Source organism: Aquimarina sp. EL_43, assembly GCF_943422735.1.
GTDB lineage: Bacteria > Bacteroidota > Bacteroidia > Flavobacteriales > Flavobacteriaceae > Aquimarina > Aquimarina megaterium.
Genome location: NZ_CALSBR010000001.1, coordinates 173,015 through 403,700 on the forward strand (window position 1 = coordinate 173,015; position 230,686 = coordinate 403,700).

Sequence of the window (230,686 nt, forward strand, 5' to 3'; positions counted from 1 at the left end):
TTGATAGTAAAGAAGATTTTGCAATTAAGGCTTTGGACAAATATTTTACAACACAGGTTACTCCTGCTCTAGTAATTTTACGTGACAAATCATTTTCTGCAAAACAACGTCTGATTAATTTTTATGAGTACAGAATTGAAGTAGTAAAAAAAGAATTAGAATGCAAAAATGGATGTATGGCCTGTAACCTAAGTAATGAAATGGCCGAACATAATGAAAACATAAGAGAGGCAGTCTTAGAAAAACATGATACAATAAAAGCAGAAATTATTACTGTTGCCATAGAAGCTCAAAAACAAGGAGAAATAGATGCTTCGATTGATGTAGTAAACATGGTAGATTTTATTGAAGATGCTGGTAAAGGAGCAATGACAACTATGAAAGAGACCCAAAGTGCTTATCCGATGGATAATGTAATGAATATGACCCAGCAGTTGTTTTTAAAATAATTTTTTTTGAATTATATATAGACGACCGGTCAATTGTTAACATTTAAATAATCTTAAAGTATGATGTAAACCATAATTTAGTAAATCAAACAATACAAATAGTCGACTGGTCAATTATAAAATTTAAATGTTTTTATTTTTTTTCAAAGACCATGTCCTAATATCAATACTCAAATCGTCTAAACATAAAAACTTATAATAATCTGTATCATATCAACTTGTAATGTATTACAAGTCGACTGGTCAACTAACAACTAATAATTATATGAATGCACTAAAAAAAGCAGGTAACGCTACCAATGCGTTTGCAAAGAAATGGGCAGAATTTGTAATCAAATTCAAATGGCCTGTATTAATTTCCACATTAGTCATTGCGATGGGGCTTGGTTCACAAGGTAATATGGAGTTTGATGGTGATTATCACGTATTTTTCAGTGAATCTAACCCAGAACTCGAAGCTTTTGACGCTTTGCAGGATAAATACACCAAGGATGACAATATTGTTATTGTACTTTCTCCTTCTAATGGCGATATATTTACTAAAGAGAACCTAATTGCTATAGAAGAACTTACGGCCGAAGCTTGGAACACCCCCTACTCTTCTCGTGTAGATGCAGTAACAAATTTTCAGCATACAAGTGCCCAGGGTGACGATTTATACGTAGACGATCTATCTTATGAATCTGCCTCTAAAACTGATTCAGAAATTAAATCGATTAAAGAAAAAGCATTGAAAGAACCTCTTTTGGTAAATCGTCTGCTTAATGAAAAAGGAAGTGTTACTGCAATTAATGTAACTGTACGACTACCAGGAAAAGATAGTGCCAAGGAGATACCAGAAGTGACTGCTTTTGTTAGAAAATCAATTTCTGATTTTCAAGAAAAATATCCGAATTTTCAGATACACTCATCGGGATTGGTACCTCTTAATACTGCTTTCTTCGAATCTTCAATGAGAGATATGATGTTAACCCTGATTATGTTGGTTATTGTAATCTTAACTACACTCATTCTTACAAGAAACTTTTTTAGCACCCTAGCTACGTTAATTGTTGTACTATTTTCTATTATGAGTGCAATTGGTTTTGTAGGGATTATGGGAATTAAGCTCACTCCGCCATCTTCTGTTTTCCCAACAATGATATTAACTTTGGCTGTGGCAGATAGTATTCATATCCTGATTACTATGCTCCAAAAAATGCGTAAAGATGGATATACAAAAAAGGATGCTCTTGTCGAATCTATGCGTCTTAACTTCATGCCGGTTTTCATCACCAGTTTAACTACGGTTATTGGTTTCTTAACCATGAATTTTGGGGATGTACCTCCGTTTTGGGACTTAGGAAATATTACCGCTTTTGGAATGACAATGGCCTTTTTCTATTCTACTACAGCATTACCAGCACTTATGGCAGTTCTTCCTGTAAAGGTTAAAGAAAAGAAAGGTATTCTTATAGAAAAATCGAGCTGGTATACTAATCTTGGGCATTTTGTAGCAAAACAACCTACAAAACTTGCAATAATCTCTATAATAGTAATTGGTGCCTTTACATTTCTGGCTACCAAAAATCGATTTAATGATGAGTTCATCAACTATTTTGATGAAACAGTACAATTTAGAAGTGATACTGATTATATAAGCGAAAACTTAACCGGAATTTATAATGTTGAATTCTCTGTTGGAAGTGGAGAAAGCGGAGGGATCAATAACCCAGAGTATCTTAAAAAATTAAATGATTTTGAAGATTGGCTTAACGAACAACCCGAAGTGATACATGTAAACGCATTTAGTGAGGTTGCCCGAAGAGTAAATCGATCAATGCACGGAGATAATGAATCTTATTATAGGGTTCCTAATAGTCGTGAAGAAGCAGCACAGTATTTATTGCTATATGAGCTTTCTTTACCATTTGGATTAGATCTTAATAATCAAATTAATGTAGATAAATCTGAAAGCCGAGTCACTATAACACTGCAGAATATCTCTAGTGCCGAGATGATTGCTTTTTCAAAAAGAGCCGAAAAATGGTTACAGGATAATACTCCAAAACCTATGCATACTATTGGAGTAAGCCCTACTCTTATGTTTTCTAAATTAGGCTTTAGACAAGCAGATAGCATGCTTAAAGGAAATATAATTGCGCTAATACTGATCTCTCTGGTATTAATGTTCGCACTAAGAAATTTTAAACTTGGTCTTCTAAGTATCATTCCTAATGTTACTCCAGTTTTTATCGGGTTTGGATTTTGGGCAATGTACAAAGCTCAAATTAATACAGGAATGGTTATCGTTTTCGGGATGACTCTAGGAATAATAGTAGATGATACTGTTCATTTTATGAGTAAATTCTTAAGAGCTCGAAGAGAATTAGGCTATGATGCCAGGCAAGCAGTTATCTATGCGTTTGAAACCGTCGGAAAAGCACTAGTAACTACTACAGTGGTACTCCTGGCTGGGTTTGCTGTGCTATCCACCTCATCATTCGCTTTAAATAGCTATATGGCGAGAATTACGGTTATTATTATTCTGTCGGCCTTAATTATCGACTTTATATTACTGCCCGCTCTACTAATTCTTATTAGTAAAAAAGATAAGGTTACTACAGAAACACCAGTAAAAGAATTAGAACCACAAATGCAACTTGATAAATAATAAATAAAAACAATAAAGAATCTATTACTATGAGAACATTAATTTTAGCTGGACTTGCAGTACTAAGTACTATAACTTTAACAGCACAAAATGCAGAAGAACGAGGTTTGCAAATTGCTAAAGCAGCAGATCAGGCAGATCAGGGTTTCAATAGCTCTATTGTAAACCTAAAAATGACCCTAAAAAATAAAAATGGACAAACCAGTGAACGGTTATTAATTACCCGAACTTTAGAACAAACAACAGATGGTGACAAATCTTTGATTGTTTTTAATAGCCCAAAAGATGTAAAAGGAACCTCGACATTAACTTTTACTCATAAAATTGGAGCAGATGATCAATGGCTTTTCTTACCTTCGATCAAAAGAGTAAAAAGAATATCTTCTAATAACAAATCAGGCCCATTTGTAGGTAGTGAATTTGCATATGAGGATCTTTCTTCTCAAGAAGTAGAAAAGTACAGCTACAAATTTTTGGAAGAAAAAGGAAATTTATTAATCGTAGAGCAGGATCCGGTTGATCCAAAATCTGGTTACACAAGAAGAATTGTTACTTACAATAAAGACAAAGGATATCGAATAGAAAAGGTCGAATTCTATGATCGTAAAAACTCACTACTCAAAACGCTTACCTATAGTGATTATAAATTGTATAAAGGAAAATTCTGGAGAGCATTAACTCTTCATATGGTAAATCACCAAAGTAATAAAGAAACCGTATTAAAATTTAGTGACTATAATTTTGAAGCAGCACTTGCTGATGAAGATTTTACTCAAGTTGCTCTAAAACGGGCAGGGCAATAAATTTAAATAAATGAAAAACACAAGGCTAATTTTGTGTGATATCTAATAGTAGTTCTTTTGGTTACTTTACTGAATCTTTATTGTTATCGCAACCAGGTCTTGTGTTTTTCCTTATACAAAATAAACAATAGCTATACGAATCTTTTTTAGCTTTTGCTTAATCAGATCGTATTACGCATATCAAAACCCGTTTTTTATTGCTTTACTTTTTATCATCAATATTAGAACATTGATCACAATTCTTAGTCTGGTTAAAGGCCAGAAAATAAAAAAACGAATACATGAAGATTAAATCTATCTATTACATAATTCTGCTATTATGCATTGGTAATACAATATATGCTCAAAATGAAACGGCTAAAAAGGTAAATCATGATTTTGAGTTAGAATTAGAAGGAGAATATCGTTATTTCTATAATAATGCTCTTTTTGAAGATCAGGAAGATCATTTTCCTTCTCTGGCAGTACAACCAGAATATAAAGCCGAATGGAATGCCGGATATGAAAGCATCAATTTTAAAGGTTTTTTTAGACTAGATGTTGATAATGAGCGAACACATTGGGATATACGAGAACTTTATTATCAAAAAGCTAAAAAAAACTGGGAATTTAATCTTGGACTCAAAAAGGTCTATTGGGGTGTTGCAGAAAGCAATCATTTGGTAGATATCATTAATCAAACCGATGCTGTTGAATCTTTTGATGGAGAAGAAAAATTGGGTCAACCCATGGCTCAGTTTACATGGATAACCGAAAAATTTGGAACTTTTGATTTCTTTTATCTCCCTTATCATCGTAAACGCACTTTCTCTGGTAAAAAAGGAAGATTACGGTTCCCGGTAGTAATTGATAAAGATGACCTGAATTATGAAAGTAGCGCAAAAGAATGGAGACAGGATGTTGCTATTCGCTGGAAACACTATTTTGATATTTTCGATATTGGTATCTCTCATTTTTATGGAACCGGTAGAGAGCCTCTTTTTATATTTGATACCACAGGAAATATCAATGCTTTTTATCCCGTAATACATCAAACCGGTCTAGATTTGCAAATTACCCATGACGCTTTTTTATGGAAACTAGAATCTATTTATCGCCATGCAGATGCTCAGGATTTCTTTGCTATGGTAGCTGGCCTCGAATATACATTTTCTAATATTGATGGAAATGGACTTGACATCGGAGTTCTAGGAGAGTATTTATATGACGACCGAGACGAACTAGCGCTAAATGCATTACAAAATGATGTGTTTTTCGGAAGCCGTATTGCTTTTAATGATTCCCAGGATACATCAATACTAATCGGGGGAATTACGGATCTAGAATCTAGTACTACTATTTTTAGCCTCGAAGCTTCAAGACGTTTTGGTAATAGCTGGACTGCAGCAATTGAAGCCCGTATTTTTAATGAAATTGATGATAATGAATTGATCTTATCTAATTTTAGAGAAGATAGTTTTTTTAGAATCTCTATTTCTAAATATTTCTAAAAAAACAAAAACTGTATAAATGAAAAAGCCATCCCTAGTTAACAGGATGGCTTTTATAAAAAGTTCAAAGCTTATCTATAACTAATTCTTAATACAGATAGTTTAAAGCAGTTCTGTCATAATTCGAAAATTCTCCATCTTCACCACCATCGAAGCAAGAAATCATAATAGAATCTGTATCTAAACCACTTTGTCCCCAACGATTAGCAGTTGGAGTTCCTGGAATATGGATAGCCCCTATACCAGCAGATCCTTCATTACTGTTATCACATCTTCTTCGAGCATAATCAGTATGTCTGAATCCTAAACAGTGTCCCATTTCATGACCCATCAAATGCTCCATAGCATTATTACTTAAACTGTTGCTACCTGCATTAATCTGAATCCACTTATATGGTCTTCCTCCACTAGGGAAACCAGCAGATCCTCCTGCACCCGAAGCACCATTATTATATACTACCATATCAGCACTGGTAGATGCTGCAAAAGATAGACTGAAACTTAGTGTATTATTTAATGCATTATAATTGTTAACAGCCCACTGAAGTCCTGTACGCATTTTACTGGTTAAAGCATATCCAGATCCTGTATACCCGATAATACTAATGTTTCTATTACCACTAGATACAAGGTTATTTGTTCTGTACTGCTTGTTCCCATTTTCTATTTCTGCCAGTTTTTGTTCTGCCAATTTATTAATTGCTAAAATAAGGTCGCTAGATTGTATAGCATTTTCTACTGACCCATCAGGATGTTTTACCGTTACATATTCTGCTCCAGTAGCATTCACTCCTGCATCATGTAATGCTTGAATGTGAGCTTTTGAAACTTGTTCTGTAACAGCTTCTGGTTGTGTCTCGTTAGAAACCTCTTTTTTTTCACAGGATGTTGTAAATCCTGCAACGATAGCGCAAAGCGCTAATACTTTGATTTTTTTCATTTTAATTAAGTTGAATTTGTGTAGTTATTAAAAACTAAAAATAGAGTAGTTATGCTCTATTTTAAATACAATTATGTAGAAAGCTTTGAACTTTTCTAAATTTTTGCGGTTTGAAGATATGATATTTTTTTGTAAAAATTAGTTAATTTTTTAAACTATTTGTTGTAAATACGGTAAAACCGTAAGATTCTTCTAAAGAAAATGCAAAAAACGCAATTTTAAAATAACACAAAAAATCGATCAAATACACAATTCTTATATCACCATAATATGTTAACAAGGTGTTAAAGCAAGAGATGAATAGGGATGTTAAAGAAAACTTAATTAAATATCAAAAGCATAAGATGTAGAAAGTTTTTTCCTACATATCATAAAGTTTAAGTTTTAAAAAATTACATTTTAAATATTTAACAAAAATTAAAAAAACATATTCATATGAAACAACTTTAGTATCTAATCTATTCTTAGTGACAAAATTTAGAGCATAAAAAAAGTCCATAATATGGACTTATAATGTTATAAATAGAAAAACTTTAATCTATATTCGATCACACAATCTCTGCGCTAAGACCTGCATCTAATAATTTGGAACATCGCGGTACTAATTCTTCGTAAACACCTGTTTTTACAGTACATTTTCCTTTATAGTGCACTAACATAGCACATTGCTCTGCTTGTACCGGTGTATGTTCACAAGTATAAATAAGAGTTTCTATAACATGATCAAATGTGTTTACATCATCATTATACAAAACAATCTCGTTATTGCTTTGGTCAACAGATTTTTCTAAAACTTCTTCTAAAACTTTCTCCTGGGTACTCATAAGGGGGTAATTGTTTTATGCAAATATAATAACTTAGAGTATTATATGCATTAATTAAAAGATTATTTTAACTCATAAGACGCTGCTATCCAATTATTTCTATTGAAATTTTCTATAAAATCAAGATGATTCTTTGTACATTCTTCTGTAATCATATCTAAATCTTCTTTATAAAACCCGCTCAAAAATAATTTGCCCTTGGGGCTTAAAGATTTCACATATTGTTGAATGTCATTTAGTAATATATTGCGATTGATATTAGCAATAATAACATCATATTTTTTTCCTGATAAAAGTGAGGCATCACCCTCATACGCAGTAATATCTTCACAATTATTACGCTCTACATTTTCTACGGTATTTAAATAACACCAATTATCAATATCGATAGCATCTGTAGGTCCGGCACCTCTCATTTTAGCAAGAATAGCCAAAACCCCAGTACCGCATCCCATATCCAATACTGTTTTATCATTTAGGTCAGTTTTCAAAATATGTTGGATCATCATATGTGTAGTCTCATGATGCCCTGTACCAAAAGACATTTTGGGTTCTATAATAATATCATATTTTGTATTTGGTTTTTCATGAAAAGGCGCTCTTACACTACAAATACCATCTACAACAATTGGATTAAAGTTCTTTTCCCATTCTTTGTTCCAGTTTATTTGCTCTATTTCTTCAATGGTATATTCTATATCAAACTCTCCAGAATTTAAGACATAAACACCTTCCAAAATACTCTCTTCCCATTCTATACTTTGAATAAAAGCATTAACTCCGTTTTCGGTTTCTACAAAGCTTTCGAATCCAACATATCCCAATTCTGCAATTAATATTTCTGTAGCTGGTTGTAGCGGTGAAACCTTAAAATAATACCCAATGTATTTTGTATTCGACATACTGATCTTTAATTATTTTGCAAAGTTACTCTTTTACCTTAATGTTGGTATCAAAAGTAAATCTTAAAAAAAAGCACCCCATCTTACCATGGGGTGCTTTTATGCATTCTGTTAATTCTTAAATAGCATTTACTATTGCAGAAAAATTTTCTGCATCTAATGAAGCTCCTCCTATTAATCCTCCATCTACATCGGTTTTTGCAAAAATTTCCTGAGCATTATTAGGTTTTACACTTCCACCATATAAAATAGAAACCTCATCTGCAGTTTCCTGATCATAGGTATTCGCTATGGTTTTTCTTATAAACGCGTGCATTTCCTGAGCTTGTTCTGGAGATGCAGTTTCTCCTGTTCCTATTGCCCAAACTGGTTCGTATGCAAGGATTACATTTTTCCAATCTGCTTTATCAATATGAAAAAGGCCATTTTTTAATTGCTGTTCTACAACAGAGAAATGATTATCACTTTTTCGATCTTGCAATTCTTCTCCAAAACAGAAAATTATAGTCATCTCATGTTGTAATGCTGTATTAACTTTATGAGCTAGTAATTGATCTGTTTCTCCAAAATAAGCTCTACGCTCACTATGTCCCAAAATTACAGTCTCTACTCCAATATTTTTAAGCATATCTGCAGAAATTTCTCCTGTATATGCGCCATTTTCTGCTTCATGCATATTTTGTGCGGCAACGGTAATTTCTGAGGATTTTAAAACTTCAGTTGCACTATACAGGTTGGTAAATGTAGGTGCTACAATAATTTTTGCTTCAGACGATGCTTTAAGTTTGGTTGTTAACTCAGATAGCAATGTCTTGGTTTCTGCCAGATTCTTATTCATTTTCCAGTTTCCGGCTACAATTTTTTTTCTCATTAATTTAAAATTTATGTTTTTGGTTAATAGTGTGGTTATATATTATATTAGGAGTTATTAATAGCTCAAACCCTAATTCTGGGGTCAAGCCATCCATAGATAATATCGACAAATATATTGATTAGTATAAACATAGTAGCAATGACCAATACGGCTCCCATTATTACAGGAAGATCCAATGTGTTTAGAGCATCTACAATCTCTTTACCTAATCCGTTCCACCCAAATATATATTCTACAAATACTGCTCCGGCGAGCATAGATGCAAACCATCCCGAAATTGCAGTAACAACTGGGTTTAATGAGTTTTTTAATGCATGCTTTCTTATCACCTGAAACATCGAAAGTCCTTTTGCCTTTGCCGTTCGAATATAATCCTGCCCCATCACCTCGAGTAATGAATTACGCATGAGTTGAGAAACAACAGCAAGTGGTCGAATCCCCAATACTATTGCAGGAAGAATTAGGTTTTTCCATTGGATATAACTCCCTTCACCAAAATCATCTACTTCATATAAACTACCTGTCATATTTAAATTGGTAAATTCTTGTAACACATATCCAAACAACCAGGCAAAAATAATTGCACTAAAAAAAGAAGGAACACTCATTCCTAAAGTACTTAACAACTGAATCATTTTATCTGGCCACTGATCTTTGGTCAAGGCACCTATAATTCCCAATAAAACCCCAATAATAATGGCAATACATATAGCAGAGATTGCCAAGACCGCTGTATTAGGTAACGTTTCTTTAATTACCTCACTTACTTTTTTACCACTTTTTTGAAAAGATTCTCTTAAATATGGAAATTTAAGTATTGTAGCAACATCACCTATCTTAAATAACTGGTTTCCGTTATACTTTTTAGTGTCGAAATATGAAAAATCATCAGGGTTTATACTGTGAAATGATATAGGCGAAAGATCATTTATATAATATAAATATTGCTTTGATAATGGTTTATCAAAACCGTATTTCTTCCTCACATTTTTTAGCTGTTCTTCGGTCTCATTTTGCCCGAGCATCATCTGAGCAGGATCACCGGGAAGAATTGTAAATAATAAAAAAATAACAGTCACCACTCCCAATAAAGTAAGCAAAGCATATCCTATTTTACTAATGAGATAACCGCCCATTATTGATTAGAGTTTTCTTTAATTTTTTTTACCTCTTCTAGTGTATATATTTTGTAAGGAACACCAAAGAGACGTTCGCTATATTCTTCTATGGTTTCGGTAAAACCAACTTCTTTTCTTCTTTCATTTACAGATTCTGGATCTTTAATCGGCCATATCAAAGAAATTGGTGTTTTGCTGTTAGAGTTTAATCTCGTGCCTTGCGTACCATAAATCTGTTCTAATCCTTGTTGCATTAGATGTCTATCTTCCATCATTGCTACCGATGCCATATCCAGCTCTCCTTTTTCTCCAGCTTCTTTTATAAGAGGCAAATATGCTCCTATCTTATCTGAATGCTGAATTACTAACCAAGCCGCTATATGTGTCCCTTCGCCAACCAAAGTTTTACCAGGATACCCATACTTTTTAAAAACTTCTTCTATAAATATTGTATTGGTACTATCTATTATTTTTTGTTTTTCCCAGGAAATTTCTCCAGAACTTCTTCCGTCCTGATCCAGCTTCATAATACTATCTAACTGTGCTTTTAATAACACATTAATCTTTGGTTTTGAAGGTTCTACTTTTTCCAGGTTAAGTTCCTCTGCATCATTCCAGTGTAACTTTTTTACTATAGTTCCTTTTTTAAGTTTTACAATCCCCGGGTTAGATCGCAATATAGTTTTTAAGGCTGTTTCGTCTGTAGTATAAAAATCAAAATCAAGATCATGTTGTTGTTGTACCTGCGCTATATCTTTTGGTGTAGAAGCTGTAAGACCTATCACATCATATCCTTGAGATATAGCTTTATTGGTTATTTCTTTAACTGCATAAAAGCCTTCTGCTTCACTTTTAGATAAGTTATACGCTACTATTAATATCAGATTTTCTCTTTCGAGAAATTCTGCTGTATAATCTACATCATTCTTTTCTATTGCAAAGTCATGAATTGGAGGTTCATATCCTTCATCTACTGTTTTGGTTTCAACTTCGATAAATTTACCATCTACTTTGGGGTAATCTCCACTTGTAGTAATAATTTTCTCCTCTCCGTTAACATTAAATTTCCAGTGATAAGCAAACTCTGCTTTTGGAGCTCCTTCTGGTACTTCCATCCCTTCCTGAATATTAACTCCTTCTTTATATGCTCTAAAATCAAAAGCTGGTAAATGCATTAAAACATAATACGCAAAGGCCAAACAAGCCGTAAAAGTTGCAAAAACAATCCATTTATGTGTTGCAAGAGGTTTAATTGGTGTTATATACTTTCTTCCAAAGAACAATATCAATATTAAAATCAGTAAAATCACATCTTTGGTAAAGGATTCCCAGGGAGTTAACGGTAATGCATCACCAAAACATCCGCAATCTGTAACCTTATTAAAATATGCCGAATAAAAGGTAAGAAACGTAAAAAAGGCTATCATTAATAACAATGACCATACTGTAAACTTTGGCAAGTACCCCAATAACAATGTAATACCTAATACGATTTCAAAAATCACCAAAAAAATCGCTATTAATAAAGCAAAGGGAATTAAAAATTCTAGGTTCAGTACGCCTTCACCAAAATACTCCTGAAGCTTATATGAAAACCCAACAGGGTCATTAAGCTTTATAAACCCTGAAAACAGAAAAAGTGCTGCTACAAATATTCTTGAGAAAGAAACCAATATTTTCATCTACGTATATTTTATTTTTTCAAAAAGCCGATATAGAACTAAAGTAACATCTATTTTGATTACCTATTCTTTATATGCTGACCATAATATTTTAGTATAATTTGCACAAGATAATATGATTAATTCTTGTTCCTTTTAGTTTAACAGTATTTTATATATCTATTTATTTGCCTCGCCTAAATGAATCATAGCAAATACTGCATAATTAATCATATCCTGGTAATTTGCATCGATACCTTCGCTTACCAACGTTTTTCCTTTATTATCCTCTATCTGTTTTACTCTAAGTAATTTCTGAATAATAAGATCTGTAAGAGAACTCACTCGTAAATCACGCCAGGCTTCTCCATAATCATGATTTTTATTCATCATTAATTCTTTGGTAATCCTAATATGTTTATCATACAACGTAACTGCCTCTTCTGAAGACAAATCGGGTTGTTCTGCAACTCCTTTCTCTAGTTGTATCAAAGCCATTAAACAATAATTAATAATCCCTATAAATTCTGAAACTTCACCTTCATTTACCTTACGTACTTCATTTTCCTGAAGGCTTCTAATGCGTTGTGCTTTAATAAAAATCTGATCGGTTAAGGATGGTAATCTTAGAATTCTCCACGCACTGCCATAATCTATCATCTTTTGATTAAATAGATCTCGACAATTACTAATTATGGTATCATATTGTGTGGATGTATCTTGCATAAAACTGTTGAATTTTGCGTAAATTTCGCTTTAATATGGGAATTAAAAAAATCATATCTAAAGTTTAAAAGTAAAAAACACGAAATGTGACCTCACAATTTTATAAATTCCAACCAAAATATAGGCTTGCCCCTTAAAACAATAATCATAACAAATGAAATCTCAAAAATGACAATAAATTGTAAAGGCTCATTAATCGATTTATCTACTCCAAAAATAATGGGTATTCTTAACCTAACTCCTGATTCTTTTTATGATGGAGGGAAATATAAAAATGAAAACGAGATATTAAAACAAACAGAACAAATGCTTATCGAAGGTGCTTCTTTTATTGATTTAGGTGCCTATTCTTCAAGACCAGAAGCAGATCATATTTCTATTGAAGAAGAAGAAAAAAGAATCCTACCTATAGTATCATTGTTGCTTAATGAATTTCCTGAAATCTTATTATCTATTGATACATTTAGAAGTGAAATTGCAAAAGCATGTATTGAAGCCGGAGCCGCATTAATTAATGATATTTCTGCCGGAAACTTGGATAAAAACATGATCCCAACAGTTGGTATATTAGGAGTTCCATACATCATGATGCACATGAAAGGAACTCCTCAAACCATGAAATCATTAAATCAATATGATAATCTAATTCATGAAATGAATATATATTTTGCAGAAAAAATTGCAGAAGCAAAAAAATATGGTGTGAATGATATGATTATTGATCCTGGGTTTGGTTTTGCTAAAGATATCTATCAAAATTTCGATCTTTTAAAAAACTTAAAACTCTTAGAGGTACATAATTTACCTATACTAGCTGGAGTTTCTCGAAAATCAATGATATACAAAACACTAAATAGTACTCCGCAAGAAGCACTAAATGGCACTACATCTCTTAATACTATTGCCTTGCTTAACGGGGCCTCTATCTTAAGAGTACATGATGTTAAAGAAGCTGTAGAGTGTGTTCATCTGGTAAGTGCTTATTCTAATTAAAAACTACCTACAAATGAATCTAACTCATCATTATTTTGAATACGCTGTTTTATACAGCTTTTCAAAACAAGGTTTCACTAATTTTTCTATTTTTACAAAAACACCAGACATTTGGACTTAATAAACCTAAGAATATTAGATATACTTGATATTGTACTTGTTGCCTTATTATTGTACTATATTTATAAGTTAGTTAAAGGTACTGCTGCTATCAATATTTTTATAGGAATAGTTATGATTTATCTGGTATGGAAACTTACACAATTCCTTGCCATGGAAATGTTGAGTAGCGTTTTGGGTGAATTTATTGGTGTTGGAATGTTTGCCCTAATTGTAGTTTTTCAACAAGAAATACGAAAATTCCTTTTAATGATTGGTTCTACTAATTTTGGAAGAAGGCGTAAATTTCTCAGGCAATTAAAATTTATTAGAGATGCACCCGAAGATAGTGTTACCAATGTTACCGCTATCGTAACTGCTTGTAGTGAAATGGCAAAAACTCATACCGGAGCACTTATTGTTATTAAAAGAAATACATCTCTGGATTTTGTTAAAACATCGGGAGATGCTATGGATGTTCTTGTAAATACTCCCATAATCGAAAGTATTTTTTATAAAAACAGCCCTCTTCATGATGGAGCCATGATTATAGAAGATAATAGTATAGTAGCCACCCGAGTCATTTTACCAGTTACCAATGATAATAACATGCCTTTACGTTTTGGACTAAGACATCGTGCTGCTGTAGGTATTAGTGAAAAAACTGATGCTTTAGCTCTAGTGGTAAGTGAAGAGACTGGCAAATTATCATATATCAAAAATGGGGAATTTGTGATATTTAAAACAGAAGAAGAGTTAATAGAAAAAATAAAAAGGGATTTAGTTTAATGAATAATTTAATTACTATTACCAATTGCAAAAATTGTGGGCAACAAATTGAAAGTCATAATTTTTGTCCCGATTGCGGTGCAAAAAAGATTACAAAACGAATTACTTTTAAAAATCTGATTTCAGAATTTGTCGATCGTTTTCTTAATTTGGATAATTCATTTATTAAAACATTTATTCATTTATTCACAAAACCAGAGGAAGTAATCGATGGCTATATCCATGGACTTAGAAAGCGATATGTAAATGCTTTTGGATATTTTGCTATTACCATAACGATTACAGGAGTTTATTCTTTTATAGTAAAAGATAGATTAAAAGAAATTATGCAGTTTGGGGATAATTTCACTGCACAACAAGCTGAAATACAAAGTTCGATATTTGACACCACTACCCAATACCAGTCTATGCTAAGTTTTTTAATGATTCCTTTACTAGCTTTATTGTCTCGACTGGTTTTTTTGAATTATAAAAAATATAATTTAACAGAGCATTTTGTAATCTACCTATATGGTTACTCCCATATTGTAGGGATTATGACCCTCGTTTTACTACCGTTAACATTTATGGTAGATAGTTTTATGATTGTAGGTTTAGTACAGTTCCCGGTATATATACTTTATATGGCTTATGTTTTAAAGAGGCTTTATCAAATTAGCATAAAGAAAATCCTGATCAAAACACTACTATTTCTTATTTATGGAGGAGTACTTTATTTTATTGTTGCAATAGTAGTTGTTGCACTAATGATGATATCAGGAGCCATAGAAATCCCTACCAAATAAGAACAACAAACCACTTATTCGGTTACATCTGCAAATTGTACTTCGTATAAATTTCTGTAATATCCATTTTCGATTTGGAGCAACTCATTATGATTACCTTGTTCTACAATTTTACCCTGATCCATTACAATAATTTTATCTGCTTTTTTAATGGTCGCTAATCGATGGGCAATAACAATAGAAGTTCTTCCTTTGGTAATCTTGTTTGTTGCGTTCTGAATCAACTGTTCACTATGTGAATCTATCGATGATGTAGCTTCATCTAGCACTAAAATACCCGGATTAGTAACATATGCTCTTAAAAAAGAAATAAGCTGCCTTTGTCCCGAAGAAAGCATAGCTCCTCTTTCTTTTACATTATAATGGTATCCATCTGGAAGACTCATAATAAAATCATGAATTCCTATCTCTTTTGCAGCTTGATATACTTGTTCTTCGAGAATCTCTTCATTATTTAAAGTAATATTATTAAGAATCGTATCTGCAAATAAAAACACATCCTGAAGCACTACTGCAATATGACTACGCAATGATTTTAACTCAATAGTTTTAATATCGATATCATCGATAGAAATCACTCCGCCATCTATTTCATAAAATCTGCTAAGCAAATTAATAATGGTAGATTTTCCCGCTCCTGTTGCTCCTACTATTGCTACAGTCTCCCCTACTTCAACATTAAAAGAGATTCCTTTTAATACTTCTTCATTTTCGATATAACTAAATCGTACATCATCAAATGTAATTTTACCTTTTATCTTTTCTAATAACTGTACACCACTATTCTCAATTTTAGAATCTGTATCCAAAATGGCAAACACACGATTAGCAGCTACCATTCCCATCTGTAGTGTATTGAATTTATCGGCTATCTGCCGTAAGGGTCTAAATAAAATTTGAGAGAGTTGGATAAATGCAATAACCAATCCCAGAGTGATTTCATCTCCTTGTGCAGCTTTTAATCCTCCAAACCAAACAATTAACCCTATGGTTATAGAGCTGGACATCTCTGCAATAGGAAAAAATATAGAGTTATACCAAACAGTTTTTATCCAACCTTTTTTATGTTTTTCATTAATTTCTTTAAAATTAGAATATTCAATTTCTTCTCTTGTAAACAATTGAACGATCTTCATTCCGGTAATTCGTTCCTGTACAAATGAATTAAGATTAGAAACCTGGGTTCTTACTTCCTCAAAAGCTACTTTCATCTTTTGCTGAAAAATTCGCGTAGCATACACAACCAAAGGCAATACAACAAATACCAGTAATGCAAGTTGCCAACTCTGGTAGAGCATATAACATAAGATTGCTAGCATTTTTAACAAATCACTTATAATCATAAACAATCCCTGGCTAAAAATACTGGCTATAGTTTCGATATCACTTACAGCCCGAGTCACCAATCTACCTACAGCAGACTGATCATAATATTGTTTTTTAAAACCAAGCATATGCTCAAACAATTTGACTCTAATATCCCTAATTACTTCTTGCCCTAACCAGTTAGCAAAGTAGATAAACAAGAATTGAGTGATCACATCCAGAAACAAAACTCCAAGCATTAGGCAAATAAAATAAACCAATAGTTCACCATCTTTAGGAATAATAGTTCTGTCTATTGTCTCTCTAAGTAAATAAGGATTAATAATAGACAAGATAGCCAATAAAATAGCCGAAAAACCTACAAAATAAAAAGTCAGTCGATAAGGATTAGTATATGTAATCAACCGTCTGAAAAGTTTAAAATCAAAAGCTTTACCACTCTTTTCTGCCATCTATATTGTATATATATTATTAGGGTATTCTACAGCTGTTAAGTAAAGCCCATGAGCAGGAACCGAATATCCGGCCTGACTCCGATCTTCACTTTTAATAATAGCTATTAAATCCTCATTATTTAATTTATGTTCTCCAATCTCGATAAGTGTCCCCACAATTGCTCTAACCATATTTCTAAGAAAACGATTGGCCGAAATCTTAAAAACTAATTGATTACCATGATTTTCCCAGGTCGCATTTGTGATTGTACAATTATACGTTTTTACATCGGTTTTGGACTTACTAAAGCATTTAAAATTAGTATAGTTTAACAGTAATTTAGCAGCTTCATTCATTAAATCCACATCCAATGGTTTTTTCAAATAATAAGATTTATGAATACCAAAAGGATCTTTTATTAATGAAACATGATACTCATACGACCTACTTACTGCATCAAACCTGGCATGAGCATTTTGGTGCACACGACATACACTCTGGATTGCAATTTCTGCCGGTAAAATTGCATTAAGTTTATATTTAAATTGATCTGTATCTAATATATCTCCATAATCAAAATGAGCCATAATTTGTTTTGCATGAACACCAGTATCTGTTCTTCCTGCTCCAACCACATCAATTTTATCACGTAAAATAGTAGATAACGAATTCTCAAGAACTTCCTGCACAGAAATTGCATTAGGTTGTCGTTGCCATCCATGATATGGAGTTCCGTTATATGAAAGTTCTAAAAAATATTTCATTTTACTCGCATCTATTATTTTCAATACAATTTCTTTACTTAGATTCTGTAGCTTATTTCAACAATATTATATTTTTGTATAAAAACTAAGCGCAAATATACTTTATAAAACAGAGATAGGGCTTATGGTTTAGTTCCTGTTTTTCTATTGTGCAATAACTCAATTTTATTATTCGATTTTGAAAAAAATACTTCTACTTAGCGACACCCATAGTTATATCGATTCTCGCATATTGCATTATGTTGATGAAGCCGACGAAATTTGGCATGCCGGAGATATCGGTGATCTTAAAGTAACCGATGCTATCGAAGCTTTAAAACCTCTTAGGGCCGTATACGGAAATATCGATGATGATAAAGCCCGGACTACCTATCCCTTACACCAAAGATTTAATTGCGAAGGAGTCTCTGTATGGATCACTCACATAGGAGGGTATCCCCCAAAATACAATATAAACACTCGAGATGAGATTAAATCAAACCCTCCTCAATTATTTATCTGTGGTCATTCACATATTCTAAAAGTAATACCCGATAAAAAAAATGGGGTATTACATATGAATCCCGGCGCAGCAGGCAAACATGGGTTTCACAAAGTAAGAACAATGCTTAGGTTTACACTAGATTCTGGTAATATCGAAAACCTGGAAGTAATCGAATTAGGAAAAAAATAAAACCCGGAGTTGGCATACTCCGGGTTTTAACGCACTAATACTACTAAGATTTTAGGTTTATCGTAATCGGTCTACAGATTTTACAAGATTCTCATCCTTCTTAATAGCCTTATTGGCCATTACTAATAAAACGATAGAAATAACAGGAATGATCATCCCAATACCTTTCTCTGAAACCTGAGTTTCTCCAGATACCGTTAGTGACCAATAAACAAATACTCCTAGTAAAATAAAGTTTAATAAGATATTGATACGCCCCAATACAAATTGAAGCTTTCTATTTTTAAATAAAAAAATCGAAATCAGAGATAAAATCGCTGATCCCAAAAACATTCCTAAAAGAAATAATTCTCCTTTAGCATAAAGTGCTACATCATTAGCATCTATCCCGTAAGGTAAATACATACAAAGCCCTCCAGAAACTGCAGCAGCTAATAAAAGGTATATGGTTTGAATTCGTTGTAACATTATTTTTTTTCCTTAGAGAAAAGCAAAAATAAGAGTTTCTTTTTATAAATATGTGTAAAAAATTAAAAATAAAGTCGTATACTTGCAGCACAAAACCTGTAACCTTCTCAACTAAGGTTACTTACCTTCGAAAATAAAATTTTCCTAGATTTCTTCTTTAGAAAATTTATACCTAAAACGTAAAATTATATAACAAATATAAATGTTAGAGATTTCCGAATTAAAAGCAAAAAAGCTTCCTGAATTGCAAGAAATTGCAAAAAACCTTAATGTACCTAAGTTTCGTACCTTAAAAAAATTAGATTTAGTATATCAAATACTAGATTATCAAGCCACAAATCCTAATAAGGTAAAGCAAGTCGTAGCTGAGGATATTTCAGAAAAAACAGATTCTGAAAAACCCAAACCCAATGCTCGCCAAAGAAGGCCCCGTGCTCGCAAACCAGACGGACCTACAAATCCTGCCAAAAAAGACAACAAAGCTCCTAAAGAACAAAAAAGCGAAGTGACCAAACCGCTTCCTTCAGAGGAAACTGTTTCTAAAGAGAAAGAAAACACCGATAAAAAAAACAAACCTCACCAAAATAGAGACGATAAAAAGGACAATCGAAACAGAGGTAATGATAAGTCTCAACAAAATAAATCTCGAAGTAACAATCCTAATAACGCTAATAAAAAGGAGAACGGAAATCGAGACAATAGAAATCGATATAAAGAACCAGATTTTGAGTTTGATGCTATAATCGAAAGTGAAGGCGTATTAGACATTATGCAAGATGGATATGGCTTTTTAAGATCTAGTGACTACAACTATCTTTCTTCTCCAGATGATATCTATGTATCACAATCGCAAATCAGACTTTTCGGACTTAAAACAGGTGATACTGTATTAGGGCAAGTAAGACCTCCTAAAGAAGGTGAAAAATATTTCCCTCTTATTAAGGTAAATAAAATCAACGGTCTTGATCCGCAAGTAGTTCGCGATAGAGTTTCTTTTGAGCATTTGACTCCCCTATTTCCGCAAGAAAAATTTAATATTGCAGAAAGACAAAGTACAATCTCTACCAGGATAATGGATTTGTTTGCTCCTATCGGAAAAGGACAACGTGGTATGATAGTATCACAACCTAAAACAGGTAAGACCATGCTACTTAAGGATGTTGCTAATGCTATTGCAGCAAATCATCCCGAAGTATACCAAATGATCCTTCTTATAGATGAAAGACCTGAAGAAGTTACAGATATGCAGCGTAATGTAAAAGGAGAAGTAATTGCTTCTACCTTTGACAAAGAAGCTAACGAGCATGTAAAAGTAGCTAACATCGTATTGGAAAAAGCAAAAAGATTAGTCGAATGTGGTCACGATGTAGTCATTCTATTAGATTCAATCACAAGACTAGCCAGAGCATACAACACAGTACAACCTGCTAGTGGAAAAATATTAAGTGGTGGTGTAGATGCTAATGCTTTACACAAACCAAAACGTTTCTTTGGTGCTGCACGTAACATAGAAAATGGAGGTTCATTAACTATTATCGCAACAGCATTAACAGAAACAGGTTCTAAAATGGATGAAGTAATCTTTGAAGAATTCAAAGGAACTGGTAACATGGAACTACAATTAGATCGTAAAATCTCTAATCGTAGAATTTTCCCTGCTATTGACCTTACATCTTCTAGTACTCGTCGAGATGACATTCTATTAGACGAAACTACTATTCAAAGAATGTGGGTAATGCGAAAATATCTTGCAGATATGAACCCAGTAGAAGCAATGGAATTTATTAATGAACGTTTTAAGCAAACAAGAAATAATGACGAGTTCCTTATTTCTATGAACGGATAACAATACATTTATAATAAATATCGAAGGCGGCTATCAATATTAATTGATAGCCGCCTTTGCATTATCATATTATTTTATCACTTTTAATAAATAAACTGAAAGTTTTCTAAGAAGAAATTGACCAAGTGTTAAAACTTAATATATCATGAAAAATATACTATATATAATATGGAGTGCTGTTTTATTATTCTCGAGCTGTCAAAGTAATAGTCAATCAGTTAATAATAAAAAAGAAGTCACAAAAAACGAAAACATCACAGCAGTGAGAGTTAAACCTGTCGACGGTATAGAAAGAGCTTATTTTGCCAGTGGATGTTTTTGGTGTGTCGAAGCTATTTACGAAAGCGTAAAAGGCGTTAAAGAATCTATCTCTGGTTACTCAGGAGGCCATACCAAAAACCCAACATACCAATCAAGTAATACTGGGCGAACAGGACATGCCGAAGCTGTAGAAATCATTTATGACCCAAAAATTGTTTCTTTCTCAACTTTGGTAGATGTATATTTTGGATCACAAAATCCAACTCAAGTTAATGGACAAGGCCCAGATCATGGCTCACAATACAGATCGATTATCTTTTACCAAAACGAAGAGCAGAAAAAAATAATTGAAGACAAGAAAGAAGCATTAGGTAAAAAACTAAACCGAAGAATCGCAGCAGAAGTGTTGCCATTTCAAAAATTCTGGGAAGGAGAAGCTTATCATCAGGATTATGAAAAAAGAAATCCAGGCAACCCCTACATACGTAATATATCTGTTCCCAGATTAAAAAGATTTCAAGCAAAATTCCCTAATCTTATTAAAGAAAAACATTAAAATTTGTTCACATATGAATCTAAGTATAGGGTTTGACATTATAATTAAAGCGCGCAAACCCCTTGTTAAACCTATGTTAAAACAGGATAGAGCCTTGTACTTATCAAATTAAACATTTTTCACATTTACATATATCTATAACACATGACTTACAAAACCGACAATGCTATCTAAAAATCACAATTAAATCGGTTGTATTGTCAAAAAAAATCGTTGAAAAACACAAAATGATGGAAATAAATTGTTATTTTTATTGAAATAAAATGAAAACAAGTTGTGTTTTTCATATTAAAACATTACTTTTGAGTCTGATTTAATGGTTTTCTTTTCAGTATTTTAATCGAAAGTATTGAAGTTTTGCTAGAGCAAAAACACATTAACTTATTGAAAAACAAATCATTACAGATCAAATTGTTCTTTAAAAAATTGTAATTCTTTTAATGTTTATTAGATTGTATTAAAAGAAGAAATTAGAGCTAAAATATTTTTGGCACCTTTTTTGAAGATCGATTTTTGACGGTAAATTATGTTTTTTTATAAATTTTTAATTAAAGAAATAGTAATATTAAATTTGAATTATAACCCAATCTACTTAAAACAAGCGATATGAAGTCTATTTTTACATTTATTCTGCTTTTGGTGATTACTTTCTCGTCTGCTCATGCTCAGGATGGGCAATACTTAATGTCTTCTAATAAATTAGAAGTTCGAAGTGGTCCAGGCCTACAATTTAATACCATCGCCGAGGTTCCTCAAGGAACTCAGGTGTATGTAATGAGCTCTAATTACGGAGAATGGAGTGCAATACAGTTCAAGAAAATGAACGGATTTGTACTTAGTAAGCTATTAACCGAGGATAGCCGAATTGCAGATGCAGAAAGAGCTGCTCAAGAAGCAGCAGCAAAAAGAGAAGCTGCAAAACAAGCAGCAGCACGAGCAATTGCACAGGCAGAAGCTGCCAAAAAAGCTGCAGAAGAAGCAGCAAGAAAAGCAATTGCTGACGCAGAACGTCTAAAAAGAGAAGCAGAAGCAGCTGCAGCAAAAGCTATTGCAGATGCAGAAGCAGCAAAACGATCAAAAGATGTTGCTGCACAACGAGCTCTTGCAGACACAGAAGAAACAAGAAAAGCGGTAGAAGAAGCTAACAGAAGAGCTGCAAGAGGTTCGAATGTAGCCTCTAATCCTATCGAATCTACAACACCATCTTATGGTTCTAGTTCGAATACGAGCTCTCCTAAAGCTGCTTCTATAGAAGTATCTAGAGAAGATAAATACTCTAGCTGGGAGAAAAAGACATATAAGTCTGGTGCAACTCCAAAATCATTTAACTTTAAAGGTAAGTTTGATTATAAGTTAGATAACTACCTAAAAATTAAAGTAGGAAAAAATACAGAAGTTGTTATTAAGATGTACAAAATGGGTAAAACCAAAGCTGATGACCAGTTAGTACGTATAACGTATATCAACTCTAATGCTACTCAGTTTATAAGAAACATTCCAGAAGGAGAATACTACCTTAAAATTGCATATGGTAAGGAATGGAAAGAAACTACTAAGAATGGTAAAAAATTCGGAACTTTTACTAAGAATGCATTATATGAGCATAGTCAGCAAATCTTAGATTTTAACACTGTTAAAACTTCTAAAGGTATCAACGTTCCTTCTTATAATTTAGCATTAGATCTTCTTCCTAGTGGAGGTGGATATAGCACTGGTAGTGCTGATGACAACATCTCTGCAGAGAAATTTAACGCAAACTAAGAATACGATTACATACATTTTATAATCACCAAAATATAAATGTAACATATATAATAAACGCCAGGACTTTATGAGTTCTGGCGTTTATATATAAATACGATAAGGATTTTTTTTCAGAAGGAAATTCTTACATACCTAAAAAGCCAGTACATATGATCATATGTACTGGCTTTTTAGGTACTAATTATGTATTATATTAGATTAAAATATTTAAGTGATTAAAAGCATTAAAATTGAAGATTTCAAACATAGTATAGAAAAACCACATCGATATCAAGCTTTTTTAATACAGAATCTAGTCCTTCTTAACACTCTTTATAATTGTCATGCTGGATATCTATTTTCTCAGAGATCATAACAAATCAAAATTATTTGTTATTCTGGTGTCTTTCTCTTGCTAATAATGTGTTTTTAAGCAACATCGCTATTGTCATTGGCCCTACTCCCCCAGGAACGGGAGTAATAAAAGATGCTTTTTTACTTACATTTTCAAAATCTACATCCCCAACAATCCTATATCCTTTTGGGCTGGATTCATCAGAAACTCTTGTAATTCCAACATCAATAACAACCGCATTTTCTTTCACCATCTCAGCTTTCAAAAAATTAGGAACTCCCAAAGCAGAAATAACAATATCTGCCTGAGCAATGATTTGCTCAATATTTTTGGTATGACTATGGGTTAATGTTACTGTAGAATTACCAGGAGAACCTTTTCTTCCCATTAAGATACTAATTGGTCTACCCACAATATGACTTCGACCAATTACTACAGTATGTTTTCCTTTAGTTTCTACATTGTAGCGTTCTAATAATTCTAAAATACCAAACGGAGTAGCAGAAATAAAAGCTGGCATCTCTAGCGCCATTCTTCCAAAATTCATGGGATGAAAACCATCTACATCCTTATCAGGGTGTACCGCTAAAAGTATCTTTTGTTCATCAATCTGAGGAGGTAATGGCAATTGCACTATAAAACCATCGATATCATCATCTTCATTAAGCTCTTTAATCTTAGCTAACAGTTCTATTTCACTGGTAGTATCTGGCATCTTTACCAAAGTAGATTCAAAACCTATTCGTTCACAGGCTTTAACTTTACTACCCACATAGGTTAAACTAGCACCATCATTACCCACCAAAACTGCTGCAAGATGTGGCACTTTTTCACCACGTTCTTTCATTTTCTGAACCTCAACAGCTATTTCATCTTTAATATCGTTGCTTACTTTTTTTCCATCTAATATTTCCATGTACCTAAATTACCTGTTATTCCCCAAAAAATTATAATTATTTCATTTTACCCATCATCTGCATCATTCGTTTTCCTCCGCCACCTTGCATCATCTTCATCATCTTACTCATTTGATCAAATTGCTTTAACAACTGATTTACTTGTTGTATCGATGTTCCCGAACCTTTACCAATACGTTTCTTTCTGCTAGAATTTATAATTTGTGGTTTTGATCGTTCTTCTGGTGTCATAGAATGTATAATCGCTTCAATATGTCTAAACGCATCATCATCGATATCCATATTTTTCATCATTTTCCCCGCTCCAGGGATCATTCCGATCAAATCCTTCATATTACCCATTTTCTTAATCTGCTGAATTTGTTTTAAGAAATCATCAAATCCGAACTGATTTTTGGCAATTTTCTTTTGTAATTTTCTTGCCTCTTCTTCGTCAAACTGTTCTTGAGCACGCTCTACCAGAGATACTACATCTCCCATCCCCAAAATACGATCTGCCATACGAGAAGGATAGAACACATCGATGGCTTCCATTTTCTCCCCGGTACCAATAAATTTAATAGGTTTATCAACAACCGATTTTATAGATATTGCTGCTCCACCTCGGGTATCACCATCAAGCTTAGTTAGAATTACTCCATCAAAGTTAAGGACATCATTAAAAGCTTTTGCAGTATTAACTGCATCCTGCCCTGTCATAGAATCAACAACAAATAAGGTTTCATTAGGAGTAACGGCTTTATGAATATTTGCTATCTCGGTCATCATCACTTCGTCTACAGCCAAACGCCCTGCGGTATCAATAATAACCACATTAAATCCATTTGCTTCTGCATGTGCTACACCAGCTTTGGCAATAGCAACCGGATCATTATTGCCTCTATCACTAAAAACCTCTACGTTAATCTGCTCTCCAACTACGTGCAATTGATCTATCGCCGCAGGTCTATATACATCACAAGCAACAAGAAGTGGTTTTTTAGTTTTTTTAGTTGCAAGAAAATTAGCAAGTTTTCCCGAAAAAGTAGTTTTACCAGAACCTTGTAATCCTGACATCAAAATAACAGATGGTTTACCCGATAAATCAACCTCTACAACATCACCACCCATCAATTCTGTTAATTCATCCTTGACAAGTTTCACCATCAATTGCCCTGGCTTAAGGCTTTTTAAAACATTTTGGCCTAATGCTTTTTCTTTTACTGTTGAAGTAAATTCTTTAGCAATTTTATAATTTACATCGGCATCAACTAATGCTCTTCGCACTTCCTTAAGTGTCTCTGCAACATTTACTTCTGTTATCTGCCCATGACCTTTTAGAATATGTAAAGCTTTATCTAGCTTATCACTTAAATTATCAAACATATATTTTCTTGTATTTTGAAAACACTACCTTTATCGATAGATCGGTGCAAATTTAAGGATTTGAAGTGTATAAATAAAGGATGGAATTATAGAATTACAGAATCACAATCAAACAATACAGTATCACATGTAATTTTGTGTCGCCAAAGACAAGATTAGTATACGATTTCACACATTATTTTACCTTAAAAAACTAAAAATCATTTACATACTATGATTTGGTTTTAGATATTAGTTTTTAGAGATGTTTTACACCGCTATAACTTATTACTTCCTCTCCTCCAACGACTTTTGAAGCATTTTTTATAATTTCGAAGCCATTTTTCTGGAAAAACGAACGGGTTAACATATTAACTTGCGTAGTTAATGTTTTTATATTTGTTTCTTTTGCTATTTCTTCGATAGTACGATACAATTCACTAGCAATACCTCGCCCATGATAATTCATATGAACAAATATATACTCAATATTTCCTTTTGGGTCCATAGAAAAAGAACCAACAATTTCACCATTTAACTTGGCATTATAAATAAAGTCTTTACTAAATTTATTTTGCCAATATGCTTTGTTTATGGCCAATCGAGAGTAAATTTTAATTTCTGATTTTGTAAATACCATAGAACCATACGTAATAACCGTTTGATAAAACAAATGTTGCATCAACGGTAAATCCTGATCTGTTGCTCTTGATATTTGGCACTTCATCTTACTAAAATAAAAAAACAGATGATTTAATATAGTATTTACTATTGATTTTTATTTTATACTTTAGACAAAAGGAATAAAAAATCGATATCCTTCTCTTTTTAAAGCAAAAAATATCGATCCTAAAGTTTTACACCTATATCTAAAACTACATCCTTTCGGGAACGTTAATCCCTAAAAGTTTAAATCCAGATTTAATAGTTTTACCCACCAGACTAGAAATTTGAACTCTAAATATTTTTTCCTGATCTGTATCTGCTCCGAATATAGATACATTTTGAAAAAACGAATTATAACTCTTTACCAAGTCATAAGTATAATTACTAACTATGGCTGGGCTAAGTTCATTCGCAGCATTCTGAATAATTTCTGGATAAAGCTCTAATTGTTTAATAAGTTCCTTCTCCTTTTCATGTAACGTTATATCAACTATAGGGATGTCATAATCAAAATCTGCTTTTCGTAGAATTGCTTGAATACGCGCATAGGTATATTGTATAAATGGCCCTGTATTTCCTTGAAAATCTACCGATTCTTCGGGATTAAAAAGAATACGTTTTTTGGGATCTACTTTCAAAATAAAATATTTTAATGCCCCAAGACCTATAGTACGGTAAATTTCTGCTTTTTCATCTTCTGTATAGCCATCTAACTTACCCAGATCTTTAGAAATTTCACCAGCAGTCGTTGCCATTTGAGTAATTAAATCATCAGCATCTACTACCGTTCCTTCTCTACTTTTCATTTTACCACTAGGCAAATCAACCATACCATAACTTAGATGATGTAAATATTGTGCCCAGTCATATCCTAATTTTTTCAAAATTAAAAACAACACCTTAAAATGATAATCTTGCTCATTCCCTACAGTATATATCATCCCTCCTATATCAGGGTTATCTTTAACACGCTGTATTGCTGTTCCTATATCCTGAGTCATATATACTGCAGTACCATCGCTACGCAATACTATTTTTTCGTCAAGACCTTCATCGGTTAGATCACACCATACTGACCCGTCTTCTTTTTTGAAAAATACACCTGTAGCCAATCCATCTTCGATATTATCCTTACCAAGAAGATATGTATTACTTTCATAGTAGTAGCTATCAAAATCTACTCCTAAAGTCTTATAGGTCTGATCAAAACCATCATACACCCAACCATTCATCATTTCCCAAAGTTTCACCACTTCTTCGTCTCCTGCTTCCCATTTACGAAGCATTTCTTGGGCTTCTACCAAGATCGGAGCTTCCTTTTTTGCGTCCTCTTCTGTTTTACCTGCAGAAATTAACTCAGCAATTTGATCTTTATAGACTTTATCAAATTTCACATAATAATTTCCAACCAATTTATCTCCTTTTAACCCCGTAGATTCTGGTGTTTTTCCATCTCCATATTTTTGCCAGGCTAACATAGATTTACAAATATGTATACCTCTATCATTAATAATTTGGGTTTTATATACTTTTTTACCGCTAGCTTTGATAATTTCTGCTACAGCATATCCTAAAAGATTATTTCTAACATGTCCTAAATGCAGAGGCTTATTTGTATTAGGTGAGGAATACTCTACCATAATTGCTTTATCTTCTGCTGAAGGTGTTACAAAACCATAACCTTCAATATTTTTGATTTTTGCAAAAAAATTAAGATAATATGAATCCGAAATTACTAGATTTAGAAATCCTTTAACTACATTATAGGCATCAATTTCTTTTATATGCTCTACCAAATACTTCCCTATGGATTCTCCTATCTGAACAGGGTTTCCTTTAACTACTCGAAGCATCGGAAATACTACTACAGTAATATCTCCCTCAAATTCTTTTCGGGTGGCTTGTAATTCTACAGATTCCAGATCAGCACTATACAATTGTTGTATTGCTTCTTTTACTTTTTCTGAAATGGTTTGTTGTAAACTCATCTTCTTAAAAAATTAAGATGCAAAGATAATAGAAATTACACAGCGACACTACGTGTTTTCACATCATTTCATTATATTGTACATAAAAAAACACTAGTCAATAACTCGCACAAAAAATCCCCTGAGTTAAATTAGAAAGCAAATTGCAAAATCGTTCTTCCTTGTTGTACCAACATAAATAGATTGATTATTTATGACATCAATACTAACTATTCATTATTTTGTATTTAGGGTTTCGATCTGCAAAATTGCAAAGCTAAATCAATTTTACTAGGATAAAACGCTAAGTTTTATCGATTAATTGCATTTTTTTTCGTATTTTTTTTATATTTATTAAAACAACTATATGAGGCAATTTTTACTAATTATTTTTCTATCAACATTATTTTCATCCTGCAATTCTAATCCTGTAAAAGATCTCGAATTACACAATTTGGTAGCATTATTAATTGGTGAATTTTCTAATGAAGAACAAGCAGAAAATGATTCTAGTTTTGCCCATCTTAACTTAATTAATATTAGAATCTGGAAAGACAAGCCTGGATATTGGGTATATTCTGAAGTATCAGACGCTAAAGGAGATCATCATGTATACAATCAGACGATATTAAACTACGAACGATTAGATTCTTCGACTATCAAAAGCACAAGTTATAAAATCATTAGTGTAAAGAACCATAGTGCTGATTTAATTAATGCTGAATTCTCTGGCAGACCTTCAACCAAACTCTTTGATAGATTAACTTTGGATAGTCTAGAAATAAAAACCGGATGTCAAGTATATTTTAAGAAAAAAACTTCGACAATATATTCTGGTAAAACAGGTAAGGGTTCTTGCAACAATAATATTGATTATATCGACTACATTATGAGTACCTATGTAGTTAGTAAAGATAAGATATCCATATGGACCAAAGGATATAACAACAGCGGAAAACAAGTATGGGGCAAAATCAAAGGACCTTATAAATACAAAAGAATTGGTAAGTAAAGATCATTTTATAATTACTTAACAAAATCTGCTAATGTTTTATTTTCCAGAACTTTTAATGTACTATCTCTCACTTCAATCATAACGCTATGCACCGCACATTTATCTTCGTCGGGGCAATCGTCACATTTTTCATAAAAATTAAGACTCACACAAGGCACCATAGCAATTGGTCCTTCTAAAACTCTAATTACAGACGCCATTGTGATATTTTTTGGCTCTTTAATCAAATAATACCCTCCTCCTTTTCCTTTTTTAGATCCTAAAAAACCTGTTTTTCTTAGTGTTAATAGAATGCTCTCTAAAAACTTTTGAGAAATATTCTCATTAGATGCAATCTCTGAGATTAACACAGGATCATCACATCTCTTTTTCGCAATATAAGTAAGTGCCTTTAAGCCATATTTAGTTTTTTTCGAAAGCATACTTTAATTGATTTCTGTAATTTATAGTTACTGGTTAAGTTTGAAGTTTTAACTACAGCTTATAGAACTACAAACTTTTCGGAAGAAAAACTTCTGCCATCATACAACGTGCACTCCCTCCGCCTAACGTTTCGATTGTATTGAGATCGCTATGAAGAATTGCACAATGCTTTTCTATCCTGGTAATTTGATCTTTAGTTAGACTCTTAAACGCCGCAGATGACATGACAATATAACGCTTATCTCCCAAACCAACAACTTGGAGCATATTACCCGCAAAGTTATTCACTTGATTTTCAGTAATTGCAACAATCTCTTTACCATCATTTTTTAGATGATTAACAAGGTTTTTGCGTTCTTTTTTATCATCTATAGATTCCAGACATACAACTGCAAATGTTTCTCCTACTCCCATCATTACATTGGTATGATATATTGGCAATCGTTTTTTATTAACCGTTTGATACGCTGTAAAGATAACGGGTGTATATTCAAAATCTTCGCAAAACTCTATAAACAAATCCTCATCTGCTCGAGGAGATAATGCACAATATGCTTTCCTATTTACTCTGTCTAATACCAGGCTACCTGTACCTTCAAGAAACACCCCTTCATCTTCAGCGCCGGTATAATCTATAATATTACTTATCTCAAAACCAGACACTTCTAATTGGTCTAAAACTTCGGGCCTGCGTTCTTTTCTTCTATTTACAGCAAACATCGGATATAACCCTACATCTCCATTTTCATGAAAAGACACCCAATTATTAGGAAAAATAGAATCAGGAGTATCATTTTGGGGATCATCATCAATTACAATTACGTGTACCCCAGCCTCTCTTAATACTTTTACAAATTGATTAAACTCTTGTTGAGCTTTAATATTAGCAGTTTCTGTATCTATACCTGTAGTTTCCTGATAGTAATTATTTACAGCCGTTTGTTCATTCATCCTAAATTGAACAGGGCGAATCATTACTATCGTATTGGTTATTTGTTTTTTCAAATAAATTTAATTTATCATTTTTTCTGTAATAGTTGCTGTTGTTGCTTTTAACACATCAAAAGCAGCTTCTGCCATCTTATTTCCTTTATTATCTAGTGTAGGATTAACCTCTACTACCTCAAAACAAACAGTTTTCTTTGTTTTTACGAATGCTTGAATAATACGAATCGCTTCATCAATATCAAATCCTCTAGAAACAGGTGTTCCTGTTCCTTTAGAAATCAAATCACAATCCATGCTATCAACATCAAAAGAGACATATATCATATCACAGGATTCTAATCTTTGAATTGCTTCTTCTAAACATTGTTCAAAACCGCGGTAGCGCATTTCTTCTACCATATAATTTTTAATCCCATTTTCTGCGATTACTCCTTCTTCTGGTTCTTCTGTATCTCTCACGCCAAAATACACGATATTTTGGTGTTCTATCTTTTGCCCTTCGATACCAATGTTTTTCATCTTGTTCCACAAATCAACTGTCTCTTCTGACACTTCATTGATCTTAAAACTCAAATTATCATTAGAAAGTGCTGCTGCCAAAGGCATTCCATGAATATTTCCAGAAGGTGATGTATATGGCGAATGCACATCGGCATGAGCATCTATCCATACCACTCCCAATGTTTTGGTTGGAAAAGCTGCCTTTATCCCACTAATTGTACCTAAGGCAGATGAATGATCTCCTGATAATACAATTGGATATATATCTTCTTTTAGGTTTCTTGATACGCTATTACTTAGTCGGGTACATACATTAAGCACACTCCCTATTCGCTTAGCAAATGAATTGTTTACTTTATTGTATATCGTTTCATTTTCTGTTTCTACATTTTCATAGGGATACAGATTAAAATAATCATCATCTTTATTAATAGCTGCAATTTCTATTGCATCAACTCCCAGATCAGAACCTCTTGTTCCTGCGCCAATATCCGATCTATTTTTAACTAATTTAATTTCTTTCATTACTTATGCTACTGTTTTTAATTGCTTTTAGAAATATGCTACAATTAAAACATCTTTATTCAATATATTTATTGAATTCGTCATGAATTCGTAACTAATTTTAATAATCTATCTCTCTTTAGAGGGGTATAAAGATAAAATAAAAAAGCCTTACTACTATTAATTATAATGTAAGGCCTTTGTATTTTAAAATATCAAACTTTTATCTATTTTCTACTTCCACAAAAGGTCTGGAGTTTTCACCAACATATATTTGTCTTGGTCTTCCAATCGGTTCTTTACGAAGTCTCATCTCTTTCCATTGAGCTATCCATCCTGGTAATCTCCCTAAAGCAAACATCACAGTAAACATTTCTGTTGGTATACCTAAAGCTCTATAAATAATACCTGAGTAAAAATCTACATTAGGATATAGTTTTCTTTCTACAAAGTACTCATCTTCGAGGGCTACTTTAGCTAGTCCTTTAGCAATATCAAGAACTGGATCTTCAATTCCTAAATCGCCTAATACTTCTTCTGCTGATTTTTTGATAATCTTAGCTCTTGGATCAAAGTTCTTATATACTCTATGACCAAATCCCATTAAACGGAAAGGGTCACTTTTATCTTTGGCTTTAGCAATATACTTAGCGGTATCTCCCCCATCTGCTTTAATTGCCTCTAGCATTTCTATAACTGCCTGGTTTGCTCCTCCATGAAGTGGTCCCCATAATGCAGATATCCCTGCTGATAATGATGCAAACAATCCTGCATGAGAAGATCCAACAATTCTAACTGTAGAAGTAGAACAGTTTTGCTCATGATCTGCATGAAGTATCAATAACTTATCCAATGCATCATACACAAGTTTATTAGGTTCATAAGCTTTATTAGGCCTTCCAAACATCATCTTATGTAAATTCTCTACATATCCCAAAGAATTATCTCCATAATCTAGTGGAAGACTTTTTCTTTTTCTCATTGTCCAAGCTGCGAGTACTGGGAATTTTGCCAGTATTTTCACAATAGCATTATACATTTCTTCTTCCGAGTCGACATCTACCGATCCTGGATTAAAAGCAATTAATGCATTGGTTAAAGAAGACAGCACTCCCATTGGGTGTGCACTTTTAGGAAATCCATCAAGGATCTTCTTCATATCTTCATCTACATGAGATTCTTCTTTTATATCTCTATCAAATTTTTCTAGCTCTACTTGTGTTGGTAATTCTCCAAAAATTAATAAATAAGCCACTTCTAAAAAATCTGCCTTTTCTGCCAATTCTTCTATAGAATATCCTCGGTATCTTAAAATTCCTTTTTCTCCATCAAGAAATGTAATACCACTCTCACAACTTCCGGTATTTTTATACCCAGGATCGATGGTTGTAATCCCTCCGGTTACCCCTCTTAGTGTTTTAATATCAATTCCTAATTCGTTCTCTGTTCCTTCTATTATCGGAAACTCATATTTATTACCGTCGATTTCTAACGTAGCTATTTTTGACATTTGATTATTTTAGAATTTTGCTGTTATTGTAGGATCGCTAAATTACGAAATATAGTGTTAACATAGTATTAATCGTAAGATCATTTTTACCCTTACAACTCATTTTCAAAATTATATAAAAAACAAAGCGACTACCTAATTAGATAGTCGCTTTATACTCTATTGATAATTTCTATTACTTTACCTTAAACGCATTTTCTTTTGGAAAATAAGCAATGGTTCCCAACTCTTCTTCAATACGAAGTAATTGATTATATTTTGCCATTCTATCACTACGAGAGGCTGACCCTGTTTTGATTTGCCCTGTATTTAAAGCAACAGCCAGATCAGCAATAGTATTATCTTCTGTTTCACCAGAACGGTGTGACATAACAGAAGTATACCCTGCATTATGCGCCATGTTTACAGCCGCAATAGTTTCGGTAAGAGTTCCTATTTGATTAACTTTAATTAGTATTGAATTGGCAATACCATTTTCAATTCCTTTTGAAAGTCGTTCTACATTAGTAACAAACAAATCGTCACCAACCAATTGAACTTTATCCCCTACTTTATCTGTAAGATATTTCCATCCTTCCCAATCGTTCTCATCCATACCATCTTCTATAGAAATAATTGGGTATTTTGAAGCTAGCTCTGCAAGATAATCAGCTTGTTCTTCACTTGTGCGTATTACTCCTTTATCGCCTTCAAATTTTGTATAGTCATATTTACCATCAACAAAAAATTCTGCTGCCGCACAATCTAGTGCAACCATAATTTCATCTCCAAATTTGTATCCAGCTTTCTCTACTGCAAGGGCAATTGAATCTAAAGCATCTTCTGTTCCATCTAATGCTGGAGCAAATCCTCCTTCATCACCTACAGCAGTACTCAGACCTCGGTCATGTAATACTTTTTTAAGATTATGAAAGATCTCGGTTCCCATTTGCATGGCATGTGTAAAGTTTTTGGCTTTTACTGGCATAACCATAAATTCCTGAAATGCTATTGGAGCATCACTATGCGAACCTCCATTGATAATATTCATCATTGGCACTGGTAGCGTATTAGCACTTACTCCTCCAACATAACGATATAGTGGCATTCCCAATTCGTTTGCTGCTGCTTTTGCTGCTGCTAACGAAACTCCTAATATTGCATTAGCACCAAGTTTTGATTTGTTAGAAGTGCCATCTAACTGGATCATAGTCTGATCTAATAAATTTTGATCAAATACAGAATATCCTAATAACTCTTCAGCAATTATTGTATTTACATTTTCGACAGCCTTAAGAACTCCTTTACCCATATATGCTGCACCGCCATCGCGTAGTTCTACGGCTTCGTGTTCTCCAGTAGAGGCCCCAGAAGGAACAGCAGCTCTTCCTAAAATACCGTTTTCGGTAATCACGTCTACTTCTACAGTTGGGTTACCACGTGAATCTAAGATTTGTCTAGCGTGAATATTAATAATTACACTCATGTTTTTAATTTATTTTGTTGGATAATTTTAATTCTTCGCAATATACAAAACCAGTATACTTTAGACCCTTCAAAAAAACCATAATTTACCACAGAATCCGTGATATAACGATCAAGTTATCAACTATAACGTTATAGATTAAAGTTTTATCAAAAAGAATCAAAAGTTACTAAGCTACCGTTATATTATGCTGTGATTTTTGTTTTTTTAATATTCTCGATAAATTGATCAAACAAGTAGATTGAATCATTAGGTCCCGGACTAGCCTCTGGGTGGTATTGTACAGAAAAACAGTTCTTATTTTTCATTTTGATTCCTGCAACGGTATCATCATTAAGATGCACATGAGTTATTTCTACATCAGGATGTGCTTCTGTTTCTTCTCTACGTATTGCGAAACCATGATTCTGTGAAGTGATTTCTCCTTTACCTGTAATCAGATTTTTAACCGGATGATTTATTCCTCTATGCCCATTATGCATTTTATAAGTACTTATTCCATTAGCTAATGCTATCACCTGATGCCCTAAACAGATACCAAATAGTGGTAAGTCTTTTTCAAGAATCTCTTTTGCTGTTGCAATTGCCTGAGTTAACGGTTCTGGATCACCAGGACCATTAGAAAGAAAGTATCCGTCTGGTTCCCATCCACTCATTTCTTCGAATGTAGCATTATACGGGAATACTTTTACATATGCATCTCGGCTTGTAAGGTTACGTAGTATATTTTTCTTTATTCCTATATCTAAAGCTGAAATCTTATAAGTAGCATTAGGATCACCTACAAAATAAGGTGCTGTGGTAGAAACTTTTGAAGCTAGTTCTAAACCATTCATATCAGGAACCGCTGCAAGTTCTTTTTTTAGTTTATCTACATCATCAACTTCTGTAGAGATTACAGCATTCATTGCTCCATTATCTCTAATATAACTCACTAATGCTCTCGTATCTACATCAGAAATTGCTAAGAGATTATGTTTTTCTAAAAATTCTTGTAAAGAACTATCGGCCCTATCCCGAGAATATTCGTAACTAAAGTTCTTAACAATCAAACCTGCAATTTTAATAGAGTCTGATTCTATTTCGTTTTCATTAGTTCCATAATTACCTATATGTGCATTGGTAGCCACCATTAACTGCCCATAATACGATGGATCTGTAAAAATTTCCTGATACCCTGTCATACCAGTATTAAAACACACTTCACCAAAAGCGCTACCTTCTCTTCCCACAGCTTTGCCATGAAAAATTGTACCATCTGCTAATAAAAGAATTGCTTTTTTTCGAGATTGATATTTCATTTGTTATATCTATTATTTTTAATGGTCTGACAAAATTCACACAGTATTCATTCTGATTAGTTACTATGTTTATTTCATCATTTTCAACTTTATTTGACTGTACAATTTCTGTTTTAACAGAAATCAACTTTTTTAGAATTATTCAAAAAAAAAGGATAAACGACGAACGTTTATCCTTTTATTATTATGTGCAATTCGCATTTTTCATTTATTCTTCTTCAGAGCTAGTAGTTTCTGTTGCCGGTGCTACAGGAGCGGCTTCAGCCTTTTTCCCTTTACCACCTCTTCTTCTAGCTTTCTTCTTAGCAGGCTTACCAGCATTATACAGCTCATTGTAATCTACCAATTCGATCATAGCCATATCTGCATTATCCCCAAGACGATTACCAAGTTTTATGATTCTTGTATATCCTCCTGGTCTATCTCCTACTTTAGCAGCAACATCTCTAAATAATTCTGTAACCGCGTATTTATTACGCAATCTACTGAATACGATACGACGATTATGTGTAGTATCTTCTTTAGATTTTGTCACTAATGGCTCTACAAACTGCTTAAGCGCTTTTGCTTTTGCAACTGTAGTATTGATTCTTTTATGTTCAATTAGGGAACAAGCCATATTTGCAAGCATTGCTTTACGATGCGCTGTTTTTCTTCCTAAATGATTTACTTTCTTTCCGTGTCTCATGACATTTTATTTTAATCATCATCTTGCTCAATCCGCCTCGTGCAGAGAGCAAATTATGATGAGTTAGTCTTTATCTAATTTGTATTTTGAAAGATCCATACCGAAGTTAAGTCCTTTAACATTCACTAATTCTTCAAGTTCTGTTAAAGATTTCTTACCAAAGTTACGGAACTTCATTAAATCATTTTTATTGTAAGATACCAGATCTCCTAAAGTATCTACCTCTGCAGCCTTTAAACAATTAAGTGCACGTACAGAAAGATCCATATCGATCAATTTAGTTTTTAACAACTGTCTCATGTGAAGTGATTCTTCATCATAAGTTTCTGTTTGTGCAATTTCATCAGCTTCTAATGTAATACGCTCATCAGAGAATAGCATGAAGTGATGGATTAATATTTTAGCAGCTTCGGTTAATGCATCTTTAGGATGAATAGATCCGTCTGTTACAATTTCGAAAACTAATTTTTCGTAATCTGTTTTTTGCTCTACACGATAGTTCTCAATGCTATACTTAACATTTTTAATTGGAGTGTAAATAGAATCTGTAAAAATGGTTCCAATAGGAGCATTAGCTTTCTTATTTTCTTCAGCAGGAACATAACCTCTACCCTTTTCGATAGTAATTTCTAGGTTAAGTGCTACTTTTTTATCCATGTTACAGATTACAAGATCAGGATTTAACACCTGGAATCCAGAAATAAATTTCTGAAAATCACCAGCAGTTAATTGCTCTTGACCCGAAATAGAGATTGTAACAGATTCATTATCTATATCTTCTATTTGACGCTTAAAACGTACTTGCTTAAGATTTAAGATAATCTCGGTAACATCTTCTACTACTCCAGAGATCGTAGAGAACTCATGATCTACACCTTCTATTCTAAGAGAAGTTATAGCGAATCCCTCTAAAGAAGATAGCAAAACTCTTCGCAAAGCGTTACCAACTGTTAATCCGTACCCAGGTTCTAATGGTCTAAATTCAAATTTACCATCGAACTCTGTGGAGTCGATCATGATAACTTTATCGGGCTTCTGAAAATTTAATATTGCCATGTTATTGTTTCTTCTTTGAGTTATTACTTAGAGTATAATTCGACGATGAATTGTTCATTGATATTTTCCGGAATCTGAATTCTTCCCGGAACAGATACAAAAGTACCTTCTTTAGTATCATTATTGAACGTAATCCACTCATACACTTTGCTATTATTAGCTAGTGAGTTTTGAATTACTTCTAATGATTTTGATTTTTCTCTTACTCCAACAACATCTCCTGCTTTTAATTGGTACGAAGGGATGTTAACTTGTTGTCCGTTAACAGTTATGTGTCTGTGAGAAACTAATTGTCTTGCTCCTCTACGAGAATTTGCTAATCCCATTCTGAATACTACATTATCCAAACGAGATTCACAAAGTTGAAGTAATACCTCACCCGTAATTCCTTGAGCACGTGTTGCTTTTTCGAACATGTTACGGAACTGACGCTCTAATACTCCATACGTATACTTCGCTTTTTGCTTTTCCATTAACTGAATAGCATACTCACTTTTCTTTCCTCTACGTCTGTTATTTCCGTGTTGTCCCGGTGGGTAATTTCTTTTTTCGAATGACTTATCGTCTCCGAAGATCGCTTCACCAAATTTACGAGCGATTTTAGTTTTTGGACCAGTATATCTTGCCATTATTAATAATTTAGTTACTTAGGATGATTATGAATTAAGGTCTCTTTCCTTCGATAATCAATATTCCTAATTTAGATTTACTTATTGTTATTTATATATAAAAAGATCCCGAAGTTAAAATTCGGGATAAAATTTATACTCTACGTCTTTTAGGAGGACGGCATCCATTGTGCGGCATTGGAGTAACATCGATAATTTCTGAAACTTCAATACCAGAATTATGAAGAGAACGTATTGCTGATTCTCTACCATTACCAGGACCTTTAACATATACTTTCACCTTCTTAAGTCCAGCTTCGATAGCTACTTTAGAAGCATCTTCTGCAGCTAACTGGGCAGCATAAGGAGTATTCTTCTTAGAACCTCTAAAACCCATTTTACCAGCAGAAGACCAAGAAATAACGTCTCCCTTTTTATTTGTTAACGAAATAATTATGTTGTTAAAAGAAGCTGTTACGTGTGCTTCTCCTACAGATTCAACAATTACTTTACGTTTTTTTGAAGTTGACTTTGCCATACTACTTATTATTTAGTTGCTTTTTTCTTATTAGCAACTGTTTTTCTTCTTCCTTTACGTGTTCTAGAATTGTTCTTAGTGCGTTGCCCTCTAAGTGGTAAACCAGCTCTATGACGGATACCTCTATAACATCCAATATCCATAAGACGCTTGATGTTTAGCTGTACCTCAGAACGTAATTCTCCTTCAATGGTATAGGCTCCAACAGCTTCACGGATACGACCTATTTGGTCATCATCCCAATCTGAAACTTTTACACTTTCATCTACTTTGGCAGTTTCTAAAATTTCTTTAGCTCTACTTCTACCAATTCCGAAGATATAGGTTAATGCTATAACTCCTCGCTTTTGTTTAGGTATATCTACCCCTGCAATTCTTGCCATAATTACCCTTGTCTTTGTTTAAATCTAGGATTCTTTTTATTAATTACGTAAAGTCGGCCTTTTCTACGCACAATCTTGCACTCGGCACTTCTCTTTTTTATTGATGCTCTAACTTTCATCTCTTTGTTTTTAGTTTCCAAAACATACAAATTATATCTTTTGGAAGATATCAGTAACAAGATTTTTCGGCCTGCAAAATTACACAAAAAATCTTAATTTACAATATTCTTTAATTATTTAGTATCTATATGTTATACGAGCCTTAGTTAAATCATAAGGACTCATTTCTAACTTCACCTTATCTCCTGGTAATAATTTAATGTAATGCATACGCATCTTACCAGATATATGAGCTGTCACTACGTGACCATTTTCTAGTTCTACACGAAACATTGCATTTGATAATGCTTCGATGATACTTCCGTCTTGTTCTATTGCCGGTTGTTTTGCCATTATGCTACTGCTTTACGGTTTTTACCAGTTTTCATTAATCCATCATAATGTCTATTTAACAAGTATGAATTAACCTGTTGCATTGTATCGATAGCTACACCTACCATAATAAGTAGAGAAGTTCCTCCGAAAAACAATGCCCAACCTTGTTGTACATTCAACAATTTAACTGCTATCGCAGGAAATACTGCAATTAGCGCCAAGAATATTGACCCTGGCAATGTGATCTGAGACATGATCTTATCTAAATATTCTGATGTTTCACTTCCTGGGCGAATACCAGGAATAAAACCACCACTACGTTTCAAATCGTCTGCCATTTTATTCGTTGGCACCGTGATAGCTGTATAAAAATATGTAAAGATGATAATCAATACTGCAAACAAAACATTATACCAAAACCCAAAAATATCGCTAAATGCTGCAGCAATACCTTGAGAGGTTTCTGAATCTGACAAACCAGCTACAGCGGCAGGCACAAACATAATTGCCTGAGCAAAAATGATAGGCATTACCCCTGAAGCATTTAATTTTAAAGGTATATACTGACGAGATCCAAAAACATTCTTCTCGTATCCTCCTCCAGCTGTTCTTCTAGCATATTGAACAGGTATTTGACGTACCGCCATTACCAACAATACTGATGCTAATATAATTACAAACCAGATAACCAGTTCTATCAATACCATAATCATTCCTCCTCCATCTCCTGAAGTTCTTGATGCAAAGTTCTGCACAAATGATTGTGGTAGGGTAGCAATAATACCCACCATAATTAAGAGAGAGATACCATTACCTATACCTTTATCTGTAATTTTTTCACCTAACCACATGGCAAAAATACAACCTGTGGATATAATGATTACAGAAGACACAACAAAAACTGTTTGATTAGGAATCACAAAAGCTTCTGCCGGAAGCGTTGCAAACAGATTATAGATATATCCTGGTCCTTGAACCAAAGTAATAGCAATAGTTAACCAACGTGTAATTTGGTTAATCTTTTTTCTACCACTTTCTCCTTCTTTTTGTAGTTTTTGTAAATAAGGAATAGCTATTCCCATTAACTGCACTACAATTGAGGCTGATATATATGGCATAATACCTAATGCAAATACTGAAGCGTTAGCGAAAGCTCCTCCTGTAAACGCGTTAAGTAATCCCAACAAACCATCTTGAGTTTGTGTTCCCAGGTTTGCTAATTCTGAAGCATCTATTCCTGGAAGTACTATTTGCGCCCCAAATCGATATACTAAAAGTAATCCAAGTGTAACTAAGATTCTATTCTTTAGTTCTTCGATTTTCCAAATGTTTTTTATTGTGTCAATAAATTTCATGAATTGTCTATTATAAGGTTACTGCTTCACCACCTGCTGCTTCTATAGCAGCTTTTGCAGTGGCTGTAAATTTGTGAGCTGAAACTTTTAATTTTGCTTTCAGTTCACCTCTTCCCAATATTTTAACCAAATCATTTTTCCCCGCCAAACGTGTAGTTAAAATCACATCCAGATCAACAGTATCTTTAATTTTACCATCATCTACTAATTTTTGTAGTGTGTCTAAATTAATCCCTTGATACTCTTTTCTGTTGATGTTTTTAAAACCAAATTTTGGCACACGTCTTTGAAGTGGCATTTGCCCACCTTCAAAACCTATCTTTTTAGAATATCCAGAACGTGATTTTGCTCCTTTATGTCCACGAGTAGCAGTTCCTCCCTTTCCAGAACCTTGTCCACGACCTACTCGTTTGCTATTATTTTTTACCGAACCTGCAGCAGGTTTTAAGTTACTTAAATCCATGTGCTTTTATTATTTTGTTTCTATCGAAACTAAATGTTTAACTTTATTTACCATCCCAAGGATATTAGGAGTATCTTCATGCTCCACAACCTGGCCGATCTTTTTAAGACCTAGAGCCTCTAGGGTTCTCTTCTGTCTCTGAGTACGGTTAATCGCACTTTTTACTTTAGTAATTTTAATCTTTGCCATCGTTCCTGAATTTATCCTTTAAACACTTTCTCTAGTGAAACTCCACGTTGAGTTGCTACTTGTTGCGCACTACGCAATTGTAACAAAGCATCAAACGTTGCTTTCACCACATTGTGTGGGTTAGACGATCCTTGGTTTTTAGAAAGTACATCATGCACCCCTACAGATTCTAATACTGCACGGATTGCTCCACCAGCAATTACCCCGGTACCTGTAGCAGCAGGTAAGAGTAAAACTCTTGCACCACCGTACTTACCTTTTTGTTCATGAGGTAATGTACCTTTATGTAATGGAATACGAACCAAATTCTTTTTTGCATCTTCTACTGCCTTAGCGATAGCTTCTGCTACCTCTTTAGACTTACCTAAACCGTGACCTACAACACCGTTTTCGTCACCTACAACAACTATAGCCGAGAAACCAAATGCTCTACCACCTTTAGTTACCTTAGTTACACGTTGTACACCAACTAAACGATCTTTAAGTTCAAGTCCGCTTGGTTTTACTAATTCTGCGTTTTTATATTTTTGATACATATTTTCTTAGAATTTAAGTCCTGCTTCTCTAGCACCGTCTGCTAATGATTTTACTCTACCGTGATACAAATATCCTCCTCTATCAAAGGATACTGTTTCTACACCAGCTTTCTTAGCTTTTTCAGCAAGCGCTTTTCCTACTAAGTTTGCTTTTTCTATCTTACTTCCTTTTGCTGAAGCAATGTCTTTATCTCTTGAAGAAGCAGCACTGATGGTTTTACCAGTTACATCATCTATGACTTGAGCATAGATTTCTTTATTACTTCTAAAAACAGATAATCTAGGACGTTGTTCTGTACCGCTTACATTACCGCGGATACGCTTTCTTATCTTTAATCTTCTTAAATCTTTTGAGAATGCCATAACGTTAGTTATTATGCAGATTTACCTGCTTTTCTTCTTAATTGTTCTCCTACGAATTTGATTCCCTTCCCTTTATAAGGTTCTGGTTTACGGAAGCCTCTAATTTTAGCTGCTATCTGACCCACCAATTGCTTATCATGAGAAGTTAATTTTACGATAGGGTTTTTACCTTTTTCTGAAATAGTTTCGACCTTAACTTCTGGCGCTACGTCTAAAACTATATTATGAGAGAATCCCAAAGCCAAATCTAATTTCTGACCCTGATTAGAAGCTCTATAACCAACTCCTACCAATTCTAACTCTTTAGTAAATCCTTCAGAAACTCCATTAACCATATTATTAATCAAAGCTCTATATAAACCATGCTTTGCTTTATGATCTTTGGCTTCGCTAGGTCTTTCTAGAACTACCTGGCCCTCTTCGACTTTCACACCGATACTATCGATTTCCTGAGAAAGCTCTCCTAATTTTCCTTTAACAGTAACAACATTACCTGTCACTTCAACAGTGACACCAGACGGAATAGTTACTGGATTTTTTCCTATTCTTGACATTTCTTTTGTCTTTTATACTGTTAATATACGTAGCAAAGTACTTCACCACCTACATTCTCTTGCTTTGCACGTTTACCGGTCATTACACCATGAGAAGTAGAGACTATTGCAACACCTAATCCATTAAGAATTCTTGGGATATCATTAGACCCTGCATACTTACGTAAACCTGGCTTACTGATTCTTTGCAATTCTTTAATAACTGGTTCTTTAGTTATTTTATCGTATTTAAGTGCTATTTTGATAGTACCTTGTGTTGTATTATCTTCAAATTTATAACTTAAAATATATCCTTGATCGAATAATATTTTAGTGATCTCTTTTTTAACCTTCGATGCAGGAATCTCAACTACTCTATGTTGAGCACTATTTGCATTACGAATTCTGGTTAAATAATCTGCTATAGGATCTGTATTCATTGTTTATAATTTATGGTTTTGGTTTTCAATATTTTTAATTGAACCTTAAACCAATTAATTTACTTTATTATTACCAACTAGCTTTTGTTACTCCCGGAATTAATCCTTTGTTCGCCATCTCTCTGAATGTTACACGAGAAATCCCAAACTGACGCATATATCCTTTTGGTCTTCCTGTTAACTTACAACGATTATGCTTACGAATTGGCGAAGCATTTTTAGGCAACTTCTGTAATGCTTCATAATCTCCAGCTTCTTTTAAAGCTTTACGTTTTTCAGCATACTTTGCTACAGTTTTTGCTCTCTTCACCTCACGGGCTTTCATTGATTCTTTAGCCATAATTAATTCTTTTTAAAAGGTAATCCTAGTTCGGTTAACAATGATTTTGCTTCTTTATCGGTTTTTGCCGAAGTTTCGAAAGTAATGTTCATTCCTGAAATCTTATTTACTTTATCGATATCAATCTCAGGAAAAATAATCTGCTCAAGAACACCTAATGAGTAATTACCTCTACCATCAAAACCTGTAGCTTTAATTCCGTTAAAATCTCTAACACGTGGTAAAGCTGAAGTAATAAGACGATCTAAAAATTCGTACATTCTTTCTCCTCTTAACGTAACTTTTGCTCCAATTGGCATTCCTTTACGTAATTTGAAAGAAGCAACATCCTTTTTAGAAATTGTTGCTATAGCTTTCTGACCTGTTATATTTGTTAATTCGTCTACTGCATAGTCGATTAACTTTTTATCAGCTACTGCTGCTCCAACACCTCTACTTAAAACTATTTTTTTAAGCTTTGGTACTTGCATTACATTATCATAGCTGAATTCTTCTGTAAGAGCAGACACTACTCTGTCTTTATACTCTTGTTTTAATCTTGGGATATAAGCCATAACTATATTACTTCATTAGATTTTTTAGAAAATCTCACTTTCTTATCTCCTTCTATTCTATATCCTATTCTTGTTGTTTCACCTTTAGCGGTTAACAATGATAAGTTAGAAATATGAATAGGTGCTTCTTGTTTTACAATACCACCTTGTGGGTTTGTAGCACTAGGCTTTTGGTGTTTTGACACTAAGTTCACACCTTCTACAATTGCCTTGTTCTTATCTTTCAATACTTTTTGCACAGTTCCCTCTTGACCTTTGTTGTCTCCAGCGATAACTCGCACTGTATCTCCTGACTTTATTTTTAGCTTTGTCATCTTCACAAATGTTTTAAAGCACTTCTGGCGCTAGTGAAACAATCTTCATGAATTGCTTATCACGAAGTTCTCTTGCTACTGGACCAAATACACGTGTTCCTCTCATTTCTCCCGTAGGAGTTAATAGAACACACGCGTTATCATCAAAACGGATATAAGAACCGTCTGGTCTACGCACTTCTTTTTTGGTACGAACTACAACTGCAGTAGAAACTGCTCCTTTTTTAATGTTTCCATTTGGAGTTGCTTCTTTTACACTGACAACTATTTTGTCTCCTACAGAGGCGTATCTTCTTTTTGTACCACCTAAAACACGAATGACTAAAACTTCTTTTCCACCTGTGTTATCGGCTACTTTTAATCTAGACTCTTGTTGTACCATAATTACTTCGCTCTTTCAATTACTTCTACTAATCTCCAGCATTTGGTTTTACTCAAAGGTCTTGTTTCCATGATCTTTACAGTATCACCAATATTGCAGTCGTTTTTCTCGTCGTGTGCAACGTATTTTTTCGTTTTTAACACGAATTTTCCGTACATAGGATGTTTTACTTTTTTAACTTCAGCAACCACAATGGATTTCTGCATTTTGTTACTAGTAACAACTCCTATACGCTCTTTTCTTAAATTTCTTTTTTCCATCTTTCAGCAGAATTAACCGTTTAATTCTCTTTTTGTTAGCTCTGTAGCCATTCTCGCAATAGATCTTCTTACTTTACGTAATTGTAAAGGGTTTTCTAATGGAGACATAGCGTGAGCCATTCTTAAATCTGAATACGCTTTTTGAGATTTACCAAGCTCCTCTTGTAATTCAGCTGTAGATAATTCTTTTACTTCTGATTGTTTCATAATCCTCAAATATTAAGCTTGATAATCTCTAGCTACTATAAACTTAGTTTTTACAGGAAGCTTCTGAGCTGCCAGACGTAAAGCTTCTTTAGCTACGTCATAAGGCACTCCGCTTATTTCAAATAATATTCTTCCTGGTTTTACTACTGCTGCCCAATACTCGACAGCACCTTTTCCTTTACCCATACGTACTTCAAGAGGTTTCTTAGTTATAGGCTTGTCTGGGAAAATTTTAATCCACAGAGAACCTTCTCTCTTCATATAACGAGTAGCAGAAATACGAGCTGCTTCTATTTGTCTAGCAGTAACAAAACTTGAATCTAATGATTTGATTCCGAAAGTACCATTAGAAAGTGTGTGTCCTCTTTGAGAAAGACCTTTCATACGTCCTTTTTGTTGCTTACGGAATTTTGTTCTTTTAGGCTGTAACATTGTTAATTTACTTTAAAAAATTACTTTCTACGACGTGATTTGTTATTACCTCCACTTCGTCCACCTCTGTCACCTTTTCCTTGTTTTTTGGATAAACCAACCAAAGGAGAAAGCTCTCTTTTACCATATACTTCGCCTTTCATAATCCATACTTTAACACCCAATCTACCATAAGTAGTGTGTGATTCTACCAAAGCATAATCTATGTCAGCTCTAAATGTTGATAAAGGAATACGACCTTCTTTATAAGACTCTGTACGTGCCATTTCTGCACCGTTCAAACGTCCTGAAATCTGGATTTTGATACCTTCTGCATTCATTCTCATTGCTGCCGCGATAGCCATTTTAATAGCACGACGATATGAGATACGGCTTTCGATTTGTCTTGCAACACTCGATCCTACCAAAAATGCATCAAGTTCTGGTCTTTTGATTTCAAAAATATTGATCTGAACTTCCTTTTCAGTAATTTTCTTAAGCTCTTCTTTTAACTTGTCTACCTCTTGACCACCTTTTCCGATAATAATACCAGGTCTAGCAGTAGTGATAGTAACGGTTACAAGTTTAAGCGTACGCTCAATAATTACTCTAGATACACTAGCTTTTGATAAACGTGCGTGTACATACTTTCTAATCTTATCGTCTTCGGCAAGTTTATCACCGTAGTCATTACCTCCGTACCAGTTAGATTCCCATCCTCTGATAATACCAAGGCGATTTCCGATTGGATTTGTCTTCTGTCCCATAGTTTATATTAGCTTTGTGTATTATTGTTTGCTGCAACCACTATTGTTACGTGGTTAGAGCGTTTTCTTATTCTGTGTGCACGACCCTGTGGAGCAGGACGAAGTCTTTTTAACATACTTCCTCCATCTACACGAATCTCTTTTACAAAAAGATCTGCATCTTCGATGCTAGCGTCTTCATTTTTCGCCTGCCAGTTTGCTATTGCCGAAAGCAATAACTTTTCTAAACGACGTGATGCTTCTTTAGGGTTAAATCTAAGAATATGAAGCGCCTTTTCAACTTTTACACCACGAACTAAATCCGCTACTAAACGCATCTTACGAGGTGACGTAGGGCAGTTATTAAGTTTAGCAAAAGCGATTTGCTTTTTCTCTTCCTTAATTCTTTCTGCCATTTCTCTTTTACGAACTCCCATGACTTAAATTATTTTTTACCTTTATTTTTAGCACCAGCGTGTCCTCTAAAGGAACGTGTTGGCGAAAATTCTCCTAATTTATGACCTACCATATTCTCGGTAATATATACCGGTACAAACTGGCGACCATTATGAACTGCAATTGTTTGCCCTACAAAGTCAGGAGTAATCATAGATGCTCTAGACCAAGTCTTAATAACAGACTTTTTATTAGCTTCTACATTTGCAGCTACTTTTTTCTCTAACTTATAGTGAACGTAAGGTCCTTTTTTTAATGAACGTGCCATATCTTATTATTTCTTTCTACGTTCTACAATATACTTATTACTCGCTTTCGTCTTAGAACGGGTTCTAAATCCTTTTGCAGGAAGACCTTTTCTAGAACGTGGATGACCTCCAGAAGAGCGTCCTTCTCCACCACCCATTGGGTGATCAACAGGGTTCATCGCTACTGGTCTTGTACGAGGACGACGACCTAACCATCTTGTTCTACCGGCTTTACCTCCTACGATCAATTGATGATCACTATTAGATATAGCACCTATAGTAGCCATACAGTTAACCAATATCATTCTCACTTCACCAGAAGGCAATTTTACCGTAGCAAATTTACCATCTCTAGCCATAAGCTGAGCGAATGATCCAGCACTACGAGCCATAACAGCACCTTGACCTGGACGTAATTCTATACAAGAAATGATTGTACCTAGTGGAATATCACTAAGTGGCATAGCATTACCGATTTCTGGAGCTACATTGCTTCCAGAAACGACATTCTGACCTACCTGTAAACCATTTTGAGCGATAACATAGCGCTTCTCACCATCTTGGTAATTTAGCAACGCTATAAATGCAGTTCTGTTTGGATCGTATTCTATTGTTGCTACGGTAGCAGGAATTCCTTGCTTATCACGTTTAAAATCAATGATACGATACCTTCTTTTATGACCACCACCTTTGTAGCGCATAGTCATTTTTCCTTGACTGTTTCTACCTCCAGATCTTTTTTTCGGAGCCAATAGGCTTTTTTCCGGCTTATCAGTAGTAATGGCGTCAAATCCATTTACTACTCTAAAACGCTGACCTGGGGTAATTGGCTTTAATTTTCTTACTGACATTTTCTAGTCTTAAAGATTACTATATAAATCAATTACTTCACCTTCCGCCACCTGTACAATTGCTTTTTTATAAGCACTTGTTTTACCAGTAACCATACCTGTTTTTGTATAACGAGTATTACGGTCTGGACGGACATTTATTGTTCGAACTTTAGTAACAGATACACCATAAGCAGCTTCAACTGCTTTCTTGATCTCTACCTTATTCGCTTTCTTATCTACTACAAAACCATAGCGGTTAAACACTTCACTATCTGCAGTAGCCTTTTCTGTAATAATAGGTTTTATTAAGATACTCATGGCTTCTATTTACTTAAATTCGTTTCAATTCCTTTCAAAGAACTTTCCAAAAGTACAACATTATTCGCATTAAGTATTTTGTAAGTACTTAATTCTGAAGAAGTTATAACTTCTGAACTTTTCAAATTGCGTGACGACAAATATACATTTTTATTCGACTCTGCCAACACAAACAAAGATTTTTTGTTTTCAAGTCCTAAAGACTTTAAAACTGCAGTAAAATTCTTAGTTTTTACAGTATCAAAAGTAAAGTCTTCGATCACTGTTATTGCTTTGTCATTCGCCTTAATACTTAACGCAGATTTACGTGCTAATCTCTTTAAGTTCTTATTTAATTTAAAAGAGTAGCTACGTGGTCTAGGACCAAAAACTCTACCTCCACCTTTAAATATAGGAGACTTTATACTACCAGCTCTCGCGGTACCTGTCCCTTTTTGCTTCTTTATCTTTCTAGTACTACCTACAATTTCTGCACGTTCCTTAGCTTTATGAGTACCTTGACGTTGATTAGCCAAGTATTGCTTCACATCTAAGTATACAGCATGATCATTTGGTTCTATACCAAAAACAGCATCAGAAAGGTCTGCCTTTCTTCCTGTTTCTTTTCCGTTTATATCAATTACCGCTACTTTCATTACTTCTGAATCGTTACATAAGCGTTTTTATGTCCAGGAACACATCCTTTAACAACAAGTATATTCTTTTCAGGAACTACTTTTAACACTCTTAAGTTTTGAACTTTTACTTTTTCTCCACCCATTCTACCTGCCATTTTCATTCCTTTGAAAACTCTTGCAGGATATGATGCAGCACCAATAGAACCCGGGGCTCTTAAACGGTTATGCTGACCATGAGTTGCTTGACCAACACCACCAAAATTGTGTCTCTTTACTACCCCTTGAAAACCTTTTCCTTTTGAAGTTGCTGATACATCAACAAATTCTCCTTCGGCAAAGTGCTCAACAGTTACTGTATCTCCTAATTTGTACTCCTCCTCAAAACCTTTGAATTCGACAACTTTACGTTTAGCAACAGTTCCTGCTTTTTTAAAGTGACCTAACGCCGCTTTAGTAGCATTTTTGTCTGCTTTGTCATCGAAACCTAGCTGAACAGCTTCATAACCGTCAACTTCTTCAGTTCTGACTTGGGTAACCACACATGGTCCAGCTTCGATTACTGTACATGGAATATTCTTTCCATTTTCATCGAAGATGCTGGTCATGCCGATCTTTTTTCCTATTAACCCAGACATATTTAATTATTTATTAATGATTTACTTATTATATATTGAAATTACTTTCAATTCTTTTACTCTTTTGCAAAAAAACAGGGTCAAAACACGTTCAACCCTGAATGTATTTTTTTGCCGTTTTTCCCTCGCATACAGCTCGGGACATTTTATCGTAAGGTGCACTTACGAAACCAAGGTTCTATCACACTTTGATTTCAACCTCTACTCCACTTGGTAATTCCAACTTCATTAACGCATCGATCGTTTTTGAAGAAGAGCTATAAATATCCAAAAGTCTTTTATAAGAACTTAATTGAAATTGCTCTCTGGATTTTTTGTTTACGTGTGGAGAACGAAGCACCGTAAAAATTTTCTTATGTGTTGGCAAAGGAATTGGCCCAGTTACTACAGCTCCCGTACTCTTTACCGTCTTTACGATTTTCTCAGCAGATTTATCTACTAAGTTATGATCGTAAGATTTTAGTTTTATTCTGATTTTTTGACTCATTTCTGTAATAATTAAGCGTTAACTCCTTTTGCAGCTGCAATTACTTCTTCCGAGATATTAGAAGGAGTTTCAGCATAGTGAGAAAATTCCATTGTTGATGTTGCTCTACCAGATGACAATGTTCTTAATGTAGTTACATATCCAAACATTTCAGAAAGTGGAACAGTTGCTTTTACAGTTTTTGCACCAGCACGATCACCCATATCACTTACTTGTCCTCTACGACGATTAAGATCTCCTACGATATCACCCATATTTTCTTCTGGCGTAATAACTTCCAATTTCATAATCGGCTCCATAATTACGGCTTTAGCAGCTTTCGCTGAATTTTTAAAACCTAATTTAGCAGCTAATTCGAAAGATAATTGATCAGAATCCACATCGTGATAAGAACCATCTTTCAATGTTACTTTCATAGCATCAACCTCATATCCAGCTAATGGACCATTTACCATAGCCATTTTGAATCCTTTTTCAATAGAAGGGATAAATTCCTTAGGAACATTACCTCCTTTAATCGTAGACTCAAACTGAAGCCCTACTTGTCCTTCGTCTGCTGGCTCAATCGTAAATACAATATCTGCGAATTTACCTCGACCTCCAGATTGCTTCTTATAAACCTCTCTATGGTCAGCTGCCTGAGTAATAGCCTCTTTGTACTCTACTTGTGGCTGACCTTGATTTACTTCAACTTTGAATTCACGTCTTAAACGGTCAACAATAATATCTAAGTGAAGCTCACCCATTCCAGAAATAATCGTCTGTCCTGAAGCCTCATCTGTTCTAACTGTAAATGTTGGATCTTCTTCTGCTAATTTAGCCAAAGACATACCTAATTTATCAACATCTGCTTTAGTCTTAGGCTCAACTGCAATACCGATTACCGGATCAGGGAAATCCATAGATTCTAAAACGATAGGATTCTTTTCATCAGACATAGTATCACCAGTCTTGATATCTTTAAATCCTACTGCTGCTCCAATATCTCCTGCTTCGATATACTCAATTGCATTTTGCTTATTAGAGTGCATTTGATAAATACGAGAAATACGCTCTTTTTTACCCGAACGGTTATTCAAGATATATGATCCCGCATCCAAACGACCAGAATATGCTCTAAAGAATGCTAAACGTCCTACAAAAGGATCTGTAGCAATTTTAAATGCTAAAGCAGAAAATGGTTCTTTTACATCTGGCTTACGTAATTCTTCCTTATCAGTATTAGGATTTACACCTACAATACCTTCTTTATCTGTTGGAGAAGGCAAATAACGACATACAGCATCTAAAAGAAACTGTACTCCTTTATTTTTAAATGCAGATCCACAAATCATAGGAATAATAGACATATCCATTACAGCAGCTCTAAGCGCAGCATGCACTTCTTCTTCTGTAATTGAATCTTCATCTTCCATGAATTTCTCTAAAAGATTTTCATCATAAGCAGCAACTTCTTCAATAAGCTTACCTCTTAATTCTGCAGCTTCAGCCTTTAAATCTTCAGGAATATCAATAACATCAAATGTAGAACCTTGTGTTTCATCATGCCATACAATTGCACGGTTTTTCACTAAATCTACAATACCTTTAAAATCTGCTTCATCACCAATATTCATTACAATTGGCACAGCATTAGATCCTAACATATCCTTAACTTGCTGGCAAACTGCCATAAAGTTAGATCCTTGACGATCCATTTTATTTACAAAACCAATTCTTGGTACTTTATAATTATCAGCAAGTCTCCAGTTTGTTTCTGATTGAGGCTCTACCCCATCAACAGCACTAAATAAGAATACCAATCCATCTAATACTCTTAAAGAACGATTTACCTCTACGGTAAAATCGACGTGACCCGGAGTATCAATTATGTTAAAATGATATCCTTTAGTATCATCTACTGGCTTACCATTTTCTGTTGGAAAATTCCACTCACACGTTGTAGCAGCAGAAGTAATCGTGATACCACGCTCTTGCTCTTGCTCCATCCAGTCCATAGTGGCTGCACCATCATGCACCTCACCAATTTTATGACTCACCCCAGTATAATAAAGAATACGTTCGGTGGTTGTAGTTTTCCCTGCGTCAATATGCGCAGCAATTCCTATATTTCTAGTATATTTTAAATCTCTAGCCATTTCTTAACGATTAAAATCTAAAGTGAGAGAATGCTTTATTTGCTTCAGCCATTTTATGAGTATCTACTCTTTTCTTAACAGCAGCTCCTTCTTCTTTTTCTGCAGCTATAATTTCTGCAGCAAGTTTCTGAGCCATAGATTTCTCATTTCTTTTACGTGAAAATTGAATCAACCACTTCATAGCAGTAGATATTTTACGATCTGGCCTGATTGGATTAGGAATCTGAAAAGTAGCTCCTCCTACACGACGGCTTCGCACCTCTACGTGTGGCATTACATTAGATAAAGCATCTTTCCAAATTTCTAAAGACGTTTTTTCGTCATTTTGTTTTTTCTCTTCTACGATATCAATTGCATCATAGAATATTTTAAAAGCTGTCGATTTCTTTCCATCCCACATCATCATGTTCACAAAACGTGTAACTAATTGATCGTTAAAACGTGGATCTGGCAAAATCGGTCTTTTTTTAGCCTTTCTTTTTCTCATGTCTTCTTCTTAAAGTTTTTTGATTACTTCTTAGGGCGTTTAGCACCGTACTTAGATCTACGTTGTGTTCTTCCTTCTACACCTGCGGTGTCTAAAGCTCCACGAACAATGTGATATCTAACTCCTGGTAAATCTTTTACCCTTCCACCTCTAACTAATACTATCGAGTGCTCCTGGAGGTTATGACCTTCACCACCGATGTACGCATTTACTTCTTTACCATTTGTTAACCTAACACGAGCTACTTTACGCATAGCTGAATTTGGTTTTTTTGGTGTAGTAGTATAAACACGTGTACAAACACCGCGGCGTTGCGGGCACGAATCCAAAGCAGCCGATTTACTCTTCTTAGTTATTTTGGCTCTACCTTTTCTTACTAATTGTGAAATTGTTGGCATAATTTGCTTTACACTATTATTAAAAATTTAAAAAATATCCCTTTTAAAGGGCTGCAAAGGTAGAAATATTTTCGAGCAAATCAAATCCTAAGGGATTAATTTTTATTCCTTTATATATATCACCCGAAATAAACAAGGCGAAACAGTAATCTCACCAAACAAACCACCACAAAAAACTTCTGAATTAATTTAAACTGAAGACAAACATAGCACTATAATATACGATTACAACATCTTATTATATATTAAGGTATATATTTAACTAATCATACTAACCTTATAATAGCTACACTTTAAATTACTACAACTTATCCTTTGTCTAAAAAAACACTTATTCAATTGCAACATAAACTCCCTATATTTTGTATCCTTATATATACTATAACCAAACTTAAACACTTATTACCTCCAAATCAAAAGAACTCTTCTATACAACACCAAGCTTTTATAGTTTGCTACTCAAAAGAACACTCCTCTACATTATATATAATAGAAAGTAGAGAATTAACCAACATTATTCTATTTATTTAGCACCCAAAAACACGTTAAATAATTTATAGCATACATAAACCAAGAACTATGCGCGTTTAGAATTTGATAATTTTTCAAAACACTAAAAAACAAGAATATCTGTCTATTTTTAGAATCGCAAATAGAAAACACCCCTACTATTTTAAGACATCATACGGCTCACCTAGCCCTATAAAACAAAATTAAATAAAGCTTTTTTACACAAACAAGAACTCATGTCAGAAAGCTCTTATATTTTTATATCACTATTCAAACAAGGTTCAAATCTGAAGAAGCTTATATCAACTCCTTATTACAAACGACCAAAGAAGTTGTTCATTATGTGATACTTAATAATAACAAAAGCATAAAAATCTTACAAACACCTCCCATTCCTCCTACAGCAACACCTAACAATTTTGGATACATCACGATAGCTGCAATTTAAATTTTAATAACAAAAAGTTGTTTTATAAAGATATTATTATGATTTTTGGAACTGGCTAATTCAAATAAATTGTAAAATGAGAACAAAGTTTAGTGGAATTCTAACGCTATTACTAGCGTTTGTTGTGCAATTCACTTTTGCACAAGAAAAAACAGTTTCAGGAACTGTGACCGATGATAAAGGGTTACCTCTTCCTGGGGTTAATGTTGTTGTAAAAAATACAGCAAGTGGTACTCAAACTGATTTTGATGGGAACTATTCCCTTCAAGCGAATCGGGGAGGAGTACTTTCTTTCAGTTATGTCGGATTCGACACGAAAGAAGTAGTAATTGGGGACGGTAACTCAATTAATGTTCAATTATCTGCTTCTGCTTCAGAGCTAGAAGAGGTTATCGTAACTGCAAGAGGTATTAAGGCTAAACCAAGGTCTTTAAGTTATGCCATTGCTACAGTTGCAGATGATGAAATTGAAAACACTGGAGAGGTTAACTTAGTAAGTTCCTTAACAGCGAAAGCTCCTGGGGTTTCAGTTGTTTCGTCTTCAGGTGCTGTTGGAGCATCGGCGAACATAAGAATTCGTGGTAATACTTCTATCACAAGAAGTAACTCTCCTCTTTTTATTGTTGATGGTGTACCAATTGACAATTCAAGTGTTGGTAATGCAACAGGAGGAACTGCAAACTCTAACAGAGCTATTGATATCAACCAAAATGATATCGAAAGCATATCTATCCTTAAAGGTATTGCTGCACAAACATTATATGGTTTAAGAGCTGCAAATGGTGTTGTTATAATTACTACCAAAAAAGGTAAAAGTGGTGCTCCTACTGTTTCTATCAACTCAACTGTACAGGTAAGTGAGATTACTCAAACACCTGATTTACAAAAACAGTATGCTCAAGGTAGACCTGTAGGTGGTGTTGCTACTCACAGAGGACCTGAGACTCGTGAAGGATTTAGCTGGGGTCCAGCAATTTCTAGCTTAGAGTTCGATGGTGATTCTTCATATTCTTTTAGTAGATTTGGTAGATTAGTACCTGCAGGAACAGGAAGTGGTCGTGCGGCAGAAGCGTATGATAATGTAGATAACTTTTTTGTAAAAGGGTTATTAACTGACTTGAATGTATCTGTAAGAGGTGGAACTGAAACTGTAAGATATTATTTATCTGCGGGTAAATTAGATCAAACAGGGGTTGCACCAACTGAAGAATTTGGAAAAAAATCTTTTAGAGCAGATATAACAGCAGATCTTTCTGATAAATTTGAAATCTCTGCAAGTGGTGCTTTTGTAAATTCTGGTGGACAAAGAGTACAAAGAGGTTCTAACATCTCTGGTATTATGTTAGGTCTATTAAGAACTACTCCTACTTTTGATAATGGTAATGGGTTGACAGGTAGAGATGCCGCTTCAAACCCACTTGCTTATCAATTACCTAATGGAACTCAAAGAAGTTATAGAGCTGGTGTATACGATAGTCCATATTGGACCGTAGCAAAAAACCCATCATTTGATGATGTAAACAGATTTACTGGTAGATTATCTTTTGAATATAGACCATTGGATTGGTTGACTTTACAAGGAAGATACTCTTATGATAGATATAGTGATATAAGAAAAGCTGGAGAAGATATCAATTCTGCTAACAATCCTGGAGGTAGAGTATTTGATGATAATATTTTCAATGAAGATATTACAACTAACTTCATGGCATTATTTAATAAAGACATATCTGAAACAATTACGTTTAATGCGATACTTGGATATGAAAATTATAATACTGATTACTTAAGAAGAAGTGTTCAAGGAGATGGTATGACTGTACCTGGATTCTTTGATGTATCAAATACAGCTGCTCAAATTACAACTAACTCTGTATTCAGAAAGAAGTTAGACGCAGTTTTTGCTGATGCAAAATTTGGTTTCAACGAAATGTTTTTTATAAACGGTTCTGTTAGAAATGACTGGTCTTCTACTCTTCCAAAAGATAACAATGATTTCTTATCTTATAGTGCTGGTCTTAGTTTTGTTTTTAGTGAGCTTTTTGAAAGTGAACTAGTAAACTATGGAAAATTAAGAGCTTCTTATGGTAGAACTGGTAATGACGCTCCTATCTATGCTACTCAAACTTTTTATAACGCTGGAGTTGCTGGTGGTGATGGTTTCATAGGAAACAACAATTTCCCATTATTTGGATCTGTTGGTTTTGAGAGAACGGGAACTGCTGGAAGTACTAGTATAGAGCCTGAAGAAACTACAGAATTAGAATTTGGTGGAGAAATAAAATTCTTCAATTCAAGAATAGGATTAGACATTACTTATTATGACAAAGAAACAACTGGTCAAGTATTTGGAGTTGATACAGCTCCGTCTGCTGGATTTAATGGTCGTAATATTAATGCTGGTAAAATAGAAAACAACGGTATTGAAATTGGTGCAAACTTTGTACCTGTTCGTACTGATGATTTCTCTTGGAATATTGATGTAAACTGGACTACTTATGAGTCAAAAGTTATTGAACTTGCTCCTGGAGTTGAGTCATTTACTTTAGCTGGATTTACTTCGGTTTCTTCTAGAGTACTTCCTGGAGAATCTTATGGAGCAATCTTTGGAGATAAGTGGTTAAGAAATGATTCAGGCCAAGTACTTATCGACGATAATGGTTTCCCAATAGTTGATCCAACATCTGGTGTAATTGGTGATCCAATTCCAGATTGGCAAATGGGTATTAAGAACACTGTTTCTTACAAGAATCTTTCTTTAGGTTTCTTATTTGATATTAGAGAAGGTGGAGATGTATGGTGTGGTACTTGTGGTATTGTTAATTACTTTGGTGTAGGTCAAGAGACTGCTGATCTTAGAAATGTTACTGATTTCGTATTTGATGGAGTTGTACAATCTACTGGTCAACCAAACACTCAACAAGTTGCTTTAGCAGATCCTGCTGCAGGTTTAGGTGGTAACAGATGGGTAAGATATGGTTTTGGTGGAGTAGGAGAAGATAGTGTTTATGATGCATCTTGGGTTCGTCTAAGAGAAGCTTCATTAACATATAACTTTGGAGAAAAGTTATTAAATGGAACACCTCTTTCTTCTGGTTCTGTTACTGTATCAGGAAGAAACTTATGGTTAAGCACTGATTATCCTGGTGTTGACCCTGAGACTAACTTAACTGGAGCTTCTAATGGTATTGGTCTAGATTACTTTAATCAGCCTAATACAAGAAGTTATGCTGTTTCACTTAAACTTAATTTCTAAAAAAAGTAAAAATGAAAAAAACATATAAAATCAATAAGGTTTTTATTCTCATGATGGCAACAGCGATGATGTTGGTTTCGTGTGAGTATGGTACCACAAATGATGATCCTACAAGAATTAGTGGAGACGCGGTACCTACATTGGCAGTTATGCCTATAATGCAGATACAATCACATAGAAATATTACTGCAGGATTAGGACGTTTGTCTGGTATCGTAACACAACAATGGATCGGTTTTGATGCACAACAAGTAGCATATACTACATATGCCATAGGAGAAACTGATATAGAAAACTTCTGGAACAACGGGCTATATGTTGGTTCTATGAGAGATTGTGTAGATATTATAAACAGAACTAGTGATACTGAAGGAGTAAATACAAGAGGTGTTGCAAAAATATATCTTGCAGCGAATTTAGGTATGGCAACCAATTCATGGGGTGACGTTCCTTTCTCTGAAGCTTTTCAAGGAGCTGATAATTTATTCCCTAAGTATGATACTCAAGAATTCATATATTCAGAAATAATTAGATTATTAGATGAGGCTGAAACAGATTTAACTGCTACTGATCCTCTTGGAAGTATTCAAGGAAGTTTAGTATCTCTAAGTAATGCAGGTTGGATTAAAGTAGCTAATGCTTTAAAAGCACGTTACCTTATTCAACTTACAAAAAGAGATCCTCAAGCATCAACAAAGGCATTGGCTGCTATAGCTAATGCGATGGGAAGTAATGCAGATCAAGCACAATTTAACTTTGAGGATTCTCAAAATGGTGGTAATGCATTAGCTTTATTTGGTCAGGGAAGACCAAACACTATGATCATTGATCCTCAATTTGCTACACTTATGACAGGAGATCCAAGACAGGATTTATACATGACAGAAGATGATGGAGATTTCTTATTTTATGATGGTTCTAATGAAGATTTATTCTGGGCACAATTTGATTCTCCAGGTCTGTTAATGACTTATGCAGAACAAAAATTTATCGAAGCTGAAGCTCTTGAGCGTACAGGTGGAGATGGTACAGCTGCATTAGTAGCTGCTGTAACTGCAAATATGGAGTTTATTGGTGTACCTGCAGCTGATATTGCAACATATACTGGTGCATTAGCATTAGGAGGTACTCTTGATGCTGATATCGAGACTATTATCGGAGAGAAATACAAAGCTCTTTACGGTAACACTCCTATCGAAGTATGGAATGATTATAGAAGAACTGGATTCCCTGCTTTAACAGCAAATCCTGATGGAGCAAATGGTTTTAACCCTTCTGGTGTTATCCCAAGACGTTGGTTATATCCAATTTCTGAAAGGGTGTCTAATCCAGATTCTTTCCAAGCAGCTATTTCTGCGCAAGGAGGTCATTTATTAGACGTAGATATTTGGGCTTATAAAAACTAAGTCAAATAAATAATAAAGATTCGAAAGAGGCTATCCAATGGATAGCCTCTTTTTATTTGTCGAAAAAATAGCAATCATAATATTTAGAGCATCTCCTCTCCTTCTCTTACTCTATCAGTATCTTCTTTTATATACTTGAAATATTTTCATATGCAAAAGCAAAACAGATTCAAATAGTACGTAATCAAGATTATCTTTCATTACGAATATAAACTCTTTTCAAAAAAATACGCAATAGAAGTAATCATTAGTATATAATAGGTAAGAAGTTATTCTAGATTTCTAAAAAAAGAATAGCAATCACTCATTGTATTTGTACAAACAAAGCCGACCTATAAAAGTCGGCTTTGTTTATTCTTTGTAGCACTTTTATTCAAATAACAAATCAATTATATCATCAAATTACGCAACCATATAGAAGCAGGCAGTCTATAAGACAAATACTTTAAATAAATAACTCTAATTAAAATTAAGCTAAATGAAAACATTAACAAGAAACATACTTATTACTTTATTTATCATTTCAATGCTAGCGTGTTCAAGCGATGATGATCGAGGGATTACAGGGGTATCTGCTGGAGTGGTTGTTAAACTAGTTGATACTGAAATAACCGTATTTGACATTAACAAAGACTTAAAAATTGATATAAACAGTTTTACAAATGCCCAGGTTACTAATCTTGATGTATATAAAGGTGCGACTAAAATTGCAGATGCTGTGATTTCGGGTAATACAGCTACTTTTAATTCTTCATCACTATTACCTTTTGTTTTTCCGGGCGAAGAAGAAGGAGAAACAGTTTCATCAGGAAGCTTCGACTTAGATTTGGTATACGATATTTCTGGAGGAAATATTCCCTCTGCAATAACAGCACAAAAGCTGTCGGTAGCAAAAGTCATTACGTTAACCGATAAGGTTTCCTCTATAAAATTTAAAGATAGTGCGTCTACTAATTTGATCAAATATGTTACTTCTACCGCTGGAGTTAAGATTGATGACATTACAGTCACCTGGAGAAAAGGAGAAACAGGAACAGAAACAGATATTTCTACGGGCTTTAGTATTGACAAAGGGACAATTGATCTTAAAAACAAAGATTATATTGCTTATGGCCTTACAAAAGGAGATGTACTTATTTATTCCTTTACTGTCTCTAGCGGAACTCTTACTGATAAAGCAGAAGCTAAAATTGAAATTACACCTCAACCATTTAATGGTGGTGCAAGTGGAAATTTAAATAGTGATCTTACCAAAAACCAGATTGACCTCTTAACTGGTTCTATTTCTAAAGATGATACTTTTGCAGGAGATATTGATTTTGTCGGGCCGCAAGGGTTTGGAGCTATCAACAATACAGTTAATGGAGAAAATTACACTGTAGACATACAGTATGTAAAGCTAGGAGGTACCGGTGCATCATTTTATGACGCATACAACGACGTAGAGCAAGCTAAAGTTGATTTTGACGCAGGAACACCTTCTACCTCTGTTCAGGTTATGAAAGACGAGATTTATGTATACAAAATTGTTAGAAATATCGGAACCACAGATACTCCAGTATTAAAAAATCATTATGGAGCTATTCTTGTAGGTGATATTACAGTGATAAATGCAGGAACAAATGTTGATATTGCTCTAACATTTAAAGAAAATAGCATCATAGATTAATTCTTTCTTTATCCATACATTACATATTAGGATGCGATCCTATTGATCGCATCCTTTTTTTGTATACAATTCCTAAAACTCATTTCTATTATACTATCTTTGGCTCCTATAAATAAGCTACAAACAATTAAGGTAATGCCAATCTACCGTTATGGCAGATATAGCCTTACTATACAATAATATACTATATACAGATGAAAAACGATTCCTTAGTTTTTGGTATCAGAGCAATTATAGAAGCTATAACGTCTGGCAAGACCATCGATAAGCTTTTTATCCAAAAAGGATTACATGGTGATCTGGCTAAAGAATTAATGAGCCTTGTAAGGAAACAGAATATTACTATTAACTATGTTCCTGTAGAAAAATTGAACAGATTAACCCGTAGCAATCATCAAGGTGCTGTTGCCTATACCTCTCCTATCGATTTTTATGATCTCGAAAATCTTGTCATGAATGTTATTGAATCTGGAGAAACTCCTTTATTTTTAATTCTCGATCAACTTTCTGATGTTCGTAATTTTGGAGCTATTATCAGAACTGCAGAATGTACAGGTGTACATGGCATTATCATTCAGAAAAAAGGAGGAGCACCTGTTAATGCCGATACTGTAAAAACTTCTGCTGGTGCGGTATTCAAGATCCCAATATGCAAGGTAGATCATATAAAAGATGCCATGTTTTATTTACAAGGCTCTGGTGTTCAGATAGTAGCTGCTACAGAAAAAGCCAACACCACTATTTATGATACAAATCTAACTATTCCTACCGCCATCATTATGGGAAGTGAAGGTAAAGGTATTTCTCAATCTGTATTAAAACTGGTAGATCAACAGGCTAAACTACCAATGTATGGAGATATTGCCTCATTAAACGTATCTGTAGCTTGTGGTGTGTTTTTATATGAAATTATAAGACAAAGGCTATAATACTGATTATTCTTCTTCAGGTCTATCTGTATTAGGTTTATATTCGTATATAATACTAATCTCATCATCCAAATCTTTCTGAGGCAGGTTTTCAATAAAATTACCATTCTCATCAAAATGTCTTAGAAATTCATCTTCTTCAGGATCATAATGGTCAGATTCCCAGATGTATTTTTTTGGTCGTACTACTCCTTTTTTGATAAAAAATGCTAACACAGCCCCAGATAGTATACCTGATAAATGTCCTTCCCATGAGATTTTAGGGTCTATAGGCAGTACATACATTACCATGCTTCCGTAAATAAAAACTACAACAAAGGATAATGCAATTAATCTAAAGTGTTTGGCAAAAATCCCTTTAAAAAATAAAAAACCAAAAAGCATATAAATTACACCACTTGCTCCGATATGATTCGCTGGCCGACCTAATAACCAGGTTAAAAAGCCCGTAAGAAAAACTCCTATACATAATACTTTCCAAGCGTTATTTTGATAGAAAAAGAAGAGTGCAGCCGATAAAATCAATAATGGTAAAGTATTATGCCATAAATGGGTGATATCGGCATGGATAAAAGGAGAGAATAGTATTCCTCTTAATCCAATCATTGTTCTAGGAAGTACTCCAAAATGATTGAAACTTAAGTCAAAACGAATTTCAAACCAAAAAACGATCCAAATAAGTAACACAAACAACAATGGATATCCTACTACCCCCGTATTAAACTTAAAATGAGTCTCTTTTTCTTGCATAGTAATAAGAATATATCAAAAAAAAGTCCAAAACAAAAAGTTCGGTTAAAATGTCAGGTGTATCCTATATTTTATTCTAAGTCTGTAGATTTATAATAATTATACTATCTACAAGAAATGTTTTTAGAAAAAACATTTCTTAATCTATTACATATCTAATATTTGAGCTCAAAATTCTATAAAAGCTTGTATTTTTACACTTATGAACAAACCACTTGCAGAACGAATACGTCCAACATCCTTAGAACAGTACCTAAGCCAAGAACACCTGATTGGTGATGATGGTTCTCTGACCCAGCAAATCAAAAGAGGGCTTATCCCCTCTCTAATACTTTGGGGTCCACCAGGAGTGGGAAAAACGACATTAGCCAATATCATCGCTAACGAATCAGAAAGACCCTTCTACACTCTTAGTGCTATTAACAGTGGTGTTAAAGAAGTAAGAGAGGTAATAGATAAGGCTAAACAAAGTGGAGGTTTGTTTACCGCCAAAAACCCTATCCTGTTTATTGATGAAATTCATCGTTTTAGCAAATCACAACAAGATTCTTTATTAGGTGCAGTCGAGAAAGGATGGATTACCCTTATTGGGGCTACTACAGAAAACCCAAGTTTTGAAGTCATACCTGCACTCTTGTCTCGTTGTCAAGTGTATACACTTAATCCTTTTGGCAAGAAAGAATTAGAAGCATTACTCAATAGAGCTATGCAAGAAGATGAACATTTAAAATCTAAAGAAATAGTGCTTAAGGAAACAGAATCTCTACTAAGGTTAAGTGGTGGAGATGCTCGTAAGCTTTTAAATATTTTCGAATTAATAGTTTCTAGTCAGGATCAGGAACCTATTACAATTACTAATGACCTGGTTTCAAAATTAGTACAACAAAATACGGTACGATATGACAAAACCGGAGAGCAGCATTATGATATTATCTCTGCTTTTATTAAATCTATTAGAGGAAGCGACCCTAATGCTGCCGTATATTGGCTTGCACGTATGATTGAAGGTGGCGAAGATCTTAAATTTATTGCCAGAAGGCTAATTATATTGGCTTCTGAAGATATCGGAAACGCTAATCCAACTGCCTTGATTTTAGCAAATAATTCATTTCAGGCCGTTAATACCATTGGTTATCCCGAAGCTAGGATTATATTAAGCCAGTGTACGGTTTATCTTGCTTCTTCACCTAAAAGTAATGCATCTTATATGGCTATAAATAAAGCTCAGCAATTGGTAAAACAAACAGGAGATTTATCTATTCCATTACATATAAGAAATGCTCCTACCAAATTAATGAAAGAATTAGGATATGGTGAAGATTACAAATATGCCCATAATCATAAAGACAATTTTGTAAAACAAGAATTTCTTCCTGATGAGATTGCCAACACAAAATTATATGACCCGGGAAATAACCAGCGTGAAAACTCATTTAGAACATTTCTTAAATCAAGATGGGGAGATAAATATGAGTATTAACTCTTCTTTTATCTCCCCATTGTATAATTTTTCCTTTTAAAAAAGGAATGATTAAATTTTACTGTCTAGCAAAAGTATCTGTAATAAGCTTATTGGTTGCTGGATTAATACGCTCTAATATAAAATTACCATACCCATCAAAATACCCATTACCACTTAGATCTCCTGCTTGAACTATATAATTTTTTCCGCCTCCCGATTTAAAAATTTTCCCTATCGAGGTTTGCTTTTCTTCACTTTTAAATATCTCATATCCATAATCTTGTTTTTTGAACATGAAACTTACATCATTAAAAATGTATGTAATAGAATTTTCTGATGGAGATGTAGCCTCTACAATTTCTTTCACTTCTTCTTTAGTTTGTATAGGCTCTTCTTTTTTAACACTCGGTGTTTTAACAACTTCTTTTTTTACAATCTCTTCTTCTTTATCACCACTATATGTATAGTTAAGCGCCTCTACCGAGGTAAAAGTATTTCTAAGTGCTTCATGATATGCCTCCTTAAACTCTTTTTTCCTACTCTTTCCTTCTACCGATGTAAATACAACACTACCATTACAATCTGTTAATTCTAATGTTAGCCTTGTTAAAAACACACCGGATCTTTTTTTTACATGAGCTCTTAGAGCCTTACAACCATTAGTCTTAAGATCTTCTGGGAAATTTTCTTCTTTTATATAGGCCTCAAAGCCATACTTTGTCAATAAAAATTTAGTGAGTGAATTAAGCTGATACCTATCCTCTCCTTTTAAAAAATTATAGCTATTGGGCACTATGACATACTTATACTCATTGATATTTTTTTGAGCATTTACACTTAACGTAGAAATTAAAACAATCCCTAAAAACAAAATACGTAACATATCTATCACATTATGACATTAAAACCTAGTTGTACAGAAGTACCTCTTGCTTTTGCAAGGTTAGTATATTCTAACAAATTATTAGCCGAAATATAAAAATTAATTTTATTAATATGAATAGATGTAAGAAATCCTATATTATAATATGAATAATCATCAATAGTATATGTAAGTTTTGTTCTTAAAAAATTAAAAAAACGTTTATAATAAAACAATGAAGCTGCATATTGAGGTCTTTTGGGTCTAAATTGAGTAAATAACTGTACCCCTATAGCATCCATGTATGGAGGTTTTTCTCCCTCAATATAACAATCACATGTACCATCATCATATCGGTTAAAAGAATATCTAACAGAGCTGTTTAATTTTAAAGGGCGCATCGTTATATAAGTTGTACTTAATGTATCAAGCGGGACAGCTTCTTCTAGTTCATCTAAAAAATTCTGAGCATCCTGACCAGAAAACTGAATTGGTGTTTCAAAGCCTTCAAAAACATAATTACCTCGTGCTCGATAGGTTTCTACATCTTTAGTATACAATATCATCCCTAAATCATTTGCACTTCCTGTAATAGCCAGTTGTTCATTTATTTTATGAGTAAACCCTATATCTACACCAAGTCCCAGGTTTCCTCCCAAAAAAGCTCTTCCTATTAGTTTATTAACGATATCTTTTCCTTCTTTATCTTTAAGAGAAGCATACCCAGATGTTCTAACAGTAACATCTGCATTACTAATGACATGTTGATAAACATTATTTCCTGCTGGGGTTTCTACAGTGGTAAAAGTTCCTTTGTTTTTAGCACTACGAATATGAAACATACTGGAATATAATTTGGCTCTGGCTCCAAAAGTTAACTTCTTATTTACCTTCTTTGTGTATCCAAAATGAAATGTAGTTAACAATTCTACAGATCCATTTATAGTAGAAAAACGAAACGGTTGATTAAGGAAATCCTGATTCCCTTGATAAGCAAGAACCACAAAGTCTTTCGGAAAATACCCTATAACATCTAATTCCTGATAGATTCCTCCAGAGAAATACATCTTTTTATTTTTTTTGCTTTCCCATCCAAAACTAATAAGTTCTAATTGCTGCGTAAGAGTTAAATAATCATTGCTTGTAAGCGTATTAAGTGTATTTTCTATTTTATCATTAATATCTCTTCCATCATCTGCAAAAACATCATAGATAGAGGCTCCTCTTAACCCTGCATTTATATGAAACTGTGATAAAAAAGGCACTCCTGCATGGTAATCAAAATTTATATCAGCTCCAGGATTAAGAAGTAAAGACTGAGGAAGGTCTGTGAAATCGTATAAGGTTTCTTTATTTTGAGAATACCCCAAGCATCCCCACAGACCTATAAAGAATATAATAATTCTCATAGTTCGTAATTAAAAAAGTAAGTTCCTTTGGATCGTAATTCAAGAATCCCTCGTAAACTACTATTAATATTTTGTACTCTCATTGAAGAAATAAGTCGTGTAGCATCTCTCAAAACATCAATGTCTGCAGTGTTGAGAATGATAACCTCTCTTGTAACAATGGGATCTGTACCTTCTCCGTTTCCAGAATTGGCAGTCATACTATATAAAGGGCCAATTCGCTGGTTATTATCGTTTAAAAACCCCAAATCAAATTCAAAATCACGCTCTATAGTATTGGTAAACTCAAAAGTTAATTCCACTCTTTCTAAATTATCTACTACAAAATCGGTTCCTAAAAGGTCATAGTCCAAAGTGTCATTTACAATTACTTCTGGAATAACAATCACAGGATCTATATTAGAATCTATAAATTGGCTTGTATCAAATCGAGAATACACAAAATCAACCTCATAGACCGGAGTAAGCACAACGTTTTCTGCCTGATCAAAATCTACGTCTTTTACACAAGAAATTAATGGCATCAATATGCAGATAGTGCATAGTAATACATAAACTTTTTTTACTTTCATTTTGCAGGGAATTACAAAAAGTTAAGACAAATTCTTAAATTATTCATATCATTATCTTGTCTTAATTTCCTTTACTTCTAAGATTCACTTTATGACCTTCAATTATAACAACAGTATAAGTTACAAATACCCTATTTTCAAATTGTTAATTTATTTTGTGTTTTAAAGGATATAATTTAGAGCACTTAGTAATCACTGTTTAAGCTACTAAAAAATTTCTAGAATTGTACATGAATTGAAATAAATTACAAATATTTATCTCCTAAAGATACTTTTTAATCTGTTTTAATTCGGAAACTTGAATATTATGCGCTGGCAATTCTTCTTTATGATAATTAAAGCATATAGTTTTTAAGCCTACTGCCTCTGCTCCCAATATATCTGCTTCATAATTATCACCTATCATCATACTACTATCAAGTTTTGCACCAGATTTTTGTATTGCTTGTTCAAAAATAAATGGATTGGGTTTTTTAACGCCTGCTTCTTCACTATCTGTTATTGTTTTAAAATAATGTAGTATTCCAGAATTTGATAGTTTCCTGTTTTGTACTTCTTTAAAACCATTGGTAATGATATGTAAATCATATTTTGGATTAAGATACTCTAATAAATCCTGGGTTCCATCAATCAAATAGTTATGAAGCGGTAGAAAATTGATATAATCATCAGACATTTCATCTATAATTTCTAGAGAAAATGATATGTCAAGATGTGTAAAGGCTTCTGTAAGTCTACTTCTGCGAAGTTGTTTTTTACTTACTTTCTCTTCTCTGTATAATTTCCAATACTTCATATTAATGGGCTGATATACAGCCAGGAAATCTTCAATTTTCGTATTGATATTAAATTTATCGAAAATCATCTTAAATGCTAAAGAAGAGTTCCTGTCAAAATCCCAAAGGGTGTGATCTAGATCAAAAAATATATGTTTTACCGTACTATTCATCTTCTGTTGTCCAAATAAATTCTAAAATCGATTTCCAAAAAGGTTCATTTTGCAAATCACTAAACAATGTGTTACTAAAAACCGGAATAAAAATCCCATTTACCTTTTTTACTTTATCCATATATATGCTAATTTCTTTTCTTGCCGACATTAGATCATTAATATCTTCTCTATCACCCTGACTGGCAAAACAAAAAGAATACACCACTAAAGGAGTTTGCACCTCATAATCAAGATCATAAAACATGAACGGAGAGCAAGTTCCCGCTCTAAAACCAGATTGTTTGGGATAGCCCATAGAATAATCCTCTCCTATCTCTAACTCGATAAAATTGCGATATGCTTCTGGTAATTTTATTTTAAAAAAAGAGCAGAGTGAGTATTGAAGTCTTCTATTAACAATATTCTCTATTCGTAATTTTTCCTTTTTCAAAAGTGACAGATCAGAGATAGCTTCATATGAAACTTTTAGCCCTACATCAATATAATCTGCAATATGCTTAATAATAGTATGGTGTTTTGGGCGGTTATACCCTACATTTTTTTCATATTTAGAATAATCTCCCAATCCAAATAGAGCTTTAGCTTTTCTTTTTTTCTTTTTTTGAAGTTGAATTACAAAATCAAATATATCATATGGATCTCTTTTTAATCCAATAAGCACCTTTATTCTATCTGTTAGTTTATCAAATTGTAGTTTCCACAAATCTCGAATCCCTCCTCCTATTGATCGCAAAATGCCTTTATTTTTATACACAAAAGTCTGAGCGACAGAAAAAACTGGAATAATGGTAAATTTCTTTTTCCTAAATTCGAGATCAGGGTATTTTTCTAAAAGCACTTTTTTGAATTTATATGCCCATATATCTATTACCGGATCTTGTAAAAAATCATAGATATATCCTATACTTTCTGTAGCAGGAAAACGCCCCATATTATCTTTTACATGTGGCAAATACTCCTCGTATCGGGTTAAGAGATAAAAAGTAGCTGCAAAAATATCAAACGGTAATGCAGAATCGGCATGCTTAACATCAAAAAAACATTTTGTTTCTTCCCAATCAAAAACTTGAACATCTACATCATTTAAGCCATGTTCAAAAAGCAAATCGACACTCTGAAAATAAAGTTCTTTTCCTAATGGTTGTCTTCCATACGAAAGCTTAGGGCCATCATGAGCGATAAAAGGTTCTATTTTAGATGTTAAATCAATATCCAAACCTAGTATTCGCTTACACATTTGTTTAAATGTATAGGAAACTCTTGGAGTAATTCTTTGTACGTGAATTAATAGCATATTGTTGTATTGTGAATTACGATTTATAATCCCGTAAGACTCACTTCTATATTATGGATTCGTCTGCAAAGCTAAAATAGTTTTTTTCTGTAATAACAAGATGATCCAGTAGATTGATATCTAAAGTTATCCCTGCCTGTTTTAGTTTTTGGGTTAACATTTTATCTGATTGACTAGGCATCACTACTCCACTAGGATGATTATGTCCTAATATTATTCCAGTAGCACCATATTCTAAAGCAGATCTAAAAACGATTCGGGCATCTACCAAAGTTCCTGTCTTTCCTCCAACACTTATTTGCTTTTTCTGAATTACTTTATTTGCATTATTCAGAAACAGCACCCAAAATTCTTCATGCTCAAGGTCTCCCATGATAGGGTGAAAAAGATGAAATGCATCTTTACTACATGTAATTTTTGGTATTACAGCTACATTTTCATCTCTTCGTCTTCTTCCTAGCTCTAAACCGGCAACAATAGTTATCGCTTTAGCTTCACCAATTCCTTTAAAATTCATCAATTGTTTCACAGATAATTTTCCCAACGCATTAATTTCATGATCTACACTAGCCAAAATACGCTTACTTAATGCAACGGCACTTTCTTCGCGATTACCCGAACCAATGAGTATTGCAATCAGTTCTGCATCTGTTAATGCGTTCTTCCCTTTAGCGATTAATTTCTCTCTTGGACGATCATTTTCACTCCATTCCTTGATAGAAAATGAAGAATTTAATTTACTCATATGACAAGTTTAACAATTAAAAATAGTTGGTAAATCCTATCTGTAAGTATAAACTATTTATCTCAATTACAACAACTTATTCCCGAATTAATATCACTATATTAACACTTCATTTGTTGTCAAATTGCATTATTTTACTATATATATTTGTTTGAAAATGAAAGTTTTACTATATTTGGTCACCCTTAATCCAAAAATGAATATTTTAACACCTTCAAATGAACCTATTTATGAAGAATATTTTTACTTTCGTTTTACTTCTTGCAACTGTGAGTTTCTATGGGCAGGATAAGAAGATTTCGTTTCTTAATTTAGTAGGAAATAACATACAGGTCCCTAAAGGATGCCAAGCACAATCTGAATATGAGCTGCAAGCTTGTGATGGAACATCTATAAAATGGGATTATTATAATGATGACATGTTATCTGCAGTTTTTGATGCTACAATAAGTGCATTTGCAGAAAGTAATAGTTCAAAAACAGAAGTAACTTTTACTTCTTTTGGTGCCCAATTAAAAGGATATAAATTTAAGATGGGTACTACTTTCCAATATTTTTTGAAAGGAACAATTAAAGATCAACCGTTAATGATCAATTTGGGTACTCCAAAAGATATTGCAAATAATGATGATCTAGATGGGTTTCTAAGTCTTTTCTTTGATGAGGTAAGTTAAAAAAACATATATATAATATTCTATAAAGGCTAATCATATGATTAGCCTTTATTTTTTTAGTCTAAAAAATGGTATTTTTGAGTACACCGCCTAAAAAAACTTATTATGAAATCTCTACTCGATCCAGTCGTACATAATGAGATAGAAAATCGCATAAACAAATTATCCGTTACCAGTAGTGCTATCTGGGGAAAAATGAATGTTTCGCAAATGTTTCATCATTGTCAATTTCCATTAAAAATTGCTTTAAAAAAAGATCATCCCAAACTTAAACCCAATATATTGGCAAAGCTACTCTTCAAAAAATCTATGTATAATGATAAACCATGGAGAAAAAACTTGCCAACGCATTCAAAACTAAAAGTAGTTGAGCAAAAAGATTTTGAAACCGAGAAAGAAAAAATTTTACATCTTGTAACCGAATTTTCTAACCAAAGGGATAAAAAAGAATGGGAACCTCATCCAATATTCGGAAAATTCACTAATAAACAGTGGGGACAGTTACAATATAAACATCTCGACCACCATCTTCAACAGTTTAATACATAACTCCTAAAATACTAGTATAAAAAAGCATTATCCAGAAGTGCTAAACCATGAGTTGTTAATCAATCCAACCCAAAAAAGTATAGAAAATTTACTATCAAGTCTATTGAAAACATTTTCAGTTTTCAATCCATTGTTTCACTTCGCTAAAATCCAATCCCCCATAATTACCACTACTCATAAGCAATAGTGCAGAATTATCTAAATCTTTCTGCTTTAAATACTGCTGAAAACTTTCTGGATCGGTATAAATAATGAGATCATTGCGATTAAAAGCTTCGGCAATTTGTGAAGCAGAAACTTCTTTAAGCTGTTTTATCTTTACTGCATGAGGAGAGTAAAACACCACTGCCTCATCGGCTGCATCCAAAGCGCCTTCATATTCTTTTAAAAACGAAGTATCCAGACTACTATAGGTGTGTAACTCGAGACAGGCCACCACATTTCTATTTTGATATTGCTCTTTTACTGCTTTTGTAGTTGCTCTTACTTTAGATGGGCTATGCGCAAAATCTTTATATGCCACAGCTTTATCGCTCTCTGCAATTTTTTCTAATCGTTTTGATGCTCCTTTAAAAGAAGCAATGGCCTCATAAAAATCATCCTCATCAATTCCCATATGCTGGCAAATCCATTTTGCACCAGCAAGATTATTCAAGTTATGTGCGCCAAAAATTTCGATAGGCATTTCTCCTTCAGGAGTATCTAGTAAAGTTTCTCCATCCTCTACGCGATACTGCGGAGTTACATATTCAAACTTTCGAATTGGATTTTCTGTTAACTCTGCTAGTTTTTTTACCTCAGTATCCTCTTGATTATATACTAATGCACCACCATTAACAATAGAATTCATAAAAATTCTAAACTGATCGACATACATATCAAAAGTCGGAAATACATTAATATGGTCCCAGGCAATCCCACTTACCAAAGCAATATTAGGGTGATACAAATGAAATTTTGGCCTGCGGTCAATCGGCGAAGATAAATACTCATCTCCTTCTAAAACGATAAAATCATTCTCTTCTGTAAGGTGCACCATGGTATCAAAACCTTCTAATTGTGCTCCTACCATATAATCTACTTCCTTATCATGATAATGCAGTACATGCAAAATCATAGAAGTAATCGTTGTTTTGCCATGCGATCCTCCTATTACCACACGAGTCTTATTTTTGGACTGTTCGTATAAAAATTCTGGATATGAATATATTTTTAGTCCCAATTCCTGAGCCTTAAGAAGTTCTTCATTATCCTTTTTGGCATGCATCCCCAAAATAATTGCATCAAGATCTGAAGTGATTTTTTCTGGAAACCAACCAAATTCGGTTGGTAATAATCCATATCGTTCTAATCTTGATTTTGAAGGTTCAAAAATAGTATCATCACTTCCTGTTATTTGATATCCTTTTTGATGTAATGCTATGGCCAGGTTATGCATCGCACTACCTCCAATAGCTATAAAATGTACACGCATAGTAAACTCTTAAATCAGAGAGTAAAGATACAATTAACAATTAGCTAATAAAATAATGAGGTAATGAAAAATAATTTCGAGTCTTAATTATTTTCCTCATTAAATCGTAGGGTTTCCTAAACAAAACAGAGACTTCCCTCATTTATCATTTTATCTGTTCTTTTTTAAGCCTTTCTTAGTCGTCAAATAAAATGTGGCAGAAATTTTGATTTATAGTAACAAAATTATCCTGACTCATTTCAAATACGTAGTTTTATGATGTTATTTACGAATTATGAAGCGTTATCATATAAAATAATACAACACTTATTTACGTTTGTTTCACAACCTAAAAAATATATGATGAAAAAGCATATCATCCTTATTATAATCTGTATATCAAACCTGTATATTATGAAAGGTCAAAATGACTATCAAAGTGATTGGAAAAAAGTAGAAGCTTTTAACCAGGAAGGATTACCAAAATCTGCTTTGGAAGTAGTTGAAACTATATATACTAAAGCGAAAAAAGAAAATAATGATAACCAGGTAATTAAAGCTTTTCTTCATAAGGCAAAGTATATGCTTACTCTAGAAGAAAACGCACAACTTACCATTATCAAAAACTTGAAAAGCGATATTGAAAATAGCGAGTTTCCTAAAAGAAATATCCTAGAAAGCGTTCTTGCCAACTTATACTGGCAGTATTTTCAACAAAATCGATGGAAATTCTACAATAGAACTCAAACTTCAGAAAAAGTTGATACCGAAGATTTTAGAACCTGGGATCTAGAAACATTATTTGCAGAAACACATCTTTACTACCAAAAATCTCTTAAAAATGGAGTTTTGGCCCAGCAAACAAATCTTAATAGGTTTGATCAAATCTTACAAACCGCTACCGATTCTAAAAAATATCGCCCTACACTATACGATTTTTTAGTTCATAATGCTTTAGATTTCTATAAAACCTCAGAAACCAATATCACCAAACCTTCGTACGCTTTTACTATAAATGATAAAAAATATTTACAGGAGCACACTGTTTTTTCGTCATTAAAAATAGAAACCAAAGACTCATTATCACTACAGTTTAATGCTTTAAAGCTATTTCAAGATTTAATAAAATTTCATGCAAGAGACAAAGCACCAGATGCTTTGATCGAAGTAAATATAGAGCGCATAAAATTTGTATCAGAAAATGCTGTTTTTGGCGACAAAAAAACTGTTTTACTCGAATGTTTACAATCAGAAAAAAAGAAATTTGCAACTCATAGTGCCTCAGCTTTATACGATTATCAAATTGCAAATTTATATAAAGAATATGCTGATACGTATATCCCAGAAGAAAACGAAACCCATCGCTGGAAATTAAAAGAAGCCTTAGAGATATGTGATGCTACAATTAAGAAGTTCCCAGATTCGAGAGGAGCCAACCAATGTGAAGCATTAAAAAGCCAGATACTTCATACCGAGTTAAACATCAAAACCGAAAAATACGTTCCAATACAAAAACCGGGCAGATTACTAATCACATATAAAAACCTGAATAAACTTTATTTTAACGCTTTTAAAATTACTCCTAAACAATTAAAAGACTTAAATAAATTATACAAAACTCCAGATCAGATCAAATTCCTGAGTTCCTTAAAGGCAACTAAAACATGGGAAGCAGAAATTTGCGATGAACATGATTATCAGACTCATACTACTGAAGTATTGTTACCAGAATTAGAACAAGACTCTTATCTTATTTTAGCAACGATATCAAAAGATCTTTCTCAAAAAAGTTTGTTTTCTTACGGAAATACCCAGGTTAGTAATTTAGCATTAACAGAAAACAGAACTCCAGAAAAATCTATATTTCAGGTTTTAGATCGTAATAATGGAGCACCCATTGCCAATGCCAAAATACATTTAAAAACAAATAATCAAAGAGGGTATGGCAACAAATTAGATAAGACCTTAATTACCGATGCCAAGGGTCAGGCTTATTTAACAGTAAATACATATCACTATGATGTTAGTATTACTGTTTCGCATGAGAAAGATGTAGCTAGATTTGAAGGGTACTATCTAAATCAATCATATAAACCAGATTATAGCACCAAAACAAATACTACCACTTTTCTATTTACAGATCGCAGTATTTACAGACCTGGACAAACCGTATATTTTAAAGGAATTATGATGTCTTCTGATGGCAAAGAAGAATTTAAAGTATTACCCAATCAGTCCACTTTTGCTACACTAAAAGATGTAAACGGACAAGATGTAAAAACGTTAAACTTTAGAACGAATGATTATGGATCCTTTAGCGGTGAGTTTATAGTTCCTTCTTCTGGACTTACTGGAGTGTATACTATACAAACTAATAATTACCACAGTACTTCTTTTTCTGTCGAAGAGTATAAACGACCTAAATTTGAAACTAAATTTAATCCAGTTAAAGAAACCTATAAAGTTAATGATGAAATAAAACTTACCGGAGTTGCCACAGCTTATGCTGGTAGTGCAATTACCGATGCCAAAGTAGTGTATCGGGTACATCGTAAAGTACAATACCCTCGTTGGTGCTATTGGTACCCAAGACATACAGTAGAGCCTCAGGAAATTACCCATGGAGAAACCATAACCGACGAAAAAGGAGAGTACAATATTAATTTTAAAGCACTTCCTGATCTAGGGGTATCTAAAGAGGATTTACCAATTTTTAATTACGAGGTTACAGCAGATGTAATCGATATAAACGGAGAAACACGTAGTACTACAACAATAGTTAATGTAGGATATCACGCGTTGACCGCTGCTATTACGATCAAAGATAAGATTGATAAAACACAAAAAGACAACACACTTACGATAACCACCATTAACCTAAATAATGAGTCTGTTGCTACAGCAGGAACAATTAAGGTTTACAAATTGAAAGCTCCTAAAAAACCTATGCGAATTCGCCCATGGAAAGCGCCTGATTATGAAGGTTTCAAAAAAGAAAAATTTGAAGAATTATTCCCACATGATGCTTTTAAAAATGAGCATGATTATCGAAAATGGGATAAAGGAAATATGGTACTGAATAAACCGTTTAATACTGCATCAACAAAAGAAAATGAAACAGGAACACAACAACTTTCTTTAGGTAACATCAAAAAGTGGGAGTCTGGTAAATATGTTATCGAATTAAATACCAAAGATCGATTCGGTCAGGATGTAAAGGATATCCAATACATTACCCTATATAGTCTGGAAGACAAAAATATTAGTGATCAGCAATTGTTTGAGATCACTACCAATAAATCGAACTATAAAATCGGAGATGAAGCGATTGTTAAGTTTAGTTCTGCCTCAGAAGATATAACAATTACAGTAGACATTGAGAAGAACCATACTATTATCGAAACCAAAATTATTAAGCTCTCGAAGAATAGTAAAACTATTAGAATTCCAGTAACAAAAGAAGATTTGGGAGGGTTTTCAATAGGATACAGCTACCTAAATTACAATGGATACCAGAGCGGAGCAATAATAATTCCTGTACCTTATGAAGCTACAGAGCTTAGTATAGAAACCAAAACCTTTAGAGACAAATTACTTCCTGGTCAACAGGAAACCTGGAGTTTTACGATCAAAGGCCCTAAAGGTGATAAGGTAAGTGCAGAACTACTAGCAAGTATGTATGATGCTTCTTTAGATCAGTTCAGACCTCATCAGTGGTATTTTGATCCCATCAATCGCCCTACATATTATACGCAGAGCAAACGACATGCTACGCAGAGTTTTGGAGTGCTCACGTTTAGATTACAAAACCACAATAATCCATCATATCATTATAGTAGCCAGGGGTATGATCAACTAAACTGGTATGGTTTATACTTTGGGCAACAATATTTTGGAAGAAATAGAAATTACGATATTATGGAGAGTGGTGCTCCTGCACCAATGATGAAAAGATCTGCTGCCAAATCTGCCGTTGCCAATGAAGTAATGGAAGAAGCAGAATTTAATGCCGATGATGGAGTTGCCGGAGTTGCTGGTGATATTGTCGAGAAAGACAAGGAAGAAAGTAGAGCAGGAAAACAACAAGAACAAAAACAACAAGAACAGCAATCTCTTGAAGGTGTTAAAATTCGAAAAAACCTACAAGAAACTGCTTTTTTCTTTCCGCAATTAACCACCGATGCAGAAGGTAATGTAAGTTTTAATTTTACCGCTCCAGAGGCATTAACAAAATGGAAATTACAGCTTCTATCACATACCAAGGGGCTAAATGCAGCAACAACAACTTTAGAAACAGTAACTCAAAAAGAGTTAATGATTCTTCCTAATCCACCCAGATTTTTACGAGAAGGCGATAAGATTGTATTAAGTTCTAAAATATCAAATCTTGCTACCAAAGATCTTAATGGCATTGTAGAGTTGCAATTATTTGATGCGTTAACCAATAAAGTGATAGATACCAAGCTTCAAAACAATAATGCTCGTCTAGACTTTATGGTAAAAGCCAAAGGAAACACTAATGTATCCTGGGAGCTTCAGATTCCCGATGATGTACAGACTGTTCAATATAAAATCATAGCAAAAGCAGGAGATTTCTCTGATGGCGAACAAAATGTACTTCCGGTATTAAGTAATCGAATGTTGGTTACCGAGACGTTACCAATGTGGATTCGTTCTGATCAAACAAAGACATTTACACTAGATAAATTAAAAGATAACACCTCTAGTACATTAAAACACCATAAGCTTACTCTGGAGATGACTTCTAATCCAGCTTGGTATGCCGTACAAGCACTACCCTACCTTATGGAGTATCCATATGAATGTGCAGAGCAAACATTTTCGAGGTATTATGCAAATACCTTAGCTAGCCATATCGCTAACTCTAATCCTAGAATTCAGGAAGTATTTAATCAATGGAAATCTAGCGATGCCCTACTAAGTAATCTTGAAAAAAACCAGGAATTAAAATCCCTGATGATTCAGGAAACACCTTGGTTACGTGATGCACAAAGCGAAACCGAACAAAAGAAACGAATTGCTTTACTGTTTGATCTTAATAAAATGAATAATGAACTACAATCTGCATTAAACAAATTAAAACAAATGCAGTATGGTTCTGGTGGGTTCCCATGGTTTCAGGGAGGAAGAGAAAACAGATTCATCACGCAACATATTGCCACAGGTTTCGGACATCTAAAAAAATTAGGTGTTACTCAATATGATGGAGATACTTCGACTATGCTACAAAATGCAGTTCGTTTTCTGGATGCAGAATTTGTAAAAGAATACAAAGAACTTAAACGGTATTGTGAAAAAAACAAGATTGATATTAATAAAAATCATTTAAGTTATACTCAGATTCATTATTTGTATATGCGTAGTTTCTTTACCAATATCAAAAGGCCAAAAAATACTAACGAGGCTTGGAACTACTATCTTGGACAATCCAAAAAATACTGGTTAAATCAGAGTTTGTATGCGCAGGGAATGTTAGCCTTAATAACACACCGAAACGATGATAGTGCAACAGCTAATAAAATCATAAGATCACTAGACGAAAAAAGTATATCTAGTGAAGAATTAGGAATGTATTGGAAATCTAATACAGCAAGTTGGTTCTGGTATCAGGCTCCAATTGAAACTCAATCTTTAATGATTGAAGTCTTTTCTGAAGTGGAAGCAGAACCTAAACGAACCGAAATTGTTGATAATCTAAAAATCTGGTTACTTAAAAACAAACAAACCAATCGTTGGAAAACCACTAAAGCTACTTCTGATGCTGTATATGCATTATTACTACAAGGTAGTGATTGGTTATCGGTAACCGATATGGTAGATATCGTATTAGGAGATCAAAAAATCGATCCGGGTAAAATGGAAGATGTAAAAGTCGAAGCTGGAACAGGGTATTTTAAAACCTCCTGGAATGGTAATGAAATAAAACCTAATATGGCAACTGCCAAAATCTCTAAAAAAGGAAAAGGTATCGCCTGGGGAGCTTTATACTGGCAATATTTTGAAGAGCTAGACAAAATCACTTCGGCAAAAACACCACTCTCTTTAAAGAAAAAATTGTTCCTCAAGAAGAATACGGATACGGGTGAAGAAATTACAGAAATTACTTCAAAAACTAAGCTAGAATTAGGTGATCTGATAAGAGTACGTATCGAATTGAGATCTGATCGTGCAATGGAGTTCGTTCATATGAAAGATATGAGAGCATCTGGTTTAGAACCCATCAATGTAATCTCACAATACAAATGGCAAGATGGTTTAGGATATTATGAAAGTACGAAAGATGCTTCTACAAACTTTTTCTTTGACTATTTACCCAAAGGAGTATATGTTTTTGAGTATGACCTTCGTGTCAATAATAAAGGAGATTTTTCTAATGGTATCACCACGATACAAAGTATGTATGCCCCAGAATTCTCTAGTCATTCTGAAGGAATCAGAGTAACCATCAAATAGAATAATACATTTCTTTTAATTATTTTAGTCTTCTCCAAGTTTACCGAGTACAGTTTGGTATTCTTGAAGAAGACTAACTAATATTCAGACTTTATCTTATGAGGATAATCAAAAAGATATTTAAATACATTGGGATCATTTTAATACTCCCGGTATTATATCTTATCATATCTCTGGTATTAACCTATATTCCAGTAAATGGAAAACAAGATAGCGAAGAAAAAAATCATACTGTTTACCTGAGCTCTAATGGTGTTCATTTAGAAATTATCATTGCCAAAAACGACCTAAATACTAGTGTATTAGAAGATCAGTTAGATACTCCTCAGGCACAATATTTCTCATTTGGCTGGGGCGATAAAAACTTTTATGTCGAAACTCCATTATGGGCTGATCTTACATTTGTTAATGGGTTTCAAGCTTTATTTCTTAATACTCCGACCTTATTACATGTTACCAGGCATTCTTCTATGCAAGAGGATTGGGTAGCTCTAAGAGTCAATCAAAAACAACTCACAAAAATAAACCAATATATCTCTGCTACTTTTAGACTAAATAGTGAAAACAAAAAGATAGTATTACCTGGTTTAGGGTATTACAAAAACGATGACTTTTATGAGGCAACAGGAAATTATACATGCTTTAACACTTGTAATAGCTGGGTCAACACGGGATTGAAACAAAGCGATATAAAAGCGTGCTTATGGACACCCTTTGATTTTGGATTACTGGGCATGCATAAAAATCAATCTGATAGATAAAAAAAGACCTGCCTGGTTTTAAACCGACAGGTCTAGAAATATTATAAAGATGTAATTTTATTTCTTGGGCATCATTACTGCATCTATGGTATGGATAAGTCCATTAGATGCCTTAACATCTGTAGTCACCAGATTACCTCCATTACCCATTTCATCGATAAGAAAAACTCTATCCCCTTTCATTGTTGCAGTCAATAATGTTCCTCCTATTGTTTTTAATTTTACACTTCCGTTACCTTCATTAATCGCAATAACAATATCTTCTTTTGTAATTACATTAGGTATGATATGACAATTCAAAATAGCTTTTAATTGCTCTTTATTTTCTGGTTTTAGCAATTTTTCTAATGTGATAGGGTTTAATTTATCGAAAGCTAAATTTACCGGGGCAAATATGGTAAACGAACCTTTATCCTCTAGTGATTTTGCTAATTCGGTCACTTTAATTGCAGATGTGAGTGTAGAAAACCCTTTATCCATAGAAGCAAATTCGAGTATAGTGGGTAGTTTTTCTTTAATAGTTTCCGAAGGTGTTACATTCTGTGCTATTAATTTTTCGTTTTGTGTAGTCCTATCATTTTTCGTTTCACTACAGGCGGTCAGTAATAACAATCCGGATAAAGCAAAAACTGGTAATACATTTCTAATTTTCATTGTAAGGATTTTTCGTTTTTTTGTTTGTATGGAAACGGCACAGAAGCATTTTTCTTTGGTAAATTTTGGTTAAATAAATCTTAACAAAACACTAAATTCATTATTCAACAAATTTTAAGAGCCAAAGAACACTACTATACAATTACTCTATAAAGGTAGCAGGGGGAGCAAAATTATAAACGTCAACTTATTATCCGTAACGTTTCTTCTAGTATTCGTTTTTAGTCATACTCATAATGCATTTCTTAATCTAGATTATTTTTTTAGTCATCTTATATATTGAATTTTGTCTTAAGCAAATAAAATCAATGACATGAAAAAAGATCGGATCGATATTAGTGAGGTTAATCCAAATGCCTACAAGCCTATTTTGGCACTTTATGATGATATCAAAAAAAGTTCATTATCTGACTTAGAGTTTTTATTGATAGAAATTAGGGCTTCACAAATTAATGGTTGTGCCTACTGTGTGCAAATGCATATTCAGGAAGCTGTTAATCAAGGAGAAAAACAATATCGCATACATGCTTTGCCTTTTTGGAGAGAATCTCCTTTTTTTACTGAAGAGGAACAAGTCATCCTCGAAATGACAGAAGAAATAACACATATTTCTGCAGATGGATTAAGTGATGAGTTGTATCAAAAAGCCATTCATCTTTTTGGTGAAAAAAAAGTGGCAGACATTATTATGGCAATTTGTTGTATCAATGTATGGAATAGAATAGGAAGAGCCACTTTAATGACTCCAATACCTTCTTAAAAATAATTAAATTTTTATATCAATGAAGATTATCTATATCTAACTCTTTCTAAGGGTAAGTATTGCTTTAGGTTTTTTATCTGCAGTGGCAGACCGATTTGGATGGTGGCCTGAAGAAAGCTCTGCCTGGGGTAACTGGGGTAGTTTTATAGAATACACCAAAGTGCTTAACCCATGGGTTCCTAATAGCCTTATAAATTTTGTAGGGATTGTAGCTACAGCTGCAGAAATAGTATTGGCTATATTTTTGATTATCGGATTCAAAACATCATTATCTGCCAAACTAAGTGGTACTCTTATTGCCCTTTTTGGCATTGCCATGTGTGTTACTATAGGTGTTAAAGCGCCATTAGATTATTCTGTCTTCTCTGCCGCCGCAGCCGGATTTAGGCTTAGCATCATCAAAGAAAAATATCTCGAAATGATACATATTAAGTAAAAAGTAAATTGTATCAGAGCATATCAAAAACAATTTCTATCGGCATAACACATTAAGATCTAGCACAGAAGGTAAACTACAAAGTATAACTCTATTTTTATACTTCTGTGCTCATCTATATTTTTAACATCCAAAACAATATAACATGAGTTTGATTACTTCTTCACTCATAATTATTTTATTGTTTCATTAGCTGTTTTACTATTGATACCTACAATTTCTAATCTATAAATTAATTCTCCGTATTTAATTCGATTAGGCATATCCTCATACACATCAATAAATGTGCGATCTGTATAACTTTCTGGAATTAAAAAAGGCCTGTTTCCCATGTAAGTCTCTACTATCAAAATTTCATCTTGATGTGCCCCTACTGCTTTAGACATCGTATTGGCCAGCGAGCTCCCTTCATAAGCTGCTGCCATATTTACAACTCTAAAATCTTTATCCATAGCTATATCAAACCTGTAATAATTATAGTTTGATTCTTCTGGATTAGGTAAACTAAATGAAAATTCAAATTCGTTTTCCAGTACTTCTTCATGATCCCATATTTTAACCAAATAAGTCCCGGGGAGGAGTTTTCCATTTGTAGTATTTCCTGGATCAATTATTTCGTTTATTGCCCAAACATCACTTGGTGTACCATCTTCATAAATCATCTCAAAAGTAACTGACTTTTGCTCTTCACTGGTATTAAACAATCTAAAATGCTGTCTTGCTCCATCCTGTTCATTTGCTATAACACCTAGAATGATTGCTCCTAGTACCAAAAAAATAACAAATCCGATAAAAAATTTTATAACTATTTTCATATTAAATTTTCTGAAATGTATTACTCGTTGTGCTTAGTACTTTTTTCATAAGGTTTGCATTCTCCTCTTTATATTTTTTCAGTATAATCGATTTAATAAGAGTCATCAAAATCATTCCTGGAATAAGAGCTATAACTCCTCCCAAAGCTCCTGCCAATTTATAACCTGGTAAAAAATCTAATGGTGCTATATGATTAGCTCCCATATAGGCACCTATAAGCATAAAAGGAAAAACTATAGCATACATCAAGAAACTACCAATCTTTGTAGATTCTGAGACCTCTATATTTAGATCACCAGAATGTTGTTTCTTCCAATTTAGAGATAATGAAGCACCGATTTTATTTCCTTTTCTTATTTTTATGTCATAACTCCAATCGTCTTCTATTTCGGTATCTTTCCCTAAAGAAATTATATATTCATCTCCAAAATTATTATCTAACTTAGCTGCTAATCCAGAAACAAATTCTTTTATTTCTTCTTTTGCTGCATTTACATTTTCTGTATTTAATTTATAAACCATTTGCTATTATTCATGTATTAAAAATTGCTTGATCCTCTTTAATTATGCCTTCTATTTCTTTTTCAAATCGTAACCATTTTGGTAATAATATTAAGATGGGAAGAATACCAGAGACTAGTATTCTTGCCATTGTTGATGGCGAAAACCCACTTATTACTATATAGTTTTTATCAGATTTAGTTTTCAACTTAACAGAAGCACCTATCCAGTTATTCTTCTTAATGACAACATCTGCTCCTATCAAGGAACTTAGATACACCTCATATCCAAAAGAAGAAAACATCATGTTTAGATAATCTTTTAATACTTCTTTGTTAAGAGTTTTCTCTGTGGTTATTTCAATTTTTCTCGCCATATTTAGTTTCCTACAATTCTATAATTATTTTATTTAAATACAACCTTGATCATCTCTTGGTTTATACCAACAAATCTTTTTAGGAGAAGGGTTAGATTTTCTTTTGTTCAAATTAAAAGGTTACATTTTTTGATTCAATTCATTTTCCCACTCTTCATAATTTTTCACAATGATCCTATATGTTTCATTTTGTTTACTTGTAACCTCCAGGACATTTTTTGTTACACCATGTTTTCCCTGGGTTATTTTCTGTATTTCCTTAAACTCAAGATTAAATCCAAAACTTTTCTTTTCAACTTGTTTTTTGAGTAAACTACCCAAAAGCCCTAATCCACTTACACCAGTCTTATGGGCATCTAACACAAGTCTATTGGGTGTTAAATAAAGTGTTCCCTGCATCAAGTTTACTTTTGATTTAAGATATCCTACTTTTTCTTCTTTTTGGATTCCTTCTTTTACTAACTCTTCTTTCATAACTATTTTTTTTACTGGCTAAGTAACCTTTTCTATAATCAGTACCTGTATTTTGTTGTTTATTTCACTTTATCACAACTTAATTCTCCTCTATGACCAATGGTATGCTGTTTGATGTTTTCATCATATTGCCCATTACCTAAATAGGCTTTTAAAAATCCAAAATTTCTATAACCACAGCCTTCATCATCAGAATATAGCACATCACCTTCTACATAATTTCCCGTAATATTTCCATAATCATCCCTTAAGATTTGCCAATCTAATGTGATCATAACTTTATGAAATTTCACCCCTGGCCAGTCTTTAGTATTTGCCCATAACTCAATTTGTTGCATCATTTCTGCTTCCAAATTTGCATTATGTTTTACAGGTGTAGGTGCTCTTTTTGCTTTTAAAGCTCCTTCTTCAATTTCTTTAGCCATCATTATTAAACTTTCTGTTCCCTTTGTTGTATCATAGGTTATCGTACCAAAATAGAGTTCATCTTCCTGATCCATTTTCCCATCGGTAAGTGAAATTCTTAAATTATGCTTATAAGGATCTAAGCGCTCGCCCATTCTTCCCAACAAAAAGGAAGCTCCATCTCTATCTGTTTTCATACTCTCTAGAGAAGAAGGAACTATTTGAAATACCGCATAATTTTTCTCTAAATCTGCTTTTTTCAACCTTTTCACGGTACATTGATTTACTACTTCATTTTCTTTTGGCAACAGATCTTTCTCCATTTTATCCATTCCTATAGTTATCCAATAGTGATTTCGTCCAAAATTATCTTGAAAACGATTACTTAGCCGTTTCAAATAATAGCTATCTTTCATTTTTGCAGGAAAGTAAGCCACTCCCCAAATTTCATCTCCAACTTTAAAATCTGTTTTTATTGTTGATACATCTTCGTTACCAACAGTAGGCTCTTTAGAAAAGAAAACTATTTTCCCAACATTCTTTTGATGAAAATCTGACGTTGCATCTTTCACAAAATATTCTAAAGGCCCTTTTTCTTCCTCCTCCTTCTTTTTCTTCTTTCCCCAAAGGCTTCCTAACTCCTTAGATAATTCGGACTTAATACCTAGTTGTTTTTTTGCCGCTTTTAGTTCTTTTTTACTAATCGCCAAAACCTCTTTTTTTACGACCAGATTCATATCTCCTAATACCAAAAGTGTTAAAAGGTTATTCTTTTTTGTCAAAATGTAACTTTCTTTAGTATCAACACTTTCATAACTACCTGGTATGTTTTTTAGTAATGAAAAAGCCATCTCTGAAGTTCCTCGATATGTATCGAATGTTGCTTTTATACTTCCATCTCTTCTATTAAGAATAGTAATTTGATTTATTTTATTTCCGCTCACAAAATAGAGTCCATCAGGAATTTTTTGAGCACTTGTCTTTACAGAAAACAATACTAAAATGACAATGAGAATACTCTTAAATTGATTCATATTATTAAAGGAATTTTTTAAGTGTTCAAATATAGATATCGGTCAAAACAAAAATAGCTTTACTTCATATCCGCATTGCTTTTAGTGATATTCGATACGTATTATTTGATATTTGAAAAATTAGCAAAGAACCTTTCTGGGGTTATAATGGGAATTTTGGCTTTTGATCTATGGTTAAGATCTTTTATTGAATGGTAATATTACATTTCAAGAGAAGGAACTACATATAACAATGCAATGAAGACTCCAGAATGTTTGGGTTTCTACTTTGTAGAAAAAGAAATTGAAGAATTGTAAGTCTTTTTTATTAGAAAAATAAGTGGTGCACTAAATATGAAACTATGCAAAAAAAGTTAATATATTATCTTAATGCTAAAGTAGAATTAGCACTAATACTATATTACAAAATAAGAAATCAAAGTTTTAGTCATTCAACATTTGCCAAAGCTTATCTTTTAACTCTTGCAACCCTTGTTGTGCTACCGAAGAAATAAACAGGTAAGAAACGTTGAGTTGCTGATCTAACTCTACCTTCAATTCTTCTTTTAATTCATTATCTAACATATCAGATTTCGATATTGCTATAAGTCGTTCTTTATCTAATAAATCTGGATTGTACCGTCGTAGTTCATCCAAAAGGATCTCATATTGTTCTTTGATATCGGGAGCATCTGCTGGAATCAAAAACAACAAGGTAGAATTACGTTCGATATGACGTAAAAAACGATGACCTATACCTTTACCTTCTGCTGCTCCTTCTATAATACCAGGAATATCAGCCATCACAAAAGTTTGAAAATCTCTATATTCTACAATACCCAGATTTGGTTTAAGTGTAGTAAACTCATAATCTGCAATTTTTGGTTTTGCGGCGGTTATAACCGACAGCAAGGTAGATTTTCCTGCATTAGGAAACCCTACCAATCCAACATCTGCCAGTACTTTAAGCTCTAGCGTAACATCATGTTCTTGTCCTTCTACACCTGGTTGGGCATAGCGAGGAGTTTGGTTTGTTGGGCTTTTAAAATGCCAGTTACCTCTACCTCCCATACCACCTTCGGCAGCAATATATTCTTGTCCTACCTCTGTAATTTCTTTAATAATATCTTGTGTTTCGGTATCCCGAATTACTGTTCCCAGAGGTACATCTACATAAACATCTTCTCCATCGGCTCCTGTGCTTCTGCTTTTACTTCCATGCCCTCCGTGACCAGCTCTTAGATGGCGTTTAAATTTAAGGTGATGTAGTGTCCACATGTTAGGGTTTGCGCGAATAATAACATGACCACCACGGCCTCCATCACCACCATCGGGTCCTCCTTTGGTAATGTATTTCTCACGATGTAAATGTGCAGATCCTTTCCCTCCGTTCCCGGAGGTTATATGTAATTTTACATAATCTACAAAATTCCCTTCTGTCATAATTCGTTTCCTATATCACCCTAATAAAAATCAGAGATATTTCAATTTTACTTTTACTATACTGAATTAGATTCAGCTTTCACAAACTAAAGTTTGTCTATTACACTACTTAACCTCTCTGTAATTTCATCGATACCTCCTACTCCATCTACTCCAAAATATTTATCTTGTTTTTGGTAGTAATTCTTTAAGATAGCTGTTTCGTCATAATATACTTTAATACGATTACGTATCACTTTTTCATCTGCATCATCGGGTCGCCCTGATGTTTTTCCTCTTTCGAGTAATCGTTGTACTAATACTTCATCATCTACTTCTAGAGCTACCATTGCACTAACCATTGCTCCTTTTGACTCTAGTAATTTAGCTAGCGAATCTGCCTGAGCCTCGGTCCTTGGAAACCCATCAAAAATAAAGCCTTTAGCTTCTGGGTTTTTATCAACTTCGGCATTCAGCATATTAATTGTAACCTCATCAGGTACCAATTGACCTTTATCGATATATGATTTTGCCAAAGTACCTAACTCTGTTTCATTTTTTATGTTGTATCTAAACACATCTCCTGTAGAGATATGTATCAGATTATATTTTTGTTTTAAAACTTCTGCTTGTGTTCCTTTTCCTGCTCCTGGAGGTCCGAATAACACCAAATTTGTCATGTTGTTTGGTTTTAATTGATAAACTTCTGTAAGATTACGCCCTAATCCATTATAATCAAGTCCGTATCCTACAATAAATCGATTTGGGATTTCTATCCCAATATAATTTATATTAATTTTTTTAGTATATGCTTCGGGTTTATAAAATAGAGTAGCTATTTTGTATGTTAAGCACCCTTTTTCTACTAACATTTTTGTTAGCACTTCGATCGTATTACCCGTATCTACAATATCTTCTAAGATCACCACTGTTCTTCCTGAAACCTCTTCACCTAGACCTACTAACTCTTTAACCTCGTGCGTAGTTTCGGTTCCTTCGTACGATGCTAATTTCACAAAGCTAATTTCGCAATCATAATCAAACCGTTTCAAAACCTCTGAAGCAAACATAAACGCACCATTTAATACTCCTATAAATAAAGGGTTTTTATCTGCTAAATCTTGATTTAATCCAGCAGATACCTTATCTATTGCAGTCTTTATTTCTTCTTCACTAATGAAAGGAACAAACTGTAAATCGTGCAGTTTTACCATCTTATTTTATACTTGTTCTGGTTTGATTTTTTAATTTAAAGCCGCAAAGATAGTGATTAGTAATGAGCATAACTAAGAATTACGACATCAACCTTCTTACAACCACAAACAGGTCAAAATGATTGTTATACAAATACAGAATTAGTATAGATTTAATCATCAACAAATAAAAACGCATACCAACCAAATAAGCTTTATTATGGTTAACTTATTGCATTTACCTTACATTATTGTGGTTATTCCTTCTGAAAAAATTATTTTTGCATTTTAAGATAAATTTGAAACCCCGAAAATGACAAATTTTTTCTCGTCAAACTTTAAGTTAGGAATACTAGGAGGAGGTCAGCTAGGTAAGATGATGCTTTATGACACCCGAAAATATGACATCCAAACATATGTCCTTGACCCAAGTCAAGATGCTCCTTGTAAAATTGCATGTGATCATTTTCAACAAGGTAATTTGATGGATTATGAGACTGTTTATAATTTTGGAAAAAAGGTAGATATACTCACTTTTGAAATTGAAACTGTAAATCTAGAAGCTTTAGTTCAACTAGAGAAAGAAGGCAAAAAAGTCTATCCAAGTTCAAAAACTCTGGAAAAGATACAAAACAAAGGAGAACAGAAGCTTTTTTACGAGGAAAACAAAATTCCAACTGCAGAGTTCACACGGTTTTCTAACAAGGCTCACCTTACTGAAGGAATTACCAACAATAGAATCAAACTTCCATTTGTTTGGAAAAGTACACAGGGAGGATATGATGGTAAAGGCGTTTCTATTATTAGATCTGGAGCAGATTTAGCAAAAATTCCTGATACAGAATGCATTGCAGAACATTTAGTTGATTTTAAAAATGAATTAGCTGTAATTGTTGTTCGCAATCCTAGTGGAGAAATCAAAACCTATCCTGTGGTAGAGATGGAGTTTCATCCAGAGGCCAACCAGGTAGAATATGTGATTTGCCCAGCCAGAATTGATTCTAAAATTGCTCAAAAAGCAGTAAAAATTGCCGAGAAAGTGTCTAAAGCTTTTGAGCATGTAGGAGTACTGGCTGTAGAAATGTTTCAAACACAAGAAGATGAGATTCTTGTAAATGAAGTTGCACCAAGACCACATAATAGTGGACATTATAGCATCGAAGCAAGCTATACTAATCAATTTGAACAACACATAAGAGCTATCCTAGATTTGCCTTTAGGAGCTACAGAAAGTAAAGTAGGTGGTATTATGGTCAATCTGGTAGGTCAAGAAGGATACACAGGAGATGTTATTTATAAAAACATAGAAGAAATCATGAAAATGAAAGGTGTTACACCACATATTTATGGTAAAAAACAAACACGTCCTTATAGAAAAATGGGGCATGTTACTATAGTTCATGAAAACATTGATGAAGCTCGAAAAATAGCTGAAAAAGTAAAAAACACAATACAAGTAATTAGTTAACAGAGGTGTAGAAACTTATTTTATATACCTTCATACTCTATTATGATTACTAATTTTTGACAAACAAATACTAACAATAACAAATAATATAATGAGCAAGGTAGGAATAATAATGGGTAGTACTAGTGATATGCCAGTAATGGAAAAAGCTATCGAAGTATTACGAGGTTTTGATATCGAAGTCGAAGTAGACATTGTTTCGGCACATCGTACTCCAGAAAAATTATTTGATTATGCCAAAAATGCTCATACCAGAGGCATACAAGTTATTGTAGCTGGTGCTGGTGGCGCTGCTCATCTTCCTGGGATGGTGGCTTCATTATCTCCTCTACCAGTGATTGGCGTTCCTGTTAAGTCACGTAACTCTATCGATGGATGGGACTCTGTTTTATCTATTTTACAAATGCCTGGCGGAGTTCCTGTAGCTACTGTAGCTTTAGATGGAGCTCTAAATGCTGGTATTTTGGCAGCACAAATTATAGGTGCAAATGATACATGTGTTTTAGATAAAATCTTAATCTATAAAGAAGGATTAAAGCAAAAAGTAATCGAAGGAGCTAAGCAGATAAAAAAATAACAAAAAAAAGAGTCACTTTTCAGTGACTCTTTTGAATATCAGGCCTTACAAAAGAATATAACAATATTTATTAACCAACTTAAATATATTACACAAAAAATTCATCGTAAGACCATTACTCTTAAAACCTACAACAAAGGTAAAACCTTACTTTAATTACACAATAAAAGTAATGCTAAAATATTCATAGTTTTCGATGAAATACCAATTTCGTCGACAAAAAACAATAATTAAGATTTTTTTAACTATTTTTTGATCGAAAAAACAGACAGTAAAACAGTTTTTTTAGTAAAAAATGGGTTTTTTACTAAAAAATAGAAGACAAAAGAGCTGCAAAATGCAGCTCTTTCGATATATTTGGTCTTTGCATTAGAACAATTATTTATATTCATACCCCAAATAAAAATAATCTTTTATTCTAAATACTAGACCATACTAATAAACCTAATCAAATCTATTGGTATAAAATTTAGTTTAATGAAAAACACCCATAACCTGGTAACGTTTTTCGATAAAAGGCTGTTTTTTCCGATGTAAGAACACATAACATAAAAAAACAAGAAGAAATCATTAATACACAATGAACAATCCACTATTAAAACCATTTGATGCTGCACCATTTTCAGAAATAAAGTCAGATCATTTTTTACCGGCTATAAAAAACGGCATTTCTATTGCCAAAAAACAAGTTGATACCATAGTCTCTAATTCCGAACCACCTTCATTTTCTAATACTATAGAGGCATTAGAATATTGCGGAGAGTTGTTAGATAGAGTTACAAGTGTCTTTTTTAATTTAAATAGTGCTGAGACTAATGAGGAGATTCAAAAAATAGCACAAGAAGCCTCTCCTCTACTTTCAGAATTTAGTAATGACATAGCACTTAATCTCGACTTATTTAAGAGAATCGAAGTAGTGTATACACAAAAAGAATCATTAGATCTTAATCCGGAACAATCCAGACTTCTTGAAAAAAGATACAAATCGTTCTCGAGAAATGGAGCTAATCTTCCTGATGAAAAAAAAGAAAAACTAAGAGAGGTTGATAAAGAGCTTTCTACGCTAAGCCTAAAGTTTGGCGAAAATGTCTTGGCCGAGACTAATAAATTTGAGATGTTGCTTACCAACGAATCTGATCTAGCTGGTTTACCAGAAGGAGCTAAGGAAGCAGCAAAATCTATGGCAGAAGCAAAAGGTAAAAAAGGGTGGTTAATCACTCTGGATTACCCAAGCTATATTCCTTTTATCACTTATGCCGATAATCGAGAGTTGCGTAAAAAACTAGCTCTTGCTTTTGGATCCAAGGGATTTCACAACGATGATCTTGACAACCAGGAAATTGTTTTAAAAATTGCAAACCTTAGACATCAACGTGCTCTTCTTTTAGGATATTCCTCTCATGCCAATTATATACTGGAAGAACGAATGGCAGAAACTCCCGATACTGTATTTTCTTTTCTAAATGAAATTTTAGAGAAGGCCAAACCTGCGGCAGAAAGAGAATTTAAACAATTAACATCTTATGCAAAGGAATTAGATGAGATTGATCACTTACAAAAATGGGACGGAGCTTACTATTCAGAAAAACTAAAACAAAAGCTTTTTGACCTTGATGATGAAAAACTAAAACCTTATTTCAAGTTAGAAAATGTAATTGAAGGGGTTTTTACTGTAGCCCATAAATTATTTGGTCTTCAGTTTAAAGAAGTTAATGATGTAGACAAATACCATGAAGAAGTAAAAACTTATCATGTTACTGATACTGAAGGTAATTTTGTTTCATTGTTTTATGCCGATTTTCATCCCAGACCAGGAAAACGTAATGGAGCATGGATGACATCCTATAAATCACAAATGAGGAAGAATGATAAAAACATAAGACCTCATGTTTCTATTGTTTGCAACTTCACCAAACCTACGCCTAGTAAACCATCTTTATTAACGTTTAATGAAGTAACAACACTATTTCATGAATTTGGTCATGCATTACATGGTATGCTGGCTAATACTACCTATCCCGGTTTGTCGGGAACTAGTGTATACTGGGATTTTGTAGAATTACCTAGTCAAGTTATGGAAAATTGGTGTTATGAAAAAGAAGCTTTAGAGCTTTTTGCAAAACACTATGAAACAGGTGAAATAATCCCAATGGAATTGGTCGAAAAGATTAAAGAATCTGCAACCTTTATGGAAGGTATGTCTACACTGCGTCAATTGAGTTTTGGACTACTCGACATGTCATGGCATGCACAAGATCCTAGCGATATAAAAGACGTAAAAGCACATGAAAAAACTACTTTTTCGGCAACTTCTTTGTATCCAAATGTAGACGAAAACTGTATGAGTACAGCTTTTTCGCATATTTTTCAAGGAGGGTATTCTGCGGGGTATTATTCTTATAAATGGGCAGAAGTATTAGATGCTGATGCTTTTGAGTATTTTAAAGAAAATGGAATTTTTAATCGTGAAATCGCTACCAAATTTAAAGATCATGTGTTATCTAAAGGAGGTACAGAAAACCCTATGACTCTTTACAAACGTTTTAGAGGACAAGAACCTAAGCCTGAAGCGTTATTAAAACGAGCAGGATTAATTAAATAAAAAATACCAAATGGGATCTGTTGAAGCTAAAAACTTTAACAGATCCATTTGGTAAATCTAATATATCCTTCGCTATCATTTTATAATCATCTTCTTTGTATATTTTTTTTGATCTACCAAAAGTATACTTCGCCAGAAAATTTTGAAATCTTGGTTTAGACAGCTTCACTTTTAAGCTTAATCTCTTGTGCAATATTTCCTTTTTATAAATATAAATACAATACTATATAAGTCTTTATGCTTACGTGATTGAGTAATAATAAAGTCTCTTAAATCCATTTTACATATAGAATTCCTAAAACCCTGTTTTCAGGGTATAGGAATGAGAATATTATTCTTTTTTTTGAACTAAAGCACATTAAAATTAAAACTCAAGAATAACTACAAATTTTTAGAATTAAATAGTGTTATACCAAATTCATATTAATTAAATTATTGTAAAAATGAAAAAAACAATTTTAACTTTAGGGAAGGTCTTAAGTAAAACTCAGCAAAAAAGTATTAACGGTGGTAGGTATACAGAATGTAATTCTGATTCTGATTGCCCTGATAATATGGCATGCTGTTATTTTTCTTTGTATAAAACTGAAATATGTGCCTTTAAACAATTTTGTTAATACCTTTCTGATCGTTCTTTGCTAATGCTATCGATCATTTGTTTTCTTAAGAGTTCATAAGTAAGGTATCTATGCTTCTGATTTCTTAGGGTAAGCAATAGAGACATTTAACAATAAAAAAATTAGTAAAAAAGCAGATACATTAGTGAAATGTATCTGCTTTTTTGTTTTCAAGAGAAGTATACTTTTCCCTGAATTATGACGAGTTTGTATACCATATTAAAGCTCAAACAATTGTATTGGGATTAGAATATTGTTTTGAGTAATTTCTATTATTTTTTGTGCATTTGTAGTTTCCTTTTTTGTTCTATCTCAAAATAAGTAAAACAAAGTTTCATAAGAAAAAGGTTCCCCTTAACAAGGCTCTAAATGCCATAATAGTTTGATTCTATAGTAATCAAGTTCACAAAACTATCATACTGGGTAGTTATCAATAAACTCATCTTAACTTTATTTTCACTAACAGAAAAAAAGTTAAGATGAGTTGATATGTTATAATTATTTTATAATCATCTGTTTTGTAGCACTTTTTGATCCATTAAAAAGTGTCAAAAAGTATACTCCAGTAGAAAATTTAGAAGTATTGACTTGAGTAACTTTATTTTTAAGCTTAATCTCTCGTACAATATTTCCTTTTACATCTACAACCAATACACTTCCTGATTTCCACAGCTCATTATTAACAGTAATCTCTATATGATCTTCTGTTACTGGATTAGGATAAAAATCAAAAGACATACTATCATCTGCTAATACATCAACAGTAGAGCTTCTTGCGAACAGTGCTCCACAAGATCCAATATAAGTCCAACCTGTATTGGTTCTTTCATATAGACTCCCCTGGTACGTTACTCGATCACCAGGCTGATAGGTTTCAGAAGAACTATATGGCGGAACACCAGCACAAGGGTCACTGCTTCCTCCTGTGGTGGTTACATTTATCACATTACTTGCAGCAGATACATTACCTGCAGCATCTTTTGCTTTTACACTAAATGTATATGCAGTATTAGCAGTTAAGCCTGTAATGTTAGTCGTGGTTCCAGAAACAGAAGTTTCAACTGTATTTCCTTTATACACATCATATCCGGTCACGCCAACATTATCTGTAGAAGATGTCCATGATAGTGTTAAAGTAGTTTGCGCTACATTTGATGAGGATAATCCTGAAGGAGCAGAAGGCGCCTGAGTATCTCCCCCACCAGATCCTCCGATAACAACAGTATAATCTTCTACTTCTCCATATTCAAAAGACTCACAAGCAGTAGGAATTGCATTATATTTCATAGAAACTCTCATTCTTGTGCTTCCATTTTTTGCTCCTGCTGGTACAGTAAAGCTACCACTTACTGGTGTTGTTTTTGAAGCCGCTTTGCTCCAAACCAACTCGCCAGAATCAGCAAAATCTTTATCCTGATTATAATCAATCCATACTGCATATCCTTCATCATAAGTACTTCCAGACCACGTTGGTGTCACCGTAATGGTATGTGATGTTCCTTTAGATAGATTAGTAGTTTCTGCTGTAAAATCGCTATACCCTCCGCTTCCTGCAGTAGAGGTTTTATTAATTGTTCCTAAAGCAACTTTACCAATATACTCGTCTGATGTTTTTTGCCCATTAGATGCACAATATCCTGTTGGAGGATTGCCTCCAGAGCCTGCATTAGAAATTTCGATAAGGTATTCTAAAGCTAATTTGGCAAATTTGGCAGCATGTGTTGCATTTGAGGTAGGAAATCTAGATGAAGTATCCCTTGACGTATGAATATTAGGGTTACTCTCACTAAATTTTGCTTCTATAGGAAATGCTGTTTCATATCCTTGTTGTGCAAAACTATGGTGATCAGAACATCCATAGTTACAAGCAGAATTACTATACGTAATTTTATGTGTTCCAGAAGCATTATAATGATCCATTAATTTTTTCAAGAAATTATTTAAAGAAGTACTATTATATGAATCTGTTGTAATAAAGACATCCTGTGTAGAACCTTTATAATTAGTCATATCCAATTGCATATAGCTCACTATATTTACATTACGATTTTTATAATCTCTTGCTATTTCTTTAGACCCTACCAAACCGATTTCTTCTGCAGCAAATGCCATAAATTCTACTGTTCTTTTTGGTTTGTAGTTCATGCTAAATAATACTCTGGCAACTTCTGTAATTGTTGCAATACCAGAAGCATTATCATCTGCTCCCGGAGCATTATTTTGATCACGTGGTGATGTCGAATCCAAATGTCCTCCCAAAACCACATACTCATTTGGTTTTTCTGTACCGGTAATCGTCATAATAACAGACGGCATTGGGGAACCAGAATGGTTGACAAGTCTAACCGATACATCGCTACGATTACCGGCAAGTCCCTCCCATTTTGCTTTTAAGTCTGTAGAAGCTCTTTTTGCACTACTTTTTGTGTGGTAACGGGTACCATAATTCTCAAGTTCTTTAATTTGTCTATCAATATTAGTGTTATTTACCAACCCTAAACTTTGATTTACCAATTGATCCTGAGTAATCTCAAAAGCAACTGCTGCTTTTGTTGAGGATTGATTTTTTGATTTTTGAATTGAATTAGCTTTCACTATTGCTTCTATAGCAGCTTTTTCTGAAGTTTCATAAAAATATCCTGGTCCATGCCTTAATCCCGTATGATGTAGTTCTTCTGCCGAATGTTCATTCAGCATTACGGCACTATATTCGTTAACCGATTTAATAATTTTCACATCATTGGGATGATTCTTTTTTAGTTTTAATGCGTCCTGAGTATCCATCGTCGCATGAAACATTTTTGATCGTTCCTGCGCATAAATACATGACGTTAATACGCTTAGCGATACCGCTAAAAAAAATAGATTTAGTTTTCTCATCGTTAGTTTAGTTTGTTGAGTTTATAATTTGTGTTTGTGTAGTAGCTAAAGTACATAATATCAAAGTCGAACAAAAGACGTTTTATCATAGAATAATCAAGGTAAATCCGTAATAATCTATCAATTATGAAGAAAGTAAAAAGTGAATATTCTTTAAAATTTATCATCTATATATGATACCATTCACTCATCAATAGTAAAAATAAACCTATCTCTACCAGACTATATACGTGCCATCAAAGATTAAAGTGATACCTAAAATCTATAGCTTGCCTCTTGTAATAATAAGTTCTTTTTGTGAAGTGATGTTATAGATCGATTGCAAAGATCGGAAGGAATCCCAGGTCACATAGCAAATGCTCCTAAGTAGGTTATTGAGTTTCATAAGTTGATTTTGTGTGTTTTAAGTAAACTAAACTACCAAAAAAGCCCTACCTAGCCAATATAAGTATGTCCTAAATCAATGAAAAGATGTCCTAAAACACAATTTAGTACACCTTTTGGCTATATTATAGCCAATGCATCACATCAAAATACTATTGATTCGGGTTATAGATCGTTTTTAATCTTTCAATATTTTTTGAAAGTTTAAAATTTTTTATATATTTGTAATATGAATTATGATGAAGCAAAAAATAAATTTATCTCTACCTGGGGATCTTTAGGAACCTTATGGGGCATCAATAAAGCAATGGCACAGATCCATGCTTTATTATTAATATCTCCAGAACCTCTTTCTATGGAGGATATTATGGAGCAATTACAAATCTCTAGAGGCAACACCAGTATGAATTTACGTCAATTGATGGATTGGGGTATTGTTTTCAAAGAGAATAAAATGGGAGAACGAAAAGAATATTTCACTTCAGAGAAGGATGTACAAGAACTGGCAAGACAAATCGCCAAAGAAAGAAGTAGAAGAGAATTACAACCGACTATTAAAATCTTAAAAGATGTTTCGAACATTGATGAAGATGGAACTGCAAAAACCAAAGAATTAATAAAACAAACCAAGGCATTACATGAAATGGCTGATACCTTAGATATTTTAATGAATAGAGTTATTGGTCAGGATCATAACTGGATCACAAAAGCGTTGGTGAAATTAATTAAATAAAAAAGCACCGTAAACAAAAAAGGAGACGTTCTCCTTTTTATTTTCAATCATAGTTTCAATTTTTTCTGAAACTTTAAAATTAACAAAATATGAAATTTTATATTCCAAACTGGTTGATTATTACAGCAGGCATCGGTCAAATATTCACTGCATTAATATATCCTTATATAAGACATAAAGTATTTGATTGGTATACCGATGTAAAGCAGCTAAAACCACTCAATCAAGAAATCGCAAAAACGTATGGAAGATACATCCAAGGTCTTAATTTTTCTTTTGGATTAATAGCAATCCTACTTACCTCCCAACTTAAGGAACAATCTGAATTAGCAATTGCACTAACCGGACTAATAGCAGCCTACTGGGTTGGTAAAGTTGCAACCCAAATAGCATATTATCCTATGTATGAAATTCCAAAGAAAAAGATATTCAAAATAGGTAGCTATGTTATGAATTGCCTATTCGTTCTTTTTGCTACTGTTTATACTTTATTGTTAATCTATAATTGTATTGGTTTTTTTAACCTCTCCTAAAACTATATCATCATGAGTACACTTACCATATTAGACAAACTAAGACTTAAAAAATCTGCTACAAAAGAAAAAATAATCAGGTTTTATGATGAAGCAACAGAAGATTATAAGTTCTGGAGTACCGATTTCAATATGCATTTTGGATATTATATCCCTTTCAAAACCAGTATTCTAAAAAGAGATTCAATGCTTAACGAAATGAATCAGCAGGTTTTTAATCGTTTACAAGTTCCTAAACAAAATTCACTCGTAGCAGACCTGGGATGTGGTATTGGCGGGGCAATACAGTATGGATTAAGAAAATACCCTCTACTACATATCATTGGTGTAACACTTTCTTCTTTTCAGGTAAGGGAGGGAAATAAAAGGTTACAACATAAGAATGGGTTGATTTTAGAAGAAAATTATTGCAATACATCTTTTAAAACTAATAGTGTAGATGGAGCTTATGCTATAGAAAGTTTTTGTCATTCTGGGCATAGTAAAGAAGCTTTACAGGAAGCATACAGAATACTAAAACCAGGCTCTAAATTAGTAATAGCCGATGCATTCTTAAAAAAAGATGAAGAGCAATTATGCATAGGTAGTAATTATTGCTACGAACAACTTTGCAAAGGATGGAGCTTAGAAGGTTTAGGAAGTATTAAAAAAATAGAACAGACATTAAAACACATAGGTTTTAAGAATGTAAATATCGAAGATGTATCATTTAGAGTTGCTCCTTCTGTTCTTCATGTTCCTTTTGCAATTACAGGATTTATGCTAAAAAAACTATGTAGAAGAGAAATTCTAAAACCACAAAGCATAAAAAACTTAAAAGGATCGCTATTTGCATTACTTTCTGGTCTACATACCAAAAGTTTTGGATATTATTTAATCACTGCAGAAAAATGAAATTAGAAAACATATGAAAAAAATAGTCATAGCAGCAGGAACAGGTTTTCTTGGAAAGGTACTTGTTGAATATTTTAAAACGAAAGCAGAAACTATTACAATTCTAACTCGTGGAAAAAGTAGAATAGAAAAGAACGTTCAATTTATTCATTGGAATGCAAAAACCTCTGGAGATTGGGTACAAGAACTAGAGGATGCAGAAATATTAATCAATTTAGCAGGCAAGTCAGTAGATTGTAGATACACCCAAAAGAATAAAGATCTTATTTTAAATTCAAGAGTAACCTCAACCTCTATTTTGGGAGAAGTAATAAGCAAATGCAAAAAACCTCCTAAAATCTGGTTAAACTCATCAACAGCAACCATCTATCGGCATTCTTTAGATAAAGAAATGAACGAAATTGATGGAGAAATAGGGACTGGTTTTTCTGTTGATGTCGCTACATCATGGGAAAAAACTTTTTTTAATCAGCAAACTACCAAAACCAGAAAAATTGCTTTAAGAACATCTATTGTCTTAGGAGAAAAGGGAGGAGCTTTGCCATCAATTCTTAATTTAACCAAAATTGGGTTAGGGGGAAAACAAGGTAATGGGAATCAAAAATTAAGTTGGATACACGAAATAGACTTTGCAAGAAGTATCGAATTTATTATTAAAAACCCTAGCATTGAAGGTGTGATAAATATTGTTTCACCTAAACCAGTAACCAATTCAGTCTTTATGAAAACACTTAGAAAAGTTATGAGAATTCCCTTCGGAGTTCCTATTTCAAAACCCATACTTCAACTTGGAGCAAGAATTATTAACACAGAAACCGAACTTGTACTCAAGAGTAGAAATGTAATCCCTTCAAAACTTATGAATAATGGATTTCAGTTCTTATATCCCGAACTTAAACCAGCATTAATTCACTTATCTAGAAAATTATGACAACTATACGACTAACAACTCAAATCAAAAACCCAGTTAAAGAGGTATTTGATTTAGCTAGGAGTATTGACTTTCATATGGTATCTGCAAACAAGACTAAAGAAAAAGCCATAGCAGGAAAAACTTCGGGATTAATCGAATTAGGAGAAACCGTTACCTGGAGAGGGCAACATTTTGGGATTCATCTCATTCATAAAAGTATAATTACCGAGTATGAATCCCCAAATAACTTTACCGATGAAATGGTTAAAGGATGTTTTAAGTTTTTTAAACATCAACATATTTTTTATAAAACAGCATTTGGAACAGAAATGATCGATATACTCGAATACGAAACACCCTACTGTATTTTAGGTAAATTATTTGATAATCTAGCCCTAAAAAAGCATCTCACTCAATTTCTTTCTGCTCGCAATCAATCTATAAAACTGTATTTAGAATCCAAAAACGCAGTAAAATCGCATTATAATAACTATTTATAAGGATTCAATATTAATAGACACAAAATACTGATTCGTTAAAGCGCCTATAAGATTCAACTTTTTATCCTATTTTTGGTGAATATAACAACAGGAAATATAATGTCAACAAATACCATAGACCCAAATATGTGGGTGGATAAGTACAGTGATTACCTATTCAACTATACCATTGTAAGAGTTGATGATAAAGAAATTGCTCAAGATTTAGTACAGGAAACATTCTTTGCCGGACTTAAATCCATGAAAAATTTTAAAGGCGAAGCTAGTGAACGTACCTGGCTTATTTCTATTCTGAAAAGAAAAATCATCGATCACTATCGTAAAATTAATAGTAATAAAGGTAAAGCAGAGGTAAGAATGAACTATACCTCTGATTCTGAAACTGAAGGTGATTGGTTAGAAGAACGTGTAGCAGATCCTTTTGATGGCAATGCAGAAGGCGAGATCGAAAACGAAGAATTAGGTCTAGCCATACATGATTGCATGGGGAAATTGCCTCAAAAACAAGCTGTTATTTTTAAATTAAAAACAATACAAGGTTTCGATACTGAAGCTATTTGTAATGAATTTGATATCACTGCGTCTAACTTATGGGTGATCATCCATAGAGCACGTACAGCCATGGCCGAATGTCTAGAAAAAAATTGGTTTTAGGAAAAAATGAGTAATAAAAAGGGAATATTAGTAAGTTGTTCAGAAGCAAATCACTTCTGTGACAAAAATCAGTATAAAGAAGCTTCTTTTTGGGAAAAAGTAAAGCTGAACATACATTTGATATATTGTAGAGCATGCAGGAAGTACACTGCAAAAAACATGAAGTTAACCAAATTGGTAAAGAGCCCAAAAGTGATTAGTATTAACCGTTCTGATAAAGAAGCAATGAAAGAACGATTAAAGCAAAGAATGTAACCTTAAATAGTTATAGTATAATGCCCTCGAATAAAAGAATTACCCAAATAGCATAATGAAAACTACGAATAAGAATAAAGTATTTGTATCCTGTGAAGAAGCAAAACATATTTGCGATAAAAATCAATATGGTGAAGCATCTTTTCTCGAAATAATAAAACTTAATATTCGCCTGATCTATTGTAAAGTAACGCGAGCGTATTCCAAAAGAAACACAAAACTTACAAAAACCATTAACAATTCTAAAACACAATCAATCAGCGCTTCAGATAAAGAAGCAATGAAAAAAGAAATAACAAAAAGAATTAACTAAATAAAGACTCCAGAATAACGAGAATTATTAACCACATTATAGGAATACTCTCTACCCAAAAAGAACAATAATATTCTGATTGCTTTTTATCTGTTCCCCATAAAAAGAATAAACTTATAGTAGTTATCAATATAGTACTTAAAATTTCTATCGATGATAACAATTCATCTTTTACAGCAGTTAATAATAAAAAGATAACCAATAAAATACTACCAAAAAGCTTAGTTCTTGTCACTCCAATTTTTTGCGGAATCGTTTCTAAAGCTACATCATCATACTGCAAGTCTCTTACCTCGAAAGGTAACATCATAACCACAATAAATAAAAACCGTTGAATCATTTCTATTAAAAAATTTAAATTCAGATTTCCTTTAACATGTACTAATGGAACCAATACAGTCATACCAGCCCAAACCATTCCGATAATAAAAATTTTTACCCCTGCAAGGCTCCTTAAGTTCTTTTTGTTAGGAAAAACAGGAACAACATACAAAACAGTAAGTGCTATAAACGGTGCCATATAGAGCCACGTATTAATCGACACTCTAAACGAAAGGTAGATAAAAGACACGCAACTCAAAATGGTTAAAACACGAATCCCTTTCATCGATTTGGTCAATCTTTTGTGGTAAAGTTTAGAGACTTTAGAATATTTTACAAAATTATACGCCGTAATAGCACCTAAAAAAGAAAAAAGGAGGAAGGTATATTGATCTGATATTCCATATTTCATAAAGGTAACTTGTACTAAAGCACATATAGCTAAAGCGACATGAATACTACCGTTAATATAGAATCTGAATATACTTTTTAAGGTTTTCACGTTATTTATTAGGGGTTATGTGTTAACAAAACCCGAATTTGGTTAAAAACTTGATAGGTCTAGGTTAATTAATTGTGAAAGTTTTAGCAATTAAATATGTATTTTTGAAATTTCAATTTCAACTGTTTTTTTTCGTTATGAAAACCGATTCCTTTAAACTACGTCATATAGGTCCATCAACAAAAGATCTTGGCGAGATGTTAAACACAATTAAAGCAGATTCTTTAGAACAATTAATCTACGAAACTGTTCCTGATGATATTCTTTTAAAAAAATCGTTAAATCTAGATTTTGCCTTAAGTGAGCAAGAATATTCTGCACATATACAAAAGCTTTCAGCAAAAAATAAAGTATTCAAAACTTATATCGGTTTAGGATATCACGAAGCTAGTTTACCCGCAGTTATACAACGTAATATCCTCGAAAACCCAGGATGGTACACTGCATATACCCCCTACCAAGCAGAAATTGCGCAAGGTAGATTAGAAGCATTACTAAATTATCAAACCATGGTCTGTGATCTTACAGGTATGGAGTTGGCTAATGCCTCTTTATTAGATGAGAGTACAGCTGCTGCAGAAGCAATGACTATGTTATTTGCTGTACGATCCAGAGATCAGAAAAAAAATAATGTAAACAAGTTTTTTGTTTCCGAAGAAATATTACCGCAAACACTTTCCTTACTACAAACAAGAGCAATTCCTCTTGATATCCAATTGGTAGTAGGAGATCATCAGCAATTTGATTTTTCGACCGAATTTTATGGCGCTATTTTGCAATACCCAGGTAAATCGGGTCAGGTACATGATTATGCAGGTTTTGTTGAAAAAGCTCACCAGGCAGAAATCAAAGTTGCTGTAGCTGCAGATATATTAAGTTTAGTATCATTAAAATCCCCAGGAAGCTTTGATGCAGATGTCGTAGTGGGAACTACACAACGTTTTGGAATCCCTCTTGGATATGGTGGACCACATGCCGGATTTTTTGCTACAAGAGAAGCATATAAAAGAACTATTCCTGGCAGAATCATAGGAGTTACTCAAGATTTAAACGGAGGTCGTGCCTTACGAATGGCACTACAAACTCGTGAACAACATATTAAACGAGATAAAGCAACTTCTAATATCTGTACAGCACAAGTACTATTGGCTGTTATGGCTGGAATGTACAGCGTATATCACGGTCCGGAAGGCTTAAGTTATATTGCTTCAAAAGTTAACACATCGGCCGTAACATTAAGTACAGAATTAGAAAAATTAGGTTTCAATCAACTTAATACTGCCTATTTTGATACCGTTCGTATACAAGGAGATGCAACCAAAATAAAAGAAATCGCAGAAACTAATGAAGTAAATTTCTTTTATCCGGATTCTGATACAATTTCAATTTCTTTAAATGAAGCAACAACAATTGAAGATCTAAATACTATTCTATCAATTTTTGCAAAAGTTGCAGGAAAAGAATATACTCCTATTCAGAAAATTGATACTTCAAATAATATAGATAAAGACCTAAGACGTAATACCGACTTTTTAACAAATGAAGTATTCAATTCTTATCATTCTGAGACAGAATTAATGCGTTATATTAAAAAGTTAGAGCGAAAAGATCTGTCATTAAATCACTCGATGATCCCGTTAGGATCCTGTACGATGAAACTTAATGCGGCCTCAGAAATGTTACCACTTAGTGATCCACAATGGGGGAACATTCATCCTTTTGCTCCAGTACATCAAGCTCTGGGATATCAAGAAGTTCTAAAAAAACTCGAAGAACAGCTTACAGAAATTACAGGATTTGCAGCTACCTCTTTACAACCAAACTCTGGTGCACAAGGAGAATTTGCCGGATTAATGGTAATTAGAGCATATCATGAGTCAAATGGAGATCATCATCGTAATATTTGTTTGATTCCCTCATCTGCTCATGGCACAAATCCCGCTTCTGCAGTAATGGCAGGAATGAAAGTAATTGTTACCAAAGCCACAGAAGAAGGTAATATTGATATAGATGACCTAAGAGAAAAAGCACTAAAATATAAAGATAACCTAGCCGCCTTAATGGTTACATACCCATCTACACACGGTGTATATGAATCTGGAATTAGAGAAATCACTCAAATTATTCATGATAATGGTGGACAAGTATATATGGATGGTGCCAATATGAACGCACAGGTTGGTTTAACCAATCCTGGTGCAATAGGCGCAGACGTGTGTCACCTTAACTTACACAAAACCTTTGCTATACCTCACGGTGGTGGTGGCCCTGGCGTTGGGCCAATTTGTGTTGCACAACAGCTGGTTCCATTTTTACCAGGTAACCCAATAATCACTACCGGAGGAGATCAGGCAATAACAGCAATTTCTGCAGCTCCTTGGGGGTCTGCCCTAGCATGTTTGATATCTTATGGATATATTACTATGCTTGGAGTAAATGGATTAAAAGAAGCTACTCAATACGCTATTTTAAACGCTAATTATATCAAAGAACGTTTAGATGGGCATTATGACGTATTGTATGTAGGAGAAAAAGGAAGAGCTGCTCATGAAATGATCTTGGACTGTAGACCATTTAAAGCAAATGGTATAGAGGTTACCGATATTGCAAAACGACTTATGGATTATGGATTTCATGCTCCAACAGTTTCTTTCCCGGTAGCAGGAACCATTATGATCGAACCTACCGAAAGTGAAAGTAAATCAGAACTAGATCGTTTTTGTGATGCAATGATCGCAATACGTAAGGAAATAGCAGAAGCAACTGCTGATAATCCAAATAATGTAATGAAAAATGCACCTCATACACTGGCTATGCTTACAGCTGACTCCTGGGATTTCCCATATTCGAGAGAGCAAGCAGCATATCCATTATCATATGTAGCTGATAACAAGTTTTGGCCATCTGTTCGCCGTGTAGATGATGCATATGGAGATAGAAACTTAATTTGTACCTGTGCTCCTATTGAAGAGTATATGGAAACAGAAGCTTAAAAAAGCTATTACCCCATGAATGATGAAGAGGTGACTTTATGGTTGCCTCTTTTTTTGTTAACCATACTATGATCAAAAAATAAGTGTAATTTTTAAAACTGCTCAGTAAACCTATGAAATGAACCATAACAATTAAAGTTGATACCAACTGAGATGTTCAATGGTGAAATCAAAGATTCACGAATACCTTGATTAAAAGTAATCAACAGATGAGTAATTCCATCTGACAACTAAAAAATAATAAAAAGAACAGATGAAAGATATAACTTCAAGACAAGACATAGAATTCTTAATGAACGCGTTTTATAAAGACGCTTTTGCAGATCCTACAATTGGCATCTTTTTTACCAAAATTGCAAAAATTAATCTCGAAGAACATATTCCGGAAATCACAGATTTTTGGGAACAGCAATTATTTAGAACAGGAAATTACAAAAAGAATGTGATGCAGATTCATAAAAATTTAAGCAGTAAAAAAAAGTTAGAAAAAATTCATTTTGATACTTGGCTATCACTGTTTCACAAAACGGTAGATCGTAATTTTGAAGGAGAAAAAGCACATCTTATCAAAACAAGAGCCTTATCTATTGTAACAGTTATGCAATTAAAAATAGAATAATCTATTAGTTCTAAACCCGAATTATGCATTAAAACTCTATATTATGAAGGTTAATAAGTGCAGTGAAATATTCTAAGTAGTATCAAACTATAATAAGTTTTCTAATGCACAACAGAGTTTAATCAAATCCATAAAAGAGTTGGGCATCGTAGTATCTGTTATGTACGCATAATAAAATAACTCTTATCATGTACCTTACCATTTATAATAAATAATTGGGTACAATGAATATCAAAATAACGGGTACTGGGAGCTATATTCCTAATGAAATTAGGAAAAACAACGATTTTACCAATCATCAATTCTTTACTGAAAACAAGGTCTTAATCGAACATAACACTACCGCTATAATTGATAAATTCAAAAAAATCACTGGTATTGAAGAACGTAGATATGCCTCTGCCCATCAAAACACTTCTGATTTAGCATTTCTTTCGGCAAAAAAAGCAATTATAGACTCAAAAATTGATCCTGAAACCCTTGATTACATTATTGTAGCTCATAATTTTGGCGATGTAGACAAAAGCTCCTCTCAGGCAGATACTGTCCCCAGTCTTGCGGCAAGAGTAAAACATAAATTAAAAATAAAAAATCCATACTGCGTCGCATATGATTTGCTTTTTGGGTGCCCTGGCTGGATAGAAGGAGTCATACAAGCCCAATCATATATAAAAAGTAATATGGCTCAAAAATGTCTTGTTATTGGGGCAGAAACTTTATCTCGTGTTATAGATAAGCATGATCGGGATTCTATGATTTATTCTGATGGGTCAGGAGCTGTGATACTAGAAAAAACAAAACAACCTGGAGGGATAATTTCTTCAATAAGTGCTTCTTATACACTTGAGGAAAGTAATTTTTTATTCTTCGGAAAAACAAACAATAATATCTCTAATGATGATACGAGATACATCAAAATGCATGGGAGAAAAATATATGAGTTTGCTTTAAATCAAGTACCTAAAGCCATGAAAATCTGCCTTGATAAAACTGATATTAACATCACAGATATCAAAAAAATTATCATTCATCAAGCTAATGAGAAAATGGATGAAGCTATTGCAAAAAGGTTCTATGGTCTATATGACCAGGAAGTACCCGATGGCATTATGCCCATGACTATTCAAAAGCTAGGAAATAGTAGTGTTGCTACTGTTCCTACTCTATATGATCTTATTTTAAATGGTAAAGTAGAAAACCAATCCATTAAAGAAGGAGATATTTTGCTATTTGCCAGTGTAGGCGCAGGGATGAACATTAATACTCTTTTATACCAATTTTAAACCTTTTGTAAAATTCTCTTAGATGTACAGATAGTAATCTGGGTAATTGTCTATTTTTACACTATAATTACTGATTTAACTATTATGTACGAAGGAAATTTTCCTCACCGACGATACCAAAAAACTTTAGAATTTCTTAGAGAAAATACGCCTGCTCCAGGTAATGTTCTGGATTTGGGAGTTAGAAATCCATTTGTAGAGTTTATGGAAAAAGAAGGATATACAGTATCAAACACTTCTGGCGAAGATCTGGACCTCGACACAGAAGCGGTACAAAAAGAAGATATTCAAATTGTTACTGCCTTCGAAATTTTTGAGCACCTTATCGCTCCTTTTAATGTTTTACGTGACATCAAAGCTGATAAGCTGGTTGCTTCTATCCCATTAAAATTATGGTTTTCTTCGGCATATCGTAGCAAAACTGATCCCTGGGACAGACATTATCACGAATTTGAAGATTGGCAATTTGATTGGTTACTCGAAAAAGCAGGTTGGGAAATTAAAGCAAGAAATAAATGGGCACATCCTGTTAAAAAAATCGGGTTACGTCCTTTATTAAGACTTTTTACTCCCAGATATTATATTGTGTATGCAGAGCGAGTAAAAAAACCTTAATGTGTGTGTTTTGAATAATAAAATCTAAAAATATACTTTTTGAATATATCTATTATCATACCTGCTCATAATGAGGAAAGATTTATCGAAGAAACTCTCGATTCTCTCGTTTCACAAACGTTACTTCCCAAAAAAATAGTGGTTGTAAATGATAATTCTACAGATAATACAGTACCAATTATACATAAATTTATAAGCAAGTATAATTTTATTTCATTGGTCAACATCAACAATTCTTCTAAGGAGCATATGCCTGGAAGCAAAGTTATTAAAGCCTTTTATCAAGGTTTTCAAACTTTGGATACTAATTATGATATCATTTGCAAATTTGATGCTGACCTAATTTTTCAAGAAAATTACTTAAAAACTATTGCTGATATTTTTGAATCAGATTCAAAAGTCGGTATCGCTTCTGGCATTCTATATATCGAAAAAAAGAACAAATGGGTATATGAACATATTGCAGATAAGAATCATGTTCGAGGCCCTATAAAAGCATATCGAAAAGAATGTTTTGAAGCTATTAATGGGCTTAAAAAATCAATTGGCTGGGATACCCTAGATGTATTATTAGCTCAATATCATGGATGGAAAACCAAAACTTGCCATAGTTTAATTGTAAAACATCTTAAACCAACAGGAAAGAACTATAATAAAAACACAAAATATGTGCATGGTGAAGCCATGTATAAAATGAGATACGGGTTTTGGATTACGCTAATTGCTTCAGTAAAATTGGCATTGCTTAAAAAACAACCACGCCTGATCAATAATTATTTAACAGGATATTATAAAGCAAAAGCAAAAAAAGAGGCTTTCCTTGTTTCCGAAAAAGAAGGAGATTTTATTCGTAAACTTCGTTGGAAAAAAATGAAAAAAAAGCTCATATAGCGAATAGTTCCATTCGGAAAAACTAGTATTTCTTTAACTTTTTTACCATAAATTATTCTTACATTGAAACAATAATTTTTTTTAAAAAATAATTTCATGAAAATCAAACCATTTCTTTGGGCATTAAGTTGCGTACTATGTTTAGCTGCTTGTAATAAGGAAAACAAAGCAGAAAAAGTAGATTATGTGCTTTTCTCTGGAAAAGTAAGTAATACTCTAGAAAATGAGATTAGCGTATTTAGAAATAGTGATAGCTTCAAAAAAGTCATACCAATTAATGAAGATGGTACTTTCTCTGATACTTTAAAAATTGAATCCAAAGGTTCCTATACTTTTGTGATTGGTCGTGAAAGATCATCCCTATATTTAGATCATGGAGATCAATTAGAATTAACAATAGATACTAAACAGTTTGATGAAAGTATAAAATATACGGGTACTGCCGCGGATGCCAACAATTATCTGGCAGAAAAAGCTTTAATAGAAGAAAGTCTTTTTGCTGGTGGTCCAGAAGGGTATAAAAAACTTTTTATGAATGAAGTCGATGAGTTTAAAAAATTAATATCTCAAAATGAACAAGCTAAAAACGACGCAATTAAAAAATATAAAAATTTAGATCCCGAATTTGTAGCTACTCAAACTAAGGATAATCGCTATGAATACTTATCAATGTTAAATAATTATCCGTCGACTCATAGCCATTATGCAAAGAAAGAAGACTATAAAGCTCCAGAAGGTCTTTTGGATGAATTAAAAGATTTTAATATTGATAATGGCGAAGATTATGAGAAATCTAACGCTTATAGAAGATTAAGTTCTGATGTTTTTTATAGAATTTCTGAAGAAAAAGCTTCGAATGACAGTATCTCTATGGATAAAGCAATGATGGAGAATTTGGCTCAACTAAAGAGTAAAAATATCAGAAATGCTTTTATGAAAAATATAGCATATCAAGTATCACCTAGAAATGATAATGCTGCAGAATTATATGATATGCTAATGGCAGCCTCAGACGATGAAGAATTTAAAAGTGAATTAACCAATAAATTCGAAAAAATAAAAGTATTGGTTAAAGGTAATGTGTCGCCCGTATTTAATGATTATGAAAATTACAAAGGAGGAACAACTTCACTTAGTGATCTTAAAGGAAAATATGTATACATCGATGTTTGGGCTACCTGGTGTGGACCTTGTAAGGCCGAAATTCCGCACCTAAAGAAAATCGAAAAACAATATCACGATAAGAATATCGAATTTGTAAGTATTTCTATTGATAAAAAACCACAACATGATGCTTGGAAAGCAATGGTTAAAGAAAAGGAATTAGGTGGAGTTCAATTATTTGCAGATAACAATTGGGGATCTCAATTTATTGTTGATTATGGAATAAGAGGAATCCCTAGATTTATCTTAATTGATCCCGAAGGTAAAATTGTAAGTGCAAGTGCACCAAGACCATCCGACCCTAAACTTGTAGAAGTTTTTAACGAGCTTAGTATTTAAGATTAAATCTTACTCTTTAAAAAAATATAAGTCCGCAAATTCTATAGAATTTGCGGACTTACTTTAAAATAGACCTCCCATTTTCACATCTCTTTGTAATAACCTCAAATTAAAAATAGACAAGTCTGTCTGTTTTTAAAATTATTTTGTAGTTTTGTGTCGTGAAACACTCTTTAGTAAAACAACATATTATAGAAACTGCCTCTGATCTTTTTTACCAAAAAGGATATAATCGCACTGGTATAAATGAAATCATAAAAGAAGCAGGTATTGCAAAAGCAACACTATACAATCATTTTGCTTCAAAAGAAGATATCTGCCTTGCTTATCTTAGATTTAGAAATGATCTGTTTACAAAAAACATAAAAACCTTTGTGGGTAATGCCAAAAAAGGAAAGGATCAATTGTATGCTTTGTTTCATTTTCTTATAGAATTCTTTGCAGAAAAAGATTTTAATGGATGCTGGTGTGTAAATACTATTGCCGAAATCCCGAGAGAAAACGAAAAAATCAGGAAAGAGATTCAAAAACAAAAAGAAGAATTTATCGAATTTATAAAAGAACTGGTAGAGAAGAACTGTAATCAAAATACAACTTCAGCAAATGAAGCACTGGCCAAAAGAGTTTATTTAATTTACGAAAGCTCTATTTCCGAAAGTAAATTACACCAAAATCAATGGCCAATAAATACTGGTTTATCTCTTTGTAAAAGCATACTGAATTAAAAAATTTTTATTAATTAAAGACAGACTTGTCTGTTCAATTTTATTCATCTTAAAAAACTAAAAATGATAACATTCAAAAACAAAACAGCCTTGGTCGTTGGTGGAACCAGCGGAATTGGTAATGCTACCGTAAATACTTTAATCGAAGGAGGTGCTACTGTGCACGTAGTAGGGAGAAATATATCCAAAATACCAGATACAGATAACATAATTAAACACCAGGTAGATATTACAGACACTGCCAGTGTAAACGAATTGATCGATACCATTTCTGGATTAGATCGCTTAGATTATCTGGTAAACGCATCCGGAATCTTTGGGCCAAAAGCATTTCTGGATCATACGGTAGAGGATTACGATGCTTATCAGGATCTTAATAGAGGTTTCTTTTTTATAACACAATCTGCCGCTAAGAAAATGAAAGAAAATAATAGTGGAGCTATTGTAAATGTAGGTTCGATGTGGGCAAAACAAGCTGTAAAAGCGACTCCTTCTTCTGCTTATTCTATGCAAAAAGCAGGACTACATACTCTTACTCAACACTTGGCAATGGAGTTGGCAGATCACGGAATTAGAGTAAATGCAGTATCTCCTGCCGTAGTCGAAACTCCGGTTTATGATAGTGTTTTTGGCAGTGCCGAAGAAGCTAAAAAAGCATTGGTAGGGTTTAATAATTTTCACCCTATCGGAAGAAATGGAACTCCACAAGATATTGCTAATAGTATCACTTTTCTATTATCTGATAAAGCCTCCTGGGTAACTGGTGCGATATGGGATACTGATGGCGGTGTAATTGCCGGACGTAATTAAAAAATAATATCAAAGTAAGGCCTCAGAAGGAGGCTTTACTTTTTACATTTAACTATAATGAAATCAGAAGTACTTATAATTGGTGCCGGATTAACAGGATTGTTACTTGCATATAGGTTAAAAGAGCGCAATATTTCTTTTAAAATTATCGAAGCTAGAAGTAGAATTGGCGGAAGAATACATCCAGTTCTTACTGATGATGAAACACCAATAGAAATGGGAGCGACCTGGATAGGAATCCAGCATCAGGAGTTACTAAAAGTATTAGAAGAATTAAAACTTCCCGTTTTTGAACAATTCATAAAAGGAACTACATTGTTTGAACCACTATCTACTGCCCCACCTCAGCACATACATTTACCACCAAACCAACAACCCAGTTATCGAATACAAGGAGGAACTATTGCTTTACTTAATGCTTTGGCTTCATCTCTTACCAAAGAAGAACTTATTTTAAATGAAAAAGTGACAAGCATTAGTTATATCAAAAATCGATTTGAAATTAATACTACTAACCTCAACTATCATGCGCATAAACTAGTATCTACATTACCGCCAAAGCTTCTTGTAAACACTATACAATTTAATCCTTCTTTACCAAAAAACCTTATTAAAATAGCTAACAATACTCATACCTGGATGGGAGATTCTATAAAATTTGGAATTGCTTACAAAAGACCATTTTGGAAAGAAAACAAATATTCGGGAACTGTATTTAGTAATGTGGGGCCGATAACAGAACTATATGATCACTCAAACCACAGAAATACTAAATATGCCTTAAAAGGCTTTTTACAAAATGAAATGTATCTGGAAACCAAAAAGAACAGAAAATCTAAAGTGATACACCAACTTCAAAAACTCTTTGGTGATGCCGTTTTAAAATATTCTCAATATAAGGAAGAGATTTGGAGACAAGAATCCAATACCTTTAACGATTCTGAACATTTTATCTTTCCTCATCAAAATAATGGTCATCCTATATATCAAAAGGTTTTTTTTGACAATAGTTTATTTATTGCAGGTGCCGAAACTGCAACTCAATTTGGAGGATATATGGAAGGTGCAGTTAAAAGTGCACAATCCATATATCAAAAATTAAAAGAATAACTCCTACTCTAATACAAAGGATAATACCTTTCCTGTAGCTCCGTTAGGAAAAGTAATTCCTAATAAAGCAGAAATAGTAGGTGCAATATCCGGGATATATGTTTCTTGAGTCGTACTCCCCTTTTGTATTCCTTGTCCAAAAAACAATAAAGGAGCATGAGTATCATAGGTTAAACCACTCCCATGAGTTGAACCTGTTTTAGAATACGATATCGTAGCAGGATCCATCACATATACCACATCACCACTTCTTTTTTGATTAAATCCTTTTTGAATCAACGCTGCAATACCAGTAACATATTCACCTGTTTCTAATTGGTTCCTGGTAAATACTTTATCAATTTGATTTTCCTGAAGCATATAATGAGCGAGCGCTTTCTCAAGTTTTTCTGCAGATATTGTATGTTTTTTTAACATGTTATAATCAAAAAACACTTGATTGTTTGAAATGTTTTCGATCAATCCATCTACTTTAAACTGTGCTTTTACAAATGCTTTAACTTTGGTTGTAAATGCATCTCTATCAAAATAACCTGCAGGAATCTTAACAGATTTTAAATATGACGGTACATGTACAGCTCCATGATCTGCCGTAAGGAAAACGGTATATTGCCCCTTACCTACTTTAGTATCCAGAGCATCAAAAAAACGTTCTAAATCTTTATCTAATCGTAAATATGTATCTTGAATTTCTTTAGAATTTACTCCAAAGTTATGCCCAACATAATCTGTACTGGAAAAACTTACTGTAAGAAAATCTGTAGTCTTATCAACCCCCAGTTGCTCCCCTTCGATTGCAGCAATTGCAAAATCGGTGGTCAAGCTATTTCCATAAGCCGAAGCTTTAATAATATCATATCCTGCATTCTGATCTTTTAACTTTGCTAGATCATAAGGAAACGTAGCTGTTTCTTTACCTTTATATCCACCTTCAAACTGATTTTGATCCGGGCCACTTTCTGTATATGTATTAATATCATAAAGGGTATTCCATACTTTTAAGTAAGACTCTGCCTGGTTAGAAGTATTAAACTTTTTGACCCAATCTGGTAATTCGTTACGATAATAAGTACTGGTTATCCATTTCCCTTCATCTTTACCTCTAAACCAATATGCACCATTGGCAGAATGACCTGCTGGCAGAATAGCACCTCGGTCCTTTATAGCAATACCAATTGTTTTTCCTTTTAATTGTGTATGCAACCTATTTTGATCACTTACAGTAGATGTTTTCATCCGACGAGGAGACATTTGTTCCATTTCGCTATTAGATCCTACTGCTTTAACTAATGAATCATTTGCACAATACACCATTGCTTTACCAAACTTATCATACCAATGATTAGAGATAATTCCATGATTTTTTGGTGTCGTTCCTGTATATACAGAAGCATGACCAGGACCTGTATAAGTAGGCACGTAATTAAAATGATTGTTTTTACAATTAAAACCTTCATTAATCATACGCTTAAACCCCCTATCACCGAATCGATTATAAAAACGGGTTAAATAATCATATCGCATTTGGTCTACAACAATACCAACTACCAGTTTTGGCGAACTATTGATTCGAACACCTTCCTGTGCTCTACAAGGCATGCAGCACAACGTAACTAATAAGATTAAAAATACTCTTTTTGTCATTATATTTTGAATTTAAATAGCTAAAATACTATTACTACAAATGTAAAACTTTAATAGAAGGTTAAATGCTATGGATAATTTTTTTTCTATTTTAGCCTTTCTAATTATAATGCATGTTTTACTTAGACGATATTGGTCGCTATTTTTTAATGTTAAAAGGCGTTTTTAGTCGAATGACTAAAGGTTCTGTGATACGGAATCTAATATTTAAAGAGATAGATGATTTAATTATTGGTTCTTTAGGAATAACAGTATTTCTAGCCTTTTTTATTGGGGCTGTTGTAGCTATCCAAACTGCACTCAATCTTACTAACCCTCTAATTCCCAAAAAGCTTATTGCTTTTGCTTCAAGACAATCTGTAATCCTTGAATTTGCTCCTACATTTATTTCTGTTATTATGGCAGGTAAAGTAGGTTCTTTTATTACCTCAAGTATTGGTACAATGCGAGTAACCGAACAGATTGATGCGCTAGAGGTAATGGGGATCAATTCACTTAATTATTTAGTTTTTCCGAAGATCATTGCGATGCTTACCTATCCATTTGTTATTGCCATCGCTATGTTTACCGGAATATGTGGAGCGTATATTGCCGGAGTGTATGGAGGATTTATCTCTAGTTCAGAATTTTTAACCGGACTACGAGAAGAGTTTATTCCTTATCATCTGGTATATGCATTTATAAAGACTTTTTTATACTCTTTCTTACTAGCAACCATCCCTTCATTTCATGGATACTATATGAAAGGTGGAGCACTAGAAGTTGGTAAAGCAAGCACCTCTGCTTTTGTATGGACTACAGTATCTATTATTATATCTAATTATATTCTCACTCAATTATTATTAAGCTAATGATAGAAGTTACTAATCTACATAAAGGTTTTAATGGAGAAGAGATTTTAAAAGGAATCACTACAACATTTGACAGAGGTAAGACTAATCTTATTATCGGTACCAGTGGAAGTGGTAAAACCGTTTTCTTGAAATGTCTGCTTGGGCTTTTTACACCAGAACAAGGCTCTATTTGCTATGATGGTAGTGTATATTCTGATCTCAATGAAGAAGAACAAAGAGATTTACGAGAACAGATGGGAATGGTTTTTCAAGGTAGTGCATTATTCGACTCTATGACTGTAGAAGAAAATGTAATGTTCCCTCTTATGATGTTTACCAAACAAAAAAGGGAAGAAATGTTAGAAAGAGTTCATGAGGTTTTAGATCGTGTACATCTTGAAAATGCTGAGAAAAAATTACCTTCAGAAATTAGTGGCGGTATGCAAAAGCGTGTCGCTATTGCACGTGCCATAGTAACACGTCCCAAATATCTATTCTGTGATGAACCTAACTCTGGACTTGACCCCAGAACTGCTATTGTTATAGATAACCTAATTAAAGAAATTACTGAAGAATACAATATCACCACCGTAATCAATACGCATGATATGAATTCGGTAATGGAAATTGGAGAAAAAATCGTTTTTCTTAAAAATGGTAATTTAGAATGGGAAGGTGACAAAACCCAAATATTCAAAACCGATAATAAAGCAGTAACCGATTTTGTATACTCTTCTAATTTGTTTAAAAAAGTTCGAGACGCTCAGTTAAAAGGTCTATAGTTCATAGTATTAATAAGCAGCATTATTTCCTAAGTATTAGTTCGTCTTACCATGGATAATAGTACTCCACTAAAAATTAATAATGTTCCTATGATTTTATTTTGCAAGTGAATCTTTTCCTTATTTTCAAGATATTTTTTTAATCGGGATGCAAATCTAACATACATAAAAAGACTAATACCATCAATTACTAAATAGGTTATTCCTAATACTAATACTTGTGGTGCAAAGGCAAGACTTTCATCAATAAACAAAGGAAATAATGCAGCGAAAAATACAATTGCTTTTGGGTTTGATGCCGACATAAAAAAACCTTCGCTATATAATTTTAAAAAACTCTTTTCTCTATTCTTTTTTTTGAATTGTTCGACATTTGGTTTTGAAATAATTTTTGTCACCCCCATATATATCAAATATCCAACACCAATCCATTTTATCAGACCAAAAATTTCTCCAGAAGAAATAACAATAGATGCTAATCCCAGCGAGGATAAAAATATCTGTATAGCATTTGCCGATAAGTCTCCTAATATCGTTCCAACTGTTTTTTTTGTTCCGTAATTCATACTATTCGCAGAAGCAAGTAGTACACTTGGTCCAGGAGTAACTGCAATAATAAAAACTGTTCCTATAAACGAAATCCAAAGTGTAAGATTCATATCGATTGTTTTTTATAATTATTCTAAAAATAGCAAAATAACACTTGCAAATCCAGGACTAGTATTATTAATAAATAGGTAAGTAGAATATAAGGTTATATTCTACTTACCTATTGGATCAATTTAGTCTAAGCAATATTGTTCTTTCTTAGTTTATTTTGCTTAAAGTTATTCAATTTTTCTTTTACTTCAGCCTATTACTTTTTCAATACCATGCTTCGATTTTTCTAAAATGCTCTTTAGTTCACTCTTTTCTATATCGGTTAATGGCTTTAATGGGCTTCTCAAATTTCCTCCTTCTTCTCCTAAAATAGTTAACCCTGCCTTAACTGCTCTTGGTAATCCTTTGTTAACTATAAATTTCAGAAGATTAATCTGCTTATAAAATATGTCTTGCGCATATCGTAAATCATTTTCCCGAATAGCATCATACAAAGCAATATTAAGTTCGGGAATAAGGTTTGGAGCTGCAGTACACCAACCTGTTGCTCCTGCAGAAAGAGCGGCTAATGCTAAAGGATTCGAACCATTATAAAAAGCTACATCTTCTCCCAATTCTTTTCTTAAATAGTGCATACGTTGCACATCGCCTGTGCTTTCTTTAATCATGGTAACATTAGGGATTTCTAGCAAACGTTTTAGTAATGCAGGTGACATGTCTACTCCACTTGTAGCAGGATTATTATAGGCCATAATTGGAATAGAAATCTGTTTTGCTACCGTGTCATAGTGCCGAACGATCTCATCATCTGTCAATTTCCAATAACTCATTGGGATGATCATAACCGCTGTAGCACCAGCTTTTTCTGCAAACTTAGCATGATGCACTGTTCTTTCTGTTGTTAGATTCGAAACTCCAACTAAAACAGGAAGTCGTTTATTCACTTGCTGAATTGTTGCTTCGGTTATCGCCTCTTTTTCCTGATCAGTAAGATAAGGAAGTACACCTGTACTTCCTAAAGGAGCAATACCGTGAGATCCATTTCTTATTAATCGTTCTAAAAGTTTTCTAAACAAATCAATATCTACCTTTTCATTAGTATCAAATGGTGTTATTGGATAAGCAATCACACCTTTAAATGGTACATTTTTCATAATATATATTTTTTTGATGACTATAAATCTCTACCTTCTTCTTCACGAAGTGCTACACCTAAGTTTTGAAGTTGAGGCGCATTTTCGCTGGCAATGTATTTTGCATTTTTTGTGCTACTCAAATTTTTATGACGATGCCAGGTCCAACTGGGAATGTAAACAGCATCTCCTGCTTTCCAATCCACTCTCACACCTTCTATTTCGGTATACCCTTCTCCTTCGATTACATACAATAATGTTTCATACGTATGCCTATGTTTATTTGTCATTTGGTCTGGTAACAAACCTCCAATCGTCATACTTACATTTTTACTAGGTAGATCTATAAAAAAAACAGGATGTTTTCTTTCTGTAGAGAACTGATCGTGTACCCCTGCATTTTCTACATTTTTATGTATCAATGTATCGGGCATTACAAATTTTGGTCTTGCAAAAGTTTCATGAAAATCTTTTGAACTGAATTTTTTTTCTTTAGTTTCCATTGTTTTCTAATTTTTTGTTCATTGTATTATTACAATGTAAAAGTATTTCATATTTGGACTATCTTTATGGCACAGAAAATACATAAATAGATAGTCCAGATGCTTAGACCTTGGAAACTTCAAATTAAAATCGATCTTACTAGTAAGAAAGCTATATATCTACAAATTGCAGATGCTATTATTAATGCAATCAAAAATGAGCAATTACATAAAAACCAGGCCTTGCCAGGAAGTAGACAATTAGCAGAATTAATAAAAGTAAACAGGAATACGGTTGTTGAAGGTTTAAATGTCTTAATCGCAGAAGGGTGGCTTGTTTCTAAAGAAAGAAAAGGAACATTTGTGGCTAATGTTTTTCCTAAACAGAACCAACATAAAAGCATATATAGGCAAAATACTATTGATGATGAGCATTCATCAAAACCATTAATTGTTTTTGATGATGGGTTTCCGGATAGTAGACTTGCTCCTACCATAGCATTAGCAAGAGCATACAGGCAAATTTTTAATCGCAAAGCTCGCTGGCAAATGATGGGGTACAGTAATGAATTAGGGGATTCTGAGTTTAGAAATGCAATGGTACAAATGCTAAATTTTAAGCGTGGGATGAATATTTCAATTCAGGAAATATGCATCACGAGAGGTAGCCAAATGGCAATGTATTTAACAAGTCATTGTTTATTAGAAAAAGATGATTTTGTACTAATAGAAAACCCTGGTTATAAACCCGCATGGCGAGCTTTTGAAAGTATTGGAGCCAATCTTCTTCCTGTTTCAGTAGATGATCAAGGGCTAAGTATCGATGATGTAAAGTATTATTTAAAAAAGCATAAAAAGATAAAAGCAATATACACAACTCCTCATCATCAATTTCCTACAACTGTAACCATGAGCCTGCAAAGACGTTTAGAGTTAATCTCATTATCTAATCAATACGGGTTTACCATCATTGAGGATGATTATGATAATGAATTCCATTTTGGATACAGACCTGTTTTACCGATTTCTAGTTTTGATAACGTTCAACATTTTATTTACATAGGAACATTAAGTAAGATCATTGCACCTGCTCTGCGTATTGGTTACTTGGTGGGAAGCCAAAGTTTTATAAAAAAAGCAGGAGATCTTCGTAAAATTATTGATGTACAGGGTGATAATATCATGGAGCAAGCTATTTTACAACTAATAAAAGACGGAGAAGTAAAACGCCATTTAAAAAAGACTTCTGCGATATACAAAACCAAAAGAGACTATTTCGAAACCTTACTTCATACATATCTAAAAGAAAAAGTATCTTTTAGTAAACCAGATGGAGGGCTTGCTTTTTGGCTGGTGCCTAAAAAAGAGGTAGATGTTTTTCAGATTGCCAAAAAACTAAATATGCAAGGTATAGATATTATTACACCTAATAAATTTAGTTTTATCAACCCCATACATGGTTTCCGTTTAGGGTATGCGTCATTATCTGAAGAGCATTTAAAAAAAGGAGTTATTGCACTTTCTAAGTTATTATAACGATATACCACACAGACCTCATCGTTATGTTCTTATTTATGGTAGTGATTCAAATCTGTCGTACTCATTACAGGAATGAATTCTATTACACTATATTCTGCTACTTCTTTTTGTATTAGCGGATCTTTATCTAAGATTTTATGAACTTCTTCTTTTGAATCACAGTTTGCAATTACAATTCCTCCTGTTCTAGGTGATTTAGGTCCTCCTATTATAAATTTCCCTATGTTGTATTGTTCTGAAATATAATTACGGTGAGCTTCAGTAAAACGATTTACTTCTTCTATTGGTTTAACAAAATTAAAATTGATAATAAACATCGTGTATTTTTTTAGTTCTTGGTTACAATTTTGACATCTACACTATTCTGGTTTTATATCCAAATATCGTTCTTTTATGATATTAAAATGCCTTAGTTCATGCCCTGCTATATGGTATACTAATCCCCTAACGGTTCTATGATTAATATTTCCGACAGATGCACCACTTCTCATAAAACAATCATCTGGCAGGTATTTAAAAAGTGCTATGGTTGATTTTCTAACCATTTCATATTCATCAAATATACTTTCTAAACTTCGTTCATTAGCTTTAGAATAAACTGCATAATCCTTTTCTTCGAATCCAGGCAAAGGTGTTTTATCATTTCTTGCATATCGTAATGCCCGATATGAAAAAATACGTTCATCATCAATAATATGCACCAGGATTTCTTTAATAGTCCACTTCTTCTTAGCATACCGATAGTACAATTTTTCTTCTGGCAAATTGTATATAAAATCTTTGATGGTAATGAAATTATCCCACAAATGATTTAAAATTTTGCCGTCATCCTGCAACAAATCCATGTACATGCTAGAGTAAGCAGGAAACTCACCAGAAATAGGTTTATCAATTTTCCTCATAACATTTTGTTTAGATTGTTATTCGCCCAGGTTTCTATTAAAAATCTAGCTATAGAATCTGGTCTCGAAAGTATTAGTTCTTCTTTTGATACACTCTCATGTATTTGTTCTGCCGAAAACCAGGCTGCATCCTTAATTTCTTCGCCATCAACCTCAAATTCTGTATGCTCTACTTCGGCAACAAACCCCATCATTAAAGAAGATGAAAATGACCATGGTTGCGAATCCACATAGCGTAAATTAGTTACATCTACATTCACTTCTTCTTTCATTTCTCTTACCACAGCATCTTCAAGGCTTTCTCCAATTTCGACAAATCCTGCAAATGTGGAACACATATATCCATTATCAATTTTTCTTTTATTCAATAAGCATAATGGTTGCCCTTCTTTTGGTTTATACTCAATAAGTACAATAATAGCTGGTGAGATTTGTGGATAGAAAATAGTAGAGCATTTTGGGTTTTTACATTTTTTGCTATGTCCATTTTCCCAGCTTTTGGTATCTGCTCCACAAGCACCACAAAACCTAGTTATTTGATGCCACTTATTTATCCCTAAAGCATAAGCTAAAAGTGCTGCCTGTTCATTTTCTAATTGATCCACCAAATCCCGAACATCATAAAACCAACCTCCTTTTAAAATTTTTGAAACACTTTTTACATCTGTTTCGGTTAAGTCGGCTGTCCATATTTTTTTGTCTTTCTGTACTCCTAAAAAAGAACTGTTAAGAGAAACCTGTTTAAATAATTCTAATGGAAATAAGGCCAATTCTTTTCTTTCCTTTTCTTGAAAGAAATAAAATTTATGTTGAAACGAAATAATCAAAACATCATTTGCAGAAATTGCTGAAGGAGTTCTTCTGTTTTCAGCTGCTCTATCAAAAAATGGATTACTATAATATTGTTTTTTCATTTCGAGGTATAGTTATTTGCCCAGGTTTTTGCCCATTTACCTAGTGGAGATAATAATTCGAATAACTCTTTCCCTTGCTTAGTTAACATATATCCATCAATAGAACGCTCAATAAGATGAGACTCTGTCAACTCCTTTAATCTCTTATTTAGTGTAGTGGGAGAAATTGATTCGCAATATTCTTGTAACTTCCTAAATGTACTTGGGCCTCTATACAAATGCCATATTATTCCCATAGCCCAACTTCTTCCTAACAGATCAAAAAGAGCCATGATAGGTTGTCCGGTTTTTGATCCTCTAACTGGTTTTCCTGGTTTTGGTGTTGCCATATTATAAATTGCTACATATTTAATAGCAAAGCTACATAAAGTGTAGCAATAAATCAATAAAAATAATATATATGTACAGATAGCATTATCGGTTGTATTATAAATAGTATGAGTATTGAGTTACAAAAAAAACAGAAGACAATTTGATCCCAAACTCAAATTGCCTTCCATTGCATACAAAAATAGCCACTGTAGGTAGCTCCTTTTCTAAAGAGATTAGGTTCTAATTTCTAAAAACAGAATAGATTCTAACATCTGGGGCACTTTCTAAATAAGGTTTTAATTCTCTAACTACATCTTTTTCAAATAAGTTCGATGACAGGTATGTTTTTGCATCAGCTTCTGATTCAAAACCATGCATCACCTGTACATCTTGGTTTCTTAAGATCAATTCTTTTGATACTGCTCCTTTGATTTGTTTTAAAAATGGCTCTTTGTATTTAAGATATATACCAGCAGCACGTTCTCGATTTTCTGATTTGATTTTCAGGGTAATTTGTAAATAGGCATTTGTTTCTACTTTTTTGTCCATTGTCATTGATGTTAAAGTTAATAACACTATTGTCGCAAATATTGGCAATAGTCTGATCGAAAATTTAAATTTGGATTTCATTGCATTTATAATTTTGTTACAGAACAAAAGTAGCTCGCAACGAAACCCAATAAAATGGACAAAACCTACTATAATTAGTAAATTTAGGAAATCGTTTTCCTAAACTCTGAGGGAGAGATCTTAAGATGTTTTTTAAAATACTTGATAAAATAATAAGGATCTTGAAACCCTAAATCATACCCTATTTGGTTTATGCGGGCATTAGTATGTATCAATTTTCTTTTGGCTTCCAAAAGGATCCTATCGGCAATCACTTGCGAAGTTGTTTTCCCCATTTCAGATTTAATAATAGAATTAAGTGTTTTTGTTGAAATGGAAAGCTGATCTGCATAATTGGATACAGACCAATTTTGATAAAAATTATGCTCTAAAAGATCTCTAAACTTGAGATATGTAAAATTACGACTTAAGTCGGTTTTGATTGTTTTACCATTTTTTCGCTTCTCACGTTCTATACGAAGCAAAAAAGCTTTTAGTACGTTAGATAAAATCATTTGGTTACCAAACTCACCATTATTCTTCGTTTCATTTTCTATTTGCTGAAAATAACTTAAAATCTGGTGCTCCTGTTCATTAGGAACCTGATAGAAGGGTTCCTGATGATTATTGAATATAGAATAGGTAAGAAAAAAGTTGATATCAGTTTCATTATTTAAAATAAATGATTCATTAAAATGAAATAATAAACCACTATAATCCTGGCGTTTTTCAAAAAAATGAACCTGATTTTTAGCAATAAAAAAAATCCTGTTTTTTTTAATATCATACTCTTCAAAATCTATAAAGTGCTTTCCTTTATTGCTTTTAAACCAAATAATTTGATAAAAACTGTGTGTATGTGGTTTTGAAGAATGTTGAGAATTCGTTTTTTGATATTCGGCCAAATCATAAATATCAAACTGCCTCTTTTGAGGTTCATCTTTTAGAAAATGATATTTTTCGATTTCTTGTTCTGACATTATTTTGATTCATACTATCCTCGAAATGGGATTTGCTATATGAAGTATACTTTTTTTATAATTTTACTTACATCTGCATAGAAATGCTTTGAATTTTCTATCATATGCCAGTGCCCTACACCTTTATAAAGCTTGTTTGGGATATTATGTTCTTTTATAAATCTCTGGGTGTCTTTTGGAGTATCCAAATCACCCCATATATATATCTTATTACAAGTTAAGTCTTTGAACTCAAACCCGCATTGATTACCCTTAATGTATTCCTGACTTGTAATTCCCCAATTACGCATTCCCTGTGGTTCGGCGAACCTAAAGCTGCAATAATATCTTTTATATCGTTCTTCTTTTATTGCATTTTCAAAAATCCTTTTTTCAAAGTATTGGGTAAATTCTTCTGCTGTATTATATTGTAAAGGTTTACTTGAAAAATAGCTATCTGCCTCTGTTAGGTTTCCTTCTATATTAATATAATAATTAATCTTACTTGCTAATTGTTGGCAAACCCAGGTTCCTATAAGTGCACCAATCGAATGTGCAACAATATTTACTTCTACATTCTTCTCTGTTTCTTTTTCTATTATCTGCGAAAGCAAACCTGCTTGCTCTTTAATCGACACATAGTTAGAATGTACAGGGCTAACTCCAAACCCAGGAAGATCTACAACATAAAGATTAAATTCTGACGCAAGATCAGAGCTAAAAACCTCTTTATACGCCAAACCAGAGTCAGCAAATCCATGTAAAAACCAAATCGATTGTTTGGCTTTATCTACAATATTATATCTTATAAATATACCATCAAGGACTTTTATTTTCATATGTTTTGTAAAATGTAAAGATTATCGTTTTTAAAGACTATAGCTTCTTGTTTTTTTAGTATCTCAAATTTAATAGTTCCTTATAAGGATCTCCTTTCAAACCTAAGAGTTGTGCGAATGCTTGTTCGGTTTTCACCCCATTAGATTTCAACTTCTTTATTTTAGACCGAAACTCAACTCCTTTTTCCTTCAAAATTTTATATTCTATGATCATATGCCTATACGCATCTTGTTGTTCTGTAGGAATATTTTGTCCGAAAATCTCAATATCAAATCCATTGGATCGAAACCGGCAAATCGTTCTTTTTGTTTTACTATATGTTCGGGTCGAAATCGCAAAGTTTTTTTCTTTTTGAAATGATCCAATAATCATGTTTGAAAATTTTGCATGGTCTTCACATTCACAAATGATATCCAGATCACTTTGTGGTACATCAATATTAATAGGTATAGTTCCTGTAAGAATCGGGGTATATGCTTTCAATACTTGCATAATATCCAAACCTAATAAGGTGTCATATGCTTTTTTTTGTCGAATATTTCCAAATTTTAAATACTCTATATTTCTAAAATCTGTCATGACTACTGAAACAAAAACTATTATCAGCGTAAGGTATAAAACGGCTATAAAAATATGTTATAAAATTAAGTTAATGCCTGCCAAAATAATCATTTGATCATCTTATCTACTATAGAAATATCCCTTGTAATCAACCTCATTAATTCATTGGACTACCATACCAAATCCTATTCTTTTTTGCTGCTTATAGTTTGTTCTTGTACTGAGTGAGCATCTATTCTATATCCAGTTGCATTTTGTCCTTCTGGACTCCCTATTACTATACCATAAAACACATTACCATCAATTAGTACGTTCTTTTTATTGTATATAGATAGATCTAATCTTTGATCCTTACTTATTACGGGTATCGTTATTTGGTTATCCAATAGTATTTCCCAGTCCCAAAACATATGACCTGCTCCTTTTCCTGTTGTATTAGGAGTATATGTTCTAAGTATTCCCTTAACAACTATTCGTTTATTTTTATTTTTCTCAAGGCATTCAAAATTAGCACAAGTAGTATAGTTTTGATCTTTTATTACTTTACCCATTTTTCTTTCTTGCGCACAAGAAATCATGATTCCTATAATCAAAAGAAGAACGGTATTAAGCTTTGTATTTATTTTTTTAAACATTGGAGTATATCTTTTATTACAAATCTAGACTTATACAACGACTACTATTACTGCCTTAGTTATTTTTTCTTTTATCAGTTTCAAGTATTGCATATCCAAAATTGTCTGACCATCCTGATTTTAAAGGCAATATTTGCCTAGCTCTTCCTTCTCTTATCATTCCTACTTTTTCAAGAACCTTTATAGAACCAATATTATCTACTGCGCATCCAGCTTCTATTCGATGTAATTTGAGGGTTTCAAATCCAAAATCTATTACTGCTCTTAAAGATTCTGTAGCATATCCTTTTTTCCAATGATCAGAATGTATCTTATACCAAACTTCTCCTCTATTATATTTTTTATTTCCGATTTTTAATCCAAATAGGCCTATAAATTTTCTATCAGATTTAGTTTCAATTGCAAATGTATACTTCTTTATTTCATGCAATTGATTTTCTTCAATCCAAGGCTCTATTATAGATTTAGTTTCTTCAATATGTATTGGGATTCCCAAGGTATTATATTCATCGGTCTCGGGTAAAGAATGTAATTTATGAATCGAATCTAAATCCGATAACGTAATCAATCTTAGTTTCGTTCTTTCTGTTACTATTTCGATTCTCATCATTTTTAAAGTACAATGCCAGCTTATCTAAAAACATTTCGTGTAAGAAACATAAAATAAGTGAACAACGATATCTTTAAGCTGGGTACTAAGTCAAATATAAATATTTTTTCTCTTATCATTTTTCGTAAATGTCAAATTTTATACATTCGGCTTAAGGCTAATTTTTCTATAGTCTTACTTTTTACCAAAAGCCATATTGTTAATAAAAATTCACCTAAAAAAGTATAATCAGAAAGGGTAGGTACTTGCAAATTTGGATATAGAAACAAGAATATTGAATCTAGAGTATAACCAACACCTGCAATCACTAACATTACTCCTATAAACTCAGAGATTCGCGTATCTAGTTTAAAGATCAAAAAACCAAGAGGAAAAAGCCATAGTCCCCAAAAAATTACAGCGATATGTGCACCGTATTCGTAAATGGTCGAAAATAGTTCTGTTAGATTTTGGCTTTCTGTTATCGAGAGATCATCTATACTATTGATTACTATCATAGCAAAATGATTAACCTCGTTAACTAGAGAAATTCCTGCTCCAAATAACATTAAGAGTAACATAGATAACCCCATTGTTTTATTAAGGGGTGATAATAGCTTGTAGAGATAAGTTACAAGCAAAATACTAATTACATTCATGACAAGAATGCTAAATATCCCTATTCGAAACACAAATGGATTCTTTTTAATATTGTCTACGGTTTGCGAAATGTCTCCTTCTATTTTTATTTGAGGTAAAGCATAAACAAAACCATACATCCCTACTATGATAAGTGCTAAATAAAAAAGTCCTGCCACTAATGCGTTTTTCTTTGATTTTATATTTTCGATGTTTTTCATTTCATTCATTTTTCATAGGTAAATACCTCTTCTAGAGGTTTATTAAAAACTTCGGCTATCTTGAAAGCTAACTCTAGCGTAGGAGAGTATTTTCCTTTTTCGATTGCCATTATTGTATGCCTTGTAACCCCTACTTTTTCTGCCAATTCTTGCTGTGTCATTTCCTTGTCGAGAAAGCGCAATGTTCTAATGGTATTCGTGATTTTGATGTCTTTCATTTTAAATACTTTTTTTTGCGTAATAAAATTCAGATAGATTCTGGACTACAAAAGCAGCAAATATCGAAAGGAATAGAAGCTTGAACATAGTCGTAATTGATATTCCCAGAACGAGAAGTCCCATCGTTATTACAAAACCAATCATAAATGTGTTATTGAAATTTCGAGTTGCCCTAAGTTTGATCAATTGACCAAACTCATCGGTAAGAAACTTATCCTCTTCTTTTTTAGTCATAACAGAGTTCATTATGCTGTATAGCACATACAAAACAATTCGTGAAATAATCATTATGGGAATAAACAGCAGTATTGAAGCTCCCCAAAAAGGCAATTCTCCCATAGATATAACCTTGCTAGTATAAACATTTAAAAGCACGATATAATAACTTAGAAATGTGATAATATCAATGATCAAAAATACAATTGGTCGTTTTTCTTGTGTTGTCATATGTTTTTATATAAGTTAACAAAATACAACACAAAGGTAATAATTTTTTACTTAATGTAAAAAATATTTTACATTACTTGATATTTCTTTACACTTTACAAGGATTAAAATTTAAAAACATTTTATGCGATCATTAAGAATACTAAGGGATTACAGGCATTATAAGAGTATAAAAATTCTTACTACTAAATTTATTCTACATACAATGTATCTGCTTTCATTTCTTTGGTAATCCATTCTTGTAGTTTATTCACCCTAATAGCATTAAGACTATCAGATACCTGAAATTTCCATCTAGGAAAGATAACTTGCACAGTATCTACTTTTAAGAAATTTGATTTTTGTACCTCGCCATATCCTAGCTCTGCCAGGTCTGGGAATCGTATTTTTGCATCTTTGGCTATACTGGCATATGGCATTACAGTTACCGGAACTACCTTATTTGCTTCTTTAAGTTGAGTTTCTAGACCGGCTATCTTAATCTTAAGATCTTCAATTTCATCCAGAAGCTTATCATTTTCTTTTTCTACACGATTTAACTGCACTATAGACCTATCATATGCTTTGGATATCTGATCAATACCTCTCGACTTATTACCATTTATTGCCAATGCAAAATCACTAATACTTGTATATTTTTTAATTTCATTTTGCAAATCACTCACGGTAGCCTCATTAATCTCTCCATCAAAATATAATTTTATAGATTCATTATTATAATCATAGAAATCTTTTCTGAGGTACAAGTTTTCATTAGCATCAATTTCATTAGCTTTAAATGCCTTATAATCCCGTTCTGCATTACTCTCATTAAGAGTTACATAAAATGTATAACTAGCAGGTATCATTACCAATATTGCTAATAAAGAAGCAAGTCGTGCTATACGTTTTCTTTTTGCAGAATTAGCATACCGCAACATCGGGAAACGCAATAATTTGGAAACGATAAATGTAGATAATGCAATAAATGTGGCATTAATAGAAAACAAATACAGTGCTCCCAGGGCATACTCTAATTTCCACTCTGCAATACCATACCCTACCGTACATAGAGGTGGCATTAACGCAGTAGCAATAGCTACTCCTGCTATAGCATTAGGCATTGTTCCTTTTTTAGATTTGGCGACAATTAATGCCAAACCTCCAAAAACTGCAACTAATACATCCAGAATAGTAGGTGCTGTTCTGGATTCTAACTCGGGAGTTAATTCTGTTAAGGGGGAAGCCCAAAAATATAATGTGGCCGCAAGGACACTTAGTCCTACCATCACACCCAGATTAACCAGAGATCTTTTTAATGTATCAATATCATTAATAGCAATAGATAATCCAACTCCAACAATTGGTCCCATTAATGGAGAAATTAACATCGCTCCTATCACCACTGCCGTAGAACTTACATTAAGGCCAATAGATGCTACAAATACTGAAAAAATAAGAATCCAGGCGTTATGTCCTTTAAAAGGGATATCATTTTTAACATCCTCTATTGTTTGATCCTTATCTGTCTCTGATCTTATGTCTAATAGTTCTCTAACAAATGTATTAACGCTGGCAAAAAGGCCTTTAGCATCTCTCTTTACTGTTTCTGCCATCTCGTCCTGATCAGGAACGGGTTGATTTGTATTTTCTGTCATTGTACTTTATCCGTATTGTTCTCCGTAGGTTTCTTTTACTTTTTTAAGTACCTTTTTAATATCCTGTTCTTTCTTTTTGGGATAAATTAAAAGCACTTCTTTTTTATCTATAATAATATAATCTTTAAGTCCATCTACTACCACAATTTTATCATCAGATGTTCTAATCATATTACCAGATGCATCTTCTGGTAATACTCTGGCATTAACTACAGCATTATTAGCTTTTGTTTTATCTAATTTATCATATAACGACCCCCAGGTTCCCAAGTCATTCCAATCAAAAGTTGCCGGAAGTACGTATACATTATCTGCTTTCTCCAAAATAGCATAATCGATAGATATGTTCTCTGCCAGTGGATAATTTTTTTGTATAAAATCGTTCTCCTGCATTGTATTATAGACCATTGACCCTTTTTCGAATAAAGCCATCATTTGTTGCTGAAATTCTGCAAAAGCTGTTATAATACTTTGCACACTCCAAATAAAAATCCCGGCATTCCATAAATAGTTTCCCTCACCTAAAAACTTTTTGGCAGTATCATAATCTGGTTTTTCTGTAAATTGGGTCACTTTTTTCTTAGCTTCTTCACTTTCTTTATCATATTGGATGTAACCATATCCTGTATTAGGAAATGTGGGTTGAATTCCTAAGGTCATCAAAATATCATGTTCTAAACATGCCGTAAAACTATATTCTAGATTTGTTATAAATGCATCTTCATCCTCGATCCAATGATCACTAGGCGCAACTACCATTACTGCATCAGGGTTATCCTTCTGGATTTTTAATGCTGCATACAGGATACATGGTGCTGTATTACGCATTGCAGGTTCGGTTACTACCTGTCGTTGCTCTGCTTCTGGTAACTGCTCTAAAACCAGATCATTATATCGCTCGTTGGTAAGAATAAATATATTTTCTTTGGGAACAATCTTAGCCAAACGTGAAAATGTACGTTGGATCAGCGTTTCTCCTGTTCCTAACATATCGTGAAACTGTTTTGGGAATTCTGAAGTACTCACAGGCCAAAACCTTGACCCTACTCCTCCCGCCATCAATATTGCATAATAATCTTTGTTCATAATCAATTTAATAATTCGACTTCTGCGTTTGGGTTAAAAAGGTAAATTCTGCCAGTATTAAGTTCTATGCATTCATAACGTTTTACTTTCTTATTACCTTTCTTAAAGACTTTTCCATTGTACAAACGGAAAACACTTCCGAGGGGTAACTCAAAGATATAATTTTTATCATTAGCAGGATCATATTGTTTTAATGCTAATGATAATTTTTCATCGGTATCACTACTTGCTCTTGGATTTTTAAAATGATGTGCTATAACAGGTAATAATTTAGCTGGGAACACTTCGGGATTAATATAGGGTAACATTAATTGCTGAAAGGTTCTTTTCCATTCTATCCCATGTGGTTTTATATAACGCCCATACTTTTCAAAAGCTACGAGATGTGCTATTTCATGAATCAAGGTAATGAGAAAACGGTACTCATTAAGAGATGCATTTACAGTAATCTGATGTCTCCCATCTGGCATTTTGCGATAATCCCCATGTCGTGTAACTCTTTCATTAACGATTTTAAGATGTACATTACATTTTATGATAAGATCAAACACTTTATCTACAGATCGTTCTGGAATATATTTCTTCAATATTTCTTTCAAATGCCCAAAATTATTAATCTTCCTTTTACTTACGCAAAATACAAAATTAAGCGCACCAGAATGGCACGCTTAATCTAATATTTTTACTTTCTTATCCATTTAAAATAAACAAAGATTACACTCCCCAATACTAATAATGGCCAGATATAAAACAATAGTAATGTTAGGTTTTCTATAATCGACCAACCAAAAGACAATCCTTGTTTCGCTTTATCTAAAAAATGAGGTTTGTATCCTACAGGCTCATCTTTTGGTATTATAGTTTGATATACATCTACCTGAATCGTACTATAAGACACTTTATTACTTAAATATTTTAATCTTCCCTGAGCAGATTCGATTTCTTCCTGAAGCAAACTAAGCTTTTCTTCGGTCTTTAAAATATCTTCTACCGTTTTAGCTCTTGTTCTTAAAATGGTTTCATAACGCTCTTTTACATCTAACTTTGTTTGTAATCGTGATGTAATATCAATATATTCTTCGGTTACATCTACTGTAGATATATTTTTATAATCCACGAATTCTGCCAACCCACATACACTATCCAAAACAGTATCAAACTGGTCTTGAGGAATTCTGATCGTAAAACGATTTTCTTTAGTATAATTTGTATTTGTAAATCGCTCATCAGAAATATATCCTTGGTATTTTAATGCAATTTTTTTAGCCAATACTGTTGCTTTTTCAACATCTTTCACCTTAATTCTACAATTAGCATTCTTAATAATCTTTAAGGTAGCATCTACATTGTTTTTTTTAGTTTTCATTCTATCACTATCCAGTAGTGTAGCTTCTTTTGTTTGTTCTCCAGATTCAATACTTGACAATACAGGAGTTTCTCCTGTATCTTCTAACATAATATGTTCTGATTCTAATGCATATTTGTTTTCACTATTAGCACAAGAATATCCTAATACGGTAATTCCAATTAAAATTATTATTCTGCTTATTTTAAATTTGTTCGTTTTCATTTTTATATTTTTTATCTTGTTAAACTGAAAACAAACTTAAAAGCTAACCTTATCTATCTATTGTAGAATACTTGTAAAGGGATTGTAAAATATTTTACAAAACACAAATAACTCATTATCAAAATATTACAATTATAACTTCTGAAGAAAAAATATTATTCGATCTCCTTAAAAAAACTGTTGCACAACGGTTCCTAAAGGAGAATACTGCTTCGAGTTATGATATTTCTGAATGGAAAGGGCAGGATATTATATGGTTTCAGGAAGATTTACAAAAACAAGTAAAAGCTTCGATTAGCGAAAAATCTTTCTATAGTTATTTTAAAAATTCTTCAGAAAAATTACCTCGCGTTGATATCCTTAATCTACTCTCACAATATTGCGAATATAAAAACTGGAACGACTTTAAAAGTAATCACACCATTTCTTCAACCCCTGCAAAGACAATAGATATTCCTAAATGGTTTTGGGTTGCACCCTTAAGTCTTGGTGTATTGATTCTAGTATATTTCTTAATTCCCAAGCAGAACACCTTTAGTTTTTGTTTTATCGACCAGGATAGAAATCGACCTATTACCAAAATTCCTATTGATATTATTATACTAAACGATGAGGAATCTCCTTTTTATTCAAAAAGTGATAGCACAGGTTGCTTTACCTGGAAAACCAAAGATGACTTTATTCGCTTTATAGTCAAGTCTCCTTACCATAAGACCGATACTATATATCGAATTGCTTCTTCTGATCGCCGTGAAGATGTACATATTAAAACAGATGACTATGCCTTAATGCTTCATTATTATGCTAACGGAAAAGTTAATGATTGGAAAAACAGACGAAAAGAGTTATCCAGAATAATTGCTAATGATGCCACTATTTTTCAGGTACTACCACAACGATTAGGTATTGAAATGTATGCCAAGGATGAATTTATAAACAAACTAACTACACCAACACAAAGCTTAAAAAATATTGAGATTATAGAATCCCGAAGATTAAATGGACAGATTGTTAAACTAAAATTCAGGATAAAATCATGAAAAGACTCATATATATCATAGTGCTTTTATTCTTATTAGGCTGTGCCAATAATACGTCTAAATCTATGGAAATGGATGCTGCAGAGAGCTTTGAAAAAGTAGAGGAGCAATCGGATCTTTCTGAGGATGATGCCTACACTCTTATCATTACTCAAAAACTTCAGGAATACCTAGACAAAAAAACATTAGCCAAGACCAATCCCGATTTTACTATCGATACAAATAAAAATGAATTCCTCTCTGCAAAGGAAGGAGCCCAACTTAAACATATTAATTTTATCACTCCTTTTGAAACGGTTTCAGATTCTGTAAAAAAAGTAACAACACAAGTTGTTCTTGAACACCAAACTGATACTATTATTACATTGATCAAAACATCTATCATTACTATTGACAACGAAGTTTTTAAAACACATAAAATAGAGTTCGAAAAAGCAGAAGGTGTCCAAAATTAACAAAGCCATCGATTAAGGCATAATCGATGGCTTCTCTAATTCTATCTATTTACAACATCAAAGATATAGTATGGTCAAGGATCTGTTTACCAAGCCCAAACTCTATATGATGATGTTTTATCATTCCATGATTTTTTCCAGAACCACCATCCCGATAAGGTATAATTTCTTAAATCATTTGCTCCGGCAACAGTTTGATAATATGGAGAATAAAAATTTAAGGTTCTGCCGTTATAACAACTATGCTGGTATAATCTTACATACGCTCTTCTCCCCCATGGCTTAGTAAGTCTAAGAGAGGACATATGATCATTGTATCCTCCCAAATTCCAATCTTTATAATAGTATTTATTAGTTCTACGTATACCAGTCATTTCTGTAACATAGTTTATATGATAGTAGAAATAAAAGTTTCCGGTACCATTAATCGATCCATCTACACAAGCTCCTTTTGTAACTTGTTGTTCTGATCTTTCTTTAGGAAAATCCCCTGCTAGTTTAGCTATATATTCATCTACCTCATCATTAGTATTAAAAACTTTTACATTAATGGTTGTTTCTCCTTCTTTTTGATCTTCAAAAAATAATCCTTGAGGAGAATCTTTTTTTCCAAAAATACGCTCTGCCATTTGTACATCTCCGTCCACTTTTACTACTTCAGATTCCTTGGTATCTAAAACATAAAGGACTTTAAATTTTTCCCCGTAATAATCATAATTGTGTACGATTTCTACAATTCCTTGTTCCGAAGCTTTATTCTGAAGATCTTTAGTTGATTTTACACCAGGTTCTTCAATATTTAATTCGTCTTTATTACAACTTGTAAAGACAAAAAGCATCATAACTGACACTGCACAGAATTTAATAATTAGTTTCATTTTTTATGGTTTTAAGATTCCTACTCTATTTAAGGCTTTTCGGAGTTCGCCTATAGTTTTGGTTAGGGTGCTATTAATCATTTTTGGCGCCTTTAAAACTCTTAATAGCATATGTAAATGTATTCTTTTTCCTTTGAGTAAAAAGGGGGAAATATCCCCTTTTTCACAAAAGAATACCTTACACATTATATGCATATCCATCAAAACAGATAATGGTTATCCATCACTTATTTAATGAATAACCATTATCTGTTTTATTTAAAAAATCAAACTATTACTTCTGGCAATAAATATTATATGCAGTTGATTATTGTAGTCTATATTAAAAATAGAAGGAAAACAAACTAATATGCAGCAAAAGTATTTTTCATATTCATCGACATACTTTTAAACGATTGTTGCTACATAACAAAGGAAACCTCACAGGTTTTAAAAACTTGTGAGGTTTCATGAGATCATGGTGTACTACTAGACACCTGAAGGATTTTTCCGTTATAGAATTTATTTCCGGTTAAAGAGAATCCTTTTATATATTCTGCCATTTCTACAGCTGTTAAAGGTGCCTGATACCCCGGAAATGCTTCTTCCAGCATTTCGGTCTGCACAGCTCCAAGAGCAAGCACATTAAAACCAATACCACTTTCTTTATACTCTTCTGCCAATAGTTCGTTTAAGGTAATTACAGCACCTTTACTAGAGCTATAAGCGGCTAACCCAGGAAATTTCATACTCCCTTGTATACCCCCCATACTACTTACAGTAACTACGTGACTACCTGATTTCATATGTGGCAAAGTCAAACGTGTAATTTCGGCTACTCCAAAAACATTTACTTTATATACTTCTTCAAAATCCTGAGTAGAGATTTCACCAAAAGGTTTATTTAGTAATTTACCGGCGTTATTGATCAAAATATCTACCTGTTTCCATGAAGAAGAGATGTAGCTACTCATCTTTTCAAGATCTTTTGGGTTACAGATGTCAAAAGAAAATGTATGTATATTTTTATGTTGAAGAGCATCGATAGGCTTTTCATTCCTTGATAATGCCAACACCTGGTGACCTTCGTCGGCAAATAGCTTTGCCATTTCATACCCTATACCTCTACTTGCACCTGTTATAATGATATTTTTCATTCTTCTCTAAAATAAAGTCACATGAAAAATCATATCTTTTTTGACTTTTCAGACCATCTCTTTTTATTAATTTAACTTAATTTCTTTATCCGATGTATTTGCCATTTTTGTAAGTACTGGAAAACAACTATTAATAAGTTCTGCCATAAACTCAAAATTCATTTCAGATATTTCATCATCTACATGGTGATAATAGTCATAGTTTGTAAAATCAAAGGTAGAAATCGTCTGGCATGGCACTTTAAATTGCTCATAGAATGGATAATTATCGCTTCTTCTAAACAGTTGAAACTCTTTGGCTTTTGGCAAATACCCTATCAGCTCTGACCTTGCGTATTCATTCATTTTTTGAGCCATATTAGACATTTCATATCCTGTGATATAGGCTTTGTATGGTTTATCATTTAATGGTACTCCTATCATTTCAAAATTAACCATAGCATACACATTAATATTCTTTTCTTTTAGTACCTCTGCAAGGTGTGCCGACCCCAGTAATCCTCTTTCTTCTGCGCCAAACAGCACAAAAAGAATACTACGTTTGTTATTTTTTAATTGAGCAAATTGTTTAGCCAGAGAAATTACTGCACTGCTTCCTGCTGCATTATCATTAGCACCATTAGCAATTACATCACCATTAACTTCTTTTCCTGTACCTATATGATCAAAATGTGCTCCCAATATGATAAATTCTTTTGATAACTTATCATCTGTACCTTTAAGAAATCCAACAACATTATATGTCGCTGTTCCTTTTGCATCAAAAGCATCTCTATAAGTTTCAAAATAAGGTGCTATCTTATTTTTTTTAAACTCTTCTTCAATAAATTTTGCGGCTTTTTCTAAACCTTCGCTTCCGGTATCTCTTCCTTTCAACTCATCGCTAGCTAAAAAATTCATTATAGCCGCAACATCAGAAACTTTAGTTTTTTCTATAGAAGCATTTTCTGCTGTCTTAGCTTGTGGTTGAGCAATTGTTCCTTGCTTACAATTGATAAATAAAATCGAAATCAGGATGATCAATATGTTCTTTTTCATAAAAATATGTTTTGGATAAAGATAAAAAATCCCGCTTCATTAGAAGCAGGATTGAATATGAATATTATAATAGCAGTCATCTACGCAAGCATAGTAACCGGATTTTCAAGATATTGTTTTAACGTTTGTAAAAACTGAGCTCCTGTTGCTCCATCTACTGTTCTGTGATCACAAGCTAAGGTCACTTTCATTGTATTACCAACTACAATCTGACCATCTTTAACAACTGGTTTTTCTACAATAGCACCAACCGAAAGTATAGCTGAATTAGGTTGATTAATAATAGAAGTAAATTCCTGGATTCCAAACATCCCTAGATTAGACACCGTAAATGTACTACCACTCATTTCTTGCGGAGTTAATTTTTTATTACGGGCTCTACCTGCTAAATCTTTAACCTTAGCTCCTATTTGAGTAAGAGACATATGATCTGTAAAAGGTAAAACAGGAACTACCAATCCATCTGGTACCGCTACAGCGACCCCAACATTAATATGTTTAGCATATCTGGTTGCTACATCTGTCCACTGCGTATTAACCTGTGGGTGTTTACGAAGTGCCAATGCACATGCTTTGACCACCATATCATTAAAAGATACTTTAACATCTGGTAATTCGTTAATCTTCTTACGCGATGCCATTGCATTTTCCATATTTACCTCGATAGTAAGGTAGTAGTGTGGTGCATTAAATTTTGAAGCCGAAAGACTTTTTGCAATAGCTTTACGCATTTGCGAATTTTTCACTTCTTCAAAACTTTCTTCTCCTGCTGGCGTATATGTTTGTACTACAGGAGCAGAAGTTGTTTCTTTAACTTGTTGTGAGGTACCAGCACTAGCTGCAGAAGGTGTAAATGACTCTACATCCTTCTTAACAACACGCCCGTTTTCGCCTGTTCCTTTTACCAGAGAAAGGTCTATTCCTTTATCTGCTGCTATTTTCTTTGCTAGCGGAGAAGCAAATATTCGCCCTCCCAATGTTCCATTTCCTTGTGAAGTTGCAACTGTTGTTTCTGCTTTTTCTTCTTTTGCAGGTGCAGCATCTTTTGCTGCTGCTGTTACAGGAACGCCATCTTTAAGCGCAGATATATCTGTTCCTGCAGGGCCAATTATTGCCAATAAAACATCTACCGGAGCAGTTTGCCCTTCTTCTATCCCAATATGCAACAAGGTTCCGTTATAGAATGACTCAAACTCCATAGTAGCTTTATCTGTCTCTATTTCGGCTAGAATATCTCCTTCTTCAACAGTATCTCCTACTTTTTTTAACCAGGTAGCTACGGTTCCTTCTTCCATTGTATCGCTAAGACGTGGCATAGTAATAATCTCTACGCCATCAGGAATTGTAGCAGTTTGATTTGAAACGGGTGCTGATTCTTCTACTTTTTCTTCTTTTACCGATTCTGTATCGGGTGTTGTATTTCCGTTTAATAAATCAGAAATATCTTCGTTTTCTTCTCCGATAATTGCGAGTAATTGATCTACCGGAGCTGTCTCACCTTCCTCGATCCCTACATGAAGTAGTGTTCCTTCATAAAAAGACTCAAACTCCATTGTCGCTTTATCTGTTTCTATTTCAGCAAGGATATCTCCTTCGCTAATTTTATCTCCTTTTTTAACAAGCCACTTCGCAACCACTCCTTCTTCCATGGTATCGCTCAATCGCGGCATATTAATTACTGTAGCCATAATTTATTGTGGTTTGTGTGATAAAAATGGATAATTATCCTGTTCGTATACAACGTCATACATCACATTCTTCTCAGGGAATGGTGATTCTTCGGCAAACTTTTGACATTCTGCCACTCTATCTTTTACTCGTTTGTCTATCACTGCAATTTCTTCATCGGTAGCATATTTTTTATCTTTAATAATATCTAAAACCTGAGTGATCGGATCTATTTTTTGATATTCTGCTACTTCTTCCTTGGTACGATATTTTTGTGCATCACTCATAGAATGCCCTCTATATCTATATGTTTTGAGTTCTAAAAATGTTGGTCCACCACCTGTTCTTGCCCTGGTAATCGCTTCATCCATTGCTTCAGCAACCTTTATTGGATTCATTGCATCTACTGGTCCACATGGCATTTCGTATCCTAACCCTAACTTCCATATATCTGGATGATTAGCTGTTCTTTCTACAGATGTTCCCATTGCATAACCGTTATTTTCTACACAAAATACTACTGGTAAATTCCAAAGCATTGCTAAGTTAAACGTCTCATGTAGTGATCCCTGTCTGGTAGCTCCATCACCCATAAAAGTAAGTGTAACCGAGTCTCTTTTATTATACTTATCTGCAAATGCTAAACCTGCTCCCAAAGGGATTTGTCCTCCGACAATTCCATGTCCTCCATAGAATCGATGTTCTTTAGAAAAAATATGCATTGACCCTCCTAAACCTTGAGAAGTACCGGTACCTTTACCGTATAACTCTGCCATTACCCGTTTTGGATCAACACCCATACCAATAGGCTGCACGTGATTACGGTATGCTGTAATCATGCGATCTTTAGTAAGATCCATAGCATGCAAAGCCCCCGCCAAAATTGCTTCCTGACCATTGTATAAGTGTAAAAAACCTCTTACTTTTTGTTGAATATAAACTTGAGCTAACTTATCCTCGAATTTTCTCCAGAAAAGCATTTCTTCGTACCAATTTAGGTAAACATCTTTGGTTATCTTTTTCATTTAGTTGTACTGATGTATGTCTAAAAAAAACTAGCTATAAAACTAGCCATTATTTAATTTTTTCTCTTATTTTTTAAGAGAACGAAAAACAAAAATAACATATTCGAAATTAAGGAAAAAGGAGTTTGCAGATAAAATCAACGAAAACGTTATAAATATGAATTATCAAAAATAAGTGGCAATATATTAGATAAAGAAGATGATTTAACTACTTTTCCTGTTTCTCCCATAAAATAAATAGCTATTGGCATATTTTGTTTTACCTCATATTCTGCTATTGCCTGTCTACAAGCACCGCAAGGAGGTGTCGGGGTTAATAATTGATATTTTAACGATTTAGCAGAAAGTGCCATAGTAACAATAGGAACCTCAGGAAAATTAGCTCCTGCATAATATATAGCTGTACGTTCTGCACACAATCCCGAGGGATAACACGCATTTTCCTGATTATTTCCTAAAACCACCTCTCCATTCTCTAATAAAAGTGCTGCTCCGACCAAAAACTCAGAGTAAGGAGCATATGCCTTATCTCTAATAGTAATGGATTGCTGCATCAATTCCTGAATATTTCCTGGTAACTCATCAAATGAATCATATACCTGTAAGACAGATTTTATTTCTATTTCTTTCACACGTTTAGATTTTAGTAATTTCTTAATGCTCGTTTCATGTGTTATTAATATTACTTTCTAACTCTTCATACAGTATTGTTTAACTCACATAGCCTTTAAACACTCTACAAAGCATATCCGTATTCCTAAATTTGAACTACAAATAAAAGTATTACAATGTACTATAAACAAAAAAAGTATCAAACCCTTCGGCTTGATACTTTATTATATTAGTATACGATATTTTCTAGTCGTAATATTCGTCTCCAAAATTAAAGGAAAGACCAAAACGTAGTGTTCCTTCAAGTGGACTTCTAACAGACGAGGTAGAAAATAAATAAGATATATCTAAGTTTACAATATTATATCTGAAACCTGCACCTAAAGACAGGAATTTACGTGCTCCTTTTTCTTCTGCTTCATTAAAGTATCCTGCTCTAAAAGCAAATACATCGCGATACATATACTCTGCACCTAATGCCCAGGTAATTTCTTTTAATTCTTCACTAAACCCATCTGGTGCATCTCCCCAAGAAGAAAAGATAGCTCCAAATTCACTTATATCATTGTATTCGTTATTTGCAATAGTTGTATCGTTTCCATCAACAACACCATCTCCATTTCTATCTATAGTATTATCCAAAGGAGTTGGCACAAGTAATTTACTAAACTCTAACGAAGGTGTAATTCGATTATCCTCATTAAGAATAAAATCGAATGCAGCTCCTAATCTAAAATTAGTAGGTATAAAGTTTTCTTGACCTGCATCATCATATTTTATTTTTGGTCCTATATTAGAAATTGTAGCTCCTGCTCTCCATCTACCATTAAAAGAATTAAAAGCAATCTCATCACTTCTATAAAAACCAGCAATATCTACACCAAAACTCCCTGCTGCACTAGCATCTGCTCCCAAACCTTGTAATCTAAGATCAGAACGTAAATAACGCCCCGCTACAGCCATAGAAAACCTATCACTAAGTTTTAATGCATATGAAACATCAAGTGTTAATTCATTTGGCTTTTGAACATTAGGCTCATCATTAGGTCCTTGTCTAAACTCTATATCTCCTAAACTAAAATATCTAAAACTCGCTGCTACAGCACTTCGCTCATTAAGACGATTGTAATAATTTACATTCCCCAAGAATATATCATTAACCAGATTACTTAAATAAGGAGTATAGTTAACCCCGACCCCTTGCTTGTTTTTTATGAATGCATATTTAGCCGGATTCCATTGTTGTGAAAATGCATCTGGAGAAGTAGCAACCCCCTGGTCTGCTAAACCAGCCGCTCTTGCATCTGCAGCTATTAATAAAAATGGAGTAGCAGTTGTTATTGCCCTGTTTTGTTCCTGAGCCTGAGTTTTAAAAGTGAAAACTGTAACACACAATAGGCTAAGGGTTAATAATCTTTTCATATCCTTTAAAAATTGAGTTTGACAAATATATAGTTATTTAGTTAGTAAGAATAGTGAGTTCTTAATTTTTTTAAGTTGATGGTTTATAAACGCTGATTTTAAGGATATCTTATATTTCATTTTAGTTTCCGTGATTAATTTTTATCAAAACACCTCAAACATGCACGCTTAAATCCCATGTAAGCTTTTAAATTTCAAACAATTGACGATCTCATCTCGTCATAAGATTGCTTACCACAAGAAGTGAAAATAATGTTAAATAATCATATTATTTAACATTTTGTTAAGAAATATGATTGCTTGAAAAAAAATTAAGTGCAATGTTTTTTTAATATTTTAAATTTCTTGTTTTTATTACATCTCAAATAATAAACTCACAAATATTGCGTTAAACCAGAGTCGTTATAAATTCATAAAAAAATGTGAATTGATAATATTTTGAAAAAATTAGGGTAATTTTAACGTTTATTATTTATATTGCAAGCCCTAATTTCTACTTAAACGAACTTAAGATTATGAAAAACGCGTTTATTTTTAAGTCGCTAATGGCGCTTTCCATTAGTGTTTTACTGTTTAGTTGTTCTAAGAACGATTATGGGAGCAGTTCTAGAGCCACAGGTTGGAAATACAATTCCAAAGATGGTGGATTTCAGGTACAGACAAATTACAAAGAGCAAGAAACTGGCCCTGGTTTAGTATTCATTGAAGGAGGTACATTCACTATGGGGCGTGTACAAGATGATGTAATGCATGATTGGAACAACACCCCAACTCAGCAACACGTTCAATCCTTTTACATGGATGAAACCGAAGTTACCAATGTAATGTATCTGGAATATCTTGATTGGTTAAAAGGAGTATACCCTCCTACAGAACCAAAATACAGAAACATATATTATGGTGCACTTCCTGATACCTTAGTTTGGAGAAATCGACTTGGTTTTAACGAAATGATGACCAATAATTACTTACGTCATCCTGCGTATGCTAATTATCCTGTTGTAGGGGTAAATTGGATTCAAGCAATAGAATTCAGTAATTGGAGGACTAACCGCGTTAATGAAAGAATTCTTGAAGAAGAAGATGTAATTAAAAAGAATGCTCCTTTTGAAGATGTTTCTGCAGAAAGCACTTTTGACACAGATACATATTTAAACGCTCCTACACAAACTTATGGAGGTAATGATGAAGCTATCAGAGGTGGTAGAGCATCAGAAAGATATGCAAAAACAAACGACTCTACAGGATTATATATACAACGGAAAGACGGATTACTTTTACCTAAATATAGACTTCCAACCGAAGCTGAATGGGAATATGCTGCTTTAGGATTAGTAGAAATTAGAAGTTATAACATCTATAGAGGTAGAAAAAAATATCCATGGACTGGAAAATACACTCGTTCTGGAAAAAGAAGAACTCGTGGAGATCAATTAGCTAACTTTAAGCAAGGTGATGGTGATTATGGTGGAATCGCTGGATGGAGTGATGATGGTGCAGATATTACTGCTCCTGTAAAATCTTACAATCCTAACGATTATGGTTTATATGATATGGCAGGAAATGTTGCAGAATGGGTAGCCGATGTTTACAGACCTATAGTAGATGATGAATATAATGATTTTAACTACTATAGAGGAAATGTATATACCAAAAATGCTATCAATCCTGATGGAACTGTAAAAATTGTTATGACAGATTCTATAGTATATGACACACTTAGTAATGGTAAAATTATAGCTCGAGTATTACCTGGTGGAATTTTACAAGTTCCTATCGATGAGCAGGAAACATACATGAGAACTAATTTTACTGATAGTGATAACAGAAACTATAGAGATGGTGATAAAAGTTCTTCTAGATATTATGAAGGATTTCAGGATCAGGCTACTCCTAACAGAAGAATGTATAATGCACCTATTCACTACGTAGGTCCTGATGCAGAAGATAGCACAAAAATGGACAGAAGATACGATGAGTCTAGTAAAAGAACTACTATTGTTGATGATGAAGTACGTGTGTACAAAGGTGGTTCCTGGAAAGACAGAGCCTATTGGTTAGATCCAGCACAAAGAAGGTTCTTACCACAAGATATGGCTACCGATTATATTGGTTTCAGAAATGCAATGTCTCGTGTTGGTACTAAAGCCAGAAAGAAAAAAACACCAAGACACCAGAAACCAAAAGGATAAGAATTTAATTAAAGTTCGTTATAAATACCAAAAGCCCTGTACATATTTGTCAGGGCTTTTTAATATCATATAATTAATGACCATCACCCAAATACATCAGTTATTCCTAGCCAGCAATGGCGTATGTACAGATACCCGAAAAATAGAGTCTAATGTTATTTTTTTTGCTTTAAAAGGAGAAAATTTTAATGGAAACACATATGCACAAAAAGCCTTAGAACATGGAGCAGCATATGCAATAATTGATGAAGTAGCATTTAAAACAACAGAAAAACATATTCTTGTAGATGATGTTCTACAAACGCTACAAGATTTAGCTTCGTTTCATCGTAAACACTTAAATATTCCTATTATTGCTCTAACCGGAAGCAATGGAAAAACTACCACAAAAGAATTAATCAACAGTGTGCTTTCTTCTTCTTTTAAGACCTCTGCAACGATAGGGAATCTAAATAACCATATCGGAGTTCCTCTTACACTTTTATCAATGACAAAGGAAACTCAAATAGGAATTGTAGAAATGGGAGCCAATCACCTAGAAGAAATTGCATTTTTGTGCTCTATTGCCACTCCAGACTATGGATATATTACAAATATTGGAAAAGCTCACCTAGAAGGTTTTGGAAGTATCGAAGGTGTTTTAAAAGGAAAAACAGAACTTTATGATTATCTAAAAAAGCACAACAAATTAGTTTTTCTTAATCTTGAAGACAAAAAACTTGTTAATGCATCTTCTGGAATAAAAACGTATAGTTTTTCACAATCTAACACCAGTGACGTAATTATTAAATTGACGGGCACCGATCCTAATGTAATTATTTCTTATCAAGATAGTACCATACATAGTAATTTAATAGGCCAGTACAACTTTACAAATATTGCAGCTGCTATCGCCATTGGGTCTCATTTCAAAATTAGTATAGACAAGATCAAACATGCAATAGAATCCTATACTCCTACAAATAATCGTTCGCAAATCATTAAAAAAGGAGATCATACCATTATTCTGGACGCCTATAATGCAAATCCATCGAGCATGGAAGCTGCCATCCATAATTTCGTTCAATTACAATATAATACCAAAATTGTCTTTTTGGGAGATATGTTTGAATTGGGTAATGATGCAGCTCTAGAGCATCAAAAAATAACAGACCAGATAAGCAATACACAAACAGAAGAAATATATTTAATCGGGACTCATTTTTTTGCCACTAAATGTACTAATCCTCATATTCATAAATTTAAATCTTATGAAGATCTTGAGACAAATTGGGCTCTAAAAAATCAAAAAGGTATAATTCTAATCAAAGGATCCCGAGGCATGAAACTAGAAAGAATTCTAGACCTTCTTTAACTCGTTATAGCGTCATTTCTTACAAATGCTTCCAGATTGTCTATAGATGTTTTTATAGACTTTCTTATGGCTCTTTTTATCAAAAGAAACAACATCAACTTATGCAATAATGATTTTGCCTCAGGATATACTTCTACAGTTAGCAAACATCGATTACCAGGTAATGATTTTATAATAAAAAATTGATACAATGCATGCAAAGGAGCATCTGTAGTACGCTCTCCATAGACAATTTCATTTACACCTGCTCTCTTGGTTACTGTTGTAAAATTGAGTCGTTTTCCATCAATTACACAGACATGCTCGGTACCTAATCGAGTAACCTCTCCCGGGTTATACTCGAATTTATCAACTCCCTTTGCCCAATAATGTCTATAGCTATAATTAGTAATATATTCTAATAATTGTGCTGCAGAAATTTCGAATTCTCTCATTAAAACTACGGACGGGGAACATTGAAAACTCACCACTTCTGGGGTAGCAAAAGGAGTAAGCTTCAATTTGTTTTTACTTATTTCGGAAAACGAATAAGTAATTTCCTTAGTATCATAAGTATCCTTACCCGCTCTAAAATGGTATAATTTACTCTCGTAATTAGCAGGAAGCCCAATAGCTTTAGACACTTCATCACTTAACAAAGCATAGTTATCGCTTACAATTGAGTTTTTTAGTAATCTATGAGCCTCAATAACTACCTGACCAAAAGGCTTACGTTTTTCCTGAACTGTAATAAATTGCAACTCTCCACAATGCACTACTATTTTTAACTGTAAATTAGGTGCTGTAGCACATGCATTACAAGGGCAAACACGGTTTTTCTCTAAAAGTTTAAGATGACTATAAAACGAAGTAAACATTGTTTCAATCTGAGCCAGTAGCTTTTCTTGTGACGGGATTTCATTTTCTTTATAAAAAAACAATGCATCCCCTTCTATTTCTGCCAGTTTTAAATCTTGTGTATTAGCATTAATCAAAACCTCTAACAACTCAGAAATCACATGTTGACTATGCTCTACTTCGGTATTCTGAACAAAGTGTGTAAAACCAGAAATGTCAGGTATAAAGAGTAATGATTTTGCCATCCGAAAATTTAATATTTGTTTTGATTAAAATGAGAGAGAAGTATAGCTCTTGTACACTTTTCAAATCATAGATCAACTATTTTTATACTTAGGTAGTAGGTATTTTTCTTTATAACTAACAATATACAAATCCTTATTGATCATCAATATGTCAATAGATATATTTAACTTCATATTTCTTTTCTTTTAAGAGGTCGCCATAATTCCTCCATCGATAGTTAGAGCAGAACCTGTCATCCAAGAAGAATCTTCTGATGCCAAAAACAATGCTAGTTTAGCAATATCTTCTGGTGTACCCAAACGTTTTAATATGGTAGCATTTTTTACATTATCGACAGCTTCATCAGGGTTCTTAAATGCTTTTGCAGAATCCCAAATCAGAGGTGTATCTACTGGGCCGGGACAAATAGCATTAATGCGTATTTCGGGGCCATAATCTAATGCTGCTTGCTTAACCAAAGAGACTAACGCTGCTTTTGATGCACAATAGGCAGCATGGTTTGGGAAACATTTAAATGCAGCTATTGATGCATTAGCAATAATGATTCCTTTCTCTTTTTTGATATATGGAATAGCATATTTACATAAATAAAAGAACGAATTAAAATTTATATTCAAGGTTTCATGCCAGTCTTCAATACTAATCTCGGTAAGACTTCCCAACCCTAAAGCTCCTGCATTACTTACTATACCATTAAGTTTTCCATATTTGGTAATTGCTTTGGAAACCAGTTCTTTATTCACCTCAGGAATTCCTACATCACCTGCATGAAATATAACACCTGCAGATATCGATTTTAACTCTTCTACTAATGCATTTCCTCTCTCTATGTTCCTACCACTCAGCACTAATTTAGCTCCTTCTTTTGCATATAAAACAGCAATAGCTTTTCCCATGCCGCTTGTAGCTCCCGTAATGATAAATACCTGATTTTCTAATTTCATTTTAGCTCTCTTGCAGTTTTTATCAATAGCTCTTTTGTTAATTGAATACCTTTATCCTCGTCATCATTAGTTCCTTCGTATTCAATACCAATGTAACCAGTATAACCAGCATTTTTTACAATTTGAAGCATTTTGACATAGTCGATTTGCGTTTCATTTCCCTGTTCATCAAAATCATTGGATTTGGCACTAATCCCTTTAGCAAAAGGCATCATATCCTTTATACCTTGATATCGGTCATATTCATAAAAATTACCAAAATCAGGTAAAGTACCACAATTCTTTAAGTTAACATTCTTCATGATTTTGGATAACCAATCACCATGTGTAGAATAGCTTTGATGATTTTCGACTATTATATTGATAGCATAATCTTTAGCGAAATCAGATAATTGTACTAAACTATCCACTCCTGCCTTTGCAACATCGGCTCTACTCCCTTCTCCATGCAGATTTACACGAATAGAGCTACATCCTAAAAATTGTGCTGCTTCTACCCATTTATAATGATTTTCTATTGCTTGTAATCTTGCTTTTTTATCTTGATCACCCAATTCACCTTCTGCATCAACCATAATCAAAACGTTTTCTACATTTAGATCTGATGTACGCTGTTTTAATTCGCTAAGAAACCTTTGATCTTTAGCTCTATCCAGAAAAAACTGATTGACATATTCTACAGCATGAATATCAAAATCATTTTTAGCTTTTGCAGGAAAATCGAATGTTGTAAGTTTTCCTGAACGTAAACTTCTATGTAACGACCACTGTGCAAGTGATATTTTAAAAAACAAAGTGTCTTCTTTTACGATCATACGTGATGGAAATGATAACGCTAACCCCATACCTAAAGCTGTGTTTGAAGTTTTCTTTACAAAAGTTCTTCTGCGCATATTCTTATCGATTAACAAGACCAATTTGTTGGCAAACGATCCCAACGATGATCTCTTAGTTTATCTATCCACTCTTGTGAAAGTCCTTGTCCATCACCTATACGCATATTGGCTTCTACATTACGTAGTTGACGCATACCAGGAATCATCGTAGTTACAGCAGGATGTGCTGCAATAAAACGCAATGCTAATTCTGCTAATGGCATTTCATTCTGAACCAGTTCTTTTAATTTTTCGATACGTTCTATAGTAGGCGGTAAATTTTCGAGACCAAAATAAATGTTTCTAAAATCCCCTATATCCCATTTAGATTCTAATGAAAGTTTTCCGGTAAGAGAGCCTTCATCAAATGGAACACGGGCTATAACTGCAATATCATTCTTTTCGCAATACGGAAATAATACATCTTCGGGAGATTGATCGAAAATATTATAAATAACCTGTATTGAATCGATTAACCCAGATTCTAGTGCTTTCAAGCAATTGGCAGGTTCCCATCGGTTTACACTAATCCCAAAAGATTGTACTTTTCCTTCTTGTTTTAGTTTTAATACCATTTCTTTCCATTCATCCCGTTCTGCCCAACTATCTTCCCATACATGAAATTGTTGTAAATCAATGGTTTCAACTCCTAAATTCTTCAAGCTCTTTTCTGTATACTCCACGATATGATTTGATGGATATATATCTTTTAAAGTAGATGATTTATTTGGCGGCCATTCATCAATTTTCGGAGGAATTTTTGTTGCTGTATACAATCTTTTTCCCGAGTGTCTTTTTAATAATCCTGCTAAAATTTGCTCGCTTCTTCCTTCTGCGTATCCCCACGCTGTATCAAAAAAATTACAACCCAATTCAATAGCTCTATCTAATGACTTATTAGATATTTTATCATCTGACTCTGACCAACCTGCCATACCCCACATACCATATCCAACCTGGCTTACGTTCCAATCTAACTTTCCAAATTTTTTATATTTCATTTTTATCTATGCTTTTCCAAAATTGTTATTTTTCAGTATACAAATTATTAAAAATTGTATTCAAGAGTGTTCCGTTATCACCATTAAATTGCCAAAACATAACCCCTCCCAGTTGGTTGTTTTTTTTTACAAAATCTACTTTATATTTTATCGATTTGGCATTATCATAAGTAATAAAGAATTCTTCTTAGAGGCAAAAAAAGTAAGCCATAACTAACTCTATGTAGATTATAATTTTTTATTAGAAATATCTATTTATAAATCAGTCTTTTTGTATGAATACATCCATTCATAAATGCTGATATCAAAGGGATCATAAGCACTGTTTCCGCTACCTCTCCCTGTATTATCATAAGTTCTGGACCAAGAGTCATGACCGATACCAGAGTATATAGTTATCTTGGCTTTTGTTGTTGGGTTTTCTGCATTAATTGCATTAACCATTGAAATCGATTTATCATATGAAATAACCCTATCTGCATCCCCATGAAATGCCCAAACAGGAATATTAGTAAACTGATTTCCTGTAGATGTATCTCCCCACCCTGCTATAGGCACTATGGCTACTACATATGAATTACTGCCTTTTGAAGAAACATAATCATAGCAACCTTTCCCTCCCATACTAAATCCTGTCATGTATATTCGTTGCGTATCTATCTTTAGGTTTTCAATCAAAAAAGTAATAAAACTGTGCAAGTTTTCTGTATTCCAAATAGATGGGGATTGTGGTGATACAACAATCATAGGATGTTTGGGGTTCCATTGATTTTTATGTATTAATGACGGAGGACCGTCAAATAAAATAGAATTTAAATCATTTGAGTTTACAGAACTATCTCCTCTTGCTCCACCTCCATGTAAGTGGATCAATAAAGGATATTTTTCGGTATTGGCGATATTATATTCAGAAGGAACATATGCATAGAATCCATATTGCAATTTTGTAGACCCTTTTGGATATGCCTTCTGCACACCTGATGGGATTGTATTTAACTCAACAAGATCATTTGTATTCGTATCTATAGCGCTATCACTTGAGCTACAATTGACAAGTAATTGAATAGTTAATAAAAACAAGTAACTCTTTTTTTTAATAATAGCATGTACCATACTGATCTATATTATAAAAAACGCATATCATTCTTGAGAAAAGAATGTCTCAAAACACCCTCTATCTGCCATTGTTACAAAACATTGAGTATTATTTTTTCCTCCAAAAGCGATATTAGTTGGTTTTTTTCCTTTTAGTTGTACTTCTCTTAATTCTTTACCTTCAGGAGATAATACTAATACAGTTCCTTTATCATATCTACACACATACAAATTCCCTTTAGCATCACATCTCATACCATCTAAGCCAAAATCTTTGAATATCTTGAATATTCTTTTATTAATAGGTTTACCGTTATCTGTTATATCATATACCCAAATGTTTCGTTGTATAGATTCATTAACATACAATCTCTTTCCATCAGGGCTAACTTCTATACCATTGGTTGTTCCCATATTTTTTTCTACCAAAACAAGTTTTCGATTAGAAGTCATCCATAAATTACCTGTTCCATTTTTCCAGTTAGGATCACTTGCATACAGGGTTCTATTAGAAGAAATAGCAACATCATTTGGTTGGTTCATTGTAGAGTCATGAGCAAAAACAGTAACTTCTTTTGAACTTTTTTTTATATACAATATGTTATGATTTGTATAATCTGCTATATACATATTATCAGATGCATCAAAACGAATTCCGTTACCAATGCTACCCGTAGGTAATTTTACAAATAAAGAGCTTTCTCCTTTACGATTAACAATACCTATTGTACCTTCTTCTTTAAAATTAACCGCATATAGGTTTCCTTTACTATCTACTGCCGGACCTTCGATACCTTTGGTAAACTCGTGTTCTTTAGTAAAATCTGTACTACGGTCTATAGATTTTTCTTTTTTATTACACGAATTAAAAATCATTGCTCCAAAAAGCATTACCACGAAAATTATAGTATTTTTCAATATATTAGGGTTTTACGTTTTTAATTTCTATATCTGAGATTAGCTTTTTAATTGCTGGTATTATTACGAGTTCTGTGTCGGCAATTGGTTTGCTAAGAAAATCAATAATAACTATTGATTTTTGATGTTCGGCTTTGTTTATGCTTCCTCTGGTTAATCCTTTTTTCAGAATGGATGATAGTTCTGCTAATTTTGAAGATAGAGGTTCTAATTTTGCTAGTGTTGGATTATTATTTATTTTGCTGAAATCGGTATGGTTTGTTATCCACTTGTTAAGTAAAACTATAATCTCCTGTTTATCAGCATCTCTATTAGATTCTAAATATTTTTTTACACTTTTATCAAATAGTATAGCATCAATAGCATCTGTATTACACGCATCTACAAATTGCGTAAATGGCGAATACGATTTATACTCAACTCCTCCTTTATTTCTTTGGTATGCTTTTAATGGTTCACAAATTTTTGTAAGATTAATCAATGATTTTAATTCTTGATTATTACTAATGTTTCTTAAAATTACATTTCTATTTCTTATATGAGAAATACCTAATTCTTCTAGTCTGTAATTAACACTCTCTAATCTTTTAAGCATATTATCTGCATCATTAACTGCACTAGATGACCATAGTTTTTCTGCAATTGCAGCTGTTCTAGGCCAAATTCTAGAATCTATAGATACCGGAGTAACTAATTCTCCCCACATTGTTGCTTCTCCTCCCAAGATGTTTTTTAGTTGTTCTTCTGTTAAGCCATGATCTTTTGAAATAGGTTCATTTGCATAATGATGTCTAATAGATTTAAGTAAATCTATATAATACCCTTTGGACAACACTGTTTTATAGCCTTGTTTAGCTGCCTTTAACATTGCTTCTTTACCTCTCCACGAATGTATAACAACATCTTTGGGTAAAGTAGGTTGCAAAATTTCGTCCCATCCCATCATGATTTTTCCTTGCTCTTTTAATATTTCTTGAATTTTAATATTAAAATATGCCTGCAATTCATGGTTATCTTTTATATTATTTTTCTTCTTAAATTCTTGGATTTTATCGTTTTCATCCCAATGCTTGCCTTCATTTTCGTCGCCTCCAATATGAAAATATTTATCAGGAAAAAGTGGGGCAATTTCTGAAAACACATCAGTAATAATCTCGTAAGTAACTTCTTTTGTAGGATCCAAAGTAGGATTAAAAATACCTGCATATCTTTCTATTTTATAGATGGTATCCTTACTTGCCATTTCTGGGTATGCTACTAACCAAGAAGTAGCATGGCCTGGTATATCAAATTCGGGGACAACTCTAATTCCTAAATTAGATGCATACGCTACTAACTCTTTTATCTGCTCATGAGTATAGTATTGTCCATCCGATGCTAATTGATGAAATTTAGGTCTTGATTTCACTTCTACTCTAAAACCCTGATCTTCGGTTAAATGCCAATGAAAAACATTCATTTTTACAGCAGCCATGGCATCTAAGTTATTTTTTAGCACTTCTAATGGTTCATAATGCCTAGCGACATCTATCATTAAACCTCTCCAGGGAAATCTGGGTGCGTCTTTAATATTAACTCCATGAAAAAAATATTCGGTTTTAGTATGAGTATTAAGCTGCAATAAAGTTTCTAATCCTCTTATTATACCTATATCTGTTATAGCTGTTAAGCTTATTTGGTTGTTTAATACTGAAAGTTCATAAGACTCATCTTCATTTAACTCTAGTTTACCTTCTCTGGTATAATTTATAACTAAAGATGGCTCTTTACTTTTAGAAGCAATTGTTGCAAACCCTTCGTCAATAAATACTCCTGTTCTACCAGATAGTCGCCTTAGAAATTTGGTTGTTGCGTTACCTATTTTGGGATTAATATTGTCTTTATTTACTGCAATCGTAAAATCTTCTTTAATGATAAATTTTTGACCGTTCTCTGTTATTTCTTTTGGCCAGGGCATTAAATCATATTTCTCTGACAACTCAACCTGCGCGTTAATGTGAAAACATGATGCTATAAAAACAAAAATTAATATAATTTTTTTAATATTTTTCATAACTAGTATTGCATTTTACTTCAAATTTCTGTGGTTTGATGATTAAATAGTGAAAACGATGATGTCTTCTATATGTATTAAAAGCTTGAATTAAAGCATAAATTACCAGACTAAGTTTGTTGCAATGTATATCGTAATTTTTTTATATCATTATTCTTATACAAAATTTGCAATAATCATGACTACAAAAAACACTTTTCTATTTTCTGAAATTAATACTGAAAAATAGCCATTCTTAAAAACTTAATCTGGCATTCATTTATACTTCTATTATAAATGGTAAATTAATTTACATCCCACCAAAGAGCTGTAGACATTACATCTGGACCTTGAGCATTAATTGCTTCTTGTACATTAACACTATTAGAGATTAATTCTGTACTAGAATATTGTAATCTTTTAGGAACGTTACCATTATTAGGTTGGCTTACCCAAAAATTAACATTATCTGTTATTTGTGGTATCATATCTACCCTTCTTACCAATGCCCAACTCTCATATCCGTTTGTTAAAGATGCTAACCATCTTTGGTTATACACCTGATTAAGCTGATCCTGAGTAGCGCCACTTAATGTAGCAATAGCTTCATTTGTTATAAAATCACCAGCATCTTGACCTCCCCAAAAATTAATACTAGCTAGTATACCGCTCTGATATAAGCTATTAGCATCTCCTCCATATCCTAACAATGCAGCTTCTGCTTGTAAAAAATAGGATTCGGCTGCTGTTAATACCATTACGGGTACTTGATCTTTAATATCAGAAAAAGACGTTCCTACTATTTTTGGTCCAGGCTTAGACATATCATCCCAGGCTGGGGAAACTCTTACATTAGGCATACCTCCAACGTACCCTCCATTTTCTGCCTCAATTGCAATTTCTGGCAATCTTGGATCATTATTATCTTGCATAAGATTTACAAGTCTATCTGTTAAAATCCATTTAGAACCTGTAACTCCATTACCTCCGGCACCAGTTCCAAATCCCCAATAAACATCTTCAAAACCACCATCTAGGTTACCATTAACCAGAGGATCACGAGATCTAAGTAATGTAGCCTCATTAGTTTCGTCTATTAGTGGATTTAATAAGCAATCTGCTATGACACCATCAATAAAAGCGCCATCACTGTCTGCAGTAAATGCATCTCTGCTTCGTAAAGCCATGCGCAATCGTAATGTATTTGCCAAAGTTTTCCACTTTTGAGGATCTCCTTCATATATAAAATCCCCGTTATCACCACTAATAGTTGTTGTTGAGTTTCCTATGACATCCATTTGCGCTTTTAGATCTTCTAAAATGCTTCTATAAATAACTTTTTGAGTGTCATATTTTGGAGGATTCACTTCAAACTCAGGTAGTATAACTTCGGTATAAGGGACATCCCCAAAGATATCAGTCATTTTTTGATAAAAAAGAGACATCATAATTTTAGTCGCGGCTTGACCATTGGCATCTTCTAATTCGCCAAATTTGATTAATAAATTACGTAGATTTAAACTACTCTTTGTAAATGATTTATCAAACACAGCATTGGTCCAACCTTGATCATTATCGTATATATCACCACCAGCCCACCAGCTTCCTGCAACGCTTGTTGAAAATTGATGAGAAAATTGTGATGAATATAATAAGTTACCTCTCCATGCTACAAACCTAGGCTCTGCAAAGGTAAAATATTGCACCCCTCCCATAATGTTATCTGCTCCACTTTCTTCGGGCAAATTGGGATTGGTATTTATTTCTTCAAAGTCTTTAGTACATGAAGACGTTAAGAAACCAAACATTAACACAATAGCGAAAAATTGTCTTTTAATGTTTGAATAATTTTTATGACTAATGTTTTTCATAATATTTTAAATTATTTAGTATTAAAATGACAAGTTTAACTTTACACCATGGCTAGAGGTAGAAGGGAAATCATAAATTTCAATTCCTTGGATAGAGGTATTAAAACCAACTTCTGGATCAAAATTCTGTGTATTCTTATGAAGAATTGCTAAGTTTCTCCCGATATAGCTTATAGACATATTTGCAATCGAAAATCTATCTAAAATACTAGATGGAAAGTTATACGTTAACGATACTTGTCTTAGTTTAACATAACTACCATCAGAAATCCAGTTTTCAGAGATATTACCTAATCTTTGATAATATGTTGCTGGATCAACTCCTCTAGCGGCAACACTTGGAGATAATGTACCGTCTACAACGGCGTCACTTGGTACCATAATACCATTACCTCCTGAATAAAATTCTCTTCCTTCTAAGGTTCTAATATCGTTACCATTTGTACTGGCTACAAAATCAGTAAATGAGAACACATCCCCTCCTGATTTAATATCAATCAAAAATCCAAGTTCTATGTTTTTATATGAAAATGAATTATTAATTCCCAGTAAGAAATCCGGAGTAACATTTCCTATTATTTTATTTTCTCCTACAACTGGTAAACCGTTACTATCATAAATCACACGTCCCTGATCATCCCGAGAAAATGATGGCCCAACCAAATCCCCATATACATTCCCTTCGGTGGCAGTTAATTGTATAACATCATTAAATTGTCTTGCTATAATAGCAGTTGGTAACTCTGGTACAAGTTTTTCTATTCTATTTTCATTCTTACTAAAATTAAAAGCAGTATTCCATTCAAAATTTGTCGATTTTATAGGGGTTGCTGTTAAAGCGATCTCTACTCCTTTATTAGAAACCAAACCTGCATTAATTATTTTGCTCTGCGCTCCCGTTGTAGAAGGCAAAGAGATTGATAATATTTGGTTTTTTGTCTCCTTATTATAATATGTAACATCTAACCCTAATCGATTATTGAATAGTTTAACATCCATACCCAACTCATATTCTGATGACAATTCGGCTTTTAGATCTTTATTAGGGATTACAGTTCCTGGAGCTGCTCCTTCTTCTGCTTGTCCTTGTGTTAAATTAGGGTCACCAAAATAAAATAATGTAAGTCCATTATACGGAGCAGAAGATACATTATATACTGGAGCCAATCTGTAAGGCAGTGTTGCATTTCCTGTTTTTGCCCAACTTGCTCTAAGTTTTATAAGATTAACCTTATCGCTATCTATACCAAAAATATCATGCAATAGAAAACTCGTTCCTACAGAAGGGTAAAAAAATGAAAAACTATCTACTGGTAATGTAGAACTCCAATCATTTCTCCCTGTTACTTCAACAAATGCAAAATCATTAAATCCAAATTGTACCGAACCAAATAAAGATTGAGATTTAAGATTACTTAATCTCGTACTAGCTCCTTTAGTTCCAAAATTATTTACTGAAAAAAGCGAAGGGTCTAATAAATCCGATGCTTGCACAGTTGTAGATTTTGCTTTGTTCTCAAAACCACTATATCCTACAGTTGAGTTTACAGATATTTTTTCTGTTAAATAACCATTATATGATAATAAGAAATCATAATTTGATGTGGTAGTTTGCTGTGTGATTTCTACTAATTGCCCTGAAGGTGCATTATCAAAAACTCCTCGACCTTTAAATATAGAAGCCGCATAATTACTTTGATCCTGAGAATATCTAGCAGTGGCAGATAAACCATCTGTAAGTTTATATGTTGCACTTATTAATCCTGTATACCTGTTTTTGGTATCTTCATTCAACTTAGTATTAATTGCATAATATGGGTTCATTGTAAATGAAGATCCTCCAAAATTATTTGGCGTACCATCGGGATTAATATAATTGGCTTCTAAATCTGCATTAGAAATGTTTCTAGGTTTTAAGATCAAGCTTCGAACTGTATTTGCCTGTCCATCTGTTATATCGGCTCTATTAATTGCTGTATTTTTTACATACGCAATTTTGGCTTGTACTTTTAATTTATCTGTCACATTGGTATTTGTATTTAACGACAAAGATTGACGTTTATAATCACTACCCGATAAAACAGGCTTATTAAATAAATTAGAATAAGACAATCTATAATCTATAATATCAGATCCTCCAGATAAGCCTACAGAATTTATCATGGTTAAACCTGTTCCGTAAAAATCTTTAAAATCACCAGGATTACCACTATAAGGAGCTGTACCTACACCGTCAAATCGTGTTTGCTGACTACCGTCTAATGCAGGTCCCCAACTACCAGGTCTGGTAATATCATAAACCAACTGTCCTGTAGCTGCATCAAAACGACCTTGTCCATAACTATTTTGTAGTTTAGGGGCAATTAATACATTATCAAAAGTCACCGAAGAAGATAGATCAACTTTAACTCTACCCGCTTTACCTTTCTTTGTCGTAATTACAATAACCCCTGCAGAACCTCTGTAACCATAAAGTGCGGTGGCATTCCCTCCTTTTAAAATGTTGATACTTTCTACATCATCAGAATTTATATCGGATAATGCATTTCCATAATCTAAGCCTCCAGAAAAACTTCCTTCTCCTAAACTACCTCCATCTAAAACAACACCATCTACAACAATCAACGCCGAGTTTTGCCCTGGCACTAATGAAGTAACACCTCTAACGGTAACCGAAGCAGATCCTCCTATACCTGTCCCATTTTGATTAACCTGGACTCCAGTTACTCTACCTGCAAGATTATTAACTACATTAACATTTCTTACTTTTGTTAATTCTTCGCCTTCTACGGTTTGTATTGAGTATCCTAATTTTTTGGCCTCCCTTTTAATTCCTAAAGCAGTTACTACTACTTCTTCTAAACTTGCAGTGTCATCTTCCATAACGACATCAATAGTTGACGAATCTCCTACTGCAATTGAAACTGTTTTCATTCCTATAAATGAAAAATCTAATACATCCCCTATTGAAGCCTTTATAGTATATCTCCCATCAAAATCTGTTTGTACTCCTCTAGTCGTACCTGATATGATTATATTTACACCTGTCAAAGGAACCCCTTGTTGGTCTTTTACAGTACCATTGATTTCTTTTTCCTGTTTTGTCTTTTTAACTGGTTCTGGAATTAACTTTTTAACAGCTTCATTGTTTAGTTTATTTTTGACTAAAATAATTTGACGATCTATAACCTTATACGTTACCCCTTGATTACCAAATAGTTGATTTAATATTTTATAGATCTTTTTATTTTTCATTTTAATCGAAACCAAACGGTTTTGATCTATTACATTTTCATTTGCCAAAAATTTAAACTCAGATAACGACTCTATAGTCTCTAATACTTTTATAACTTTTACAGATTCTAAATTAATAGTAATCCTAGTATTTTGAGAATATGATTCAGCTTGAATTTTAAAGAGAGAAATGAATGTTAATAACAGTGTTAGTTTCATTTTTAAATTCAATTTAGGGGGGGTATATAAACATGCCCCTGAGGTAAAGAATTTTTTCATATTTTTGTGATGATTTAGTTAATAATAAGACTCATGTCGAAATGATTCGTATTGATTAAATCGTATTCTATAATCGGGAAATACGTCACTATTTCTCGATTTTTTTTGCAATACGTTTTTATTCAATTAATAATTTTATATTAAAAATTTATATCATAGGCATTACTTTGATTTAATGGTTTGGTGGTTAATAAAATTATCATTTGTTTATTGTTATTCTATTTTCTTCAATTGTAAAAGAAAATTCTTCACTACTCTGAAAAGATATTAGTATTTGTTCTATAGTTTCTGTATCAAATTTTGCTAAAAAACGTTTTTCATTTAGTGAACTATAATTATTTGTAATAACGACATCATAATTTCTTTCTAATATTTTAATAATTTCAGAAAATGGTTTCATTTTAAATAACAACTCTCCTTTAGTCCAAGCAGTGTACTCACTAACATCAACTTCTTTTACATCAATACTCTGTTGAGATTTATTCAAAGTAAATTTATAACCTGGCTGTAATACAGTAGAAGTATTTGTATCAAATTTCTCATCTACTTTATAAACTCCAACTGATCCTTCTACCAAAACAGTATTCATTTCATTATCTTCTCTGTAAGAATTAACATTAAATTTAGTCCCCAAAGCTTGAACATTTACATCTTGGGTATTTACAATAAAGGGATGTTGTTTATCTTTTGCTATTACAAAATATGCTTCACCACTTAAAAATACTTTTCGATCTTTACCTTTTAAAAACTTCACTGGATATTTTAATGTACTGCCAGCATTTAAATGAACCATACTCCCATCGGATAAAACAAGTTGAAGTTTTTTACCATAAGGAATAGACACCTCATTATATACAAGTTTCTTATCATTTACTTTAGTATTCTTATATTCGAGTTTATCATCCTGATATACACTTACTACTGTTCCTTCTTTATTTACTATTTTTTCATTGTTATTCTCTCGAATAATTTTTATATCTCCATTTTCTAACTTTAAAGTAATCTCATTACCTTCTGTAACTACCTCATTAGAAGTGTTTAAAATAAATAAACTACTAAGTCCAACCACGCCCACAAAAATAGCAGCCCATTTATACCACTTTTTATAACTATTTTTTTGTTTACTAATAGATTTCATCAATGTCGTATATTCGTGTTCAATATCTACATCTTGTAACGCATAATTTAGATCATAATATTGTAGTATATATGCTTTAAAAATTTCTTTATTTTCATCTTTTCTTAACCAATTAGATAAATCCATCATTTCTGATGAGCTAATTGTATTGGTCAAATATTTTTCAATTAATTTTTTCAAGTTTCTGCTTTTTTTTCAACACTAACTACCTATTCTTTATTAATTAAACGTATGGTCTATCAAAAACCCTTAAAAGAAAATTCTTTTTTTTTTTTGCATATTTGTAATTCACATTTCAGGAATAACGTTGAATTTAGCATGAATGACAGTAGTTTGGTTTTAAAAATTAAGAAAAATGATGAAGATGCATTTAAATTAATTTTCAATGAATTGTATAAGCCTTTATTAGCTTACGTAACCACTTTAACATACGACACAGAAAAAGCTAAGGATATTGTTCAGAATTCTTTTATTATTTTATGGAATAAACGAGAAATTTTATCTGAAGAGTCTTCTTTAAAAAATTACCTTTTCACAGTTTGCTACAGATTGTATATTGATCAATACCGTAAAGATCAAATAAGAAACAAGGTAATCGATGAATTAAAACTAAGTGTTTTAAAAAATCAAATCGAATATAGTGATTCTACAGAACGGCAATTAAGGGTAAAAAAGATTCTAGCAGTTATTGAAGAACTTCCCCCACGCTGCAAACAGATTTTATTGCTAAATAAAAGAGATGGGGTAAAGTATAAAGAAATTGCTGAAAAATTGGATGTATCTGTAAAAACTGTTGAATCTCAAATGCGAATAGCTTTTCAAAAAATTAGAGATAGTTTTAAAAATGAGAAAATCATTTTATTTATTTCAATGTTAAAAAAACGTTCATTAAAATATTTGGACTAAAAAGAGGTATTTCTAACGAAGTGCAAATTCTTTTCTTTCATCACTCCTTATTACCATTTCCCATATATTGTTATCCTAAATAATAATAGATGATTTATAAGAAATAAAAAAAGGAATCAACATTATAAAAATGAAGATTCCTTTTTGGTGGGCGCGAAGGGATTCGAACCCCTGACCCCTTGGGTGTAAACCAAGTGCTCTGAACCAACTGAGCTACGCGCCCGCTATCTTGCGATTGCGGATGCAAATATAAGACAGTTTTATAGTCTACCAAAAGAATTTTAAAGAAAAATTAAATTATTTCTGCAACAACAAATGTACTTCCTCCCACATAAACAACATCTTTCTCTGTAGCCTGCTGTAACGCAGCTTTATACGCTTCTGCAACCGAACTATACCCTTCTCCTATTAAGTTAAATTTTAAAGCTTCTTTTTTTAATTTTTTTTCATCAAGCCCTCTTAAAATATCAGGTTGAGAAAAATAATATCGGGCTTGCTCAGGAAATAATGGCAAAATAGTATCTAAATCTTTATCGTCAACCACTCCTAATACTATATGAAGATGATCATATTCTTCTTCAATCAATTGTTTCATCACTACCTTCAATCCATCTTCATTATGAGCAGTATCACATATTACTTTAGGTTTTTCTTGTAATATCTGCCATCTTCCTAACAAATGAGTATTTTTTACTACATTCTGAAGTCCTTTCATAATATCATTTTCAGATATACTCCACCCATTTGATTTAATTAAATCTACAGTTTGTAAAACAGTCTTTATATTTTCTTTTTGATAACTTCCTTTTAGATCAGACGAATATATTGTACCATTACAGTCTTCGGCAAAATACAGAGGGCTTTGGGATGCGTTAGCGGCCTCTATAAAAACTTTTGAGGTCTCTTCTACATTCCTTCCTATAACAACTGGCACACCTTCTTTAATGATCCCTGCTTTTTCTGAAGCTATCGCAGCTAAAGTATTTCCCAAAAAACGAGTATGATCTAATCCTATATTAGTAATTACAGAAATTTCTGGAGTAATAATATTAGTAGAATCCAACCTTCCCCCTAACCCAACTTCTACAACTGCTATATCTACCTTAGATTCTGCAAAATACTGAAATGCCATTCCTACGGTCATTTCAAAAAAAGAAAGTTGATTCGATTCGAGATAAGGTTGATGTTTTGAAATAAAATCAATCACATATTCTTCAGATATAGTAACTCCGTTAATTCGAATGCGTTCTCTAAAATCTTTGAGATGTGGTGAAGTATACAATCCTACTTTATAACCTGCTTCCTGCAGTATTGAAGCTAGCATATGACTAGTAGAGCCTTTACCATTTGTTCCTGCTACGTGTATACTCTTAAATTTGGTTTCGGGATTTCCTAAATATGCTGCTAATTGTATTGTATTATGAAGATCTACTTTGTATGCACTGGCACCCTGGCGCTGATACATTGGTAATTGGGTAAACATCCAATCGAGGGTCTCCCTATAGTTCATTCTTTATATTATTCAGAAAGTTTAAACTGATAAATAATTGTTCCTACTTGTTTTGCCGGAGCTTTAGAATCGCTATTAAACCGTGTAGCCAAGGCTGCTCTTTTTGCTGGCCCCATTAAGCACGAAGCACTATTGGTCGTTCCTTTAACTCCTGGAGTGGCTCTAATCACTTTTCCGCTTTGGTTAACTTCTATTTTTACCACCACAATGCCTGATTCATTACAATCCTGAACAAATTTTTCTTTATTAAGAGCTTTTCTACCGCCTAATCGATAATTACCGTCTCCATCTAATCCTTTACCAGTTCCGTAGTATGATCTGGCATTAGGATCTCCATCCGGGCTTCCTTTATCTCCTGGTGATTTATCATCGCCTTCTCCTCCCTTTGCTTTACCATCATTCTTTGGGCCGTTAGAAAAACTATTTAGAATATCTAAAGTAGACTTATCTGGTTTTGGATCTGGTTTTTTTTCTTCTACCTTTTTAACGGGCTTTTCTTTTGTTGTATTTTTTGAAGGCTTCTGGTCCGAAGGTTTCGGTTTTTCTTTAGGCTTCTCTGTCTTTTTTTTAGGCTTCTTTTTTGGTTTTTTTTCTATCACAGGTGCATCTTCGAGCTCTTGAGTAACCACTTTATCTTTTATTTGAGGAGATTCTTCTTGTGGCTCTGGAGTCGACGATGTTGTTTCTGGAGTAGTTTGCCTGGGTGAGGATTTAATAGGTTTATTAGGCTGGATTTTACCCGAACCGGTTGCTGTGGTCCCAAAGTTTACAGCAATACCACCTTCCTCTTCAGGCTCCATATAATTTAAGCTCAGATAAAACAATAAAAAGATAATCGCTACGTGTACTAGTATCGTAAGCACAAAGGATTTCTTTTTATGTTTTGTATCCAGCTTTATCATTTTTATTCGGGCCTAACGGCTAATATTACTTTAAATTTATTTCTATTGGCAATATCCATTACACCAACTGCCTTTTCTATAGGAACTCCTTCTTCAGCTCTTAGAATAATGGTAGGTTCATTTTTTCCTTGTAATCGTGATAATAAAGTAGATTCTAAACTACTTTGGCTTATACGCTCTTCATCGATATAGTATTGTAATTTATTAGTAATACTTACCGATATATTTTGTGCATTAGAACTCTTTCCTTTGGCTTTTGGTAATATTAAATCCAAGGCTTCTGGAGTAATTGCAGGAGATGTTAGTAAAAAGAAAACTAATAACAGAAATACAATATCTGTCATAGAAGACATACTAAACTCTGGGCTAACTTTATTTCTTCCTCTTAAATTCATATTACGCAGGTTCGTTTAACAAGTCTAAGAAATCTACAGCATTAGCTTCCATACTGTGAATCACTTTATCTGTTCGAACCACCAAATGATTATACCCTATATAGGCTACAATCCCAACTACTAGTCCACCAACAGTTGTTGTCATTGCCGTATAAATACCTTCGGCCAAAACACCCATATCTGCTGTTCCTGAACTCGATGCCAGATTATGAAATGCCAAAATCATACCAATTACTGTTCCCAGGAAACCAATCATAGGAGCAGCTCCTGCTACTGTAGCTAGAATACTAACATTTTTTTCTAATTTATATACTTCAAGTCTACCAGCATTTTCGATCGCTTTATTAATATCTTCTAACGAATGACCTATTCTCGAAATTCCTTTTTCGGTTAATCTTGCAATAGGATTATTCGTCTGCGCACATAAAATTTTTGCAGCTTCAATTTTACCATTCACCACGCTATCTCTAATTTTATCCATAAAACTTTCATCATATTTTGAAGCTGCTTTAATGGCAAAAATTCTTTCAAAATAAATATAAACAGCGACAAATAGTAATACAAAAAGAATCGATATGATTACGATTGCTCCTGTTCCACCACTAAGTAAAAGGTCCATAATGGATAATGTATTTTCTTCTACTTGCGGATCAATTTCTGGGGTATTTTGGGCTAAAGCACCAAGCATTGATAAATACGTCATTTTGATTTTGTTAATTTAGTGTTAGTATACTAACGTTATTTCTGTAGGTTAAGTATATTCTTTATTCTTATAATACATATATAATTCCTAATAAACCAATACCTCCCAGTACTATTGTATACGGAAAAGCCATCTTTACCATTTTGGTATATGACAATCCAATTAACGGTGCCAAGGAAGAGGTTAGTAAAAATAAAAACGCAGCTTGACCATTAGGTGTTGCAACACTAGGTAAATTTGTTCCTGTATTAATTGCAATTGCTAATTTCTCAAACTGTTCTCGTGATATTGCACCATTGTCAAAAGCTTGTTTCACTTCTCCTATGTATACTGTTGCTACAAAAACGTTATCACTAATCATCGATAAAACTCCATTAGCAATATAAAACATAGAAGGTTGTTGACCTGGATCTAAGGATAATGCCCAATCAATAATTGGTTTAAAAAGATGTTGGTCATGTATCATGGCTACTATAACAAAGAAAACCACAATCAAACCTGTAAACGGAAGTGCTTCTTCAAAAGCTTTTCCTAACTGATGCTCTTCTGTAATTCCCATAAAGGCAGTCTGAACAATAATTAATGCCAAGCCTATAAAACCAACAGGTGCCAGGTGCAATGCTAAACCGATAATCAAAAGTATTGCAGATACTGCTTGTACAATTAGTCCATATTTAGATTTATCAGATCTGTTTGCATCTTCGTCTTCGGTATAGCTTTCTATAATTTTTCTGGCTACTTCTGGTAATTTTTCTCCAAAACCAAATGATTTTGTACTTTCTAAAACCATTGTTGTAACCAATCCTGCTCCCAGAACAGGTATTGAAATTGGTGCCATTTTTAAAAAGAATTGTATAAAATCCCACCCCATTCGTTCTCCGATAAGTAAATTTTGTGGTTCTCCTACCAAGGTACATACGCCTCCTAATGCTGTTCCTACTACCCCGTGCATTACCAAACTTCTTAAGAAACTTCTAAACTGTTCTAAGGTTTCTCCACTCAACTCTTTTCTATCCAGAACTCCACTCTCGTCAAAATCTCCAGATCCAGAATGAATTTTATGATATACTCCATAAAACCCTACAGCAACACTTATTAAAACAGCCGTTACTGTTAGAGCATCCAGAAATGCTGAAAGTACTGCCGCTAGAAATACAAATAATAGCGACAATACCATCTTGGATTTTATTTTGGTAAATACTTTACTAAAAATGTACATCAGTAAGGGCTTCATAAAATAAATCCCTGCAACCATAAAAACCAATAGTAAAACTACCTCTAAGTTCTGATCTACTTCATGATACGCTTTTTTTGGCGTTGTGAGATTTAATGCTAGAATTTCTATCGCTAATAACCCTCCTGATTGTAACGGATAGCATTTAAGCGCCATGGCTAGGGTAAAAATAAACTCTGCTATAAACAACCACGCGGTTACCGTGGGTCCTAAAAGGAAATAAGAAAATACATTAAAAATCAAAAATCCGATCATTATGGTTTTAAACCATTTCGGACTGCTTCCTAAAAAATACTTGAACATAATTTTACTTGGTTAATACAATTAATATTATATCAGCTGTCTGAGAGCTATCTCAAACGCTGTTTTACTGATATTGGTTTCTGTTTGTTTTTCATTATATGTATCCTGAATCGCTTTCTTAATAGTTTCTGAAGTGTCCTTAAAAATAGCTTCATCAGTCATTTGCACTTTTCGCTCCATAAAATAAGCAAAAACTCTTGCCATTCCACAGTTAGAAATAAAATCCGGGATCAAACTTACTCGCTCATCGGTATATTCCATTATTGGTCCAAAAAATATTTCGCTATCTGCAAAAGGTACATTGGCTCCACATGAAATAACTTCTAAACCAGAATCAATCATTTTGGTAATTTGATCTTTGGTAATCAATCTGGATGCTGCGCAAGGAGCAAAGATTTCGGTTTGTAAAGACCATATTCTTTCATTCATTTCATCAAAAGGAATGCGTTGTTCGCTATACAACTTATTTCCTCTCTTATTTAAGTACAATTCTTTTATTTCTTCAAACGAAAAGCCATCTTCGTTTATGAGTCCTCCGGCATGATCAATTATCCCTACAATCTTTGCTCCCATCTCAGAAAGATAGTATGCTGCTGCAGATCCTACATTACCAAAACCTTGTACTACTGCTTTTTTTCCTTTTACTTCGCCTCCGTAAATAGTATAATAGTGCCGTACAGCCTCTGCTACTCCATATCCTGTAATCATATCTGCGACAGTATATTTTTTGGTAACATCGGGAGAAAACATAGTATTTTCTAATACCTTAATAACACCCTGGCGCAGTTGCCCTATTCTATTTATTTTATCGGCTTCGGTAGGTTGAAAATGACCATTAAATACTCCTTCTTGAGGGTGCCAAACTCCACATTCTTCGGTTATAGGTATAACTTCATGGATCTCATCTACATTAAGATCTCCTCCTGTACCATAATAACTTTTTAGCAAAGGAGATACAGCTTTATACCATCGTTTAAGAACTCCTTTTTTGCGGGGATCATCGGGATCAAAATTAATACCCGACTTTGCTCCTCCTATTGCCGGGCCAGATACTGTAAATTTGACTTCCATCGTTTTTGCTAAAGAAAGGACCTCATTCATATCTAATCCTTTACGCATTCTGGTTCCTCCTCCTGCAGCACCACCTCTCAATGAATTTATAACTGTCCACCCTTCTGCTTCAGTTTCAGCATCTTTCCAATTAAAAACTATTTCAGGTGTTTTATTTTCGTATTTATTTAATAACTCTTTCATTCTTAAAATTTCAATTTATTGAATAACCAATTGTGTTTTTAAAAAACATTTCAAAAAACAACATACTTATTTTATCCTATCTTTTTAATTAAAAATAATCCTCCATTACGGAGGTTAGAGTTGAGTCATATTACCAGATATTACAATAAATCGAACTATAGTCAAAATTCGACTTCACAAATATAAAAAACTAAACATGGCAAAAGCTTAAATAAAAATAAAATTATGGTAATTAAATAGTAGTTTTTTTACTTCAAAAAAAATAATCTACGGTATTTTTATATCCCTTATAAAAATCTTCTAAACTTTATCTTAAAAAATGATTATCTCAAAAAATCAAAAAAACAGTAAAACTATCATATTATAGCTTATATTTGTAGAATTAATAACAAAATCGTGATTATCTCGATTTATTTTCATTGAAAGTGAAAATTTCGTGTTATGCACGCACAGTAAATTATAAAGAAAATTATGGACTTCAAATTATCCGAAGAGCAGTTAATGATACGCGACGCAGCTCGTGATTTTGCTAAAACAGAACTATTACCAGGTGTAATCGAACGTGATAACAAACAAGAATTTCCTAAAGAACAGGTAAAAAGAATGGGAGAACTTGGGTTTTTAGGGATGATGGCCTCTCCAGAGTATGGTGGTGGTGGAATGGATACTATTTCTTATGTTTTGGCAATGGAAGAGTTATCTAAAGTAGATGCTTCTTGTTCTGTAATTGTATCTGTAAACAATTCTTTGGTATGTTGGGGTCTTGATACTTATGGAAATGCTGAGCAAAAAGAAAAATATCTAACTAAGCTAGCTACAGGAGAATCAATAGGCGCTTTTTGTCTATCTGAACCCGAAGCTGGTAGTGATGCTACTTCTCAAAAAACAACGGCTATTGACAAAGGGGATCACTATGTACTAAACGGAACAAAAAACTGGATTACCAATGGTAATTCTGCTGATTATTATTTGGTTATTGCTCAAACAGATAGAGAAAAAAGGCATAAAGGTATCAATGCTTTTATTGTTGAAAAAGGATGGGAAGGATTTGAAGTTGGACCAAAAGAAGATAAACTAGGAATCAGAGGAAGTGATACACATTCTCTTATATTTAATGATGTAAAAGTTCCTAAGGAAAATCGAATTGGAGAAGATGGTTTCGGATTTAAGTTTGCTATGAAAACATTGGCTGGAGGCCGTATAGGAATTGCTGCACAAGCATTAGGAATCGCTTCGGGAGCGTATGAATTGGCAAAAGAATATGCTAAGGTTCGTAAAGCATTTGGAACAGAAATCATGAATCACCAGGCAATTGCTTTTAAGCTTGCCGACATGCATGTACAGATTGAAGCTGCTCGTATGTTAGTTTATAAAGCAGCAATGGATAAAGATAACCATGAAAACTATGATTTATCTGGGGCCATGGCAAAACTAGCTGCGTCTCAAGCTGCAATGGATGTTAGTATAGAAGCTGTACAAATTCATGGTGGTAATGGTTTTGTTAAAGAATATCACGTAGAACGATTAATGCGGGATGCAAAAATTACACAGATTTATGAAGGTACCAGTGAAATACAAAAAATTGTAATTTCAAGAAGTATTCTTAGAGATTAATTAGTTAAAACTCTCTAATAAGAAAACCCAAACTATGATCTATAGTTTGGGTTTTTGTGTTTTATTTTAACTTAGATTAGTTTGATCATTACCATTTTCAAATTAACTATCTCCCCCCAAAAATTGTTGTTCCCACAACATTACAAGGAGACTCAGAATCGCAACCATCACTATTACAAAGATTAAGTATGGAATCGTTTTCTTGAAAACCACCACCTCTCACATTATATTTCATCGGGTTATCTAATTTTGTTATTTTAATTTTTTGAAGATTGATTTTAATTTTGTTCTTTCTTTTCATGGTTTCTCTTGTATTAATGGATGCATCAAAAGTAATGAAGAAACAATCTTGTAGTGTCTATTAAAAATGATTGCAGGTCAAAATTTATAAATCTTTACCTTATTTCATTACAAATACAAGCCTCCAAAACTAATTAGCGTATCTTTTCATAAACTCTGTAGGGTTACATCCTTTTCGTTTAGAAAAAGCTGTGACAAAAGATTGTAGATTATTAAAACCAACTTCTTTTGCCATTGATCTGATCGAGTAGTGTTTAAAATTTTTATTTTGCTCTATCTGTTGTATACAATATTCAATTCTTAAATCATTAATATAATTTGCGAAGTTTTTTTGCTTCTCCATGTTGATCACCTTAGATAAATAGGTAGAATTTGTTTTTAAGTTTTTCGAAACCTTATTCAAAGTAAGATCATTTTTTAAATATCCTTTATTATCTTCAAAATCGTTCAACTTCTCAAGTATTTCTTTTTTCAATTTAGTTGAAAAATCCTTACTTGACTTCACAATCTTCCTCTCTTTATTCTCTAAAACTTTAACCTTCTCTAACTCTCTATTTAATTGAATTTTATAATTATTTTTTCTTTTCTTAGAAAAATAGATATATAAAGAACTTACAATTATGATCAAAAAGACACTAAACGCTATTGACTTATAAGCTAAAACTTTATTGTTATTTCTAATTTCACTTATCAAGTGATCTTTATCTTTTATCAACTGTGGTATATCGTACTTTTTTACAATAGAATGATTTAATCGGCTATATTTTATACTAGAGGCGTTTTCATACCGTAACAGTTTTTTCATTATTTCTAACTGATTCCTTTGATCTTTATTCTTTTTATAGTGATCAAGCAATAATGTAAACGCTTCTCTTATTTCTAATCTATAATTTGACTCATTAGTAATTTCATCTACTTTCTTTAAATATTGTAATGCTTTTCGCTCTTCTTTTAGTTGCAAATAGGTTTTCCCCAAATACAGATATCCTTTTCTTACATTTACATCATTGACATCTTCTTCAGATAAAATTAATGCTTTATCTAAACTATCGATAGCCGATTGGTATTCTTCTCTATAATAACTATTGATTCCGTAAGCAAATAAAAGATTCGGGTAATGATGCTTATAAGCATTAGACAGGCTAGCTTTTATTCCTTTTTTAAGATAAAAGTATGCCGAATCATAGTGCTTAAGTCGATTATAACTATCAGACAATTTATACAACGTAGCTATATAAATCTGACTGCGTCTTAAAACACTATTCTCCTGTTTCATTAAATAATTATAATTCTCTTTATACACCAATAGTGCTTCTTTCTCTTTTCCCAGGATGGTTTTTAACAATGCAATATTATGTTTTAAACCAATCAATTGTCGTTTATTGTTATTCTTTTCTGCATATTCTTTAGCAATTAAATATGCTTCTAATGCTTCATCGTGCTGTTCTATGGTACTTAATATATTTCCCTTTATCATATATCCTGTAGAAGGATAATGGTTATTTCGTAACTTTTTTGTTATTTCAATTATAGAATCTGCATACTGTAATGATATTTCAGGTTGTTTTTTGTAGATAGAAAGAAACATTTGATATCCATCTGCTACCCTCTCATTATTAATCTGTTTTTTCGCTTTAAAAATATAAGTATCTGCAAGTTTTCGTTTATAAACAGAATCGAGGCCTTTCCCTTTCCAAAACTCAATTGTTAATTCTCTTAATGTTTTATTCTTTAATGAATCTGCATCAACAATTTTCTGTTCAGTTTGTAATGGTGATGTTGCGTGTAATGAAGGGATATAAGATATTAATATTACCAATAAACCGATCCATTTCATATATAAGTAGATTAAAAAGGGCATGTATGTTTAATAAACAAACTTACAAAGAATAAAAAACTTCAAAAAAGTAGTTATCCTGGCAATTACAAAAAAAGAACCTAAGTATAAAAACGTAGGTTAAAATTTATAAATCGATAAGGTAAAATTTATAAATGCTAACCAGAGCACCTTGAAAAACTACTAGCTCTGTCTATATATTTGTTTCAATCAAACTCAATCAAAAAATAAACAAATAACGATGCAAAGTTAACTTTATACTGTTTTTGTTCTAAGAATAAGTCGTAAAGCCATGAACGACTCAAAAAAAATTATGGCGTTAATAAACCAAACTTTATATTATGTTAAAAAATATCTTAGCTTTAAGCAACACACTTAGCAGAGAAGAACAAAAGTTAATAAACGGAGGAGCTGCTACTGCACTTCAGCTTGCAGGTGACGGCGATAAACAAGTAGGCGAATTATGCCTGCAAGGATCATCATTACCACATTTATCCTGTGGACCTGGTTTATCCTGTATTGGAGGCCGTGTTGGATTATGTGCTGTAGAAGTTTAATTAGCACAAGCACATATAAATATCAAAAGGTTCATCTTATGTAGATGAACCTTTTTTTGAAGATCATATAAAACGCTTTAACTATTCCAATCCATATCAACATAGTGTTTCTCTATATATTCTTTAAGGATAGCAATATCCTCTTTTGATGTTAGATCCGGCACATGTTCTGATATTGGTATCCCGATTACCGATGCAGAGTGCTCTTTTACCATATTTAATAGCGCTGTGGGAAGTTCTTTTTCATTCCTTTTTTCATTAACCGGGCAATTCACTACATACTCCTGAAACATTGCTCCATCAAACTTAAAAATATTCATACTTACCCTCAGTTTACCAGATTCATCTTTATAGAGTTCACTGTCCTGGACTGATGGTTTTTCAATAATATCCTTCAAAAACCCTTCTTCATCCAAAGATACCAGAGCAAACCGAGCTATACGTTGTAAACTAAACTGTAATGCATCTCTATCATAACTCACAAAAGCATTTGCATGATCTGTACAGCGTAAAGCCTTTAAGGCAACCTCAGAATACAGATTATCACTGTTACAAACAGTATAGGTTTCGGTATTCAATTCTGGATATTGTGTAATCGCCTGATGTAAAGCATCTGCAGTCCCAAAAGGTTTTTCTCTATTTTTTGGGATATACTGTATTGCATAATTAATAGTGAGGCCATGAAAGCTATTTCCCTTAAGATTATCTCCGTAGAACTCTTTTATCAGGTTTTCTTTTTCTCCGATAACAATGAATACATGTTTATACCCTGCCTGTTTAGCATTATACAAAAGATAATCCATCACAGGTCTCCCACTTGTATCTATACTAATAAGAGATTTTGATCGCGTATTAGCTTGCGCTGTTAGATCAGTGCTCAATCCAGTGTTCATTGCTTTCTTCATTCGCGAGGATGCACCTCCTGCCAAAATGATTAAATTTTCATGCATAATTTCTCTTCGCTTTAAACAACTCTTGCTCCAGAGTCTACATTTACAACATAGGCTGTTTTACCTTCCCGTTTAATAGCTTCTACAACTTGTTGCTCCTTATCTTTTGGAGCTATAGCCACGATACTACCCCCTCCTCCTGATCCAACAATCTTAACCCCATAAGCTCCAGCTTCGATTGTACTATCTACCATTTTATCTATTACAGGAACCGTTATTTTAAGGATATCTTTTAGAATATGGTGGTGTTGATTCATTAAATCTCCTAAATACTTCATATTAGGAACTTCCTTTTTAAATTCTTGTAAAGCTTCAAGTGTTATAGAATGATTTTTTAGGGCCGCAAAGAAATAAGGTTTCAAATCAGATGAAATATATTTTTCATATTCGTCATACTCTTCCAGTAAAGTAGATTTTATATTGAAATCAGGTTTTTTTAGTGTCACGTATTCTATAGCTCTAAGTGCTTTTTCTTTTCGATCTCCCAACGTACCTATGGTTTCTTTTTTCACTCCGGATTCGCCCACAATTAATCCCGGTACCGTATTCTGTATCCTTTCATAAGATGTTTTCTCACTGGTATCGATAAACAAAACTCCTCCCAAGCCAATTGAATATTGATCCATCAATCCTCCTGGTTCATTATGTTCCAGAACTTCGGCTTCATAAGCTATTCTAGAAACCAGTATTGGGGTTACTTCCTGGTTTGCATCAAATGCTTCCAACAGAAACCTTACCCATGCTACTATTAGTGCAGAAGAACTGGAAACTCCTGCATTAAGTGGTAAATCTCCTTTTATCTCTATATCATAACCTTGATCTGGGATGCAGCCATATCGTCTTAGCACTCTAAGAGATGAAGCAAAATAATCCCTGTGCTCGATCTGCTCAAATTTTTCACCTATAAGAATCTCTCTCTCTTCTCCAATATCTGGTAATTTTATCTTGAAAAGAGCGGCTGCATTTTCAATAGCATTTAGTGTGATATATTTATCTATCGCACATGCAATAACAGGTAACCCAAGATAATCCTGATGATCTCCAAATAAGCAAGTTCTTCCCGGAGATACTATATTTATTTTTTTCAAAATTGCTTTTAAATAATGTATGTTTTATAATAATTCATCTCAATAATCTCTATTAAAACTAATAGGTATCCTTAATCCAGTTGTACGGTTTTCTTTTGACCCACAATCCTCTTGTAAAATCCGGAAAATCCTGTGGTTCTCCATTATTCTCTATAGAGACTTCTGACAGAGGTGTAATTGCACTCCATGCAGCGGCATCATACACATCTAATGGTGGTGCTATATTTTGTTTTGCAGATTCTACAAAAGCATTAATCACAAAAAAATCCATCCCACCATGACCAGCACCCATTGCATGTTCTCCATATTTTTTCCATAAAGGGTGGTCATATTTTGCCAGCCATTCATCTGCCTGATCCCATTTATGTGATTCTGATTTTCCTTCTATATATATTCTATTTCCATCGACCTCCCATAATCCATTAGCTCCTTGAACTCTAAACCCTAATGAATAAGGACGAGGCAAGTTACAATCATGAGTAACTATGATGGTTTCTCCCATTGTAGTCTCAATGGTTGAAGTAATAACATCCCCTTGTTTAAACTTAACTTTTGCATTTGGATGATTTTCTCCTCCATGTTTTACAATATAATTGTGTAAACCTATGCTTTTTGTTGCATTAGAAGTAATTGATGAAAAACGATTACCTCTATTAATATTACACATTGTAGCCATAGGACCTACACCATGGGTTGGATATACATCTGCATTTCTTACTACCGAGTGCTGTGTTCTCCATTTTGATTCAGAAATACCTTTTTCGCCAAACTCTACTCCTTTTCCATATGCAGTTTTCCCATCATTTAGTTTTACAAATCTCAGATCATGTTGATACCCACATCTAAAATGTACCAACTCTCCAAACACATTTTGTCTAACCATATTTAAGACTGCCAAAATATCTCGTCTGTAGTTAACATTTTCTAAAATCATAAGATGTGTACCTGTAGCTTCATGGGTATTTACCAAATCCCAGCATTCTTCGAGAGTATTAGCAGCAGAAACTTCAAGACCAGTATATTTACCAGCCACCATCGAATCTTTGGCCATCCTGGTATGCCACAACCAGGGAGTAGATATAATCACTGCATCTACATCCTCTAGGTTTAGCAGATTTCTGTAATCATATTCATTTTTGCTAAATACTTTTGGTTTAGTTTTCCCTGCTTTATTGATTGCTTCTAAAGAAAGGTCTATTCGAGCCTGATCAATATCACAAATTGCTGTTACTAACACATCATCTCTTAAAAGAACATTTCTTAAATGATTTGTCCCTCTTAAACCAACACCAATTAACCCTAATTTAAGCTTATCTTTTTGAGTATATCCCTTATTCCCAAAAGTTAAGTTAGGCAATACAGAAATACCAGCTCCTGCTATTGCTGTTTTTTTAATAAAGTTTCGTCTAGATTTGTGTGTACTCATGATGTTTAGTTTTTCTATTACATTCTTTAAATATAATAGAAAAGCGCATAGTTAAAAAAATCTATACATTTCTTTTTCTCTATCTCTCCAGACTATAAGTTTTTATTTTTTATTTGGTGTTATGTTATTGGATAGATATGATACTTTCGGAAGTATTTTAAGTTAGTTTTCAAGCATAAAAAAAACCCTTCATTAAATAATGAAGGGTTTTCAAAGAAGGCGGTGACCTACTCTCCCACGATTGTAGTACCATTGGCGCTAACGGGCTTAACTTCTCTGTTCGGAATGGTAAGAGGTGAGCCCCGATGCTATAACCACCTTAAATCTTGATTAGTACCTGAGTAATCAGTAAGGAATATTCAGAGATTATATCTCTATATACACTATACTAATATCTCACTACTAACATAATATTGTTGACATATTGATTTAATACACGATAAAAGAACACTAAATATAGCTTGCAAAGCAATTCTCCACTCCGATAGTTGCCTATCGGAGTGTGCGCATAAGCCTATGGGTTATTAGTACTACTCGGCTATGACATTACTGCCTTTACACCTATAGCCTATCAACGTGGTAGTCTCCCACGACCCTTTAAAGAAATCTCATCTTGTGGTGGGTTTCGCGCTTATATGCTTTCAGCGCTTATCCCTTCCGAACGTAGCTACTCTGCAATGCTCCTGGCGGAACAACAGATACACCAGCGGTTCGTCCAACTCGGTCCTCTCGTACTAAAGTCAGATCCACTCAAATTTCTAACGCCCACTGTAGATAGAGACCGAACTGTCTCACGACGTTCTGAACCCAGCTCGCGTGCCACTTTAATGGGCGAACAGCCCAACCCTTGGGACCTTCTCCAGCCCCAGGATGTGACGAGCCGACATCGAGGTGCCAAACCCCCCCGTCGATGTGAGCTCTTGGGGGAGATCAGCCTGTTATCCCCGGAGTACCTTTTATCCTTTGAGCGATGGCCCTTCCATGCGGAACCACCGGATCACTATGCTCTACTTTCGTACCTGATCGAGCTGTATCTCTCTCAGTCAAGCTTGCTTATGCCATTGCACTCTACGCACGATTACCAACCGTACTGAGCAAACCTTTAGAAGCCTCCGTTACTCTTTTGGAGGCGACCACCCCAGTCAAACTACCCACCAAGCACTGTCCGTCGCTAGACGTTAGGCTTCGAATAAGCAAAGGGTGGTATTTCAACAATGACTCACACACGCCTGGCGACGCATGATCAAAGTCTCCCACCTATCCTACACATTACTTATCCAAAGTCAATACTAAGCTATAGTAAAGGTTCACGGGGTCTTTTCGTCCCACAGCGGGTAACCGGCATCTTCACCGATACTACAATTTCACCGAGCTCATGGCTGAGACAGTGTCCAGATCGTTGCACCATTCGTGCAGGTCGGAACTTACCCGACAAGGAATTTCGCTACCTTAGGACCGTTATAGTTACGGCCGCCGTTTACCGGGGCTTCAATTCAATGCTTCGATAAATCTAACATCTCCTCTTAACCTTCCGGCACCGGGCAGGTGTCAGGCCATATACATCATATTTCTATTTAGCATAGCCCTGTGTTTTTGATAAACAGTCGCCTGGACCTTTTAACTGCGGCCTCGCCGAAGCGAGGCGACCCTTCTCCCGAAGTTACGGGTCGATTTTGCCTAGTTCCTTAGCCATGAATCTCTCGAGCACCTTAGAATTCTCATCCCAACTACCTGTGTCGGTTTACGGTACGGGCTGCTTCACTCGGTTTTCTTGGAAGTCGATCCGCTAGATTATCACCTCGGCCGTAGCCTTAGTGTACTATCGCCGTGTTACCACTGGCTTCAACGCACATTTCCGTCAGTGCGCACTAACTTCTCGCCTCCGTCACTTTTAGTGTGAGCAGGTACAGGAATATTAACCTGTTGTCCATCCACTACCCCTTTCGGGTTCGCGTTAGGCCCCGACTAACCCTCAGCTGATTAGCATAGCTGAGGAAACCTTAGTCTTTCGGTGTGCGGGTTTCTCGCCCGCATTATCGTTACTTATGCCTACATTTTCTTTTGTAGATACTCCAGCATACCTCACAGTACACCTTCAACGTCACTACAATGCTCCCCTACCGATATTTCTATCCCATAGCTTCGGTAATATGCTTATGCCCGATTATTATCCATGCCGAACCGCTCGACTAGTGAGCTGTTACGCACTCTTTAAATGAATGGCTGCTTCCAAGCCAACATCCTAGCTGTCTAAGCAGTTCAACCGCGTTTTTTCAACTTAGCATATATTTTGGGACCTTAGCTGATGGTCTGGGTTCTTTCCCTCTCGGACATGGACCTTAGCACCCATGCCCTCACTGCTGGTAAACATTTTATAGCATTCGGAGTTTGTCAGGAATTGGTAGGCGGTGAAGCCCCCGCATCCAATCAGTAGCTCTACCTCTATAAAACTATACCAACGCTGCACCTAAATGCATTTCGGGGAGTACGAGCTATTTCCGAGTTTGATTGGCCTTTCACCCCTACCCTCAGGTCATCCCAAGACTTTTCAACGTCAACGGGTTCGGTCCTCCACTTTGGGTTAACAAAGCTTCAACCTGCCCAAGGGTAGATCACACGGTTTCGCGTCTACTACTACTAACTATAGCGCCCTATTCAGACTCGCTTTCGCTACGGATCCGATGCTGAACATCTTAACCTTGCTAGTAAAAGTAACTCGTAGGCTCATTATGCAAAAGGCACGCCGTCACCAATAATGGCTCCGACCGCTTGTAAGCGTATGGTTTCAGGATCTTTTTCACTCCCTTATTCAGGGTTCTTTTCACCTTTCCCTCACGGTACTGGTTCACTATCGGTCTCTCAGGAGTATTTAGCCTTAACGGATGGTCCCGCCAAATTCATACAGGGTTACACGTGCCCCGCACTACTCAGGATACTACTAAATCTTTGCGCTTTACTTATACCAGGCTATCACTGTCTATGGCTCCTCTTTCCAAAGGATTCTAATTCATTACAAATCTTATATCGTAGTCCTACAACCCCTGCATTGCCGTAACAATACAGGTTTGGGCTAATCCGCGTTCGCTCGCCACTACTAACGGAATCACTTTTGTTTTCTTCTCCTCCGGGTACTTAGATGTTTCAGTTCTCCGGGTTCGCCCCTATTGCTAGGTGACATATCTTCAATATGCCGGGTTGCCCCATTCGGATATCTGCGGATCAATCAGTATGTGCCTGTCCCCGCAGCTTTTCGCAGCTTATCACGTCCTTCTTCGCCTCTGAGAGCCTAGGCATTCCCCATACGCCCTTAATTAGCTTATGCGTCTTGCTTTAACTTGCTCTTTTAGTTTTTGTCGATACCAATAAAGTAACTAAATCAGTATCAACCTCTTTTATGTTCATTAATTGTAAACAATTAATGCTCGTATTTTTAAATCAATATGTCAATGAACGTTTTTCTTAATAACAATATAAAATTAACAACTATAAAGACTATTTCATCTCATGAATCCTGTGCTTTATAATCTATCAATACTTATATCTAAAGAATCGTGGAGAATATCGGAGTCGAACCGATGACCTCCTGCGTGCAAGGCAGGCGCTCTAGCCAGCTGAGCTAATCCCCCAGTATTTGAAATCCTAAATGTCGAATCCAGAATCTCGAATGATGAAGTAATGAATTCTCAACTTCTAAAATTTCCTTTCAATATTTTTTTATGAACTTTTTTTTAATCCGTAATTCGTAATTCAAAAATCCAGAATTAAAAACCGTAGTCTCAGGCAGACTCCCTTCGATAAACTCAGGATAAACTTCTCGTCTGTCTTTCGACTTTGTAGTCTCAGGCAGACTCGAACTGCCGACCTCTACATTATCAGTGTAGCGCTCTAACCAGCTGAGCTATGAGACTTCTTCATAGTTGTGTGTTGGTGGTTAATTGTTGATCGTTGAAACAATCAACTAACAACCAAAAACTAACAACTAAATAATTAATTAACAGCATAAAGACTAAAAACAACTAAGATACATTCCATCGTATCATTTCTGCTTCTCTATATAAAATAGAAAATCTCTAGAAAGGAGGTGTTCCAGCCGCACCTTCCGGTACGGCTACCTTGTTACGACTTAGCCCCAGTTACCAGTTTTACCCTAGGCCGCTCCTAAACGGTGACGGACTTCAGGTACTCCCAGCTTCCATGGCTTGACGGGCGGTGTGTACAAGGCCCGGGAACGTATTCACCGGATCATGGCTGATATCCGATTACTAGCGATTCCAGCTTCACGGAGTCGAGTTGCAGACTCCGATCCGAACTGTGACCGGCTTTATAGATTCGCTCCTATTCACATAGTGGCTGCTCTCTGTACCGGCCATTGTAGCACGTGTGTGGCCCAGGACGTAAGGGCCGTGATGATTTGACGTCATCCCCACCTTCCTCGCGGTTTGCACCGGCAGTCTTGCTAGAGTTCCCGACATGACTCGCTGGCAACTAACAACAGGGGTTGCGCTCGTTATAGGACTTAACCTGACACCTCACGGCACGAGCTGACGACAACCATGCAGCACCTTGTAAATTGTCCGAAGAAAAGTCTATCTCTAAACCTGTCAATCTACATTTAAGCCCTGGTAAGGTTCCTCGCGTATCATCGAATTAAACCACATGCTCCACCGCTTGTGCGGGCCCCCGTCAATTCCTTTGAGTTTCATTCTTGCGAACGTACTCCCCAGGTGGGTTACTTATCACTTTCGCTTAGCCACTCAGACCGAAGTCCAAACAGCTAGTAACCATCGTTTACGGCGTGGACTACCAGGGTATCTAATCCTGTTCGCTACCCACGCTTTCGTCCCTTAGCGTCAATTAATTGTTAGTGATCTGCCTTCGCAATCGGTATTCTGTGTAATATCTATGCATTTCACCGCTACACTACACATTCTAACCACTTCACAATAATTCAAGTCTTGCAGTATCAATGGCAATTTTCCGGTTGAGCCGAAAACTTTCACCACTGACTTACTAAACCGCCTACGGACCCTTTAAACCCAATGATTCCGGATAACGCTTGGATCCTCCGTATTACCGCGGCTGCTGGCACGGAGTTAGCCGATCCTTATTCGTAGAGTACCGTCAGCATTTCACACGTGAAATGGTTTCTTCCTCTATAAAAGTAGTTTACAACCCATAGGGCAGTCTTCCTACACGCGGCATGGCTGGATCAGAGTTGCCTCCATTGTCCAATATTCCTCACTGCTGCCTCCCGTAGGAGTCTGGTCCGTGTCTCAGTACCAGTGTGGGGGATCTCCCTCTCAGGACCCCTATCTATCGTAGCCTTGGTATGCCGTTACCATACCAACTAGCTAATAGAACGCATAGCCATCTTATAGCGATAAATCTTTAATCCTTAGTGAAGGCTCACTTAGGATACTATAAGGTATTAATCCAAATTTCTCTGGGCTATCCCTTACTATAAGGTAGGTACTATACGCGTTACGCACCCGTGCGCCGGTCGTCATCAGTTGCAAGCAACTATGTTACCCCTCGACTTGCATGTGTTAAGCCTGCCGCTAGCGTTCATCCTGAGCCAGGATCAAACTCTTCATCGTTTGTCTTTAAATATTATTTAAAACAATACAACGGAATTATAATCGTATCTCAATATGTCTCTAGTCTTTATTCTAAATGTAATAAACTATACTAATAGTTTAATACGTGCTGTCAATCAATATGTCTATGAACTTATTTTAATCAATAAAGCAATCTTCATCGCTATCAATTATAGATCGTAATTCAAGGAATCGAACCCCAAAAATGCTATCAAAACATCCTAAACCATTACTACGTATTTTTTATGAACTTGTGCTGTCTCGCTAAGCGGGTGCAAATATACAACCCCTTTTATTACTAGCAAAACTTTTTTTGAATTATTTTAAAAAAAACAACCCTACTAAAACCTCAAATCCAATCCCAATGAACTAACAAAACATTATCCCGTTTTGCGGGCGCAAACATACAACCCTTTTTTATTCTGACAAGACTTTTTTAATAAAGTTTTTAAAACTTTTTCTTAACTATAAAATCAAAAAAACAACTCTCAATGAACTCGCAAAACATTATCCCGTTTTGCGGGTGCAAACATACAATCCTTTTTCTTTCTAACAACAAAAATTAGTAACTATTTTGAAACTTTTTTTTAACACTCTGATATCATAAACTTTACATAAACACAAAAAGCATCAACAACACAAAACAGCTTTAAAACTCTTCATTAGATAATCTTAAGAGGTATTACAATCTAAGCAGAGACATACTTTTTTCACATCACAGAAGCACAATACCTAACTATACTAATTGTTTATTTTAAGTATAAACAAAGAATTACATTGTCAATATTTTATTTAATAGAGTTGCACTTAGGTATAATCCTATCCCAAAAATGGTATGCGTAAGCAAGCTTTTTATTCTACCTGTAGCTGGATTTGGTATATCTGACAATGCAATTCCTAATCCAAATGCAGGCTGCATAATAAAAAAAGGAGCGACAATGGTAACAAGGCCTATTAAAATAGCAGGTTGAAGAGTTGGATTAGCTAACCAATTTTTACTACAAACAAATACCAATAAAAATGCAAATGATATTCCTATTATATAATGTGACAACCAACCTATTATCAATTCATTTTTTAATGAGGGTGAATTAAAGATTTTATCATGAAAGAATTTTCCTTTGGGTATATAACCAACCCAACGACCAAGAAGACTATAATCAAGTGATTTTATGTTAAACAAACTTAATATAAATGACCAAATATCCATTGCAAATGTAGCACCAACACCAATAATTATTGTTTTTAATATCCAATTCATTTTATATCTGTTTTCTTGATTAGTATTAGACGATAAAGAGAGGTAATAAGAGATTATATTAACACACACAAAATTAGTACGCATACAGGATGCTGGAGTAGGACAAAATTTTGGTTTACCAGGACTTATCTAAAATTATGTCTAAACACTTTGGGTGAACACCCCATATGTTTTTTAAAGAACCTGATAAAATAAGATGCATCATCATATCCTAAATCATAAGCTATACTACTTACTTGATTAGACGTAGCCAAAAGATATCTTTTAGCTTCTAAAATTATATGTTCATTGATTAACTCTGAACATGTTTTACCTATTGTAGATTTAGTGATGGCATTAAGCTGATATAAAGAAAGGTTCATCATTTCTGCATATTGAGCTGCTCGTTTATGGGTAATGCAATGTGTTTCTAGAAGTTCTAAAAATTCTTCGAGTCGTTCTTGTGAATATGGTGTACCGTTACCTCTATGATCTTTTCCTATTTTCCGACTAAGTTCGGTAAGTAATATACTTAGGTTTGCATTAATTACTTCCTGGTGCCCCTCATCCTTATTTGTAAATTCCTGAAAAATGGCTTCTAAAACAGATATTGATTTTTTAAAACCATTGTTATCAAATTGATAACAGTTCAAATTACTTATTTTTCTTAGCAATGCTACCTTTACCCTATCATGAGCAACATAAGAATTGGCATTAAAATTAAGTAAATACCCAGTGCTCTCCTTATTTAATGTAAGCTGATGTACCTGACCCGGGCGAAGAACAAATATAGAATACGCACAAACATCATAAGGAATAAAATCTATTTCATGAAAACCCGACCCTTGCTCCAGTGCGAGTAAAAAGAAAAAATCATGCCTGTGAAGATTTTGGGTCATCCGTTTTCCGCCTAACATCTTCTTAACATCTTTAATTGCGAAAATAGACTCGTTTGAGTTCACATTACCTTTTCTTACCGGAATCTCTTGCATTATACGACTCAAGGATTTAAAATTCAACTAGTCTTTAAAAAAATCACACCATTTATTACAAATCTATATTTATACAAGGGATAAGAAAATCACATGTTAAATTAAATTTCATCGAACCTTTCTTACCCCTTACACAAAAGCTTTGTATCAGAAAAGTACACTAGTACTTTTTTTGCACCACTAAGATAACTAAACCGATAAAAACGTGGTTCGGTTTATTTGCCTAATTTATTCCAGATTTTCTTAAATCCTTCTAAATTATCTGAAGTTAGATCTTCGTTTGCCATTAGAATTTGCCCAACATTTGTTTTGGGGTCAAACATCATAAAAGCAGATGCTCCTAGATCTGAACCAGTATGCCCTATTTTACCAGATTTAAAATACGCCATAAAAAGCCCGCTATTAGGTTCTCTTGGGCTAATATTCTGAATGTTTTTCCTTTCATCAAAATTCTTAGCATATAACTCTCTCCACGATTTTTTAGTAAGTAATGTACTATTTCCGTTATATCCTTTTATGAGTTCGATTAAGTAAACAGACAAGTCTTCTATATTTGTTTTTAAGCTTCCATCGGGATACGTCACACAGGAATAAGGCTGTATAGCTTGATCTTTTTCATCGTATAGTATACTATGCTGTGCACTGTCTATATTCTTATAAAACCAAGCTGTATTATTCATGTTTAGTGGTTTGAATATATAGTCTTCGGTAAATTCATTAAAAGGTTTATCACTAACTTTTTCAATTATATAAGCCGCTAATGCTGCTCCAATATTCGAATACTCATATTGTACTCCTGCTTTCTTTTTCGAGAAACTTTTCTTTACACTCTTTCTATTATGACTAAGATGCTCATATAGGTATGCTTTTAACGGTGTTTTTGGGAAAAGTTCATAGGCATAGGCAGATTCATATATATTTTTATTATCTATGATTCCTGAGGTATGAGTTGCCAGATGTCTCAATGTAATAATGTTCGAATCGTCGACATGCGGATTAACAATTTTAAAATCCAGATATTCATTAATATCCTTATCCAAATCAAGTAATCCTTTCTCTTTGGCTATCATTAAAGAAACTCCGATAACAGTTTTACTCACTGATCCAATGGGTTGAATTGTATTTTTTGAATACTTCTTCTTTTTTTCTGTATTGGCTAATCCAAATGTTTCAATTTTTAGAACCTCATCCCCATTAACTACAGCGGTAGCATAGCCTGTAAATTTTCTGTCTTGAGATATACAACTCTGGATACTTAAAAAAGTAATTAAAATAAAAGTAAAATAAGATTTCATAATCATTGTTTTTTTGATTGATATATTCATTTTGAGACTACATACTACTCAAACATTACATGCTTACCTTATCGGGTAATTGTTCTGTTGAGATTTGACACAAATAAATATGAAAATGAAGACCCAAACGCCCCAATGCTTCTATTGGCACCTATTTTTAAAGTGTTTCCTGAAGTGAGGATTTGAATTGAGAAGGAGATAAACCAGTTTCCTTTTTAAATATTCGATTAAAGCTGGTCTTAGATTTAAAGCCAGATTCGTATGCAATACCCAGAAGTGTGATATTATTATACTCTGGTGATTTTATTTTTTCTTTGACAGAGGCAACACGATACTTATTCACATAGTCATAAAATGTAGTCTTCAAATATTGATTTAAAAATGCTGAGAGTTTTTTGTCAGAAATTGAAATTGCACTTGCTAATGTGCTTAAGGTAAGGTCTTCGTCTAAATACTTTTTCTCAACAAACATTACACGTTCTAGTGATAATTTCAGCATACTCAATTCTTCATCATTTATACCAGACAAGTACTCATTTTTTTTACTCTCTTTATTTTTTTTCTCTGGTGTATTGATCAAGAAATCCGGAAGTAAAATTTTTGACTGTTTAACTCCATAATACCCTAAATATACTATCAATATAATTACCGAAACTAATGTTAAATACGAGGTTTCAAAATTTAGTTCTCTAATAGTAGACTCATACAAAGTAAATATGACATCAAGGCAAGAAATCACAAGCACACCAATAAGCATTCGTTTTACCCAACCAAAATCATTTTCAGAAATGTTTGAAAAATTGAGTTTCATGGCACCTTTATATCTATTAAATAGTTTTAATGAATACAATGTGTAGAAAATAAAATACAACATCAACAAAATACCAAATAGATCCCCATGATCATTGATCACTTTTAAATAGTTAAACACAAACTCTTTCTTAATGATCGAGACCAAAAAAGGAATTGATACGCATAGTAAATAGAGTACCGTAGGAATAAAATGAATGTAGTATTTCCTTATTAGTTTTGTTTTATTTTCAAATAGAGATTTTATATAAACAAATATCAAAGGTCCGGTAAAAAATTCAATAATTTCATTGAACACAAAAGTGCTTAGAAATAAGAATTTTAATTTATGAATTTGTGCATACCCATGAATAATGTAAAATAGGGTTATAGAAAAAAATAAAAGAAGTAATTGCTGTGGTGATTCTTTGGTTTTAGATTTTATCAATAACAAAAGTATAATAGCATTAATAACAATTCCTGTGGTTAAAAAAAAGGTAATTACTAAATTCATAAACTAAAAATGCTGTAAATTATCTCTAATTATGTAGTGAGTATTGGATTATTTTATGATTAAACCAAAATAACAATGTCTATTTAATAATTTGCAAAATGAGTATGTATTATTTTCGCATTACCTTGTTTATCATTACTAAGAATAAATGTAACGGGCCCTTTTGAAATACTATCTTTTACTGCATTTCTATCTCCAAAAACCATACCGCAGCTACCATGGCAGTTTCTCCATAAATTTTTGTCGTAATATCTTCTAACCAGAGTGATTTTTCAGACTGCTTTCCTCCTTCTATAAAACCAAATTCCAGGTGATGTGGTTTTAGATGCTTATATCCTACCATCAAACCTTCTTTTTCTGATGAAAAATAGGTAAGGTCTTCAGTTTGAAGAAAGATATCGTCTAGCAGATTTAAGTCATAAGTCTCCCACAACTTTAACCATTTATTAATCACATGTTCTGTCTCATTTTGAGATAAAGCTACTTTCTTATTTTGAAACTCTATTTCATTTTTTTGCGTATTGCAAGCTAGCACTAATACAAGGAAAGGGATTATATTTAGAAATTTAAAGTTCATAACCAGCGCTTGTTTTGTATGATTAACTGTTAATTATTCGATATCTTTTCTATTAAATTCACTTTCTACCTATGATTATAATGTTTTAATCATTTGTTCATATTCTTCTATTTTTGATTCTAGTCGCTTGTTTAAATACTCATTTTTATTCTTAAGATGAGACGAAATTAGCTTAGCTTCTTCGCAGTACTTAATTATTTTATTTTTAGTCCAATGTTCTGGTGGGGTTTGGAGATTTGTGATTCGGTCTGCTATTTTAACAATCCCAACTTCTTTTTGTAATTTATTTATACGAATCAGGCTATCCATCATTTTTTCTTCTTTTGATGGTAACTCTTCATCTTTTGTTAGTGCTTGTACGGCTATAGCAACAGGTTCGCTAAATATCTGTTTGATTTCTTCAGCATCTGTATCTGTATCTTCAATTGTATCATGAAGAATTGCTGTTTGTATGGCAAAATCTATATCAAATGAAGGATCAAAATTATAAGCAAATAAAACTTCCATAGCTACATTTGAAATATGCAACAAGTAGTTAGCATTTGTTCCGGGGACTTTTTGTTTGCTATGTTTTTCTCCAGCGAATTTGATTGCTTTTTGATATAGTTCTTGTGTCATAGTAGTTTTATCATATACGTAATGGTTCTATGAATGAAAAGTAGCAGGTTTTCATATACTACTTTATTTTATGTTTATTTTCTTTAATCTTTAAAAACAGCACTAACATCTACCCAATACACTTCTCCTTTGGTCACTCCTTTCCATCCGCTCTTTGGAGGGTTACTGTATCTTTTTGAAAAGAAAAAATACTTATCGTCTGGTGACATATATGGGCAGAAATAAATCCAATCTTTCTTTAGCGGCTCCCCAATATCAAAATGAACCGGAGCTTGCCATTTGTTATTTTCTTTAAATGATATTGCAAAACCTTTCTCATCTGTATATGTGTTTCCTGTAATCAAATAACTTTCATCGGGAGAAACATAGGTGCCACGTTGGCCTTCTTCAGAATTCACTTCAGAACCAATATTCACTGGGGTATCAAATTTTCCTTCTCCCAGATATTGGGCTCTATAAATATCTCCTTTACCAAGACCACCAGGCCGATTTGATGTAAAATATATACTTCCATCTGCAACAACTACCGGATACGATTCTACATATTTTTCTGTTGATACGGGGTATCCAACCTTTGATGCAATTTGCCATTTCCCTTCAATTTTTTGACTTCTATATATGTCTGGCTTACCTTTTTTCAAACGATCTTCAGGACTAACGCCGAGGAAATACATCGTATTACCATCTTGTGTTATTGATGGATCAATGGCAACAGATTCACTTTCCTGGTTGGTATACATTTGTATGGGTTGCGGTGCGGTCCACTTGCCATTAACAAAATCAGAATGATGTATAATAAAACTACCATCAATAATTCTGGTAAAAAACATTTCGGTAAACGATGCATTAAATACTGTATTAATTTCTATAGCATCTGTATTTACAAAGGATGGAGCGAATAATTCTGGTGTTATCCCTGGCAGTTTTTCATCTATATAGGAGTTATTCGAACTAATTGGTTTACAATTTTGCAGGACAAAAACGAATGCGATCATTAATAAGAAATAATACCTTCTACTCATATTATCTGATTTAAATAATTTGTTAACGGCTTTGTATATGGTTGGTTGCGTAGGTTAGGACTAAATTAGTAAAAGAAAACGAACCAAAGGTAAATCTGTAAAGTTTTCTGGATAGACACAAAACAAGTGATTAATTACACCTGCTGTTTCATGTTTGATTTCAATACGTATTCAGGAAGAATTTCTTATACATTGTGCGACTTAATGATACTATTTCGCCACTTAATAATTCTAAACTATATTTCCCTCCGCCATGTTTAATAACTTTACTAATTTTAGATTTTTCAACAATATATGAACGGTGAACTTTAACAAAACTGTCAGGAAGTATTTTTGTTAGTTTTTCTAAATTTTTGTCGTGTAAAAAGCGACGTTTATCGACTGTAAATATTTCAGAATAGTTCCCTGAAGCTTTAATCCATTCAATATTCTCAATACTAATTAAACTAATCACTTTTTTAGATTTAACAGCTAAATATTTTAGTTTTTCACGATACATACCATTACTATTAAGAAATCGATCAATAGCAATCTTGAATCGTTTTTCTAAAATAGGTTTGCTTATAAAGTCTAAAACACCAAAGTCAAAAGCTATAGATGCTTTTTCTCTGTTTGCTGTAATTATAATTGTCTGGAAAGATGATGACGCAACTAATTTAAGAAGTTCAAAACCATCTTCACCGTTTAAATTAAGGTCTAAGAATAGTAAATCATATACTTCCTCGGTAATACAATACTGCGCGTCATCTAAAGTATGTGATATTTTAACTTTACAGTCTACTATATACTTTTTTGCTAAATCGGAAATGCGGTCAGCAACAAGAGTGACGTCTTCTACAATTAGGACTCTCATACGTTATGTTTTATTTCAATAATAGATTCCCAACCATTTTTAATTTTATTCGAATGTAGTTTCCATTTTCCGGGATAACATTCTTCTAATCTAGCTTCTACATATTTTAAACCTGTACCCGAGGTATGCATTAAATCTGTTTTTTTTATCGCGCTGTCATTAAAAAGATGATACAATATCGAGCTTGATGTTTCTTGCTTACTTAATTCAAAATTAGCATCTTGATTACCCGAATATCCATGAGTAATTCCATTTTCTACAAGAGTATGAATAACTATGGGAGGAATCATTTCATCACCAATAATTCCGTTTACCTTCATCTTATAACTAGCTTTTTGTTGAATGCTCATAATTCTAAGATGCGCTTTACATATTTCAATTTCTTGATGTATCGGAACAAGTTTCTTTTTACTCATTATAGATAATAAATGAAACTCTTCTGATAACGCTTCGATCATTTTACTTGCGGTTTCAGGCTCTTTTGATATCAATTGTTGTAATGACATTAAAGAGTTTATTATAAAATGAGGCAAAATACGCTTTTGTAAAAATTGGTATTCAAGGCGTTCTAATTTAAGTTTTGCTTCATTAAGTGATTTTGTTTTATGCAATATCCCTTTTGCTGAAATGAAAATCATAACCAGAGCAAAAATAATCATGCCAAGACTATCTAACTTATAGACTAAAGATGTAATTATAAAATTGCTATATACAAAAGTGTAACTTTCAATACTATTACTATCGTCCAGGTAATTAAAAAGAAATAAAACAAATAGTGATATTGTAATAACAGTTCTGTTTTTCACTCTTTTTAACGAGGCAAATATGCTCATGACAAAAGGTATAAAGCTTAGAGTAACTGCAATATTAGTGTTAGTCCAAACAGCAAGAACATAAACTATGATGAAAACTAGAATTGAAAGAAAAAGAGTTTTCTTTTGATATTCATATTCGAAGTATAAAACAAAAAGTAATATGAAATAAGTGATATGTTCTAGCCCACTTCTAAGGGTGTAACTATGTATAAAAGAAGCAGATGGAACAAAACCGTTCCAATACAGCACTTCATAAGCGACTAATACACTATTAATTAAAAATAAAAGAGCCAATAGAAGAAAAACCTTTTTTCTATTTAGAGAAAAATACAGCACTACGTTTATCAGTAAGAAGAAAATGAATACCCCAAAAAACAAAATGGGTGCTGTTGTCATTACAGCTGTGTGTTTTTGAAACGCTTCTAAATTACCGATAGACACATCTCTAAAATTTGCATTTGTTTTATTTTTATAGTTAGTAAATTCTATTTCAATTTTGTTATACCCGTTTACCAGATAATCTTTTGGAATTCTTTTTTTTACTAAGTTTTTACCTCCAATTTTTGATTGAGATATGTTCTCAACTCTTCCATTTCTAAAAAGTAATTTGTCATTTAAATATAGATTAGCAGCATTAACGTTAGTACGAAACTGTATCCAGATATCGCTATTGTTAATTGTTTCTTCTGTAACTTTAAAATCCAGAGTCACATACCAAAGCCCTTCTTCTTTACTTACGTGTTCATAAATACCTTTGGCATTTAGTTTATCTGCAAGAAATTGCTTTGTATTTCCTTTATATAAAGTAGCTATATCAAATGTGCTTAAATCTATAACATTCCCAGAATATTCGGGAATGTTATTGACTGTCTGCGTGCTTAAAAAAAAACTTATGATTAGCAGTAATTTCATTTTTACTTAAAAGTCCTATTTATGATAAAGATACTTCTTCTATATTTATTTAATAATGATATTTATTTCGCTCAATCTGTCCAGAAGCGAGCAACAATCATATCAAATCGACCACCTAAAAAAGTAGTTTGCATTGGGTTTACTGTTGGAAAATCAATCGAATTTGATGCTCCTGAGACAGTTAACGAACCATCAGTTCCTATGGCAAGGCCTTCGAATATATCCTGGCCTTTTCCGCCAATTAAAGTGGAATGACGAAGAAATGATCCGCTTGGATCAAGTATAGCTATAAATGCATCATCGTCACCACGCAGATTGTTTTCTTGACTATTAATTATAGGGAAATTTTTGGAAGCTGTATTACCCACAATGAATGCATAACCTTTCTCGTTGACTACAAGATTTCTGGGGTTGTCATCTTTCTCTCCACCCAAATAAGTCGAATATACAATCTCTCTTTTATGAAGATTTAATCTAGTGACAAAGGCGTCTCTCACTCCTCCAAAATCAGTTTGAAACGCCTTTGTAGTTGTTGGGTAGTCTACAGAGTTTGTAAATCCCATCATAAATACATTACCCGAAGAGTCAAGATCAATACTGTAAAGCCGTTCGGTTCCTTTCCCTCCCAAATAACTGGCAAAGTTAATGACCGATCTAGTTGGGTCAATTACAGCTAAAAAAGCATCATCTTCTCCTTTGTTTTCACTTTGTATAGCGTTTTTAACTGGAAAATTAATTGAGTTGGTTGTCCCAGCAATATAGAGTTGCCCCATACTATCCAATTTGATTGAGAAACCAATATCGTCACCTGACCCTCCTATATAAGTTGATGTCAGCATTTTTCCATTAGGATCAAGAGTAGCAATAAAAGCATCTATTCCTCCAGCCGATTTTGATTGTAAGGCTCCTTCAGAGGTAGGAAAATCTTTAGACTTAGTTCTACCAATAACATGAACATTACCCTGTTGATCAATAGCTATACCTCTACCATCTTCATCTTTACTACCTCCTAAAAAAGTTGACCAAACAACTTTTCCTTTGGGATTAATTTTAACAACAAAAGCATCACTCTTTCCTCCAAAATTTGGTTGAAATCCATTAGGGTTTATTGGGAAATCAGACGAATAAGTAGTTCCTACTGCATAGATATTTCCTATAGAATCTGATATGAGTCCCTGGATAGCATCCCATTTTGCCCCACCAAATTTAGTTAAGTAGGCAACCTCTGTTCCTTTTTTGTTTAGTTTCACAACAAAAGCATCCATTCCTCCACTAAGAGTATATGGATATCGATTAGCTCCAGGTAAATCTGCAGAGCTTGAGTGGCAACCAAGGTATGTATTTCCTTCGGAGTCGACAGCAACAACATCAGCATCATCGGTTCCGTTGCTCCCATAGTATGTCGAATAAAGAGTTGAAGTTGACAATTCTTGACCATACAACTCATCTTTTACAAAAATTAGAACAATCATTATTGCGATTAATAGTTTTTTCATAACATGATTTTTATTTTAAAATCAAAATTAATTATGAAGTACTTATCTATGTAAAGGTAAATGGTGAAAAGCACGAGGATCGTGTGAATATCACATGAAGCTATTCTATGAAAAAGGTATTAGATTAAGTTTAGGGTTGATGCCTTTTTAGGACACAGTTTTAGTGACTGTTCTTAGTATTATTTTTTTCGAGGAAAATTAATTCCAGTTTTTTGTTTATCCTTTGTTTTCTAAATTCTGAATATCCAAGCTTAGTATAGAGTATTAAGTTCCTATCACTTTTATGTCCTGTAAACAGTTCGAAACGCTTTGCAGCCTTAAACTGAGACTCTATTTGATTCATTAATCGTGTTCCTAATCCTTGTTTTCGAAATTCTTTTTTTACAATTAACCTACCAATCTTGCAGGTATCTGAGTCTAAACTTCCTCGAACAGAACCTATTACTTCTCCATCAGATTCAATTTTTAAGATTTTTTCGTTTTCAAAATCAAGTTCAATTGATGCTAAGGTTTGTGTTAATGGAGGAATTGAAAAATCGTTATATAATTCTGCTTCTTCTAAATAGCAAGCTTTTTGCAATTCTAATATTGATTTAAGATCTTTTTTTTCTGCTAAAGATATCTTCATAACTGAGTTTTATTTCTACTTACAACACCGTATATGCTAGTAGACATACAATCATTATATACTTATGTGTATTTTATCTATACTAGTTTCTAAAATACCTAAACCACCCCACAAAACCCGATTTTGAAGAATAGTTTTTAAAAATCCTGGATTAAACCTGGATTATATATCTTAACACACTATATCGTCCTGTTTTTTTGTCAATTTCTACTAATAAAAAATAACCAAAATAAAACATACTGTGTTTTTAGATTCGGTTTATGCTTTGATACGCTATTCTTTTGTCAAGTCTGATAACCAATACATACCACGAACTGCCGACATGGGAAAAGCTCCACCATGGTTAGCAGATTCAATCACTACAAGCTTTGATGATACATCTGTGTAATTTTTGCTTTTCAATATGGAAACAAGACCTTTAGCATGTCCAAGCATACTTTCTTTTTCTAATGCGCCAATTGACACAAAAACATTAGCATTTAGCTCTTTTTGATTCAAGGCGGTAATAGGCTCATGTTCATAAATGTATGATCCGTCTAATAAAGCTCCGGGGCTACCAAGAATGTAGTTTTTAAAAGTGTCTGGTTGTACAAATAATATGTATGCTCCAAATTTTGCGCCCATGGAATACCCAAAATAGCTGCGGTTATCAGAATCAGTTTGATAGTTGTTTTCAACATACTTAATAACATCGTTACGAATGAAATCCAGATGATTACTGGCCTGCCCACGTTGATATTTAGCTTGATGTTCTGGATTACTTGATTTCATTATTGAGTAATCTCGAAATCTACTTGCATGTGCTCCTAATGCACCTAATTTTCCTTTTAGATCTTTTTGCCAGGAAATGCCAACCAAAATAGTGTTTTCCACCACGTGTTCAGCGGAGCCTGATAATATTTCGATGTGCTTCAGGGCATCAGTAAAATAAAGCACGGGATATTTGATGTCACCGTTTTCTGAATATCCCTCTGGTAGCTTAACGTAAAGTTCATATTGCCTGTCATTTTTAGTATCCTTTATTGGGATTACCTGTATCCGAGGTAATTCTAAATAAGACTTTTCTACCGTTTGTGTCCCATCGTTTATATTATTTTCTTGAGCAAAGACGGTGTTGAGTGATAAAACACATGTCAATATTAATAATTGCGTTGTTTTCATGTTTCCTTTCCTTATTATAAATGTCTTAATTTCTCATTGTTTAATATTTCAAAATGTTTGGTAACAATGATATATGTGTACTAGTACACATATACTTATTATGTAATCTTGCACACATATTAATAACCGTTTCTAAAAATATCAAAACGATCCTATAAAGTCTTAATTAAATCCATATCATACAATCTAGCATACTAAAATATCCCGCTGTTTTTGATTAGTTTCCAATTACTAATAGTATCCCGATTAGTAAAAGAACTACCCATCCCGGGTGTTTTCCTTTAGTACCTACTAAAACCAAAAGAGACGTCAGGAACATGGTGTATATGATAGACAGTATTATAAAATCAATACTAGTTGATTTCAGCTCATTGTATTCTACCGAAATTTTGATCAATACCGCCCCGATACACCAGCCAAATACTGAAGCCAAATGCCAGGTTGCCCATAATATCCTTAAATGCCTTTCTTTTAATGCTTCGCTTTTTTTTGAAGGAACCAGGTTTCCTTTATTTCTTTTGCTATTAAAAATCAAATATTCTCCAAGAATGGAATGAACAATTCCTAAGAGAAAACATAGCATTCCTGCTATACACAAATATGTATTCATTACTTAATTATTAGTGAACTCATCTTAACTTCGGTATTATGTGTTCGTTCTTTATTTTCCTATCAAAATATGATATTCTTTTGGTATTTCAATTCCTCTATATCCATTTGTTAATCCATAAAATAGTACCAGCGTTACCACTACACCAAGTACAAGTATTAAAACAGATTGTTTTCGAGGTGTGAGTCCCAATACATTGTTTTTCATTTTGACGTAATTAATGGCCGAAATGTGACCAAAAAACGAAAGTATAGCAAGCCCGTAATAGGGTATGAAAAATAGATTTATCGGAAAAGTATTCAACCCTGCTACTCCAAAATAAATATTGGTATCTAAATCTAAAAAAAACCTACCTGTGAATACTGCCCCAAGATGAAACACAAAGAAAACGGCTAGATATAATCCGCTCCATACTTGTAATTTTTCGAAAAACCCAGTGGTATTTTTTCTCCTTCTTAAAAATAGTCGTATCCCAGAAAAAATCTGAATGAACACTGCTATCAACAAAAGAGTTTCGGCAAAAACATTTCTATATACCCAACGAAATTTATCCATTAATCGGATGTGCTCCTCTACCCCAAAAAGACTATAACTATGGTTAAACAAGTGAAAGCTTATAAAAATTGTAATTATAACCCCCGAGATATAATGAATTCGTTTCATCATTTTTTTCACAAAGGTCAATCTAAATTATAACGTATCATTTGATTTATATCAAATTCGGTTTTTATGCTTTCGTATTCTGCTTAATGTTTCTTAGTGTGATTCCAATGAAGCGATATATGCAATGGTAGTTTGTCTAAAAACTACCGTTTAAGTTTTGTTGTGATGTTGTATTTTTTCTTTCCAATTAATAAAAGGGAATCTGCTTCCTCAAATTCTGTATAATTCATTATCAAGAGTATTTCAAAATAATCCTCAAAAAAGTCTCTTAATGATTTTTCTGTATGATAGTTTACAAAAAGGCCTTTGAAAATTTCTGAACCTTCTCCTTTCCAAAATGAATGACAAATAATCCCACCTGATTTCAAAATATCATGCTGCCTCTTAATTGAATTTTTAAGCTCACTATCTTTCAAGTGATGCATTACTTTATTAGAATATATTCCATTATATTTTTCATCTGTATTTAACGTAACAGCGTCTAAATCAAGAAATCTACCCGAAGGATAGCTTGAAATAAGGTGTTTTAGGAATTCATTAGAATTATCTGAGCCAATAACCTTGTAATCTTTATTAAGGATATTCCAATCAGTTCCTGGCCCTGTTCCAATTTCAAGTAGAGTAGAATCCGAGGGTAAGAACTCTTTAAGTTTTTCAATCAGCTCACCTCCATTCACCTCTTTTGCTAATCTGATATATTCTTCAACAGAATCTTTAGTTTTATAATATTCTTCTTTCATTTTTATTTTCTATATACTACAATACATTAAAGATAAGTGTTGTTGCAGTTTAATCGGTTTAAAATAACCAAATTCGTAATTAATTCTGGTTTTTCCTACCTCCGATTGTAAATCCAATAGACAGTCCTAAATAGCCACTATCTACTGTTCCTATGATTTGGCCACTCGGTAGTTCTATATCTGCTTTCGGAATAAGATTATATTCTAATCCAAGTCTTGTTTTACCAAATTCAAATCCTCCTCTTAATAGAAAACCTATCTGGTTATTAACACTTCCTTCTAACACATCTGCAGAGCCAACTGGGGAAACATCGATATAGCTCAACAAATAATATCCTACCCCTAAACCTACATAAGGACGATAATTATTTTCATTTAAGTAATAATCGAAAGTCGGTACAAACGAAATGACGGCATTATCAGATTGATCATCAATATTAAATTGAGCACTATCATTATTTTCAAATTTTTGAGAATTTAATGCAACCCCAAATCTTAATCCGATAACCTTATTTTCTGAAATTTTAATTTTGGGTTCAACATTAAGTAATAATTCTAAATTTCCGGATTCTGAAAATAAGAGAATCCCAGGTTCTATCCGAAAAGTTATATTACTCTTTTCTTGAGCATTTAGATTGAATAAACAGAATACTAAGGTTATAAGTACTAACTTTTGCTTAGGTATAGACCAACTCATTTGTTTTGTAACGATTTAAGTTGAAAACGTTTGTTATCTTAAGTTATTGAGTACATCACTCATTATATAGTTATAGCTAATCGTTTGTGTCCTGATTATCTGGAAAAGCCTTTTCAAACCTAGTTTTACTTTCTCCTGTTAAATATTTTTTAGCTAATAGAATTATGGCATCTGGTCCTTTGTTTACCCATTTCACCAGATTCTCATCATTCCCTTTTGCCTCTAATGCGAGCCATACAGCAACTGGCATAGCACCCCATTTTTTTTTCATAGGACCTCTAGATAGGTTTGCGTGCAAATTGTTTTCTTCTTCCCTTGTAAGGTTTGACTGTGTAGATACTTTAATGATTTTTTCAGTAAATATTGGATACAAATTTTTAAAAGTATTTTTTGATGTCATGGATAAAGAATCTCCTACAGGAAACCATTTAGTAGACATCGAACGATACATCCCAAAACCTTCCATTACGCATTCCCACAAAATCTGATCTTTAAATGTATCGAGTTTTAAGTTGTTTTCCTTTGCCCATTGTTTATGAAGTAAATGTGTAAATTCGTGTGCAAATATACGGTCAATTCGATTGTCATTAGCAGGTTTTTTTGCTGATCCGTATTCTCTGTGTAATGCATTTACATCGAGACAAACAGTTTTATTTTTATAGGTAAAAGCATCATCACCACCTTGATATCCTAAAAGGATAGAAATGGTGTCTTTAAGTTTGATATTCTGAAAAGGTACTTTTAGTGAGTCTCTAAAAGTATTCCATTTAGTTGTTTTGGATTCAATTAAGTTGATCCAATCTTGTTCTTCTTCTGTTATTTGCTTAATCACATTTGATAGAGAGTCAAGTATAGCAGCATTCTTCCTGCTTACTAATACATTTTTCCATTCATTAGATATCTGATTAGAATTAACACCTAATTTAACCTTTATAACTCTGGTGTCTTCAACTTTACTGATTGAAGAGTTCTTTATTACTTCTTTATCATCTGAAATAGTTTCTTTTTTCGAGTTTGAGTTACAACTTATTAATAAAATTGAAATAAGAGTAAGGAAGTAAATACTTAAGTTTTTCATTTGATTGATTGATTGATTCTAAATATCAGAGTTTAAAAACTTATTTATGTTACACAATCCTTGTGAATCTTTTTTGATGAATTAGATAGAGTTCACGTTCTTAGAAAGTTATTTGTTTCTTATTTTTTGAGAGCTTGAATACAGAAATCCTATTATAAATGTTCGTTAAGATACATAGTTTACACAAGTTAAAGATTAGGTGTTTACACTAAATTAGTTTCTAACCTTGTTGATTGTTGTTTATGTCTTAGATTTCTTTGATCAAAGAAACCTAAAAATACATTTCTATAATAGACTTTCCAAATACCATTACCTAGCTCTTGGATTCCTACATATTTTCCTTTTAATGCTGCAGTTAAATACACCCAATAATAGGACTTCCATCTTATAGCTCCGCTCTTCGTTACTTTTAGAATTTTATACTTAGAATCATAGTCAAAATCTTTTATTTTTTCAGGGAATGGTCTACAGGAAAAATCGTGTACATCCGCTGGTGTTTTCATATCTAAAGCTTCGTGTGGTCTTATGTGATTATATTCCTTTACAAAGTGGTTTAAACGCCTTTGTTGTGCTTTTAGATCAAAGGCTGAAGGTTTGGCACAAGCCGCTTTTAAATCGCGATGCATACGTTCATGTCTACCATTTTGTTCTGGGTGTGCTGGGTCAGAAAATACAGGGATAATACCTAGTTCTATAAACCAATAAGAGAGTTGTGTAAATCGTTGTATGGCTCTTACAGATCCAAAGGGGCTTCCATTATCAGTATGTATTTGTTTTGGGATGCCGTAGGTTCTAAAAACCTTTGTGAATGCTGTCTTGGCAGCTTTTAGTGTTTCTTTGTAATGTCCTTTGGCGGCGAATAAGAATCGACTTTTAGAGTCCGCTATAGTTAGTGGATGACAGTAGATTTTATTACCCATTAAGAACTTACCTTTATAATCGGCACTCCATACTTCATTACAGTTTTTGGGGTCAAAAATAGGGTGTATAGGCTTTACTCTACGCATTCGTTTTTGAGGGGATACCAAACCGTTTTTTCGAAGAATATTATGAACCGTAACCACAGAAGGGATTTGCTCTTTTGGAAATTCTTTAAACAATAAAACCCTAATTTTCTTCGCCCCCCATAACTTATATTTTTCTTTTAACTTAAGAATACTTTCAATGATTTTTTGATCCGTTGTATTAGGATGTTTTCCAGGCTTTCTGGATAGTTCTTTTAGACCTTCAAAGCCTTGATTTTCGAATCGATGAATCAATTTATAGGCTGTTGGTCTGGAGACTCCAAAACTCTTACATAATTCTGTGATGGTATACTTTCCTGTTCGCCATTCACAGATAAATTCAATTTTTTGTTTCATAGTTGTTGTCGTTTTCCAAGGCATGATAATTTGATTTTTCCCTCAAATTATACCTTAAAAAGTGTAAACTATGTTTCTTTAACTTTGTAAAGGATGTTTGTTTAACGTACCAAATTATTACTAACGTTTTGTATAAGAAACGTAGGGCGGTTAATTAACGATATTTTTTAGATTGGCACTAAATCAAATATAAATATTTCGCTTTTATCATTTTTTTGCAAATGTCTAATTAAAGATTTGGCGACTTAGTAAATTTCGAAGCCTTTCAAACTATCTTAAACCATCCTACGTTTTTATACATTGCTGGCTATTGGCTTTATTTTTTCTCTATTATTGCAGGTAATATATATTCCTTCATCATTTTGTCTGCATTAGCATGAGCATTTGGATTGTTATATGCAGAAGAAGTAATAACAACAACAAAAGGAATGTTTTTAAAGATAAAAATCTTATTCCCACCTCTACCACTACAAAAAGAAACTGGGTAATCTTTGCCATTAATGGTATATATTTTATTCCAGAAAAGGTAGCCGTAGTAGCCATCTTTTATACCAGCATAGGCTTGTGATACTTGTTTTGATACACTTTTCTCTACCCATTTTTCTGTTATAATTTGTTTGCCATTCCATTTTCCTTTGTTTTTGTATAATTGCCCATACTTAGCAAAGTCGATGGCTCTTAACTGTATTCCGCCGGCGGTATTACCGATTTTTTGTGGTGTGTATTGCCATTTATAATTGGTAATATTAAGTGGTTCAAATAATTTTTTATCTGCATAAGAAATTAACCCTTCAGGAACAGATTTATGAATGATATCTCCTAAGATCACAACTCCAGCAGTAAAATAAGTAAAATCTTTTCCTATTGTTTTATCTTTTTGCATTGGTAAATCAAGTGAAAATTTAACCCAGTTATCGGTTGGATACATATTTTCTTCATTTCCTAAACTATTGTAATCACTATCATCACCAAGAAATCCCGAACTCATAGTTAGAAGAGATTTTAATGTTACAGAATCTTTCTTACTGCTATAATTTTTAAAGGATTTTAATTTGTAAAAATCTTTTAAAAATGCATTTTCACTATTGATATGGTTTTCTTTAATAGCAATCCCCAGCACTGTAGATGCAAATGATTTCCCTACAGATCTTGAGTTGTGTAAACTATTTCTGTCTTCACCATTAAAATATTCTTCTATTAAAAGCTTGTTTTCTTTTATAACGACAACTCCATTAATATTTTCGAATCTTTTTTCAGCTATTTTTCTATTTAGTGCTTCTATTTTGTGACGATCAAAACTATCTTTAGATAATTGCCAACCACTATCGGGCTGTATTTTTTGAACTGGTATTAGACTTTCGTCTATAGCAATTTTGGCCACTTCGATTGTTATATTTCCTTTGGCTAAAATCGCACCTACTTTTAGCGTTTCTTCTTTTAAATAGGGTCTTACTTCAATAGTTAAAGAATGGTTACCTTCTACGAGAACATCTTGTCCTCCACTTAATTTCATAAACTTTAGCCACATAAACCAACCCCAAAAATCAATCTGTTCGGGATACATTAACGGAACCATATGTTTAAGTTTGGTTGTCTTAGCATCTATAGTTCCTGCACCTTTGTTTAAATTTTCTACATGAACTTTTTTGCCATCTACTAAAAACGAAAATTGAAAATTCCCTTTATTCAATAATTGATCTTGTGATAAGCCTGGAGCTAATAATTTAAGGCTTTCAATAAGAGGTTTATCTAATGTAAAATGAATGTTCAGAAACTCATCTTTATTAAGTGTAAAACTATTGACATAGTTATTTGGTGTAGGTTTATTTTTTTTAAAGTCAACCTTTGAAAAAAATAGATTCTCAATTTCATTTTTTTGAGAATTTTTTGGTGTTGAACTTTTACTAGTATTGCATGCTACGATGAAGCAAACAATAAGTACTAAACAATTTGATTTCATTTTTGATTTCATGTTTGATTGATAATTGAATTATTCAACAAACATAGATCTACCAGGGCTTACAAAAGCTCCATATTATAGAATGGGACTCATTTAACGCTATTGAGAGTCTTTTTTTATTGATTTCTTATAATGCAAAGGAGTAATGCCCTTAATATTTTTAAAGACTCTGTTAAAAGTTGTTTTTGAATTAAAACCACACTCAAAAGACAAACCTAATAAGGTTATGTGATCATAATTACCACTATGTAATTTTTCGATAATAGCATTTACACGATATTCATTTACAAAATCCGAGAAATTTTTATCCAAACCATCGTTTATTACTTTAGACAAAATATTGGGGTGCATATTAAGACTTTCTGCTAAAGACTTTAATGTCAATTCTGAGTTAAGATAAAAACGATTAGCTACCATTTGTTCTTTTAACCAAGATGCTTTTTTGTAGATTTCTTCAGATGGCTTTTCTTTATCAATACTATTTTCTCTATTAGCCTCGAGTAAAATTACTTCTGGTCTTAAAAAAGCTTCTGCACTAATCCAAATAGTGATAATAGACAGTACTGCATAAATTGGGTAATAATCACTTATGCCTAACTGAAAATTAAACACTACATAATCAATAATAGTATAAGGTGTCCATAAAAACCAAAGTACAGCAAATACGATAATCAACCTATATAACCACCTTAAGCTATATGCATCATTATTGCTGTAATTTTTATTTAACCATGTATGATAAACTTTAATTTCTTTTAAAGCATATAAACAATAGGTTACTATAGAAATGATTGCAAAAAACTGAACAACAGGCATTAATTGAAGATAGGTATTCGTTTCTATACCAATAGTATTATTAACAAGTGCATCACGACTAATCATAAAATGTATTGCGAGTTCTAGTACTAATGGCAAAAAATGAATGCTGTCTTTTTTAGAAAGACGGTAACCAAAATTGGTTATTTTTTTTACATATAAATATAATAATGGTCCGAGAGCTAAAGAGTAATTTAATGGTATTAAATAAAAATGTGGTATATAATTAGTGATTTGAAAATCCAAACTTAATATCCAAATATTCCAAAAAACAATAATAAAAGTAACTAAGCCAAGTAGTACATTAGCTTTTTTATTTATTCGCTTAGTAAAAATAAGTAATAGTCCAAATGTGATTCCTATAAATATAGACGCTATTATAATAAGGTTGAAAATATTTAAATTGAATTCGCACATTATATAATGGTTCGGTTACAAAAAGAAATTCCAAACCAAACCAAAGCGCAATACAGCATCACGTGTTGCATATCCTGGTGCAGAAAACTCGTTGTTTTGTCTAAAGGCTTCGCCAAAGTTTTCGACTTTAAAAAAGATTCTTGTCTGTCGTACCTTGGCATTAAAAAAGATATCAAACTGAGGGTAACCACCAATCTCTTCGGTATTTTGAACATAAAACTCGGACAACACAGGATCGTATGCATCTGCTTTATAGCTTGTAAAGTATTTAAAAGTGACTCCTGTTTGTAAATACAATGCTTTTTTAAACCAGTGATCGTGATAATACAAACTGTTTCTGGTGGTAATTTCGGGTACATTATATATTTGATCTCCTCCTTGAATGTTTTGATACATTACGGTATTATCAAGACCTAGTTTCCAGTATTTAAGTCCCTGTGAAAGTTTTACCTTCAGTACATCAATACTTTCTGGAGCTTGTAGGGGTACAATTGCAGAATTGGCATTCTTTGTAAAATAGGTATACTTACTAATTGTAGCATAGCTCGCTTCTACTTCGGCAATTTTCCTGGCTTTGATATTAACCTGTATTTTTTGAGTTTCGGTATTATCAAAATTATTTTGCCAGTTATAGTTTACATAATCACTTTGGTAGAGTAAAAAATTATAATTGGGAGCAACAGATGTAGAACTTACTTTGGCCTGGATACCATAGCTATCATTAAGGTCATACCCTGCACCTGCATTAAAATAATTTCCTGTAAAATCACCAGAAACAATGGTCATTCCGTCTGCAAACAGCTTAAATCCTTTATAGGTATTCTTATACTCACCCCCAACAGAATATATATCTCCTTTAATACGATTTGTTATATTTATTTGAGCACCAGAACTGTTTACCTGATTTACAATTGCATTATACCCGTAGTTATAATTAGAGCTTCCGCCCCGTACACGCAGATTCCCCAACCACTTATTGGTAAAATCTACAAATACCTGATTACTAAAATCTTCTAAAGCTACATTATCAGAAATATTTGTAGCTACATAGGATGCCCCCAAGAGATTATTGGGAGCAATTGCTGCCTGATCATATTTAAATCTCTTATCTGTAAGATCCATTATATGTCCTACCGACAATGCTGTAGAAGAACTATCTGTTTTTTTAAGTATTGCGTATTCGTGATTTAGATAAAATCGTTTTCCTAGTAATATACTTTCGGCATTTTGAAAATTAACAGACACCGAACCTCGATCTGCAAATTCATCTTCTTCTCCAACAAAATTGCCTGTACCCAAATACTGATTTAGCCCTTCTTCTGATAATCCTCCGTTTTCTTCATTAAGCAAATCTTGTGATACAAAATGTGTACGTACTCTATACCGGTCATTTTTGGTCGAATAACTAGCTGTAGCTCTAAAATTACCTGTACTCGTTAGAGCATGTTGATATTTTCCCAAAGACCTTACACCTTTATAGGCAATCGAAAGATTAAGTCTTGGTGAAGTATTTACCGTAAAAAAAGCATCTAGTTGCTGCCCTTGTTCAAAAGTAGTTCTAAAATACAACTCGGTAAGCGGGGTAGGTACCTGGTAGTACTTTATATCTTCGGCTTCCATAAAATTGAAATGCCTGGCCCTGGCTCCCATAAGTGGTAATATATGGTCTCGCTCTTCTCGCTTTGCCAAACTATTATAGGTTTGCCCAACATTATGAATAGGAAGCAACTCAAAATCATCTCTACGCAGATAATTAAATTTATAATCCTTTAGTATCGTTAATGTTGTATCCTGATACGTGGTATCATTTTTTATCGTAATGATCTTATATTCTGTAACCGGTGGCTTCTTTTTTTTAGTCTTTGGCTGTCTTAACGATTTTCTGGGTTCTTGAGATCCATCTCCTCTTGCATTAGAAGCATCGCCTACTCTCTCCTGATCTCTTTGTGCCCATATCATCGAAACCGATAACAGTGCAACTATAAATATTATGTTTTTTCTCATTAGAATGCTAAACTGTGGCAAAAATATACTTTTTTAACGAAAGTAAATGATACTCATTGTTTGTTTAAATTAACTTTTTAATCAATTTATAAAAATAGTTTTCTGGTATTCTATGCATACTGTATCTTCGTATTATGCTTACATTAAAACTAAATCCTGATCTTCTCGAATGTGGTACCGATGAAGCCGGACGAGGATGCCTGGCAGGTCCTGTCACAGCAGCTGCCGTAATCTTACCCGATGATTTCAATAATTCGATCCTTAACGATTCTAAACAACTTACCGAAGCCAAAAGAAATCTACTAAAACCTATAATAGAAGACTCCTCTTTGACCTACGGTGTTACACATATTTTTATGGAAGAGATTGATGAGATCAATATTTTAAATGCTTCTATTCTGGCTATGCAAAGATCGATAACGCAATTAAAACCCCAACCAGAACATATCATTGTAGATGGAAACAGATTTAAGCCATATCATAATATACCCTATACTTGCGTTATTAAGGGAGACGGAAAATATTTAAACATTGCAGCAGCCTCTGTATTGGCAAAAACATATCGTGATGAGTTTATGGAAAAAATACATGAAGAGTTCCCTATGTACAACTGGAAAAAGAATAAAGGATACCCAACAGTAGAACATCGAGATGCCATTCGTAAATATGGTATTACCAAATATCACAGGAAAAGCTTTAGGTTATTACCAGAACAACTTACACTAGATCTTAAATAATTATATCTTTGAAAATACAAAAAAGAAAAAAGCTTGGTTTAAAAAAGAATTTAACAAACAGATGGAAATAAACTTTAGATCAAAAGAAGAGAGTAATCAAATACAAAGAGATAGATTTTTAGAGTTATCTCCTGCCAATAGAATTTATTCTTTTATTGAATTGGCTTATATTTTTAATAGTTTCCCTTCTCATTCAAAAAAAAATGAAAAAGGAAATAATTTTGTAATTAACCTTTAAGATGGATAGTATAACTCAATGGAAAGAAAAAATAGATACTTTTATAAAGCTATCTAACAAACATAATGTTAGAATGATTATGGTTGGAGGTGGTGCAGTTAATTTTCATGGGTATCAGAGGCATTCTGCAGATGTTGATTTTTGGATAGATGTTACTCAAAAAAACTTAAATGGTTTGATTAGGGTTTTTAGAGAAATGGGATATGAAATTAATGACTTCCCAGATGATGTTAAGGAACAAAAACAGAATATTTCTATCAAATTTTCACCTGTTGATATAGACCTTGAATTGATAACTAATTTCTCTTCTGATAAAACTTTTGAAGAAGTATATAAGGATAGTGAATCTGTAGTCATAAATAATAATGAATTTTTAAAGTGGAATGTAATCTCTTATGAAGATTTGATCAACAGTAAAATTAAAGCTCAGAGACCAAAGGATTTGCTTGATGTTCAGCAATTACAAGAAATCAAAAAAGACATAGAAAAACGTAAAGGTGAAAAATGAATTTTAGATACCTTAAGTTAAATAAATTATTAAATTAGACTTTATATTTTGCAAACCAGGAAATTGAACTTTTTTATTTTGACAACCAAATTCAGGAATACAAAACGCATTGGTATAATGAAAAAGATAGCGGCTGTTCTTTTAATTTTTATTGCTATTTCTTGTGAGGACACATCGAAAAAATCAAATTCTTTACTGGATCACATCCCAAGAGATACTCAAGTCATTATAAAAATTAATAACCTTGAAGGTGCTGCCAGTAAATTAAGAGATAATAATTTTATCAAAAACAATAATCAGATCGCTTTTTTTGAATACTTCAAAAACTTGTCTATCCTGGATCAAACTTATAAAACTGAAAGTATATTATGTTTCTCTCCATTAGGAAAAAACGATTATGAGTATACTTATATTTCAAAATTCGACCCTTCTGTAATCAATGCCGATTCGCTAAATACAAAGCAGATTGAAACTATAAATTATTCTGAGAATACCATTTATAAGGTTACATCAAAAGGAGAATCGTTTTTTGCCACCCGACAGGATAGTCTGCTTATTGCCTCTTCTTCTCAATTATTGATCGAAAATGCAATACGAATGCAAGCCGCTCCAATTCCTATTGATAAAGATTTACAAAAAGTATATGAAGTGTCTGGTACCGAAAATACATTATCTGTACTGGTCAACGGAAAAAAATTACAAAACATTCACAATACATTACTGCCTAATACAGACCTCAAAAGCTTGCAAAATTTTAGCGGTTGGATATCAGCCGATGCTACTATAGGACAAGATGCAATGTACCTAGATGGTATTGCTATAGAAAAAGATTCACTATCCAGTACCATTGGGATTTTTGATAATACAATTGCCCAGGAAAATAAAATTTCAAAAGTGACACCTGTTACTGCAAGAGGATTTATCTCTTATACTTATGATGACTTTGATATATTGAAGAAAAATCTATCTGTAGCACAGGATAGAGAATTAGAAGATATCCCTGGAGATCTAGACGATATATTATCGGGTGTTTCTGAAATCGGTATGATTTTTCTTGAAAAAGAAAATATATTAGTTCTAAATTCTCTAAACCCCGAAACGGCCCAGGAAAGTCTGGCAGGAGATAAGGTAGACACCTATAGAAATACACCGATATACAGTTATAAAGGCTCCTCTGCTTTTTCGCAAATCCTTACTCCTTTGGTAAACGATTTTGACGCTAAGTTTTATTTTGTTCGGGATGATTTTATCATTTTCGGATCTTCTATCGGGGCTCTTAAAGATATTATTGCCAATATCCTTAATCAAACATTACTCTATGATCAAGAGTATTACAAAACAACTGTAAAAGATTTATCCGACGAATCTTCGATATTAATAGCAGGTACTATCAAAAACACAAAAGAATACATTTCTCAAAATGTTGAAGAAGAATATTCGTCACAATGGGAAGCACTTAAGGATAAAGGATATCAAATAGGAATAGTACAGATTATAAAAGAAAACGATTTTGCTCATGTGCATAGCATTTTACAAAAAAGCAAAGCTAAAGGCGCAGCTACATCTGTCACACAAACCGCATCAACTACTCTAGAAAATAAAGTACTAACCAGACCTGTTCTTGTTAAAAACCACAGAACCAAAGGTATGGATGTGGCAGTACAGGATATCGAAAACAACGTATATCTAATTTCTGATAAAGGTGCTATTTTCTGGAAAAAACAAGTCGATGGTGAAATACTAGGTGATATTCAACAAATCGATATCTACAAAAATGGCAGATACCAACTATTATTTAACACTGCCAATACTCTATACCTGGTCGATCGCGATGGAAAAGATGTAAAACCATACCCTAAGACATTTGAAAAACCAATTACACAACCTCTTGCGTTATTTGATTATGACAAAAGCAAGCGTTATCGTATTGTTATTACCCAGGGCAATGAAATAAAAATGTTTGATGCAGAGGCAAAAGCTGTAACTGGTTTTAGATTTAAAAACACAGAAACAGAGCTTATTTTACCGCCAAAACATATTAGAATCGGAACCAAAGATTATATTTTACTTTCTGAAAAAAATGGAACATTAACTATCCTGGATCGAATAGGTAAACCGCGAGTTAATGTAAAAGAAAAAGTTGATTTCTCTAAAAATGAATGGTACCAGTACCTGAACAAATTTACATCTACTACCAAAAGTGGAAAATTAATTCAAGTACAAAACGATGGTAATGCTGTAGAGCAAAATCTAAGTTTGCATGAGGATAATAGAATGGTAGCTACCAATAAAACCCTGGTTACTTTTTCTGAAAATAAGCTTACTATAAAAGGTAAAACCCTTGAACTTGATTTTGGAGTGTATACAGAACCAAAACTTTATTTTATCAATAATAAGATATACATTACTATTACCGATATACAAGCCAAAAAAGTGTACTTGTATGATAGCAATGCTGAGCTATTTCCTAATTTCCCGGTTTATGGTAATTCTGTCTTAAGTTTAGGGAATATGGATAAAGATCCTAATCTCGAATTTGTAGTTCAGGGAGAAGAAAATGGAGTACTTATCTACCAAATAAATTAATTCATTGTTAAAAAACATCGATAAAAGAAAACCTGAAATTTAAATTTCAGGTTTTCTTTTTCCAGAATTCATTTTACACATAACTCTATACTACAGAGCATTTTCCTACTTTTTATCTTACTATTTTAAGGAAATACGCCTATATATTTTATTTAACATTAAATTAAGATTTTATGCGAATTATTATTATTTTATGTTAAATGTTATTTTACAAGTACTAAATCTCATGATTAAGAGTTGTACAGCCAACGACACAAATTTACTAACACAAACCAAACTCAATTATGAAAACAAGTATTTTTAACAAAATACTGGTGCTCACGTTCTTACTCGTGAGTATTAGTGTTAATGCACAACTATGGAGTCCTGTATCTCCCGCAAAAGCACAAGCCAAATCCAAAGAGCTTAGAAAAACAACACCAACGCAGTATCAACTATTTAACTTAAACACTACAGCGTTACAATCTATTTTGCAACGTACACCATCAAGAGTACAGCAAAAAAGTTCTGGTGTTGTAATCCAACTCCCTACTGCAAAAGGAGTATTACAAAAATTTAGAATTCTTGAAGCTTCTGTTCTTGAAGAAGGACTCGCAAAACGATTTCCAAGTATCCAATCTTTTGTTGGATACGGGATTGATGACCCAACATCTATTGCCAGATTTAGTTTCTCTAAAGTTGGTTTACACGCCATGATAACTTCTGGAAATCATTCGACCATCTATATTGATCCTTACACAAAAGACAAAACGAGTTATATCTGTTATGCTAAAGCAGATCTACCTGCTGATCCTAATAGTTTTGAGTGTCTGGTTGAAGAAAACGTTAAATCAAACTTTTCTAATCAGCAATTCAATGCGTTAAAAAATGCTAATGATGGTAAACTAAGAACTTTTAGATTAGCTATCGCGTGTACAGGAGAATATTCTCAATTTCATATCAACAATCAGGGAATTAGCTCTGGCGCCTCTGATCAAGTAAAAAAAGAAGCTGTACTTTCTGCTGTAAATACTACTATGACTCGAGTAAATGGTATTTTTGAAAGAGACCTTGCTCTTACCATGGTATTGGTAAATAATAATACAGACATCATTTTTCTAAACGCTAATACCGATAATTTAAGTAATAGTAATGCCGGTGCATTAATCAATGAAAGTCAGACTGTTTGTGACAATGTTATTGGTTTTAACAATTATGACATCGGACATGCATTTAGCACCGGAGGAGGAGGATTGGCACAGCTTAGATCTCCTTGTACAAATTCTAAAGCACGAGGAATCACAGGAAGTGGTCGTCCTATCGGAGATGCATATGATGTAGATTATGTTGCTCATGAAATGGGACACCAATACGGTGGAAATCATACTCAAAATAATAGCTGCCAGAGATCTAATGCATCTGTAGAGCCAGGAAGTGCTTCTACGATTATGGGATATGCTGGTATTTGTTCTCCAAACGTACAAAACAATAGTGATGCTTATTTTCATGCAATTAGCATCCAGGAAATGTGGCAGAATATTTCGCAAGGAAACAGCACATGTGGTAATCAAAGTAATACTGGTAATGCTGCTCCTACTGCTAATGCCGGACAGGATTATACGATTCCTGCCTCAACACCATTTGTGTTAAAAGGTAATGGATCTGATGCTAATTCGGGAAACAACCTTACGTATTGCTGGGAGCAAATGGACGCACAACCTGCAACTATGCCACCTGTTGCCACTTCGACCAACGGACCTGCTTTTAGATCTTTAACTCCAGCTGCTTCGCCTGATAGATATATGCCGGCATTACCGACAGTTATTTCGGGACAAACCTCTTCTACCTGGGAGGTTGTTCCTTCTGTAAGCAGAACAATGAATTTTAGACTTACCGTAAGAGATAATGCATCTGGTGGAGCAAGTACTGCCAGTGACGATACAAAAATAACCGTTGCAGGTGCAGCTGGACCTTTTGTTGTAAATGCACCAAACACCAATGTTAACTGGGCTTCGGGATCAACACAAACCGTTACCTGGGATGTTGCAGGAACAACTGGTAATGGTATTAATGCTGCTAACGTAGATATTTTACTATCTACCGACGGAGGAAATACGTATACAACAACAATTGCCTCTGCAGTACCTAATGATGGTTCTCATAGTATCACTGTACCAAATGCGGTAGGAACACAGAACAGAATAATGGTTAGAGGATCCGGACATATTTTCTATGATATTTCTAATGCCAATTTTGAAATCTCTGGAGGAAGTGGTGGAGATACACAAGCCCCTACAACTCCTGATGGTTTAGCCGCTTCAAATATCACACAAACTACTGTTGATCTTAACTGGAACGCCGCTACAGACAATGTGGGAGTTACGGGATATGATATCTATCAAGGGAATACTGTAGTTACTACAGTAACCTCTACTTCATACCAGGTTACCGGGTTATCGGCTAATACATCATATAGTTTTAGAGTAAAAGCAAAAGATGCAGCAGGTAATGAATCTAATTTTAGTAACACTGCTAATGCCACTACACTTTCACAACCAGATACTCAGGCACCAACAGCTCCCGCTAATTTAGCAGCTTCTAATATTACAAAGACCACGGTTGATCTTTCCTGGGATGCTTCTACCGATAATGTAGGAGTTAGTGGATATGATGTTTATCGTGGTACTACAGTAATCTCTACAGTTACTACTACTTCTTATCAAGTTACTGGATTATCACCAGATACTGCCTACGGTTTCAGCGTAAAAGCAAAAGATGCTTCTGGTAACGAATCTAATGCCAGTAATACTGTAAATATTACGACGCTTCCAGATACAGGAGGTTCGTCTTGTACCGCAGAGATCTCATCATTCCCATATACCGAAGGGTTCGAAAATACTCTTGGAGCTTGGAAACAGGCGACCGGAGATGATTTTGATTGGGCTGTAGATGCTAACGGAACTCCATCTAGAAACACTGGACCTTCTAGTGCTTCACAAGGAACTTACTATGTGTATATGGAATCGTCTACACCTAATTACCCTACCAAAAGAGCAATTCTTAACTCTCCTTGTTTTGATTTAACAGGTCAGACAAAAGCTAATTTCTCATTTAAGTATCATATGTATGGTGCTTCGACTATGGGTAGTCTGGCATTAGAAGCCAGTAATGATAATGGTACTACATGGACTTCAGTTTGGTCTAAGTCAGGAAATCAAGGAAACTCATGGCAATCGGCAACTGTAGACTTAAGTACGTACTTAGGTGGTACAGTACAATTACGTTTTAATGGGGTTACAGGTAATACCTGGCAAGGTGATATGGCTATAGATGATGTGAGTTTAAGCGAAGGAGGGTCACAAACTACCTGTACTGATGTGGTATTAACGCTTAATTTTGACAATTACCCAGAAGAAACCAGCTGGCAAATTACAGATAGCAATAGCCAGGTTGTAGCATCAGGAGGAACTTATGGCTCTCAACCCGATGGATCAACACTAACAATTACAGAGTGCTTAGAACCAGGGACCTATACGTTTACACTTAATGATTCGTATGGCGATGGTATCTGCTGTGCCTATGGTAATGGATCCTATACGCTTACTTCAGAAGGAACCACAATCGCTTCTGGAGGGTCTTTTGGATCTTCTGAAGCAACAACATTTACAATCGGCAGTCCTTCTGCAAGATCATTAGTAACCGTAGATGGTACAACAACTACAAAACAAGTAGAAATATCTGCATTCCCTAATCCTGTAGGAAAAGATCGTTTACTACATGTGATCGTTTCTAAAAAAGATACCTCTTACGAAATTGTAAGTATTCTTGGAAAAATCGTAATGAAAGGTAAGCTCGTTCAAAAAACAATCAATACCAGTGCATTACCATCGGGATTATATATCCTGAAACTTAATCCGGGAGGTAAAGGCAAATACAAATCTTTTCAATTTGTACAAGAGTAAATATTCGATAATAGTTAATTATGGTAAGCGATGCATTGAGAAATGCATCGCTTACTTTTTTAAGTTAAACCCAGATTAAAGCCTTATTTTTTCTTTAATGTTGAAGATTTTATGAGAAACTTCAGGTATGCTAAGCGATATATCAATATTGATTTCGTCTTTTGATTTTTGAAGTGTCAAATTCCCTTTTTTCACCTTATAGTATCCTGCCTCTCCTCTACAAAAACAATGTTTCCCAAAAAGCAAATCTACTTGTTCTAATGCCTCACTTCTTAGACTTAAAGTCTCTGTATCTTTATTGATTTCAAAATGTATTGTTTCAGAATAATCCCCATCTGCAGTACCTTCTGGCCCTTTGATTAAAAATTTAAATTCGACAACTATCCCCTCTCCTTTTTCGATAACAGGATAATATCTATCTGTAGTATCTTTTTTTAATACCAGCGACGAATTTTTATGAAGTTTAACAGTACAATTTCCACCTTCCGGGCAATACACTTTTTTATTTTGAGGTTCAGAAACTACCGCTATTTCTTTTGAAGAATCAACTGTATTTTGAGTTTTGCATGCGCATACTAATATAAGAGCACTAAGAAAAGTATATACCTTCATCTGTTTATTATTTTTAATCTTTTCTTTTGTTAAAAAAATCAGATTGTTATTATGAAGGGATTTACACTTCAATCAAAAAAGTTTAAATCACCTTTTCATATAAAACCCGGGATTAACTTTTTTAGTATGAAATGAGTCATAATAATATAGTTAATATCAACCAAAATTAGTATTAGGAAATTCCTGTCTGACCGATACTACAAATAAAATAAACAGATGAAACGCCGAAGGTTTAAATTTTGGCTTTTTGTTGTATAAATTCTGCTTCAAAAAGAGCTGTAAAATGTTTTAGTAACTTTGCTTTAACCTCATCTACGTCTACATGATCTACTCCTAATTCTACATGCAATGATGTAACGGTCTTGTCTTTAATTCCACAAGGAATGATATGATCAAAATACCCCAGGTTAGCATTAATATTTAAGGCAAAGCCATGCATTGTAACCCAGCGACTGGCTCGAACTCCCATAGCACAGATTTTACGGGCAAACGGAGTACCCACATCAATCCACACTCCAGTCTCACCTTCACTTCTTGTGGCATTAATATCGTATTCTGCCAAAGTAAGAATCACCATTTCTTCTAAAAAACGAAGATACTTATGGATATCGGTAAAGAAATTATCAAGATCAAGAATTGGATATCCTACAATCTGCCCGGGGCCATGATAGGTGATATCTCCTCCTCTATTAATTTTATAAAATGTGGCTTCTTTTTCTTTTAATTGCTCTTCTGATAATAACAAATTACTAATATCACCACTTTTACCCAACGTATATACATGTGGGTGTTCTACAAAAAGAAAGTGATTTGGTGTACTAAGCCCTGCATCTTCTCTTCGATTTTTTATTTTTATATCTAAAATCTCTTTAAAAAGAGTTTCCTGATACTCCCAGGTTTCTTTATAATCTTTACGGCCAATATCCTGGAGTTGAATTTTTTTATTCATAGTTCACAAAGATACGTCATAAAAAAAGTGAAATGATATTTTTTTTAGTTTTCAAGCTCTACTTCGACATCTAATATCTTAGGGTTTTCCATAAGTTCGATAAACCCAACTTCAAGTACAAAACTTTTCATATCTAAGCTAAATGTGGCTTTATCAGATGACATTTTTACTATTTTTCTCGGAAAAGTATACTTCAATTTATATTTAGAACTCGCTAAAAACATTCTCGCTTTCTCTAAGCTATCCATGCTTTTTTTCACCTTCTCTTCATCAATAATCTCTGTAATCCTACTAAACTTATTGTTTTTAAAACTATACTTTACTTTGGTCCCTCCTTCTTCAGACATCATAGTTTCTACTGGATTTATTTTACCAGCTCCCGAACCTTTATTTGTTTCTCCTACGGCCATAGAAATTTTAAAATCACCAAATACATCTCCTAATTCTGAAACATCTTTAAAGTCCCTATACATATCCATATTCATTTTTTGAGCTTCAGAATTTACCACAATATGCATTTCATAATCTTTTAATCTCTGCAATCTTTCCTGCATCTCTTTTGATAATTTGGAGATACTATCTTTATGTTCCTCTAAAAAATCTTTAAAAACTACTAATGAATCAACATTTTCTTTTTTCTTTTCTGTAACCTGTCCTTCTCCCATTTTCATAAGCTCTGATCCATCAAAGTTTATCGTAATTTTTCCTGTTCCATCTTCATTCAAGTTCAAATTCTCTGAAAATTGACATCCTACAAGAAGTATAGATGATACTATAGTTAACACACAAAGACTAAATCTTTTCATATACTTTTATTATTTATTTAAACAAGGGTAACTATCATAACAAACCTACTTATACTATCTAAATAGTTACGGTGATGTAAAAATAAATCAAATTGTTATAACTATTATGTAGAACCCATAAATACTATAAAAAAAGAACATTTTTTTATTTATTTACATCTTGCAATACCCACTCAAGGTTTTTATCTATCCCATTTTTTGTTTCGATATAAACATCTGGTTTAATCCCAAAACCATCGGGTTCTACGGTATGAGGTGCGTTTATTTTCATCAACCCAACTCTCATATTTATTTTAGAATTAGGAAGCTCTACATAGGCAAAAAAGCCTGCAATAGTACCGTTATATGCCCCACCAGTTTCTTCTCCTACAAAAGTAGCACGTTTGGTCGCTTTTAGGTGAGTAGATAAAATACTGCTTGCAGAAAAGCTTTCCCCATCTATTAAAACATATAGTTTACCGGTATATGAATTTGATTTTGGTGTTCTGAGTTTACTGTACTTAAATTTAAAATAAGGATCTCCTTTTTCTTTTTTAACTTTAAAAAACTGGTATGTTGTTAACACCGGAGAGAACAGGATAGCTCCTGTTTTTCCAATCCAGGATTTTGTATGAAAAAGCGGGTATAAGAAACTTAGTCGTTTCGTCATCTTTGCCTTTTCGATAAACACATATTCTTTATCGGTCAAATACGAATAGAGTTCTTCTATTTCTGCTAATCTGCCTCCCAGGTTTCCTCTTAAATCTATAATAAGGTTTTTACTGCTTGCAGAATCTATCTTTGAGAAGCTTTCTTTATAAAAATCTTTATAATTTCCATTCGTAAAACTTCTTATTTTCATATAAGCAATAGCAGAAGTACTGTCTGATGTAATAAATTTAAAATTTCTATTGTATTCTTTCTTGTACATATCAAAACCATATTTATTATGGTGCTTACGTATCTCTTTATTCTTTTTTCTGGCTATTTTTTTATCTGATTTACTTTTCTTTTCTACAGGTACTGTTATAGTGTCCTTTGTTATCTTTTTTTTCTTTTTGCTATACCCTGCGTATACATAACGAGAATAAGTACTATCCCTGGTTTTAAGCTTCACTAGTACACTATCTTTTTGTTGGTGCGTTCTGGCATAAAACGCTCCAAAACCATGACCAATATACTTTGGGATAAATGTTCTATTATAACCATCCCCTGTATGTAAGTTTTGAAAAGATATCAATAGATCACTTGTTTTTTGATCATCTATACTCAATATCTCCGAACCCACTACGAGGGTATCATTTTTTTCATAATTCTTTTCGACATACACCTTATTATCTACACTATAAAAAGCTAATGATTTAAAAGGGTAACTCCTTTTTCCTTTTGCTTTTTTCTCTTTTCTTGTTTGCTTTTTATACGGAGGGTAAATTGCGGTATGTCCCTGTCGTATACTGGCAACTACAGGAGCTAATTGTTTATAAAATGTAATACTGGATACAGGCTGTTGTATGCTTTTCTTTAATCCATCTATTTTTTTATCTAATGAATCCTTACTAATATACCAGTACAGATCCGGGTGTAGCTTTTGTAATTTACGATATGCAAAATCTATATCATCGCGTATTTCTTCTGGGCTATGAAGTTCGCTAATTTGTTGATTATATTTTTTTACTGAAGAACAAGCTGTTAACAAAAGGACTAATACATATAAAAATAACGTTCTAATCATAAGACTTCATTTTGGATCCGAAAGTGTACCACTAAATGTATGCCACAATTATTGTAGTTATGTATTAATCACAATTATCCTGTTTTTTTACTGTATCGATTAGCTTTCTGTAGAAAAATCAGAAGTGCTTTCTGTCATTTTGGATTATTAAGTATTACCAATGCTGCTATCACTCCAGGTACCCAACCGCAAATAGTTAACAACAATACTATTACGACAGACCCACAACCTTTATCTAATATTGATAACGGTGGAAAAAAAATAGCCAATATAACTCTCCAGATACTCATAGTTTGTAATGTAAAATAAATTAAATGTTATACTTATAAGTAGATGACAATTTTATTATGTTACAATATTACTATAAAATTAATTTCTATATTTTTAACCTGGCTTGAAAATTAAAAACAATGAAACGAGCAATACCAAATTTTAAAAAGGTTTAAATGCATGAAATTACCATTTCTAATACTATACTTTATTGTATTGATTTGTCCCAAAATACTTTTGGCACAATATGAATTTTCTGGTTATGTCGATAAAAAAAACTGGTCGGGAGATATTTATTTATCGCTAATAGAGGATTACAGAAAGTTATCAGGGGTCTATCCCGAACAGATTATTCAGAAAACGGTAAGTGATTCAATGGGTTATTTTAGCTTTTCGGGAGATAATCTTCCCTTACAAAATCACATGTATAGGATTCATATAGAAGGATGTTCTGAAAATGAAAAAAAACCAATTCATTTTAATGGATTTTGTCCTTATAGTAAAGAAATACTATTTATTGCCAATAATACAGATACACTTACCTTACCTTTTTCTTTTGATAATGAAATGTTTTGTAAAATTGTTTCGAATAATGAAAAAAGTAATGCTTTTATTAAGGTCGACTCTATCATTGATGAAATGCGTTTTGCCTTTGCTTCGTATAGAAGTGAAACCAATCGTAAGATCAATGAAAAAAAATGGTTTACTACATTACAACGTTTCGTAAAAAACCAAAACGAACCCCTTACAGAACTTTACGTTTATGCTTTTTTATCTGATAAAGCCAACAATCTGTATGCGCATTATCTCGAAGATTTAAAACAAAACACATATTATGATAATCTATTAGAACGATTACAAAAAAAATATCCCAATAGCACATACACCAAGCAATATGAAACAGAATTAGCTTCAGACAAATTTATAATCAGTTCCAAAGACGTTTCATATAAAAATTGGTGGTTATGGATAGTGTTAGCATGTGCCATAGCACTTAACATTTTTCAATTCCTCAACTATCGAAAAAAGATAAATGCGTCTCATAGTTCAGAAAAAAATCTTACACAACAAGAGCAAAAAGTATTAGACCTTATTCTTGATGACAAGACCAATAAAGAGATTGCTTCTACCATGTTTGTAAGTATTAGCACTATAAAAACTCATATCAACAATCTGTATAAAAAACTTGAGGTAAGCTCAAGAGACGAAGTTAAATCCCTATATATCAAGAAGTAATAAAAAATCCACCCGGGGTCTAGTCCTCTTTTCAAACCTGTTTTTATTGATTTTATTCCTTTATGTTTTGATTTTTGATAACGCTAATCCAAATCAAAATAAATGTATAAAATACCTGTAAAGACAATTCTTATTTCGATACTCTCTATTGTATCACTATATACTCTAAAGGCACAAACCAGTTCTGTGCAAATTCTTCAAACCGCGAGATTACCAAAAGACACAACTATAACCAAAACGTTAATTGATTCATTTGATGGATTTCTTAGCCTAAAAGAGAAACCTAATAACCAAAATACGTTTGTCTTACCTCAAAACCTTTTGGCAACCTCGGCATTACTAGATGAGCTAAAAGGTATAGAAAAGAGTAACAAATTTAAAGATGACAATTTTTATAAATGCTATGTAAATAATATCCTCAAACTTAATGATACCGAATATTTAATTCAATTTTATTATATGGGTACATATCAAAACGAACCCATTTTAAGAGCTAACTATAGTATACTTGCACAAAAGAGAAATTATCAATTTTATTTCTATTCTCCGCTACATCAAAATACAGTATCATGGCAAACAAAAACAATAGGAAATAACACCTTTTATTTTAAAAACAATTTTGAAATCTCCAAAGCAATAGCATATACTTCAAAAATTGCAGAATATGATAGCATACTAAATATTCCTAAACAGTCCACCAAATTATATTGTGCCGAAAATTTTAATGAGGTACTAAGATTAGTAGGTGTAGATTTCAAAGTAGATTATAACGGATACAGTCATAATACACTTATTTCCAATGACAATACTACTAATCTAATTATCGATGGTATTCTAGCTTCTAACTCTGAAGGTTTTGATCCGCATGATCTATGGCATAGTAGAGTACGAAAAATACTTCCTGCAAAAAAAATATACAAACCAGTCGATGAAGGTTGTGCTTTCTTATTTGGTGGTAGCTGGGGATATAGTTGGGAAGAAATTCTTCAAAAATTCAAACGATTTATAGCTTTAAACCCAGATGCCGACTGGATAACCCTTTATAACGAAGGTAAAAATTATGGAGACGAAACTAATAAGGCTTTGAGAGTGGATTATACCCTTAACGCTTTATTGGTAAAAAAAATAAACGCAGAAAAAGGCTTTTCTCCTATTCTCAAATTACTGAGTTGTGGTAAAAAAAATGAAGATTATTTTCCTGTATTGGAAGAAGTAACCGGTATAACCAAAAATAATTTTAATCAAAATATAGCTAAACTGATTAAACAAATTAAATAATTGTAGATAGCACTATCTACAACACTACAAAAGAATTAAACCGAGAAGAATAATACCTCTTCTCAACAAACAATGTTTTTAACCCTTTTTAAATAATTAAAAAATCGAAATCATGAAAAAAGAATTCCTAATCTTAGCCAGCCTACTTGTAATGGCTGTAGTATCTTGTAAGGATGATGCTACCAAAAAGATAAATGTAGAAAACGTAGCCGTTTCTGAAAGTCGAGATGCAAAAATTTCAGATTTTCCGGTAATGGACTTTGCCGAAACCAATCACAATTTCGGAACTATTAACGAAGGTGATATTGTAGAACACAAATTTACCTTTACCAATACTGGTAAAGCACCATTAGTTATTATAAGCGCCAAAGGTAGTTGTGGTTGTACGGTTTCTAAATGGCCAAAAGAACCCATTGCTCCGGGAGCTACGGGAGATATGTTGGTCACCTTTAATTCTAATGGTAAACCCAATCTGCAAAACAAGCAGGTAACGATTACGGCAAATACCGAAAACGGTAAAGAAATACTTAAAATCAAAGCTATGGTTACTCCCAGAGCTAAAGCCGTAAGTGGGGCTCCAATAAGCAAATAGTCACTCTATACAAATAGATTTTGTAACTCGCGATTAATCAACTCCTAATAGAGGGAGTTATAGTTACACTTGGGTTTAACCCAAAACGATGAAGCTTTCTAAAAAATAGAATCTCAATGTCAAACTGAGCTTGTCGAAGTTTTTATACTATTGATAGGTAATACGTCTTCGACAGGCTCAGACTGACAATGTATTTCAAACAGCCTCATCATTTACATCTTATTTCCACTTAATTTAAACCCAACACAATGAAAACAATTATATGTCTTATTACATCTATGATTTTATCCATAATGACACTTTCTGCTCAATCTTTTAATCATGAGATCAAGACAGAGGGAAGTTCTCCTATGCTTCTTGGTAAAATCAATAACCAGGGACTAACACAAGAACCATATAACGAGTGGTTTTCAAAAAACCATAAAGAATATATCCCAAAACAAAGCAGTATAGATTCTTTAAAAGCTCAACTGCCCTCCTATGCAATTACTCTTTTTATGGGCACCTGGTGCGGAGATAGTAAACGCGAAGTTCCTCGTATGTACAAAATATTAGAAGAAAGTAATTTTCCCTTGGATCGACTTACCGTTGTTGCGGTAGATCGAAGCCGGGAGGCCTATAAACAAAGCCCGGGAGGAGAACACGAAGGTTTGAATATACATCGGGTGCCTACTCTAATTTTTTATAAAGACGGTAAAGAAGTTAATCGCATTGTAGAATCTCCCAGAAAAACACTGGAAGAAGATATGCTTGCTATACTGTCTAAAAATTATACTCCAAAATATAGTTCGGTAATACTAATGGATGACATCCTTACCAAAAAAGGGGCCTCCTATATCACTAAGAACACCAAAAAATTAGTCAAACAATTTAAAGATAAGACCCAGAGTTTATACGAACTAAACACCTATGCCAGTGTTCTTTTCTATGCCGACAAAAAAGAAGAAGCCATAACAATATTAGACTTTAATACGGCATTGTTTCCTAAAGAAGCAAATACTTATGTAAGTCTAGCCAATACATATCTTTATCTAAAGGATACTGCCAACGCAATCAAATACTACCAAAAATCATTAGAACTTAAAGACAATAAAGAAATACAAGATAAAATTAAAGAGCTAAACGCTACATCAAATTAATTTGGGTTACCAATTCAATACGACCTGATCTATTTATATTTTTTATCCAAAAACCACTCAGGATTACGTTTTTTTCAAAGTCTTAAAATTGAGGTCAAAAGTTTTTAATCAGACCTTTCTTTAAATTCTTCAAATAGGCTATTTTTGTCCCTTTAAAATGACGAATTTATGCAATTATCAGAACAAGAACTTGTAAGAAGAGAGAAATTAAACGCATTACGCAATCTAGGTATCGATCCTTATCCGGCTGCTTTATATCCGGTTGACTATACCTCGAAACAGATAAAGAGCAAGTTTGAAGAAGGTAAAAAGGTAATTATTGCAGGTAGATTAATGTCTAGAAGAATACAGGGTAAAGCTTCTTTTGCAGAATTACAAGATACCGATGGTCGCATACAAGTCTATTTTAACAGAGATGAGATTTGTCCTGGTGAGGATAAACTTTTATATAACGAAGTCTATAAAAAACTATTAGACATAGGTGATTTTATAGGTATCGAAGGAGAGCTTTTTACCACTCAGGTTGGTGAAAAGACCGTATTGGTTAAAAACTTTACACTATTAAGTAAATCGTTAAAACCTCTTCCTCTTCCTAAAACAGATAAAGAAGGAAATACTTTTGATGAATTTAATGATCCAGAGTTAAGATATCGTCAGCGTTATGCTGATCTAGTGGTGAATCCAAAAGTTAGAGATACGTTTATTAAACGTACACAGATTGTAAATACCATTCGTAATTTTTATAACGAAATGGGTTTTTTAGAGGTCGAGACTCCTATTCTTCAGCCTATACCAGGAGGTGCAGCAGCACGCCCGTTTATAACGCATCACAATGCACTGGATATTCCTCTTTATCTTCGTGTTGCCAACGAACTATATCTAAAACGTCTAATTGTAGGAGGATTTGATGGAGTGTATGAGTTTGCAAAAGATTTTAGAAATGAAGGTATGGATCGTACTCACAATCCAGAATTTACCGTAATGGAAATGTATGCTGCTTATAAAGATTACCATTGGATGATGGATACGACCGAAAAGTTGTTAGAAAAAGTAGCCATCGCACTTCACGGAACTCCCGAAGCACAATTTGGGGATAACGTCATTAATTATAAAGCGCCTTATAAGCGTATTGGTATTCTTGATGCGATAAAAGAGCATACTGGATATGATCTTTATAAAAAGAGCGAAACCGAAGTACGTGAAGCAGCTAAGGCATTAGGTATCGAAGTTGATGAAACTATGGGGATCGGAAAAATGATAGATGAAATTTTTGGAGAAAAATGTGAAGCCAATTATATCCAACCTACATTTATTATCGATTATCCTGTAGAGATGAGTCCACTTACCAAAAAACACCGTTCTAAAGAAGGGCTTACAGAACGTTTTGAGCTTATGGTAAATGGTAAAGAACTAGCAAATGCCTATACAGAGCTTAATGATCCTATCGATCAACGTGAACGTTTTGAAGATCAGCTTAAATTATCTGAAAAAGGTGATGACGAAGCAATGTTTATCGATCAGGACTTTTTACGTGCTCTGGAGTATGGGATGCCTCCAACCTCGGGGATCGGAATAGGTATCGATCGATTGGCCATGTTTATGACCAATAATCAATCTATCCAGGAAGTACTATTTTTCCCGCAGATGCGTCCAGAGAAAAAGCAAGTAGAGCTTAATGACAATGAAAAAGCCATCTTTGAGATTCTTAAAAAAGAAAAAAGTATGGATCTATCAGAACTTAAGAGCGCTACAGGCTTAAGTAATAAAGGTTGGGATAAAGGTATTAAAGGGCTTTCTAAATTAGGATTAACAAAAGTAACCAAGACTGATGATGCTTTAATTATAGAAGTCACCGAATAGACAAAGAACAAGGGTCCTTGTTTCAAAATAGCGCGTTAACATTTTTTTAACTATATTGGCGGCTATTTTATAAATAACCTCAACTATTATGAAACAAGGATTACTAACATCTATTACCCTATTGTTTTGTCTAATTTCGTTTGCGCAAAGTGCAGATTTGGATAAAGAAAACTTTAAAGTTTCTTATGTAAAATTACCCACAAAACCCATTCTGGATGATACCAAAAGAACGTATTCAACTAATCATAGGGGGATTTCAATTTCTGGATTCTCAAAAGTAAAATCTGAAGGAACACTAGATTTTAATTACACGTTTAACGGTACAGAAATAGGAGAAGTCAATATCAATAAAAACAAAATTGAGAAAAAGGATAAAGAAGGAAAAGTTATTTCTGTAAGCTACGAATATATGGTAGTTGTTACCTATTCCTCTTCTGGATCTTTATCGCTTAACAATGCAGAGACTGCAGACAATTTTCAAAAAACATATTCAGAAAGTACAACCTATAAGAGTAGTACTTTTGGCAGCTATACCAAAGCAAAAGATTATTACAACAATAATCGACATAACTTAAGAAACAAGTATAGAACTGCTCATAAGAACACGATTATAAGCAATATCAATAGCTATGCAAATCGTGCATATGGATACATCCCTTATACAACCGAATATGAATATTTATGGATTTTAGGTTCGAAAAAGCATCCAGAATTTCAAAAACATCACGAAGCGTTTGATAAGGTAAAAGCTTCGTTTGATAAAATCAAATACGATGAGCCTATCGATGAGATCAAAAAAGAGATGGAACCTATTATCGAATATTTTAATAGTGTAATCCCAAACTACCCTGGTGATAAACGTAAAATAAGAAAGGTACGATATGCCAGTTATTACAACATCGCAAATTTGTACTACTATCTAGAAATGCCAGAGAAAGTAAAAGAGTACGCTCAGAAAATCATCGATAATAATTATGATAAAAAAGATGGTAAATATTTTATCAAAAAGGCAGATCAACTCATCAAATCTTTAGAGACGAATAAAACAAACACTCGACACATGAAAGTGCTTACCGAGGATCTAAGCAATGTACCTGAAGAGGAAGAGGAAAAAGAAGAAGCTACAAATATAGAATTAAATAAAGCATATTTAATTACCAAAGAAAATGATACTACGATGGTTGATATCAAATCCAGTGATATTGCTTCAATCGGATATAAGCTAAAAACAGTAGAGTATGATCAAAACGGTACTCCAATCGGAAGCAGAGTAAAGAGTGCAAAAAAATGTAAAGAACTTGTCTTTGTCGATGGGCTTCATTACAGAAATATTAAGTTTAAAGAATCTTCTATCAAATCAGGAGCTGTAGATGCCGGGCAAATGGTATTGGGCGGAGCCACAGATAAGCTTTGTAAAGTGCTTTTTGAGTCTGATAAGATTAATTTATATCTATTTAATGAATCTGAGATGGTTATTCTTCCTGCCGGAAGTGAAAAAGGAAAATCAACTATGGCCGCTGGTTTTGTTTTTGGTTTTAAAAAGAACCTTACCAAATATGCTGAAGGTTGCCCAACAGTAATCGAAAAAATTGCTAATAAAGAGTACAAAAACAATCAGGAAAGTTTACTAAAGTTTTGTAATGAACTTACCAAATGTAGTAGTTCAGCAACTACTCAAGACGGAAATTAATAGCAAAAACTAAAAATCACTACATAAAAGAGGTTGAATTCTATGTTAAAAACATAGAATTCAACCTCTTTCTTTTTAGACAACTTTGATAATACAAGACAGAACATCTAAATTTTAATCAAGATTAATGACTTTTTTAGTTTAAAAAAGACAATACAGACATATGTAAAACCCACCGTTAACATAGTATTTAACCATAAGTCATACCATCAAAAAAAAATTCATCCCTAGATTTTTCTTTTTATCACTATTTAAACCTAATTCGTCACAAACCTCTTATTTCTATAGCATCATTTCTAACATCTAATCTATGTTTGAAGTGAATAATAATGATACATACAAGGGTAATTATTCTAAATAAAAAGGTAGTCATCAATATGTATCATAATCATGACTATAGAATAAGGCATAGATCCCAGATGCCTTAAAAAAAAGCCTGGGAGATATTTATATAATTAAAAACAAATAACATGTTAAAAAACATTAAAAGTTTAACAGGAGTAAAAAAGTTAACAAAAAACACACAAATTAAAATTAATGGAGGAACTGCACCAGATTATTGCCCACCAGGATGGAAACATGTAGGAGGAAGATGTAGACGTGATTAATATGAAATAAAATAGAATCCAACTGGTCGTATGTAACAAATAAAAAATAAGATAATACAACCTGATTCTGGATTATATTTATACAGATAAAAAAAAACGCAACCTTACTGGTTGCGTTTTCCCCTCAAACAATTCCGAATACACAAGACTTTCCCAGTTGTCTTCGAACATACTTTTCTAACAATGCAATAATGACATCCTAGTACATCCGGGTAATCCTTGCCGAAAATGTTATCCTTACGTATTCTCAACTTTAAAGATTTGGATATCACAGATCATTAATATCCAAAATCAAATAATTCCCTTTCGATCAATTATTTATATGTAGCAAAGATATCTATACTTTTATATATAAATGTTATCTACATATTAAATAACCTTAATAATTTTACGTTTATACCGTAGTATTTTCAGTTTGCAATATATAAATATTCCTAAAGCTCACAAAACCTTGAAGTTTTATAATAAACAATTATATTTGAATATCTAAACACAAATCAGATGCCTTTTATAACAGACGAAGAATTACAGGGTTTTAAAGACCAGATAGAAAAAGTCGAAGAATCTAAACGTGCTGTAGAATATACACGCGATAAAGCTGTAAAAGACGAAAAAGAAAACTCTCGAAAATTTAAGATCGCAACCATCATACTAGGTATCATTGCATTACTGGGTGTTGCAGGGACTGTGTATTTCATGAATTTTAATACTCCGGAAAACATGGTTACCAAGAAAAAGCATAAATCTGAGGTAACTACACGGGATACTAAAATCGCTGAATTAACAGAAACGGTTAAAAACCTATCCATGAATCAGGAGTTAGATTCAGGTAGTGGCGGAGTAGGAAATGGTCGTTCCTTGCAAGATGAATTGGTATATGCTGTACAAATCGGAGCTTTTGAAAGTATCGATTTGTCTATGTATTCTGAGAATTTTGTGAATTTCAGACAAATTAAAAGTGGTGGATTTAATAAATACGCCTTAGGAAACTTTGAAACGCTTAACGAAGCCAAAAAATTTCGTAGAGAATTAGTCCGACTCGGGTTTAGAAATGCTTTTATCGCTTCATATCAAAACGGAGAACGACTACAGATTGAAGAGGCCTGGTAATTACAGGTTCTTATATAACGGATACCCCGACGTATTCACGCCGGGGTATCCCCATCAAAACTAACTAACCAACTCAATGCAACAACTATACATGTACTACAATATATCTTTTACCTGATCTCTTGTAGTATACTCCTTTACAGGTATAATACTTTACACCTCTTAGTTTTACTGTCTTATATCCTCTGGGCAGGGTAGTCACCCGTACTCCGGCAGGAACGCTAACTCGTTTATAGACTCTATTCTTTTTTACATACCATACGCCTGCGCTTCTATAATAGTTTACATTTTTATGTACTATAATTTTAGGGCGATGTACTTTGGTAACCACAACTCCTCGTGCCGGCCGCACTTGCACTGTAGTAGCACAAGACGTAATTAAAAATCCAAACAATACAACCGGCACCACTATTTTCATTATACTTTGCATATCCTTACTATTTTGATTTCTAATTATAAGACCTTAGAATTACAAAAAGGTTTAATGGGTGTATATTAAAAATGTGTTTTTTATCATTGAAAAAAGCGTCAATTCGATTTGTTGTGGTATAATCACTTCTTGTCATTCCGGCACTTCGTCTACGCTCAGCATAGACTTCAGCCGGAATCCATAATCCATCTCTAAAAGTGGATCCCAGATTAAGTCTGGGATGACAACTTATTGGAATGAAAAACACTCGATCCCGAAACAAATTAGGATTAATGCATAACAACTCATTCTACATACTCCTGTATCGGTATCCCTTCTATAATTACATCTTTTAAAACCGATGCGCCATCTTTAACATATACCACTGCATAGACATCATCTTTTTTATTATTTCTATTCATATCCCTATAGGCTTTTTCTGCGTCGTATGCTTTGGTTTCTTCCATATAAAATCTATCAAACGGGAGTTCGAACATGATTTTATTATTGTACGTATTCGTTACTTTGGCCATAACATAATCGCTACCAATATCAAGAGGCTCCTTGCTTACTCCAGCAACTTTTGCAAAGCCTTCATCATCATTTTCTATATACACCCGTACCTTATCTCCGTATACATAAGTAGTATCTGATGTTTTAAAAGAGTCCATTTCAAACTGAAGTGTAATATATTTTCCTCTAAACGGATCTGTAGGATCAATCGGCCTGGTTTTAAATTTATAAGCCGTACCCGAAATCAGGATATCCTCCTTATCAAAAATCATCTTTAGCGGAGTCCCAATTTGTACTACCGCCAAGACTATAAATACTATAAAATAAATCGGTTTCATATCTCTATATTTTTAATTACTTCTTAATACGTTGTTGTTTTTTTAGCATGATATAATTGGTTAAAAAGAACCCTGCTCCTACCATCACAAACAAAATTCCTCTAATAACAAAGCTCATTCCGGTATCAAAAAACCTACATATAATCAATATCGAAATGATCAATAATCCATAGTTAAGGATCCCGAAGTTAAATTTATCTGCTCCGATCTTTATGGCAGACATCCCCAGGGCAAACACTAATGCATTCATTAATACAACCGGTAAAACACCTGTATCCTGAAGTAAGAAATACACTAAAAGGAAGACTACAAAAGCTACCTGAAACAGATTAACAGCCCGTATACCCTTTTTTATAACCGTATACCCCAACACAGAGATACTCAACAAGAATACTACTACTGCTGTATAGAGCTCCTGAGTATCATAAGTAAATGTCTCTGGGAGTTCGTCCCATATCCAACGAAACGTAAAAATCATCAACGATACTACTGTCCCTAGCGAACCGATGATCAAAAAACCATTTCTAAGTGTTCGTAACTCTTTAAATACAGGAAGTCTTCCTATCGTATATAAGAAGCCAAACATGGTGATGTACATCACAAAACCAAGATCTTCGCTACGGCCGATAAATGCACTTAATGCAATTGCTATACTTGCCGGTAAAATCCAGGTAAAAATGGTAACCGTATTGCTGGCCGTATTCTTTGTGATAAGCCTGTAGTAATACGGTAGTATAGCTCCTATAAACACAATATATAACCAGGGAGTTTCTGTGTTTCTATAGTTCCATAGTCCAACTTCTACAGCATAGTATGTACTTAGTAGTATGGTAAGCAAGGCCACTGCATGTGATCGTAACAGGTATACCAATGGCAAGCAGAGGATAATCCAGGTAAGTAAAAAAGAGCCTAATTCTCCCGGGATGTTATAGATCTGGCTTACCAATGCCATACAGGCACCCACTGCAAAAAACAGAAAAGTCCCCGAAGCCTCTTTCCAGGTGGCGCTTTTATTTTTTAGTATTGAAAATCCTGTAAAGATCTGCCCCAATAACAGGGGACCAAATGCTAAGATTGTTTTTGTTAATCGCGAAAAATCATCCCAATTGTGTGCCAGCATTAAAATAATACCAGACCCCACTAATAACGCTCCAAAAATCCCAAAGATCATAAATAGCTTATTAGGCTTTCCCACATCTTTGGTAGCATAGTATTGCTCTATTTTATCTGCAAGCTCTGGAGAAATAATCTTATCTCCTACCAGTGTTTGCAGCTCTTTATTAAATTTTGAACTCATAATATATTGTTGTTTAATGGACTTTTAATCCGTTGTGCATTTTTGAATTAAAAAGTATTAAAATGTTAATCGATAAAACTGTATACAGGAATACTTACAAATTATAATATGCACCAGTTTTGCACTCATCTCTACTTATCTTTTATATTCAGATATGTAATAAACACAGAATACGCGGCGATACACATGGGTATAATCTCTAAGAAAATCAACTCTCTGTTACTATTCATATGTAGATCATTTGTTTCCATCTGAAATAAAACACCATATAACAAAACTATACCCCAGTATACCAATACATTCTTTTTTACCTTGGCACTTCGTTTTTTCCATTGAATAAAAAAACCCAGCCCAATACCAAGCTGAATGCCGCCAAGAAAAATTTGAGCAAATAACCCATCTTTCTCTCCCATAATTCCGTAACACCCTAAGGTGGTTACAAAAGCCAATGCGTTGATTATAAGTACTATATTTTTGATTTCTTTCATCTTTATTAGACCTACTAATGATTATAAAAAGACAGCCGCAGCCACACGGCCGTCTTCTTTAATCATCAAAACAAGAGACCTCAAGCCCCCCTAAGGTCCCTTCTTTTGATTTCACTTTGTTAATTACTCTTCGTTGTTTTCGATAAACTTTTTATCCCTGGTATTTTTCTGCACTGCAATGGCAGCAAATAAACTAAGAGTAAAAGACATCCCATAAAACCCTTTTTCACTAAGCTCCAGATCGGCATTCCACAGGCCGATAATCAGCAATAAAATAGAGGTAAGCGTGGTAAACCAGCTAATTCCGTAATAGATATCGGTAACAGGGATCCCCTCTAGCCTATCTCTAACACTTTTTTGCACAGATACCGCAGAGAACAATCCAAATAGCAGGATGGTAAAGTAGTATCCTTTCTCGTTAAGTACCATACTCGCATTCCATAATCCGGTGCAATAGGATATCATTCCTATAAACAGTGCAGACCATGATGCCGATATAAAAGCCGGTGTTGGCTTTTGATCATATACTTTGTTTTCTTTCTTTTCTACATTTTCGATTACGGTATCCTCGGATACATCGTTACTAAATTTGTAATTCATAATAATTGATTTTGATGATTCAATTGTTCATTCGAACAGGACAAATGTGCGATGATATGCGTTGATATAAAATTCTATTTTCAACAAAAACTTACGATATATTTATGTTAATAATCTAACTATATCAATATTCATAGTATATTTATCAAAATTATACTTACGATACAATGCATGTTATTTCTTCTATAATCCACACCTTATCCGACGAATCGAAGCGAAATTTCATCGCGATATTGCGGCAAAAGAATAAAAGAAACGATACCAAAAACATACAGCTGTTTAAGCTTTTGGATACCACATCAACTGCTAAAGATCTCGATATCCAGATTTATGGCAAAAGAGCCAAGGGTGCGTATCACGCCCTATGCAAAAGGCTGCATGACACGCTCATTGATTTTATTGCTGCCAAAAGTTTTGAGGAAGAGACTTCAGAAGAGATGGAAACTCTTAAGCTCCTTAGAGCCAGTAGGAGTTTCTTCGAACAGAAACAATATAAAATTGCTTTTAAGACCATTGCCAAAGCAGAGCAAAAGGCCAAAACCTATGCACTTTTCAGTATCCTAAACGAGATTTACTACACCCAGATTCAATACGCTCATCTTAATCGTGGTATAGCAATAGAGGCTTTATTTGCTAATTTCAGGAGTAATAAAAAATCACTACAACAAGAAGAAAACCTAAACCTGTTTTATGCTACCGTACAGCACGAACTTATGAAACAACGACGAGATGCCGTACCGATTATAAAAAACACCTTATCCAAATTTGGGTTATCGATCACACAAGACCTTACGTTTCGATCCTTATTTAAGATTCTAGAGATTACGAACCAGACGGCTCATATTACCAGGGATTATCGCACTATACTTCCTTTTGTAGAAGAAGTCTATACACAAATAGATGCCAAAGAGGATGTAATCGACAAGCACCTCTTCTACCATATCCAGATTCTGTATTATGTAGCCAATTCTTATTTTAGAAGTAAAGATTTTACCACCTCGCAGCAGTACCTGGTCCTTATGCATGAGCAGATGAAAAAACACCAGGACAAGTACTACAAGCGATTTTTTCCGCAATACACCTTACTACACTCGCTTAATCTTAATTATACTGGCCGGGCAAAAGATGCTATTATGATCTTAGATACCTTTGATTATGAAAAACACAAAGAACAGATCGCATATATCCTGGATCTTAAGCTAAGTCATATTGTATATTATTTTCAGCAACAACAGTATAAAGAAGCCCTGGGTATTCTTAATGATTTTTACCACAGTGATCACTGGTATACCGAAAAAGCGGGCCTGGCCTGGGTAATTAAGAAAAACCTGATCGAGATCCTGTTGCGTATAGAATTGGATCATATCGATATCGTAGAATCCAGAGTAAACAGTTTTAAAAAGAAACACGGTACGTACCTTAAGAACAATAGAGAAACGCGGGCATCAGAATTCTTAAAACTAGCCACTATATATTACCGCAAACCAGAGGTGGTCACTACAGCAGCATTTAGGGATAAGATGTATACTACACTCACCACTCCTACTCCCCAAGACGAAGACATTTTTGACATGAGTTTTTATGCCTGGATAAAGACTAAGGCCGAAGGTAGTACGCTGTATGAAACGACTTTAGAACTGGTACATCAATAAAAAAAGAGGTGAGTTGTATGGTCTATCGCATAAATTTGCTAATTTCCTGAAAAATTTAACCTGAGATCAGATCATACCATGCCATTAGATAATCTTGAATTTTTATCCATTACAGATCAAGCGCAGGATTTCCCGATGCATTATCACGATACGTTTTGTATCTCTTATGTTCGTTCGGGAATCGAGCAAACGCAATTACAGCACCAAACTTTATTATGTAGTGCCGGCGCCATTTCTGTTACACATCCTTACGAGGTACATACCACCCCCGTTTTAGACAAAGATATTGGGGTGAGTTTTGATACGCTTTATCTCTCTAATGATGTGGTAAAATTCTTTCTTAATGGTAAGACCTTAAATTTTACAGAACGGGTTATCCATGATAACACATTAATTCGATTGTTTTTTCAATTAAAAGAAGCCCAGGAAAAACACGATCTAAGCATAACCGAGCAGTATTTAAAAAGCTTTATCCTGCAACTAAGCCTATACTCTACTGTTTCGGCTTATCAATATGATGATTGTATTCGGGATTTTAATACCATTACTTGTTATATCGAAAACAACCTTACTCAAAAAATCTCTTTAGAAGATTTGGCCAAAATCGCCAATATCAACAAGTTTAGTTTTACCAGAAAATTTAGAACAGAGACAGGCTTAACACCTATAAACTACCTGTTAATGAAAAAGATCATGGCTGCCAAAAAAGCTATCCATAAAAACTCAGAACTTACCCAGATTGCTTACCAGTATAACTTTACCGATATGGCTCATTTTTCGAGGACTTTTAAAAGGTATATTGGTAT

Annotated in this window: 220 protein-coding genes, 3 tRNA genes and 3 rRNA genes (2 of these 226 cut by a window edge); 68 read left to right on the forward strand and 158 right to left on the reverse strand. The window is 33.4% G+C overall.

What is annotated here, in order from left to right; all coding sequences use genetic code 11:
- The 4 genes from NNL09_RS00820 to NNL09_RS00835 all read left to right on the forward strand — a co-directional run.
- On the forward strand, positions 1–449 hold the 3' portion of the coding sequence (locus NNL09_RS00820; RefSeq protein ID WP_035096408.1) for a TetR/AcrR family transcriptional regulator. Its footprint begins 148 nt before the window's first position; only the last 449 of its 597 coding nucleotides appear in the window; the start codon falls outside the window, past its left edge; it ends in the stop codon at positions 447–449.
- Between the two features lie 265 nt (positions 450–714).
- Positions 715–3,102, forward strand: coding sequence for an RND family transporter (locus NNL09_RS00825; protein WP_025666497.1), 2,388 nt, complete (start codon positions 715–717; stop codon positions 3,100–3,102).
- A 29-nt stretch (positions 3,103–3,131) separates the two neighbouring features.
- Positions 3,132–3,905, forward strand: coding sequence for an outer membrane lipoprotein-sorting protein (locus NNL09_RS00830; protein WP_025666496.1), 774 nt, complete (start codon positions 3,132–3,134; stop codon positions 3,903–3,905).
- Between the two features lie 281 nt (positions 3,906–4,186).
- Positions 4,187–5,395, forward strand: coding sequence for a hypothetical protein (locus NNL09_RS00835; RefSeq protein WP_196910643.1), 1,209 nt, complete (start codon positions 4,187–4,189; stop codon positions 5,393–5,395).
- A gap of 88 nt (positions 5,396–5,483) precedes the next feature.
- Here NNL09_RS00835 and NNL09_RS00840 read toward each other — a convergent pair whose 3' ends face one another.
- The 7 genes from NNL09_RS00840 to NNL09_RS00870 all read right to left on the reverse strand — a co-directional run bounded on the left by NNL09_RS00840 (position 5,484) and on the right by NNL09_RS00870 (position 12,440).
- On the reverse strand, positions 5,484–6,335 hold the full coding sequence (locus NNL09_RS00840; RefSeq protein ID WP_025666494.1) for a M57 family metalloprotease: 852 nt from the start codon (positions 6,333–6,335) through the stop codon (positions 5,484–5,486).
- 548 nt (positions 6,336–6,883) lie between these two features.
- Positions 6,884–7,159 carry an ATP-dependent Clp protease adaptor ClpS gene (locus NNL09_RS00845; protein WP_025666493.1) on the reverse strand — a complete coding sequence of 92 codons (276 nt, stop codon included), beginning with the start codon at positions 7,157–7,159 and terminating at the stop codon, positions 6,884–6,886.
- A 62-nt stretch (positions 7,160–7,221) separates the two neighbouring features.
- On the reverse strand, positions 7,222–8,061 hold the full coding sequence (gene prmA, locus NNL09_RS00850) for a 50S ribosomal protein L11 methyltransferase (RefSeq protein ID WP_196910644.1): 840 nt from the start codon (positions 8,059–8,061) through the stop codon (positions 7,222–7,224).
- Positions 8,062–8,179: 118 nt separating this feature from the next.
- Positions 8,180–8,932 carry a triose-phosphate isomerase gene (gene tpiA / locus NNL09_RS00855; RefSeq protein ID WP_196910645.1) on the reverse strand — a complete coding sequence of 251 codons (753 nt, stop codon included), beginning with the start codon at positions 8,930–8,932 and terminating at the stop codon, positions 8,180–8,182.
- Between the two features lie 65 nt (positions 8,933–8,997).
- The gene (locus NNL09_RS00860) at positions 8,998–10,071 is read right to left on the reverse strand and encodes an ABC transporter permease (protein WP_196910646.1); all 1,074 of its coding nucleotides are present in this window, start codon (positions 10,069–10,071) and stop codon (positions 8,998–9,000) included.
- On the reverse strand, positions 10,071–11,735 hold the full coding sequence (locus NNL09_RS00865; protein ID WP_196910647.1) for a BT_3928 family protein: 1,665 nt from the start codon (positions 11,733–11,735) through the stop codon (positions 10,071–10,073). Before NNL09_RS00865 ends, NNL09_RS00860 begins: the two co-directional genes overlap by 1 nt.
- 159 nt (positions 11,736–11,894) lie before the next feature.
- Entirely contained in the window at positions 11,895–12,440 is a 546-nt protein-coding gene (locus NNL09_RS00870; protein ID WP_025666488.1) for a DUF1599 domain-containing protein, read from the reverse strand.
- A 168-nt stretch (positions 12,441–12,608) separates the two neighbouring features.
- Between NNL09_RS00870 and folP the strand changes: the two genes are divergently transcribed.
- The 3 genes from folP to NNL09_RS00885 all read left to right on the forward strand — a co-directional run bounded on the left by folP (position 12,609) and on the right by NNL09_RS00885 (position 15,106).
- Positions 12,609–13,433: a dihydropteroate synthase gene (folP, locus tag NNL09_RS00875; RefSeq protein ID WP_025666487.1), complete on the forward strand. Its 825-nt coding sequence runs from the start codon at positions 12,609–12,611 to the stop codon at positions 13,431–13,433.
- 111 nt (positions 13,434–13,544) lie between these two features.
- Positions 13,545–14,321, forward strand: coding sequence for a diadenylate cyclase (locus NNL09_RS00880; RefSeq protein ID WP_025666486.1), 777 nt, complete (start codon positions 13,545–13,547; stop codon positions 14,319–14,321).
- Positions 14,321–15,106: a DUF3667 domain-containing protein gene (locus tag NNL09_RS00885; protein WP_025666485.1), complete on the forward strand. Its 786-nt coding sequence runs from the start codon at positions 14,321–14,323 to the stop codon at positions 15,104–15,106. The genes NNL09_RS00880 and NNL09_RS00885 overlap by 1 nt, the downstream gene beginning before the upstream one ends.
- A 14-nt stretch (positions 15,107–15,120) precedes the next feature.
- On the opposite strand, the gene NNL09_RS00890 is transcribed toward NNL09_RS00885, so the two are convergent.
- Both NNL09_RS00890 and truA read right to left on the reverse strand, forming a co-directional pair.
- The gene (locus tag NNL09_RS00890) at positions 15,121–16,884 is read right to left on the reverse strand and encodes an ABC transporter ATP-binding protein (protein WP_196910648.1); all 1,764 of its coding nucleotides are present in this window, start codon (positions 16,882–16,884) and stop codon (positions 15,121–15,123) included.
- On the reverse strand, positions 16,885–17,631 hold the full coding sequence (gene truA / locus NNL09_RS00895; RefSeq protein WP_196910649.1) for a tRNA pseudouridine(38-40) synthase TruA: 747 nt from the start codon (positions 17,629–17,631) through the stop codon (positions 16,885–16,887).
- Between the two features lie 178 nt (positions 17,632–17,809).
- On the opposite strand from truA, the gene NNL09_RS00900 reads away from it, so the two are divergent.
- Positions 17,810–18,304, forward strand: a complete 495-nt coding sequence (locus tag NNL09_RS00900; RefSeq protein WP_196910650.1) for a metallophosphoesterase — start codon at positions 17,810–17,812, stop codon at positions 18,302–18,304.
- 57 nt (positions 18,305–18,361) lie between these two features.
- Here the strand turns inward: NNL09_RS00900 and NNL09_RS00905 are convergent, their stop codons facing one another.
- Positions 18,362–18,772, reverse strand: a complete 411-nt coding sequence (locus tag NNL09_RS00905; protein WP_025666481.1) for a DUF4293 domain-containing protein — start codon at positions 18,770–18,772, stop codon at positions 18,362–18,364.
- A 202-nt stretch (positions 18,773–18,974) separates the two neighbouring features.
- Between NNL09_RS00905 and rho the strand changes: the two genes are divergently transcribed.
- The 3 genes from rho to NNL09_RS00920 all read left to right on the forward strand — a co-directional run bounded on the left by rho (position 18,975) and on the right by NNL09_RS00920 (position 23,196).
- Positions 18,975–20,618, forward strand: a complete 1,644-nt coding sequence (gene rho / locus NNL09_RS00910) for a transcription termination factor Rho (RefSeq protein WP_025666480.1) — start codon at positions 18,975–18,977, stop codon at positions 20,616–20,618.
- 145 nt (positions 20,619–20,763) lie between these two features.
- Positions 20,764–21,435, forward strand: coding sequence for a peptide-methionine (S)-S-oxide reductase MsrA (gene msrA, locus NNL09_RS00915; RefSeq protein WP_196910651.1), 672 nt, complete (start codon positions 20,764–20,766; stop codon positions 21,433–21,435).
- Positions 21,436–22,041: 606 nt separating this feature from the next.
- A complete protein-coding gene (locus NNL09_RS00920) occupies positions 22,042–23,196 on the forward strand; it encodes an SH3 domain-containing protein (RefSeq protein WP_196910652.1) in 1,155 nt (384 codons plus the stop codon).
- A gap of 368 nt (positions 23,197–23,564) precedes the next feature.
- Here the strand turns inward: NNL09_RS00920 and NNL09_RS00925 are convergent, their stop codons facing one another.
- From NNL09_RS00925 to argS, 4 genes are all read right to left on the reverse strand, one after another.
- Entirely contained in the window at positions 23,565–24,449 is an 885-nt protein-coding gene (locus tag NNL09_RS00925) for a bifunctional 5,10-methylenetetrahydrofolate dehydrogenase/5,10-methenyltetrahydrofolate cyclohydrolase (protein WP_196910653.1), read from the reverse strand.
- 37 nt (positions 24,450–24,486) lie between these two features.
- Positions 24,487–25,815: a signal recognition particle protein gene (gene ffh, locus NNL09_RS00930; RefSeq protein WP_074408983.1), complete on the reverse strand. Its 1,329-nt coding sequence runs from the start codon at positions 25,813–25,815 to the stop codon at positions 24,487–24,489.
- A 238-nt stretch (positions 25,816–26,053) separates the two neighbouring features.
- Entirely contained in the window at positions 26,054–26,521 is a 468-nt protein-coding gene (locus NNL09_RS00935) for a GNAT family N-acetyltransferase (RefSeq protein ID WP_025666475.1), read from the reverse strand.
- 148 nt (positions 26,522–26,669) lie between these two features.
- Positions 26,670–28,448, reverse strand: a complete 1,779-nt coding sequence (argS, locus tag NNL09_RS00940; protein ID WP_196910654.1) for an arginine--tRNA ligase — start codon at positions 28,446–28,448, stop codon at positions 26,670–26,672.
- A gap of 346 nt (positions 28,449–28,794) precedes the next feature.
- On the opposite strand from argS, the gene NNL09_RS00945 reads away from it, so the two are divergent.
- Positions 28,795–29,439, forward strand: coding sequence for a chromophore lyase CpcT/CpeT (locus NNL09_RS00945; protein ID WP_025666473.1), 645 nt, complete (start codon positions 28,795–28,797; stop codon positions 29,437–29,439).
- A gap of 14 nt (positions 29,440–29,453) precedes the next feature.
- On the opposite strand, the gene NNL09_RS00950 is transcribed toward NNL09_RS00945, so the two are convergent.
- From NNL09_RS00950 to rpsL, 38 genes are all read right to left on the reverse strand, one after another.
- On the reverse strand, positions 29,454–29,864 hold the full coding sequence (locus NNL09_RS00950) for an Rrf2 family transcriptional regulator (RefSeq protein ID WP_025666472.1): 411 nt from the start codon (positions 29,862–29,864) through the stop codon (positions 29,454–29,456).
- Between the two features lie 67 nt (positions 29,865–29,931).
- Positions 29,932–30,840, reverse strand: coding sequence for a citrulline utilization hydrolase CtlX (ctlX, locus tag NNL09_RS00955; RefSeq protein WP_035096406.1), 909 nt, complete (start codon positions 30,838–30,840; stop codon positions 29,932–29,934).
- Positions 30,841–30,876: 36 nt separating this feature from the next.
- Positions 30,877–31,839 carry an arginase gene (locus NNL09_RS00960; protein WP_025666470.1) on the reverse strand — a complete coding sequence of 321 codons (963 nt, stop codon included), beginning with the start codon at positions 31,837–31,839 and terminating at the stop codon, positions 30,877–30,879.
- A 202-nt stretch (positions 31,840–32,041) separates the two neighbouring features.
- Positions 32,042–33,328 carry a citrate synthase gene (locus NNL09_RS00965; RefSeq protein ID WP_196910655.1) on the reverse strand — a complete coding sequence of 429 codons (1,287 nt, stop codon included), beginning with the start codon at positions 33,326–33,328 and terminating at the stop codon, positions 32,042–32,044.
- Positions 33,329–33,503: 175 nt separating this feature from the next.
- The gene (gene eno / locus NNL09_RS00970; RefSeq protein ID WP_025666468.1) at positions 33,504–34,793 is read right to left on the reverse strand and encodes a phosphopyruvate hydratase; all 1,290 of its coding nucleotides are present in this window, start codon (positions 34,791–34,793) and stop codon (positions 33,504–33,506) included.
- Positions 34,794–34,978: 185 nt separating this feature from the next.
- Positions 34,979–36,094 carry a glutamine-hydrolyzing carbamoyl-phosphate synthase small subunit gene (gene carA, locus NNL09_RS00975; RefSeq protein WP_109097916.1) on the reverse strand — a complete coding sequence of 372 codons (1,116 nt, stop codon included), beginning with the start codon at positions 36,092–36,094 and terminating at the stop codon, positions 34,979–34,981.
- A gap of 208 nt (positions 36,095–36,302) precedes the next feature.
- Complete coding sequence (gene rplQ / locus NNL09_RS00980) at positions 36,303–36,782, reverse strand: 50S ribosomal protein L17 (RefSeq protein WP_025666466.1); 480 nt, start codon at positions 36,780–36,782, stop codon at positions 36,303–36,305.
- 63 nt (positions 36,783–36,845) lie between these two features.
- Positions 36,846–37,838 (reverse strand): DNA-directed RNA polymerase subunit alpha, encoded by a 993-nt coding sequence (locus NNL09_RS00985; RefSeq protein WP_024770856.1) that lies wholly within the window; start codon positions 37,836–37,838, stop codon positions 36,846–36,848.
- A 23-nt stretch (positions 37,839–37,861) separates the two neighbouring features.
- Positions 37,862–38,467: a 30S ribosomal protein S4 gene (gene rpsD / locus NNL09_RS00990; protein WP_196910656.1), complete on the reverse strand. Its 606-nt coding sequence runs from the start codon at positions 38,465–38,467 to the stop codon at positions 37,862–37,864.
- Positions 38,468–38,600: 133 nt separating this feature from the next.
- A complete protein-coding gene (rpsK, locus tag NNL09_RS00995; RefSeq protein ID WP_025666464.1) occupies positions 38,601–38,984 on the reverse strand; it encodes a 30S ribosomal protein S11 in 384 nt (127 codons plus the stop codon).
- Positions 38,985–38,992: 8 nt separating this feature from the next.
- Complete coding sequence (gene rpsM, locus NNL09_RS01000; RefSeq protein ID WP_025666463.1) at positions 38,993–39,367, reverse strand: 30S ribosomal protein S13; 375 nt, start codon at positions 39,365–39,367, stop codon at positions 38,993–38,995.
- 2 nt (positions 39,368–39,369) lie between these two features.
- Complete coding sequence (gene ykgO / locus NNL09_RS01005; RefSeq protein ID WP_013621733.1) at positions 39,370–39,486, reverse strand: type B 50S ribosomal protein L36; 117 nt, start codon at positions 39,484–39,486, stop codon at positions 39,370–39,372.
- Between the two features lie 118 nt (positions 39,487–39,604).
- On the reverse strand, positions 39,605–39,820 hold the full coding sequence (gene infA / locus NNL09_RS01010; protein WP_008613577.1) for a translation initiation factor IF-1: 216 nt from the start codon (positions 39,818–39,820) through the stop codon (positions 39,605–39,607).
- A complete protein-coding gene (secY, locus tag NNL09_RS01015; protein WP_025666462.1) occupies positions 39,820–41,157 on the reverse strand; it encodes a preprotein translocase subunit SecY in 1,338 nt (445 codons plus the stop codon). Before secY ends, infA begins: the two co-directional genes overlap by 1 nt.
- Positions 41,158–41,167: 10 nt before the next feature.
- A complete protein-coding gene (gene rplO / locus NNL09_RS01020; protein ID WP_025666461.1) occupies positions 41,168–41,620 on the reverse strand; it encodes a 50S ribosomal protein L15 in 453 nt (150 codons plus the stop codon).
- Positions 41,621–41,629: 9 nt separating this feature from the next.
- Positions 41,630–41,809 carry a 50S ribosomal protein L30 gene (gene rpmD / locus NNL09_RS01025; RefSeq protein WP_024770862.1) on the reverse strand — a complete coding sequence of 60 codons (180 nt, stop codon included), beginning with the start codon at positions 41,807–41,809 and terminating at the stop codon, positions 41,630–41,632.
- An 11-nt stretch (positions 41,810–41,820) separates the two neighbouring features.
- Positions 41,821–42,345, reverse strand: a complete 525-nt coding sequence (rpsE, locus tag NNL09_RS01030; RefSeq protein ID WP_025666460.1) for a 30S ribosomal protein S5 — start codon at positions 42,343–42,345, stop codon at positions 41,821–41,823.
- Positions 42,346–42,351: 6 nt separating this feature from the next.
- Positions 42,352–42,708, reverse strand: coding sequence for a 50S ribosomal protein L18 (gene rplR, locus NNL09_RS01035; protein WP_025666459.1), 357 nt, complete (start codon positions 42,706–42,708; stop codon positions 42,352–42,354).
- A gap of 11 nt (positions 42,709–42,719) precedes the next feature.
- Positions 42,720–43,262: a 50S ribosomal protein L6 gene (gene rplF / locus NNL09_RS01040; protein WP_196910657.1), complete on the reverse strand. Its 543-nt coding sequence runs from the start codon at positions 43,260–43,262 to the stop codon at positions 42,720–42,722.
- A gap of 20 nt (positions 43,263–43,282) precedes the next feature.
- Entirely contained in the window at positions 43,283–43,681 is a 399-nt protein-coding gene (gene rpsH, locus NNL09_RS01045; RefSeq protein WP_025666457.1) for a 30S ribosomal protein S8, read from the reverse strand.
- A 70-nt stretch (positions 43,682–43,751) separates the two neighbouring features.
- Positions 43,752–44,021 (reverse strand): 30S ribosomal protein S14, encoded by a 270-nt coding sequence (gene rpsN / locus NNL09_RS01050; RefSeq protein ID WP_025666456.1) that lies wholly within the window; start codon positions 44,019–44,021, stop codon positions 43,752–43,754.
- Between the two features lie 2 nt (positions 44,022–44,023).
- Positions 44,024–44,575: a 50S ribosomal protein L5 gene (rplE, locus tag NNL09_RS01055; protein ID WP_025666455.1), complete on the reverse strand. Its 552-nt coding sequence runs from the start codon at positions 44,573–44,575 to the stop codon at positions 44,024–44,026.
- A 2-nt stretch (positions 44,576–44,577) separates the two neighbouring features.
- Positions 44,578–44,889 (reverse strand): 50S ribosomal protein L24, encoded by a 312-nt coding sequence (rplX, locus tag NNL09_RS01060; RefSeq protein ID WP_025666454.1) that lies wholly within the window; start codon positions 44,887–44,889, stop codon positions 44,578–44,580.
- A 13-nt stretch (positions 44,890–44,902) separates the two neighbouring features.
- On the reverse strand, positions 44,903–45,271 hold the full coding sequence (gene rplN / locus NNL09_RS01065) for a 50S ribosomal protein L14 (protein WP_024770870.1): 369 nt from the start codon (positions 45,269–45,271) through the stop codon (positions 44,903–44,905).
- Between the two features lie 2 nt (positions 45,272–45,273).
- On the reverse strand, positions 45,274–45,531 hold the full coding sequence (gene rpsQ / locus NNL09_RS01070; RefSeq protein ID WP_025666453.1) for a 30S ribosomal protein S17: 258 nt from the start codon (positions 45,529–45,531) through the stop codon (positions 45,274–45,276).
- A 12-nt stretch (positions 45,532–45,543) separates the two neighbouring features.
- Positions 45,544–45,738: a 50S ribosomal protein L29 gene (rpmC, locus tag NNL09_RS01075; protein WP_025666452.1), complete on the reverse strand. Its 195-nt coding sequence runs from the start codon at positions 45,736–45,738 to the stop codon at positions 45,544–45,546.
- 12 nt (positions 45,739–45,750) lie between these two features.
- Positions 45,751–46,170, reverse strand: coding sequence for a 50S ribosomal protein L16 (rplP, locus tag NNL09_RS01080; protein WP_025666451.1), 420 nt, complete (start codon positions 46,168–46,170; stop codon positions 45,751–45,753).
- 20 nt (positions 46,171–46,190) lie between these two features.
- A complete protein-coding gene (rpsC, locus tag NNL09_RS01085; protein WP_025666450.1) occupies positions 46,191–46,916 on the reverse strand; it encodes a 30S ribosomal protein S3 in 726 nt (241 codons plus the stop codon).
- 8 nt (positions 46,917–46,924) lie between these two features.
- Positions 46,925–47,332: a 50S ribosomal protein L22 gene (gene rplV, locus NNL09_RS01090; RefSeq protein WP_024770875.1), complete on the reverse strand. Its 408-nt coding sequence runs from the start codon at positions 47,330–47,332 to the stop codon at positions 46,925–46,927.
- Positions 47,333–47,340: 8 nt separating this feature from the next.
- A complete protein-coding gene (gene rpsS, locus NNL09_RS01095) occupies positions 47,341–47,619 on the reverse strand; it encodes a 30S ribosomal protein S19 (RefSeq protein WP_024770876.1) in 279 nt (92 codons plus the stop codon).
- A 6-nt stretch (positions 47,620–47,625) separates the two neighbouring features.
- On the reverse strand, positions 47,626–48,450 hold the full coding sequence (rplB, locus tag NNL09_RS01100) for a 50S ribosomal protein L2 (protein ID WP_025666449.1): 825 nt from the start codon (positions 48,448–48,450) through the stop codon (positions 47,626–47,628).
- Positions 48,451–48,459: 9 nt separating this feature from the next.
- On the reverse strand, positions 48,460–48,750 hold the full coding sequence (gene rplW / locus NNL09_RS01105; RefSeq protein WP_024770878.1) for a 50S ribosomal protein L23: 291 nt from the start codon (positions 48,748–48,750) through the stop codon (positions 48,460–48,462).
- Positions 48,751–48,755: 5 nt separating this feature from the next.
- Entirely contained in the window at positions 48,756–49,385 is a 630-nt protein-coding gene (gene rplD / locus NNL09_RS01110) for a 50S ribosomal protein L4 (RefSeq protein ID WP_025666448.1), read from the reverse strand.
- The gene (gene rplC, locus NNL09_RS01115) at positions 49,385–50,002 is read right to left on the reverse strand and encodes a 50S ribosomal protein L3 (RefSeq protein WP_025666447.1); all 618 of its coding nucleotides are present in this window, start codon (positions 50,000–50,002) and stop codon (positions 49,385–49,387) included. The genes rplD and rplC overlap by 1 nt, the downstream gene beginning before the upstream one ends.
- Before the next feature lie 181 nt (positions 50,003–50,183).
- Positions 50,184–50,489: a 30S ribosomal protein S10 gene (gene rpsJ, locus NNL09_RS01120; protein WP_010181931.1), complete on the reverse strand. Its 306-nt coding sequence runs from the start codon at positions 50,487–50,489 to the stop codon at positions 50,184–50,186.
- 11 nt (positions 50,490–50,500) lie between these two features.
- Positions 50,501–52,627, reverse strand: a complete 2,127-nt coding sequence (gene fusA / locus NNL09_RS01125; RefSeq protein ID WP_025666446.1) for an elongation factor G — start codon at positions 52,625–52,627, stop codon at positions 50,501–50,503.
- A 10-nt stretch (positions 52,628–52,637) separates the two neighbouring features.
- Positions 52,638–53,114, reverse strand: a complete 477-nt coding sequence (rpsG, locus tag NNL09_RS01130) for a 30S ribosomal protein S7 (RefSeq protein ID WP_024770882.1) — start codon at positions 53,112–53,114, stop codon at positions 52,638–52,640.
- Positions 53,115–53,137: 23 nt separating this feature from the next.
- On the reverse strand, positions 53,138–53,512 hold the full coding sequence (gene rpsL / locus NNL09_RS01135) for a 30S ribosomal protein S12 (RefSeq protein ID WP_024770883.1): 375 nt from the start codon (positions 53,510–53,512) through the stop codon (positions 53,138–53,140).
- Positions 53,513–54,546: 1,034 nt separating this feature from the next.
- Between rpsL and NNL09_RS01140 the strand changes: the two genes are divergently transcribed.
- The 4 genes from NNL09_RS01140 to rlmB all read left to right on the forward strand — a co-directional run bounded on the left by NNL09_RS01140 (position 54,547) and on the right by rlmB (position 61,730).
- Entirely contained in the window at positions 54,547–57,726 is a 3,180-nt protein-coding gene (locus tag NNL09_RS01140) for a SusC/RagA family TonB-linked outer membrane protein (RefSeq protein WP_196910658.1), read from the forward strand.
- 11 nt (positions 57,727–57,737) lie between these two features.
- On the forward strand, positions 57,738–59,132 hold the full coding sequence (locus tag NNL09_RS01145; protein ID WP_196910659.1) for a SusD/RagB family nutrient-binding outer membrane lipoprotein: 1,395 nt from the start codon (positions 57,738–57,740) through the stop codon (positions 59,130–59,132).
- Positions 59,133–59,610: 478 nt separating this feature from the next.
- The gene (locus tag NNL09_RS01150; protein ID WP_196910660.1) at positions 59,611–60,801 is read left to right on the forward strand and encodes a hypothetical protein; all 1,191 of its coding nucleotides are present in this window, start codon (positions 59,611–59,613) and stop codon (positions 60,799–60,801) included.
- A 194-nt stretch (positions 60,802–60,995) separates the two neighbouring features.
- Positions 60,996–61,730: a 23S rRNA (guanosine(2251)-2'-O)-methyltransferase RlmB gene (gene rlmB, locus NNL09_RS01155; protein ID WP_196910661.1), complete on the forward strand. Its 735-nt coding sequence runs from the start codon at positions 60,996–60,998 to the stop codon at positions 61,728–61,730.
- A 6-nt stretch (positions 61,731–61,736) separates the two neighbouring features.
- Here the strand turns inward: rlmB and NNL09_RS01160 are convergent, their stop codons facing one another.
- Complete coding sequence (locus tag NNL09_RS01160; protein ID WP_196910662.1) at positions 61,737–62,480, reverse strand: rhomboid family intramembrane serine protease; 744 nt, start codon at positions 62,478–62,480, stop codon at positions 61,737–61,739.
- Between the two features lie 202 nt (positions 62,481–62,682).
- Between NNL09_RS01160 and NNL09_RS01165 the strand changes: the two genes are divergently transcribed.
- Complete coding sequence (locus NNL09_RS01165) at positions 62,683–63,960, forward strand: replication-associated recombination protein A (RefSeq protein ID WP_025666440.1); 1,278 nt, start codon at positions 62,683–62,685, stop codon at positions 63,958–63,960.
- A gap of 58 nt (positions 63,961–64,018) precedes the next feature.
- On the opposite strand, the gene NNL09_RS01170 is transcribed toward NNL09_RS01165, so the two are convergent.
- The 6 genes from NNL09_RS01170 to radC all read right to left on the reverse strand — a co-directional run bounded on the left by NNL09_RS01170 (position 64,019) and on the right by radC (position 69,776).
- Complete coding sequence (locus tag NNL09_RS01170; RefSeq protein ID WP_196910663.1) at positions 64,019–64,825, reverse strand: hypothetical protein; 807 nt, start codon at positions 64,823–64,825, stop codon at positions 64,019–64,021.
- A 5-nt stretch (positions 64,826–64,830) separates the two neighbouring features.
- On the reverse strand, positions 64,831–66,213 hold the full coding sequence (locus NNL09_RS01175; protein ID WP_025666438.1) for a DUF5723 family protein: 1,383 nt from the start codon (positions 66,211–66,213) through the stop codon (positions 64,831–64,833).
- On the reverse strand, positions 66,210–66,785 hold the full coding sequence (locus NNL09_RS01180) for a hypothetical protein (RefSeq protein ID WP_196910664.1): 576 nt from the start codon (positions 66,783–66,785) through the stop codon (positions 66,210–66,212). The genes NNL09_RS01175 and NNL09_RS01180 overlap by 4 nt, the downstream gene beginning before the upstream one ends.
- A 262-nt stretch (positions 66,786–67,047) precedes the next feature.
- Positions 67,048–67,734 (reverse strand): YjjG family noncanonical pyrimidine nucleotidase, encoded by a 687-nt coding sequence (locus tag NNL09_RS01185; protein WP_196910665.1) that lies wholly within the window; start codon positions 67,732–67,734, stop codon positions 67,048–67,050.
- Complete coding sequence (locus NNL09_RS01190) at positions 67,727–69,031, reverse strand: hypothetical protein (RefSeq protein ID WP_196910666.1); 1,305 nt, start codon at positions 69,029–69,031, stop codon at positions 67,727–67,729. The genes NNL09_RS01185 and NNL09_RS01190 overlap by 8 nt, the downstream gene beginning before the upstream one ends.
- A 46-nt stretch (positions 69,032–69,077) precedes the next feature.
- Entirely contained in the window at positions 69,078–69,776 is a 699-nt protein-coding gene (gene radC, locus NNL09_RS01195; protein WP_025666434.1) for a DNA repair protein RadC, read from the reverse strand.
- Between the two features lie 230 nt (positions 69,777–70,006).
- Between radC and NNL09_RS01200 the strand changes: the two genes are divergently transcribed.
- Both NNL09_RS01200 and NNL09_RS01205 read left to right on the forward strand, forming a co-directional pair.
- On the forward strand, positions 70,007–70,450 hold the full coding sequence (locus NNL09_RS01200; protein WP_025666433.1) for a hypothetical protein: 444 nt from the start codon (positions 70,007–70,009) through the stop codon (positions 70,448–70,450).
- Between the two features lie 105 nt (positions 70,451–70,555).
- Positions 70,556–70,999, forward strand: a complete 444-nt coding sequence (locus NNL09_RS01205) for a DUF1569 domain-containing protein (protein WP_196910667.1) — start codon at positions 70,556–70,558, stop codon at positions 70,997–70,999.
- A 115-nt stretch (positions 71,000–71,114) separates the two neighbouring features.
- Here NNL09_RS01205 and murC read toward each other — a convergent pair whose 3' ends face one another.
- Positions 71,115–72,473 (reverse strand): UDP-N-acetylmuramate--L-alanine ligase, encoded by a 1,359-nt coding sequence (gene murC / locus NNL09_RS01210; protein WP_196910668.1) that lies wholly within the window; start codon positions 72,471–72,473, stop codon positions 71,115–71,117.
- 393 nt (positions 72,474–72,866) lie between these two features.
- Between murC and NNL09_RS01215 the strand changes: the two genes are divergently transcribed.
- Both NNL09_RS01215 and NNL09_RS01220 read left to right on the forward strand, forming a co-directional pair.
- Positions 72,867–78,926: an alpha-2-macroglobulin gene (locus tag NNL09_RS01215; protein ID WP_231389186.1), complete on the forward strand. Its 6,060-nt coding sequence runs from the start codon at positions 72,867–72,869 to the stop codon at positions 78,924–78,926.
- A gap of 98 nt (positions 78,927–79,024) precedes the next feature.
- Positions 79,025–79,687: a TIGR02117 family protein gene (locus tag NNL09_RS01220; protein ID WP_196910669.1), complete on the forward strand. Its 663-nt coding sequence runs from the start codon at positions 79,025–79,027 to the stop codon at positions 79,685–79,687.
- A 57-nt stretch (positions 79,688–79,744) separates the two neighbouring features.
- On the opposite strand, the gene NNL09_RS01225 is transcribed toward NNL09_RS01220, so the two are convergent.
- The gene (locus NNL09_RS01225) at positions 79,745–80,341 is read right to left on the reverse strand and encodes a fasciclin domain-containing protein (protein WP_196910670.1); all 597 of its coding nucleotides are present in this window, start codon (positions 80,339–80,341) and stop codon (positions 79,745–79,747) included.
- Between the two features lie 313 nt (positions 80,342–80,654).
- On the opposite strand from NNL09_RS01225, the gene NNL09_RS01230 reads away from it, so the two are divergent.
- The gene (locus NNL09_RS01230) at positions 80,655–81,101 is read left to right on the forward strand and encodes a carboxymuconolactone decarboxylase family protein (protein ID WP_025666427.1); all 447 of its coding nucleotides are present in this window, start codon (positions 80,655–80,657) and stop codon (positions 81,099–81,101) included.
- Positions 81,102–81,186: 85 nt separating this feature from the next.
- On the forward strand, positions 81,187–81,540 hold the full coding sequence (locus tag NNL09_RS01235) for a DoxX family protein (protein ID WP_196910671.1): 354 nt from the start codon (positions 81,187–81,189) through the stop codon (positions 81,538–81,540).
- A gap of 173 nt (positions 81,541–81,713) precedes the next feature.
- Here the strand turns inward: NNL09_RS01235 and NNL09_RS01240 are convergent, their stop codons facing one another.
- The 7 genes from NNL09_RS01240 to NNL09_RS01270 form a co-directional block, all read right to left on the reverse strand.
- Positions 81,714–82,355, reverse strand: a complete 642-nt coding sequence (locus NNL09_RS01240; RefSeq protein ID WP_196910672.1) for a hypothetical protein — start codon at positions 82,353–82,355, stop codon at positions 81,714–81,716.
- A gap of 1 nt (position 82,356) precedes the next feature.
- Positions 82,357–82,878, reverse strand: coding sequence for a hypothetical protein (locus NNL09_RS01245; RefSeq protein WP_196910673.1), 522 nt, complete (start codon positions 82,876–82,878; stop codon positions 82,357–82,359).
- Between the two features lie 10 nt (positions 82,879–82,888).
- Complete coding sequence (locus NNL09_RS01250) at positions 82,889–83,233, reverse strand: hypothetical protein (RefSeq protein ID WP_196910674.1); 345 nt, start codon at positions 83,231–83,233, stop codon at positions 82,889–82,891.
- Positions 83,234–83,353: 120 nt separating this feature from the next.
- Complete coding sequence (locus NNL09_RS01255; protein ID WP_196910675.1) at positions 83,354–83,707, reverse strand: hypothetical protein; 354 nt, start codon at positions 83,705–83,707, stop codon at positions 83,354–83,356.
- Between the two features lie 59 nt (positions 83,708–83,766).
- Positions 83,767–85,146 (reverse strand): hypothetical protein, encoded by a 1,380-nt coding sequence (locus NNL09_RS01260; RefSeq protein ID WP_196910676.1) that lies wholly within the window; start codon positions 85,144–85,146, stop codon positions 83,767–83,769.
- A gap of 423 nt (positions 85,147–85,569) precedes the next feature.
- A complete protein-coding gene (gene obgE / locus NNL09_RS01265; protein WP_025666421.1) occupies positions 85,570–86,568 on the reverse strand; it encodes a GTPase ObgE in 999 nt (332 codons plus the stop codon).
- An 86-nt stretch (positions 86,569–86,654) separates the two neighbouring features.
- Positions 86,655–87,761, reverse strand: a complete 1,107-nt coding sequence (locus NNL09_RS01270; protein ID WP_081748296.1) for an adenylate kinase — start codon at positions 87,759–87,761, stop codon at positions 86,655–86,657.
- A 292-nt stretch (positions 87,762–88,053) separates the two neighbouring features.
- Here NNL09_RS01270 and NNL09_RS01275 point away from each other — a divergent pair, with 292 nt between their 5' ends.
- The 3 genes from NNL09_RS01275 (at position 88,054) to NNL09_RS01285 (ending at position 92,387) form a co-directional block, all read left to right on the forward strand.
- Entirely contained in the window at positions 88,054–89,208 is a 1,155-nt protein-coding gene (locus NNL09_RS01275; protein WP_025666419.1) for a 5-(carboxyamino)imidazole ribonucleotide synthase, read from the forward strand.
- Positions 89,209–89,299: 91 nt separating this feature from the next.
- Positions 89,300–89,785: a 5-(carboxyamino)imidazole ribonucleotide mutase gene (gene purE, locus NNL09_RS01280; protein ID WP_025666418.1), complete on the forward strand. Its 486-nt coding sequence runs from the start codon at positions 89,300–89,302 to the stop codon at positions 89,783–89,785.
- Between the two features lie 580 nt (positions 89,786–90,365).
- A complete protein-coding gene (locus NNL09_RS01285; protein WP_196910677.1) occupies positions 90,366–92,387 on the forward strand; it encodes a M3 family metallopeptidase in 2,022 nt (673 codons plus the stop codon).
- A gap of 1,115 nt (positions 92,388–93,502) precedes the next feature.
- On the opposite strand, the gene NNL09_RS01290 is transcribed toward NNL09_RS01285, so the two are convergent.
- Entirely contained in the window at positions 93,503–95,884 is a 2,382-nt protein-coding gene (locus NNL09_RS01290; protein WP_196910678.1) for a M20/M25/M40 family metallo-hydrolase, read from the reverse strand.
- Positions 95,885–96,497: 613 nt separating this feature from the next.
- Between NNL09_RS01290 and NNL09_RS01295 the strand changes: the two genes are divergently transcribed.
- From NNL09_RS01295 to NNL09_RS01330, 8 genes are all read left to right on the forward strand, one after another.
- Positions 96,498–97,001, forward strand: a complete 504-nt coding sequence (locus tag NNL09_RS01295) for a GbsR/MarR family transcriptional regulator (RefSeq protein ID WP_025666415.1) — start codon at positions 96,498–96,500, stop codon at positions 96,999–97,001.
- 89 nt (positions 97,002–97,090) lie between these two features.
- Complete coding sequence (locus tag NNL09_RS01300) at positions 97,091–97,534, forward strand: hypothetical protein (protein ID WP_196910679.1); 444 nt, start codon at positions 97,091–97,093, stop codon at positions 97,532–97,534.
- A gap of 12 nt (positions 97,535–97,546) precedes the next feature.
- On the forward strand, positions 97,547–98,428 hold the full coding sequence (locus NNL09_RS01305; protein WP_196910680.1) for a methyltransferase domain-containing protein: 882 nt from the start codon (positions 97,547–97,549) through the stop codon (positions 98,426–98,428).
- A gap of 13 nt (positions 98,429–98,441) precedes the next feature.
- The gene (locus NNL09_RS01310) at positions 98,442–99,359 is read left to right on the forward strand and encodes a TIGR01777 family oxidoreductase (protein WP_196910681.1); all 918 of its coding nucleotides are present in this window, start codon (positions 98,442–98,444) and stop codon (positions 99,357–99,359) included.
- Positions 99,356–99,841, forward strand: a complete 486-nt coding sequence (locus NNL09_RS01315; protein ID WP_196910682.1) for an SRPBCC family protein — start codon at positions 99,356–99,358, stop codon at positions 99,839–99,841. Before NNL09_RS01310 ends, NNL09_RS01315 begins: the two co-directional genes overlap by 4 nt.
- A gap of 99 nt (positions 99,842–99,940) precedes the next feature.
- Complete coding sequence (locus tag NNL09_RS01320; RefSeq protein ID WP_025666410.1) at positions 99,941–100,495, forward strand: sigma-70 family RNA polymerase sigma factor; 555 nt, start codon at positions 99,941–99,943, stop codon at positions 100,493–100,495.
- Positions 100,496–100,501: 6 nt separating this feature from the next.
- A complete protein-coding gene (locus NNL09_RS01325) occupies positions 100,502–100,750 on the forward strand; it encodes a hypothetical protein (protein ID WP_025666409.1) in 249 nt (82 codons plus the stop codon).
- A gap of 55 nt (positions 100,751–100,805) precedes the next feature.
- Complete coding sequence (locus tag NNL09_RS01330) at positions 100,806–101,063, forward strand: hypothetical protein (RefSeq protein WP_025666408.1); 258 nt, start codon at positions 100,806–100,808, stop codon at positions 101,061–101,063.
- Here the strand turns inward: NNL09_RS01330 and NNL09_RS01335 are convergent.
- Positions 101,056–101,796, reverse strand: a complete 741-nt coding sequence (locus tag NNL09_RS01335; RefSeq protein ID WP_051476094.1) for a hypothetical protein — start codon at positions 101,794–101,796, stop codon at positions 101,056–101,058. The genes NNL09_RS01330 and NNL09_RS01335 overlap by 8 nt on opposite strands.
- Before the next feature lie 227 nt (positions 101,797–102,023).
- Between NNL09_RS01335 and gcvP the strand changes: the two genes are divergently transcribed.
- From gcvP to NNL09_RS01380, 9 genes are all read left to right on the forward strand, one after another.
- Entirely contained in the window at positions 102,024–104,879 is a 2,856-nt protein-coding gene (gene gcvP, locus NNL09_RS01340; protein WP_196910683.1) for an aminomethyl-transferring glycine dehydrogenase, read from the forward strand.
- 253 nt (positions 104,880–105,132) lie between these two features.
- Positions 105,133–105,498 (forward strand): group III truncated hemoglobin, encoded by a 366-nt coding sequence (locus tag NNL09_RS01345; protein WP_025666405.1) that lies wholly within the window; start codon positions 105,133–105,135, stop codon positions 105,496–105,498.
- 224 nt (positions 105,499–105,722) lie between these two features.
- Positions 105,723–106,781: a 3-oxoacyl-ACP synthase III family protein gene (locus NNL09_RS01350; protein WP_196910684.1), complete on the forward strand. Its 1,059-nt coding sequence runs from the start codon at positions 105,723–105,725 to the stop codon at positions 106,779–106,781.
- 84 nt (positions 106,782–106,865) lie between these two features.
- On the forward strand, positions 106,866–107,396 hold the full coding sequence (locus NNL09_RS01355) for a methyltransferase (protein ID WP_025666403.1): 531 nt from the start codon (positions 106,866–106,868) through the stop codon (positions 107,394–107,396).
- Between the two features lie 39 nt (positions 107,397–107,435).
- Positions 107,436–108,287, forward strand: a complete 852-nt coding sequence (locus tag NNL09_RS01360) for a glycosyltransferase family 2 protein (RefSeq protein WP_196910685.1) — start codon at positions 107,436–107,438, stop codon at positions 108,285–108,287.
- A gap of 96 nt (positions 108,288–108,383) precedes the next feature.
- The gene (locus NNL09_RS01365; protein ID WP_196910686.1) at positions 108,384–109,790 is read left to right on the forward strand and encodes a TlpA disulfide reductase family protein; all 1,407 of its coding nucleotides are present in this window, start codon (positions 108,384–108,386) and stop codon (positions 109,788–109,790) included.
- Between the two features lie 161 nt (positions 109,791–109,951).
- Positions 109,952–110,515: a TetR/AcrR family transcriptional regulator gene (locus NNL09_RS01370; protein ID WP_025667371.1), complete on the forward strand. Its 564-nt coding sequence runs from the start codon at positions 109,952–109,954 to the stop codon at positions 110,513–110,515.
- 63 nt (positions 110,516–110,578) lie between these two features.
- On the forward strand, positions 110,579–111,325 hold the full coding sequence (locus NNL09_RS01375) for an SDR family NAD(P)-dependent oxidoreductase (protein WP_196910687.1): 747 nt from the start codon (positions 110,579–110,581) through the stop codon (positions 111,323–111,325).
- 57 nt (positions 111,326–111,382) lie between these two features.
- A complete protein-coding gene (locus NNL09_RS01380) occupies positions 111,383–112,435 on the forward strand; it encodes an FAD-dependent oxidoreductase (protein WP_196910688.1) in 1,053 nt (350 codons plus the stop codon).
- 3 nt (positions 112,436–112,438) lie between these two features.
- Here NNL09_RS01380 and pafA read toward each other — a convergent pair whose 3' ends face one another.
- The gene (gene pafA, locus NNL09_RS01385; protein WP_196910689.1) at positions 112,439–114,079 is read right to left on the reverse strand and encodes an alkaline phosphatase PafA; all 1,641 of its coding nucleotides are present in this window, start codon (positions 114,077–114,079) and stop codon (positions 112,439–112,441) included.
- Positions 114,080–114,192: 113 nt separating this feature from the next.
- Between pafA and NNL09_RS01390 the strand changes: the two genes are divergently transcribed.
- Both NNL09_RS01390 and NNL09_RS01395 read left to right on the forward strand, forming a co-directional pair.
- Positions 114,193–114,930 (forward strand): ABC transporter permease, encoded by a 738-nt coding sequence (locus NNL09_RS01390; protein ID WP_025667367.1) that lies wholly within the window; start codon positions 114,193–114,195, stop codon positions 114,928–114,930.
- Positions 114,930–115,694 carry an ABC transporter ATP-binding protein gene (locus NNL09_RS01395; protein WP_025667366.1) on the forward strand — a complete coding sequence of 255 codons (765 nt, stop codon included), beginning with the start codon at positions 114,930–114,932 and terminating at the stop codon, positions 115,692–115,694. The genes NNL09_RS01390 and NNL09_RS01395 overlap by 1 nt, the downstream gene beginning before the upstream one ends.
- 29 nt (positions 115,695–115,723) lie before the next feature.
- On the opposite strand, the gene NNL09_RS01400 is transcribed toward NNL09_RS01395, so the two are convergent.
- From NNL09_RS01400 to NNL09_RS01410, 3 genes are all read right to left on the reverse strand, one after another.
- Positions 115,724–116,353 carry a LysE family translocator gene (locus tag NNL09_RS01400; protein ID WP_025667365.1) on the reverse strand — a complete coding sequence of 210 codons (630 nt, stop codon included), beginning with the start codon at positions 116,351–116,353 and terminating at the stop codon, positions 115,724–115,726.
- A gap of 189 nt (positions 116,354–116,542) precedes the next feature.
- A complete protein-coding gene (locus tag NNL09_RS01405) occupies positions 116,543–117,448 on the reverse strand; it encodes a dihydrodipicolinate synthase family protein (RefSeq protein ID WP_025667364.1) in 906 nt (301 codons plus the stop codon).
- Positions 117,449–117,468: 20 nt separating this feature from the next.
- Positions 117,469–117,930, reverse strand: a complete 462-nt coding sequence (locus tag NNL09_RS01410; RefSeq protein WP_024772055.1) for a cupin domain-containing protein — start codon at positions 117,928–117,930, stop codon at positions 117,469–117,471.
- Positions 117,931–118,029: 99 nt separating this feature from the next.
- Here NNL09_RS01410 and NNL09_RS01415 point away from each other — a divergent pair, with 99 nt between their 5' ends.
- Positions 118,030–119,445: a PLP-dependent aminotransferase family protein gene (locus tag NNL09_RS01415; RefSeq protein WP_196910690.1), complete on the forward strand. Its 1,416-nt coding sequence runs from the start codon at positions 118,030–118,032 to the stop codon at positions 119,443–119,445.
- A gap of 32 nt (positions 119,446–119,477) precedes the next feature.
- On the opposite strand, the gene NNL09_RS01420 is transcribed toward NNL09_RS01415, so the two are convergent.
- The 17 genes from NNL09_RS01420 to NNL09_RS01500 all read right to left on the reverse strand — a co-directional run bounded on the left by NNL09_RS01420 (position 119,478) and on the right by NNL09_RS01500 (position 131,588).
- Positions 119,478–119,765: a YciI family protein gene (locus tag NNL09_RS01420; RefSeq protein ID WP_025667361.1), complete on the reverse strand. Its 288-nt coding sequence runs from the start codon at positions 119,763–119,765 to the stop codon at positions 119,478–119,480.
- A gap of 42 nt (positions 119,766–119,807) precedes the next feature.
- Positions 119,808–120,350, reverse strand: coding sequence for a DinB family protein (locus tag NNL09_RS01425; RefSeq protein WP_025667360.1), 543 nt, complete (start codon positions 120,348–120,350; stop codon positions 119,808–119,810).
- Positions 120,347–121,264, reverse strand: a complete 918-nt coding sequence (nudC, locus tag NNL09_RS01430; RefSeq protein WP_196910691.1) for an NAD(+) diphosphatase — start codon at positions 121,262–121,264, stop codon at positions 120,347–120,349. Before nudC ends, NNL09_RS01425 begins: the two co-directional genes overlap by 4 nt.
- Positions 121,261–121,593, reverse strand: a complete 333-nt coding sequence (locus NNL09_RS01435) for a helix-turn-helix domain-containing protein (protein WP_025667358.1) — start codon at positions 121,591–121,593, stop codon at positions 121,261–121,263. The genes nudC and NNL09_RS01435 overlap by 4 nt, the downstream gene beginning before the upstream one ends.
- Positions 121,594–121,816: 223 nt before the next feature.
- Positions 121,817–122,125, reverse strand: a complete 309-nt coding sequence (locus NNL09_RS01440) for a hypothetical protein (RefSeq protein WP_025667357.1) — start codon at positions 122,123–122,125, stop codon at positions 121,817–121,819.
- 164 nt (positions 122,126–122,289) lie between these two features.
- The gene (locus NNL09_RS01445; protein WP_196910692.1) at positions 122,290–123,165 is read right to left on the reverse strand and encodes an AraC family transcriptional regulator; all 876 of its coding nucleotides are present in this window, start codon (positions 123,163–123,165) and stop codon (positions 122,290–122,292) included.
- Between the two features lie 35 nt (positions 123,166–123,200).
- Positions 123,201–123,983: an alpha/beta fold hydrolase gene (locus NNL09_RS01450; protein ID WP_196910693.1), complete on the reverse strand. Its 783-nt coding sequence runs from the start codon at positions 123,981–123,983 to the stop codon at positions 123,201–123,203.
- 55 nt (positions 123,984–124,038) lie between these two features.
- A complete protein-coding gene (locus tag NNL09_RS01455) occupies positions 124,039–124,563 on the reverse strand; it encodes a DUF4269 domain-containing protein (RefSeq protein WP_196910694.1) in 525 nt (174 codons plus the stop codon).
- 167 nt (positions 124,564–124,730) lie between these two features.
- The gene (locus NNL09_RS01460) at positions 124,731–125,180 is read right to left on the reverse strand and encodes a hypothetical protein (protein ID WP_196910695.1); all 450 of its coding nucleotides are present in this window, start codon (positions 125,178–125,180) and stop codon (positions 124,731–124,733) included.
- A 55-nt stretch (positions 125,181–125,235) separates the two neighbouring features.
- Positions 125,236–125,787 (reverse strand): GNAT family N-acetyltransferase, encoded by a 552-nt coding sequence (locus NNL09_RS01465; RefSeq protein WP_317193928.1) that lies wholly within the window; start codon positions 125,785–125,787, stop codon positions 125,236–125,238.
- A 134-nt stretch (positions 125,788–125,921) separates the two neighbouring features.
- Positions 125,922–126,629: a DUF4386 domain-containing protein gene (locus NNL09_RS01470; protein ID WP_196910697.1), complete on the reverse strand. Its 708-nt coding sequence runs from the start codon at positions 126,627–126,629 to the stop codon at positions 125,922–125,924.
- A gap of 5 nt (positions 126,630–126,634) precedes the next feature.
- Positions 126,635–126,847, reverse strand: a complete 213-nt coding sequence (locus tag NNL09_RS01475; RefSeq protein ID WP_025667350.1) for a helix-turn-helix transcriptional regulator — start codon at positions 126,845–126,847, stop codon at positions 126,635–126,637.
- A 1-nt stretch (position 126,848) separates the two neighbouring features.
- Positions 126,849–127,295, reverse strand: coding sequence for a hypothetical protein (locus tag NNL09_RS01480; protein WP_025667349.1), 447 nt, complete (start codon positions 127,293–127,295; stop codon positions 126,849–126,851).
- Between the two features lie 191 nt (positions 127,296–127,486).
- The gene (locus tag NNL09_RS01485; protein ID WP_231389187.1) at positions 127,487–128,932 is read right to left on the reverse strand and encodes a DUF389 domain-containing protein; all 1,446 of its coding nucleotides are present in this window, start codon (positions 128,930–128,932) and stop codon (positions 127,487–127,489) included.
- 6 nt (positions 128,933–128,938) lie between these two features.
- Positions 128,939–130,018 (reverse strand): mannose-1-phosphate guanylyltransferase, encoded by a 1,080-nt coding sequence (locus tag NNL09_RS01490; protein ID WP_025667348.1) that lies wholly within the window; start codon positions 130,016–130,018, stop codon positions 128,939–128,941.
- Between the two features lie 2 nt (positions 130,019–130,020).
- Positions 130,021–130,617 (reverse strand): SprT-like domain-containing protein, encoded by a 597-nt coding sequence (locus NNL09_RS01495; RefSeq protein ID WP_196910698.1) that lies wholly within the window; start codon positions 130,615–130,617, stop codon positions 130,021–130,023.
- Positions 130,618–130,700: 83 nt separating this feature from the next.
- A complete protein-coding gene (locus NNL09_RS01500) occupies positions 130,701–131,588 on the reverse strand; it encodes a DUF4349 domain-containing protein (protein WP_196910699.1) in 888 nt (295 codons plus the stop codon).
- 494 nt (positions 131,589–132,082) lie between these two features.
- Between NNL09_RS01500 and NNL09_RS01505 the strand changes: the two genes are divergently transcribed.
- Together NNL09_RS01505 and NNL09_RS01510 are read left to right on the forward strand one after the other, a co-directional pair.
- Positions 132,083–132,628, forward strand: coding sequence for a hypothetical protein (locus NNL09_RS01505; RefSeq protein ID WP_025667345.1), 546 nt, complete (start codon positions 132,083–132,085; stop codon positions 132,626–132,628).
- Entirely contained in the window at positions 132,625–133,083 is a 459-nt protein-coding gene (locus tag NNL09_RS01510; protein ID WP_196910700.1) for a hypothetical protein, read from the forward strand. The genes NNL09_RS01505 and NNL09_RS01510 overlap by 4 nt, the downstream gene beginning before the upstream one ends.
- An 86-nt stretch (positions 133,084–133,169) precedes the next feature.
- Here NNL09_RS01510 and NNL09_RS01515 read toward each other — a convergent pair whose 3' ends face one another.
- From NNL09_RS01515 to porV, 7 genes are all read right to left on the reverse strand, one after another.
- The gene (locus tag NNL09_RS01515) at positions 133,170–133,961 is read right to left on the reverse strand and encodes a hypothetical protein (RefSeq protein WP_196910701.1); all 792 of its coding nucleotides are present in this window, start codon (positions 133,959–133,961) and stop codon (positions 133,170–133,172) included.
- Between the two features lie 455 nt (positions 133,962–134,416).
- Positions 134,417–135,097, reverse strand: a complete 681-nt coding sequence (locus NNL09_RS01520) for an SDR family oxidoreductase (RefSeq protein WP_196910702.1) — start codon at positions 135,095–135,097, stop codon at positions 134,417–134,419.
- 66 nt (positions 135,098–135,163) lie between these two features.
- A complete protein-coding gene (locus NNL09_RS01525) occupies positions 135,164–136,135 on the reverse strand; it encodes a M20/M25/M40 family metallo-hydrolase (protein WP_196910703.1) in 972 nt (323 codons plus the stop codon).
- Between the two features lie 80 nt (positions 136,136–136,215).
- Entirely contained in the window at positions 136,216–137,823 is a 1,608-nt protein-coding gene (locus NNL09_RS01530; protein ID WP_196910704.1) for a pyruvate dehydrogenase complex dihydrolipoamide acetyltransferase, read from the reverse strand.
- Positions 137,824–137,826: 3 nt separating this feature from the next.
- Positions 137,827–138,828 carry a pyruvate dehydrogenase (acetyl-transferring) E1 component subunit alpha gene (gene pdhA, locus NNL09_RS01535; protein ID WP_025667338.1) on the reverse strand — a complete coding sequence of 334 codons (1,002 nt, stop codon included), beginning with the start codon at positions 138,826–138,828 and terminating at the stop codon, positions 137,827–137,829.
- 149 nt (positions 138,829–138,977) lie between these two features.
- Entirely contained in the window at positions 138,978–139,487 is a 510-nt protein-coding gene (locus NNL09_RS01540; protein WP_323754786.1) for a cytidine deaminase, read from the reverse strand.
- 199 nt (positions 139,488–139,686) lie between these two features.
- Positions 139,687–140,862 carry a type IX secretion system outer membrane channel protein PorV gene (gene porV, locus NNL09_RS01545; protein ID WP_025667335.1) on the reverse strand — a complete coding sequence of 392 codons (1,176 nt, stop codon included), beginning with the start codon at positions 140,860–140,862 and terminating at the stop codon, positions 139,687–139,689.
- A gap of 515 nt (positions 140,863–141,377) precedes the next feature.
- On the opposite strand from porV, the gene gldJ reads away from it, so the two are divergent.
- Positions 141,378–143,054: a gliding motility lipoprotein GldJ gene (gene gldJ / locus NNL09_RS01550; RefSeq protein WP_025667334.1), complete on the forward strand. Its 1,677-nt coding sequence runs from the start codon at positions 141,378–141,380 to the stop codon at positions 143,052–143,054.
- Positions 143,055–143,130: 76 nt separating this feature from the next.
- Positions 143,131–144,408 (forward strand): UDP-N-acetylmuramoyl-tripeptide--D-alanyl-D-alanine ligase, encoded by a 1,278-nt coding sequence (gene murF, locus NNL09_RS01555; protein WP_196910705.1) that lies wholly within the window; start codon positions 143,131–143,133, stop codon positions 144,406–144,408.
- Here murF and NNL09_RS01560 read toward each other — a convergent pair.
- The 11 genes from NNL09_RS01560 to NNL09_RS01605 all read right to left on the reverse strand — a co-directional run bounded on the left by NNL09_RS01560 (position 144,405) and on the right by NNL09_RS01605 (position 159,058).
- Positions 144,405–145,490 (reverse strand): DUF2652 domain-containing protein, encoded by a 1,086-nt coding sequence (locus NNL09_RS01560; RefSeq protein WP_196910706.1) that lies wholly within the window; start codon positions 145,488–145,490, stop codon positions 144,405–144,407. The two genes, murF and NNL09_RS01560, sit on opposite strands and share 4 nt — an antisense overlap.
- 186 nt (positions 145,491–145,676) lie before the next feature.
- A complete protein-coding gene (locus NNL09_RS01565) occupies positions 145,677–146,435 on the reverse strand; it encodes an SDR family NAD(P)-dependent oxidoreductase (RefSeq protein WP_196910707.1) in 759 nt (252 codons plus the stop codon).
- Positions 146,432–147,328, reverse strand: coding sequence for a sugar phosphate isomerase/epimerase (locus tag NNL09_RS01570; RefSeq protein WP_196910708.1), 897 nt, complete (start codon positions 147,326–147,328; stop codon positions 146,432–146,434). Before NNL09_RS01570 ends, NNL09_RS01565 begins: the two co-directional genes overlap by 4 nt.
- Positions 147,329–147,339: 11 nt before the next feature.
- The gene (locus tag NNL09_RS01575) at positions 147,340–148,311 is read right to left on the reverse strand and encodes an aldo/keto reductase (protein WP_196910709.1); all 972 of its coding nucleotides are present in this window, start codon (positions 148,309–148,311) and stop codon (positions 147,340–147,342) included.
- Between the two features lie 25 nt (positions 148,312–148,336).
- On the reverse strand, positions 148,337–148,486 hold the full coding sequence (locus NNL09_RS26280) for a glycosyl hydrolase family 18 protein (RefSeq protein WP_196910725.1): 150 nt from the start codon (positions 148,484–148,486) through the stop codon (positions 148,337–148,339).
- Between the two features lie 80 nt (positions 148,487–148,566).
- Complete coding sequence (locus NNL09_RS01580) at positions 148,567–149,424, reverse strand: dienelactone hydrolase family protein (protein ID WP_196910710.1); 858 nt, start codon at positions 149,422–149,424, stop codon at positions 148,567–148,569.
- Between the two features lie 27 nt (positions 149,425–149,451).
- Entirely contained in the window at positions 149,452–150,324 is an 873-nt protein-coding gene (locus tag NNL09_RS01585) for an SMP-30/gluconolactonase/LRE family protein (RefSeq protein ID WP_231389188.1), read from the reverse strand.
- Between the two features lie 4 nt (positions 150,325–150,328).
- Positions 150,329–152,377, reverse strand: coding sequence for a beta-N-acetylhexosaminidase (locus NNL09_RS01590; protein WP_231389189.1), 2,049 nt, complete (start codon positions 152,375–152,377; stop codon positions 150,329–150,331).
- Positions 152,378–152,661: 284 nt separating this feature from the next.
- Entirely contained in the window at positions 152,662–154,227 is a 1,566-nt protein-coding gene (locus tag NNL09_RS01595) for a SusD/RagB family nutrient-binding outer membrane lipoprotein (protein ID WP_196910711.1), read from the reverse strand.
- Between the two features lie 21 nt (positions 154,228–154,248).
- Positions 154,249–157,680, reverse strand: coding sequence for a SusC/RagA family TonB-linked outer membrane protein (locus NNL09_RS01600; protein WP_196910712.1), 3,432 nt, complete (start codon positions 157,678–157,680; stop codon positions 154,249–154,251).
- A 259-nt stretch (positions 157,681–157,939) separates the two neighbouring features.
- On the reverse strand, positions 157,940–159,058 hold the full coding sequence (locus NNL09_RS01605; protein ID WP_196910713.1) for a FecR family protein: 1,119 nt from the start codon (positions 159,056–159,058) through the stop codon (positions 157,940–157,942).
- A 51-nt stretch (positions 159,059–159,109) separates the two neighbouring features.
- Between NNL09_RS01605 and NNL09_RS01610 the strand changes: the two genes are divergently transcribed.
- Positions 159,110–159,784, forward strand: a complete 675-nt coding sequence (locus NNL09_RS01610; protein ID WP_196910714.1) for an RNA polymerase sigma factor — start codon at positions 159,110–159,112, stop codon at positions 159,782–159,784.
- 145 nt (positions 159,785–159,929) lie between these two features.
- On the opposite strand, the gene NNL09_RS01615 is transcribed toward NNL09_RS01610, so the two are convergent.
- The 7 genes from NNL09_RS01615 to NNL09_RS01645 form a co-directional block, all read right to left on the reverse strand.
- Positions 159,930–160,007: transfer RNA gene (locus NNL09_RS01615), tRNA-Val, on the reverse strand.
- Between the two features lie 69 nt (positions 160,008–160,076).
- The gene (locus tag NNL09_RS01620) at positions 160,077–161,294 is read right to left on the reverse strand and encodes a folylpolyglutamate synthase/dihydrofolate synthase family protein (protein WP_196910715.1); all 1,218 of its coding nucleotides are present in this window, start codon (positions 161,292–161,294) and stop codon (positions 160,077–160,079) included.
- 8 nt (positions 161,295–161,302) lie between these two features.
- A complete protein-coding gene (locus tag NNL09_RS01625) occupies positions 161,303–162,196 on the reverse strand; it encodes a hypothetical protein (RefSeq protein ID WP_025667310.1) in 894 nt (297 codons plus the stop codon).
- A gap of 2 nt (positions 162,197–162,198) precedes the next feature.
- Positions 162,199–162,591 carry a biopolymer transporter ExbD gene (locus NNL09_RS01630; protein ID WP_025667309.1) on the reverse strand — a complete coding sequence of 131 codons (393 nt, stop codon included), beginning with the start codon at positions 162,589–162,591 and terminating at the stop codon, positions 162,199–162,201.
- A 1-nt stretch (position 162,592) separates the two neighbouring features.
- Positions 162,593–163,279, reverse strand: a complete 687-nt coding sequence (locus NNL09_RS01635) for a MotA/TolQ/ExbB proton channel family protein (protein ID WP_025667308.1) — start codon at positions 163,277–163,279, stop codon at positions 162,593–162,595.
- A gap of 82 nt (positions 163,280–163,361) precedes the next feature.
- Positions 163,362–164,831 (reverse strand): sodium/proton antiporter NhaB, encoded by a 1,470-nt coding sequence (gene nhaB, locus NNL09_RS01640; protein WP_025667307.1) that lies wholly within the window; start codon positions 164,829–164,831, stop codon positions 163,362–163,364.
- A 27-nt stretch (positions 164,832–164,858) separates the two neighbouring features.
- Positions 164,859–166,085, reverse strand: a complete 1,227-nt coding sequence (locus tag NNL09_RS01645) for a Glu/Leu/Phe/Val dehydrogenase dimerization domain-containing protein (protein ID WP_025667306.1) — start codon at positions 166,083–166,085, stop codon at positions 164,859–164,861.
- A 471-nt stretch (positions 166,086–166,556) separates the two neighbouring features.
- On the opposite strand from NNL09_RS01645, the gene NNL09_RS01650 reads away from it, so the two are divergent.
- Positions 166,557–167,699 carry an acyl-CoA dehydrogenase gene (locus NNL09_RS01650; RefSeq protein ID WP_025667305.1) on the forward strand — a complete coding sequence of 381 codons (1,143 nt, stop codon included), beginning with the start codon at positions 166,557–166,559 and terminating at the stop codon, positions 167,697–167,699.
- 106 nt (positions 167,700–167,805) lie between these two features.
- On the opposite strand, the gene NNL09_RS01655 is transcribed toward NNL09_RS01650, so the two are convergent.
- Both NNL09_RS01655 and NNL09_RS01660 read right to left on the reverse strand, forming a co-directional pair.
- Positions 167,806–168,000, reverse strand: a complete 195-nt coding sequence (locus NNL09_RS01655; RefSeq protein ID WP_196910716.1) for a hypothetical protein — start codon at positions 167,998–168,000, stop codon at positions 167,806–167,808.
- A 129-nt stretch (positions 168,001–168,129) separates the two neighbouring features.
- Positions 168,130–169,836, reverse strand: coding sequence for an AraC family transcriptional regulator (locus tag NNL09_RS01660; RefSeq protein ID WP_196910717.1), 1,707 nt, complete (start codon positions 169,834–169,836; stop codon positions 168,130–168,132).
- Positions 169,837–170,177: 341 nt separating this feature from the next.
- On the opposite strand from NNL09_RS01660, the gene NNL09_RS01665 reads away from it, so the two are divergent.
- Entirely contained in the window at positions 170,178–170,393 is a 216-nt protein-coding gene (locus NNL09_RS01665) for a hypothetical protein (RefSeq protein ID WP_196910718.1), read from the forward strand.
- Between the two features lie 77 nt (positions 170,394–170,470).
- Here NNL09_RS01665 and NNL09_RS01670 read toward each other — a convergent pair whose 3' ends face one another.
- From NNL09_RS01670 to NNL09_RS01810, 29 genes are all read right to left on the reverse strand, one after another.
- The gene (locus tag NNL09_RS01670; protein ID WP_196910719.1) at positions 170,471–171,343 is read right to left on the reverse strand and encodes a sugar phosphate nucleotidyltransferase; all 873 of its coding nucleotides are present in this window, start codon (positions 171,341–171,343) and stop codon (positions 170,471–170,473) included.
- A gap of 14 nt (positions 171,344–171,357) precedes the next feature.
- The gene (locus NNL09_RS01675) at positions 171,358–172,431 is read right to left on the reverse strand and encodes a mevalonate kinase (RefSeq protein ID WP_196910720.1); all 1,074 of its coding nucleotides are present in this window, start codon (positions 172,429–172,431) and stop codon (positions 171,358–171,360) included.
- Between the two features lie 58 nt (positions 172,432–172,489).
- The gene (locus tag NNL09_RS01680) at positions 172,490–173,857 is read right to left on the reverse strand and encodes a Gfo/Idh/MocA family protein (protein ID WP_025667299.1); all 1,368 of its coding nucleotides are present in this window, start codon (positions 173,855–173,857) and stop codon (positions 172,490–172,492) included.
- A 214-nt stretch (positions 173,858–174,071) separates the two neighbouring features.
- Positions 174,072–174,179: ribosomal RNA gene (gene rrf / locus NNL09_RS01685) — 5S ribosomal RNA — on the reverse strand.
- 182 nt (positions 174,180–174,361) lie between these two features.
- Positions 174,362–177,179 (reverse strand): 23S ribosomal RNA (locus NNL09_RS01690).
- A gap of 230 nt (positions 177,180–177,409) precedes the next feature.
- Positions 177,410–177,483: transfer RNA gene (locus NNL09_RS01695), tRNA-Ala, on the reverse strand.
- Between the two features lie 208 nt (positions 177,484–177,691).
- Positions 177,692–177,765: transfer RNA gene (locus tag NNL09_RS01700), tRNA-Ile, on the reverse strand.
- A 166-nt stretch (positions 177,766–177,931) separates the two neighbouring features.
- Positions 177,932–179,454, reverse strand: a 16S ribosomal RNA gene (locus tag NNL09_RS01705).
- The 16S, 23S and 5S rRNA genes sit together here with 2 tRNA genes alongside, the layout of an rRNA operon.
- A 772-nt stretch (positions 179,455–180,226) precedes the next feature.
- Positions 180,227–180,715, reverse strand: coding sequence for a DUF2938 domain-containing protein (locus tag NNL09_RS01710; RefSeq protein ID WP_025667645.1), 489 nt, complete (start codon positions 180,713–180,715; stop codon positions 180,227–180,229).
- Between the two features lie 125 nt (positions 180,716–180,840).
- The gene (locus tag NNL09_RS01715; protein WP_196912036.1) at positions 180,841–181,686 is read right to left on the reverse strand and encodes a helix-turn-helix domain-containing protein; all 846 of its coding nucleotides are present in this window, start codon (positions 181,684–181,686) and stop codon (positions 180,841–180,843) included.
- 215 nt (positions 181,687–181,901) lie between these two features.
- Complete coding sequence (locus NNL09_RS01720; RefSeq protein WP_196912037.1) at positions 181,902–182,981, reverse strand: serine hydrolase; 1,080 nt, start codon at positions 182,979–182,981, stop codon at positions 181,902–181,904.
- Positions 182,982–183,138: 157 nt separating this feature from the next.
- A complete protein-coding gene (locus tag NNL09_RS01725; RefSeq protein WP_196912038.1) occupies positions 183,139–184,284 on the reverse strand; it encodes an AraC family transcriptional regulator in 1,146 nt (381 codons plus the stop codon).
- A 178-nt stretch (positions 184,285–184,462) separates the two neighbouring features.
- Positions 184,463–184,861: a hypothetical protein gene (locus tag NNL09_RS01730; RefSeq protein WP_196912039.1), complete on the reverse strand. Its 399-nt coding sequence runs from the start codon at positions 184,859–184,861 to the stop codon at positions 184,463–184,465.
- 75 nt (positions 184,862–184,936) lie between these two features.
- Positions 184,937–185,479, reverse strand: a complete 543-nt coding sequence (locus NNL09_RS01735; protein WP_196912040.1) for an HD domain-containing protein — start codon at positions 185,477–185,479, stop codon at positions 184,937–184,939.
- 83 nt (positions 185,480–185,562) lie between these two features.
- A complete protein-coding gene (locus tag NNL09_RS01740) occupies positions 185,563–186,501 on the reverse strand; it encodes a PD40 domain-containing protein (protein WP_196912041.1) in 939 nt (312 codons plus the stop codon).
- A 160-nt stretch (positions 186,502–186,661) separates the two neighbouring features.
- Positions 186,662–187,354, reverse strand: a complete 693-nt coding sequence (locus NNL09_RS01745; protein WP_025667636.1) for a LytTR family DNA-binding domain-containing protein — start codon at positions 187,352–187,354, stop codon at positions 186,662–186,664.
- Entirely contained in the window at positions 187,351–189,081 is a 1,731-nt protein-coding gene (locus NNL09_RS01750) for a histidine kinase (protein WP_196912042.1), read from the reverse strand. The genes NNL09_RS01745 and NNL09_RS01750 overlap by 4 nt, the downstream gene beginning before the upstream one ends.
- Positions 189,082–189,152: 71 nt before the next feature.
- A complete protein-coding gene (locus tag NNL09_RS01755) occupies positions 189,153–190,577 on the reverse strand; it encodes an SBBP repeat-containing protein (protein WP_196912043.1) in 1,425 nt (474 codons plus the stop codon).
- Between the two features lie 160 nt (positions 190,578–190,737).
- Complete coding sequence (locus NNL09_RS01760; protein WP_025667633.1) at positions 190,738–191,205, reverse strand: GNAT family N-acetyltransferase; 468 nt, start codon at positions 191,203–191,205, stop codon at positions 190,738–190,740.
- Positions 191,206–191,478: 273 nt separating this feature from the next.
- On the reverse strand, positions 191,479–192,366 hold the full coding sequence (locus NNL09_RS01765) for an alpha/beta hydrolase (protein WP_196912044.1): 888 nt from the start codon (positions 192,364–192,366) through the stop codon (positions 191,479–191,481).
- 217 nt (positions 192,367–192,583) lie between these two features.
- Positions 192,584–192,976 carry a hypothetical protein gene (locus NNL09_RS01770; RefSeq protein ID WP_196912045.1) on the reverse strand — a complete coding sequence of 131 codons (393 nt, stop codon included), beginning with the start codon at positions 192,974–192,976 and terminating at the stop codon, positions 192,584–192,586.
- A gap of 51 nt (positions 192,977–193,027) precedes the next feature.
- Positions 193,028–193,642, reverse strand: a complete 615-nt coding sequence (locus tag NNL09_RS01775; RefSeq protein ID WP_196912046.1) for a hypothetical protein — start codon at positions 193,640–193,642, stop codon at positions 193,028–193,030.
- Between the two features lie 140 nt (positions 193,643–193,782).
- A complete protein-coding gene (locus tag NNL09_RS01780; RefSeq protein ID WP_196912047.1) occupies positions 193,783–194,379 on the reverse strand; it encodes a trans-aconitate 2-methyltransferase in 597 nt (198 codons plus the stop codon).
- Positions 194,380–194,458: 79 nt separating this feature from the next.
- Complete coding sequence (locus tag NNL09_RS01785; RefSeq protein ID WP_196912048.1) at positions 194,459–195,076, reverse strand: hypothetical protein; 618 nt, start codon at positions 195,074–195,076, stop codon at positions 194,459–194,461.
- A gap of 76 nt (positions 195,077–195,152) precedes the next feature.
- Entirely contained in the window at positions 195,153–196,154 is a 1,002-nt protein-coding gene (locus NNL09_RS01790) for a hypothetical protein (RefSeq protein WP_196912049.1), read from the reverse strand.
- A gap of 203 nt (positions 196,155–196,357) precedes the next feature.
- Positions 196,358–197,515 carry an integrase core domain-containing protein gene (locus tag NNL09_RS01795; protein WP_196912086.1) on the reverse strand — a complete coding sequence of 386 codons (1,158 nt, stop codon included), beginning with the start codon at positions 197,513–197,515 and terminating at the stop codon, positions 196,358–196,360.
- Between the two features lie 316 nt (positions 197,516–197,831).
- Complete coding sequence (locus NNL09_RS01800) at positions 197,832–199,475, reverse strand: serine hydrolase (protein WP_196908915.1); 1,644 nt, start codon at positions 199,473–199,475, stop codon at positions 197,832–197,834.
- A 99-nt stretch (positions 199,476–199,574) separates the two neighbouring features.
- Positions 199,575–200,708: an AraC family transcriptional regulator gene (locus NNL09_RS01805; RefSeq protein WP_025667625.1), complete on the reverse strand. Its 1,134-nt coding sequence runs from the start codon at positions 200,706–200,708 to the stop codon at positions 199,575–199,577.
- Between the two features lie 15 nt (positions 200,709–200,723).
- On the reverse strand, positions 200,724–202,712 hold the full coding sequence (locus NNL09_RS01810) for a putative porin (RefSeq protein WP_196908916.1): 1,989 nt from the start codon (positions 202,710–202,712) through the stop codon (positions 200,724–200,726).
- A 134-nt stretch (positions 202,713–202,846) separates the two neighbouring features.
- Between NNL09_RS01810 and NNL09_RS01815 the strand changes: the two genes are divergently transcribed.
- The 5 genes from NNL09_RS01815 (at position 202,847) to NNL09_RS01835 (ending at position 210,722) form a co-directional block, all read left to right on the forward strand.
- Positions 202,847–203,449: a ribonuclease HII gene (locus NNL09_RS01815; protein WP_196908917.1), complete on the forward strand. Its 603-nt coding sequence runs from the start codon at positions 202,847–202,849 to the stop codon at positions 203,447–203,449.
- 61 nt (positions 203,450–203,510) lie between these two features.
- Entirely contained in the window at positions 203,511–203,687 is a 177-nt protein-coding gene (locus tag NNL09_RS01820; RefSeq protein ID WP_165583380.1) for a hypothetical protein, read from the forward strand.
- Between the two features lies 1 nt (position 203,688).
- Positions 203,689–204,195: a nucleotidyl transferase AbiEii/AbiGii toxin family protein gene (locus NNL09_RS01825; protein WP_196908918.1), complete on the forward strand. Its 507-nt coding sequence runs from the start codon at positions 203,689–203,691 to the stop codon at positions 204,193–204,195.
- Between the two features lie 117 nt (positions 204,196–204,312).
- Positions 204,313–206,781, forward strand: a complete 2,469-nt coding sequence (locus NNL09_RS01830; protein ID WP_196908919.1) for a hypothetical protein — start codon at positions 204,313–204,315, stop codon at positions 206,779–206,781.
- 284 nt (positions 206,782–207,065) lie between these two features.
- On the forward strand, positions 207,066–210,722 hold the full coding sequence (locus NNL09_RS01835; RefSeq protein WP_196908920.1) for a reprolysin-like metallopeptidase: 3,657 nt from the start codon (positions 207,066–207,068) through the stop codon (positions 210,720–210,722).
- A 75-nt stretch (positions 210,723–210,797) separates the two neighbouring features.
- Here NNL09_RS01835 and NNL09_RS01840 read toward each other — a convergent pair whose 3' ends face one another.
- The 5 genes from NNL09_RS01840 to NNL09_RS01860 all read right to left on the reverse strand — a co-directional run bounded on the left by NNL09_RS01840 (position 210,798) and on the right by NNL09_RS01860 (position 215,090).
- Positions 210,798–211,334: a hypothetical protein gene (locus NNL09_RS01840; protein WP_025667618.1), complete on the reverse strand. Its 537-nt coding sequence runs from the start codon at positions 211,332–211,334 to the stop codon at positions 210,798–210,800.
- Positions 211,335–211,566: 232 nt separating this feature from the next.
- Positions 211,567–212,283, reverse strand: a complete 717-nt coding sequence (gene lipB / locus NNL09_RS01845) for a lipoyl(octanoyl) transferase LipB (protein ID WP_025667617.1) — start codon at positions 212,281–212,283, stop codon at positions 211,567–211,569.
- Positions 212,284–212,327: 44 nt separating this feature from the next.
- Positions 212,328–213,089 (reverse strand): hypothetical protein, encoded by a 762-nt coding sequence (locus NNL09_RS01850; protein ID WP_025667616.1) that lies wholly within the window; start codon positions 213,087–213,089, stop codon positions 212,328–212,330.
- A 145-nt stretch (positions 213,090–213,234) separates the two neighbouring features.
- Positions 213,235–214,800, reverse strand: coding sequence for a S41 family peptidase (locus NNL09_RS01855; protein WP_196908921.1), 1,566 nt, complete (start codon positions 214,798–214,800; stop codon positions 213,235–213,237).
- A gap of 134 nt (positions 214,801–214,934) precedes the next feature.
- A complete protein-coding gene (locus NNL09_RS01860; RefSeq protein ID WP_074410361.1) occupies positions 214,935–215,090 on the reverse strand; it encodes a YqaE/Pmp3 family membrane protein in 156 nt (51 codons plus the stop codon).
- Between the two features lie 160 nt (positions 215,091–215,250).
- Between NNL09_RS01860 and NNL09_RS01865 the strand changes: the two genes are divergently transcribed.
- From NNL09_RS01865 to NNL09_RS01900, 8 genes are all read left to right on the forward strand, one after another.
- The gene (locus NNL09_RS01865; protein WP_196908922.1) at positions 215,251–216,306 is read left to right on the forward strand and encodes a LuxR C-terminal-related transcriptional regulator; all 1,056 of its coding nucleotides are present in this window, start codon (positions 215,251–215,253) and stop codon (positions 216,304–216,306) included.
- Between the two features lie 102 nt (positions 216,307–216,408).
- Positions 216,409–217,584: a hypothetical protein gene (locus NNL09_RS01870; protein WP_196908923.1), complete on the forward strand. Its 1,176-nt coding sequence runs from the start codon at positions 216,409–216,411 to the stop codon at positions 217,582–217,584.
- Between the two features lie 112 nt (positions 217,585–217,696).
- Positions 217,697–218,176: a DUF1573 domain-containing protein gene (locus tag NNL09_RS01875; protein WP_025667612.1), complete on the forward strand. Its 480-nt coding sequence runs from the start codon at positions 217,697–217,699 to the stop codon at positions 218,174–218,176.
- 248 nt (positions 218,177–218,424) lie between these two features.
- Positions 218,425–219,315, forward strand: coding sequence for a thioredoxin domain-containing protein (locus NNL09_RS01880; RefSeq protein ID WP_196908924.1), 891 nt, complete (start codon positions 218,425–218,427; stop codon positions 219,313–219,315).
- Positions 219,316–219,483: 168 nt separating this feature from the next.
- Positions 219,484–221,175: a lysine--tRNA ligase gene (gene lysS, locus NNL09_RS01885; protein WP_196908925.1), complete on the forward strand. Its 1,692-nt coding sequence runs from the start codon at positions 219,484–219,486 to the stop codon at positions 221,173–221,175.
- Between the two features lie 88 nt (positions 221,176–221,263).
- On the forward strand, positions 221,264–222,865 hold the full coding sequence (locus NNL09_RS01890) for a hypothetical protein (protein ID WP_196908926.1): 1,602 nt from the start codon (positions 221,264–221,266) through the stop codon (positions 222,863–222,865).
- Between the two features lie 470 nt (positions 222,866–223,335).
- Positions 223,336–223,473 carry a hypothetical protein gene (locus tag NNL09_RS01895; RefSeq protein ID WP_196908927.1) on the forward strand — a complete coding sequence of 46 codons (138 nt, stop codon included), beginning with the start codon at positions 223,336–223,338 and terminating at the stop codon, positions 223,471–223,473.
- A 501-nt stretch (positions 223,474–223,974) separates the two neighbouring features.
- Complete coding sequence (locus NNL09_RS01900) at positions 223,975–224,583, forward strand: SPOR domain-containing protein (RefSeq protein ID WP_196908928.1); 609 nt, start codon at positions 223,975–223,977, stop codon at positions 224,581–224,583.
- An 85-nt stretch (positions 224,584–224,668) separates the two neighbouring features.
- On the opposite strand, the gene NNL09_RS01905 is transcribed toward NNL09_RS01900, so the two are convergent.
- From NNL09_RS01905 to yiaA, 6 genes are all read right to left on the reverse strand, one after another.
- Positions 224,669–225,013 carry a DUF6515 family protein gene (locus NNL09_RS01905; RefSeq protein WP_196908929.1) on the reverse strand — a complete coding sequence of 115 codons (345 nt, stop codon included), beginning with the start codon at positions 225,011–225,013 and terminating at the stop codon, positions 224,669–224,671.
- 19 nt (positions 225,014–225,032) lie between these two features.
- Positions 225,033–225,260, reverse strand: a complete 228-nt coding sequence (locus tag NNL09_RS01910) for a hypothetical protein (protein WP_196908930.1) — start codon at positions 225,258–225,260, stop codon at positions 225,033–225,035.
- Between the two features lie 37 nt (positions 225,261–225,297).
- A complete protein-coding gene (locus NNL09_RS01915) occupies positions 225,298–225,843 on the reverse strand; it encodes a GDYXXLXY domain-containing protein (RefSeq protein ID WP_196908931.1) in 546 nt (181 codons plus the stop codon).
- A gap of 16 nt (positions 225,844–225,859) precedes the next feature.
- Positions 225,860–227,140, reverse strand: coding sequence for a DUF2157 domain-containing protein (locus NNL09_RS01920; RefSeq protein WP_196908932.1), 1,281 nt, complete (start codon positions 227,138–227,140; stop codon positions 225,860–225,862).
- A gap of 131 nt (positions 227,141–227,271) precedes the next feature.
- Positions 227,272–227,628, reverse strand: a complete 357-nt coding sequence (locus tag NNL09_RS01925; protein ID WP_025667604.1) for a hypothetical protein — start codon at positions 227,626–227,628, stop codon at positions 227,272–227,274.
- Between the two features lie 123 nt (positions 227,629–227,751).
- Positions 227,752–228,228, reverse strand: coding sequence for an inner membrane protein YiaA (yiaA, locus tag NNL09_RS01930; protein ID WP_196908933.1), 477 nt, complete (start codon positions 228,226–228,228; stop codon positions 227,752–227,754).
- A 167-nt stretch (positions 228,229–228,395) separates the two neighbouring features.
- Here yiaA and NNL09_RS01935 point away from each other — a divergent pair, with 167 nt between their 5' ends.
- Together NNL09_RS01935 and NNL09_RS01940 are read left to right on the forward strand one after the other, a co-directional pair.
- Positions 228,396–229,880, forward strand: a complete 1,485-nt coding sequence (locus NNL09_RS01935) for a hypothetical protein (protein WP_196908934.1) — start codon at positions 228,396–228,398, stop codon at positions 229,878–229,880.
- A gap of 78 nt (positions 229,881–229,958) precedes the next feature.
- Positions 229,959–230,686: the 5' portion of an AraC family transcriptional regulator gene (locus tag NNL09_RS01940; protein ID WP_196908935.1), read on the forward strand. The gene runs 34 nt beyond the window's last position; the window shows 728 of its 762 coding nt (coding positions 1–728); it begins with the start codon at positions 229,959–229,961; its stop codon lies off the right edge, out of view.

Excerpts from the sequence above, each read along its gene's own strand:
- rpsQ (WP_025666453.1), bottom strand. The coding sequence starts at position 45,531 with ATGGAAAAAAGAAATTTAAGAAAAGAGCGTATAGGAGTTGTTACTAGT.
- NNL09_RS01165 (WP_025666440.1), top strand. The coding sequence starts at position 62,683 with ATGAACAAACCACTTGCAGAACGAATACGTCCAACATCCTTAGAACAG.
- NNL09_RS01405 (WP_025667364.1), bottom strand. The coding sequence starts at position 117,448 with ATGAAAAATGTACCATTTAAAGGTGTGATTGCTTATCCAATAACACCA.
- NNL09_RS01865 (WP_196908922.1), top strand. The coding sequence starts at position 215,251 with ATGAAATTACCATTTCTAATACTATACTTTATTGTATTGATTTGTCCC.
- NNL09_RS01780 (WP_196912047.1), bottom strand. The coding sequence starts at position 194,379 with ATGAAAGAAGAATATTATAAAACTAAAGATTCTGTTGAAGAATATATC.
- rpsC (WP_025666450.1), bottom strand. The coding sequence starts at position 46,916 with ATGGGACAGAAGACAAATCCAATCGGAAATCGCCTTGGTATTATCAGA.
- porV (WP_025667335.1), bottom strand. The coding sequence starts at position 140,862 with ATGAAAAGATTATTAACCCTTAGCCTATTGTGTGTTACAGTTTTCACT.
- rpmC (WP_025666452.1), bottom strand. The coding sequence starts at position 45,738 with ATGAAACAATCAGAAGTAAAAGAATTATCTACAGCTGAATTACAAGAG.
- NNL09_RS01815 (WP_196908917.1), top strand. The coding sequence starts at position 202,847 with ATGCTTACATTAAAACTAAATCCTGATCTTCTCGAATGTGGTACCGAT.
- NNL09_RS00945 (WP_025666473.1), top strand. The coding sequence starts at position 28,795 with ATGAGGCAATTTTTACTAATTATTTTTCTATCAACATTATTTTCATCC.
- NNL09_RS01250 (WP_196910674.1), bottom strand. The coding sequence starts at position 83,233 with ATGGCGAGAAAAATTGAAATAACCACAGAGAAAACTCTTAACAAAGAA.
- rpmD (WP_024770862.1), bottom strand. The coding sequence starts at position 41,809 with ATGGCAAAGATTAAAATTACTAAAGTAAAAAGTGCGATTAACCGTACT.
- NNL09_RS01175 (WP_025666438.1), bottom strand. The coding sequence starts at position 66,213 with ATGAGAATTATTATATTCTTTATAGGTCTGTGGGGATGCTTGGGGTAT.
- NNL09_RS00935 (WP_025666475.1), bottom strand. The coding sequence starts at position 26,521 with ATGAAGTGCCAAATATCAAGAGCAACAGATCAGGATTTACCGTTGATG.
- NNL09_RS01920 (WP_196908932.1), bottom strand. The coding sequence starts at position 227,140 with ATGAGTTCAAAATTTAATAAAGAGCTGCAAACACTGGTAGGAGATAAG.
- NNL09_RS01825 (WP_196908918.1), top strand. The coding sequence starts at position 203,689 with ATGGATAGTATAACTCAATGGAAAGAAAAAATAGATACTTTTATAAAG.
- rpsG (WP_024770882.1), bottom strand. The coding sequence starts at position 53,114 with ATGAGAAAAAGAAAGGCTAAAAAAAGACCGATTTTGCCAGATCCACGT.
- rlmB (WP_196910661.1), top strand. The coding sequence starts at position 60,996 with ATGAAAAACGATTCCTTAGTTTTTGGTATCAGAGCAATTATAGAAGCT.
- NNL09_RS01900 (WP_196908928.1), top strand. The coding sequence starts at position 223,975 with ATGCCTTTTATAACAGACGAAGAATTACAGGGTTTTAAAGACCAGATA.
- NNL09_RS01925 (WP_025667604.1), bottom strand. The coding sequence starts at position 227,628 with ATGAAAGAAATCAAAAATATAGTACTTATAATCAACGCATTGGCTTTT.
- NNL09_RS01145 (WP_196910659.1), top strand. The coding sequence starts at position 57,738 with ATGAAAAAAACATATAAAATCAATAAGGTTTTTATTCTCATGATGGCA.
- NNL09_RS01480 (WP_025667349.1), bottom strand. The coding sequence starts at position 127,295 with ATGACAACACAAGAAAAACGACCAATTGTATTTTTGATCATTGATATT.
- NNL09_RS01660 (WP_196910717.1), bottom strand. The coding sequence starts at position 169,836 with ATGAAATGGATCGGTTTATTGGTAATATTAATATCTTATATCCCTTCA.
- NNL09_RS01465 (WP_317193928.1), bottom strand. The coding sequence starts at position 125,787 with ATGAGAATCGAAATAGTAACAGAAAGAACGAAACTAAGATTGATTACG.
- rplD (WP_025666448.1), bottom strand. The coding sequence starts at position 49,385 with ATGAAAGTAGCGGTAATTGATATAAACGGAAAAGAAACAGGAAGAAAG.
- NNL09_RS01880 (WP_196908924.1), top strand. The coding sequence starts at position 218,425 with ATGAAAACAATTATATGTCTTATTACATCTATGATTTTATCCATAATG.
- secY (WP_025666462.1), bottom strand. The coding sequence starts at position 41,157 with ATGAAATTTATTGACACAATAAAAAACATTTGGAAAATCGAAGAACTA.
- rplE (WP_025666455.1), bottom strand. The coding sequence starts at position 44,575 with ATGGCTTATATCCCAAGATTAAAACAAGAGTATAAAGACAGAGTAGTG.
- NNL09_RS01270 (WP_081748296.1), bottom strand. The coding sequence starts at position 87,761 with ATGGTAAAACTGCACGATTTACAGTTTGTTCCTTTCATTAGTGAAGAA.
- NNL09_RS01715 (WP_196912036.1), bottom strand. The coding sequence starts at position 181,686 with ATGCAAGAGATTCCGGTAAGAAAAGGTAATGTGAACTCAAACGAGTCT.
- rplB (WP_025666449.1), bottom strand. The coding sequence starts at position 48,450 with ATGTCAGTAAGAAAATTAAAGCCAATTACCCCAGGTCAGCGTTTTAGA.
- NNL09_RS01570 (WP_196910708.1), bottom strand. The coding sequence starts at position 147,328 with ATGCGCAGAAGAACTTTTGTAAAGAAAACTTCAAACACAGCTTTAGGT.
- NNL09_RS01425 (WP_025667360.1), bottom strand. The coding sequence starts at position 120,350 with ATGAGGAAAATTGATAAACCTATTTCTGGTGAGTTTCCTGCTTACTCT.
- fusA (WP_025666446.1), bottom strand. The coding sequence starts at position 52,627 with ATGGCTAGAGATTTAAAATATACTAGAAATATAGGAATTGCTGCGCAT.
- yiaA (WP_196908933.1), bottom strand. The coding sequence starts at position 228,228 with ATGAATTACAAATTTAGTAACGATGTATCCGAGGATACCGTAATCGAA.
- NNL09_RS01725 (WP_196912038.1), bottom strand. The coding sequence starts at position 184,284 with ATGAATTTAGTAATTACCTTTTTTTTAACCACAGGAATTGTTATTAAT.
- NNL09_RS01395 (WP_025667366.1), top strand. The coding sequence starts at position 114,930 with ATGATAGAAGTTACTAATCTACATAAAGGTTTTAATGGAGAAGAGATT.
- NNL09_RS00925 (WP_196910653.1), bottom strand. The coding sequence starts at position 24,449 with ATGGAAATATTAGATGGAAAAAAAGTAAGCAACGATATTAAAGATGAA.
- prmA (WP_196910644.1), bottom strand. The coding sequence starts at position 8,061 with ATGTCGAATACAAAATACATTGGGTATTATTTTAAGGTTTCACCGCTA.
- NNL09_RS01740 (WP_196912041.1), bottom strand. The coding sequence starts at position 186,501 with ATGAGTAGAAGGTATTATTTCTTATTAATGATCGCATTCGTTTTTGTC.
- msrA (WP_196910651.1), top strand. The coding sequence starts at position 20,764 with ATGAAAAATATACTATATATAATATGGAGTGCTGTTTTATTATTCTCG.
- NNL09_RS01795 (WP_196912086.1), bottom strand. The coding sequence starts at position 197,515 with ATGAAACAAAAAATTGAATTTATCTGTGAATGGCGAACAGGAAAGTAT.
- NNL09_RS01285 (WP_196910677.1), top strand. The coding sequence starts at position 90,366 with ATGAACAATCCACTATTAAAACCATTTGATGCTGCACCATTTTCAGAA.
- tpiA (WP_196910645.1), bottom strand. The coding sequence starts at position 8,932 with ATGAGAAAAAAAATTGTAGCCGGAAACTGGAAAATGAATAAGAATCTG.
- NNL09_RS01410 (WP_024772055.1), bottom strand. The coding sequence starts at position 117,930 with ATGGAAACTAAAGAAAAAAAATTCAGTTCAAAAGATTTTCATGAAACT.
- NNL09_RS00965 (WP_196910655.1), bottom strand. The coding sequence starts at position 33,328 with ATGTCAAAAATAGCTACGTTAGAAATCGACGGTAATAAATATGAGTTT.
- rplP (WP_025666451.1), bottom strand. The coding sequence starts at position 46,170 with ATGTTACAGCCTAAAAGAACAAAATTCCGTAAGCAACAAAAAGGACGT.
- NNL09_RS00840 (WP_025666494.1), bottom strand. The coding sequence starts at position 6,335 with ATGAAAAAAATCAAAGTATTAGCGCTTTGCGCTATCGTTGCAGGATTT.
- NNL09_RS01895 (WP_196908927.1), top strand. The coding sequence starts at position 223,336 with ATGTTAAAAAACATTAAAAGTTTAACAGGAGTAAAAAAGTTAACAAAA.
- NNL09_RS00920 (WP_196910652.1), top strand. The coding sequence starts at position 22,042 with ATGAAGTCTATTTTTACATTTATTCTGCTTTTGGTGATTACTTTCTCG.
- rpsS (WP_024770876.1), bottom strand. The coding sequence starts at position 47,619 with ATGGCACGTTCATTAAAAAAAGGACCTTACGTTCACTATAAGTTAGAG.
- NNL09_RS01305 (WP_196910680.1), top strand. The coding sequence starts at position 97,547 with ATGAGTACACTTACCATATTAGACAAACTAAGACTTAAAAAATCTGCT.
- NNL09_RS01390 (WP_025667367.1), top strand. The coding sequence starts at position 114,193 with ATGTTTTACTTAGACGATATTGGTCGCTATTTTTTAATGTTAAAAGGC.
- NNL09_RS00885 (WP_025666485.1), top strand. The coding sequence starts at position 14,321 with ATGAATAATTTAATTACTATTACCAATTGCAAAAATTGTGGGCAACAA.
- NNL09_RS01440 (WP_025667357.1), bottom strand. The coding sequence starts at position 122,125 with ATGGACAAAAAAGTAGAAACAAATGCCTATTTACAAATTACCCTGAAA.
- NNL09_RS01875 (WP_025667612.1), top strand. The coding sequence starts at position 217,697 with ATGAAAAAAGAATTCCTAATCTTAGCCAGCCTACTTGTAATGGCTGTA.
- NNL09_RS01300 (WP_196910679.1), top strand. The coding sequence starts at position 97,091 with ATGAAATTTTATATTCCAAACTGGTTGATTATTACAGCAGGCATCGGT.
- NNL09_RS01655 (WP_196910716.1), bottom strand. The coding sequence starts at position 168,000 with ATGAAAAGAAAGAACAAAATTAAAATCAATCTTCAAAAAATTAAAATA.
- NNL09_RS01665 (WP_196910718.1), top strand. The coding sequence starts at position 170,178 with ATGTTAAAAAATATCTTAGCTTTAAGCAACACACTTAGCAGAGAAGAA.
- infA (WP_008613577.1), bottom strand. The coding sequence starts at position 39,820 with ATGGCAAAACAACCGGCAATAGAACAAGACGGAAGTATCATCGAAGCA.
- NNL09_RS01330 (WP_025666408.1), top strand. The coding sequence starts at position 100,806 with ATGAAAACTACGAATAAGAATAAAGTATTTGTATCCTGTGAAGAAGCA.
- NNL09_RS01600 (WP_196910712.1), bottom strand. The coding sequence starts at position 157,680 with ATGAAACTAACACTGTTATTAACATTCATTTCTCTCTTTAAAATTCAA.
- NNL09_RS01150 (WP_196910660.1), top strand. The coding sequence starts at position 59,611 with ATGAAAACATTAACAAGAAACATACTTATTACTTTATTTATCATTTCA.
- nhaB (WP_025667307.1), bottom strand. The coding sequence starts at position 164,831 with ATGTTCAAGTATTTTTTAGGAAGCAGTCCGAAATGGTTTAAAACCATA.
- NNL09_RS00860 (WP_196910646.1), bottom strand. The coding sequence starts at position 10,071 with ATGGGCGGTTATCTCATTAGTAAAATAGGATATGCTTTGCTTACTTTA.
- NNL09_RS01625 (WP_025667310.1), bottom strand. The coding sequence starts at position 162,196 with ATGATAAAGCTGGATACAAAACATAAAAAGAAATCCTTTGTGCTTACG.
- NNL09_RS00865 (WP_196910647.1), bottom strand. The coding sequence starts at position 11,735 with ATGAAAATATTGGTTTCTTTCTCAAGAATATTTGTAGCAGCACTTTTT.
- NNL09_RS01530 (WP_196910704.1), bottom strand. The coding sequence starts at position 137,823 with ATGGCTACAGTAATTAATATGCCGCGATTGAGCGATACCATGGAAGAA.
- NNL09_RS00845 (WP_025666493.1), bottom strand. The coding sequence starts at position 7,159 with ATGAGTACCCAGGAGAAAGTTTTAGAAGAAGTTTTAGAAAAATCTGTT.
- NNL09_RS01630 (WP_025667309.1), bottom strand. The coding sequence starts at position 162,591 with ATGAATTTAAGAGGAAGAAATAAAGTTAGCCCAGAGTTTAGTATGTCT.
- NNL09_RS01835 (WP_196908920.1), top strand. The coding sequence starts at position 207,066 with ATGAAAACAAGTATTTTTAACAAAATACTGGTGCTCACGTTCTTACTC.
- rpsD (WP_196910656.1), bottom strand. The coding sequence starts at position 38,467 with ATGGCAAGATATACTGGTCCAAAAACTAAAATCGCTCGTAAATTTGGT.
- NNL09_RS01460 (WP_196910695.1), bottom strand. The coding sequence starts at position 125,180 with ATGTTTAAAAAAATAAATACAAAGCTTAATACCGTTCTTCTTTTGATT.
- NNL09_RS01765 (WP_196912044.1), bottom strand. The coding sequence starts at position 192,366 with ATGAAAACAACGCAATTATTAATATTGACATGTGTTTTATCACTCAAC.
- NNL09_RS01750 (WP_196912042.1), bottom strand. The coding sequence starts at position 189,081 with ATGAAATTACTGCTAATCATAAGTTTTTTTTTAAGCACGCAGACAGTC.
- folP (WP_025666487.1), top strand. The coding sequence starts at position 12,609 with ATGACAATAAATTGTAAAGGCTCATTAATCGATTTATCTACTCCAAAA.
- NNL09_RS01785 (WP_196912048.1), bottom strand. The coding sequence starts at position 195,076 with ATGAGTTGGTCTATACCTAAGCAAAAGTTAGTACTTATAACCTTAGTA.
- NNL09_RS01320 (WP_025666410.1), top strand. The coding sequence starts at position 99,941 with ATGTCAACAAATACCATAGACCCAAATATGTGGGTGGATAAGTACAGT.
- NNL09_RS01580 (WP_196910710.1), bottom strand. The coding sequence starts at position 149,424 with ATGGTACATGCTATTATTAAAAAAAAGAGTTACTTGTTTTTATTAACT.
- NNL09_RS01295 (WP_025666415.1), top strand. The coding sequence starts at position 96,498 with ATGAATTATGATGAAGCAAAAAATAAATTTATCTCTACCTGGGGATCT.
- rpsM (WP_025666463.1), bottom strand. The coding sequence starts at position 39,367 with ATGGCAAGAATTGCAGGGGTAGATATACCTAAACAAAAGCGAGGAGTT.
- NNL09_RS00960 (WP_025666470.1), bottom strand. The coding sequence starts at position 31,839 with ATGAAAGAAATTAAATTAGTTAAAAATAGATCGGATATTGGCGCAGGA.
- lipB (WP_025667617.1), bottom strand. The coding sequence starts at position 212,283 with ATGAATAAAAAAATTCAACTCCAGGATATTGGCCGTAAAGATTATAAA.
- ctlX (WP_035096406.1), bottom strand. The coding sequence starts at position 30,840 with ATGATTCGCCCTGTTCAATTTAGGATGAATGAACAAACGGCTGTAAAT.
- NNL09_RS01355 (WP_025666403.1), top strand. The coding sequence starts at position 106,866 with ATGTACGAAGGAAATTTTCCTCACCGACGATACCAAAAAACTTTAGAA.
- NNL09_RS01560 (WP_196910706.1), bottom strand. The coding sequence starts at position 145,490 with ATGGCAAAATCATTACTCTTTATACCTGACATTTCTGGTTTTACACAC.
- truA (WP_196910649.1), bottom strand. The coding sequence starts at position 17,631 with ATGAAATATTTTTTAGAACTTTCATATAACGGAACTCCATATCATGGA.
- NNL09_RS01855 (WP_196908921.1), bottom strand. The coding sequence starts at position 214,800 with ATGATTAGAACGTTATTTTTATATGTATTAGTCCTTTTGTTAACAGCT.
- NNL09_RS01525 (WP_196910703.1), bottom strand. The coding sequence starts at position 136,135 with ATGAAAAAGAACATATTGATCATCCTGATTTCGATTTTATTTATCAAT.
- NNL09_RS01720 (WP_196912037.1), bottom strand. The coding sequence starts at position 182,981 with ATGAAATCTTATTTTACTTTTATTTTAATTACTTTTTTAAGTATCCAG.
- NNL09_RS01445 (WP_196910692.1), bottom strand. The coding sequence starts at position 123,165 with ATGTCAGAACAAGAAATCGAAAAATATCATTTTCTAAAAGATGAACCT.
- NNL09_RS01820 (WP_165583380.1), top strand. The coding sequence starts at position 203,511 with ATGGAAATAAACTTTAGATCAAAAGAAGAGAGTAATCAAATACAAAGA.
- NNL09_RS00905 (WP_025666481.1), bottom strand. The coding sequence starts at position 18,772 with ATGTTACAACGAATTCAAACCATATACCTTTTATTAGCTGCTGCAGTT.
- NNL09_RS01670 (WP_196910719.1), bottom strand. The coding sequence starts at position 171,343 with ATGCATGAAAATTTAATCATTTTGGCAGGAGGTGCATCCTCGCGAATG.
- NNL09_RS01260 (WP_196910676.1), bottom strand. The coding sequence starts at position 85,146 with ATGAATCAATTTAAGAGTATTCTCATTGTCATTTTAGTATTGTTTTCT.
- NNL09_RS01830 (WP_196908919.1), top strand. The coding sequence starts at position 204,313 with ATGAAAAAGATAGCGGCTGTTCTTTTAATTTTTATTGCTATTTCTTGT.
- NNL09_RS00835 (WP_196910643.1), top strand. The coding sequence starts at position 4,187 with ATGAAGATTAAATCTATCTATTACATAATTCTGCTATTATGCATTGGT.
- NNL09_RS01735 (WP_196912040.1), bottom strand. The coding sequence starts at position 185,479 with ATGACACAAGAACTATATCAAAAAGCAATCAAATTCGCTGGAGAAAAA.
- obgE (WP_025666421.1), bottom strand. The coding sequence starts at position 86,568 with ATGACAGAAGGGAATTTTGTAGATTATGTAAAATTACATATAACCTCC.
- murF (WP_196910705.1), top strand. The coding sequence starts at position 143,131 with ATGACCATCACCCAAATACATCAGTTATTCCTAGCCAGCAATGGCGTA.
- NNL09_RS01775 (WP_196912046.1), bottom strand. The coding sequence starts at position 193,642 with ATGATGAAACGAATTCATTATATCTCGGGGGTTATAATTACAATTTTT.
- NNL09_RS01275 (WP_025666419.1), top strand. The coding sequence starts at position 88,054 with ATGACAAATTTTTTCTCGTCAAACTTTAAGTTAGGAATACTAGGAGGA.
- NNL09_RS01485 (WP_231389187.1), bottom strand. The coding sequence starts at position 128,932 with ATGACAGAAAATACAAATCAACCCGTTCCTGATCAGGACGAGATGGCA.
- NNL09_RS01335 (WP_051476094.1), bottom strand. The coding sequence starts at position 101,796 with ATGAAATATGGAATATCAGATCAATATACCTTCCTCCTTTTTTCTTTT.
- NNL09_RS01805 (WP_025667625.1), bottom strand. The coding sequence starts at position 200,708 with ATGTGCGAATTCAATTTAAATATTTTCAACCTTATTATAATAGCGTCT.
- ffh (WP_074408983.1), bottom strand. The coding sequence starts at position 25,815 with ATGTTTGATAATTTAAGTGATAAGCTAGATAAAGCTTTACATATTCTA.
- NNL09_RS01905 (WP_196908929.1), bottom strand. The coding sequence starts at position 225,013 with ATGCAAAGTATAATGAAAATAGTGGTGCCGGTTGTATTGTTTGGATTT.
- NNL09_RS01620 (WP_196910715.1), bottom strand. The coding sequence starts at position 161,294 with ATGAACTATAGGGAGACCCTCGATTGGATGTTTACCCAATTACCAATG.
- rpsH (WP_025666457.1), bottom strand. The coding sequence starts at position 43,681 with ATGAATACAGATCCTATAGCAGATTATTTAACCAGAATTCGTAATGCA.
- NNL09_RS01400 (WP_025667365.1), bottom strand. The coding sequence starts at position 116,353 with ATGAATCTTACACTTTGGATTTCGTTTATAGGAACAGTTTTTATTATT.
- NNL09_RS01310 (WP_196910681.1), top strand. The coding sequence starts at position 98,442 with ATGAAAAAAATAGTCATAGCAGCAGGAACAGGTTTTCTTGGAAAGGTA.
- NNL09_RS01635 (WP_025667308.1), bottom strand. The coding sequence starts at position 163,279 with ATGCTTGGTGCTTTAGCCCAAAATACCCCAGAAATTGATCCGCAAGTA.
- rpsJ (WP_010181931.1), bottom strand. The coding sequence starts at position 50,489 with ATGAGTCAAAAAATCAGAATAAAACTAAAATCTTACGATCATAACTTA.
- rplW (WP_024770878.1), bottom strand. The coding sequence starts at position 48,750 with ATGAGTATCTTAATAAAACCTATTATTACAGAAAAGGCTACTGCAGAT.
- NNL09_RS01575 (WP_196910709.1), bottom strand. The coding sequence starts at position 148,311 with ATGAAATATAAAAAATTTGGAAAGTTAGATTGGAACGTAAGCCAGGTT.
- NNL09_RS01450 (WP_196910693.1), bottom strand. The coding sequence starts at position 123,983 with ATGAAAATAAAAGTCCTTGATGGTATATTTATAAGATATAATATTGTA.
- NNL09_RS01610 (WP_196910714.1), top strand. The coding sequence starts at position 159,110 with ATGGTCTATCAAAAACCCTTAAAAGAAAATTCTTTTTTTTTTTTGCAT.
- NNL09_RS01380 (WP_196910688.1), top strand. The coding sequence starts at position 111,383 with ATGAAATCAGAAGTACTTATAATTGGTGCCGGATTAACAGGATTGTTA.
- NNL09_RS00950 (WP_025666472.1), bottom strand. The coding sequence starts at position 29,864 with ATGCTTTCGAAAAAAACTAAATATGGCTTAAAGGCACTTACTTATATT.
- NNL09_RS01595 (WP_196910711.1), bottom strand. The coding sequence starts at position 154,227 with ATGAAAAACATTAGTCATAAAAATTATTCAAACATTAAAAGACAATTT.
- NNL09_RS01520 (WP_196910702.1), bottom strand. The coding sequence starts at position 135,097 with ATGAAAAATATCATTATAACAGGTGCAAGTAGAGGTATAGGGTATGAA.
- NNL09_RS01475 (WP_025667350.1), bottom strand. The coding sequence starts at position 126,847 with ATGAAAGACATCAAAATCACGAATACCATTAGAACATTGCGCTTTCTC.
- NNL09_RS01840 (WP_025667618.1), bottom strand. The coding sequence starts at position 211,334 with ATGAAGGTATATACTTTTCTTAGTGCTCTTATATTAGTATGCGCATGC.
- NNL09_RS01515 (WP_196910701.1), bottom strand. The coding sequence starts at position 133,961 with ATGAAACTAATTATTAAATTCTGTGCAGTGTCAGTTATGATGCTTTTT.
- rpsN (WP_025666456.1), bottom strand. The coding sequence starts at position 44,021 with ATGGCTAAAGAATCAATGAAAGCCCGTGAGGTGAAGAGAGCAAAAACT.
- NNL09_RS01850 (WP_025667616.1), bottom strand. The coding sequence starts at position 213,089 with ATGAAAAGATTTAGTCTTTGTGTGTTAACTATAGTATCATCTATACTT.
- NNL09_RS01230 (WP_025666427.1), top strand. The coding sequence starts at position 80,655 with ATGAAAAAAGATCGGATCGATATTAGTGAGGTTAATCCAAATGCCTAC.
- NNL09_RS01215 (WP_231389186.1), top strand. The coding sequence starts at position 72,867 with ATGAAAGGTCAAAATGACTATCAAAGTGATTGGAAAAAAGTAGAAGCT.
- NNL09_RS01500 (WP_196910699.1), bottom strand. The coding sequence starts at position 131,588 with ATGAAAACGAACAAATTTAAAATAAGCAGAATAATAATTTTAATTGGA.
- NNL09_RS01810 (WP_196908916.1), bottom strand. The coding sequence starts at position 202,712 with ATGAGAAAAAACATAATATTTATAGTTGCACTGTTATCGGTTTCGATG.
- NNL09_RS01490 (WP_025667348.1), bottom strand. The coding sequence starts at position 130,018 with ATGAACAAAGATTATTATGCAATATTGATGGCGGGAGGAGTAGGGTCA.
- gcvP (WP_196910683.1), top strand. The coding sequence starts at position 102,024 with ATGAAAACCGATTCCTTTAAACTACGTCATATAGGTCCATCAACAAAA.
- rho (WP_025666480.1), top strand. The coding sequence starts at position 18,975 with ATGTTAGAGATTTCCGAATTAAAAGCAAAAAAGCTTCCTGAATTGCAA.
- NNL09_RS01415 (WP_196910690.1), top strand. The coding sequence starts at position 118,030 with ATGCTTAGACCTTGGAAACTTCAAATTAAAATCGATCTTACTAGTAAG.
- NNL09_RS01180 (WP_196910664.1), bottom strand. The coding sequence starts at position 66,785 with ATGAAAGTAAAAAAAGTTTATGTATTACTATGCACTATCTGCATATTG.
- rpsL (WP_024770883.1), bottom strand. The coding sequence starts at position 53,512 with ATGCCAACAATTTCACAATTAGTAAGAAAAGGTAGAGCCAAAATAACT.
- NNL09_RS01345 (WP_025666405.1), top strand. The coding sequence starts at position 105,133 with ATGAAAGATATAACTTCAAGACAAGACATAGAATTCTTAATGAACGCG.
- NNL09_RS01790 (WP_196912049.1), bottom strand. The coding sequence starts at position 196,154 with ATGAAAAACTTAAGTATTTACTTCCTTACTCTTATTTCAATTTTATTA.
- NNL09_RS01645 (WP_025667306.1), bottom strand. The coding sequence starts at position 166,085 with ATGAAAGAGTTATTAAATAAATACGAAAATAAAACACCTGAAATAGTT.
- lysS (WP_196908925.1), top strand. The coding sequence starts at position 219,484 with ATGCAATTATCAGAACAAGAACTTGTAAGAAGAGAGAAATTAAACGCA.
- NNL09_RS01290 (WP_196910678.1), bottom strand. The coding sequence starts at position 95,884 with ATGAGAAAACTAAATCTATTTTTTTTAGCGGTATCGCTAAGCGTATTA.
- NNL09_RS01455 (WP_196910694.1), bottom strand. The coding sequence starts at position 124,563 with ATGACAGATTTTAGAAATATAGAGTATTTAAAATTTGGAAATATTCGA.
- NNL09_RS01800 (WP_196908915.1), bottom strand. The coding sequence starts at position 199,475 with ATGAAATCAAATTGTTTAGTACTTATTGTTTGCTTCATCGTAGCATGC.
- rplQ (WP_025666466.1), bottom strand. The coding sequence starts at position 36,782 with ATGAGACACGGAAAGAAAGTAAATCATTTAGGAAGAAAAACAGCGCAT.
- NNL09_RS01680 (WP_025667299.1), bottom strand. The coding sequence starts at position 173,857 with ATGAGTACACACAAATCTAGACGAAACTTTATTAAAAAAACAGCAATA.
- NNL09_RS01870 (WP_196908923.1), top strand. The coding sequence starts at position 216,409 with ATGTATAAAATACCTGTAAAGACAATTCTTATTTCGATACTCTCTATT.
- rplC (WP_025666447.1), bottom strand. The coding sequence starts at position 50,002 with ATGTCTGGGTTAATAGGAAAAAAGATCGGCATGACCAGCATCTTCGAT.
- NNL09_RS01140 (WP_196910658.1), top strand. The coding sequence starts at position 54,547 with ATGAGAACAAAGTTTAGTGGAATTCTAACGCTATTACTAGCGTTTGTT.
- NNL09_RS01730 (WP_196912039.1), bottom strand. The coding sequence starts at position 184,861 with ATGAACTTTAAATTTCTAAATATAATCCCTTTCCTTGTATTAGTGCTA.
- radC (WP_025666434.1), bottom strand. The coding sequence starts at position 69,776 with ATGAGTAAATTAAATTCTTCATTTTCTATCAAGGAATGGAGTGAAAAT.
- NNL09_RS01935 (WP_196908934.1), top strand. The coding sequence starts at position 228,396 with ATGCATGTTATTTCTTCTATAATCCACACCTTATCCGACGAATCGAAG.
- NNL09_RS01185 (WP_196910665.1), bottom strand. The coding sequence starts at position 67,734 with ATGAATAGTACGGTAAAACATATATTTTTTGATCTAGATCACACCCTT.
- NNL09_RS01160 (WP_196910662.1), bottom strand. The coding sequence starts at position 62,480 with ATGCAAGAAAAAGAGACTCATTTTAAGTTTAATACGGGGGTAGTAGGA.
- ykgO (WP_013621733.1), bottom strand. The coding sequence starts at position 39,486 with ATGAAAGTTAGAGCATCAATAAAAAAGAGAAGTGCCGAGTGCAAGATT.
- NNL09_RS01325 (WP_025666409.1), top strand. The coding sequence starts at position 100,502 with ATGAGTAATAAAAAGGGAATATTAGTAAGTTGTTCAGAAGCAAATCAC.
- murC (WP_196910668.1), bottom strand. The coding sequence starts at position 72,473 with ATGCGTGTACATTTTATAGCTATTGGAGGTAGTGCGATGCATAACCTG.
- NNL09_RS00890 (WP_196910648.1), bottom strand. The coding sequence starts at position 16,884 with ATGGCAGAAAAGAGTGGTAAAGCTTTTGATTTTAAACTTTTCAGACGG.
- NNL09_RS01375 (WP_196910687.1), top strand. The coding sequence starts at position 110,579 with ATGATAACATTCAAAAACAAAACAGCCTTGGTCGTTGGTGGAACCAGC.
- NNL09_RS01255 (WP_196910675.1), bottom strand. The coding sequence starts at position 83,707 with ATGAAAGAAGAGTTAGTAAAAGAAGGAATCCAAAAAGAAGAAAAAGTA.
- nudC (WP_196910691.1), bottom strand. The coding sequence starts at position 121,264 with ATGAAAAAACAATATTATAGTAATCCATTTTTTGATAGAGCAGCTGAA.
- rplO (WP_025666461.1), bottom strand. The coding sequence starts at position 41,620 with ATGGATTTAAGTAACTTAAAACCTGCTGCAGGTTCGGTAAAAAATAAT.
- NNL09_RS01710 (WP_025667645.1), bottom strand. The coding sequence starts at position 180,715 with ATGAATTGGATATTAAAAACAATAATTATTGGTGTTGGTGCTACATTT.
- rplN (WP_024770870.1), bottom strand. The coding sequence starts at position 45,271 with ATGGTACAACAAGAGTCTAGATTAAAAGTAGCCGATAACACAGGTGGA.
- NNL09_RS01890 (WP_196908926.1), top strand. The coding sequence starts at position 221,264 with ATGAAACAAGGATTACTAACATCTATTACCCTATTGTTTTGTCTAATT.
- NNL09_RS00830 (WP_025666496.1), top strand. The coding sequence starts at position 3,132 with ATGAGAACATTAATTTTAGCTGGACTTGCAGTACTAAGTACTATAACT.
- NNL09_RS01170 (WP_196910663.1), bottom strand. The coding sequence starts at position 64,825 with ATGTTACGTATTTTGTTTTTAGGGATTGTTTTAATTTCTACGTTAAGT.
- NNL09_RS01915 (WP_196908931.1), bottom strand. The coding sequence starts at position 225,843 with ATGAAACCGATTTATTTTATAGTATTTATAGTCTTGGCGGTAGTACAA.
- NNL09_RS01565 (WP_196910707.1), bottom strand. The coding sequence starts at position 146,435 with ATGAAATTAGAAAATCAGGTATTTATCATTACGGGAGCTACAAGCGGC.
- rplV (WP_024770875.1), bottom strand. The coding sequence starts at position 47,332 with ATGGGAGTTCGTAAAAGAGAAATGGCAGAAAGAATTAAGGAAGAGAAA.
- NNL09_RS01365 (WP_196910686.1), top strand. The coding sequence starts at position 108,384 with ATGAAAATCAAACCATTTCTTTGGGCATTAAGTTGCGTACTATGTTTA.
- NNL09_RS00870 (WP_025666488.1), bottom strand. The coding sequence starts at position 12,440 with ATGCAAGATACATCCACACAATATGATACCATAATTAGTAATTGTCGA.
- NNL09_RS00985 (WP_024770856.1), bottom strand. The coding sequence starts at position 37,838 with ATGGCAATATTAAATTTTCAGAAGCCCGATAAAGTTATCATGATCGAC.
- NNL09_RS01770 (WP_196912045.1), bottom strand. The coding sequence starts at position 192,976 with ATGAATACATATTTGTGTATAGCAGGAATGCTATGTTTTCTCTTAGGA.
- NNL09_RS01240 (WP_196910672.1), bottom strand. The coding sequence starts at position 82,355 with ATGAAAATAGTTATAAAATTTTTTATCGGATTTGTTATTTTTTTGGTA.
- rpsE (WP_025666460.1), bottom strand. The coding sequence starts at position 42,345 with ATGTATCAAAAATATAAAAACGCAGAATTAGTAAAACCAAGCGGACTT.
- NNL09_RS01245 (WP_196910673.1), bottom strand. The coding sequence starts at position 82,878 with ATGGTTTATAAATTAAATACAGAAAATGTAAATGCAGCAAAAGAAGAA.
- purE (WP_025666418.1), top strand. The coding sequence starts at position 89,300 with ATGAGCAAGGTAGGAATAATAATGGGTAGTACTAGTGATATGCCAGTA.
- NNL09_RS01315 (WP_196910682.1), top strand. The coding sequence starts at position 99,356 with ATGACAACTATACGACTAACAACTCAAATCAAAAACCCAGTTAAAGAG.
- NNL09_RS01225 (WP_196910670.1), bottom strand. The coding sequence starts at position 80,341 with ATGAAAATTAGAAATGTATTACCAGTTTTTGCTTTATCCGGATTGTTA.
- NNL09_RS01220 (WP_196910669.1), top strand. The coding sequence starts at position 79,025 with ATGAGGATAATCAAAAAGATATTTAAATACATTGGGATCATTTTAATA.
- rplF (WP_196910657.1), bottom strand. The coding sequence starts at position 43,262 with ATGTCAAGAATAGGAAAAAATCCAGTAACTATTCCGTCTGGTGTCACT.
- argS (WP_196910654.1), bottom strand. The coding sequence starts at position 28,448 with ATGAGTTTACAACAAACCATTTCAGAAAAAGTAAAAGAAGCAATACAA.
- carA (WP_109097916.1), bottom strand. The coding sequence starts at position 36,094 with ATGAAATATCAATCTCGAAAAAAAGCAATTCTTTTATTAGCAGATGGT.
- pdhA (WP_025667338.1), bottom strand. The coding sequence starts at position 138,828 with ATGAAAAAGATAACCAAAGATGTTTACCTAAATTGGTACGAAGAAATG.
- rplR (WP_025666459.1), bottom strand. The coding sequence starts at position 42,708 with ATGGCATTCTCAAAAGATTTAAGAAGATTAAAGATAAGAAAGCGTATC.
- NNL09_RS01350 (WP_196910684.1), top strand. The coding sequence starts at position 105,723 with ATGAATATCAAAATAACGGGTACTGGGAGCTATATTCCTAATGAAATT.
- NNL09_RS01755 (WP_196912043.1), bottom strand. The coding sequence starts at position 190,577 with ATGAAAAAACTATTAATCGCAATAATGATTGTTCTAATTTTTGTAAAA.
- rpsK (WP_025666464.1), bottom strand. The coding sequence starts at position 38,984 with ATGGCAAAGTCAACTTCAAAAAAACGTAAAGTAATTGTTGAATCTGTA.
- NNL09_RS01435 (WP_025667358.1), bottom strand. The coding sequence starts at position 121,593 with ATGGCAACACCAAAACCAGGAAAACCAGTTAGAGGATCAAAAACCGGA.
- NNL09_RS01650 (WP_025667305.1), top strand. The coding sequence starts at position 166,557 with ATGGACTTCAAATTATCCGAAGAGCAGTTAATGATACGCGACGCAGCT.
- NNL09_RS01470 (WP_196910697.1), bottom strand. The coding sequence starts at position 126,629 with ATGAAAAACATCGAAAATATAAAATCAAAGAAAAACGCATTAGTGGCA.
- gldJ (WP_025667334.1), top strand. The coding sequence starts at position 141,378 with ATGAAAAACGCGTTTATTTTTAAGTCGCTAATGGCGCTTTCCATTAGT.
- NNL09_RS01760 (WP_025667633.1), bottom strand. The coding sequence starts at position 191,205 with ATGAAGATATCTTTAGCAGAAAAAAAAGATCTTAAATCAATATTAGAA.
- NNL09_RS01200 (WP_025666433.1), top strand. The coding sequence starts at position 70,007 with ATGAAGAATATTTTTACTTTCGTTTTACTTCTTGCAACTGTGAGTTTC.
- NNL09_RS00825 (WP_025666497.1), top strand. The coding sequence starts at position 715 with ATGAATGCACTAAAAAAAGCAGGTAACGCTACCAATGCGTTTGCAAAG.
- pafA (WP_196910689.1), bottom strand. The coding sequence starts at position 114,079 with ATGACAAAAAGAGTATTTTTAATCTTATTAGTTACGTTGTGCTGCATG.
- NNL09_RS01590 (WP_231389189.1), bottom strand. The coding sequence starts at position 152,377 with ATGAAAAATATTAAAAAAATTATATTAATTTTTGTTTTTATAGCATCA.
- NNL09_RS01745 (WP_025667636.1), bottom strand. The coding sequence starts at position 187,354 with ATGAGAGTCCTAATTGTAGAAGACGTCACTCTTGTTGCTGACCGCATT.
- NNL09_RS01420 (WP_025667361.1), bottom strand. The coding sequence starts at position 119,765 with ATGTTTATTATCAATTTTAATTTTGTTAAACCAATAGAAGAAGTAAAT.
- eno (WP_025666468.1), bottom strand. The coding sequence starts at position 34,793 with ATGAGTGTAATTATTAATATTCACGCTAGACAAATCTTAGATTCACGT.
- NNL09_RS01190 (WP_196910666.1), bottom strand. The coding sequence starts at position 69,031 with ATGCTATTAATTCACGTACAAAGAATTACTCCAAGAGTTTCCTATACA.
- NNL09_RS01205 (WP_196910667.1), top strand. The coding sequence starts at position 70,556 with ATGAAATCTCTACTCGATCCAGTCGTACATAATGAGATAGAAAATCGC.
- rplX (WP_025666454.1), bottom strand. The coding sequence starts at position 44,889 with ATGACAAAGCTAAAAATAAAGTCAGGAGATACAGTGCGAGTTATCGCT.
- NNL09_RS01860 (WP_074410361.1), bottom strand. The coding sequence starts at position 215,090 with ATGAGTATCTGGAGAGTTATATTGGCTATTTTTTTTCCACCGTTATCA.
- NNL09_RS01510 (WP_196910700.1), top strand. The coding sequence starts at position 132,625 with ATGAAAAGACTCATATATATCATAGTGCTTTTATTCTTATTAGGCTGT.